Here is a 230,003-nt window from a genome sequence, read left to right on the forward strand (position 1 = left end):
GGAGCCATTGCGCGGTTCGTTTTTGCTTGTGAACACGCCGGCGGATTGTAGCTTGGCCATGAGCCCGTCCGACCAAGGTAGTTCGCGAGATGACCCACATCCAGATTCCCATGGATGCACAGTGGCCCTGAAAGTCGCCGCCCATATCGAAGCCATGTCTGCCTTCGCGCTCGCGAATTTCGGCGGCCATGACCGGCCAACCCTTGCTCAGAACGAAAGCGCCTTTCCGCCCAGCCCCAGGGCGATCGCCGCTGGCCAGGACGCGGTTGCCCGCAGCCATCTCTATCCCGATCCGGACTGGACGGCGCTGCGCGAGGCGATCGCGCAAGCCCATGGAGTCGAGCGCAATTTGATTCTGTGCGGCGCCGGTTCAATGGAGCTGATCAGTTGCACCATCGCGGCGTTCGCGGGGCCGGGCGAGGAGGTGCTGGGCACCTCCTATGCCTATAATTTTGTGGCCTCCGCGGCGGCCCGCACCGGTGCTGCCTATGTCAGGGCCGCGGAACAGGATTTCGCCGTTTCGGTCGACAGCATCCTCGCCGCCGTCACGCCGGCAACGCGGGTCGTCTTCGTCTGCAATCCCGGCAATCCGACCGGCACCCGCATCCGCAACGCCGAGCTGCTGCGCTTGCGCGCCGCGTTGCGCGGGGATGTGCTGCTCGTGATCGACCAGGCCTATGGCGAGTTCGACGACCAGGACCCACGGCCTGTCTTTGCGCTTGTCGCACGCGGCGATACCGTCGTGCTGCGCACGCTTTCCAAAGCCTATGGCCTGGCTGGCGCGCGCGTCGGCTGGGGGCTGTTTCCGCCTTCGGTCGCCGCCGAAGTGCGCAAGATGCAGAACTCCAACCAGGTCACCACCGCAAGCCTCGCAATGGCGGTCGCGGCGGTGGAGGACGAGGCCTACATGCGCGAAATTGTGGCCCGCACGGCCAGGATTCGCGACCGGTTCGCGCATGACCTGAGGGCTGCCGGATATGATGTACCGGAAAGCCGGACGAATTTCGTGCTGATCCGCTTCCCCGAGGCAGCGGCCGCGGAGGCAGCAGACCGAGCCTTGCGCGGCGCCGATATCATTGTGCGCGGCCTGGGCGGTTACGGCCTCACGGACTGCTTGCGCGCGACGGTCGGCCCGCAAGAGACAATGGATCAGGCACTGCGCATACTGATCGAGATGCGCGGCGGATAGTTTTGGCGATCGCATTCGAGGGAGCGTTGAGAGATGCCATACCTGCCCGTCCGTGACTTCATCGGCTATGGCGACAAGCCACCTTCGGCCGCGTGGCCCGGTGGCGCCAAACTGGCGCTCAACATCGTCGTCAACTACGAGGAAGGCGCCGAGTACAGCATCGGCGAAGGCGACGGCGTCTCGGAGGCTATCCTGTCGGACCTTGCCGTGTCGCCAGCGGTGCCGGGCCTGCGCAACCGCAATATGGAATCGCTCTACGAATACGGCTCACGCGTCGGCGTCTGGCGGCTGTTGTCACTGTTCCAGGACAAGGAGATCATTCCGACCTTCTACGTCGTGGGACGTGCGCTGGAGCTCAATCCGGCCGCCGGCAAGGCGATCGCGGCGCTTGGCAGCGATATCGTCTGCCATGGCTGGCGCTGGATCGACTACGCACCGCTAAGCGAGGACGAGGAACGCCAGCACATCGCGATGACCTTTGACACAGTCCAGCGGCTGACCGGCATTCGCCCGCTCGGCTGGTACACGGGCCGGCCCAGCCTCAACACACGGCGACTGGTGGCGGAGCACGGCGGCTTCCTGTTCGATTGCGACGACTACAATGACGACCTGCCCTACTTCGTCGAGGTCGGCCCCAAGCGGCATCTGGTCGTGCCGCACAGCTTCGACAACAATGACAGCCGGTTCTCGCGCGGCTCCGGCCTGGAAACCGGCAGCCAGTTCTTCGAATATGTCAGCGATGGGGTGGACTGGCTGCTGGCCGAAGGCGAGAAGACGCCACGCATGATGACGGTGCCGCTGCACTGCCGGCTGGCGGCCAGGCCAGGCCGCATGGTCGGGCTGGCCCGCTTCCTCGACAAGATCAAGGCCAATCCAGACATCTGGATCTGCCGCCGCTCCGACCTTGCCCAACATTGGCTGGACCGGTTCGGCGGCTGAGGCGTCATCCGGCGGCAGTTCACCGTTTCACGGAAACGGCGAACCGCTCTAACTCTTTGTTTTGACGCAATTCCCAAGGGAAAGCGCTGTGCGCTTTCCCGGGGAAAACCGTTTCGCACTTTTCCTGGAATTGCTCTGGCCGCCGGCGAAACACCCCTACTTGTTCGGCACCTCGTAGACCTTGCCGTGCCAGGGCGCTGCGTCGATCTGGTCGAGCGCCATCACGTAGAGCACCTTCTCGTCCGGCCCGAAGGCGAAGTTCGGCATGGATGGCGACGGCACCGAAAGCATGCGCAGCAGCTTGGCATCCTTGTCGACGACGATGATCTTGCCGGGCGCATCGAGCGAGCGCGGGCTCTGGCCGATATACATCTCCCCGGCCTTGTCCATCTTGATGCCGTCAGGCCAGATATGCGGCTGGTTCGGGAACAGATCGTCGAGGCGCAGGAAGACGCGGCGGTTGCTCAGGCTGTGGTCGGGCTGGACGTCGAACTCGATGATCCTGTTGTCCTCGGTCTCGACCAGATAGAGGATCTTGCCGTCGTTCGACATGACCAAGCCGTTGGCATTGTGCAGGTCACCGGCAACCTTCTTCACGCTGCCATCCTTGCCGATGTAGTAGGCCGAGGCGTCGATCAGCGGACCGCCCTTGCCGGAACCGGTGAAATAGGTGCCGCCATCCTTGTCGGGTGCGAAGTCGTTCGGGCCGCTGAATGGCTTGCCATCCGTGTCCTTGTCATAGGCCGGCAGCGTCTTGCCGTCGGCCGAGATGCGGCCGATCGTGTTGTTGTCGTAGCAAGTGACGAGGAACTCGCTGGCCGTGGTCGGCAGCACGGCCGACGGGCCGCAGCCGTCCATCTTCCAGAAGATCTCGTTCTTCTTGCCGTCCCATACGGTCACCGTGCCGCGGCCGTATTCGACGTAGAAGAGCTTGTCCTGGTACCAGATCGGACCTTCGGCGAACCACGCGTCGTCATTGATGACCTTGACGTCTCCCGCATGCGCGGAGGATGTGAGGACCAGGGCAAACATGGTGCCCAGCAGATGCCTTTTGATCATGCGATTCCCCTTTTTTCAGGCCGTTGAACTCTTCCCTGCGTCAGGTTCGCTGGCGTTAGCCGCCAGCGTCGATGGTTCTGTCGGTTGGCTCGCCGACCGCCAGACGGTCCACACCTACGCCCGCAGCCGCTTGCCTTCGGGGTCGAAGGGTGGCTGCTTCAGCAGCACCGCGTCGTGCGGCCTCCCGAGTATCGCGACCGTGACGGCATCGCCTGCCTTGGCCGAGCCGGCCTTGACATAGCCAAGTGCCAGCGACTGCTCGACGAAATAGCCGTAGGCGCCCGAGGACACCTGGCCGATCGGCGTGCCGTCCGGCAGGAAGATAGGCTCGCCGCCGGTCGCGTCGGCATCCCCGGCGTCGATCGACAGCATGATCAGCTCGTCGCGCGCCGGCCTGTCGGCGACGGCGGCGTAGGCGTCGCGGTTGAGAAATTCGCCCTTGTCCATTTTGACAAGCCGATCGAACTTGACCTCCTGCGGCCAGTATTCGGGAGAATATTCCCGGCTCCAGCTGCCATATCCCTTTTCAACCCGCAGCGACATCAGCGCGCGCGAGCCAACCGGCCCGGCACCGACTTCGCTGCCGGCCTCGAGCAGGGCGCTGTAGAGCTCGACCTGGTTGGCGGCCGCGCAATAGAGTTCCCAGCCCAGGTCACCGGTGAACGAGACACGCAACGCCACCACGTCGACACCGGCCACCGTGATCTGGCGCGAGCGCATGAACGGAAACGCCTCCGTCGACAGATCGGCATTGGTCAGGCGCTGCAGCAATTCGCGCGATTTCGGGCCGGCGACGTTGAAGCCGGCCAGTTCCTCGGTGCGCGAACGAAACGTGGTGCCTTCAGGCAAAGGGACGGCCTTGAAGAACCTTTGGTGGAAGCGCTCGGCCATGCCGGAACCGAAAACCATGAACTCGTCGTCGGCCAATTTTGTCACGGTGAAGTCGCCAGCGATCCCGCCGCGCTTGCCGATCAGCGGCGTGAGACAGGAGCGCCCGATCTCCGTCGGCATGCGGTTGGCGAACAGCGCGTTGAGCCAGGCTTCCGCGCCGGGTCCCCCGACCTCGTATTTGGCAAAATTCGAAACGTCGATGATGCCCGCATGCTCGCGCAGCATGCGCGCTTCACGTCCAACCGGACCCCACCAGTTCTGGCGCTTGAAGCCGATCGTCTCCTCGCGCGGCTCGCCCTCGGCGGCGAACCAGAGCGGATGCTCCCAGCCGAAATTGAGGCCGAAGACGGCGCCCATCTGCTTTTGCATGTCATAGGCGGGCCGGGTGCGGACCGGCCGTCCGGCGGCACGCTCCTCGTTGGGGAAATGGATCTTGAAACGGTGGCTGTACTGATCCTGCACGCGGGCCTTGGTGAAAGCCTTGCCGGCCCAGTGCCCGAACCGCGCCATGTCCCAGGCGAACATGTCGAGCGAAGGCTCGCCCTCGATCATCCACTCGGCCGCCAGCTTGCCCATGCCGCCCGACTGCGAGAACCCCGGAATGATGCCGTTGCAGCAGAAATAGTTGCTGAGTTCGGGCACCGGCCCGAACAGCACGGCGCTATCGGGCGACCAGATCATCGGCCCGTTGATCACCTTCTTGACCCCCGCGGTGCCGACTGCCGGAACGCGCGCGATCGCGCGCAGCATATTCTCCTCGATGCGGTCGAGATCGTCGGGAAACAGCTCGTGGCCGAAGTCCAGCGGCGTTCCATCCTCGGCCCAGAACTTCATCTTGCGCTCGTAGGCGCCGATGAGCAGGCCAAGCCCTTCCTGACGCAGATAATATTCGCCGTCGCGATCGGCGACCGAGGGCAGCCGGCGGCCCATGGCAGCGATTTCCGCAATGGTCTCGGTGACGAAATACTGATGCTCGGTGGGGATCAGCGGCAGTTGAAGCCCGGCCATCGCGGCAACCTCGCGACCCCAGAGGCCGGCGGCGTTGATCACCCATTGGGTGTGGATGTCGCCCTTTGGCGTGCGCACGATCCAGCTGCCATCCGGCTGCGCTTCGGTGGCGGTGACCGGGGTGAAGCGATGGATCTCGGCGCCGCGCTGCCGGGCACCGGCGGCATAGGCGGCGGTGACGCCGGACGGGTCGACGTTACCGCCCTCCGGCTCGTACATGATGCAGCGTATGCCGTCGAAATCTACCAGCGGGTGCAGCCGTTCCGCCTCGTCGCGCGCGACCTCGTAGAAGTTCATCTTGTAGCGCCGCGCCTTGGCCTCCTGCAGCCTCAGCTGATGCTCGCGCGCTTCGGTCTGGGCGAGGTAGAGCGAGCCCGGCTGGAAGATGCCGCAGCCCTGCCCGGTCTCGATCTCCAGTTCCTTGTAGAGCGACATGGTGTAGTGCTGCAGACGGCTGATGTTGGTGGAATCGTGCAGGCCGTGGATGTTGGCCGCCGCATGCCAGGTAGAGCCGGACGTCAGCTCGTTGCGCTCCAAAAGAACCACGTCGGACCAGCCGAATTTGGCGAGGTGATAAAGGATCGAGCAACCGATCAGGCCGCCGCCGATGACAACGGCTTGTGCATGAGTACGCATATCGAGATTTCTTCCCTTGGTTCGGCGACTTTTGTTTTTTGCGCTTTCGAAGAGCGCCTTTGAGTTTTGTTCGGCTGGCTGGTCAATCGCAGTCGCCTGGCGAAGCCAGGGGCACAAGATGCGCCCCTGGAGTATTGCAATGGATTTACCCGTTCTATGCCTTGTCGAGCCAGACCTTCTCCAGTTGCAGCTCGAATGTCTGGTGCATCTTGAGGTTCTTCACATAGGCGGCGTGGTGGCGGTAAAGCGAACGCCAGAACGACTGAACCAGCACGCCCGAATCCTGCAGCGTCCACTCGACATCCTTCATCAGCTCCTTGCGCTTGGCAGGGTCGGCGACCGCAAGCGCGGCATTGAGCTTCTTGTCGAAATCCGGGTTGGCGTAGCCTGATTCATTCCAGGCTTCACCGCTGCGGTAGGCGAGCGCCAGCACCTGGACTCCGAGCGGTCGCATACCCCATTCGGTGGTCGACCATGGATACTTCGTCCAGTCGTTCCAGAATGAAGTTCCGGGAATGATCGTGCGCTTCACCTTGAAGCCGGCCTCGCGCATCTGCGCGGCTACGACATCGGCCGGGTCCTTGACGTAGTCGGAATCGTAGGAAATGAGCTCGAACTCATGATCCATCTGGCCGGCCTCGGTCATCAACGCCTTGGCCTTCGCCAGGTCGCGCGGCACTTTCGGCAGCTCGTAATATTCCGGATGGATCGGGCAGACATGATGGTTTTCCGCGACCTGTCCGAGGCCGCTGTAGCCGAGCTTCAGCACCGTCTCGTTGTCGACCGCGAGCTGGATGGCGTTGCGCACCCTTTTGTCGTCATATGGTTTGTTGGTCACATTGGTGCGCAGCACGATCGTTCCCGCGGTGACGACGGATTCCTTGACCAGGCCCATGCCGTCATAGAGGTCCACGGTGCCGCCGACCGTCTGATAGTTGCAGTCGATCTCGCCGGCCTCGAAGGCGCTGGCGATGGCCGGGCTCGAAGCGTCCGACCCGTAGTCGGTCCAGTCGACGCCGTCGAGATAGGGCTCGCCGCCGAACCAGGTGAAGTCCTTGCGGCGCCTCACCGAAGCGGACTCGCCGACCTTGTATGAAATGAGCTCGTATGGGCCGGTGCCGGGCGTCTTGGTCATATCGGCACCGTCCTTGTCGAAGTTGCGGTGGACGATGATGGCGGGATAGTCCGCGAAGCCCGGAATGATGGTGACGTCGGACTGGCCGCATTTCAGCTTCACCGTATGGTCGTCGACCTTGGTGATGGCGCCTGCGATGGCCTTCTTGGTGGCGGGATCGATCAGCGTGGCCATGCGGCCGGCCATCGAGTTGCCCTCTGCCGCCTTGTCGCACCAGCGCTCGATGTTGAAGACGATGTCGTCGGCGTTGAGCTCGTCGCCGTTCGACCACTTCACGCCCTTGCGCACATGCAGGGTGTATTCGGTGGCATCGTCGCTGACTTCCCAGCTCTCGATCAGATGGCCCTCGAAAGTGAAGTCGGTGGTGTAGCGGATCATGTAGTCGTTGCACTGGCGCAGCACGTTGGCCATTTCCGACCAGTCCCACATGCGTGGGTCCTTCATATCCTTGATGATCATCTGCATCTTCAGGATGCCGCCCTTCTTGCCCGGCTCCTGGGCAGCGGCCTGGGCCGGCGAGAGGCCGATCATTGAATAGGCGAACGCCGTGGAGGCGCCCATCGCGCTCGCCATGGCAAGGAACTCGCGGCGATCCATGCCGCCGTTCCTGACTTCGTCTGCAAAGCTTTCGATGGCTGCCGGGACGCGGTCACCGTTGCTCTTGAAAATCGTCATTGTGATTCTCCGGTTTGGGCTTTCCGCCCGTTACATTCCCCTTGCATGGGGGATGTTAGAGGCGATGCAAAAATCCCGGAAGGGCTTGAGCCCGAGCAAACCGCCAAAAACCGGCTTATATGACCTAAAAAAACAATGCCATTGGCGTGTCAAATTTTTGAGTTTGCCGGCTGTGGAACCCGCGCTAGGCGCCATCCTCCTGCGCCCGCAGAAGAATCCATTCCCGCACCGTGCGCGCGATGGTTCCCTTCGAAAGCTGGTTCTCGGTGAGGTAGTAGTTCCACGGGCTCGCCGGCCGGACGGGGAACGGTTCGACGAGCAGTCCCCGCCGGAGATAGGCGTGGGCAAGCGAGCGCTGGGTCGCGACGAGCCCTGCCCCCATGGCGGCCAGTTCGAGCGCGATGTTGGAAGCGTTGGTCGTCAGGCCCTTGTCGTAATCTTCCATGTCGACGCCCAGCGCCGACGTGACGACCTGCCAGTATTCCTGGCGGCCATGCACGAAGATCCAATCGACCTTGAGTATATCCCGAGGCAGCTTCAGGGCATCCTCGCCATCCAGCAACGCCGGAGCGCACAGCAGAACCAGCTCGTCGTTCCACAGCGGGATGCCGGCGGGCGGACGGTCGTCGAAACGCCGTGTGGAAATGGTGATATCGGCGATCTGCTCGCTGAGGTCCTCCCAGATCGTGCCGTGAAGCACGATCTCGATTTCGGGATGCTTCTTGCGGAAGGCGGCCATGCAGCCGGCCAGCCAGTTCTCCGCCAGGCTCATCGGGCAGGAGACGACCACCGTGCGGTTGCGCGACGAGGTCACGATCGCCTCCGTGGCCTGGTCGATCTGATCGAGCGCCTGACGCAACGTCGGCAGGAACGCCTCGCCCATTTCGGTGAGCTTGAGACTGCGCGGATAGCGGATGAACAATTGCCGCCCAATATAATGTTCGAGCGCACGGACATGCGTGCTGACGGCCGCCTGCGTGTATCCGAGCTCCTTGGCGGCCATGGTGAAGCTGAGATGCCGGGCCGAACTCTCAAAGGACCGGATATAGTTCAAGGGGGGCGGCGGCTTCATCGCTAACTCCTGCAACACGCATGCGCTAGCTATCCCACAGACGCGCCGCCATTCAATCGTGCCTGATGGCAAGACGTGAATATTTTTGGTCAAAGCCGCCAAACTAATTGCGTGAAAGCACGATGGACCCAAATTAATGATGTCGTGACGCAGAGGGGAGTAATGCAAGTGGCTGTGCCGTCGCATCGGCGTGAAGGGCCTGACGCGAGTACCAGCGTTGCCATTCGCCTGGCCGATTTCGTTTTGCGGCGGCCGGCGGCCGTATTCCCGGTACCTGTCCTGGAGCAGGCGCGCTATCTCCTGCTCGACACGCTCGGAATTGCCATTGCGGCCGGTCCGATGGAAGCCGGGCGGATCGCCCGCGACACCGCCGCCCTTCTCTACGGCTCGGCAGATCCGCTGTATTCGGCGCGCATGCTTTTCGACGGTCGCCGCGCCAGCATCGCCGGAGCCGCCTGTGCGGCCGCGACGCAGATCGACAATCTCGACGGCCACGACGGATACAGCCCGACCAAGGGCCATATCGGCGTTGCCGTCGTGCCCGCCCCGGCAGCGCTTGCCGAGGTGTTCCCCGACCTCAGCGGACCGGAGGCGCTGGCATCCCTCGTCGTCGGCTACGAAGTGGCCGGCCGGGCCGGCATCGCGCTGCATGCGACGGTGTCGGACTACCACACGTCGGGGGCCTGGAACGCGCTGGGCGTGGCGGCAGTGGCGGCAAGGCTGCGCCGGCTCAGCGACGGGCAGTTCCGAGAGGCGCTTGGCATTGCCGAATATCACGGCCCGCGCAGCCAGATGATGCGCGAGATCGCCACGCCGACGATGCTGCATGACGGCTCGGGGATCGGTGCGTTGATCGGCCTGTCCGCCGCCGTTCTGGCCGAGCGCGGCTTTACCGGCGCGCCGGCGATCACGGTCGAGGCACCCGACGTCGCGCCGCATTGGCAGGATCTCGGCGCCTTCTGGCAGGTGCTGCACCAGTATGTGAAGCCCTACCCGATCTGCCGCTGGGCGCATGCAGCCATTGACGCGACGCGCGGGCTCTGCATGGCACATCATCTGGCGCCGTCCGACATCCGCCACGTCGAGGTCAACAGTTTCCACTACGCCGCAACGCTGTTCGGCGGCATGCCGGACACGACCTCGAAGGCGCAGTACAGCTTGCGCTTCGCCGTCGCGACCTTCATCGTCCATGGCCACATCGGACTGGAACATATCTCCGGCAGCGGGCTCGAGGATGCCGCCGTCGCGGACATGCTGGGCCGTATCACCGTCTCGGAATCGGAGCGCCACAGCGCTCGCTTTCCGGCAGGCCGCTGGGCCGACGTGACGATCACGACCAGCGATGGGCGGATGCTTGCTTCCGGCGACGTCCACGCGCGCGGCGGACCGGAGGCGCCGCTGACACACGCTGAAATCGAGGCCAAGTACATGGAGTTCGCGGCGCCGGTGCTGGGACAAGGCCGCGCCAGCGCGATCCGCAACGCGGTCCTGTCGCTCACCGACCCGGACAGCCGCTTCTGTGATCTTTCGGTGTTGCTCTACGATCCTCCAGTGATCAGTACGATGCTCCAGCGGCCAGCGTGGTAGGCTAGATGCCGCTCAGGCTTCTGAAATACGGTCTCAGCAGGGACTATCCGGTCAGCGGCGACATTCCCGCAACGCCGGACCTCAAGCCATCCTACGATGTCGTCATTGTCGGGGGCGGCGGCCACGGATTGTCGTGCGCGCATCACTTGTCGAAATACCACGGCATCAGCAGCGTCGCGGTGATCGAGAAGGGCTACCTCGCCGGCGGCAACACGGCGCGCAACACGACCACGATCCGCTCGAACTACATCACACCGGAGGGCATCGCCTTCTACAAGGAAGCCGTCGAGCTGTTCGAGGGCCTGTCGCAGGAACTCGACTTCAACGTCATGTTCTCGCAGCGCGGTCAGCTGACCCTTGCGCATACGGAAGCGACGCTTCGCAGCTTCCATGCGCGCGCCGAGATGGGCAAGCACCTGGGCACGCGGACCGAAGTGGTCGACCAGAAGGCGGTCGAGGAACTCGTGCCGTCCCTCAACATGGACTATGGCGGTGCGCTCGAGATCCTTGGCGGGCTCTGGCATGCCGACGGCGGCACCGCGCGGCACGATGCGGTTGCCTGGGGCTACGCTGCGCAGGCGTCGCGGCGCGGCGTCGAGATCCACCAGCGGACCGAAGTGGAAGGCTTCGAGCTCGTCGGCGACCGGGTCCAGGCCGTCAAGACCAACCGCGGCCGCATCGCCTGCGGACAGGTGCTGATCGCGACCGGCGGGATGAACTACGACGTGGCGCTGATGGCCGGCGTCGAGCTTCCCATCCGCTGCTATCCGCTGCAGGCCATGGTGACGCAGCCGTTGAAACCCTGGCTGCACACGCTGGTCTCCTCCGTCTCGCTGCACACCTATCTGGTGCAGTCCTCGCGCGGCGAGGTCGTCATCGGCGGCGGCTCCGATCCCTACCAGCTCTATTCCACCCGTTCGACGCTCGACATGAAAGAGCACCTCGCCGAAGGCGCCGTGCACCTTTTCCCGTTCCTGCAAGGCGTGCGGCTGCTCAGGCAATGGGCAGGGATCACCGACATGACGCCGGACTACAGCCCTATCATGGGTGCCAGCCCACTCGAAAACCTATGGCTCGATTGCGGCTGGGGCACATGGGGCTTCAAGGCAACGCCGGTCGCCGGCAAGCGGATGGCGGAGACCATCGCCAAGGGTCGCGTGCCCGACATCCTGAAGCCGTTCGCGCTGGAGCGTTTCGAGACCTTCCGGCTGCTCAACGAAATGGGCGCTACGGCGGCCAGTCACTGACCATGAAACGCCACCGACCATGAAGATCCTGACCTGCCCGATGAACGGCCCGCGCAACATAGACGAGTTCCAATCCTTCGGACCCGTCCGCGCGGAGCCGGACCCGGATCGGACCGCCGACGCGGACTGGTCGCGACACCTGTTCCGCGCCGAGAACCGCAGGGGTATCGTGGTCGAGTGGTGGCGGCACGTGCCAAGCAACTATTTCTTCCTGGCCGAGCGCGACCTCGTCACCAACGAGATCATCCGCACCTTCGACGCTTCCGAACGTCGGGCTCAACCATGAACCGGCTAGCTGAGCCCTGGGGAAGCCGGATCGACCGAAGCCGTCCCATCAGCTTCACTTTCGAGGGCAAGAATTTTGAAGGCTATGCCGGCGACAGCATCGCCAGCGCGCTCGCTGCCTCCGGACAATGGGTGCTGTCGCGTTCCTTCAAGTATCATCGGCCGCGCGGCATCCTCTCAATGACCGGCGCGGACGCCAATACGCTGGTGCAACTGCCGTTCGAGCCGAACGTCGCCGCCGACCGCACGCCGATCAGCGCGGGGTTGCGGGTCAGCGCCCAGAACGTCAACGGTTCGCTCGAACGCGACCGCGATGCGATCATCGACAGGCTCGGGCGCTTTCTGCCGGTCGGTTTCTACTACCGCACCTTCATGGGACCACGCCGCGACAGCTGGCTGAAATTCTGGGAGCCAATGATCCGCCGCAAGGCCGGGCTGGGCGTGGTCGACACCACGGCCCCGTACCGGCATTTCGACAAGACGCACCTGCATTGCGACATCCTCGTGGTCGGTGCCGGTCCGGCCGGGCTGAGCGCCGCGATCACTGCCGCCAAAGGTGGCGCTGATGTGGTGCTCTGCGACGAGAGCCCGGAGATCGGCGGATCGCTGACCTATGGCCGGCATGATCCGGCCATGCTTGCGGACCTGTCCTCGAGGCTTCGGGCGCTGCCAAACCTGCGCCCGCTGACCGGGACGGTCTGCAACGGCTGGTACGAAGACAATTGGCTGCCCTTGATCCAGGGCGACCGTCTCTTTCGCACACGGGCGCGCGCGGTAATCCTGGCCACAGGCTCCATCGAGCAGCCCGCCATCTTCCGCAACAACGACCTGCCGGGGATCATGCTGGGCGGTGCCGCGCAGCGGCTGATCCGCCATTACGGCGTGCGCCCCGGACAAAAGGCAGTGGTGCTGGCAACAAGCGACGAAGGCTATTGCGTGGCGCTCGATCTGGTCGAGGCCGGTGTGTCGGTCATGCTGGTCGCCGATCCGAGATCCGGCGGCGAGGCCGGCGCCTTCGAAGCCGAGTTGCACGGCAAGGGCGTGGCCATCCAGAAGGCCGCGACGATCGAAGCCGCCGAGGGGACGGCGGGAAATCGCCACCTTGCCCGCGTTCGTGTCGGCGGGCGCTGGATCGAGTGCGATCTGCTCGCCGTCTCGGCCGGCCAAGTGCCGGCATGGCAGTTGCCTTGCCGGGCTGGAGCGAAGGTCGGCTATGACGCCGCTACCGGATCGATGACGCTCACTCTCCCGAAAGCGCCGGTCCACTTCGCCGGTTCCGTTGCCGGAGACAACGATCTGCGGGGCGCGATCGCCGGCGGTCGCCGCGTGGCGGCCGCCGCGCTTTCGCGGCTCTGCAAGACGGTCGTAGAGGACAGAACCCTCACCAGGCCGACGGCCACCAGCCCGGCCCATGTGCAGCCGATCGTCGCCAATCCAAAGGGGCGCGATTTCGTCGATTTCGACGAGGACCTGCAGGTCAAGGATCTGCAGAACGCGGTCAAGGAGGGTTATCGCGAGATCGAGCTCGTCAAGCGCTTCACCACCGTCGGCATGGGTCCGAGCCAGGGCCGCCATTCGGCCCTGGCGACGGCAAGGATCGTCGCCGAGGCGACCAACCGGACGGTTGGCGAGGTCGGCGTAACCACCGCGCGGCCACCGGTCGGGCCGGAGACGCTGGGTGTGCTTGCCGGCCATCAGGAGCCGCTTGAGCGACGCACGGCGCTGCATGCAAGGCACCTCGCGCTCAACGCCGTGATGAAGCCGGTCGGCGCCTGGAGGCGGCCGTATTTCTATGGCGATGCCAGTGAGGCGGAAAACGCGATCCGCGACGAGATCATGGCGGTGCGCGAAGGCGTCGGGCTGCTCGACGTGTCGACGCTCGGCAAGCTGGAGCTACGCGGGCCGGATGCCGGCGCGTTCCTCGATCGCCTCTACACCATGGCGCATGCCAACCAGCCGGTCGGGCGCGTCCGCTATTGCCTGATGCTCAACGAGATGGGCTCGGTGGTCGATGACGGCGTCGCCTACCGCATGGCGGAAGACCGGTTCTATGTGACCGCCACCACCGGTGCGGTCGCGCGCGTCTATGCCGACATGCTGTTCTGGAACGCGCAATGGCGCTTGCGGGTCGATGTCCTCAATCTCACCGGCGCGTTCTCCGGCTTGAATGTCACCGGGCCCAAGGCCAGGTCCGTGCTTCAGGCGCTGGAAAGCGACATCGATTTCGGCCGTGAGGCCTTCCCCTATCTCAGCGGCCGCGAAGGCGTTGTCGACGGCGTGCCGGTGCGGGTGATGCGGATTGGCTTCACCGGCGAGCTGAGCTACGAACTGCACTGTCCGTCGAGCCTCGCGCCCGCCCTGTGGGACGCGGTGATCGCCGCCGGCAAGCCGCGTGGGCTCAAGCCCTATGGCCTGGAGGCATCGCGCATCCTTCGCCTGGAGAAAGGCCACATCCTGATCAGCCAGGACACCGATGCGATCACCACGCCGGACGAACTGGGTTTCGGCTGGGCGGTCTCGAAGAAGAAGCCGTTCTTCGTCGGCAAACGGTCGATCGAAATGCGCGCAAGGCTGGGCCAGTCGCGCAAGCTCGCCGGCCTGCGATTTCCTGCCGATGCCAAGAACGTACCCGGTGAAAGCTGCCTGGTGCTGCGCGGCACTGCTCCCGTCGGACAGATCACCTCGGTCGGCTTCTCGCCGACGCTCGGCTGCGCCATCGCGCTCGCCTACGTCCATGTCGACGACTCCACGGAAGGCAGCCGGGTGACAGTGAAGTGCCGGAATGGCCAGCTGGTCGAAGTACCAGTGGTCGCTCATGCCTTCTTCGATCCCGCGAATGCACGGCAGGAGATGTAAATGGCAGCATCCCCTGTGTTTCCGTTCATGCCGGGTGGCGCCGCGGACGGCATGACGCTGCCTTCCGGCGCGCTGATGCTGACCGATCTCACGGGCAGCCTTCGCTTCGGCCTCAAAGGCGGTGGCAGCGCCGGCTGGCTCGCGTCGCGAGGCGTGCCCTTGCCTGCCGTCAATCGCATCGGCAGCTGGCGCGGCACACGCGTGCTGCGCCTCGGCAACGAAGATATCCTGTTGCTGGCAGAAGGGGCCGATAGCGCGCTCGCCGAGCTTGCAAACACTTGGCATGGCGCAACCGCGCCAAAGGGCTATTCATCGTGGCGCGAGGAGGGCTGGGCGTGGATGCGCCTCTCGGGTCCGCAGGCGCCGCGAGCGATGGAGCGGCTATGCGCGCTTGATCTCAGAACCGATAAATTCAGCGCCGAGGACATTGCGCAGACGCGCGTTGGCCATATCGAGGCCGTTATGGTCCGCTCGCAGGCGGGTTTCGATGTACTGTTCGACGTCACCGCGTCGGCATACTTCGCCAGGACGGTAGCAGCGGTGGCCAGGCACTGCACGGATTTGCTGATCGATACGGAAGGACACACATGACCCGCCCGCAAGGAACCATCGCACCGATCCTGACGCCGTTCGAAGACGACGGCCGCATCGCACACGACCTCTGGGTATCCCACGCCAAATGGGTGCTGGACCAGGGAGCGCATTTCCTGTCGCCGTTCGGCACCACGGGCGAGGCGCTGTCAGTCTCGCTGCGCGAGCGCATGCAGGCGCTGGAGTGGCTGGTCGAGGCCGGCATTTCGCCCAGCCGGCTGATGCCCGGAACCGGCGTCACCGCGCTGCCCGAAACCGTCGAGCTGTCGACCCATGCGGTCGGGCTCGGCTGCGCCGGAGTGATGGTGCTGCCGTCGTTCTTCTACACCGCTGTCGGCGACAACGGCCAGGCCCGCTACTACGGCGAACTGATCGAGCGGGTGGCGAACCCGGCAATGAAGATGATCCTCTATCACATCCCGCAAAATTCCGGCGTGCCGGTGAGCCCGGCCTTGACCGCCCGACTGAACGAGGCGTTTCCCGACACCGTAGTGGCTTACAAGGACAGCGCCGGCGACTGGAACAACACGGCGGCAGTGATCGCCGCAGCGCCCAAGGTCGCGGTCTTCCCGAGCTCGGAAGCGCAGCTGACCAAGGGGCTTGCCAGCGGCGCGGCGGGCTGCATCTCGACGACCGTCAACCTCAATGCCGCGGCCATCCGGGCCCTCTACGATCGTACGATGGCCGGAGAGGACGTTGCCGAGGCGGATGCGGCGATCAAGGCGTTCCGCAAGATCATCCAGGATGCCGGTCTCATCCCGGCGATGAAGGCCGTGCTGGCGGTGCGTTCCGGCGACAAGCGTTGGCTGAACCTGCGAGCGCCGCATGAGAATGCAACGCTCGAAAGCGGCGAGAAGCTGCTCGCCGCGCTCGGTCCTTCGGCCGACCACATTGGCCGGAGCTGAGCGCGGCATCATGTCGGCTGATCCATCCGTCATCCTGCACACCGACCGGCCGGCCGCGGCGCTGGCCGTGCTCAAGGAGACCCATCCGGATCTGATCGTCCATGGCTGCGACAGCTATGCAGCCCTGCCCGAGCTGATCGGGCGCGTGGCGGCGGAAGTGGTTTACTCCGTCCGCTTCGACGGCACGCCGCGATATCCGCGCCAGGCACTTGTCGAAAGCCCGACCGTGAAATGGGTCTCTGTCGGCGGCTCAGGCACGGATCATCTCGGGCGTTGGGACCCGGAGCGGCTCACGGTGACGAATGCGGCAGGCGTTGCCGCCGGCATGCTGGCGGAATACGTGCTCGGCGCCATGCTGTCCTTCTCGCTCGACCTGCGCGGTTTCGAACGCCGCCAGCAGGCACGCCTCTGGGGCGGCGGCCGCGTCGAGCCGATCGAAGGCAAGACGGTTCTGATCATTGGCCTTGGCAAGACGGGGACAGCCGTCGCCAGCCGCGCACAGGCGATGGGCATGCGCACGCTCGGTATCCGCGCGCGGCCGAAACCCATGCCTTGCCTCGACGAGGTGCATGGGCCGGATGCTCTGCTGCCCTTGCTTGGGCGCGCCGATTTCATCGTCTGCTGCGTCCCGCTGCTGCCCAGCACGCGCGGTCTGCTCGGCACGGCCGCCTTCGCCGCGATGAAGCGTTCCGCCGTGCTCATCGACATCTCGCGCGGCGGCGTCGTCGACGAGGCGGCGCTGCTCGCGGCCCTTGACGGCAAGCAGATCAAGGGCGCGGCGCTGGATGTCTTTGCGACCGAGCCGCTGCCGGCGGACCATCGTCTATGGGCCTACGACAACGTCGCCATCACGCCGCATTGCGCGGCGGTCTACGACGGCTGGGACATCAAGTCGGTGCGCATGTTCGCCGACAATCTGAAGCGTTACCGCAGCGGCGCGCCGCTTGAGAATGTCGTCAGTCCGGAACGCGGTTACTGAAGCCGAGAGGAAAGCAATCTCATGACACAGGACAGGCGCGGCGGTGGCCGCAGGGCGAAGGTCGGACGCGGCGGCGGCGGCATCGCGCAACTGCCCTGGCAGCACGTGGAGAACCCCTATCCGCCCATGCAGCTCCTCGACGAGGAGCGGATGGAGCGGCTGCACGACACGTCGATGCGCATCCTGTCGGAACTCGGCATCCGCGTCATGAGCGAGCGGGTGATGGACCTGTTTGCGGCTGCGGGCGCCATTGTGGACCGCGAGAGCAAGACCATCCGGATCGACGAAAGCCTGGTGACCGAGGCGCTGCGGAAGGTTCCATCTTCCTTCACACTGACCAGCCGCAATCCCGACAAGCAGGTGCATCTTGGCGGCAACTCGCTGGTCTTCGGGCTGGTCGCCGGCCCGCCCAATGTCCATGACCGCATCAATGGCCGCCGCCAGGGCAACCTTGCCGACTACCAGAACTTCATCCGGCTGGCGCACCACTTCAACGCCATCCACATCATCGGCAACCAGGTGGTGGCGCCGATGGAGCTGCCGGCCAATTCGCGCCATCTCGACACTTACTACGCCAACCTGACGCTCAGCGATCTCAGCTTCCATTGCACGGCAATCGGCCGCGCCAGAGCGATGGACGGCATCAACATGATGGCGATCGCGCGCGGCATCAGCGTCGAGGAAATGCGCGCCTCGCCTGGCGTGACGACCATCATATCCATCAACTCGCCGCGGCTGTTCGACGACGCCATGGCAGAAGGCCTGATCGCGATGGCCGAGCACGGCCAGCCGGTGACGGTTACCCCTTTCACGCTGATGGGTGCGATGACGCCGGTCACGCTGGCGGCGGCACTTTGCCAGCAGAATGCCGAAGCGCTGTTCGGCGTGGTGCTGACGCAACTCGTCAACCCCGGCACGCCGGTGATGTACGGCGCCTTCACCTCCAACGTCGACATGAAATCGGGCGCGCCGGCCTTCGGCACGCCGGAGAACGCCAAGGCCAACATTATCGCCGGGCAATTGGCGCGGCGCTATCATCTGCCCTACCGCACTTCCAACGCCAATGCGTCGAACGTGGTCGACCTGCAGGCCGCCTACGAAACAGAGATGGCGACCTGGGGGGCGGTGCTCGGCGGCGCCAATCTGATCTACCATGCGGCGGGCTGGCTGGAGGGCGGCCTGACCGCTTCCTATGAGAAGCTCGTCCTCGATGTCGAGATCCTGCAAAACATGATGGAGTTCCTGCGGCCGCTGCCGTTCCAGGAGGACGATCTCGGTTTCGAGGCGATCAAGTCGGTGCCGGCCGGCGGCCATTTCTTCGGCGCCGAGCACACGATGTCGCGCTACACCACCGCTTTCTACCAGCCGATGCTGTCCAACTGGCAGAACCATGGTGCCCGGCAGGAAGCGGGCGGCAAGGATGCGCTCGAACGTGCCACCGAGCTTTGGCGGCAGGCGCTGCATGACTACGAGGAGCCGGTCATGGACGCCTCGGTCCGCGAGGAGCTCGACGCCTATGTCGCCCGCCGCCGCGAGGAGATCGCCGCCAATCCGGAAGGCTGACGGCCCGGACTTGCCGCAAAGAGGTTTGACTAATGCACTACGACCTCGTCATCCGCCATGCGACGTTGATTTCAGGCGACGGTTCGGCGCGTTTCGAGGCTGATCTTGCGGTTGCCGGCGACAGGATCGCCGCCATCGGCGGGCTGGATGATGTGTGCGGCGCGCAAGAAATCGACGCCTCGGGCAAGATCGTGGCGCCGGGCTTTATCGACGTGCACACGCACGACGACGGCGCGCTCCCGGCACCGCGCGGCATGGACCCGAAGATCAGTCAGGGCGTGACCACGGTGATCGCCGGCAATTGCGGCGTCAGCCTCGCCCCCTTGCTGCTCGACAGGACGCCACCGCCGCCCTTCACGCTAGTCGGCGGCCAGGAGAATTTCCGCTTCGACCGCTTTGCCGACTATGTCGCCGAACTCAGGCAGCGTGGCATCGCCACCAACGCGGCGCCGCTCGTCGGCCACACCACCTTGCGCCAGCGCGTCATGCCGGTCACCGACCGCCCTGCCAATGATGCGGAGACGGTCCTGATGCAGGAAGCGGTGGCGCAGGCGATGGCCGAAGGCGCGTTCGGGCTCAGCACCGGCCTCGACTATCCGCCGGCGGTCAACTCATCGACCGAGGAGGTCAAGGCGCTCGCGGCAACGGCGGCACATCTTGGCGGGCCTTATGTCACCCATACGCGCAACTATTTCGAGACGATGGACGAGGCGATCGAGGAGGCCATTGACATTGCCGACCATGCCGGCGGCAAGCTGGTCATCTCGCACCACCAATGCACGGGCCGCGCGAACTTCGGCAAGAGCCGGCCCTCGCTGCAGCGTATCGACCGCGCACGCGAGACGATGGACATCGGCATGGACGTCTATCCCTATGCCGCGAGTTCGACCGTGCTGCGGCTGGAGCGCTGCGATACGGGCTTGAAGATCCTCATCACCTGGTCCGACCCGCATCCGGAAATGGCAAGGCGGGAGCTGAGCGATATCGCGCGCGAGTGGAATTGCAGCGAGCGCGAGGCAGGCCAGCGATTGCTGCCGGCGGGTGCCGTCTATTTCCAGCTCGACGAGACGGATGTGCGGAACATCATCGCACATCCGCGCACCATGATCGGCTCCGATGGCCTGCCGCATGACATTCATCCACACCCGCGCCTGTGGGGCACTTTTCCGCGCGTGCTGGGCCACTATGCCCGCGACGTCGGGCTGTTCAGCCTGGAAGAGGCCGTGCATCGCATGACAGGCCTGCCGGCGCGGGAGTTCGGCATCGACCAGCGCGGCGTATTGGCCGAAGGCAATTTCGCCGATCTCGTCATCTTCGATCCCGCGACGATCATCGACACCGCTACCTTCGCGGAGCCGCGTCAGCCCGCCGCCGGTATCGAGCATGTTTTCGTCAACGGCATATCCGTCTGGCGCGATGGCAGGGCGACCGGCGCACTGCCGGGCACGGTTCTCAAGCCGTCCGCGTCACCCAAAATCATCAAGGGCGCGTGCAGCTGCGGTGGTGATCACAGCGCTTCGTAGAGCCGGTCGACGGTTTCCAGCGTGTAGGTGAACTCCACCGGCCTTGTGCAGCGCCAGCCGTCGAAGGGCTGTCCGGCCAGCGCCTTCAGCGCTTCGGGCACGCGCAGGATGCCGCCGCCGTAGAGGCGGTTCGCCATGTCGAGCATGCCTGTGCGGTGCATCGCCTCGGTCATGCTGCCGCAGGCATCCTTGACCAGCCAGACCCAGAACCCCTGATAGACCGCGTCGAAAACGCTCTCGGTGACGCAGCTGTCGGTGAGCACGCCGGTGACCATCAGGTTTTCGACCTTCAGTGAGGCAAGACGTTGCGCAAGATCGGTCCTGCGGAAGACGCTTGGCCAGTGCTTGTGGATGACGATATCGCCAGCCAGCGGCGCGACCTCGGCGCAGATATCGGCGCCGGTGCTGCCCGCCACGGCCGAGCGGAATTCCTCGGTCAGGATCTCCTCCTGCCTTGCATAGCCCTTGCGTTCCTCAGGCTTGACCCAGGCCTGGGCGTGGATAACGGGCATGCCTGCCGCGCGTGCCGCGGCAATCAAGCGAGCGGCGTTGGCGAGCACCGCGTCATAGCCGACAACCGGCCAGGCAGCGCCGGGGCGGTATTCGTTCTGCAGATCGATGGCGAGCAGAGCCGATTTGGCTGGGTTCATGGATGTCCCCGGTCGAAGTCTGTGACGAAACGGAAAAGCAAACGGATCGCCTGGTCGAGATCGGCGATGTCCATGCTTTCGTGCGGATTGTGGCTGCCGTTCTCATTGCGCACGAAGAGCATGGCGCTCGGGATATTCGCTGCAGCGAAGGTGGCTGCGTCGTGCCCGGCCCCGCTCGGCACATGGAGCACGCGCATCTGCATGTCCTGGGCGGCGCGGTCGAGCCCGGCGATCAGTGCCAGCGACATGGTTGCCGGTTCCCAGGTGAAGCGTGGCCCGGCAGCGAAAGTGACGCCACGCCTGGCGCCGACTTCGGCGAAGAGCGCGTGAAGCCGCGTTTCGATCCGGTCCAGCACGGCGGCATCGGCGCTGCGTACATCGAGCGTGAAGCGAAGTTCGCCGAGCACGCGGCTGCCGCCATGCTGGCTCGGATCGGATTCCACCCGCCCAAAGGTGATGGTGGCCTCGTGGCCCTCGCCCTCGATCGCGTCCCACTCCGCTTCGAGGCCGGCGACCAGATCGGCGAAGCCCAGCACGCTGTCGTGCACGGCAAAGCGCGGCTCGGCGCCGGAATGGCCGTAGGCGCCGAGGCACCTCGCATCGACATAGCGAAAGCCGCCGGCGATCCCGGTGACGATGCCGACCGGCACACCGGCCGCTACCAGGCGCGGGCCCTGCTCGATATGGACTTCGACGAAGGCCGCGATGCGGCTGGCTTCGATGCCGGCAACGCCGCGCCCGACCGCGTCGGGATCGAACCCCTCCTCGCGCATATGCTCGGCCAGGGTCCGGCCGCTGTCGGATCGCCTGGCTTCGAGCGCCTGCGGTTCGAGCAGGCCGAGAGCGGCCTGGCTGCCGGGATAGGACAGCGGAAACCACACCGCCTCCTCGGCGCGCGTCGCCAGCAAGATGAGATCGCGTGACGGGCGCGCCCCCTGACCGACAAACTCGGCGATCACCGCAAGCCCAGCCACGACACCGGCGGCGCCGTCGAAATTGCCGCCATGCGGTACGCTGTCGAGATGCGAGCCGATGATGATTGCTGGCAGATCGGGGTTGTGGCCGGCGAGCGTCAGATAGAGATTGCCGGCGACATCGACACGCGCTGTGGCGCCGAGCTTTTCCGCTTCCCTGCGGACGAGATTGTGGGCGAAACGCTCGCCGGGACCGTAGGCCACCCGGGTTATGCCCGGTGCGTCGGTGGTGGCTTTCGCTAGTCTTTCCAGCACGCTACCGGCAAGCCTGCCGCCTACCGTCAGGCTGGCGGTCGTCATGATGCGGAAGCCTTCTGGAAGCCATCATCCCGCAGCCGTTGCGGGGTGAGATCCGACAGCTCAACGCCTTGCCTGGCGACATCGTCGGGAAGACCGCCGCCGGCGATCAGGCTGGCGCAGACGCGCGACAGCGCTGACGAAGTCTTGATGCCGTAGCCGCCCTGCCCGACCAGCCAGACGAAATCCGGAACCGCGTCATCGGGCCCGACGACCGGCGATCCGTCGGCGACGAAGGTCCTGAGGCCCGCCCATGAACGTGACACACGCTGCACCTCGATCGTCGTCGCCTTTTCGAGACACTCGGCGCCGATGGCGACATCCATATCCTCGGCATAGGCATCCATCGGCGCCGACGGCGTCGCATCCGCCGGCGAGACGAACAATTGGCCCGCATCCGGCTTGAAATAGAATTCGGCACCGACATCGTTGACCAGCGGCCAGTCGCTGATGTCGACCCCAGCGGGCGCTGGGATGTTGAAGGCGGTGCGGCGCTTGGGCTGCAGGCCGATCGGGCGCACGCCGGCCATTATAGCGATCTCATCGCCCCAGGCGCCGGCGGCATTGACGAGCGTGGTTGCAAGGAACGTTCCCGCCTGCGTCTCGACACGCCATTGGCCGGCTTGCCGGCCGATACCCTTGACGCCGGCATTGGTGAGGATGCGGGCGCCGCGCGTACGGGCACCGCGCAGATAGCCCTGGTGCAGCCCGTTCACGTCGATATCCATCGAATGCGGTTCGATGTATGCGCCGGCGAGATAGTCAGCGCGCAACACCGGCACGCGGGCGATCGCCTCGGCGGGCGTCATGGCGACGATCGAGGGAACCAAGGCCCGGGCAGCCTCCAGATCCTGTGCCAAGAGCTCGAGCTGATCGGCGCGCGCCACCGTGATCATGCCGCGCTTGCTGAGCAGCGGGTAGTCCGAGAAGCCGGTGGGCGGTTCCATCATGAACGCCCGGCTTGCCAGCACGATCCGGCGGATGACGCCGTTGCCGTAATTTTCGGTGAAACTCGCCGCCGAGCGACCGGTGGTGTGGTAGCCGCAATGGCTTTCGCGCTCGAGCAGGACCACCTTGGCCGAACGGGAGATCTCAAAGGCGGCGCCGGCGCCGGCAATGCCGCCGCCAATGATGATTACGTCGGTTTCCTCGGCGGCAATCATAAAAACTTATCCTTCAACATGGCTGCACCGGCTTCGCTACGCGGCACCGGACGCGGTTCCCCCAGGCGTCCGCGTCGGGCGCGGTCGCGAGCGCCGCGACCCTCGGCGAGATTATCGGCCAGCGAATTCTGCAGCGCACAGTCCTCCAAGGCCAGATCGATCACCGCCGGGACCGGTTTGCCGGCCATCTCGATGCCCTTCAGCCGCGCCCACACGGCACGGCGCTTGCGCACCTGATGCGACTGCAGTTCGCCGAGCTCGGCAAAGCTGGTCTCGCGCTTGGTCGCCAGTGCGCCGGCGGCAACGGCGGCATCGAACAGATCCAGCCCACGCCTTGTGCGCACGATGATGCCGTTGAGCGCTTCGTCGTCGATCGCCGGCCCGCCATTCAGCCAGGCATCCGAGGCGACGATGTCGGCCACCTGGCCGATCGCGTCGGGGCAGATCTTGCAGCGCGGCTGGATCATCCACTTGTCCTCGTCTTCCCACAGCTGCCGGTAGGTGAGTTCGAAGGCGCGGCCGTCGCTGGTCTCGATCCGGTTGAGCCCAGGATTGCCGTGGCCACGATAGCGGAACAGTGAAAGCTCTTCCTCATCGATGCCGAAGCGCTGCAGCACCTGCTGCGATTTCGACAGGTCCGAGGCGCCGCCGCAGACGAAGGCCAAGGCATAGCGCATCAAATCATCGACACGGGCATCAAGCCGCGCCAGGTTGCGCATGGCGGTGATGTCACAGGGCTTGGCGATCAGCGCAAAGGGCTCGCCGCGGTCGAGGATCTCGCCGAAATCCGCCAGCGGCGCCACCGGGCCATAGCGCGACCCGGCACCTTCGAGGACCGAAGCCGCGTCGAAGCTCAGGCGCTGCTGGCTGCGCATCGGCGCCGATCGCGATGCGGCGACGTGCAAGAGAACTTGACGCGACCGGAGCTCAGCAGGAACTGGCCAAGCGCCGTCAGCACGCCACCGCTCGACGCCTGAAACCGCACCGTGGGGTCCACCGCATGGCCGAGGACCAGCCGTTCGGCGGGTCCCCAGATGGTGTCCTGCACAGCCGCTTTGCCTGTCTGCGCCTGATCCGGACCGGCGATCCGCGTTCCCGGGCAGACGGCATTGATGCGCGTCAGGGTCGGCCGGTCGAGTGCCTGCCGGGCAAGCGGGCGCAGGCGACCTTCAGGTGTCATGACCATCTCGACCGCGCCGGGCCCGGCAAGCGACGGGCACAGCCCACAGCCGATGCACAGGCCGTTCTCGACGATCTCGCCCAGCGACAAAGGAGTGGCCGGATGCACCGTCATGCCTTGCATTCGACTGGCTGGGTCGCCGCCCATGTGAACCTCGACATCAGACCTGCTCGGCGATCAGGCGATACTGGTCCGGGCGACGATAGAGGCCGAAGTCGAAGTTCACCTTCCGGCAAGTCGCGATCAAGTCCAGATCGGCGCGATGGACGATGACCTCGTCACCGAGCGAAAGCGCCTGCGCGGCGATCTCGCCGGTCGGTGCGATGATGCAGGAGCCACCGATCAGCGCCTGGCCGTCCTCGAACCCAGCCTTGGCGGCGGCCGCCACCCACAGCGTGTTCTGATAGGCGCCGGCCTGCATCGGCAGATGGTTGTGGAACATGCGCAGATGCGCCAGCGCCGGCGCCTCGTCGAGCAGCAGCGGCGTGTTGTAGCCGATGAGCACGACTTCGGCCCCATTCAGGCACAGCATCCGGTAGGTTTCCGGCCAGCGGCGGTCGTTGCAGATCGCCATGCCGACGCGTACGCCGCGATAATCGAAGACCGGAAAGCCGAGATTGCCCGGCTCGAAATAGCGCCGCTCCAGATGCGTGGTCGTGCCCTCTTCCGGTTCGCTCGACCCCGGCACATGCATCTTGCGGTAGCGGCCGATGAAATCGCCATCCGGGCCGACGAGGTCCATGGTGTTGAAGCGGTATGTGCGGCCCTCTTCGCGCACGAGTTCGCAATAGCCGAGCGCGAAGCCGATCTTCAGGCGGGCGGCGGCGTCGTAGAGCCGCTGCGTTTCCGGCCCCGGCATGGCGCGTTCGAAGAAGGCCTCGATCTCGGCGGTATCATCAATGCGCCAGCGCGGGAAAAAAGTGGTCAGCGCCATCTCGGGGAACACCGCAACCTCAGCCCCGGCGGCAGCCGCCTTCTCCAGCAGATGGACAAGACGTCCGACCGTCTCGGCGCGCGAGGCGCTACGCTGGATAGGCCCGGTCTGGCAGACCGCGATGGTCAGGCATCTAGCCATGGAGTCGTCTCCTCGACAGGTTTTCCCGATCGGGCCGGATCGGCGGCGGTGCGTGGCAGGAACTGTCCGAAACCCGGCTGCACCCGCAGCACGCCGTCGGCAATCACCGGCACGCCGCGCACCAGGACGGTGGCCGGCTTGCCGGTCACGCTCCGGCCCTCATAGGGCGTGAAGTCGACACGCGAATGCAGGGCGGCATGGCCGAGCGTCCAACGTGCCGTGGGATCCCACAGCGCCAGGTCGGCGTCGAGGCCAACGGCGATCCTGCCCTTGGCGTGCGCGAGCCCATAGACCGATGCGGCATTGCGCGAGGTGAGATCGAGATAGCGGCCAAGCGTCAGCCGGCCGGTCAGCAGCCCCTCCGAGAACAGCAGCGGCAGCCGCGTTTCGATGCCGGGGATGCCGCTCAGCGTGGTGTTGAAGCCGGGCGTTTCCGCCTTGCCGATCTTGTCGGCGAAAAAATAGGGGGAGTGATCGGAGGACCAAAGATCGATGCCGCCATCGATCAGCGCCTGCCACAGATGCTCTCGGCTGCGCGGTGAACGAGGCGGCGGTGAAAACACGAAACGCGCGGCGTCCACAGCCGGGCGGTCGAGATCGGCCGCACCGAGAAACAGATATTGCGGACAGGTCTCGGCGACCACATCGACGCCACGGGGGCGTGCCCGTGCGATCTCCTCGGCCGATTGCCGAGGAGGAGACATGGACGATGGTCATGCGCGCGCCGGTCATTTCCGCGAAGGCCAGAGCGCGATGCGTCGCCTCGCGCTCCATCGTCTCGCTGTGGGCGACGACATGGTAGCGGATGTCGGTGCGGCCCAGATCGATCAGGCGCTGGCGCGTACGGCGGATGGCGGCGTCGTTCTCGGCATGAACCATGACGATCCAGCCAAGGCCGCGCGCTGCGTCCAGTATGTCGAAGAAGAGATCGTCGTCGACCGCGAAACCCTGATAGGTCATGAACAGCTTGACCGAGGCGATGCCGCGCGTTGCCAGCGAGGAAAGCTGCGCCTTGACGTCGGCGCCCGTGCCCATGGTCACCACGGCGTGCAGTCCATAGTCGATCACCGCGCGGCCCGCGGCCCGATCGAGCGCACGATCCACCGCACCGACGGTCGACATATCGGGGCCGGGCATGCCGAACGGAACGATGCAGGTCGTGCCACCGAACGCGGCCGATATGGTGCCGGACTCGAAATCGTCGGCATTGCCCGCGCCACCCCAGACCGGCTGGTCAAGATGGCAATGGGCGTCGATACCGCCGGGCATGACCCAACGGCCGCCTGCGTCGAGCAGCGTCGTGCCCGTCAGCCCGCTGCCGATGGCTGCGATACGGCCGTCATCGATGCCGATGTCGCATTCGGCCCAGCCGTCGTCGAGGGCAACGCGTCCGCCTCTGATCACCAGCTCATGCATTGGTTTTGCCGCCCCCTTCGCGGATCGGGCTCCTAGCCAACAGCCGCCGTCACCATGATCTCGACGCGATACTGGTCGCCGGCAAGGCGCGCCTCCACGGTCGCGCGAACGGGCATCGCGCTCCTGTCGATCCACGCGTCCCACGCCGTGTTCATCATGTCGAAATCGGCGATGTCGCGCAGCCAGATCTGGGCGCTCAAAAGCTTGGTCTTGTCACTGCCGGCCTTGGCCAGACAGGCATCGATCTTGGCGAGGATTTGCTTCGTTTGCGCCGTGGTGTCGCCGGAAAGATCGTCGGCGGTCAGACCGGCCAGGTAGACGGTGCCGTTGTAGCGCAGCACGCGGCAGAAGCGCTGGCCGTTCTCGAGGCGTTCGATCGTCATGCAGGTTCTCCCAATGGCGGAATTCGGTTTCGGCAGTTTGGCCATGGTATGGAGCAGACAAAACGACTGTAAAGCCCGACAGACGGCGAGGCGCTGCTTTCCGCAATCTGGATGGCCAAAAAAATTGACGCCATAGCCGTGTCAATCTTCGTTTGTGACACGCCTGGCTCGGTGTAGCTTCGGTCGCGGAGAGCAGCAGCCGCTGATCAACGGCACTGCCAAGGGGAGCCGTCGCAATGCATGAAAGTCCTGCGTCGGTCATCGGCCCCGCTTCCGATTCCCGATGCGTCTTGTAGCCGGCTGACGGCGGCATCATGGGGCCGATCGCTCAATATCTGAGGGGCTTCTGGCGGAACGCGGAACGCTCGCGCGCCTTGCTGCCGATCATGGCCAGCATCTGTCTCGCCTGCATCGGCAGCGCCATGCTCACCACCGCCGTGTCGTTCTACCTTGGAAAACCCGGTATAGCCCCGGACGTGGTCCAGATCGTGCTGACAGCCTATCCAGTCGGCTTCCTGATCGGGTGCCTGATGACGCGTCCGCTGGTCGCCCGCTACGGCCATGAGCGAACGTTCGTCGTGATCCTGGCAACCGCGCTGTTGGCGGCCGCGGGCTTCGTCTTCACCGACTTCGTGCCGAGCTGGTTCTGCTTCCGGCTGCTCGGCGGCATGTCGATGGCCTCGATGTTCGTCGTCTGCGAAAGCTGGATCAATCTCTATGCCGAACAGCACAATCGCGGCGCGATGTTCTCGATCTACATGCTGACGACGGCGATAGCGGTGCTGCTCGGACAGATCCTGGTCGCGCTGGTGGGTCCGAAGTCGTCGCATCTGTTTTCCGTCGCCGCGGTCATGGTGCTGCTGGCGTTCGTCCCCAAAGTCGCCGGACTGCGCTGGCCCGCGCTGCCTTCGGTGCCGGCCGATCCGACGCCGGCGACCGGAACAAAGGCCGCGCGGCTGGGGCCGCTGGCACTTTTCAAGCTGGCGCCAGTGACGGTCGTCGCCATCTTCCAGGCCGGCATCACCAACATGAACATCTTCGTGCTGACGCCGATCTACGGGACGCAGATCGGCTTGTCGGCATCGACCACGGTCTGGCTGGTCACCACAATAAGCATCGCCGGCATGCTGGCGCAGACGCCGGTCGGCTGGCTGTCGGACCGGTTTGACCGACGCGTGATGCTCTTGGTGCAAGGGCTCGTGGCGGTGGCGGCCTGCGCCTCGATCGCCTGGGTCGGCACTCTTTCCGTGCCGCTGCTGTTTGTCTTGTTCTTCCTCTATGGCGCGACCGCGCTGACGATCTATCCGGTGGCGATGGCATTCGCCGCCTCGCAACTGCCGGTCCGGCACATGGTCGCCGCCTCCGGCACACTTCTCCTGCTCTATTCGATCGGCAATGTGGCGACGCCGGGCGTCGCTGCCGGGCTGATGGCGCATCTCGGGCCGCCGGCCATGTTCCTTTTGCTCGGCGGAGGGGCGGTGCTGGTTACGCTCGCGGCCTGCTACAATCTTGTGCGCCGGCCGGCCTCAGCACCGATCGCGCAAACTGTCGAGGAACAGGTTTGATGACGGACAACCCAGCGACGAACCGCCTGAAAGGCCGCGTCATCTTGATCGCGGGCGCCGCAAGCGGAATTGGCGCGGCCATTGCCCGGCGCTGCGTCGCCGAGGGCGCCAGGATCGTCTGCGCCGACTACGATTCCGGGGCGGCGCAGACACTTACCGACGAACTCGGCAGCTCGGCAATCGCTTGCCAATGCGACGTGACCGACGCCGGCTCCGCCAGGAGCGCGGTCGACATCGCCGAAAAAAACTTCGGCCGGCTGGATGGGCTGGTGCACAGCGCTGCCGCACCGTCGACGAGCGCCACAGTCGTCAATCTCGACGAAAGCGCCTGGCGGCATGAGATTGATGTCAGCCTGACCGGCGCGTTCCTGATGAGCAAGTTCGCCGTGCCATTGATCGCGGCAGGCGGCGGCGGTTCGGTGGTGTTCATCGGCTCACAATTTGGACGCGTCGCAACCACCAGGGCCGTCGCCTATTGCGCCGCCAAGGCAGGGCTCATCCACCTCGCCAAGGCGATGGCCGTCGACCACGCGCCCGACAAAATCCGTGTCAACAGCCTGTCGCCGGGCGCGGTGGCGACCACGCGCCTGCTGCGCAGATTTCCAGACTTCGAGGCGGCCAATGCCGGCCTCGGACCGACGCATCTGCTTGGCCGGATCGCCGAGCCCGACGAGATCGCGGCGGCGGCGGCGTTCCTGCTGTCGTCGGACGCATCCTTCGTCACCGGCTCGGACATGCTCGTGGACGGCGGCTATGCGACACGCTGATACAACTCACTCGTTTTCACAGGAGTTCACATGACGCTGCTCGTCACCGGTGGCACCGGCTTTGTCATGAGCGTGGTCGCGCGCGAATGGCTGGACCGCGACCCGCAAGCCCACGCTGTCATCCTGGATCGCTCGGAGCTAGATGCGATCGCGGAAAAATTCTTCGCCCCGGTGCGCGACCGCCTCACCGTGCTGACAGCGGACATATTGGAGACCTCCGCCTGGGCGGCAGCGCTCGATGCGCACGACATCACCGCCATCGTGCATGGCGCGACCGTCACCCCGAATTCGCGCCCGAGCGACCCGCAAATGCAGCCGGAAGCCCACAATCCGGCCGATATCGTCGACGTCAATCTGATGGGCACGGTGCGCATGCTGGAATGGGCGCGCGGCCGACCTGACATCAAACGCTTCGTCTATGTCAGCTCCGGTTCGGTCTATCGCCACAACGGGCCGGACTGGAACGGCGAGCCGCTGCCCGAGGACGGCTATGTGGCGCCGCTGACGCTTTACGGCATCTCGAAATTCGCGGCCGAAATGGTCACCAACCGCTACGCGGATCTGTTCGGCCTTTCCGCCATCTCGGTGCGGCTGTCGTCGGTCTACGGCCCGATGGACCGCGTCACCGGCAGCCGCAACGTCCGCCATCTGCCCAACCGCGTCGCGCATATGGCGCTGGCCGGCGAGACGATCCGGCCAAACAGCCTCGAACCCCTCGGCGACTATGTGCTGTCGAGCGATGTCGCCAAGGCGATCATGGCACTACTCGACGCGAAACGCCTGCGCTACCGCCACTACAACATCGGCAGCGGCGGCACGCAGATGGTCGGCGACTTCATCGGCTGGGCCACCGAGCGCGTTCCCAGCCTGAAGGCCGAGGTCGTCCCTACCGAGACGGCGAACATCGTCATGAACGCGGCGCTGAAGACCGGCATGTGGGGCGAATACGACCTTGCCCGCATCGAGCGGGACACGGACTGGCGGCCGAGGCCAGCCGGGCAGGCCTTCCACGACTACATGGACTGGATCGCCGCCAACGAGTGAGGAGAAGGCCGATGCCGACCGATCTGCCGCCAGCACCGCAGCCGCGCGATTTCGTCGGCTACGGCCCGCGCCCGCCCTTCGTCACCTGGCCGGGCGGCGCCAAGCTCGCCATCAACCTGGTGCTGAACTACGAGGAGGGATCGGAATATTCTTGGGCCGAGGACGGCCGCAACGACAATTGGGGCGAATACAATCTCGCCAGCAGCCCGCCGGTGCGCGACCTCGGCACCGAGACCCATTTCGAATATGGCAGCCGCGCCGGTGTGTGGCGCCTGGCGCGCCTATTCGACCGATACAGTATTCCAGTCACCATCTCCGCCTGCGCCGTGGCGCTTGAACGCAATCCGGCGGTCGTCGAATGGATGAACGCGCGCGGGCATGACCTGCTCGGCCACGGGCTGCGCTGGGTCGACTACACGACGATGGAGCGGAGCGAGGAAGAGCGCCAGCTGCACGAAGCAGTCGCCCTTTACCAGAGGCTCACGGGCAGGCGCCCCGCCGGCTGGAACTGCCGCTCGTTTCCGAGCGTGAACACGCGCGACCTGCTGGTGCGGGAGGGTGGCTTTCTCTACCACTCCGATCCCTGCAACGACGACCTGCCCTATTTCATCGATCATCAGGGCACCGAAATTCTCGTCGTGCCCTATTCCAAGACCCTCAACGACAGCCGTTATCTGGTGGCGCCGGGCTATAGCAATCCGCGCGACTTCGCGGAGGATTGCCGTTCGGCGATCGACTACATGCTCGACGAGGCGGACGAGACCGGCGGGCGCATGCTGACGATCGGCATCCATGCGCGCTGGATGGGCCAGCCCAACCGGGCGTCCGGGCTGCGCGAAGTGATCGAGCACGTGAAGAAGAACCCGGCAGCCGCCTTCATGCGGCGCGAAGACATCGCCCGCTTCTGGCTTGAGAACCGTGCCAGTTTCGAGCGGCGCGGCTGACCAGAGCAACGGGAATGGCGGCATGTTCGAAACGCTGATCCGGGGAGCCACCATCGTCAACGCCGAAGGGCTTGAGCGGCTCGACGTCGGCATTATCGGCGGCCGGATCGCAGCGCTCGTCGCACCCGGAGAAACGGCTGAAGCTGGGACCGTCGTCGATGCCAGGAGCTGTTTCCTGCTGCCCGGCCTGGTCGATGCGCATGCGCATCTGCGCGAGCCTGGACTGACTCACAAGGAAGATTTCTCCTCCGGCACGCATGCAGCCGCCCTTGGCGGCGTGACGATGGTACTCGACATGCCCACCGACGAGCCTTGGACGGCCACGGCCGAACAGCTTGCCGACAAGATGGCAATGGCCGAGGGCCGCATCCATGTCGATGTCGGCTTCCAGGCCGTGGTCAGCCGCGACCTGTCGCTCACCCCTCGCCTGCTCGAGTTGGCGCCGGTGTCGTTCGAGCTGTTCACCGCCGATGTACCGGAAGCCTTCCTGTTTTCGACTTTCGATGAAATTGCCCGGGCCCTGCGGAATTTCGACCGGGCCGATACGCTGATCGGCATTTCTCCGGGCGATCAATCGATCCTGACCGGCAGCACGGAGCGCAACAAGGCCGGGACCATCTCAGCGTTTCTCGACAGCCGCCCGCCTTTGGCAGAAGCCGGCGGCATCGCGCGCGCCGTGCTGGCCGCCGCCGCGACGGGAGCCCGCATCCATGTCCGGCAGATCAATTCGGAACTCGGCACAGAGGTCTGGAGCAGGCTGCGCGACATGGCGGATGCCAGCGTCGAGACCACCCCGCAGAATCTGTTCTTCAGCGCTGACGACTATGAGAGGCAAGGCGCCCTGCTGAAGGGGTCGCCACCCTTGCGATCGCGGCGGGATGTCGACGCCTTGCGCGCGGCGCTCGGCGCTGGACTGATCGACATCGTCACCACCGATCATGCGCCGCACGCGCCAGCCGAAAAGGCAGCATCCTACCCGGCCTTCGCCGACATTCCGGGCGGCATGCCGGGGCTGCAGACGCTGCTTCAGGCGATGCTGAAACTGGTCGACGAGGGTCTGATCACGCTGCCCGACCTGGTGCGCCTGTGCGCCCGCAATCCGGCGGAGCGCTTCGGCCTTGGCCGCCGCAAGGGACGGATCGACGCCGGGTATGACGCCGATATGCTGATCGTCAATCCCAGGCAATCCAGCACCGTCACCAATGCCGACCAGGTGTCGCGTGCGGCTTACACCCCGTTCAACGGCTGGACCATCAAGGCACGGCTGACGAATGTCTTCCTGCGCGGGAAAGAGATTGTGCGCGAACAGGTGTTGATCGATCCGGCGCAGGGCAAGCCTGTTCGTCGAGAAAGCTGAAGGACCATATGCCACTGCTCACCGACAAGGTCGCGATCGTCACCGGCGCAAGCTCCGGCATCGGCCGCGCCATCGCGCTGAAGCTCGCGGCGGAAGGCGCCAGCGTCGTCATCGCCGATACGGTCGAACCGCCAATTGAGGGGGCGAGAGCACCGCCAATTTGATCGAGCAGGCCGGCGGAACGGCCATCCACGTTGAGACCGACATTGCGCAGTGGAATGCGGTCGATGCGCTGGTCGCGGCGACCGTGGCGCGCTTCGGGCGGCTCGATGTGATGGTCAACAACGCGGCGATCTACACCAGCACCAACCTGCTCGAAACCTCGCCGGAGCAATGGAACCGCGTCATCGGCGTCAACCTGACCGGCTTCTTCCATTGCTGCAAACGGGCGGTGATGCAGATGCGGGCCCAAGCGCCGGTCAACGATGTGCGCGGCCGCATCATCAACATTTCCTCGCAGCACGGCATGGTCGCTTGCCTTGGCGATTTTCCCTATTCGGTGAGCAAGGGCGGCATCGTGCAGATGACGCGGCAGATCGCCGTTGACCACGCCGACGACCTCATCGTGTGCAACGCCATCGCGCCCGGCAAGATCATCACCGGCAAGCCGGGCGTGGCCAACGATCCCGACGCGCTCGACTATTCACGCCGGCGCACGCCGTGGCCACGGCTTGGTTCCCCGAGCGACGTCGCGGGCGCTGCCCTGTTCCTCGCCAGCGACATGGCAAGCTATGTCACCGGCATCAACCTGATGGTGGATGGCGGGTGGATGGCAGGCTGATGGTGCAGGAATGAGGGTTTAGCCTCCCTGTCTCTTCACAACCCCTCCGGCAGCCAATGGTCGCGTGGGGTCGCCCTGACGAAGAAGCTAAGGAATTGCTCGCACGTCAATGGCGACATCAACCACGGTTCCCGGCTTCTAAACGTACGAGATCACGTTGCTTTGATCCGGCGCCAGCCGCGTTCGGTTCGCTGTCAAGCGTCGAGGCCGCACGCCACAGGAAGGCAATGATTCAGATCAAAGCCAGGCGGGCCCCGGTTGTAATATGCAGCCACCATGTCTGAGGTTCATCAAGGTCGTCGCCGGTTCCTGGCCGCGCTTACCGTCGGAGGAGGGCTTGCCGCGATTGGCGGCGGATCCGCGCTTGTCATGAACGCCCGGGGTCTTTCCAGTTATGAAGGCGCTATCAACGCCACGTGGCGCCATAGCGACAGCACCGATCTGCCACTGCCATCGGCCCAACGAGAACTTGTCCGTTACGCCACCCTGGCGGCAAACAGCCACAACACCCAGCCCTGGCAATTCCAGCTCTCGTACCACTCCGTCCTTGTGCTGCCCGATCCCGGGCGTCGCTTGCCCGCCGTCGATCCCGATGACCATCACGTGTTCGCCAGCCTCGGCTGCGCCGTCGAGAATATGGTTCAAGCGGCTCGCGCGTTCGGACTTCGGGCGGTTCCGAGCTACGACCCCGATGCGGGCGGAATACGGGTCGACCTGGAGGCCGCGCCGCCCGAACGGACGGACCTGTTCGACGCCATCCCGCATCGTCAATCGACGCGCGCTCTCTATGATGGGCGGTCTGTCCCGCCCGAGCATCTGCGGCTTCTGGAAGCTGCCGGGAACGGCGACGGCGTGCGGATGCTGCTTTTCACCGAGCGGCAGCAACGTGAAGATATCCTCTCCTATCTCGTCGCAGGCAACAGTGCGCAGTTGGACGATGTCGCGTTCGTAAAGGAATTGGAATCGTGGATTCGATTCAGCTATGGCGAAGCCCTTTCGGCGCGAGACGGCTTGTTTTCGAAATCCTCCGGCAGTCCAGTGCTGCCAGGTTGGATCGGCCGCTTGATATTCAGCCAAGTGTTCACCAAGGGCGCCGAAAACAGGAAATACGAGAACCAGCTCAGGAGTTCGGCCGGCGTTGCCGTGTTCGTCTCCGACAAGAATGAGCCGGCCTCTTGGGCCGAAGCCGGCCGTTGCTGCCAGCGCTTCGCTCTCCAGGCGACGGCTCTCCAACTCCGGCATGCTTTCATCAATCAACCTGTCGAGGTTCCCGCCGTGCGAGGCCAATTCGCAACCTATCTGGGCATCGGTGGCCGTCGACCGGATCTCGTGATGAGGTTCGGCTATGGTCCCGAGTTGCCCAGATCGCTTCGCCGCCCGGTTGAGCACGTCATTCTTCCGACGTAGGTTCGGCATGCGCTTCACGAGCTGTCCGGCATCGCGTGAAGAAAAGCAGCGCGTGACGCCAGGGTCCTTTCATGGCTGAGCGGGTGATTGCGATGGGATCAGGTGAATGAAAGACCCTTACGAGACGCTCGGCGTAACCCGCACCTCCACCGACAAGGAGATCAAGGAGGCGTTCAAGAAACTGGCGCGCAAGTTCCACCCCGACCTGCATCCGGACGACAAGGCGGCGGAAGGGAAGTTCAAGGACATTTCCGCAGCCAACGATCTGCTCAAGGACAAGGAGAAGCGGCGCCGCTTCGACGCGGGAGAGATAGATGCCGCCGGAGCGGAACGGCCACCGGAGCGGTTCTATCGCGACTTCGCCGACGGCGGTGTCAACGCCTCGCACGCAACCAACGAAGGATTCGCCAGCAACGAGGATCTGGAAGAATTCCTCAGGCGGGCGTTTGCGGGCGGCGGTCCGCGGGGGCACGAGACTTTTCAGGTGCGCGGCCAGGACGTGAGCTATGTGCTGCCGGTGGAATTCATGGATGCGGTCAATGGCGCCCAGCGCACGATCACGCTGCCTGAAGGCAAGACGCTACAGGTGACGATCCCCGAAGGAGCCGAGGACCGGCAAATGCTGCGACTGAAGGGCCAGGGCATGGCCGGATTCGGCGGCGGAATGGCGGGAGACGCTTACGTTGAACTGCATGTCGAGCCGCATCCGTTCTTCCATCGCAAGGACGACAACATTCACGTCGAGGTTCCCGTTACCCTGAAGGAGGCGATGCTGGGCGCACGCATCGAGGTTCCAACCATAAGCGGTCCCGTTACGATGACCATCCCGAAGGGGTCGAACACGGGCCAGACGCTGCGACTGCGCGACAAGGGCGTTCGGAACCGCAAGACCGGACAACGCGGACACCAGCTGATCACCCTGAAGGCTGTTCTGCCCTCGGCCGAAGAGCACGAACTGGTCGCGTTCCTCGAAAACTGGCAGCCGAAACATCCTGTTCACCCCCGCAAGGAGATGCTGCCATGATGCGCATCGATGACCTTGTCGAGCGCATAACCGCGCTCCAGCGAAGCGATCTCGAGGCCTGGATCCGGGACGAACTTGTCGTACCGCGGCAGGACGACGGGACCATGGTCTTCAACGACATGGAATTCGCACGCGTCCGTCTGATCTGCACGCTTCGCTATGAATTGGAGATCGACGCCGACACGCTGCCGGTCATCTTGTCACTGATCGATCAGCTCCACGAAACGCGGCAGCGCCTGCGAGCGCTGAGCGCGGCCGTGATGACGCAGGACAAGTCCGTTCAGGCCGCAATCATCGCTGCGATGGAGCGGGATAGCGGCAGCCCTGCGCCCGGCAGCGAGGAGACATGATCGTGCAAACAGTTCCCAGCTTATCGGAAGCGAGCCGGGCCATATCGACCCGGCTCAACCGAAACTGCTTTTGCATCACTCTCGACCGGGCAGCACTTTACGCCGCGCTTGATCGGGAGGTCGGCGAGCCCGGCTTCTGCGAAGCGTTCATGAAGTCGCGGCCAAATCTGTTCTCGAATGTTCCGGTCTTCCTCGCCGCGTCCGTCCTTGGGGAGATGGGCGGAATCGTTGACTTCATCGAGTGCGCGACGAAATTGCCAGCCTACCGCGATGCCGTTCTCTCGTGGGCCCCTGCAATCGCGCAGCGGGATTTTGGTCCGGCCGGCGCGCTGATGGGCTACGACTTCCATCTCGACGATGATGGTCCCAAGCTCATCGAAGTGAACACCAACGCCGGTGGTGCTTTCCTCAATGCGTTCCTAGCGAAGGCCCAGAAAGCCTGCTGCGCCGAAGTCGAACAGGGGCTGATCAGCGCCAAGGAGGACAAATTCGAGACCGGGGTCGTCGCGATGTTCAGGAATGAATGGCGACGCCAGTTCGACACTGAATCGCCGCGGCGGATCGCAATCATCGATGACCGGCCCGAGGAACAGTATCTCTATCCTGAATTCGTGCTGGCCAAGCAGTTGCTGGTGAAACACGGTATCGATGCCGTGATCGGAGATGCGAGCGAACTGCAATATCGCGATGGCAGGCTCCGGTTCGGAGGACAGGAAATTGACCTCGTATACAATCGCCTGGTCGACTTCGCGCTCGATCTCCCAGAGCATGCAGCGCTCAAAGAGGCCTACCAAGACGGCGCGGTGGTGGTCACGCCCAATCCGCGCAATCATGCGCTTTTCGCGAGCAAACGCAACTTGACGCTGTTGTCCGACCCGGAGGTTCTCGAAACTTTTGGTCTATCTCCAGAGATGCGTTTGCGGCTCGCCGGCGGCGTTCCGCGGACGACGCTGGTCACACCCGAAAATGCTGACGCACTTTGGCAATCCCGCAAGGATCTATTTTTCAAGCCACTTTCCGGCCACGGCGGCAAGGCGGTCTATCGCGGCGACAAGGTCACAAGAGGGGTATGGGCAGAAATCGCCCGGGGCGGCTATGTGGCCCAGGCCTTTGCCGCGCCTGGTCAGCGCATGATCGAGATCGATGGTTCACTTGCGCCGCGCAAAATGGACGTGCGGCTCTACGTTTATGATGGCCGGCTGCTGCTCGCGGCTGCGCGCCTCTACCAAGGCCAGACCACTAACTTCAGGACACCAGGCGGCGGCTTTGCTCCCGTGCTGGTAATCTAAACACCAGTATCTCCTGCGGCGAGTATGCCGTGCGCTGCGTCGCTGCCAACGCGTCCCTACCCATCAAAAAACGGGCGCTCCTAGCTGGTAAGGCTCTCCAGAGAGCCGAACGAAGCATGAACATCATGCGACGCGCATGATAGCAAAAATCAGAAACGTCCAGAAACAATTCTTAACAAAAATTAGCTTCGGCGCTCGCCCGTCGAAGTTTATAGGTATGACCATCTCCTCTCTATACAGAGATATCATCGCTATTGTGATCTCTGTATAGGCGTAAATGACGTCCATTTTACAGGTGTATACCAAAGTGGAAAAATTTATATATATAGATTCAAATCGAAAACAAAAAGAATCTTTATATATTGTATTACCTTTGAAACAAAAGAAATTCTCAAAAAGCAGGCTTGGCATAAAGCGGCGCATTCCTGGCAAATATGAGGAAAAGGTAGCCCTTGAGACAACCTTATTTGCCAAATTTCACAGGTTTGCCAAGTTTTTCAAACTCTGGTGATTTATCATTTTGACGAAACATCTATTTGTTTTCGGCCCAAGGCGGATGCTGCGATTTCGAAAGTCAGGTGAATGGTTAGTAAGCTTCAGTCCGCGGCGGTTTTTCTAACATGCATTTTCACGCCGGCACTTGGACGGGCCGAGACTGTCTTCGACGCAATGTCGAAGGCGTATGCGCTGAATTCCACGTTGAATTCATCCCGCGCCGGTGTGCGGATCACCGATGAAAATGTTGCGATAGCGAAATCCGGCTTGAGGCCGACAGTCAATGGCTCCGCCAGCGTTGGATATCTTTCCCAATCCAAGACGAAGCTTTCAACAGGGGGATTTATTTCCCCGGGCAGTCGCTTGTCGACAGGTTCCTTCGGGATAACCTTGGATCAGACTCTGTTCGACGGATTCCAGACGCCTAACAACGTACACGTCGCCGAGGCGAAGGTGAAAGCCTCAAATGAAGATCTGCGCAGCGCTGAACAGGACACCCTGTATGCAGCCGTAAGTGCTTACACCGATGTATTTGCAAATCGCCAGATTGTCGCCTTGCGAAGAAAGAACTTAGCCTTTCTGAACGAACAACTACGCGCGGCCGAGGATCGATTTCGAGTTGGAGATGGCGCGCGCACCGATGTCGCCCAGGCGCAGGCCAGCCAAGCCGAGGCACTATCCCAATTGGCCAGCGCCGAGGCGTCGGTCTTGTCCAGTGAGGCAACGTATCGCCAGATTGTAGGTGAAGCGCCGGGGAAGCTGCAGCCAACCAGGCCGGTTGCCAAATTGCTGCCTTCAACGCTCAAGGCCGCATTCGCGATCGCGCAGACCGATCACCCAGCCATTCTCGGTCCAGAGCATCTCGTCGATGCAGCAGAATTCTCGGTGAAGTCTTCCGAGGGGGCTCTTCTTCCGAGGGCCTCGGCTGAAGCCAGCGTCACCCGTCTCTATCAGAACTACTCGCCTGAGATTTCGTACTCTCCCAACGGCTACTACAACTCAGCGGAGATCGGCGCGACCTTGAACGTTCCTATATATCAAGGCGGCAAAGCCTCGGCCGAGATTAGGCAGGCCAAGGCGTCGCTGGCGAAAGCGCGGATAGAAGTTGATGTCAATCGGGATCAGGTTCGCAGCGCATTGGCGTCACAGTGGAGCCAATATCAGGCTGCAGGGGTGGCGGTTCAGGCAAATCGACAAGCCATCTCTGCGGCACAGCTGGCTTTGCAGGGCGTTATCGAAGAACGCAACGTCGGCCAGCGCTCCACGCTCGATGTTCTCAATGCGCAGGCGTCATTGATTACGACACAGATAAATCGTGTATCGAGCGAGCGCGACGAGGTTCTCGCAAGCTATGCAATCCTGTCCGCCATCGGCCATCTTTCCGCTTCCCGCCTTGGCCTGCGGGTCGCGGAGTACAAGCCCGACGCGCATTATCGCGCGGTCAGGGACATGTGGTCCGGGCTTCGGCCGCCTGATGACAAATAGAGCCGGAACCTGGGCCAGGCCCCACGAGACAGGGCGCCGAACTCAGCACGCCCCGAGACCAATTGTGAAATCGCGATCAGCGCAGCGAGGCGCCGGTGGTCCTTCACGAAACGACGTGACCGGCAGCGAGCTTCAGCAATGAAATACGGCTCAACGGCCGCGTCCCTGGCCCCGCATGGCCGCCGCGGCTATAACATAGATTGACAATGTATGTTTTAACTGAAATGCTGGCTCCATTCCACGCTAGGACATAGCGGGCAACGCAAACCCATCGATCGTCATCGCGGGAATTGCAGTGCCTGCGCATTTCCGACTCGATGGTCTAGGCGATGCTTCGTAGCTGCCGCTCGACCGGCAGAGCGCCGCATGTGCGAGCAAAGATACCCAATGCCGCCTCGGCCTTGTGAACCAGGAGCGCATATGAGCGGAACCCGCCGCAGCAAGAGCACCATCGTCCTGGACGGCGTCCCGTTGCCGGATGTGCTTGACGAGACCATGATCCATGGTGTGGTTCACGGCTTCTATGATGAAATTCGCCGCGATGAGCTTCTCGGCCCCCTCTTCCACCAGAAGATACAGCCCGACGAGTGGCCGGGTCATCTGGCAAAGATGTGTGACTTCTGGTCCGCGACGCTCCTGCGAACGACCCGCTATAAAGGGCGGCCCCTGCCGCCACATCTGGCGATAACCGGCCTTGGCGAGGTGCATTTCCGGCGTTGGTTGAAATTGTTTCGCGCCACGGTGCGCCGCATCTGCCCGCCCGAGGTGGCGGCGCTTTTCATGGATCGCGCGTTGCGCATCGCTCACAGCTTTCGTCTTGCGGTCGCCTTCAACCGTGGCGAGACCACGATTGGCATCGAGCCGATTGCCGAGAAAGACCTGTGAGGCCGAATCGGTTTGCAAGAAGGTCCCATAGCAGCACGCCGATCCAAGAAAGGAACCGCTCGTGAGGCTGACCAACTTCTCGGACTATGCTTTGAGGATGCTGATGTACGCGGCCTCCGCCGGTGATCGCCTGATCACGATCGAGGAGACTGCGCGCACCTTCGGGGTGTCGAAAACACACCTCAACAAGGTCGCCAACACCCTGACGCGTAGCGGCTACCTGAAAGCAGTCCGGGGCCGTTCCGGCGGCCTTGCTCTGGGGCTCCGGCCCGAGATGATCCGGATCGGCGATGTCATACGGCTGACCGAGCCGGATTTCGCGGTTGTGGAGTGCTTTGCCACCGGAAACCAATGCGTTCTCACCCACTCCTGCAAGCTTTCGAGCATGTTTGGCGAAGCGATGGCCTCCTTCCAGAGCATCCTTGACCGTTACACGCTGGCCGACGTCACACTCATGCCTCAGGATTTCCTCGGCAGGCTGCCGCCGCCCCAACCTTCCGGCCTGGCGCGAAGCGGCGCGTAAGATCTCCTTACAAAATGTCGCGCAGCGAAAAATCAAGCGCGGCATCACGTCCGCGATTTGGACGGAGCAGATAGCCATCACAATCACCTGCGCACACGCGGCCCTTCTTGTCGCTGGCTGCAGATTTTTCTCGCACGGAGACGAACCATGGTTGAAGCAAAGAAGAGCGACAAGCCGATAGCAAGGCAGTTTGAGTCTGGTATCGACCCGGACAATAGCCTGTTGCCGATGCTGATCGGCGGCCTTGTCCTGATCATCATCGGCGCGATCATCGTCATGATGTTCGTCTAGGCTGAGGGAAACGGTCCCTAGTCCGAAACCGCATGTTACGCGACCCCGGACGCCAATGGTTCGTCGGCTAGCCGACGACGAAATAGTCGTCGGGGCTTGCGCTGAAGGTAGGATGTGCGGCTAGTATGCCCGGTCAGATCATTGGATTTCGAAAGGCCAAGCCATGGCGCCGAGCGAAACGACAGCCCTCGAGCCCAGCGAGCAGACTGTTCTCTCTGTTCGAAATCTGACCGTCTGTCTGCCAAGGAACATGGAGCGTGAGAACGCGGTCGAAAACATATCCTTCTACATGAGGAAGGGCGAGATGCTGTGCATCGTCGGCGAGTCCGGCTCCGGCAAGTCGGTCACCGCGAATGCCATCATGGGCCTGCTGCCGTCTTCGGTGCGGATTGCGCAGGGAAGCATACAGTTCAAGGGCCACGATCTCGCCAGCGCCGGGGAAGACGTGATGCGGAGCCTGCGTGGCCGTTCGGTCTCCATCATCTTCCAGGATCCGCTTTCGGCGCTCAATCCGTTGATGACTGTCGGCCAGCAGGTGGCGGAGGTCATGGAAGCGCACCGGTCCGGCACTTCGGCGACCCGCGCCAAGGCGGTTGTCGATCTGCTCGGCGAAGTCGGCCTGCCGGAGCCGGAGGTTCTGCGCCACCAGTATCCGTTCCAGCTCTCTGGCGGGCAACGCCAGCGCGTCATGATAGCCATGGCGCTCGCACTCGAGCCCGATCTTTTGATTGCCGACGAGCCGACGACAGCTCTCGACGTCACCACCCAGGCGCAGATCCTTGCCCTGATCCGGCGGCTGCAACGCGAAAAGAACATGAGCGTCATGTTCATCACGCACGATTTTGGCGTTGTCGCGGAAATCGCCGATCGCGTCATCGTCATGGAGAAAGGCGCGATGGTCGAACAAGGCGCCGTCGCCGATGTGCTGAACAATCCAAGCCACCCCTACACCAGGCGGCTGATCGCCGCCGTCCCGCATATGATCGAGAGCGAAACGAAGGCGCGTGAGGATACTCCGATCGTGCTGGAAGTGCAGAAACTCGACAAGACATATCGGTCGGGCATCGGCTTCTTCTCGCGGTCCCGCATCGTGCATGCCGTCAAACAGGTCAGCTTCGAGGTTCGCCAGGGCAGAACACTCGGCATCGTCGGCGAGTCCGGCTCGGGGAAATCGTCGCTGGGCCGCGTCCTGCTGAAACTCCTGGACAGCGACGGAGGCAGCATCCTGTTCGACGGCAAGGATATCGCCGCGCTTTCTGACTCCGAGTTCCGGCCGATGCGGCCGCACATCCAGATGATCTTCCAGGATCCGTTCGCTTCCCTCAATCCGCGCCAGACGATCGCCAAGATCCTCACCGTCGGCCCGATGACGCATGGCCTGTCCGCCCAGGAAGCGCGCGCGAAGGCGCTGCAATTGCTGCGTCTGGTCGGCCTCGACGAGGGTGCCTATGACCGCTTTCCGCACGAATTCTCTGGCGGCCAGCGTCAGCGGATCGGCATTGCACGGGCTCTGATGATGGATCCCAAGGTCTTGGTCGCCGACGAAGCGGTCTCAGCCCTCGATGTCTCCATCCAGGCGCAGATCCTCGATCTGCTGGCCAGCATCCAGAAGGAAATGAAGATCGCCATGATCTTCATAACGCACGACCTGAGGGTAGCAAGCCGCATCTGCGACGAGATCCTGGTGATGAACCGCGGCGAAGTCGTGGAGTGCGGCCCACCTTCGCAGATATTCCGGTCGCCACATCACCCCTATACGAGGCAACTGATCTCCGCCATTCCCGGCAAGGAATGGGTGCCGGCCGCTTGAGCCGCCGGCGACGCTGAAGATCCCTTCCCTGGACGATGAATGATCGTGCCCAAAGGCGCGGCCGCACGCCTGTTCCTTGATCAGGTCGCTGATGCGCGTCGCGCCGGGCTTGCCGCCGAGCAGAATAGTTGCGTTTGTCCACTAAAAGTAGTTGCATTTATCCACTACCCGCTCAATCATGTCCTGGAAAGACCCTCGACAACCCCGAATGGGGCTGCGGCGATCTCGATGAAGGCTGTCCACGACAGCCTCTGGAGAGTGTTCGATGCCGGTGAAGAAAAAAGGTCCACCTTATCCCGTCGAGACAGTCGGGCTGGATGTTCTTGAAGACACGTTGAGCTTCTACATCCGCAGCATCAACATAGCGCTTTCGCGCGATCTCGATGACCGCCTGGAAGGTCTCGACGTTGCCCGGGGGACGGGCAAGATCACCACCCTGCTCCTTGTCGACAGCCATCCAGGAATACGGCCCTCGGTCATCGCGCAGCTCATCATGCGCGATCGCTCCGCCATGGGCAGGCTGGTCGACCAGATGATCGATCACGAACTGATCACGCGTCAGGCCGCGCCGGACGACGGACGCGCACAGGAACTCCACATCACCCCGAAGGGCGCAGACCTCGCCCGCAAGGTGCGCAAGATCGCCACCAAGCAATCCAGTGATTTCTTCGCTGATGTGCCCGAGAAAGACCAGAAGCGTCTGCTGGACATATTGCGGCGCGTCTACCGCCGCACCGCGGGACTCGACCAATGACGAAACCCACAGGACGCCCAGCCGGCCGGCGTGTGGCACTCGTGTCCGGTGCCAGCCGCGGCATCGGTGCGGCTTGCGCCCGGCACCTGTTCGAAACGGGCTGGACATTGTCGCTGGGCATGCGCGAGCCGGTGCGGCCCGACTGGGCCGATAACGAGCGCGTCCGCGTGTTTGCCTACGATGCCACGGAGGCCGGCAGCGAACAGACGTGGGTCGACGGCACCATCGAGGCCTTCAAGCGTATCGACGCGGTTATCGCCTGCGCCGGCATCATGATTCCAAAGTCGGTCATCGACATCGACGACACTGATCTCGATCGCATGTTCGAGATCAACGTCAAGGCTCCGCGCCGCCTGGTCCGTGCGTCGTGGGCATCGCTTGCGGCCAGCCGCGCCGGACGGGTGATCATTCTCGCCTCGCTGTCGGGCAAGCGGGTCAAGTCCGTGGCAGCAGGTTCCTACTCGATCTCCAAGTTTGCCGCCGTCGCGCTCTCCCACGGCATCCGGCAGGCGGGGTGGAACCTCGGAATTCGGGCCACGGCAGTCTGTCCCGGTTTCGTCGCCACCGACATGGCTCGCGGCATCACCGATCGCGCCGATGCGCTGATGACCGATCCGGACGACCTCGCACGCATCATCGGCTTGCTTCTCGATCTGCCCGACCATGCGAGCGTCGCGGAATTTTCCATCAATTGCCAGCTTGAGGAGTCGTACTGAGCATGCCCGGACCGTTCGTCGTCCCCGTCCATGGAGATATCGAGCTGCCAAAGGAGGTGGACTGCGTCGTCATCGGTGGCGGCATCATCGGCACCTCGACGGCATTGGAACTGGCCGAGAGAGGCTTGCGGGTCGCCCTGTGCGAAAAGGGCGGGATCGGACAGGAACAGTCCAGCCGCAACTGGGGCTGGGTTCGCATTTCCCGGCGGGATCCACGCGAGGTCCCGCTGATGGCGGAAGCCTTGCGGATATGGGCGAGGCTCTCCGAACGGACGGGACGAGACACCGGCTATGCCCGGGCCGGAATCGTGTTCACCTGCGCGGACGACAAGGAATACGAACAGCACGAGCGCTGGGGACGACACCTCGAAGGCTATCAGCTCGAGTCGCGAATGATCAGCCCGGGCGAATTGCGTGACCTCCTCCCCGGCGCCAATCTCGATGTCAAAGGAGCGCTCTACACGCCCGCCGACGGTCGCGCCGAGCCGCAGAAGGCGGCGCCCGCGATTGCCGAAGCCGCACGCGACCGCGGCGCCGCCATACTCACGGAATGTGCCGTGCGCGGCGTGGAGACGACCAACGGCGCCGTCTCGGGCGTGGTGACCGAACGTGGCTTCATTGCCTGCAAGGCAGTCGTCCTTGCCGGAGGGGCCTGGTCGAACCTGTTTTGCGGAACGCTTGGCCTCGACCTGCCGCAGTTGAAGGTCATGAACACGGTTCTTCGCACGACCCCTGTCGAGAACGGGCCGGACCAAGCCGTGTGGGCAAACAACTTCGCCATCCGCAAGCGCCAGGACGGTGGCTACACCGTTGCCTCCAGCATGAGCAATCTCGTCGACATCGTACCCAACTCCTTTCGCTATGCGCGCGATTTTCTTCCGGCCTGGAAGACAGAGTGGCGATCGCTTCAATTCCGCCTGGGGGGTCGTTTTCTTGACGAGGCAAAGATGCCGACCCGCTGGGCGATGGATGAGGCGAGCCCCTTCGAATACTGCCGCGTGCTCGATCCCAAGCCTTCCAAGAAAGGCTCGGAACGCGTCCTTGCAAATGCCCGCAAGGCATTTCCGGTTCTGGAAAAGGCACAGGTGGCGCAGCGCTGGGCCGGCTACATCGATGTCACGCCCGACGCCGTTCCCGTCATTTCCGCCGTCGACGGCGTGCCCGGCTTTCATGTGGCAACGGGTTTCTCCGGCCATGGTTTCGGCATCGGCCCCGCGGCCGGCAGGCTGATGGCGGATATCGTCACCGGACGATCGCCGATCGTCGATCCCATGGATTTTCGATGGTCGCGGTTTTCGGACGGATCGAAGATCGCGCCGATCACTGGATTATAAGCGCTCCGACAAGAGAGCGTAACGCAGCGAAAGTGGAACACTATCAAGAGGAGCCTCAAATGTCAGACAAGAGCAGCAGCACTATCTTTCGACCGACGCGTCGTCAGGCGCTCGGAATGGCAATCGCCGGTGCCGCCGGCCTCACCATGTCCAACCTGGCGGGAGCAGGCAGGGCCCTTGCGGCAACCCCGCCGAGCGAACCCAAGGGACAGGTGATCGTTGGCTTTTCCCAGGAACCCACCGTCTTCAACCCGCATCTGCCCCACATCGAGGTCGACGAAGGCATTCATTTCAGCGTCTTCGATCCTCTGTTTGGTGTCGATCCCAAGGGCAATTTCTTCCCCGCGCTGGCCAAGGAGGTGCCGACCGTCGAAAATGGCGGCATCTCGGCCGACGGGCTCGAGTGGCACGTCAAACTGCGCGACGACGTGAAGTGGCACGACGGTCAGCCGTTCACCGCCGAGGACGTCAAGTTCACGCTCGAACTGCTGGTCGACCCGAAGTTTCGCAGCTGGCGACGCGCCGGCCACGAACTTGTCCAAGACCTGACTGTCGTCTCGCCAACCGAGATCAAATGGAAGATGAAGGAGCCTTACGCGCCCTACCCGTCGATCCTGGCCGCGACCTTCATCGTTCCCAAGCATGTGCTCGGCGCCGCCGAGGACAAGAACACCGCGCCGTTCAACAACGCCCCGATCGGGACCGGCCCGTTCAAATGGGTGGAACGCATGGCCGGCGATCATATCGAACTGGCCGCCAATACCGACTACTTCGGCGATGGTCCCTATCTGAAGAGCCTGATCTACAAGTACATTCCGGATCTGACCGTTCTCTACACCCAGTTCAAGACCGGTGATATCGACGTCATCGGACTGCAGTGGATCACGGCCGACCACTATGAGGAAGCCAAGGCATTGAGCGGAACGTCGGTCGCCGTCATCCCCGCCGCCACGGTCGAATCGCTCAGCTTCAACATGGAGCGCCCCCAGTTCAAGGAACTCGCCGTCCGCCAGGCGCTTTACCATGCGCTCGACAAGAAGACGATCATCGACGCCCTCTACTATGGGCTGCCGGCCCCGACCGAAACCTACATGCCGCAGCAGTCCTTCTACTACAATCCGGATTTGCCGAAGCAGGAATACGACCAGGACAAGGCAAAGAAACTGCTGGACGACGCCGGCTGGGTCCCTGGAGCGGACGGCATCCGCGTCAAGGACGGTGTCCGCCTCTCCTTCAAGAACTCGACCACGGCGGGCAATCACATCCGCGAACAGGCGCAGCAGTTCATCCAGCAATCGTATCGCGACATCGGCGTCGAGGTGGTGATCTCCAACCTGCCGCCGGCCGTGATGTGGGGCGACTACTGGATGAAGTCGGAATTCGATTCCGTCGTCGTCGGCATCAACTTCCTGACGGGCTCCGATCCCGACACTTCGGACTACCTCAGCTCGAAGTCGATTCCCGCCAAGGGTGGCGCCGGCCAGAACACCTGGCAGTATGCCAGCCCGGAGGTGGACAAGCTGCTTGAGGCCGGCGGTGTCGAATTCGTGCCGGAGAAACGCAAGCAGGCCTACCTGAAAATCCAGGAGACCGTCCGCAACGACCTGCCGTTCCTGCCGATGTTCCAATACGCGACGGTCCGCGGACACAAGTCCGATGTCGAAGGCGTCGAGCCTAACATCAATGTGCGCATCGACTCCTGGGACGTGGCCGCCTGGTACTGGGCATAGCCGCGCAAACGAGGCCGGGCCGGCAATGACCGGCTCGGCCCGCATGGCCGACAAGGCGCCTCTGGCGCGACTGTATCCGACGGACACCCAAAACGGAGACAACCGGCATGCTTCGCTATCTGCTGGGACGCTTCTGGCAAAGTCTCGTCCTGCTCCTGCTGGTTTCGGTGATCGGCTTTGCCGTCCTGAACCTGGCACCGGGCGGACCGCTCTCGCAGTTCAGCTTGACGCCGGGGATGACGCAGGCCGATCTCGACCGCATCGCCTCGCAAATGGGGCTTGATCGACCTCTTCCCGTCCAGTACCTCGACTGGCTGGCACATCTGCTTCGCGGCGACTGGGGGCGTTCCTACCGGGATGGCAGGCCTGTGCTCGACATCATCTGGGAGCACCTTGTCGCGACCTTGCTGCTGATGGGTGTATCGACCGCGATCGCCATCCTCGTCGGCACCTGGATCGGTGTCCTAGGCGCGCTCAGGCGATACTCGATCTTCGACTACGCGGCGACGGTCGGCGCGATGATAGCGCTGTCGATCCCAACCTTCTGGTTCGGGTTGATCGCGATCTACATCTTCTCGCTGCGGCTCAGATGGCTGCCGGCCGGCAACATGTACACCATCGGCAATGGCTCGTTCGGCGACTACGCGATCCATCTCATCATGCCGAGCATCGTTCTTGCGCTGGTCAATGTCGCCGTGTGGAGCCGCTACATGCGCACCGCGACGCTCGACGTCATCAGTCAGGATTTCGTGCGAACGGCCCGGGCCAAGGGGCTGAGTTCCCGACGCGTGTTGATCCGCCACATCCTCGGAAACGCCCTGCTGCCGATGATCACCCTGCTGGGGCTGCAACTGCCGACAATACTGGGTGGCGCGCTGGTGACGGAAACGGTCTTTACCTGGCCCGGCATGGGACGGCTGTTCCTCGATAGTCTCGGCTACAGCGACTACCCCGTCGTGATGGGTCTGCTGATGATGTCAGCGGTCCTCGTCCTGGCCGGCAATCTGGCCGCCGACCTCACCGTCGCATTCGTCGATCCGCGCATTCGATTGAGCTGAGGAACGAAGCGATGACCCAGTCGGATTTCCTTGTCCCCACCCACGCCAGGCAACGCTGGTGGCATAGCCGCGCCGTACGCCGATTTGCCCGTCATCGACTGGCGATGTTCGGCCTGGTGATGATCATCGTGCTGGTGCTGGCCTGCGTCTTCGGACCCTTGCTGCTGCCGTTTGACGATCTCTACATCGACCTGCGTGGCCGATTCTCGCCACCGTTCACGGGCTATCATTTCTTCGGCACCGATCCGCTTGGCCGCGACATCGCGGCGCGCCTCTTCATGGCCGGCCGCATTTCGCTCCTGGTCGGCTTCGCCGCAATGGTTATCAGCACGGTCTTCGGCACCGTGCTGGGGATCGCCGCCGGCTTCTTCGGCGGCCGCATCGGCACGGTGCTGATGCGTTTCGTTGACGCGACGCTGTCCTTCCCCAACATCTTCCTGCTGCTGGCGATGGCGGCGTTCATCAAACCCAGCCCGATCATGATCACGCTGATCATCGCGGCAACGAGCTGGATGGAAATCGCGCGCATCGTCGAGGCGGAAGTGCGTTCGCTGCGCGAACGCGACTTCATCGTCGCCGCCCGCATGCTCGGGCTCAGCAACAGCCACATCATGTTTCGCGAGCTGTTGCCCAATGCGATCGGCCCGATCATCGTCGCGGCCACGCTTACCGTTGCCCGCGCCATCCTTCTGGAAGCCTATGTCAGCTTCCTCGGCTACGGCATCCAGCCTCCGCTGCCGAGCTGGGGCAACATGCTGAACGGCGCCCAGCAATATCTCGACAGCGCGCCGTGGCTGGCAATCGTTCCTGGTGCCGCCATCACGCTGGCGGTCACCAGTTTCAACTTTATCGGCGATGGGTTGCGCGACGCGCTCGACGCACGAAGCGACATGCTGTGAGGCCGCCCGGAATGGCAAGGTTTTCACCGTTTGAAGTCTCGCTCTGGTATGCGACCGCGCCGCCGCCGCCAGAGAGCAGCCCGCTGCAAGGACGCAGGCGGGCGGACGTCTGCATCGTCGGCGGCGGCTACACCGGGTTGACCACCGCGCTCGATCTCGCCCGTGACGGCATAGATGTGGTTCTGCTCGAAGCCCAGGAGATCGGCTTCGGCGGGTCGGGCCGTAATGCAGGCCACTGCACGCCAACCTTCACCCACTATAGCCTGCCCGAACTGCGTGCCATGCTGGGCGAACCGTGGGCCGAAAGGCTGATCGCCCGGCAGACAGGGGCAAACAGACAAGTCGCGGGGATGATAGAGCGCTACGGCATCGATTGCGAATGGCAACAGAACGGTTACGTCATGGGCGCGCTGACGCCAGGCGCGGTCGCCAAGCTGGAGGCAAAGGCGCAGCAGTACAATGCGGTCGGCGCCAAGACGCGGGTGCTCGACAAACAGGCGACCGAGGAAATGACCGGCAGCCCGCGATACCATGGCGGCTGGTTTCATTCCGAGGCCGGTCACCTCAATCCACTGGGATACGCAAGAGGTCTGGCCCGCGCCGTGATGCAGGAAGGTGGCACAGTCCACACGGGGTCTCCGGTCCGCGACGTCGTGCGGCAGGATGGTGCCTGGGCAGTGCATGCCGGCGAAGGAACCGTTGTCGCCGACAAGGTCATCTTTGCGACCGGCGCCTACACCGTCGACGGATGGCCCGGCCTCGACCAGACCTACAAGATCCAGAGGGTGTTCGTAGCCGCCACCCAACCGCTCACCGCCAGCGAGCGCCAAACCATCCTGCCGCGCAATACGACGATGCATGACGGCCGCGGCGACATCTTCGTCTACAAGTACAATGCAGAGGGACGCATCGTCGCCTCGATGTTCCCGATGGGCCGCCGCGGAAGGGACATGGGCTTCACACACCGCCTCATGTCCGATCGCCTGCGCTGGCTCCATCCGCAGCTCGGCAGCGACTTGAAATGGGAGTATTTCTGGTTCGGCGAGTTGGACATGCAGAAGCGTACCATCCCGCGATTCTATCAACTCGCGCCGGGCGTCGTCGCGCTGACAGGGTTATCCGGTCGCGGCGTGCCGACCGGAAGCATGCTCGGCGGCATACTCGGCGAATGGGCGAAGGGGGTCCCGGAAAAAGACCTATCGCTGAAGCTCGAACCACTTCGGCGGGCGCCCTTCTTCATGTCGTTCGCCCCAGCCGCAATGTTGCGATACTATCGCGTCTCGGACTGGCTGCGGGCAAAGACGAGCGGGTCTCAACTCCCACCGCACGCCTAAGCCAAGAACGAATGGCTCGGGCTGAGTACCGCAGTGGTTGAAGGGCGTGCCACGCTTGGCGAACCTGTCGCGGGGCCACTGCGGGTACGGCATTCGCATCTTTGGTCTAGGAGTCCGCTACTCAGCAGGCCACAATGCAACCAGCTAGAGCAATTCCAGGAAAAGTATAAAACGGTTTTCCCGGGAAAAGCGCACAGCGCTTTCCCTTGGGAGTTTGCGTCAAAACAAAGAGTTAGACTAGAGTTAGATGCTTCTTTGATCATTGCTTGATGAACGCACCCGCGTAGGTTTGGCCAGCAAGTGTAACGGGTCCGGCCAGGGTTCCGTCGGGCAGCATCACAAGACTGACGTCCGCGCCGTTCGGGGGGCCCCAAGAATCAATATCTTCCGAGCGTTTGCTATCGCCTGCAGGCCTCCCTGCTCCCACTCGATTGTTTTAATGGCGTATAGCTCGTTGAAATTGTTGCCAAATAATTTCTTTGAGCTACGAAAAGTCCGAAGCCAGGATCGCCAAAAAATTACGCTTTTGATTTTAAAGAGAAAATCGCCGCGAAAAATATCCTGAGGTTTCGCCAACCATCAGGGTCAATCGGACGAAGCTGCAACCTACGACGTCTCGCGGTGCGCATGTGCCGCCTCGAAAAGTACATCCAGGGGTCAATATTGGACGCCGATAACCGAGGTGCGCAACCCCTCGCAGCCTCGACGGATCGGATCAGCTCACCGACCTTGGGGGGCAATATTGTGATCCGGAAAATTCACAGGTAAAGAGTATCGTCGACTTTGAAGCCATCGGTAGGGATAATCAAAACTTCGCCCCGTGCCATTCGGTATCGAGCTGTCACGCCTTACTAGGGATCCCCACATGGACAAAGCGACGACCATCATTGGAATAGACTGCAGCCCACGCGCGTCCAGTAACTCAGCGCGGATGCTCGGTGAGGTTTTTCGCTCGCTCGAGAGAGATCGGCGGGTGAAGGTCGTGGAACAGGTGCGTCTGGCCGATGAGCGTATCGACTGTCTCGGGTGCGAGCAGTGTTATCAAACGTTCGGATACCACGGCGACGGGATCGATCGTGTTCTGTCACTCATGAAAGAGTCGGACGTGATTCTGATGGCTACTCCCACCTGCTTCGGAATGCCGCCGGCCCTGGGCGTCGTCTTGCTCGACAGATCGGATCCCCTGTGGCGCGACGGACAACAGCTCAAAGGAAAACTCGGAGCGGTAATCGTCAACGGCGCCACCGATCCCGCGGACGATCCGAGTGTGCGCCTATGCGCGGACAACATGATCAAGTTTTTCGAACAGCACGAGATGCCCTCCGTCCAGCCGGTCCATCTGGGGGGAACGCTCGCGTATCCCGAGCAACGGTTTCCGGACCCGCTCCCCGCCGGGACGATGGGCGTTCTCGAGCAATTGGCTGACGAGATCCGGCAGTGGGTCGGAAGCAGGTGATACCGGCACATCTCTTGCTTCCTCGCGTGGTGAGAGACGAGGGGCCTAAACATGGCCAATCTTCCCACCCGACTTTCGGAACACCTGAGTCTCGGCCGGTTACCGCTTTGCGTCCTGAAATCGGGCCGTCGAAGGGCTTTATCTCCCGAGTCGTTTCGTCACCTGTCTCCGACCCCGAACAGCTCTTCCTTTCGGCAGACCTCACCGGGAGGATGTTCTAAGAACCTTGATCTTTGCCCTCCCAACCAGCCCGCGCACCCCGGATTCGCGTTGCTGCCTAGAGTTGGGACTCGATCGGAAGGTGACGGACCAGGGCCGCCAGGATGCGGCGAAAAATCCCTGCTTCTGGTTCGTGCGTATAGTTTTGCAGCCTGCCTTCATCGCACCCATGCCAGTGCAGGACGTTGTTCTTCAGTTCGAGCCGATAGCTCGCTTCAGGCGATATCTCCAATTTGAATTGCTGGCGGAGTTCAGCGACCAGGGTCTCATCCTCAAAAAGCACGCCCATTTCCGCGTTCAACGACACGGACCGCGGATCAAAATTGAAGGAGCCGACGAAACCCGTCCTGCCGTCGACACTGAAGGCTTTGGTGTGCAGGCTGGCGCCCTTGGACCCAAACACCGAGATTGCCGGCTGCCGGCTGAAGGGCTGGAGCTCGAAGAGCTTGACGCCCTTTCTGAGCAACCGCTTGCGATAATTCGCATAGGCGCCATGGACCGCGGCAACATCTGTAGCCGCCAACGAGTTGGTCAAAACCGCGACTTCTACCCCATCGGCAACGAGGTCGGACAAGATCCTGGAGCCCCTCTTGCCAGGGATGAAGTAGGGGGACACGATTTCCACACAATTACGCGCCGACTGAATGATGGGAAGCAACTGCTTCATCAGCCAACTGCGACGTCTCCAACCGCGCACCTTCTCTGGAGGGTCGGAAATCACCCGAACGCGTTCCATCCAGTGCACGTCGTTGCTCGCCGCGATAAACTCGGCGATGGACCCTCGATCACCGATCACGTTCAGAAGCTTTGACTCGGTTTCCGCATCGTTTCCTTCGAAGGAATGGACATGCGTGGTTTCCGCCATCGCACCGAGCTCATCAATTGGCTTGGATTCCTGGCACGCCCAAAAAGTCTCGAAAATTTTGGCGGTTTGCTGCACGGCGGGACCGAGAAGAAGCAAGTCGAGGTCGCGGAAATTGGTTTCCGCGGCATCAAAATAGGCATCGCCAACGTTACGCCCGCCAACGATGGCGATGTTGTCGTCGGCAATCCACGCCTTGTTGTGCATCCTTCGTGTCAATGCAAAAAGGCGCAAGAGAACTTCCACGCCGCGCATGATGCCGCGTGCCCTGATGCCGCTCGGGTTGAACAGCTTGAGCTCAATGTTTGGATGATTGCTCAAAGCCAAATACGCGGAATCGCTTTTGCGCGGATTGACGTCATCGAGGAGCATCCGTACGTGCACGCCACGCTGGGCGGCCCGGAAAACTTCCTGAAGGAGCAAGCGCCCGGTATGGTCGTCGTGCCAAAGATAGTACATGAGGTCGAGAGAGCGGATTGCGCTTCTTGCCGCCAAAACACGCGCCGCGAAGGCATCATAATTGTCCGAGATCAGCAGCAGGCCACTCTTGCCCGTTTTGATTTTCTCGGCCGTCGTTTGCGCGATGGATATATCCATGAAGTGGCCACTTTCGGAAGGCGATCGAGGCGCCGCTTGCTTAAAATCATATCAAGAACCAACCAGCGCTAATCTGGTTGCATCGGGAGCTGTTCGGCTCTTGTCCGCGATCACGTCATGGGCGTCAGCGGGCCGCTGTCAGGTTGCGGTCGCAGTGCTTCCGCGCGGACTGGCGCCAACCTTCCTCGGCGCCGGGGCGCGTCAAGCGAACAGAAAACCCTCCCTGGAACCTCCATCGCCGGACGACGTTTCGCCTTGTGTGAAACCAAGGAGGCGATACGCCATGGACTGGAACCGCGTCGAAGGAAACTGGAAGCAGGTCAAGGGCAAGGTCAAGGAACAGTGGGGCAAACTCACTGACGACGACCTTGATCGCATCGCCGGCAAACGCGAACAGCTCGAAGGCAAGATCCAGGAACGCTACGGCATCGAAAAGGATCGAGTGCGTCGGGATATCGATGACTGGTATGGCCGGCAAGGTTGGTAAGGCCCACCCGGAACTCGGCAATGTGACTGCGCCATTCTGAGCCAAACGTCAGACGAAACTCGTGGCAGATCGCGTTTTGTCTGACGTCCTTCCGGCCAAGACCGCAGCAACCGTCCAAGTGAGAAATTCGAAATGGCGCTGGTTGTCGGGCTCGTATTTGCATTGGTCATTTTGGTTTTGGTGCTTCTCCTCATTCGGGGGGCGCGCGACCTCCAAAGCTCGCCTTTGTTTCATCGATTCTGTCGCCGGCTAAGTGGAGACTATTGACGGAATTTCGGCGTAGTGGACGACGGTACGCAGCGTGGGAAGAGACCACAGTTCCAACAATGGCACCATTGGCGGGTGGGGCTGGCTTAACCAGCTATGCCGGCACGCTGCAATCCGCGCGGTGCCGACCTTCTGAACCCTTGCTAGACGCAACGCCCTTCGCAAGCCTCATGGCTTGCTTTTCGACTCACCAGCAGCCGCAACCATGGCAGTAACCCGCTGGGCATGCTCCGTTGCGATCTTCAGCAGAGTTGCAGCAGTTTCCTGGGGCTTCCACCCCTGGGCTTCTGAAGCGGTCACCAATTCCGCGAACGCGGTTTCCAGGGCGACTTCACAGTTGACCTCTCGATCGGGGCTGCCCTCTGGCAATATCGGTGGTTCAACGGTTTGAGACATGCACACAAAGACGCTCATGGATCAAAGGTTCCAGGCCGGTGTTAATATGAGCCTTGCTTGACATCTCAAGGGAAACCTCCGCCTCTGGCGGAAGCGGCCGATCTGGTCTTGCGGCCCGATCCGAGCTGGCTCGTGCCTTTCCCGTAGCCCGTGGGGAGAGCGTTCCACGGCCCCATGATGACAAATCTTGCGGGGTACCGCTCCGGCCAGGTCAGGCGACCCGCAGCGTTCCCTTGCCGCCACGTTTGAGGGCCAAATGTTGAGGCCTCGATGGCAGGCATTGCCTTGCCGAAATGGTAGCCTTGCCCGATCTCGCAGCCGGCCTCGTTCAACTCGAATGGTTACGCAAATATCGCGCGCAAGGTATAAACTATGCGGAAGCAGAGATTGTACGGTCCAGGAAGCGATCGATGACGCATCGTCAAAAACACCCGCCGCCCCATTCACGGCAGCGGCGGGTCGACCTAGGTTTTTGGACCCGATCTTCGGCAGGCGAAACGAGGGAGAATCGCCTGTCGCAAGGACCAACCCTTTCGTCTCACTAATGTTCCGAGAGATGGTGGATTGAGCGGCGAGCCATGCCGTCTTGCCTACAGGATTACGGCCGCGCCGCGTAGGCTGGCGGGAAACCCATGTCTGCAATAGTAGCGGCTGCAGCGGTGCTGCATTTGCCTTCGCCGGGCCAAGCCCTGCCGCCGCATTGTCTGTGCCTTGCGCACTGCGGCGATGGCGACGGCATGGAATGATCATGCATCAAACAGACCGGTGGGCACGCGGCCTATTGTCGGGTTTATCAGTACGCGGGTTGCCGGCGGATGCTTCCGCCGAAAGCCGCTGCTCCCGCAGCCGCGCCGTTTTGGCGTTGCGAATCTCACGCTCTGCCTCGATCGCCAGTTTTGACTCGCGATCGGCTCGTTCCAACCGTTCTCTATCGACACGTCGTTGGGTCATGAAAACTCCATCGGCCAGAAGACCTCATGAATTCCGAACGGGCAAAAATGTTCCATACATCCATGCGTAGACGACGCGCTCCTAGTGATTTTTCGCCCCAGCCATTGTCGGTACCGTGGAGTTGCAGGCTTAAGCCGCCCGTTCTTTCCTCAACGCACCACGGCACGATACCTGGCGTCGTCCGCAGGCACCTGACGGACGAAGCGATCGGGAATTATGACGCTGGGGTCGGAGGGGCGCCAAGTCGCGCGTCCGGCATCAAGGCGCTTGCCTCCGCCGCCTCTTTTTCTAGCCTGTCCAACTTTGCCCGGATCTCCTTCGGATCGGCGTGCTCCAGACCGACCACGTCGTTTCTGGCTTCGTTGAGAGCGACTATGAGCTCATCAAGCTTCGCATGGATGGCCGCGGTGTCTCGGTACCCCTGGATAAGGACCACGCCTGTAATCACGATGGCCGCTACCGACAGCGCATAGGTGATTACATTCGTTAACCCGAACGGCACCAGAGCGGTACACGCCGCCATCGCGACAATCATGACGTAGAAGCCTGGCGGACGAGACAGAAAATCGGCTGTCACGAAAAGAAACCGGTTCATTGTGGCCGGCCTCCTTCCCGATGTTGCCGAACCTCGCAATCGCGACGACGACCAATTGCAGACATCCGTCTATGCCCCCAGCGTGAAGAGGGCGAGCAAGGCGGTGATAGCGACACAGACAGGCACTGCCAGCAGCAAGCCTGCTTCTAGAAATCGGGTCTCTTTGTCCGTTAACATCAGAGATAACCTCATGCATTTCGATGACAGGAAATCTCTCAGCGCCGAATGAGTTCCATTGCCAGTCCTGCCATCCGGACAGCCCACGAATGGCATGCTGGCACAAAGGCTCATCCCGGCTCGTGACGGCGCACGGTCGTCCATTCGTGCCGGATCAGCCCGCAAAGCGCCAACGAGCCAAAGGGGGGAAACATTTCGGACGCACATTTATTCGAGAGGGTTCGATGCACATGGCCAAGACATCGCCACTCGCCGGCACTTTCGGTTACCGTGTCGAATCCCTGGTCAAACCAAACGCGGCCGATCCTGGAGAACATTTCGGGCCGACTGGCTGCCGCCGTTACCGCCGACCGTCAGACAGTCGCGGCAACGGAACGCCGGAACATGATCGTCACCTTCGTGCCTTCGCCTGCGCTTGAACTGACATCGAATTCGGCCTTGGCGTTCTCCGTCAGCGAATGCGCGATGAGCGCGCCCAGCTTCCCGCGCTTGGGCCATGTCTCGCCTTCCGGCAGGCCGATGCCGTCGTCGGCTACGATGATGCGGCAGCCGTCGCCAGCAACAGTGCTGTGCAGGGTGATGGTGCCGCCCTCGCGCCCGCGAAAGGCGTGCTTTAGCGCGTTGGTCAGCAATTCATTCACCACCAGCCCTGTCGGCATCGCGACATTGATCGAGACCGGATAGGTATCGACTTTCATGTCAAGGCGAATGCCTTCGACCGCATGCGAGTTCATCACGGCGGACGCGATCTGGCTGAGATACACGCCGAGATCGACCTCGTCCTTGTGATCGTCACCTGACAGTGTCTGGTAGAGGATCGCCAGGGCGTCCACGCGGCCCGCCAGCCGCTCGAAACGCTTTTGATCCGGCTCGGTCGCGTTGCGCGTTTCGAGGCGGATCAGGGCAGTGATCATTTGTAGATTGTTCTTCACCCGATGCTGCAACTCGCGCAGCAGCGTGTCCTTTTCTCGGACGCGCTCTTCCACGGACTGCGCATCCTCGGTCTCGCCATGCTGTGAGACATCGACCATCGCTACCAGCCGGAAGCAGACCTCGCCGTTGTCGTTCTCGATGACATTCGAATAGACGTCGACGATCGCAGGTTTCCCCTCGGCCCGGTCTAGCCGGAACGTGCCGACGAAATCTGTTTCTTGGACCACTGCGTCGAACAGTGGACGATCTTGCTGCCGATGCAGGCCGGTTCCTGAAAGGGCCCCCCAATGTTCGCGAGCAAGCTTTGCCGCCTTCAAACCCGACAGTTTCTCGAATTCCGGATTGGCATAGACAACGCGCTCCTTGGCGCCCAGGTCCGAGACGGCAATGGCAATCGGCACCTGGTCGAGGAACTTCTTGAATTGTTCGCTTTCCAGCGCGCTGGCAAGGTCGGGGGTATCGAGCAATTGCTCGACCGCATCGGCCTTCTCGGAATCGGATGTCATCGGCGGAGGCCTGCGTTCTATTCGGTAGCTACCAGTATCAGCGATACCAGCAACCCGCCATGCCAAAGCTGGAAGCGGACATCGCAATATGCCGCGATCACCTTGTCGATGCGTGGTCCCGTGACCGCGCCAGGCAGGCTCGATTTTGCGACCGTCCGTTGCGGAAATGGCTTTGTCTCAGGCACCGCCCTGGATCGCGACCCGGTCCCTGCCCTTGAGCTTGAGAAGGTCCCTGGCTTCGCCCGGCGTCGCGACCGGCAAACCAAGGTTTTCGATGATCGTCCGGATCTTGGTCACCTGCTGTGCGTTGGAGAGGGCGAGTTGACCTCGCTCGATGTAGAGGCTGTCCTCGAGGCCGACACGGACATGGCCGCCCCGCATCGCCGCTTCGGTCGCGAAAGGAATCTGGCTTCGGCCCGCCGCCAGGACCGACCATTGGCAGGCTTCGCCGAAGAGGCGGTCTGCCGTCGCCTTCATGAACGCGAGATTCTCCCATTCCGCGCCGATTCCGCCCAGCACGCCAAAAATGGTCTGTAGCAGAAAAGGCGGCTCCACCAGCTTGCGATCGACGAAGTGGGCGAGGTTATAAAGGTGTCCCACGTCATAGCATTCGTGTTCGAAACGCGTGCCATGCTCCTTGCCGAGGAGTTCTATGATGCGTTCTATATCCCTGAACGTGTTGCGAAAGATAAAGTCCTGCGTACCGCGCAGGTAGGGCTGCTCCCAATCATGCAGCCAGGGGTGCCGGCGTTCGGCGAGCGGGAAAATTCCGAAATTCATCGAACCCATGTTCAAGGAACACATTTCCGGCCTGAAACGCAGCGGGGCCTCGAGCCGTTGGTCGACGGTCATGGTCAGTCCGCCACCGGTGGTAAGGTTGATGACCGCGTCCGTCGTTTCGTGGATCCGGGGCAGGAACTTCGCGTAGACGTCCGGGTCCGGGGTGGGTCGACCCGTTTCAGGGTCGCGCGCATGAAGATGAAGGATAGCCGCCCCGGCCTCCGCCGCTTCGATGGCCGATGCGGCGATCTGGTCCGGCGTGATCGGCAGGTATGGCGACATGCTCGGTGTGTGGATGGCTCCGGTGATCGCGCAACTGATGATAACCTTCGGCGACGTCATGACCCGATTCCCTCCGCTTGTGGGGTCGACCGCGCGATCAGGAGCGCTTGCAATCGTCGATCGCGGTCCGCGGCAATTTCCGCGACGTTTCGTCCCGCCACCGCTTTGTCCACCGCTTCCACAACGAGGGCCTGCAGGGCGAGGTCGAGGATCGGCTCGCCAAGTTCCGCCCACAGGCGCTGCTGAAGGGGAGCGAACTGCTGCATGAAGCCGCGAATGCCGTTTCGCCCGCCGGCAAGGTGGTAGGTGAGGAACGGACCCATCAGCGCCCACCGCAAACCTGGCCCTTCCGTGACCGCCCTGTCGATGTCTTCGGCCGACGCCACGCCACTCTCAAGCAGATGGATCGCCTCGCGAAAAATCGCCGCCTGAAGCCGGTTGGCGACGTGACCGTAGATCTCCCTGTTGAGCCGTATCGTTGCCTTGCCCAGCCGGCTGTACAAACGCTCGGCAAGGTCGATGGCCCACTCCTCGGTCTGCTCGCCGCCGGCAAGTTCCACCAGGGGGATGAGGTGGGGTGGATTGAAGGGATGGCCTAGAACGACGCGCTGCGGCCGCGTGCAGGCGTTTTGTATGGCCGTGATGGATATCGCCGAGGTGCTGGATGCGATCACGACGTCAGGTCTGACGACCGCGTCGATCTGCGAGAGCAGAACGACCTTCTCAGGTTCGCGCTCGATGGCGTTTTCCTGCACGAAATCCGCATCACGACAACAGTCTTCCAAGCTTGCGGAAAAGCGGAGCACGCCCTTGCGAGACGCCTTGCCGCCACGATCGAGCGACGGCAGGGTCTGGTTTACTCCGGAGCGCAACGCGGCCTCCGCTTCCGGACGCACATCCGTTGCCGTCACGTCGAAACCGTTGGCCAGAAACAGGGCCGCCCAGCTGATGCCGATGGTCCCCGTACCAACAACGGCGATATGGCGGATCTCGTCAGCATTCACGGCTGCGTCCCCTTCTCAGCGTTCGTATTGGGCGTCGACGAGCACGGCCAGAAGAAGCGCGTCCTCGGTGCCGCGATTGACCCAGGCATGGTTGGTGCCGCGCTGGACGACCACGTCGAATGGCTTGAGGTCGCGCTCTTCCTTGTCCAGCACGAGCGTGATCTGGCCGGACAGCAGCACGATGTAGTCGGTGGTTGGTGAGCGATGCATGGTTTCATGCCGCGAGGTGTCCGGCTGGAGGTGAGCCGAGCCCATCGCCGCGAACCAGTCCCGAGCCGCCTTTTCTCGTTCGGCCGGTGACAAATGGGCGGATTCGGATTCTGGCGCGATCTGGAAGTATCGGAAGACGGTACCGCCCGGCGGCGGCTCGATACCGCGCGATCGTCTTGCAAGATCCTCGGGGGTCTTGTGATCGTGCCGTCCGGGCTCGGTCCGCCAAAGTTCAGTGAGCACCGTGATCGTATGATCGGCGATCCCGTCGAAAAGAACCTCCGATTTGCCGCTCGCGTCGTCCGCCGTGACGATCCGCCTGACCTGCTTGAGCATACTGTCCTCCTCCTGTTGGATGGTTCACGCCTGGTTTTCGCGCAGGCCGATGACCGCACCCAGGATCACCAGCCCGAAGATCACATTCCGAATGGCGACTGGCAGGAGCATGCCCTGCAGGACGATCGTCAGGGCGGTCAGCAGCAACGCTCCGCCAAAAATGCCAAGGTAAGTCCCCCGCCCGCCGCTCATCGCGACACCGCCGATCACGATCACGGCGATCGAGGGCAGGAGATATGGCGTGCCCATGTCGATGAAGGCCTGTCCGCTGAAGCCGGCGAGCATGACGCCGACGACAGCCGAGCATAGGCCGCTCAAGCTATAGGCCGCAATCTGGACCCTGCCAACGCTCACCCCTGAAAACCTGGCGACAAGCGGGCTGCTGCCGACCAGATAGAGGCGCCTGGCATAGACGGTGCGCCCGAGCAGAAACGTGGCGCAAATGACAAACAGCATCAGTCCGTACACCACGGGCGTAAGCCCAAGGATCTTGCCGGTCATGAACCAGCTTACGACACCCGGCGGTACACCGCGCGGCGTGCCGTCGGTCATCACAAGCGTGGCGCCATCGATGATGCCGTTCATGGCAAGCGTCATGATGAGGGGATGAATCCCAAGGATTCCGACGCCGATGCCGCTGACGGACCCGATGAGGGCGCCGAGAAGCGCAACCCCGACCAATAGTGTGATCGAACTCGAGCCGGGCGCGTTCCACTCGCAAAGCAGCACCCCGCAGAAAGTGATCATGGCCGGGACCGAGAGATCGAGCCCGCCACTGATGACAACGGTGCCTTGGCCCAATCCAAGAACGGCCAGGAAAGAGCCCAACACGAGAAGCGTGTTCACATAGATTTCCACGCTCAGCCGACCGTGAAACATGGCCGCGGTAACCAGAAGCAGGACGGCCAGGCCAAGATAGGTGGCACCGTGAATCGCAACGCCGAACGGTTCCATCGCAACCACCGCGCCACCGGGTTGGCGGGCAGTGTTTCATCGTTTCGCATTTGCGTGGAAGAAGCTACGACGGGACGATCGAAGCGTGGCAGGCCGGCGCGTCGTTTCTGAACAACAATCCAGGCTGTCGCGATGACCTCCCGGATCCGTGGCACCGAATTGGCGAGCACGGCCACGATAAGCAATCCTCCTTCCACGATCGTCGCGTAGAAGGTGGGTACGTTGAACACCAGCAGCAGATTGACGATCAGCATGACAGTGAAGGCGCCGAGGACCGTTCCGACGCAGCCGCCTCGCCCGCCGGCGAACGAGGTCCCGCCCAGCACGACGGCCACAAAGACCGGAAGCAGCATCGGAGGCCCGACAGTCGGATCCCCCGACCCTGTCTGGGCGGTGAGGAAAACGCCCGCCGCCCCATAAAACGTGCCCGCGATGACATAGACCAGCATCCGGGTCAGCGAAACCGGCACGCCCTTCGATCGTGCCGCGTCCGGATCGCTGCCAACCGCATAGATGTAGGTGCCCAGACGCGTGTTGCGAAGCAGCGCCCAGACGGCCAGCGCGAGCAGGATGACAACCGCCGGTGCCTGGACAAACCCCGGAATGGCGTCACCGATGAAGAAATTCGAGAAGGCTGTCGGAACGGCACCGCCAGGCTGCTCGAGGACAAGCAGCGTCAGCCCTTCGACGATGAACATCGTGGCAAGCGTCACGATTATCGAAGGCAGCCGGAACAGGACGATGAAGACCGCATTGAACAGGCCAGTGGCTGTGCCGGCCAGAACCCCGGCCAGGCTCCAGCCGATCATCGACAGGGAGCTGTCGCCCATATTGGCGGCGGCAAGGCAGTTCGACAGGGAGATAACCGCGCCGACCGACAGGTCAAGGCCACGAATGAGGACGACGATTGTCGCTCCCATAGCCGCCAGCGCCAAGGTGGCGGTGCTCGAGAAGGTGTTGCTCACGTCGTAGTAGCTGAACGTCTGCTGCAGGTTCAGATTGAGGACGCCGAAGACGCATGCCAGCGTCGCCAGGGCTATCAGCATCCCATCGTTGCGACGCACGAACCGCAGCAAATCGTTGGAGCCGCGCAAAGTCATGCGACTGCCCGCGCGTGTTCACCGGAGCCCAGCATCCAGGCGCCAACGGTCTCTTCGGTTGCCTCGCCATGTGCAAGATCGGCGGCAATCCGGCCGCGATACAGAACGGCTACGTGGTCGCACAGGCCGACTAGTTCCGGCACCTCCGTGGAGTGAAGCAGGACGCCGCCGCCGCCCTCCGCAAAGTGCCGCAGGATGCCGTAGATCTCATGCTTGGTGCCGACGTCGACGCCGCGCGTGGGATCGAATGCCAGCAGTATGCGGCAATTTGTGAGCAGCCATTTGGCCAGCACCATCTTCTGCTGGTTGCCGCCGCTGAATTCCGCGGCGGTCTGGTGGAGCGCCCGAGGATGCAGGTTGACGGCGCAAAACGCGTCATCGACGCGAGCTCTTTCGGTGGCTGTATCGACGACGCCCAGTCGCGAAAATTCGGAGACGATCGGGATCGATGCGTTTTCGGTGCCGCTCCGATGGAGGGCGAGTCCCTGGATTTTCCGGTCTTCCGGGACGTAGCCGATGCCGACGTCGATTGCATCGGACGGACTGGCGAAATGCGCCTGTTGCCCGTTGATCAATATGGTTCCGCTCAGCACCCGCTCAGCGCCAAAAAGAGCGTTGAACAGTTCCAGCTGCCCCATCCCCTGTAGCGCCGCCACGCCTACGATTTCACCTGGCCGGACGTGAAGCGTGACGGACTCCAGCTGACGTCCCGCCCTGAGGTCTCTCGCGGAAAGCAGCGGTTGCGCGGGGGAGGGCGACGCATTTCGGGCTGGGAAGGTTACCTGAACGGACCGGCCCATAATGTGCTTGAACACCGCTTCGTCGCTGATCTCGCCGACCGCGAAGCCTCCCACATGGCGCCCATTGCGCAAAATGGCCATGCGGCTGCAGAACTCATGAACTTCCGGCATGCGATGCGTGACGAGAATGACCGTCGTGCCGGCCGTCTTGAGGGCCTGGATTCGGCGCCCAAGCCATTCCACATCGGCCTTCGAAAGCGCCGCCGTAGGCTCGTCGAGGATCAGCAGGCGGGGCTTGCGGGCAATCGCCCGCGTGATTTCGACCTTCTGGCGCAGGGAAAGGTCCAGTTCCCGCACCGGTGTGCGCGGATCGATATCTTCGATCTCGAACTCTCTTCCGATGGCGGCGACCTGGTCGCGAGCGGCCTTTCGGTCGAGCAGAAACCCGAAGTGCCGCGGCTGGTTGGGCAGCAGAAGATTGTCGGCAACACTCAGGTCGGGAACCAGCGGAATCTCCTGGAATGCCGTTTCGATGCCGAGAGCGCTGGAACTGGACCGATCGGCGAATACGACCTGCTGGTCGAACAGGGTTACTGTCCCGCGATCCGGGCGAGCAAGGCCGCTGAGAATCTTGACAAGCGTCGACTTGCCGGCGCCGTTTTCGCCCAGCAGCGCATGAACGGCTCCGGCTTCGAACGCGAGGCTGACGTCGGCCAGGGCCGTCGTCGATCCATAGGTTTTCGTAACCCCGTCGAGACGGACAGCGTCGGACATCGCAGCGGCACCCGGAATTGAGACTGAGCGGGAGCGGGTGGCGCCGTGAGGCGCCACCCGTGTCGGCCTGTCAGTTGGTTTCGGGCTGTCCCACCAATGCCGCTTGGAACCCGACTTCGGGTGTGGCCGGGTTCAGGATGTTCGCGAACCATCCCGAAGGAACCAGGCCGGGATCGAAGACATTGCAGCCTTTCGACAGTTCGTCGAAACTGCCTGTCTGACAGAGCTTCGCATTGTCCGCGGTGATGGCCTCCAGGGGCATCATCGTGAGTTTGTCGACTTTCTTGCCCTCGAGAACGTCCATCGCGAGCTTCAGGGCCATGGCGCCGGCGCCTGGGTGGCTCTCGAGCGAAATGCCCGGCGCTCCCTGAGGCGAATAGGCTCCTGTCGCGTCCGCGATGCTGCCCTTGGGAAGCATCATGACACGCATGCCGTTGCTGCCTTCGGTGCCGCACGGGATGAGCGCCTTGCTGTTGGCCTCCATCTGCAGGGTCCAGATCTGGATGCAGGCCGCCGCCCCCCACGCTCCCTGGATATCGTCCCAGCTCATGGTCGCCATGGCCTCGCTGACGGCCTTGCGCGCGACCGCCTGGGACCACATGCCGTTCGGCTCGGCGACGATCTTGATATCCGGATATTTCGCGAACACCGCGCGGGCGGCCTTGTTGCGGTCGGTATCCACCGACGTACCGGGCACGCCGGTCACGAAGATCAGATTGCCCTTGTGATCCATCTTGTCGGCGACCCACTGCGCGCTCTTGTTGGCGAGCTCGGTCTGGTCGGTGACGACATTGTATGCGCATGGCTCAGTGACGGAGCTGTCGTAGGCGAACACCACGACGCCCTTGTCGCATGCGTTCTTGATCGCCGGATTTAGCGCGGTCGGCGAGATCGGATACACGATGATGGCGTTGGCGCCCGCCTGCACCATCGCGTTGATCTGCTGGATCTGCTTCTGGGCCACCGGCCCGGCGACCTGGATCCGCAGATCGACCTTGTCGGCGTGGGCCTTGGCCATGGCGGTGACCATGTTCTGAGCTTCGGCCTGCCAGTCGTTGCCGACATAACTCATGCTCAGAAACACCTTGTATTGTTTCGAATCCTGAGCTGTTGCCTGTGTCGCGATGAATCCCATCGCAATAGAAGCGACGCCGCACAACGCGACGCGCCATGCGTTAAGCAAACTGCGCATTTGGGTTCTCCTCCCCTGTTTTAGCGCTCCTAGTCTGCGTCGGAGTTGATCCAGCAGGGAGGCGCCGAGAGGACACGGACAGGGTGTTTAGGGGACAAATAGCTGTTAAAAGACTCGTCTGTTGGCTATCGTCGCCGAGGGAGGACTCCAGTGGCCAATCCGGTCTTTGCGCCTTACAAGCTGTTTGCCCTCGTCCAGGGAGCGAAGGAGTTTGGGCTGACCGCAACGGAAGTCCTGAAGGGGACTGACTTGCGGGAGGACATGCTCGACGACGGCAAGGTCCATAGCTCCGTTCGGCAGTATCTCATCGCCTGCGAGAACGTCATCCGGCGCTGCGACGACCTGCTTCTGCCGCTGCGCGTCGGCAAATCCATCCACCTGTCCGCCTATGGCCTTTACGGATTTGCATTGCTTTCGAGCGCAACGGTTCGCGCGGGCTTCGATTTTGCTGTCCGTTACCATTTGCTTGCGACGCCAATGTTCTCGATCGCCTGGCACATCGACGCAGGGCATTTCGTCTGGACCTTTCCCGACGAAGGACGGCTGGGTTACTCACTGCCAGTGCGCCGTTTCCTGCTGGCTCAGCAGCTGGGCCAGCACGTGACCCATGTCCACGACATCGCGCATGTCGAGCGCGAGCCCATCTGGATCGACGTGGCGTTCGAAAAACCGGTCAGGCCCGAAATCTTCGAGCAGGAACTGGGCTGCGAGGTTCGCTTCGGCAAATCCTCGACCGCTATCGTTTACGACATGTCGATCCTGGACGACCGGCCGCCGATGACCAATCCTGTCACGCACGCCATGCTGCGGGAAACCTGCGAGGGTCTGATCGGCGCTGTCGAATATGGCGGCGGACTCGCCGGACAGGTTGCTCGGCTGATCATGGAAAGCCCCGCTCCCGTCACCACTATGGAGTGGGTCGCCGACCGGCTGGCGATAACGTCCCGAACCCTGCGGCGGCGCCTGGCCGAGCAGGGTACGACGTTCTCCGCCATCTCCGACCAGGTCCGCAGCGAACTCGCCAAGAAGTACCTCGAGGCCGGCGGCTTTTCGGTTGCAGACATCGGCGATCTGCTCGGATTTTCCGATACCAAGAATTTTCGGATGTTCTTCCGGCGCTGGAACAACATTTCACCCAAGGGCTATCGTGAACGCATAAGCATGCATAAGAACTCCGCCAGGGAAAACCCTACAATTCCCGCAAATCACTTGTGACATCCTGAAGTTCACTCTTTCGCACCATCGTGAACAGTATGAGACGAAGGTCCAGGCGAATGGTAGGCAAAGTAGCGACCTTCTCCCTGATCATCACGCGGATTTCAGATGGAGAGAGCGAACGATCTCGCGGAACGAAGCTGTCGATCGATGCCGGGCCGACATCATCGGCCGGATTGAATCATTCCCACTCGATGGTGCCGGGCGGCTTCGAGGTGACGTCGTAGACGACGCGGTTGATGCCGCGCACTTCGTTGATGATGCGGGTGGCAGCCGCGCCCAAGAAGGCCATGTCATAGTGGTAGAAATCCGCCGTCATGCCGTCGACCGAGGTGACGGCGCGTAGCGCGCAAACGAATTCGTAGGTGCGGCCGTCGCCCATGACGCCGACGGTCTGCACCGGCAGCAGCACGGCGAAGGCCTGCCAGATGGCGTCGTAGAGACCGGCCTTGCGGATTTCGTCGAGGTAGATGGCGTCGGCCTCGCGCAGGATTTCCAGCTTTTCGCGGGTGATGCCGCCCGGGCAGCGGATGGCGAGACCAGGACCGGGGAACGGATGGCGGCCGATGAAGCTCTCGGGCAGGCCAAGCTCCTTGCCGAGCGCCCTCACCTCGTCCTTGAACAGTTCGCGCAGTGGCTCGACAAGCTGCATGTTCATGCGCGCGGGCAGCCCCCCGACATTATGGTGCGACTTGATCGTGACCGACGGACCGCCGGTGAAGGAGACGCTTTCGATGACGTCGGGATAGAGCGTCCCTTGTGCCGGGAAGTCCGCGCCGCCAAGTTTCTTCGCCTCTTCCTCGAACACCTCGATGAACAGCCGGCCGATGGTCTTGCGCTTCTTCTCCGGGTCGGCCTCGCCTTCCAGCGCCGAGATGAATTTGTCGGCGGCATCGACCAGGATCAGCGGCAGATTGTAGTGCTGGCGGAACATCGCCACCACACCCGCGGCCTCATCCTTGCGCATCAGCCCGTGGTCGACGAGGATGCAGGTGAGCTGGTCGCCCACCGCTTCATGGATCAGAAGCGCGGCGACCGACGAGTCCACCCCACCCGACAGCGCGCAGATGACCTTGCCCTTGCCGACCTGCTTGCGGATCGCCTCGACCGCGTGCTCGCGGTAGGCGCGCATCGTCCAGTCGCCCTCGATGCCAGCGATGTTGTGGACGAAGTTGCGCAGCAGCCGGGCACCATCGGGCGTATGCACCACCTCGGGGTGGAACATGATGCCGTACATCTTGCGATCGATATTGCCGAAGATGGCGAAGGGCGAGCCTTCCGACTTGCCGAACACTTCGAATCCCTTGGGCAGGGAGATGACGCGATCGCCGTGGCTCATCCACACCTGGTGGCGCTGGCCGGTCGCCCACAGGCCCTCGAACAGCGGACTGTCCTTCTCGATCTCGACGAAGGCGCGGCCGAACTCGCGATGGTCCGAGCTTTCGGCGACACCACCCATCTGCACGCACATGGCCATCTGGCCATAGCAGATGCCGAGCACTGGCACGCCGGCGTCGAAGACGATCTGCGGCGCGCGCGGGCTGCCTATATCCGACGTAGAGGCGGGACCGCCGGACAGGATGACGGCCTTGGGATTGATGCGTTTGAACGCCGCTTCGGCCGACTGGAACGGCACGATCTCGGAAAACACACCCGCCTCGCGGATGCGGCGGGCGATGAGCTGGGTAAACTGGCTGCCGAAATCGACAATCAGGACGGTGTCGGGATGATTGGCTGTTTTCATGGCGAGCGTTTAGAGAAAGAAATGAGTCGGCGCAATGGGTTGCGAGGCCTTGCTGTCACTTCGATTCCACGACTTCACCTGCAACGCCAGCGTCTTCATCCATTGCCGCAACCTTTCCGGCCGCGAGCGCCCGCAAAGCGCCCATCAGCGCCGTGAACCGCTCCTCGCCAATGCGATCAACATAGCGCCGTTCAATCTCCATCTTGACCCGATCGCCATCGCGCAGGGCGGCCAGCCCCTTGCGCGTATAGCGCACCAGCTTGCCGCGGCCATCTTGCGGATCGGGCAGGCGCTCGACGATGCCTTCCGCCTCGAGGCCATCGAGCAGTTGCTGGATCGCCTGCTTGGATATTGCCGAACGTTCGATCAAAGCCGACTGGCGCATGCCGCTCCTTTCGATATGCCCGATCAGTCCGGCGCGCGCTTCGGTGAACCAGCCATGACCGGCGGCCCGCATCGCGGCGACGAATTCGGCCTGCCAGGCACGGCTTGCCTGCCATAGCCGCCAGCCGACGTGATCCGGCAGTGCTTCGGTTTTTTCGTCAAGCTTCTTGACCATTTTATCCAGACTCCATATAGTCAAGATACTTGACGATATTCGACCCGTCGAGGCCTTTCCAACTCAAGCACGCGGACAGAGACCATGACAATTCTCGACAAGAATACGCTCGCCATTATCATGATCGGCACCACGCATGTCATCGACATGGGCGGCAAGGATGCGTTCATCCACTACGAAAACGAGAACCGGGCGCATATGCTGCTGCCGGACGGTACCCTTTTCCATGGACTTTGGACGCTGCTCGACGACGGCTACAAGGTCGAGTGGAAGGACGGCCCCACCGGCTCGTGGAAACTCGATCATTCGCCGGGAGCAATCGACTATGTCGATGCGAACGGCGCCGTGCGCGGGCGCATTTCGCGCATCGATTTCGGCGATCCCGCGCGCTTGGCCGCTTGATCCGATTTTCGGTCAGGCGTCCAGCAGGCCATCGCCGATCGCCTGTTCCAGCAGCCCGACCGCTCCGGCCAGTTTCTCGTCGATGACGTGCAGATATTCTGTCCAGTCATTGACATGCCGCAGGTCGGCGGCGCCATCGGAAATGCCGCGCAGCCCGATCAGCGGGATGTCGAACCGCTGGCAGGCGCGCAAGCAGGCGAAGGTCTCCATGTCGACCATGTCAGCCGCGATTGCGTCATAGGCGGCGCCGGTGATGATCGCGCCTCCGGTCGACAGCGTAGCCTCCCTTATGCCTGGAATGCGTAACGGCAGCGGCACCGTCACCGGCAGGTCGAGGAAGGGCGTCGCGCCCTTCTCGAAACCGAGCGGCGAGGCGTCGATGTCGCGATAGCCGACCGAGATGGCCTGATAGATTTCCGTCTGCTCCAGCGTCCGGCTGCCGGCCGAGCCGAGCGATACGACGAGGTCCGGCAGAGTCTCCCGCGATTTCAGCCAGGAGAGCTCGGCACCGAGCCTGACGCCGGCCTCGACCGGCCCGACGCCCGTCATCAGTGGCATGAACAGCCGCCTGAGGTGCGGTCCGTATTCCGCCTGCGCGGCCATGACGAAGAGGACATCCTTGCCCGATAGTCTAGTCAGCTTGCCGGTCACGGTGATCTGCTCCTGCTGGCGCCAAACCCTGCGCCGGAAGGTAAGAAAGGGGATGTGCCCTCACCGGCCTCCGGCCCTCCGCTATAGCTCCGGGCGTTCGTCGCTCGAAAAGCCCATTCAGGGGTTTTTCGTCCGCCACGCGGACCGCTCCTCACCCTTCGATGCCATCACGCCCGACCACGGTCATCATCGTGCCGGTCATGGTGGCGATCAGCTTCGCCTCGCCATCGGTGGCGAAGGCATAGGCCTGGCCATCGGCGACGATGATGGTACGACCGGGCTTGGTCACCGAGCCGCGAAACAGAAAGCGCTCGCCCCTGCCCGGCGCCAGGAGATTGACCTTGAACTCGATGGTCAGCACGCTGGAGCTTTCCGGCATCAGCGAGAACGCGGCATAGCCGCAGGCAGAGTCCAGCGCCGTCGAGATGACGCCGGCGTGAAGGAAGCCGTGCTGCTGTGTCAGTGCCGCCGAATAGGGCATCTCGATCTCGATGATGCCGGGCGTCACCAGGGTCAGCTCGGCGCCGATTGTCGCCATTGCCTTCTGGCGCGCGAAGGATGTCCTGACGCGGTCTTCATAGTCCGGGGCGGGTACGATCTTTGCTGCCATGGCCGTTGCCTTCCTTTATGCGGATAAGCTTATTGCAGAGGCACGGGCGGCAGGCAAATGCTTTTGCTGCACTGCAACAAAACGATCGCGGAGATATGCTAGTTCAACCAGAGAAGCGATGCGTTGAGCAAAGTGGCGAATGCCACCCATGCCGCATATGGCGCGAAAAGCCAGCCGGAAAGCCGGTCGCGGTTCCAGACCCTGGCAATGAACAGTACAATGCTGCCGAGAAGAAGCACAATGACGACCAGGGCAGGACCAATCATCCTGGCGCCGAAGAAGGTCGGCGACCATAGAAAATTCAGCGCCAGCTGGACGCGCCAGATCTTCATCGCGGTTCCTGCCGGCTCCCGCAGCCATGTCCGCCAGCCGGCCACGGCGATCAGTGCATAGAGCAGCGTCCAGGCAGGCCCGAAGATCCAGTTGGGCGGATTGAAGGGCGGCTTGGCCAGCGATGCATACCAGGCGCCCGGCAGCGTTGCGTAGCCGATCAGCAGGCCTCCACCCAGCACCAGGATGAGGAAGAGCAGAAGCGTCAGGTATCTTTGCAAGGATTTCCCCCGATGGCGGCATGAGGCGCGCATCTGCAAACTGGGGCGTTGTCGCCACCCGTCAACGGCAGCGTCAGTTCGCCCGGCGCATGGCGCAGAAGTAAAACCCGTCCGTGCCGCTCAGCGCCGGCGACAGCGAGATATCGCCGGCGGCGCCAATGCGCGCTGCCGCCTCATGGCCTGGAAAACGGCTGTCCCAGAGCTTGCGGTGATCGACCGGCACGAAGCCGCTGTTGCGATCCCGGAACGCCGCGATCTGGCCGCCATTCTCCTCGTCGAACACCGAGCAGGTGATGTAGACCAGCCGGCCGCCGGGTTTGACATAGGCTTTGGCCGCGTCAAGGATCGCCGACTGCTCGCCCTTGCGGGCGTCGAGCTGCCTTTGCGTCAGCCGCCATTTGGCGTCGGGACGGCGCCGCCGGTGCCACTGCCGGTGCAAGGCGCGTCGACGAGAACGATGTCCATGTGGTTGGAGAGCGGCGCGAGCTCCGAAGGCTTGGTGACCACCTGCACATTGCGGTTTTCCGAACGGCGGATGCGGTCGAAGATCGGCGCCAGCCGCGCCTTTTCGGCATCGTGGGCAAAGACCTGGCCGCGATTTTCCATCGCCGCCGACAACGCCAGCGTCTTGCCGCCGGCGCCAGCGCAGAAATCGAGCACCTGCATGCCGGCTTCGGCGCCGGCAAGGGCGGCCGCCACCTGCGAGCCTTCGTCCTGGACCTCGAACCAGCCTTTCTGGAAGGCCGGCTCGGCCTGCACGTTCGGGTGCCTGCCGTCACCATCGATCGGCGGGATGCGGATGCCGTGCGGCGCGATGGCGGCAGGTTTCGCGCCGGTTCCCGACAGTTCCGCCAGCACCTTGTCGCGATTGGCCTGCAAGGTGTTGACCCTGAGGTCGAGCGGCGGGCGTGTCGCCAGCGCCGCGCCCTCGTCGACCCAGCTGGCGCCGAAGGCTTGCTCGAAAAGCGGCGCGCACCAGTCGGGAACATCCGCGCGCACCGCGTCCGGCGCATCGGCAAGCCGGCGCCCGGCGATTGCCTGAAGTTCAGCCGCGGTCAGAAGCGGCGGCGCGAACTTGTCGCCTTCAAGCGCATCGTTCAGGGACTGCGCCGTCTGGCCCCATTCGAGCAACAGCGCGCCGAAACCGATGGCGCGCGGCGTGTCCTCGCCCAGCAGCCAGCCGGCGGAACGCTTGTGGCGCAACGCGTCATAGACGATGTTGCCGATGGCCGCGCGATCACCGCCACCGGCGAAGCGATGCGACAGGCCCCAGTCCTTCAGCGCGTCCGCCACCGGCCGGTGGCGCCGGCCAATGTCTTCAAGAACTTCGATGGCCGCAGCCAGCCGTCCGCCCAGTCGCATCCGTCATTCCATCAAATCGAGCACATATCTCTCGGCCTGCTCTTAGAGCCTTTCGCGCCTGGATTGAACCCCGCTTCCGTCCCACGACGGCAATCCTGACTGAGGCCAGCGAATCGACGCGACCAGTAAATATCCGTGGCTGGTAACAGCAGATCGATCAACAGATGACAGTTCTCTAATGTTCGCAACTGGCGACTGCAAGCACGGCTTATGGCGCAACCGCTCTGCTTTCCAAGATTTTCCGTTGGGAATACTCTTGCCGGCATGATTCGCGGCGCGAAAAAGCAGGCCAGCGGATCGATACGAGGAGAGGGCAATGAAGACTTATCTGGCGGAAGTTCTAGGCACATTTCTATTGGTGTTCATCGGTACGGCGTCGGTGGTGACGGGCGGGTTCGGCGGCGCGCTGCCGCTCGGCCAGGAAGGCATCGGTCTGGCGTTCGGCATCGGCCTTATCGCGGCGGCCTATGCGATCGGACCCATCTCGGGTGCACATCTTAATCCGGCGGTGACGCTCGGTGTCTTCCTTGCCGGCCGGCTGCCGGCCAAGGACGTCATTCCCTACTGGATCGCGCAGATCATCGGCGCCATCCTCGCCTCGCTGGCATTGTGGATCATCGTCTCCGGTCAGGCCGGGGGACACACCGGCGGCTTCGGCGCCAATGGCTGGGACGAGACGAAATGGGGTGTCAGCTCGGCGTTCCTGTGGGAACTGATCGGCACCTTCACCTTCGTCACCGTGATCCTCGGCGTCACGGCCGAAAAACACTCGACGGCGTTTGCCGGACTGGTCATCGGCCTGACGCTGGCGGGAATTCACTTCGCCATGATCCCGGTGACCGGCACATCGGTCAATCCGGCACGGTCGATCGGCCCGGCACTGTTTTCCGGAGGTGCCGCGATCGGCCAGCTCTGGCTGTTCATCGTTGCCCCGTTGATCGGCGGCGCCATTGCCGGCGTCGTCGCCAAGGCACGCATCTTCGAGAAGGACTGAGTTTTGGAAGACTGACCATGGAAAGGCGCGGGCCAATCCGCGCCTTTTTCTTTGGTGGATACGAGAACTGCCGTTTGCTCACGCGAATAGAAACTGGCCGTCTGCCGCTATGGCAAGCCACGGCGCCACCTGCCTGGAGACGCTTTTGCAGAAGCGGACATCACCGGCGACAGCGTGTGAGGGTCGCAGGTGCGCCCGCAACAGCCGACCGAACTATGCGCAAGACAGGCATATCTTTCGCAGCTAATATTCCAAAGCTTCCGACCCTTGCGGCAACGGCGGCGGTATTTGGCTTATCGCCAGGGACGATGCTCGCAAGCTACTGATGTTACGGCTGTGGGCCTGAATCAGGGGGGAGAATGGCGATAAGGGTAATCGGAACGGGCTTTGGCCGAACAGGAACGGATTCGATGCGCGAGGCGCTGACGATCCTGGGTTTCGGCCCCTGTCACCACATGTTCGAAGTCATGGCCAATGAAGACCAGAAGCGGCTTTGGCGTGCGCTGGCGAAGGGCGCGGCACCAGACTGGAACCAGCTGTTTGCGGGCTACGCGTCCTGCATCGACTGGCCTTCGGCGCATTATTGGCGTGACCTGATTGAGTTCTATCCGGACGCCCGGGTTATCCTGACATACCGATCGCCGGAAAGCTGGTGGGAAAGCTTCGAGAAGACGATCCTGCAGGGCATCAGCCAGAGCACGGATCAGGAATCGCTGGGTCTTGCCTTGATCTCCAGGCAAGTCTTCGACAGCCGGCCGCACGATCGCGCCAATGCCATGGCCGTATACGAAGCCAATGTAAGGGCGGTCATCGCGACAGTGCCGCCGGGCCGGCTGCTGGTCCACAATCTGGGCGACGGGTGGGAGCCGCTGTGCCTGCATCTTGGCGTGCCCGTACCGGACCAGCCGTATCCCAATCGCAACACTACCAAGGACTTTCAGTCGACTCTTGCACAGAACTAGTCTGGCTGTCTGCAGTGGGTCAGGTCACGGCGATATCCGCGACGACGCTCAGAGCCGCTCTTGGCGCAAAGCGAACAATCCGAACAACCTATCCCTCACGCCGTCTTCTGCGTCTCCAACCCCAACTCTTCCACCATCGCATTGCGCATCAAAAACTTCTGCGGCTTGCCGGTCACCGTCATCGGCAATTCGGTGCGGAAGCGGATGTAGCGCGGGACCTTATAGTGAGCGATCTGGCCGGCGCAGAAGGCCTTGATCTCCTGCTCGGTGGCGATCTGGCCGGGCTTGAGCACGATCCAGGCGCAAAGCTCTTCGCCGTATTTGGGGTCGGGAATGCCGAACACCTGCACTTCCTTCACTTTAGGATGTCGATAGAGGAACTCCTCGACCTCGCGCGGATAGACGTTTTCGCCGCCGCGGATGACCATGTCCTTGACCCGGCCGACGATGTTGCAATAGCCCTCGGCATCGATGGTGGCGAGGTCACCGGTGTGCATCCAGCCGTCGGCGTCGATCGCCTCGCGCGTCTTGTCGTCGTCGTCCCAATAGCCCTTCATCACCGAATAGCCGCGCGTGCACAGTTCGCCCGGCGCGCCGACGTCAACGGTGGCGCCATCGGCATCGACCGCCTTGACCTCGACGTGGGGGTGGATGCGCCCGACCGTCGAGACGCGTTTTTCCAGCGGGTCGTCGACGCTGCTCTGGAACGAGACCGGGCTGGTCTCTGTCATGCCATAGGCGATGGTCACCTCATGCATGTGCATCAGCGAGATCACCTTCTTCATCACCTCGATCGGGCACGGCGAGCCGGCCATGATGCCGGTGCGCAGGCTGGAGAGATCAAAGGTCGCGAAATCCGGATGATCGAGCAGGGCGACGAACATGGTCGGCACGCCATAGAGCCCGGTGCAGTGCTCCGCGGCCACCGCGTTCAGCGTGGCGCCGGGGTCGAACCCCTCGCCCGGGAAAACCATGGTCGCGCCTTTCGACACGCAGCCCATCGTGCCCATCGACATGCCGAAGCAATGATAGAGCGGCACCGGAATGCAGAGCCGGTCGTCGACAGTGAGTCGGATCGCCGAGGTGACGAAATTGCCGTTGTTGACGATGTTGTGGTGGGTCAGCGTCGCGCCCTTGGGTGCCCCCGTCGTGCCCGACGTGAACTGGATGTTGATGGCGTCGCCGGGTTTCAGCCCCTCGGAAATGCGGTCGAGGCTGTCATGCTCGTCGCGTCCGGCCATGGCCAGCACATCGGCGAAATTGAACATGCCGGGCGAGTTGTCCTCGCCCATGCGGATGACGATCCTGAGCGCCGGCAATTTCGTTGCCTTAAGCTTGCCCGGTGTCGCCGTGGCGATCTCCGGCGCCAGCGTCTCGATCATGCCGAGATAGTCGGAGGTCTTGAATTTGGCTGCCGTGACCAGCGCCTTGCAGCCGACCTTGTTCAGCGCATATTCGAGCTCGGTCAGCCGGTAGGCAGGATTGATGTTGACCAGGATCAGGCCGATGCGGGCGGTGGCGAACTGCGTCACCAGCCATTCCCAACGGTTGGGCGACCAGATGCCGACGCGATCGCCCTTTCCGAGGCCAAGGGCCAGGAAGCCGGCTGCCAGCGCGTCCACGGTGTCCGACAGCTCGCCCCAGGTGAAGCGCTTGTCCTGGCCGACGAAAACAGCGGCATCCTGCGTGGCGTATTTGCTGGCGGTGTCGGAAAACAGCACGGGGATCGTCTTGTCGAGCAGCGGCACGGCGCGCTCGCCCGAGACATGCGCCTTGCCGTCGACGGGTGCCAAGAAGGTGCTGCCACCGCGCGCTCCGCGTCCGCGCAGGTTGGTGGCGTTCTTCAGCTCGTCGAGATTGACCGGCATGGCTTTTGTCCTCCCAAGACAGGCCGGAGTCTATCAGCCCGGCGGGGCAGTGGAAATCCGTCGATGGTCGTGGAGGCAGGAAGGCCCCCTCCGCCGCTATCCGGCTACCGCAGCCATTTTCTTGGCGATGTCGCGCAACAGAGCCTCGTCGGCCGCCGCACGCGTCTTCTTCGACGCCACCAGGCAAGCCTGCGACTTCAACACCACACCATCGCCCAACACCTTGAGATGATTGGCGCGCAAGGTCGAGCCGGTGGTGGTGATGTCGACGATGACATCGGCGAGCCCGGCTGCCGGTGCCCCTTCGGTGGCGCCGAGGCTTTCGACGATGCGATAGACCTGGATGCCGTGTTTCTGCGAGAAGAATTGCTGGGTCAGCCGCCAGTATTTCGTGGCGATGCGCAGCCGCCGGCCATGGCGCTGGCGGAAATCGGCGGCGACGTCGTCGAGATCGGCCATGGTGTCGACGTCAAGCCAGATGTCAGGCACCGCAACCACGACATCGGCGGTGCCGAAGCCGAGACGGGCGACGATTTCGGCGCGGGTCTCCCAGTCGGCGAGATTTTCACGCACCAGATCCTCGCCGGTGATGCCGAGATCGACCGCCCCCTGGCCGATCTCGCCGGCAATCTCGGAAGCCGACAGGAACGCCACCTCGATGCTTTCCGCGCCCTCGATGCGGGCGCGATACTTGCGCTCGTCGCCGGGCAGGCTGACGGCGAGGCCGGCCTTGGCCAGTACGTCCAGCGCCTGCTCCTTGAGGCGACCTTTCGACGGAATCGCCAGAGTGATCATTGCCTCGTCTCCCGCAGCGCGTCGATGCGGTCGAGCCAGACGGAAAAGCCGACACCGGGGATCGGCGTCTTCGCGCCAAGCAAGGTCAGCAACCGGTCATAGCGGCCGCCGCCGGCCAACGGCCGGTCGCCGCTTTGCGCCGCGATTTCGAAGACCAGGCCGGTGTAGTAATCGAGCGGACGGCCGAAGGCGGCATCGTAGCGGATTTTCTGCGCCGGCAGGCCATGCGCTTCTATCGCCCTGGCGCGGGCCGCGAATTTCTCCAGTGCGGGGGCCAGCGAAAGCCCGGCACCCGTGGCGAAGAAATCCAACGCCTGGGGGGCGGCGTCAAGCGGCACGTCGATCGCCAGAAAACCCTTCAGCGCCGCGAATGCGTCGTCGGACAGCCGCACGCTGCGCAGTTCGGCTTTCTCGATCAACCGCCGCGCGATGTCGGCCGGCGAGCGTCCGGCGGATGCCGACAGGCCCGCCTCTTCCATGCCGCTGGCGATGTGCGTGGAGAGACCATCCAGATCGCCGTCGAGGACAAGGGCGGCGACCGGACCGGCGAGCTGGCCGTTGCGCGGCGGATTGGCGAGATCGGCGAGCGCCGCCTCCAGCATCGGCGCCGAGCCGAAGGCGCGGGCAAGACGCATGCGCCAACCGCGCGGCAGCCCAAGGGCGGCCAGCACGGCCTCGAAAATGGTCTGGTCACCGAGCGTGATCGTCAATGCCTGGCCCGGCAGCACCAGGGCAAGCAGCGCGTGTGCGTCGGCGATGGAGCGAGCATCGGCTTCAGCGGTATCGCGGTCGCCGAGATCCTCGATGCCGGCCTGGAAAAACTCGTTGCCGCCTTCGCGGCGCTGGCGAAACACCTCGCCGAGATAGGAATAGCGGCGCGGCGTGCCGGCCTGCGAACTTATGTGGTCAAGGCAGACCGGAATGGTGAATTCGGGCCGCAGGCACAACGTCTGCCCGGTCTCGCTTTCGGTGAGGAAAATACGGCGGCGCAGATCCTCCCCGGCCATGTCGAGGAACGGGTCCGCCGGCTGCAGCACGGCGACCTCGACCGCATGCGTGTTGCGCGCAGCGAAGAGGTTGGTGATGTCGGCCGATATGGCGGGATAGCGCGAGGTCATCGATCGGACGGGCGCGAGGCACCCCCTCTGGCCTGCCGGCCACCTCCCCCGCAAGGGGGAGATCGGCAGCTTGAGGCTCAGCGCGTCTTCTTCAACGCTGGAGATTGGCGAAAGCCCACGCGACATCCAATCTCCCCCCTTGCGGGGGAGATGGCCGGCAGGCCAGAGGGGGTGTTCAAGCGCCACCTTTCGCGCGATCAGCGGCCTGCGCCGCCAGGATCTTCTTCACCTCGGCGACCAGTTCGCTTTCCGCCACCGTCACCTGCGCCGGGCGCGCGGCGCGCCATTCGGCGTTGCCGGTGATCTCGGCCGACATGCGCGCGCCTTCGATCAGGTCCTTGATCTGCAACTCGCCCTTGGCGCGCTCGTCGCCGCCCTGGATGACAGCGACGGGGCAGCCGCGCCGGTCGGCATATTTGAGCTGCGCCTTCATGCCGGCGCCGCCAAGATACATTTCGGAGCGGATGCCGGCGGCACGCAGCTCCGCCACCATCTTCTGGTAACGGCCGAGGCTGTCGGTGTCCTTGTCCATCACCAGGACGACGACCGGCGCGATCACGTCCGAGGCATCGAGCTTGCCGAGGTTCTTCAGCGCGGTCATCAGCCGGGAAACGCCAATGGAGAAGCCAGTCGCCGGGACGGGTTCGCCACGGAAGCGCGAGACGAGACCATCATAACGGCCACCGCCGCCGACCGAGCCGAAGCGGACGATCTGGCCGTCCTCATTGGGGATTTCAGCCAGCAGCTCGGCCTCGAAGACCGGGCCGGTGTAATATTCGAGGCCGCGCACGACGGAGCGGTCCATGGCAATACGGTCTTCGCCGTAGCCCGCCGCCCTGACCAGGGCTTCGATCGTCGAGAGTTCGCCAACGCCTTCCTGGAAGACCGCGTTCGCAGTGACATTGGAATCCTGGCCGGCCTGTTCATTCCTCGCCGTCGCGAGAAGAACCGCCTCGGCCTGCGTGGCATTCAGCCCGGCGCCCTTGGCGAAGTCGCCTTCGCCTTCCTTGCCGCCATCCCAGCGCCCCGGTCCCAGCAGAAGTCTCACGCCTTCCGGGCCGAGCTTGTCCAGTTTGTCGATTGCCCGCAGCACCGTCAGCCGGCGGCCGGCATTGTCGTCGCCGCCAAGGCCGATCGCTTCGAGAACGCCGTCCAGCACCTTGCGGTTGTTGACGCGGATGACGTAGTCGCCGCGCTTGATGCCGAGCGCTTCCATTACGTCGGCCATCATCATCGCCATCTCCGCATCGGCCGCCACGCCCGGCGTGCCGATCGTGTCGGCATCGAACTGCATGAACTGGCGGAAGCGGCCGGGGCCGGGCTTTTCATTGCGGAACACCCAGCCGGAGCGATAGCTGCGGTAGGGCTTGGGCAGGCGCTCATAGTTCTCGGCGACGAAGCGCGCCGTTGGCGCGGTCAGGTCATAGCGCAGCGACAGCCACTGGTCGTCATCGTCCTGGAACGAGAACACGCCTTCGTTCGGCCGGTCCTGGTCAGGCAGGAATTTGCCCAGCGCGTCGGTATATTCGATCAGCGGCTGGTCGGCCGGTTCGAAACCATAAAGCTCATAGACCGAGCGGATCGTCGCCATCATCTTCTCGACGGCGCGGATGTCCTCGGCACTGCGGTCGGCAAAACCGCGCGGCAGTCGCGCTTTCGTCTTTTCCGATTTGTCGGCCATGAGTTGGGGTCTTTTTGTTGGGTAAATGCGGACTTGTTTCGAGTGGGCGTGTCCTAACCGATGCGGCAGGGAGCGGCAAGGCCGGTGAGGCGTACCATGTCGGCCTTTGGCGACAGGATGGGCGCGAGCATCCACCTTCGCTCCGACCTTATCTGAAACAAAAACGCACCAATAATGAAACAATCCCGCCATGAGCCCGGCATTGTGCCGACACAATCGCCGCCGATAAAGCGCACCGAAGCGAAGGGGTTCGGGACATGACAACGGCTGCAAAATTTCATGCCATCGATGGCAGCGTCGGCGAACTGCCCGCACGCTTGCGCCCCGCCGACAGTCATGCGCCGAAAATGGTCAGCCAGGTCGCGGGTCCGTTCGAGATAACGGCCAACAACGGCAAGGGACCTACGATGCGCGACGCGTTGATGACCGGCCTGCTGGTGATCTATCCGGCGCTTGCCACGGTGGCGGCGATCGTCGCGGGGCTCTTCCTGGCTGGCGCCAACGGTACCTGAGCCCTACTTCGGCCGTTTGAAGGCCTTCCGTTCCTTCTCGACTTGCTTGCGGCAGGCGCAGCCCTCGAGATGATCGTTGACCAGGCCCATCGCCTGCATGAAGGCATAGACCGTGGTCGGGCCGACAAAGCTCCAGCCGCGCTTCTTCAGTTCCTTCGAAATCCGCGCCGAGACCGCCGTGGTCGGGTTGGCGCGCAGATGGGCGAGGTCGACGATCTCGGGACGTTCGTCCTTGCCGGGCTCGAACTTCCAGAACCAGGCGGCCAGCGAGCCGAATTCATCGGCCATCTCGCGGGCGCGCTTGGCGTTGTTGATGGTCGAGACGATCTTGCCGCGGTGGCGGATGATGCCGGCATTGCCGAGTAGGCGTTCGACATCCTTGTCGGTGAAAGCGGCGACCTTGTCGAACTCGAAATTGGCGAAGGCCTGGCGAAAATTCTCCCGCTTGCGCAGGATGGTCAGCCACGACAGGCCCGACTGAAAGCCTTCGAGGCAGATCTTCTCGAACAGCCGGCGGTCATCCGCCACCGGCCGGCCCCATTCATGGTCGTGGTAGTGCAGATAGTCGGGCAGGTTGCCGTGCCAGAAGCAGCGCACGACACCGTCGGGGCCGGCAAGCAGGCCGGTATTTTCTGTTTCCATGGCGACAAATCCGTTCGTTAACGCGCCTTTGCGCTGCATTTACCGCGGCTTTACCAGATTCCTGAACCCGGCGGTAACCACACCAAAAGGTTTACTGACAGTCCTGCATTTTACGCATTCCGATTCATGTTTCGGTTGCTGCTTCCACGCCAATGATCGCCGAACCGGGAGGACGTTTCCACCCGTTTGTGTTCGACGATCAAGGTGCGTTCCAGATGAAGAGAGTTCTGTTTCCCTTGTTCGGCGCCGTGGCTGTGTTTGCCACCGGCGTCACGCCCTCCGCTGCCGGCGACCGCTATGCCGACCGGCCGCCGGTGATGGTGAGCCCCGACCTTTCCGCGCCCTGGGTGCTGCAGCTTGGGCATGCCCCCGGCATCGTCCGGCAGAACCGCCAGTCCGTGCAGCAACAGCCGCGCCTGCGCTATGCGCAACCCGCGCAGCCCGATCGTGTGCAGACGGCGGCCGTGCAGGCGCCGGCCAAGCGCATGGTCATGCGCCCGCAGATCAATCCGATCTACCTGCCGCAGGAAGTCGCCTATGACGGTCCGCAGAAGCCGGGCACGATCGTCATCGATACCACGCAGAATTTCCTGTTCCTGATCGAGAAGAACGGCAAGGCACGGCGTTATGGGGTCGGCACCGGCAAACCGGGCTTTGAATGGTCGGGTACCCACAAGATCACCAACAAGCGCGTCTGGCCGGACTGGCGCCCGCCGGCGGAGATGATCAAGCGCGAGGCCGCCAAGGGCCGCTACCTGCCGACCTATCTTGCCGGCGGCATGGAGAACCCGCTCGGCGCACGCGCGCTTTATCTCGGTACCACGGAATACCGCATCCATGGCACCAACCAGCCGTGGACGATCGGGGGCGCGGTGTCGTCGGGTTGCATCCGAATGCGCAACGAGGACGTCGTCGACCTCTATGAACGGGTCAATGTCGGAACCACCGTCGAGGTGATATAGTTCCTGACGCGAATCACTTGGCCGGCAAAGCAACCAGCTTTTCCAGGCCAGTCCAGAGATAACGGGGGACGGGCCGTATGGGGATGCGGTCAGTCAGGAAGGGCAGCACGGGAAACCGCGCTGCCCTTTCCGTTTTCGAGCAAGACGCGGCCTGGCATCGGCCTAAACCTCGACCGCACGTCGCGCAACGGGCATAGCGGTTCGCTTTCGTGCTGCCCTTCACTGCATTCTTTTGCTATCTCGGCGCAAGTTCCATCGAGAGAGTTCATCCATGCCCTTGTCCGATGACAGCCGCTATCTCAGAGGCGGCCCGGTCGCCCAGCGCATCATTGCAGCCGTGCGCGAGGATGCGGCGATTGCCAAGGCCGAAGGCTTTCCGCCCAAGCTGATCTCGATCACCGTCGGCGACACCGATGCTGTGGACGTCTATGTGCGCAACCAGCGCGCCAAGGCCGAGCTCGCCGGCATCGATTTCGAGGAGCGGCGCTTTCCCGCCATCATCACGTCAGGCGAATTGGAAGCGGCGATCCACGGCCTGAATGCCGATCCGCGCGTCACCGGCATCATCATCCAGCGGCCAGTGCCGGCGCATATCCCGATCAGGACTCTGCAGGCGGCCGTGCACCCGCTCAAGGATGTCGAAGGCATGCATCCGGCTTCGATCGGCAACATCGTCTACAACCAGCTCGACCTCGCGCCATGCACGGCGGCCGCCTCGGTCGAACTGCTGAAGGAAACCGGCCTCGACCTCAAGGGGCTGGAAGTGGTCATCGTCGGCCATTCGGAAATCGTCGGCAAGCCGATCGCCTTCCTGTTGATGAGCGAAGGCGCGACAGTGACGGTCTGCCATCACATGACGCGATCGGTCGCCGCCCACGCGCGTCGCGCCGATGCGCTGTTCGTCGCGGTCGGCAGACCGCGGCTGATCAAGGCCGATATGGTGAAACCCGGTGCGGCCGTCATCGACATCGGCATCAATTCCGAGATCGGGCCTGATGGGGCGAGCCGCATCGTCGGCGACGTCGACACTGAAAGCGTGCGCGAGGTTGCCTCGTGGATCACGCCGGTACCGGGCGGTGTCGGCCCGATCACCGTCGCGATCCTGCTGCGCAACACGATGGTGGCGCTCAGCCGGCAGCGAGCCCTCTACGAGGCCACCTACGGCACAGCCGACAGGCTCGCGGCGGAGTAAGCGCCGCGACAGGCCCTACTCCGCGGCGACCAGGCTCTCGTCCACAACGCCTTCCGGCTTCGGCCCGCCATAGGCCCAGTCGAGCAGCTTTACCGTGTGCACCACCGGCATCCTGGCGGCGGAAGCGATCTGCGTGATGCAGCCGATATTGCCGGTGGCGGCGATTGCAGCGCCCGTTGCCTCGATATTTCGGACCTTGCGATCACGCAGCTTGGCTGAAATCTCGGATTGCAGGATGTTGTAAGTGCCGGCCGAACCGCAGCACAGATGGCCCTCGCGCGGCTCTCGCACGACGAAACCGGCTTTGGCCAGCAACTCCTTCGGCTGGCGAGTGATCTTCTGGCCGTGCTGCATCGAGCAGGCCGAGTGATAGGCGACCACCGTGCCCGGCTTGCGCACGGGTTCGGGCAGGTCGAGAGTTGCCAGATATTCGGTGATGTCCTTGGCCAGGGCCGAAACGCGCGCGGCCTTGTCAGCATAGGCCGGATCGAGGCGCAGCATGAAGCCATAGTCCTTGATCGTCGTGCCGCAGCCCGAGGCGGTTATGACGATGGCATCGAGCCCGCCTTGTTCGACGGCGCGCGTCCAGGCGTCGACATTTTGCCTGGCCGAAGCAAGGGCGGCCTCTTCGCGACCCATGTGGTGGACCAGCGCGCCGCAGCAGCCCTCGCCCGGCGGCACCACGACCTCGACGCCGAGCCGTGTCAGCAGCGAAATCGTCGTCTCGTTGATGGCGGGATCAAGCACCGATTGCGCACAGCCGGTGAGGATGGCGACGCGACCCTTCCTGGTCCCCTGCCCGGCATGGATACCCGGCGAGGCCATCGGCGAAGCGGCCGGGATCGATGCCGGCGCGAGCTTCAGCATTGCGCCGAGCGGCTTCAGCGCCGGGATCTTTTCGAACAGGCCAATGAACGGCTTGCCCAGCTTCGCCAGCCTGAGCGCGGCACGAAAGCGCCGGGGATAGGGCAGGACAAAGGCGAGCATGGCGCGGGTCAGGCGGTCAAGCAGCGGCCGCTCGTAGGTCTCCTGGATATGGGCGCGGGCATGGTCGACCAGATGCATGTAGTTGACGCCCGACGGGCAGGTGGTCATGCAGGCAAGGCACGACAGGCAGCGGTCGATATGGGTGACGATCTCCTTATCGGCCGGACGGCCGTTTTCCAGCATATCCTTGATCAGGTAGATGCGACCGCGCGGTGAATCGAGCTCGTTGCCGAGCGTCACATAGGTCGGGCAGGTGGCAGTGCAGAAGCCGCAGTGCACGCATTTGCGCAGGATCTTTTCCGATTCCGCGACGTGCGGATCGGCAAGCTGGGCAGGCGAAAAATTGGTCTGCACGAGAAAATTCCTTACTGTCCGAGCATGATCTTTTCCGAAAGCCGGTCCCCATTTTTCGGGATCATGCCCTAAAGTCCGAGGAACCAGCTTTCCGGGTTCTTGACCGGCTCGCCGCGCTGCAGCGCCTGAAGGCCGAGGATGCAGCGGGCGATGAACCAGACGGCGACGGCGAACATCAGAAGGAAGCCGATCACCACGAAGATCAGCACCGCCGAGATCAGCGCATAGAGCAGGCCTATCCAGAAGGTGCGGATGAGGAATGTGTAGTGGCTTTCGACGAAGCCGCCGGCCTTGCCACGGTTGACATAGGCCAGCACGATGCCGACAAGGCCGCTGATGCCGATGACGAGGCCGGCGAGATAGAGGATGTAGATGACCAGCGCATTGGTCGGCCCCGGTTCCAGCCAGCGGTCGGTCTGGCGCGGTGCGGGCTTGTCGTTCTGGCCGGAATTGATGTCGCTCATAGTGTCGCTCCCTAGGTTGCGATGCCGAGAGTAGCAGAGCCTGCGCCCGGCGCCATGCGGCCGGGGTTGAGAATGGCCTTGGGATCGAACTCGGCCTTGAGCCTGGCCGACAACGCAGCCAGTTGCGGCGCCTGCGGCTCGAACACCGGCACGGCGGCGCGATGGGCGGGTGCGGCACGCACCAGCGTCGCATGGCCGCCGCCATGTTTCCGCAACAGCCCGCGCAGCAGTGCGGCTTCCGGATCACCCTCTTCCATACGCAGCCACACCAACCCGCCTTGCCAGTCGTAGAAGGCGCTGACGGCAGCCTGCATGCGCAGGGTCAACACCATCTGGTGGCCCTGGGACGGCGTCATCGACACGCGCCAGACCGGCTTCTCGCTGCCGTCGGCGAAAGGCCTGATATCGCGCACATCGCGCCAGATCAGCCGTGAGGCTTCGCCGGAAATCTCCTGCAGTGGACCGGCATTGGCGAACAGCGTTTTCAGCGCGGCGATACGGTAGGCGACCGAGGGGCCAAAGCCTTCGACGCGCAGCAGCGTGGCCGCGTCGCTGCCGAGCGTGCCGCTGGCGACACGCGCGGCGATGCGCTCCGGCAGATGGGCGGCACTCGACACTTCCGCGCTGGAGCCGAGCGCCAGCGCCATGGCAGTGGCAGCCGCATCGTCGAGCAGGCCACGGATGGCGAGCGTGACTTCGGTCTCGGCGGCGGGCAACACCTTGAAGGTGACGTCGGTGAACACGGCCAGCGTGCCCCAGCTGTTGGCCATCAGCTTCGACATGTCATAGCCGGTGACGTTCTTGACCACGCGGCCGCCGGACTTGAAAGCCTCGCCGCGTCCGGACACCACATTGATGCCGAGGATATGGTCGCGCGCAGCACCCGCCTTCAGCCGGCGCGGGCCGGAAAGGTTCGCGGCGAGCACGCCGCCGATCGTGCCCTTCCCCGGTTCGCCGCTGAGCAATAGACCGTAGTCCATTGGCTCGAAGGCCAATTGCTGACCGTTTTCCGCCAGCAGCTTTTCGATCTCGGCCAGTGGTGTGCCGGCCTTCGCCGACAGCACCAGTTCTTCGGGTTCATAGAGTGTGACGCCGGTGAGTTTCGACAGGTCGAGCGTGTGTTCGGTCTGCAACGGCCGACCGATGCCGCGCTTGGAGCCGTGGCCCAGGATTTCCAGCGGCGATTCTTCCGCCACGGCCCATTGGACTGTGGAGAGGGTTTCGGTCGATGTGGACGGGGTGAAGGTGGTCATGGTCGGCTTGCAATCATCTTAGAACCGCATGAGCCAACGCGGCGAAGAACCAAATCTTGTCCTTGTCAGGAGGCTCGTAATTTTGAAGTTTGAGCCGACCCTCTTGCGTGATGTTCAGTAAGTTCCGGCCATGATTGAGGCCGTCGCGCTCACGTTTTAAGTGAAGATATCCTCGTCCGACGAGCCAACGCATATCCTCGGTATAAGGTGGCCAATACCGGCGACCGACCCAAAGGCCATCCTTGTAGAAATCCTCAATGGCCCAGAGCAAAGCCATGCGCCGACGCATGCCAGGTGGGGAAACAAGGGGAAATGCCGGCCGATTCCGCAGCCGCTCGATCTCTATCCGCCTTTCCGCGACCCGTTGCTTCCACGGCACAGGGCGATTTATCCACCTTGCTGGTCCCGCTAGCCGACCCATCTCAAAACCTCGGAATATCCGGGTACGCCATCTGCCCCCGGTGCACGTGCATCCGCCCGAGTTCGGCGCAGCGGCGAAGCTGCGGGAACACCTTGCCCGGGTTGAGCAGATGGTTCGGATCGAAGGCGCATTTGACACGCATCTGCTGGTCGAGGTCGATCTGGTTGAACATCTCCGGCATCAGGTCGCGCTTCTCGACGCCCACCCCGTGTTCGCCGGTGAGCACGCCGCCGACCTTGACGCAGAGGCGCAGAATATCGGCGCCGAAGCTTTCGGCCTTGTCGAGTTCGCCCGGCACATTGGCATCGTAGAGGATCAGCGGATGCAGATTGCCGTCGCCGGCGTGAAAGACATTGGCGACGCCGAGGCCATATTTCTCCGACAGTTCTCGCATGCCGGCGAGCACGCGCGGCAGCTCCTTGCGTGGGATGGTGCCGTCCATGCAGTAATAGTCGGGCGAGATGCGGCCAACCGCGGGGAAAGCCGCCTTGCGACCGGCCCAGAAACTCAGCCGCTCCTGCTCGGACTGCGAGATGCGGCAGGTGGTCGAGCCGTTGCGGATGGCGATCGCCTCGATCGCGGTGATGAGATGATCGACCTCGACGCCCGGCCCGTCGAGCTCGACGATCAGCAGCGCCTCGACATCGAGCGGATAGCCGGCATGGACGAAATCCTCGGCCGCGTGGATCGCCGGCCGGTCCATCATTTCCATGCCGCCCGGAATGATGCCGGCGCCGATGATGTCGGCGACGCACTGGCCGCCCTGCTCGCTGGTCGGAAAGCCGATCAGCAGGGCACGTGCCGTCTCCGGCTTCTTGAGGATGCGCACGGTGACCTCGGTGACGACGCCGAGCAGGCCTTCGGAACCGGTCATGACGCCGAGCAGGTCGTAGCCCTCGGCGTCGAGGTGACTGCCGCCGAGCCGCACCACCTCGCCGTTCATCAGCACCATCTCGATGCCGAGCACGTTGTTGGCGGTGAGGCCATATTTCAGGCAGTGCACGCCGCCGGAATTTTCCGCGACGTTGCCGCCGATCGAGCAGGCGATCTGGGAGGATGGATCGGGGGCGTAATAAAAGCCCTCCTGCTCGACGGCGGTGGTGATGCCGAGATTGGTTACGCCCGGCTGGGCAATGACGATGCGGTTGGGGAAATCGATCTCGAGGATACGATTGAAGCGGCTCATGACCAGCAGCACCGCGTCCTCGAGCGGCAACGCGCCACCCGACAGCGAGGTGCCGGAGCCGCGCGGCACGACACGGATGTTGCGGTCGTTGCAGTATTTCAGCACACGGGAAACCTGCGCCACCGTTTCGGGCAAGACCACGACCAGCGGCAATTGCCGGTAGGCGGTGAGCCCGTCGCTCTCGAAGGCACGCATTTGATTGGTCGCGTCGACGACGCCCTCACCCGGAACGATGATGCGCATGTCGGCGACGATCTCGTCGCGCCGGCGCATTGTGGAGTCGTCTGGTTTCGGCATGGCCAGGCCGGACATCAGCAGCCTCGTTTCGAACAACTGGTCAAAATCTTTTACCAGTGAAGCGCGTTCGTTGCAAATCCTGCTTTGGTGGAGACTCCAACGTCATGGCCGGGACAAGCTTCCGCAGCGTCAATCTGCCGCTATTCACCCTCCGCCTTGTGGGGGTGAGCCGCCGGTTCGCGCAGCGGATTCATCGTGCCGGCGGCACGATGAAAGGTCGGTGAATGCCGGGACGCTGCGTAGCAGCGGGGACCCGGCAGAGCAGATGTCATCGCCGGCCCTTCGCAGGCTCAGGGCGTTCGAAGCTCGGAAAGCCAAGCAATTGGCTTTTCGTCCGCTACGCGGACCGCTTCCCACCCCCACAGGGGGTAAAAGCGGTGGCTATTCGCCCGCCAGTTTGCCGGGCTCGGAATGCATCCGGCGTACGCGGCGCACGCCCCACCAGACCAGCAGGATGGCGATCGGCACCGAAGCGGCGGTGACGACCTCGGGCGCGAAGGCGTGCCCGAAGATCGAGGCGCCCTTGGCGACATAGCCGATGAGGCCAACCACATAATAGGAGACGGCGGCGACCGAGAGGCCTTCGACGGTTTGCTGCAGGCGCAGTTGCAGGCGCGCGCGGTTGTTCATCGAGGCGAGCAGGTCGCGGTTCTGCTTCTCGACCTCGACATCGACCCAGGTGCGCAGCAGCGTGGTGGCGCGGGTCAGCTTGCGCGACAGGTTGGCCTGCCGCTCCTCGACCGATCGGCAGGTGCGCATCGCTGGTGCTACGCGGCGCTGCAGGAACCCACCCCAGGTGTCGTAGCCGGGCACGGCTTCTTCCTCGAGCGCCTCCAGCCGCTCGCCGACGATGCCGTCATAGGCGCGGCTGGCGCCGAAACGGTAGAGGCTCGACGCCGCGTCGGCTTCCAGCTCCGCCGCAAGCTCGGTGAGATCGGCCAGCAAGGTCTGGCTGTCGCGGGTTTCGGCGACCTTCATCTCAAGCGTGGTCTGGGCCAGCCTGTCCTCGATGCGGCGGGCACGGCCGGACAAGGTCAGCGCCAGCGGCAGGCCGAGCATGGCCAGCGTGCGGTAGGTCTCGATGTCGATCAGCCGCTGCGACAGTGCCCCGGTGCGCGCCGGCGTCAGGCCGCGATCAAGCACCAGCATGCGCGTCATGCCGTCGCCATCCTGGCGAAAGTCGGTGACGATGGCGGCGTTGCCGCGCTCGACCAGCGAATAGCACAGGCTGGTCGGATCGAAGCCGGCGATCAGCCGCTCACTCGCCTGCGTCCATTTGCGGATTTCGAGCCTGATGCCCGAGATGACGGTTCCCGGCGGGGAAAACCCGTTGCCGAACGGCGAGTCCTCCTGCATCCGGCCGCTTTCGGAGAGCGGCCCTTCCCAAAGATAGGTCGAGAACTCCGTATGCCGCTCCCAGCGCAGCGAACCCTTGCCCCACTTCATGGCGTGGTGGCGGGCCTGGCGGTCGGGCGCGGCGATGCCGAGGCGTCGCGACAGTTCGGAAAGCACCGCGTGATCGACGCCGGAGCCGCCCTCGGTCATGAAGGCGAGTTGCACGAGGACGCGCGGCTTTTCGATCAGCGGATGCGGCCGGGCATGGACCTCGCCGAGCGCCCCGGGCCGTCCCTCATGCGCGGGAAAACCCATGACGCTGCCCTTGGCGCGCGGCTGGAACTCGAGATTGGACGGGTCGTCTGACACGGCTTGTCCCCCGGGTTTCTGTGAACCCTCTTGCAATCGCGTCCCTCTAGAGCCAATCACCAGATGACGCAAACAGCAAAGTTTAGCCGAAGATGATATGGCGCCGGGCGGCAAAACCAACCCGCTACGACCAATTGGATAAATAATTTGACCAGTTGACGACGCAGGCTTTATCCTGCGCGACACCGGTTCACCTTCCAGGCACCCTGTTGAGCGACATTTTTTCCAGGATCGAGCATTCGCGCACCGCCGACGAGGTGGTGCAGCAGATCGAGAGCCTCATCCTCGAAGGCGTCCTGCGCACCGGCGACCGGTTGCCGGGCGAACGCGAGCTTGCGCGCCAGTTCGACGTTTCGCGGCCAATCCTGCGCGATGCGCTAAAGGCGCTCGAAGGGCGCGGCCTTTTGACGACCAAGGCGGGCGGCGGCACGCATGTCGCCGACATCATCGGCCAGCTGTTCAGCAAACCGGTGGCGGACCTGATCTCGACGCACCGCAAGGCGGTGACCGACTATCTGGAATACCGCCGCGAGATCGAGGGCATCGCGGCCGAATACGCGGCGCGGCGCGCCACCCCGGACGATCTGGCGTTGCTCGACCGCATCATGGCGCGCATGGACGAGGCGCACCGAACCGGCGATTTCAACGACGAAGCCGAAATCGACGTCGAGTTCCATCACGCGATCTGCGAATGCGCGCACAATATCCTGCTCCTGCACACGCTGCGCTCCTGCTATCGGCTGCTGTCGGAAGGCGTGTTCCAGAACCGGCTCCTGGTGTTCACCGTGCCCGGCGCCCGCGAGGCGCTGCTTGCCCAGCACCGGGCGATCCATGCGGCGGTCAAGGCCGGCGACCCGGCTGCCGCCCGGCAAGCGGCGATGGACCACATGATCTATGTCGAGCGGTCGATGGCCGAGGCCGAGCGCAGCGGCGACTGGCAGCGTGTGTCACGGCTCAGGCTGAAGCAGCGCGTCGACGCCACCGATACCGAACCTGCACGCAAGCGCTCCTAATATCGAAACGGAAAACCCATGAGCCAAATCCTGACCATCGCCGACCTCAAGGACCTCGCGCGCCGCCGGGTGCCGAAGATGTTCTTCGACTATGCCGATTCAGGCGCGTGGACCGAGAGCACCTATCGAGCCAACGAGGAGGACTTCCAGAAGATCAAGTTCCGCCAGCGCGTCCTGGTCGACATGGACAAGCGTTCGCTGGCTTCGACGATGATCGGCGAGAAGGTTTCGATGCCGGTGGCTTTGGCGCCAACCGGCATGACCGGCATGCAGCATGCCGATGGCGAGATGCTGGCGGCGCAGGCGGCGCAGGAATTCGGCGTGCCGTTCACGCTGTCGACGATGAGCATCTGCTCGATCGAGGATGTTGCCTCCGTGACCACCAAGCCGTTCTGGTTCCAGCTCTACGTGCTGCGCGACAAGGATTTCGTGTTCAACCTGATCGACAGGGCGAAGGCGGCGAAATGCTCGGCGCTGGTGCTGACGCTCGACCTGCAGATTCTCGGCCAACGCCACAAGGACATCCGCAACGGGCTTTCGGCGCCACCCAGGCTGACATTGAAGAACATCGTTGACATGGCCATCCGCCCGCGCTGGTGCGCAGCCATGGCCGGCACGAAGCGGCGGACCTTCCGCAACATCGTCGGCCACGCCAAGGGCGTCGGCGACATGGCCTCGCTGGCATCGTGGACGTCGGAGCAGTTCGATCCGCATCTGTCGTGGAACGATGTCGCCTGGATCAAGGAGCGCTGGGGCGGCAAGCTGATCCTGAAAGGCATACTCGACAAGGAGGATGCGCTGATGGCGGTGAAGACCGGCGCCGATGCGATCATCGTTTCCAACCATGGCGGGCGCCAGCTAGACGGCGCGTCGTCGTCGATCATGGCGCTGGAAGAGATCGCCGATGCGGTCGGCGACACCATCGAAGTGCATATGGATGGCGGCATCCGCTCCGGCCAGGATGTGCTGAAGGCGCTCTGCCTTGGCGCCAAGGGCACCTATATCGGCCGGCCATTTCTTTACGGCCTGGGCGCGCTTGGCAAGGAAGGGGTTACCAAGGCGTTGGAAATCATCCGCAAGGAGATGGACATCACGCTGGCACTGTGCGGAAAACGTCTGGTCACCGACATGGGCAAGGACCAGCTCCGGCGCTAAGTCCGTGACGGCCTGACCACGGAGACAACGAGACGTTGGCAGAACCCGGCATTCATTTTCTCGACGCGCGTGGGCCGGACGGCGTGCGTCTTTATGCGATTGGCGACGTGCATGGCCGGCTCGACCTGCTGGCCGCCATGCATCAACGCATCAAGGCCGAAATCGAGCAGGATAGGCCTGCCGACTGGCGCGTCATTCATCTTGGCGACTATGTCGACCGCGGACCAGACTCGAAGGGCGTGATCGACTTCCTGGTCGAAGCGCAAGAGCGCGATCCGCGCCATTTGATGCTAGCCGGCAACCACGACATCGGTTTTCTCGATTTTCTCAAAACCCCCGAGCCGGAAGGCCTCTTCATCCGCTTTGGCGGCATCCAGACGGCGCAGTCCTATGGCGTGGCGATTGTCGAGGGCACCAGCGCGTGGTTCGGCAAGGCCGAGGCAGCCATGCGCAAGGGACATCAAGCTCTGGTCGAGGCCGTGCCGCAAAGCCATATCGACTTCCTCCGGTCGCTGCCGTTCTCAGTGACTTTCGGCGACTTCTTCTTCTGCCATGCCGGCATCCGGCCAGGCGTCCCCCTCGAGAACCAAAACCCGCAGGATCTGGTCTGGATCCGCGACGTCTTCCACAGCCATTCCGGCCTCTATCCGAAAATCGTGGTGCATGGCCACACGCCGGTACCGGAGGCCGAGGTGATGGCCAACCGCGTCAATGTCGACACGCTTGCCTGGCAGTCAGGCATGCTGAGCGCGCTCGTCGTCGACGGCGCGGACAAACGCATCCTGGAAATGGCGATAAAGGAAGCATGAGCGACCGCGTCGAGGACGCGAAGACGCTCCAGCTTTAGCGCAGTGAGGCGGTGACGCCGTAACCGTCGACGGCGTTGTGGTTGCTGGCTGCGTCGGCGGCATAGATACCCAGACCGCAAAGCACAATGGCGGACAGCATGGCAAAGGACAGAAGCGCTGCTTTCACGGAAGTCATCTCTTGTTGAGCTTTCTGCATCTGTGCACGAGGCGGTTACCAATGCGTTGAAACGGAGAATTCGCTTCAAAGTTTCGACGATTTCGCGCTTCTAGGTGTGTTCTGTATCGGCGGTGTGTCGCATGGGTCACACAAAAGGTTCATCGGGGTTGCACTGCCGATGCAGAGCGCGCGCCTTCTAGGATGGCGGGCGGACACAAGCCAAGGATGAAAAGCGTTTTCCCCAGGCGGATTCACCGCTGCGTGCCAATTATGTCACGCGGCAGGTGCAGAGGGGCGACCGCTCAGATCGTCGCCACCCAGGCGCGGGCAATGGCGAGGCCGGCTGCGTCCGCTTCAGGCCCGTTGCGGGCCATTTCGCCATCGAGCTTGCCGGCCCAGTCGGGGTAGCGCGCGGCGATGGTCGGCGCGAAGGATGAACTCCAGTCCTGCACCATCGGCCGATCGGCCTCGAAATGGAACTGGAAGCCGTAGACGGCGCAGCCGACGCGAAACGCCTGGTTCTCGGCGACATCATTGCCGGCAAGTCGCACGGCGTTCTCCGGCAGCACGAAGGTGTCGTCGTGCCACTGGAAGATCGGGAATTCCTCCGGCAGCTCAGCCAGCACCGGATCGGCCTTGGCATCCGGCGTCAGCGCCACACCGCGCCAGCCGAATTCATTGGCGCCGCCGATGCGGTTTTCGCCGCCGAAGGCGCGGGCAACGAGCTGGCTGCCGAGGCAGATGCCGAGCACGGCGCGATCCTTGTTGGCGAAATCGCGGGTCAGCTCGAGCAGCGCCGGGAAATAGGGGTATTCCTCGTCGGCCAATGCATTCTGGCCGCCGCCGAGCACCACCAAGGCATCATGTTCGGCCGCGTCATCCGGCAGGGGATCGCCTCTGTAAGGGAGGCGCAGATCAAGGTCGGCGCCGGCTTCCGCAAGAGCGGCGCCGAGCTGACCGAGGCCGGTATTGTCGTAATTCTGGACCACCAGCACCCGCATCGCAAAACCCTGCTGACATGAAAACGATGCGGCGAGCGATATCATGCCGCCAGCCTTGCAGCCAAGATGCGCATTTGGGGAGAAAGCTATGCCACTGCAGAACCGGGTCGACCCGTTCGGCGCCGTGCACGCCGTGCCCGATCGCGGCCTGTTCATGGGTAACCGCGGCATCATCCATGATCCCGATACCAAGACGCTGATGAAAAAGCGCTGGGCGCTTCACGCCTGGATCATCTGCGTTTGCCGATTCCGCGATGTGCGGCGCGAGCCGATGGGCCGCAACCGGAAGAGCAACGACCATTTGGGTGCCAAGGCTGGCTGGACGGAACTGTTCTTCCTCGACGAGGTGACGGCGCTGGCTGCCGGGCATCGCCCCTGCTTCTACTGCCGGCGCGAACGGGCCAAGGATTTTGTCCAGCGTTTCGGCGAAGCCTTCGGCATTGCCGAGCCGCGCGCGCCGCAGCTCGACAAGCGGCTGCACAAGGAGCGGCGGGCGGCGGGCGGCAGATTGCCGATGGTGGCCATCGAAGAGCTTACGGGCCTGCCGGACGGCGCGATGATCGCGGATGGCGTTGACGTTCATGCCCTGCGCGGCGGCAAGGCCCTTTGCTGGTCGTTTGCCGGATATGGTCCCCCCGCTGATCTCGGCCTGCTCCAAGGCAGGACGCTTTCGCTGCTGACGCCGGCCACGACGCTCGCCGTCCTGCGGCATGGCTTTCGGCCCGTGTGGCATCCGTCCGCCGAGGCTTGACGCCGGCAGCCCGCTCGCCCATTCCTCGGCGATGCGCGCCAATTACAAGATGCAACGCCTGTTCGTGCCCGACGATCTCGGACCAGATGTCGAGTTCGATGCCGGGCAGCAGCAAAGCCACTACCTTATGCATGTGCTGCGGCTCATCGAGGGCGCCGAAATCCTTGTGTTCAATGGTCGTGACGGCGAGTGGTCGGCGGCCATATCAGCGAAAACAAAAAGGGCGGTGCGCCTGAAGGTGCTGGCCCTGCAACGACCGCAGCCTCCGCTGCCCGATCTCATCTATTGTTTCGCGCCGCTGAAGCAGGGCCGGCTCGACTATCTCGTGCAGAAGGCGGTCGAGATGGGCGCCGGCATCCTGCAGCCGGTCGTCACCCAGCACACGCAAGTGGCGAAGCCTTCCATCGATCGCCTGCGCGCCAATGTCGTCGAAGCCGCCGAGCAATGCGGCATCCTGGCGGTTCCGGACGTGCGCGGCGCGGAAAAATTCGACCGCCTGCTGACCGGCTGGGACAGAGAGCGGCGGCTGATCTTCTGCGACGAGGACGCCGCGACCAACAATCCGCTGCCCGCCTTGCAGGCGGTGAAGGAGAAGAAGCTTGGCCTGCTGGTCGGACCCGAGGGCGGCTTCTCCGACGATGAGCGCAAAATGCTGCGCGCCCTGCCCTTCGTGACAGCCATTCCGCTCGGACCACGCATCCTGCGCGCCGATACGGCGGCTGTGGCCGCACTGGCTGTGATTCAGGCAACGATCGGAGACTGGTGAGACTTCATCTCTTGCAAGGGACAGAGCGGGCCGTGGCGTTCAATTCCTGTTGACCTGTGGCTCAGGATTTTTCGCTTGATCGTCTGCTGACATTTCGTCCATCTAGCGCCGGCGGTCGTCCGGCCGCCCTGCAGCACCGCGCCACCTTTCGGACGCGCAAGGAACGCTGTAGCACTTTGATTGGGCACATGATCCCTTCCGAAATCGAAAGCCGATTTTCGGGGTCATGTGCGGAGGGCTTGATCATGGCGCGCGACACAACCGATTTCCGGCCCATCGAAGGCATCGACGAACTCGTCGAGCACCTGGCCGAAGGCAACAAGCCGCGCGACAAGTGGCGCATCGGCACCGAGCACGAGAAATTCCCGTTCTATGTCGACGGCAACGCACCTGTGCCCTATGGCGGCGAGCGCGGCATCCGCGCCATTCTCGAGGGCATGCAGGAAAAGCTCGGCTGGGATCCCATCATCGATGACGGCCGCATCATCGGCCTGGTCGAGCCCACCGGCCAGGGTGCGATTTCGCTGGAGCCCGGCGGCCAGTTCGAATTGTCCGGCGCGCCGCTGGAGACGATCCACCAGACCTGTCGCGAGGGCAATGCCCATCTGGCGCAAGTGCGCGAGATCGCCGAACCGATGGGCATCCGCTTTCTTGGCCTTGGCGGCAGCCCGAAATGGTCGCTGGCCGAGACCCCGAAAATGCCGAAGTCGCGCTACGAGATCATGACGCGCTACATGCCCAAGGTCGGCAGCAAGGGCCTGGACATGATGTACCGCACCTGCACGATCCAGGTGAATCTCGACTTCGAGAGCGAGGCCGACATGCGGCGCAAAATGCAGGTTTCGCTGAAGCTGCAGCCGCTGTCGACGGCACTGTTCGCCAATTCGCCTTTCACCGAAAGCCACCCGAACGGATTGCAAAGCTGGCGCGGTGACATCTGGCGCGACACCGACAACCAGCGCTCGGGCCTGCTCGAGTTCTGCTTCTCGCCCGATTTCGGCTTCGCCGACTATGTCGAATGGGCGCTCGACGTGCCGATGTATTTCGTCATTCGCGACGGCCATTATCACGACATGACACACGTCACCTTCCGTCAGTTCATGGCCGGTGCCGCGCGCAACGAAGTGCCGGACGGGCTGCCGACGATGGGTGACTGGGCGAACCATCTGTCGACGCTGTTTCCGGACGTGCGGCTGAAGCGCTTCCTCGAAATGCGTGGCGCCGATGGCGGGCCGTGGCGGCGCATCTGCGCGCTGCCGGCCTTCTGGGTCGGGCTGCTCTATGACGAAGCAGCGCTCGACGCTGCCGAGGCGTTGACCTCGAGCTGGGCCTACGACGAGGTGCTGGCAATGCGCAATGCAGTGCCGGAACAGGGCATTTCCGCGCCTTTCCGCAACACCACGCTGCGCGAGATCGCGCGTGACGTGCTGGTCATCTCGCGCATGGGCCTGAAGAACCGGGGCAAGAAGAACCGCGACGGCTACGACGAAACCTCGTTCCTCAACACTTTGGACGAAGTGGTCGCGCGCGGCACCACCAGCGCCGAGGAACTGCTCTCCGCCTATCACACGCGCTGGGGCGGCTCGATCGAGCCGGTGTTCATGGAATACGCCTATTGACCCTGCGCTTTAAGGAGCGGCAAAAGTCGCTTCAATCGGGCATTGAAACGAATTAGGCTCTCCGCCGAGGATTTCCCGGAGGAGAAGCCGATGCCTACCTTGTTCGACATGTTGGCGCAGGCCCAGAACGGCAACGGCATGCAGGCGCTTGCCCAGCAATACGGGCTTTCGATGCAGCAGACGCAGGCGGCGGTTGCCGCACTGCTGCCGGCCTTCTCGCAGGGGCTGCAACGCAACACCGCGGACCCCTATGGGCTCGGCGCCTTCATGACGGCGATGGCGAGCGGCCAGCACGCCAAGTATTTCGAGGACGCGACGCGAGCCTTCTCGCCGCAAGGCGTCGACGAGGGCAACGGCATATTGGGGCATCTGTTCGGCTCGAAGGATCTGTCGCGGGCCGTGGCCAGCCAGGCGGCGCAGGCGAGCGGCGTCAGCCAGCAGATCCTGCAGCAAATGCTGCCGGCGATCGCCTCCATGGTCATGGGTGGACTGTTCAAGCAGACAACAAGCCAGATGCAGGCGGCTGGCGGTTTCGGTGGCGGCAGCAATCCGCTCGGCGAGATCATCGAACAGATGATGCGACAAGGTGGCGGCATGCAGGCCCCGGCCCCGCAGCCTCAGAATCCGATGGACAACCCGTTCGGCAAGGTTTTGCAGGATATGTTCGGTGGCGCAGCACAGCAGCCGCAAAGCCAGCCGCAGCCGGCACCCAATCCCTATGGCGACAATCCGCTCGGCAAGGTGCTGCAGGACATGTTCGGCGGCGGCGCGCCACAGCCGCAGGGCCGGGCGCAACCGCAACAGACGCAGAGCCCCTACGGCGACAACCCGCTGGGGAAGATCTTCGAGGAGATGCTGCGGCAGGGTGGTGGCGGCGGCTTCGGCATGCCCGGCGGACAGCCGGCGCCGCAGCCTCAGGCACCACAGCAGCGTCAGGCACCGCAGCCACAGACCAATCCAAGCGGCCGGCCAAGGAACCCGTTCGACGATCTGTTCGGCAAGATGTTCGAGACCGGCGCCCAGCAGCGCGACGAGTATCAGAAGAGCGTGGAGACGATCTTCGATCAGTTCAAGCGGGACATGGACCGGCGCTAGCCAGCAGGCCAACGGCCGATCTTCGGCAACGCAGACAAAGAAAAGCCCGGTCCTTGGGAGGACCGGGCAACGTGCAGGCAGGCCGGCGGGGAACCGGCAGGGAGTGGGGAGCCTGCAGAACCTTGGTCGCGCTGAACCCTGAAAGGTTCAACAGGACCGAAACTCAGCCGGTCAGGCCACCTTGCGAGCGATGTCCTCGATCGTTTCGACACGATCGCTGGCGATTTCACGCAGGATCGCCGTCGGGTCGCGGCCAAATGGCACGTCGATGGCGACGTGCAGGTCGGCGCGCGTCAGGCCGATATCGGCGAGTTCGGCATCCGACATCTCGCCGAGGCGATAGAAGGCGCGGCGGTTTTTCCAGGCGCGGTAGGCGTTGGAGACGGTGTTTGCCACGCGCGTCGCAACGGCCGGACGCGAGGTGATGCGCGAGGTCTCGGTGGCGAAATCGAACGTGGTCATTGTCGGTCTCCTTCAGACTCGAACGAACGAAACCAGGCGATCGGCGCTGACTACAGCGGCCGCTCCGGTCCCAATTCACATGCCTTCATGTGGACATCGGCAATTTGCCATCGCCCGATTGATTAATCCAACGAATGTTTCTAATCTTTAGCATCAACACTAGTGATGGATTGGACCGATGAAAGCGCCGCTCGATCTTGATCAGTTGCAGACCTTCATCTCGATTGCCGACACAGGCAGCTTTACCCGGGCGGCCGAAGAGGTACACCGGACCCAGTCGGCGGTATCCATGCAGATGCGCCGGCTGGAGGAGCGGATCGGCAAGCCGCTGTTCGAGAAAGATGGGCGCACCAACAAGCTGACCGAGGAAGGCGACAAGCTGCTCTCCTACGCGCGGCGGCTACTCTATCTCAACCGCGAAACGCTGGCGGCCTTCGACGACCAGCGGCTCGAAGGCACGATTCGCATCGGCACGCCCGACGACTATGCCGACCGTTTCCTGCCCGAGATCATGGCACGATTCACGCGCTCCAATCCGCGCGTCGAACTGACCGTCATCTGCGAACCGACGCCGGGGCTGGTCGAACATATCAAGCGCGGCAATCTCGATCTGGCGCTGGTGACGCACAACGACACGCGCGGCCAGTCGGAAGTGGTGCGGCGCGAGCCGCTGCTGTGGGTCACCTCGGCCAACCATGCGACGCACGAACAACAGACGTTGCCGATGGCCTTTGGCCGGCCGAACTGCATCTGGCGGCGCGCCGCTGTCGACGTGCTCGACAGGCAGAACCGCGACTATCGCATCCTGTTCACCAGTTTCTCGGCAACCGTCATCACCGCAGCGGTGCTTTCTGGCCTCGCGATCTCGGTGCTGCCGGAATGCGCGCTCAGGCCCGGCATGCGGGTGCTGGGTGAAGCCGACGGCTTCGGCGCCCTGCCCGATTGCCGCATCGGCATCATGCGCGGCCAGACCTCGCGGCCGGAGATCGTCGACGCACTCGCCCGCCATATTTCGGAAAGCCTGGACAACATCTCCGTGCCGCTGGGCGAAGAGGCCGGCACATTCGACTTCGCGGCACTCGCCTTCGCCAAGATGAAGCGGACCAAGCCGAACCAGATCCTGCCGGGCTGGTAGGCAGGGTCACCAGGCTATAAAAGCCTGACTTGGCACGGGCGCCTTGACGTGGAGGGCTAACCATCGCCCAATCGGGCGATGAGCGAGGCAGCATCCGAATCACGCACCAACGCCACCGAATACACGGTGAGCGAGATTTCCGGCGCGCTGAAGCGCACGGTCGAGGACGTCTTCGGCAATGTGCGGGTGCGCGGCGAAATATCCGGCTATCGCGGGCCGCATTCGTCCGGCCATGCCTATTTCGCGCTGAAGGACGACCGCGCCCGGCTCGACGCCGTGGTGTGGAAGGGCACGATGAGCCGGCTGAAATTCCGCCCCGAAGAGGGGATGGAGGTGATCGCCACCGGCAAGCTCACCACCTATCCCGGCAAATCCAACTACCAGATCGTCATCGACAATCTGGAGCCCGCCGGGGCCGGAGCGCTGATGGCGCTGCTGGAAGAGCGCAAGCGCCGGCTGCAGGCCGAGGGCCTGTTCGACACCGGTCGCAAGCGGTTGCTGCCATTCATGCCGCGCGTCATCGGCGTCGTCACCTCGCCGACGGGGTCCGTCATCCGCGACATCATCCACAGGATCAAGGACCGCTTTCCGCTGCATATCCTGGTCTGGCCGGTGCGCGTGCAGGGCGAGACGTCGGGCGCGGAAGTGGCCGCAGCCGTCACCGGCTTCAACGCGCTGGCCTGGGATGGTGCCATTCGGCGCCCGGACCTGCTGATCGTGGCGCGCGGCGGCGGCAGCCTCGAAGACCTCTGGGGCTTCAACGACGAGGCGCTCGCCCGCGCCGTCGCCGCCTCCGGCATTCCGGTGATCTCGGCCGTGGGCCATGAGACCGACTGGACGCTGATCGACCTCGTCGCCGATGTGCGAGCGCCGACACCGACGGGTGCGGCCGAAATTGCCGTGCCGGTGAAGGCCGACCTCGAAGCGACGCTTGCCAGTCTTGGCGCGCGGCTCAAGGCGGCGGTGTTGCGCAATTTCGAACGCAAGCGGCAGGCAGCCCGTGCCGCCGCCCGCGCGCTGCCCTCGCCCGATCAATTGCTGGCGCTGCCGCGCCGACGCCTCGACGAAGCGACATCTAGGCTCGGCCGGGCCCTGTCCGTCAGCGTCGACCGCAAGCGGGCACGGCTTCAAGGCCAAAGGCTGACGCCAGCCACGCTGTCGCGGCGCATCAACGAAGCCCGCACGCTGACCGGCCGCGACCTCGCCCGCGCGCAGGCGGCGTTCTTCGCCATCATACGCGAACGTCGCGCGCGATTTTCGCGCACCGCGACGCGGCTGTCGCCGGCACCGATCGCACGGCGCCAGAAACTGCAAGGGGACGCGCTGGCGGCCACGGCGCGCCGGCAGGATCGGGTGATCTCGGTGCGGTTGGAGCGCTTGCGCGGACAACTGAGCCAGGCCGATCGCCTGCTGACCACGCTGTCGCACAAGGCCGTTCTGGCGCGCGGCTTCGCCCTGGTGAAGGGCGCCGACGGCGCCGTGATCAAGCAGGCGGCCGAGGTGGCGTCGGGGATGGCGCTTTCGCTGGAGTTCGCCGACGGCACCGCGGATGCGATTGCGACCAATGGTGGGGCAAAACCGAAAGCGGTGGCCAAGCCAGCGGCCAAGGCCAAGGAGCCCGGCAATCAGGGATCGCTGTTCTGAGGCCATGACCGACAATCCGCACCATCTGGCAACACCTTCAGGCAAGCCGCGCGCACGAAGCTTCGGCATCGGCTTCGACGGGACGCCCGGGCCGTTCAATGCGATCACCGATGTGCCCGGCGTCGCGGTCGGTTATTCGACGCTTGTTTCTGGCGATGGCGCGCTCGTCGTCGGCAAGGGACCGGTACGCACCGGCGTGACCGCGATCCTGCCCAGTGCCGCGCGCCGATCTTGCCACGCCGGTCTTTGCCGGCATCTTCAGCCAGAACGGCAATGGCGAGCTGACCGGCTCGCACATCGTCGAGGAAACCGGCGCTTTCAACTTCCCGGTCACCATCACCAACACACATTCCTGCGGTGTCTCGCGCGACGGCACGCTGCACTGGATGAACCAAGTGCTGCCGGCCGCACTCGACAGCGCCTGGGGCCTGCCGGTGGCGGCGGAGACCTATGACGGCTTCCTCAACGATATCAACGGCCACCATCTGACGTTCGAACACGTTGCCCAGGCGCTTGACGATGCGGCCAGCGGCCCGATCGAGGAAGGCAGTGTCGGCGGCGGCACGGGCATGATCACCTTCGGCTTCAAGGCCGGTTCCGGCACCGCATCGCGCGTCGTCGAATGGCACGGCCGCGCCTATACGGTCGGCGCCTTCGTGCAGTCGAATTTCGGCAAGCGGCACAATTTCACGGTTCGCGGCCTGCGCGCCGGACCCGAGCTCGCCGAACCGGCGATCCGCGAAGGCACGCCGCGCGCCGAAAAGGGCTCGATCATCGCCGTCATTGCCACCGATGCGCCGTTCCTGCCGCATCAGACGAAGCGGCTGGCACGCCGCGTGCCGCTCGGCGTCGCCATGACCGGCGGCTTCGGCTATCACAGTTCCGGCGACATTTTTCTCGCCTTCTCGACCGCCAATGCGAGCGCGGCACTGGCACAGTCGGGCCGGATCGCCAGCGCTGACTTTGTCCCGGACACCGACATCGATCCGTTTTTCGATGCGGTGATCCAGAGCATTGAGGAGGCGATCCTCAACGCATTGGTCGCCAATGACGACATGACCGGGCGCGACGGTAATCTCGTCCCGGCGCTGCCGAAGACGTGGCTGAAAGAGAAGTTCGGCTGAAAGGAACAGCCGAGACAAAGACGCGGGCCGAACAGACCCGCGTTTCAAGACAGGTCGCTTTAGACTCTTTGTTTTGACGCAATTCCCAAGGGAAAGCGCTGTGCGCTTTTCCCGTGAAAAACCGTTTCACACTTTTCCTGGAATTGCTCTAAGCGGTCATTCCGCGGCTTTGCTGGACGCCTGCTGGTTTTCGTCGGCCTCGGCCGCTTCCTCGAGCCGGGAGGCTATCAGTTCCTGAATGTCGCCGACTTCCTCCTGGATGTCCTCCAGGGGGATGCCGACCTCCGCCGCCTTGGCAGCGCATTCCTTGGCCAGTGTCTCGGCCTGCTTCTCGATCCTGGCCTGGGACGGCTGGCACTGGACCTTTTCGCCGATCCATCCCCGCAAGAACTCGATCGCGTGTTCACTCATGCTGCTGTTCCCTGGCGGCAAAGCCGGTTGGTAATCATAAACGTCGGCATCCGGCAAAGGATGCATGTCCCCATTCCAGCCGAGTCGTCACCAACCGGCAAGCCGATCTCATCCAAGGTCCACAGAGCCAAAGGAAATCGAGGGTTCAAGAGCATTTTCTGATTCTGGAGGGTTGATACCGTTGGCTGGGTCACACCCAGCTTTGCGCCACTGTTTCTATTTGCTTTTTTCCGGTTTCCGAGCCGATTTCGTCACAATAGATGGCGCAATGCGTAACACATTTACAGGTGCTTCGGGGTGCTGCCCTGAGGCGCGCGGGTCGAAGCCGCCGCTATATAGTGACATCCTCATGCAATGTCGACTCTGCTCGTTATCCTGCTTCTTTCCGCCGCGTCAGAGGCTCCGCGAGGGATGCAAGGCAAGGGATCCCCCGCGGAATCGTTCAGACTTCCACAGCCACCACGGCCGCGCAGTCGCCCGCCTTTACCAGGCCGGGAAAATGCCGCGCAGCCAGCAGGCCCGACATCTTTGCCCGGATCTCCTGGGGCGCAATACCGGTACGGCCGACGGAATGGATCCGCGCCAGCACCGTATCTTGTTCGACGGGTTCGCCAAGATCGACCATAGTCTCGATCATGCCGTCATCCTCGGCGAACGAGAAACAGTCACCCGACGGCATGTCGAGCCATTGCGTCGGGCTCGTCTCGACCGCGCCGGCAACGATGCCGGCATGGCGCAGCACGTTGAGCACGCCGCGCCGCGCGATCCGCACGGTTTGCGCGCGTGAGGTGCCGCCGCCGCCCAGTTCTGTGGTGATGAACAGTTTCCCCATCTCCTCGGCGGCAGTGTCGAACATGCCGACCGCATCGATCTCCAGCATCTTCATCGACCAGGGTGCGGAAAACGCTTCGACAGCCGCGAACCCCTGTGCCTCCAGCGCCTTGTCCGGCCGGATATGGGCCGCGCAGAAGGGCACGAAGTCGAGTGTCCTGCCGCCGGAATGGAAATCGAGCGCGATGTCGGAGCGCGGCAGCAATTCGCGCTGGAAATAGTCGGCGATCTTCTCGGTCACCGTGCCGTCCGGCCGGCCGGGAAAGCTGCGGTTCATGTTGCCCTTGTCGATCGGCGAGGTGCGTGTGCCGGCGCGAAAGGCCGGATAATTCATCGCCGGCACGATGATCACCGTGCCGCCGACATGCTTCGGGTCGAGCGTGCGGGCGAGATCGTAGAGCGCCAGCGGCCCCTCATACTCGTCGCCATGGTTGCCGCCGGTCAGCAGCGCGGTTGGCCCCTTGCCGTTGCGGATGACGCAGATCGGGATCATCACCGAACCCCAGGCCGAATCGTCGCGGCTGTAAGGAAGGCGCAGGAAGCCGTGCTGGACACCGTCGCGGTCGAAATCGACGGTCGGCGCTATCGGCGACGGGCGGAGACTGGACATCGGTTTCAATCCTTCACCACCAGCTTGCGCGGCACGTTGGCGAGGCACTCTACACCGGTTTCGGTGATCAGGATCGACTCGGTGATCTCCAGTCCCATCGTCTCCAGCCACAGGCCGGTCATGAAATGGAAGGTCATGCCGGGCTTGAGCTCGGTACGATCGCCGGGGCGCAGGCTCATCGTGCGTTCGCCCCAGTCCGGCGGATAGGACAGGCCGATCGGATAGCCGGTGCGGTTGTCCTTGACGATGCCATACTTCTTCAGCACCGCGAAGAAGGCATTGGCGATGTCCTCACAGGTGTTGCCGGGTTTGGCTGCCGCCAAGCCCGCATCCATGCCTTCCAGCGTCGCCTTCTCGGCATCGAGGAACTCCTGCGTCGGCCTGCCGAGGAACACGGTGCGCGACAGCGGGCAGTGATAACGGTGATAGCAGCCGGCGATCTCGAAGAAAGTGCCCTCGCCCCGCTTCATCGGTTTGTCGTCCCATGTCAGATGCGGCGCCGAGGCGTCGGCGCCGGACGGCAGCAGCGGCACGATCGCCGGATAATCGCCGCCAATTCCGTCGACGCCGCGCGTGCCGGCGTCATAGATCTCGGCGACCAGATCGCATTTGCGCATGCCGACCTCGATCTTGTCGAAAATACGCTGGTGCATGGCTTCGACGATGCGGGCTGCGTTGCGCATATAGCCGATTTCGGTCGGGCTCTTCACCGCGCGTTGCCAGTTCACCAGAGCGGTGGCATCGACGAAGCGGGCATTGGGCAGATGCTTTTGCAGCGATGCGAAGGCGGCGGCGGAGAACCAGTAATTGTCCATCTCGACACCGATGGCGAGCTTGCCCCAGCCGCGATCGGCAAGCACGCTGGAAAGATAGTCCATCGGGTGGCGCTCGGTCGACTGTACATAGTTATCGGCGTAGCCGACGATATTGTCGTGCGCGAGATAGGCGGTGCGCTTGGCGCCGTTGGCATCCTGGCCACGGCCATACCAGACCGGCTCGCCCGATGGTGGCACGATGACCGCCTGGTGCACATAGAACGACCAGCCGTCATAGCCGGTCAGCCAGGCCATGTTGGACGGGTCGCTGACGATCAGGAGATCGACACCCTTGGCCTCCATGGCTTGCCGTGTCTTGGCGAGGCGATCCGCATATTCGCCCCGCGAGAATTTCAGGTTCGGCATCATTCTTTTGCTTCCTCGTTTGTTGGGCCTGGGGCCTTTTTCAACTTCGTTGAATCCGGCTCCAGGTAATTTTTGCTTGAGCATGATCTTCTCGGAAAACCGGTTTCCACTTTTCCGGATCATGCTCCTGCGGCCAGCATCAGCTTTCGAAAATCGTTCCGGAATTGGCCGCGCGCGCCCGGTCGCGAGCGAGCGTGGCAATCGCGGTGTCCTGCACGCCGGTGCCGGTCAGGTCGGCGATGGTGATGTCGCTGGCCGAACGCCGCCCATGTCGTTCGCCGGCGATGATCTGGCCGAGTTCGGTCACCTGTTCGTCGGCGGCCATGACGCCCGCCGCGATGGCGTGATGCAGCTCACCCAACCGCCTTGTCTGGCGGGCGCTGTCGGCGACATAGAGATCGGCCATGCGCAGGATGGCCGGTGCGATCTCGTTCTTGTGCTCGGCGTCCGAGCCCATCGCGGTGATGTGCTGCCCGGCAGAGACGAAGCCGGCCTTGATCACCGGCTCGGTCGAGGGCGTGGTGGTGACGACGATGTCGGCGCCGGCGACTGCCTCCGCCGCATCGGGTTCGGCACGCACGACGATGCCGAGCTTTTCGCGCAAGGCGCCGGCCGCGGCTTCAGCCTTGACGGCATCGCGCGCCCAGATACGCGCCTCGGCGATCGGCCGCACCAGCATGAGTGCTTCCAGCTGCAATCCGGCCTGCACGCCGGCGCCGAAGATCGTGGCGACAGCCGAATCCGGCCGCGACAGATGCTTGGCCGCGACCGCTCCAGCTGCGGCCGTGCGGACATCGGTGAGATAGCCATTGTCGAGCAGCAGCGCTTCCACCAACCCTGTCTTGGCGGACAACAGCACCATCACGCCGTTGACGCTGGGCAGGCCGAGCTTCGGATTGTCGAAGAAGCCGGGGCTGATCTTGATGGCAAAGCCGTCGATGCCGGGCACGTAGGCGGTCTTCACGTCGACCTCGCCGCGATGCTCTGGGATGTCGAGCCGCAGGATCGGCGGCATCGCCACCGTCAAGGTGGCAAGCGCACGAAAGGCGTTTTCGACGCAAGCGACGGCGTCGAGATCGAGCGTCACGATCTTGCGCAATTCGGCTTCGGTGAGGATGGTCATCCGGCTCATGCCGCGCGCTCCGAAGTTGCCAACGCCTCGCCGCAGACGATTGTCCGGTGCAGACCCATATCGATGTTGCGGCCCGAGAGCAGCACGACGACCGGCCCGTTTGCGTTGACCTTGCCGGCGAGCAGTGCGGCGATGCCGACCGCGCCGGCGCCTTCGACGATCTCGCGCTCCTGCGCATAGGCGTGGCGTATGCCGGCGGCGATTTCGTCCTCGGTGAGCAGGATGACATCATCGAGCAGGTCGCGGCACATGGCGAAGGTCAGCTGGTTGTCGAGGCCGATGCCGCCGCCGAGCGAATCCGCCAGCGTCGGCAATTCTTCCACCAATATCGGTCGGCCGGCATCGAGGCTGGCCTTCATCGCCGCGCCACGCGCCATCGAGACGCCGATGACCTTTGTCCTGGGGCTGACGCCCTTGACGGCGGCGGCAATGCCCGCGGCCAGCCCGCCGCCGGACAGCGGCACCAGGACAAGAGCGGCATCCGGGGCCTGCTCGAGCATCTCCAAGCCGAGCGTGCCTTGCCCGGCAATGATCGCCGGATGGTCGAAGGGCGGCAGCATGACCAGCCCCTCTTGCGCCACCAGCCGCTCGACTTCCTGCTGGGCATCGTCCTGGCTGTTGCCCACGATACGAATTTCGGCACCAAGGCGGCGGATTTCGTCGAGCTTGTTGCCCGGCACCAGCCGCGACATGCAGATCACCGCGCGCATGCCTCCAAGCTTCGCCGCATGCGCCAGCGCCCGACCGTGATTGCCGGTCGAGGCCGCAACCACGCCGCGCGCCTTCTGCTCCGCGTTCAGCGAAGCGACGGCATTCGAGGCGCCGCGCAATTTGAAGCTGCCGGTGATCTGGCGGTGTTCGAGCTTGAGATGGACCGGGACGCCAAGACGATCGGAAAGACTCTGGGATATCACGGTCGGCGTGCGCTCGATCTTGCCGGCAATGCGTTCACGCGCGGCGTCGATGTCGTTGGGAGTAACCTGTGCCATGATCGTCAATCGCGCGGCAGCGGCAGCGTCATCAGACGACCGAACTCGGGATGGGCTGTCTTGTCGCCGCAAAGACGCAGGCAGTTCCAGGCGGTCGCTTGATTGCTGGTGACCACCGGGCGGTCGATCGCCTGTTCCATCCCGGTGACCGCGAGCGCGGCCCGCAGCGCCGTGCAGGACACGAACAATGCGTCAGCCCGCGCGTGTGTCGCCTGACGCGCGAGATCGACAAGCGCAGACGGTGCGATGCGCGCCATCTCGCGGTCGTCCTCGAAACCGAGACAGGTGAAGCTGGCGATCTCGAACCCTTTCGCCGCGAAGTAGGCCGCCATCGGCCTGCTGGTCTCGACGGTGTAAGGCGTGAGGATGCTGATCCTGCGCACACCGAATGCATTCAGCCCACGCACGCCAGCCATTGGCGGCGTGACGACGGCCACGCCGGGCTTGGCGGCCTGGATCGCCGCCTCGATCTCGGTATCGCCGATCACCACCGAGGCCGAAGTGCAGGAATAGCAGACGGCGTCGAGCTTCTCGTCGGGCAGGATCAGCGCCGCGCCGGCCGTCAGCGCCGGCTGCATCTTGCGCAGGTTTTGTGGCGTCGTCGGATTGGCGTAGGGGATGCGCGCGACATAGACGCCGATCCGCTCGCTCGCCACCATGCGGCGAAAGTCCGGTTCGGTCGTGTGGTCGGTGGCAAGGATGATCAGGCCGACGCGCCGCTCCAGCGGACGATCATCGAGCACGGGCCGTCCCGGATGGATCTTTATCTCAGGCAAGGGTTTCACGGATTACCTCTCGATCTTGCCGTAGCGGCGTTCCAGCCAGCGCAGCAGCACGACCGAGCAAAGACTGATGGCGAGGAAGAAAGCGCCGACCAGCGTGATCGGCTCGATATAGCGGTAATAAGTATTGGCGACGCTTTTCGCCTGGTTCATTAGCTCCAGCACGGTGATCGCCGACAGCAGCGGCGTTTCCTTGAACATGGCGATGAAATAATTGGCCAGCGCCGGGATCATCGGCGGAATGGCCTGCGGAATGATGATGTGGGTCCAGGTTTGCCTGGCGTTGAGATTGCACGCCTTGGCGGCCTCCCACTGGCCACGCGGCACATTGTCGATGCCGGCGCGATAAACCTCGGCCGTGTAGGTGCCGTAGTGCAGCCCGAGACCGATGACGCCGGCGACGAGCGGCGGCAGCAGAATGCCGATGTCGGGCAGCACGTAGAAGATGAAATAGAGCTGCACCAGAAGCGGTGTGCCGCGGATGAATTCGGCCGCCCAACCGACCGTACGTGACAAGGCCTTGTTGGGCGAGCGGCGCGCCAGTGCGATGCCCAGCCCGACGATCGCCGCCAGAACCGAGCCGAGCAGCGTCGCCAGGATGGTGATCTTCACCCCCTGGATCAGGGTCGGCATGATTTCCCAAACAAAATTCCAATCCCACTCCATCAGACGCGCACCCCGTCGAGGCCGCGCGCCAAGCGGCGTTCCAGCGAGCGGACGCCCCACGAAATGAGCAGTGCGAGGATGAAATAGATGATCAGGATGGTGCTGAACGGCACCATGGTGTTGCCGGTCTGGGCGCGCACCACCTGTGCCTGGAAGGTGAGGTCGGCGAGCGAGATCAGCGAGACGACGGCGGTCGCCTTGAGCAGTTCGATGGCGTTGTTGCCGAAGGTCGGCAGCATCACCAGAAACGCCTGTGGCAGGATGACGTGGCGCATGCCTTGCCAGCGGCCGAGATTGAGCGCGATGCAAGCCTCGTGCTGTTCGCGGCCGATCGACTGCACAGCGCCGCGCACCACTTCGGCGGCATAGGCGCCGACATTGAGCCCCAGTGCCAGCACGCCGGCTTGCAACGGGGTCAGTTCGACGCCCGCCAGCGGCAACACGAAATAGGCAAAGAACAACTGCACGAAGATCGAGGTGCCGCGGAAGAACTCGATATAGGCTGTGGCCAGCGCGCGCAGCACGAAGAAACGCGACAGCCGCCCCATCCCGGCAACAAAGGCCATGATCAAGGCAAGCACCGACCCCATCAGCGTCAGCTCGATGGTGACAAGCGCTCCCTGCAATATCAGGCCGAGATAGCCGGACCACTGGGTCATGAAGTTGAGTTTTCCTTACCGATCATCATCGAACGTCGGAGCCGCCCCTCATCCGCCTGTCGGCACCTTCTCCCCGTAAAGGACGGGGAGAAGGGACAGCTCCAACGTTGGCGCCCCCTCTCCCCGTCCTTCACGGGAGAGGGTGATGGGCAGCGCCTACTTGGCCGCGCAGAGCTTGTCGCGCGTCGTCGACATCGCAGCCGCCGCCGAGAAGCCGTAGGGCTCGATGATCTTGGCGAACTCGCCGGACTTCTTCATCTTGGCCAGTTCGACATCGTAGGCGTCGCGCAACGCCTCGTCGCCCTTCTTGAAGGCGGCGCCGTCGCAATAGACCGGCGCGCCCTGCACCGGCGCGATGACTTCGAGGTTCGGATCGGCGGCCTTCTTGACCAGGTCGTTGATCGACAGGACGGGAAGCGAATAAGCGTCGATGCGGCCGTCCTGCAGCATCTTCACGCCGCTCTGCCCATCCGGCACGACGATGACACGTTCGCGCGGCACGCCGGCATTGAGCGCCAGCTTCTCCTCGGTGCCGCCGCCGGGCGCGCCAATCGTGGCAGTCGCGTCCTTGGCGACATCCTCATAGCTCTTGAAGCCTTTCGGATTGCCTTTCTTCACCAGCATCGCCTCGGCATCGCACAGCACCGGCTCGGAATAGGCGACCGCCGCGCAGCGTTCGGGCTTCATGAACAGGCCGGCGGTGACGACGTCGAAGCGCCCGGCCTTCAGGCCCGGGATCATCGCGCCATATTCGGAGATCGAGGCGACGATGTCGTTGACGCCAAGACGCTTGAAGATCTCACGCGCCACATCGGGTGCGGCACCCGAAACCTTGCCGTCGGCGGCGACCGCCGTATAGGGCGGCTCATTGGCGATGGCGACGCGGGCGAAACCTTGCGCCTTCAACTGTTCGAGCTTGCTGTCGTCGGCCGAACCCGCGCTCGAGGCGGCCAGCACCGCCGCCAGTGCAAGGCCGGCGACGCCGGCCAGAATGCCAAGTTTCTTCATTGTTCCCAACTCCTTGTTTCTTGTCTTGGTTTTGTTACGGGACGGCTTCGCCGCCCTTGAGGACGGCGTTGCCGCCTCGGGCATGGCGGTCAGACGCGATGTCCAGCCGCGATGATCTTCTTCAGGAAGCCTTGCGTGCGCTCCTGCTTGGGATGACGGAAAATCTCGTCGGGCTTGCCCTCCTCAACGATCTTTCCACGATCGAAGAACAGAACCCGGTCGGCGAAGTCGTGGGCGAAACCCATCTCGTGGGTGACCAGCAGCATTGTCATGTCGGTCTCGGCGCAGAGCCGCCACAACACGTTGAGCACCTCTTCGACCAGTTCCGGGTCGAGCGCCGACGTCACCTCGTCGAACAGCATGATCTTCGGCTGCAGGGCGAGCGCCCGAGCGATCGCCACGCGCTGCTTCTGGCCGCCGGACAGCTGCGCAGGCATCGCTTTGGCCTTGTCGGCCATGCCGACCATCTCGAGCAGTTCCATCGCCCGCTTTTCAGCGGCGGCGCGCGGCATGCCCTTGGTCAGCATCGGCGCCAGCGTGACATTGTCTATGACGCTCTTGTGTGGAAACAGGTTGAACAGCTGGAAGACCATGCCGATCTTCTGGCGCATCTTGGCCAGATGGCGCTCGTCGGCAGGCAGCAACTGGCCATTGCGCTCCATGTGATAGAGGTGCTCGCCGTCGACCTGTATGTGGCCGCCATCGATGCGCTCCAGTGTCATCAAGATGCGCAGGATCGTCGTCTTGCCCGAGCCGGACGGGCCGATCAGCGCCAGCTTCTCGCGTGGCATGACCTGCATCGACAGGCCGTCCAGCACCTTGAAGCTGCCGAAGCTCTTCGAGATGCCGTCGATCTTGATGATGGGCGCGGTTGCGGACAAATGAATTTCCCCGTGCTGGAGAAGCCTGTGCCCTTAACGATGCGGAACACGCCAAATCATGTCAATTGGGAAAATAATATCATGACAATATTTCCCATTCCGCACAATTATTCGGCAGCAGGTGCACGAGTGCGCCGAGATTCGGATCAGGCCGGGCCGAGAATGGCGGCCTCCGAGAACCGGAACGGAGCGTACTTTCGTACCGGAAGCGGAGGAGGCCGACTTTCGCAGGCCGGCATTACCCGAATAACGCGCACTCGCTAAATTGCGAGCAACAGGTGCTCCGGATCGCCAAGCAACAGCTTGGTGACAACGCCGAGGCCGGCACGCAGTTCCCCCTCCGTCGTCGAACCCAGCGAGATGCGCACCGCCGGATGCCATGGCGCGTCCGAGATGCGGAAGGAGGTGCCGGGCGCGATCGCCACGCCCCGCAGCCGTGCCTGGGCGACAAAGCTCTCCTCGGTGCGATCGGAGGGCAGTTGCAGCCAGATATGCAGCCCGTCGCGGCGGGCGCGATAGTCGACCCCGGCCAGCACCTCGGCGGCGATGTCCTGCCGCCGCCGCAGCGCCGTGCGTTGCCAGCGGACAAGTTCCATCGCGGTGCCGTCGGTCACCCATTTGGTGGCGATCTCGGCCACCAGCGGAGTCGCCATCCAGTTGGAAACCAGATGCCGGTTGGCGACGGCCGCGACATAGCGGTCGGGAGCGGCGAGATAGCCGATGCGCAGGCCGGGCACGGTGATCTTGGTGAACGAGGTAACGTAGAGCGTACGCTCCGGCGCAAAGGCCGCAACCGGCCGCGGCCGGTCCTCGACCAGGGGACCCAGCACATCGTTCTCGATGATGGCGATGTCGTGCTTGCGCGCGACGGCTGCGATCTGCTCGCGCCGCGAGGCATCCATCAGCGTCGCCGTCGGGTTGATCACCGACGGCTGCACGAACACCGCGCGGATGTCGGAAAGCCGGCAGGCCTCGTCCAGCGCCTCGGGGATCAGGCCATTGCCGTCGATTGGCAGGCCTTCGAGGTTGAAGCCGAGATAGCGCGCCAGCGGTACCAGCGTGTGATGACCGATCGCCTCGGTGGCGACGGTCGAGCCGGGCGGCGCGACGCTCATCAGCGCCACCGTCATGCCGGCGGTGGCGCCGTTGGTCAGGCTGATGTTCTGCGCGGAGATGTCGAGGCCGCACAGCTTCAGCCATTCGACCGCCACCGCGCGGTGGCGCGGAAACACCATGTTGGGCCGGAACGAGAGCGCCGAACTCGACGGCAGGTTTTCGGCCAGCCAGCCCAGCGCCTGCTTCAGCCGATCCAGATGCATCGGCTCGCAGACCGGCTTCAGGATCGAGAGATCGATAACCTCGCCCAGCCGCTCGGGCAGATAGGGTGGCTCCGGCTCGCGGCGCTGTGTCTGGACGAAGCTGCCGCGACCGATCTCGCCCGAAATCAGGCCCCGCCGGATCAGTTCCTCATAGGCGCGGCTCACCGTCTGCACCGACAGTTTCAAATCGTCGGCCAGCCGGCGATGGGTCGGCAGCCGCGCACCATTGGCAAGGCGCCCGTCATGGATGGCGCGCGCGAACTGGTCGGCCAGCGATTGATAGGCTGGCCGCCGGATGAGCGCGGGATCGGGTTGCCACAATGTCATGACTTATTAGAGATCGAAATCAGTGCAATTGACAATCGAAATAATGCGCCGTCATGGTGCGGTGGACGAAAAAGTGGACGCCGATGACATCAGCGAAACTCGACCCGATCGACCTGAAAATCCTCGAAGCCATCCAGCGTGACGGACGCATCACCAAGCTGGCGCTGGCCGAGCAGGTCGGGCTGTCGCCGACGCCTTGCTGGATGCGGCTGCGCAAGCTGGAGAAGGCCGGCATCGTCTCGGGCTATCACGCCCGGATCGCCATGCGCGTCGTGGCACCCGTTGCCACAGTGCTGATGGAGGTGACGCTGGCCAACCACCGCCAGGCCGATTTCGACCGCTTCGAGCGCGTCATCCGCGACATCCCCGAGATCGTCGCCTGCTGGTCGGTGGGCGGCGGCGTCGACTATGTGCTGAAGGTGATGGCGCGCGACATCGACGCCTATCAACGGCTAGTCGACGGCTTGCTCGAGCGCGAAATCGGCATCGACCGCTACTTCACCTACATCGTCATCAAGACGGTGAAGGACGAGACCGTTCTGCCGGTGGCCGATCTGTTGCCGGTACAGATGTAGCAACATCCGAGAGAGATCATCTGCATGGGCCACGCAATAGAGATAATCTCTCTACGCACCGGCGCTTAAACAGCCTCTTTCCTTCGCGGGACAGACCTACTCTTGCGGCATCACCCCAACCGGGAGCAGCCGATGATGTCCGCGCATTTTGCCCGTTCGCACCGCCACGAGGCGCTCGACCGCCTCGCCGACCGCCGGCTGCTGCGTGAGCTTGCCTATGTCGACGGCCACTGGACGGCGAGCGAGGCGGCCGAGAGCTTCGAGGTCACCGATCCGGCGACCGGCACCACCGTCGCCTTCGTCGCCGCGCTGGATGCGCGGCAAACGACAAAAGCGATCGACGCCGCCGCGCGGGCCTTCCCGCCGTGGCGGTCGCTGTTGCCGCAGGAGCGTTCAAGGATTCTGCGAAAATGGTTCGAGCTGATCACCGCCGCGAAGGATGATCTGGCCCTGCTGATGACGCTGGAACAGGGCAAGCCGCTGCAGGAATCGCTGGGCGAGATCGACTATGCCGCCTCCTTCGTCGAATGGTATGCGGAGGAGGCCAAGCGCCTGAACGCCGAGAGCGTCACCAGCCATCTGCCAAACGCCGAAATGATCGTGCGGCGTGAACCGCTCGGTGTCGTCGGTGTCGTCACGCCGTGGAATTTCCCGTCGGCGATGCTGACCCGCAAGGCGGCCGCAGCACTTGCCGCCGGCTGCACCATCGTCGCGCATCCGTCTTCGGAAACGCCTCTCTCGGCACTGGCGCTGGCCGAACTCGGCGAGCGCGCCGGCCTGCCGGCGGGCGTCTTCAACATCGTCACCGGCAAGGCCTCGACGATCGTCGGCCGGATGTGCGAGGACCCGCGTGTTCGCGCCATGAGCTTCACCGGCTCGACCGAGATCGGCCGGCTGATCGCCGCGCAAAGTGCCGCGACGATGAAGCGGCTGGTGATGGAGCTTGGCGGCCACGCGCCGCTGATCGTCTTTACCGATGCCGATCTGGATAAAGCGGTGAGCATCGCCATCGACGCCAAATTCGCCACGTCGGGCCAAGACTGCCTCGCCGCCAACCGCATCTATGTGCAGCGTCCGATCTATGATCGCTTCTGCGCCGCCTTCACCGCGCGCATCGAAAAATTGCGGACAGGCAACGGCCTTGCGCAGGAAATCGAGATCGGGCCGCTGATGCATGAGCGCGCCGTCCAGAAGGTCGAGGCGCAGGTCGCCGATGCGCTGACCCGCGGCGCGCGCTGTCTCACCGGCGGTGCGCGGCACCAGGCCGGGCCACTGTTCTACCAGCCGACGCTGCTGGTGGATGTCGCCGACGAAGCGCTGATCATGCGCGAGGAGACTTTTGGGCCGGTCGCGGCGGTGACGCCTTTCGACAGCGAGGATGAGGTGATCGGCCGCGCCAACGCCACCGAATATGGCCTGGTCGCCTATGTCGTGACCGAGAACGGCGCCCGCCAGCAACGCATGGGCCGCGCGCTCGACTACGGCATGGTCGCCATCAACCGCGTCAAGATCACCGGCGCGCCGATCCCGTTCGGCGGCGTCAAGCAGTCCGGCATTGGCCGCGAGGGCTCGCGCCACGGGCTCGAGGCTTTCACCGATCTCAAATATCTCTGTCTGGATGTGGCCTAGACCCCACCCGGACCTTTCAAGGAGTCAAAAAATGCTCGACCAGTCCAACGAACTCGCCGCCTGGGACCGCGACCACTTCTTCCATCCCTCGACCCATATGGGCACGCATGCGCGCGGCGAGAGCCCGACCCGCATCATGGCCGGCGGCGAAGGCGTCACCGTCTGGGACAGCAATGGCAGGAAGAGCATCGATGCCTTCGCCGGGCTGTATTGCGTCAATGTCGGCTATGGCCGCCAGAAGATTGCTGATGCGATCGCAGCCCAGGCCAAGAACCTCGCCTACTATCACGCCTATGTCGGTCACGGCACCGAGGCCTCGATCACGCTTGCCAAGATGATCATCGACCGCGCGCCGAAGGGCATGTCGAGGGTCTATTTCGGTCTCTCGGGTTCCGATGCCAACGAAACCAACATCAAGCTGATCTGGTACTACAACAATGTGCTCGGTCGGCCGGAGAAGAAGAAGATCATCTCGCGCTGGCGCGGCTATCATGGCTCCGGCGTGATGACGGGTTCGCTGACCGGGCTAGACCTGTTCCACAACGCTTTCGACCTGCCGCGCGCGCCGATCCTGCACACTGAGGCGCCTTATTATTTCCGCCGCGCCGACCGCTCGATGGGCGAGGAGCAGTTCTCGCAGCGTTGCGCCGACAAGCTCGAGGAGATGATCCTGACAGAGGGTCCGGAAACCGTCGCCGCCTTCATCGGCGAGCCGATCCTCGGCACCGGCGGCATCGTGCCGCCGCCAGCCGGCTACTGGGAGAAAATCCAGGCGGTGCTGAAGAAGTACGATGTGCTGCTGGTCGCCGACGAGGTGGTGACGGGCTTCGGCCGGCTGGGCACCATGTTCGGCTCCGACCATTACGGCATCAAGCCCGACCTGATCACCATCGCCAAGGGCCTGACCTCGGCCTATGCGCCGCTGTCGGGCGTCATTGTCGCCGACAAGATGTGGCAGGTGCTGGTCGAGGGTTCCGACAAGCTCGGTTCGCTCGGCCATGGATGGACCTATTCGGCGCATCCGATCTGCGTTGCCGCCGGCGTCGCCAATCTCGAACTGATCGACGAAATGGACCTAGTGACCAATGCCCGCGAGACCGGCGCCTATTTCCGCGCGGAGCTCGCCAAGGCCGTCGGCGGCCATAAAAACGTCGGCGACGTGCGCGGCGACGGCATGCTGGCGGCGGTCGAGTTCGTCGCCGACCGGGACGACCGGGTGTTCTTCGACGCCTCGCAGAAGATCGGTCCGCAGGTGGCGACAGCGCTTGCGGCAAGCGGCGTCATTGGCCGTGCCATGCCGCAGGGCGATATCCTCGGTTTTGCGCCGCCACTCTGCCTGACGCGTGAAGAGGCCGACATCGTGGTGGCCAAGACCGCCGACGCGGTGAAGAGCGTGTTTGCCAATCTCTGAAATCGACCTGTGAATGCCATGACCAAACCCCTCCCCGCCACCATGGCCGCCGTGCAGCTCACCGGGCACGGCGGACCAGAAAAACTCGTCTACCGCACCGATGTCAAAGTGCCAGTGCCGGCTCCCGGCGAAGCGCTGGTCAAAGTCACCGCTTGCGGCATGAACAACACCGATGTCTGGGTGCGCCAGGGCGCCTATGGCACGGAAGAGGACGCGGCAGCGGTGTCGACTGGCGGCGCCAAGGCAACACGCTGACGTTCCCGCGCATCCAGGGCACCGACACGGTCGGTACCATCGTTGCCGTCGGCACGGGCGTTTCGCCTGATCGCATCGGCGAACGGGTGATGGTCGATTTTTCCATCTACAACCGCGACGACGATTCGCTGGCCGACATCGACTATACGGGCCATGGCCGCGACGGCGGTTACGCCGAGTATCAGGCCGTGCCGGCCGAGAACGCCCATGTCGTCGACACGAACTTGAGCGACGTAGAGCTCGCCACCTTCTGCTGCGCCTACCTCACCGGCGAACAGATGCTGGAACGCGCCGGCCTGAAGGCCGGAGAGCGTGTGCTGGTCACCGGCGCCTCGGGCGGCGTCGGTTCCGGCATCGTGCAACTGGCGCGGGCGCGCGGCGCCATTCCCTATGCCGTCGTCGGCAAGGGCAAGGAACAGGCGGTGCTCGACATCGGCGCCGAGGCGGTGATCGCCCGTGGCGTCGCCGACCTGCCGCAAGCCGTGAACGAGGCGACGGGCGGCCGACCTATCGACGTCGTGGCTGACCTCGTCGGTGGCGCGATCTTCAACGACCTGCTGCGCATCCTTCGGCCCGAGGGCCGCTACACCACCGCCGGCGCGATTGCCGGTCCGGTCGTGCAGCTCGATCTGAGGACCATGTATCTGAAACAGTTGCAGCTGCATGGTTCGAGCCAGGGCACGCGGGCCGATTTTCGCCGCATCGTTGGATACATCGAGGCGAAGAAAATCCGGCCGCTGGTCGGCGGCGTCTACAAGCTCTCCGATTTCCACCACGCGCAGGCGGATTTCATCGCCAAGGATTTCGTCGGCAAGCTGGTGGTGGTGCCGGACGCCGTCTGGGAAAGCGTATCTGATTTCTGAGCCAAACGGACGTCGCGGCCAATGTGCCCTATGTGATCAGCCGCGACGCCGACTACGCCGTCCCCATCCATGGCGACGATCGCGGCATCCCCGCCGTCCTCGTCGAAATCCGGCAGGACCTTTTATCGACAAGGTCGGGCATCGAGGAGTGGGCGAGCCGCCTGGCGGCGGCACTGCCCACACAGCAAACGCAGACGGTCCCCTGAGCAATCTCAGCCTGCGCGAGGTGACGCGAACGTCGCTTCATGATGTGGTGAAGCGCTGCCGACCGATCGGCGGCGGCTTTTCCATCGCTTGACGTCCACGGCATCCTGCTTTGCGTCGCACCCACTTCGGTGGACACGGCCTCCCCCTATCTTCTCGGACGCGAAGCACCATATCCATCATATCCATATGGTACGATCCAGCCATCTTGCTGGACGTCGTCGGGGCGGGGGATGTCACATTGCCGGTGTTTTGTTTGATGAGCCTGACCGGCATGCTGCTACTTTTTTCGGGCAATGCTGGCGGTGGGCCTGCTGCTTGCCAGCGGATTCCCCCAGCGGAGCTTGCCTGATGCCGTTTGAGATCGACCAGGCGACGATCGCAGCCTATCTGGAAGTCATCACCATCAATCTCGTTCTCTCGGGCGACAATGTCGTGGTGATCGGCATGGCGGCGGCCGGCCTGGCAAGAGACCTGCGCCAGAAGGCGATCGTGGCCGGCATTGCCGCGGCGGCGGTGATCCGTATCGTCTTTGCCGTGGTGGCGGTGCAATTGCTGGAAATCCCGGGCATCATGCTTGTCGGCGGCCTGCTGCTGTTCTGGGTCTGCTGGAACATGTTCGAGGAATTGCGGTCCGCCGGCGATGCCGATGACGGAAACGGCACAAACGTCGATCCCGACACCGCCAGCCTTGTGGCAAAACGACCAGCCAAGGCACTCCGCACCGCGATCATTCAGATCATTGTCGCCGACGTTTCGATGTCGCTGGACAATGTGCTCGCCGTGGCCGGGGCGGCAAGCGACGACATGGATGCGCTGATCTTCGGTCTCATCCTGTCGGTGGTCTTGATGGCGGTCGCATCGACGCTGGTGGCGGCGCTGCTGGCCAGATACCGCTGGATCGGCTGGCTCGGCCTTGCGGTCATTGTCTATGTCGCGGGCAGCATGGTGCTGGATGGCGTCGGGCAACTGAAAGCGCTCGACTACGGAACGCTTTTTTCCAAGGCCTCATCGGCCCAGACTTATTAGACTTCCGGGGCCATCGAAGGCCCCGGATCTTCAACCGGCAGTATTGGAGCACAGCCTCGCCGTACGGGGGGCTGGGCGTGAAGTGATGCCCCCGACAGCCGCTTCGGCAACACCCGGAACCCTAGTTGCCGGAACCACTGCCGGAATCGCCGCCCTTACCGCCGGAATCGCCACCCTTGCCACCGGAATCACCACCCTTGCCACCGGAATCGCCGCCCTTGCCGCCGGAATCACCACCCTTGCCGCCGGAATCACCACCCTTGCCACCGGAATCGCCGCCCTTGCCGCCGGAATCACCGGCACTGGAATCATCTACACCGCCGGGAACGTTGCTGTCGCCGAGACGTGCAAGCGTTGCCGCGATCAGCGAGGTTGTGAGGGGTGGGCATTGCTCGATTTGGTCCGACGAAAGGATGCTCCTGCGATTGATCGCGATACAACACTGCGCATAGTTGGCGTCGGTAAGTGGTTGGCATTGGGCTGCTGTCAGCCGCGGCCGAATATTGTCCTGTGCTGCTGTGGAACTCGCCCAACTCGCGGCCAGAAGAGCAGATGAAATGAGCAAGGTCGAATGAGTCCTTCCCCCCCAAACCAGGTATCGCGACATTTCTTCCTCCAACGGAAAGCGCACATGGCCCCAAACCAGGGCGCTATCAACCAATTTCTACAATTCGGTAACATATTGTTATTTATATTGAGCCGAAAATACCTTTTTAAGGATTGATTAACCATATTCTGCGAGGCTTGTTCGTTAAGTTGACAACTAAAGGAGACGGTACGTGATGCGTTTCGCTACGCTTGTTGCCGTAGCCATGGTGGCAACTGGTTGCAGTGAAACCATGCAGACAACCAATGCGATGATGGTCACAAAGGGGTATGCATTCCCACCGCCGGCCGCTCGTGTTTTCTGCACCAGCCATCCAAGACTCTGCAGCACTGGCGGGCAGATCAAGCTGGTGACGCTGACGCCGGCACGCAAAGCCGAACTCGAAGCCGTGAACACCTCCGTCAATCGCCGGATCGAGGAGCGCAGTGACCTCGTCACGGCGGGCAGCGTCGACGATTGGCGCGTGCCGACCAAACAGGGCGACTGCGAGGATATCGCGATCCTGAAAAAGAGCGAGCTCTTGAAGCGTGGATGGCCGGCTTCCGCCTTGCTCCTGACGGTCGCGACGCTCGGCGGCGAAGGTCACACGGTGCTCACCGTGCGAACCGACAAGGGAGACTTGATTCTGGATAACCGCGGCAGCGTGATCAGGGACTGGTCACGCACTTCGTACCATTACTTTGCCCGCCAATCCCAGTCCGCCAACGGGAAGTGGGTGCGGATCAGCTCTTAACGGCTCTCGAGTTACTTGCATCCGACTTCCCTGCTCAGCGTCAGGGCAAGAGTTCCGAACTGGCGCCGACCAATTTTCGTCCAACGAGGACGGACGGCTCTATATTCTCGTGCCTCTATACCGGGCGGCTTCTACCCAGAATGCGAGAGCAATTGCTGGAGACCGTCCTTTCACTTCAAAATCCCGCCCCCGATGGCTTCCCGCCGCAATCCACACTGTCTTTGAACGTTGATAGATCGTGATGCCACGTGCACTCGCCCGAGCGCATAGCTCTGCGTCATTTCGAGACATTTCTTCCAGCCCCATTGCCCATCAAACCTGCAGAAACGATTGTGACGGGGACATTCTTCCCGCAAAAAAGACCTGGTTGCAGCGCGACCGGCCTTGGTCACGGCGGGCAGGTATTCCAGGTCCTCAGCACGGAGCAGCTTCCATCCAGAACGCCCGCGCAATTGCTGGCGACCGTCCTTTCATCTCAAATCCCGCTGGTAACCTCCTGCCGCCATCCACACAGTTTTTGAACGGTGATGGATCGTAGCGCCAATGCGCTGGCACGCTGCACGCTGGTAGTTTCGCATCAAATCGATGCACTGGTTGCTCTCGGGATTGCGGGCGCAATAGACAGACCAGAATTGCGTGCGGCCGCTTTTTGGCGGGTATCCCGGCCAGGACTCCACTTTTGGAGTAGCTGGTCCGGCATATTTGCCCATTAGGATGAATGCATCTTATTGGTAGATTTGGCGCGGGTTCAACGGAGGCAGAAATGACCAAACCTCATTTCCGGAAACTGCTCGGCGCGCTGGTCGCCACGTCTGTCCAGTTCGGCACGCTCGGTTTCGCGTTCGCCGACACCACCATCCTCAACGTGTCCTACGATCCGACACGCGAGCTCTACAAGGCCTATGACGAGGCCTTCGCCGCGCACTGGAAGGCCGAGACCGGCGAGACGGTCACCATCCAGCAATCGCATGGCGGATCGGGCGCCCAGGCCCGCGCCGTGATCGACGGCCTCGACGCCGATGTGGTGACGCTGGCGCTCGAAGGCGACATCAACGCCATCGTCGCCAAGTCGAAGAAGATCAATGCGGACTGGCGCGGCAAATTCGACAACAACTCGGCGCCCTACACCTCGACCATCATCTTCCTTGTCCGCAAGGGCAATCCCAAGGCCATCCACGACTGGAACGACCTGGTCAAGGACGGCGTCCAGGTGATCACCCCCAACCCCAAGACCTCGGGCGGCGCGCGCTGGAACTATCTTGCCGCCTGGGCCTACGCCAACGCCAATGATGGCGGCGACGAAGCCAAGACCAAGGAATTCGTCGGCAAGCTCTACGCCAATGTTCCGGTGCTCGACACCGGCGCGCGCGGCTCGACCGTAACCTTCGCGCAAAAAGGCCTCGGCGACGTGCTGATCGCCTGGGAGAACGAGGCCTATCTGGCGCTCGACGAGTTCGGCGCCGACAATTTCGACATCGTCTACCCGCCGACCTCGATCCTGGCCGAGCCGCCGGTGGCGGTGGTCGACGCCAATGTCGACGCCAAGGGCACGCGCAAGGTCGCCGAAGCCTATCTGGGCTGGCTCTATTCCAAGGAAGCGCAGACGATCATCGCCGGGAACCACTATCGTCCGTCCAAGCCAGACCTGGTGCCGGCCGAGGACCTCGCCAAGCTGCCGCCAATCAAGCTGATCACCATCGACGATCCGCTTTTCGGCGGCTGGAAGAAGGCCCAGCCTTATCATTTCGGCGACGGTGGTATATTCGACCAGATCTACAAGCCCCAGTAAGGCCTGCTGACGGGAACAGGAGAAGCTTCCAAACGAGCTTCTCCGCCCCCGATGCCCGTGCTGTCGGTTGAATCAACATAATGGTGACCCGATTGTACCGTGGTATTGGCCTCGGTCCGGGAGCGAGGCAGTGCTTGCATCTGCACAGAACCTCCGTAATTCTCGGCCTACCCGGAGGAACTGTATGGCTGGAGAACAACACCCGAACGACAAGCTTACTCGTCTTCTTGCCTCAGGCTGGTCCATCGCAGGCTATTCGACGACAATGATGGCCACCGGGACAATGACCCATTCCGTCTTGCTGCAAAAAGAACATGTCCTGATCTCCGCAACCATCGTGGCTGAGGGCGATCACGAGATTGGACGCGCATTCACGATGCTGGCGCCGGCGCCGGAGACCAAGAAGCGTCGATTTTGAAGCCGACGCGATGAGCGGTTCAATTCAGGCGGCGCGCGTGGTGGACTTTAGCCGCTCGGGCGTTCTTTCCGAAAACCGTTTCTTGGAGCTCGCCAGCGCCAGCTTGCGACTCTGGATCGTAGTCGACGACGCCGGGAAGAGGGTCCATCGACCGGGTCGGAAGGCGACGCGGCTTTTCTGCGCGGCGGGATGGTCGACGGGCAGTTCGATCTCGACCCGCTGGCGGTCGCCGCCGATTTCGAGCTCGACGCGCCCGGTGCCGGCGACGCGGCGGCTGGCGGCCACGGTGCCGACGATGCAGCCGCTGCAGCCATCCAGCAGTTCGACATCGTGCGGGCGGAAGTACAGCGTCGCCTCGCCCGGGGGCTGGTTGGGCGCGGCAAGCCCGATCGGCCGGTCGGCGATCCAGACCTCGCCATTGTCGATCTTGACGGGAAGCGAGCTCGATTCGCCGATGAAGCCGTAGACGAACGGCGAGTTCGGCGTGTCGTAGATGTCGTCGGCGGTGCCGACCTGCTCGATGCGGCCCTGGCTCATCACCACGACACGGTCGGCAAGCTCGAGCGCCTCTTCCTGGTCGTGGGTGACGAAGACGGTGGTGTGGCCGGTGGCGTCATGGATATCGCGCAGCCAGCGGCGCAGTTCCCGGCGCACCTGCGCGTCGAGCGCGCCGAACGGCTCGTCGAGCAGCAGCACCTTGGGTTCGATCGCCATGGCGCGCGCCAGCGCCACGCGCTGGCGCTGGCCGCCGGAGAGCTGCGCCGGATAGCGCTTCTCCAGCCCCGAAAGCTGCACCAGATCGAGAAGCTCGGAGGCACGGCGGCGGATCTCCTGCGCCGGCGGGCGCGACGGTCCGTGCCGGACCTTCAGGCCGAAGCCGATATTGTCGGCCACCGTCATGTGCCGGAACAGCGCATAGTGCTGGAAGACGAAGCCGACATTGCGCTCCTGGATCGACCGGTGCGAGGCGTCCTCGTCGCCGAAGAAGATCTTTCCCCGCGTCGGCCGCTCCAGCCCGGCGATCAGCCTGAGCAGCGTCGTCTTGCCGGAACCGGATGGCCCCAGCAACGCGATCAGCTCGCCCGACTTGATGTCGAGCGAGACGTCGTGGAGCGCCGGAAACCGCTCGAACTCCTTGCGCACGTTGGCAACGCGAACTTCCATCTACAGTCCCTCAGCAGGCGATGCCTGTCATTGTCCCAAAACCGCTACACACTTTTGGGCGACAGGCATCTAGTGTCCGCGCGCCGCGGCGATCTCGGCGCCGTAGCGCATCTCCAGAAGTGTTTTCAAGACCAGCGTGACGAGCGCCAGGCCGGCAAGCAAGGAAGCGACGGCAAAGGCGCCGACGGCGTTGTACTCGTTGTAGAGGATCTCGACATGCAGCGGCATGGTGTTGGTCAGGCCGCGGATGTGGCCCGACACCACCGAGACCGCGCCGAACTCGCCCATGGCGCGGGCGTTGCACAAAAGCACGCCGTAGAGCAGCCCCCATTTGACGTTGGGCAGCGTCACATACCAGAAGGCCTGCCAGCCATTGGCACCAAGCGAGAGGGCCGCCTCCTCGTCGCCACTGCCCTGTTCCTGCATCAGCGGGATCAGTTCGCGGGCGACGAAGGGGAAGGTGACGAAGATGGTGGCCAGCACGATGCCCGGCACGGCGAACAGGATGACGATGCCATGCGCCTTCAGCCAGCCGCCGAGCAGCCCCTGGGCGCCGAACAGAAGCACATAGACCAGGCCCGATATGACCGGCGAAACCGAGAAGGGCAGGTCGATCAGCGTGGTCAGGAAGGCCTTGCCCTTGAACTCGAACTTGGCGATGGCCCAGGCGGCGGAGAGGCCGAAGACGATGTTGAGCGGCACCGCGATCGCCGCCACCAGCAGCGTCAGCCGGATCGCCGAGCGGGTGTCGGGATTGCCTAGCGCCTCGGTGTAGGCGCCGATGCCCTTGGCCAGCGCCTCGTTGAAGACGACGATCAGCGGCAGCAGCAGGAAGATGCCGAGGAAGGCGAAGGCGATGGCCATCAGCACGGCCTGCGCCGGGCGGCTTTCGGTCACCGCCGCCGACTGGCTCTCATGGTGCGGTTCGTAGGATTTGATCTCGGGATCAGCCATAGCGCTTGCGGCTCCATGACTGCGCCAGATTGACGACCAGGAGCATGACGAACGACAGGGCCAGCATGAGCGCGGCGATCGCGGTCGCCGCCGGGTAATTGTATTCCTCAAGCCGGATGACGATCAGAAGCGGCGCGATCTCGGATTTGTAGGGCAGATTGCCGGCGATGAAGATGACCGAGCCGTATTCGCCGACGCCACGGGCGAAAGCCAGCGCGAAGCCGGTGACGATGGCCGGCGCCAGGCCCGGAAACAGGATGCGGGTGATGATCTGGAAGCGGCTGGCGCCAAGCGTGGCGGCGGCTTCCTCCACCTCCTTGTCGATCTCCTCCATGATCGGCTGCACGGTGCGCACGACGAAGGGCAGGCCGATGAAGACCAGCGCGATGACGATGCCGAGCGGCGTGTAGGCGACCTTGATGCCGAGCGGCATCAGCAGTTTGCCGATCCAGCCGTTGGGCGCGTAGAGCGTGGTCAGCGCGATGCCGGCCACCGCCGTCGGCAGCGCGAAGGGCAGGTCGACCATGGCATCGACGATGCGGCGGCCGGGAAAGCGGTAGCGCACCAGAACCCAGGCGACGAGCGTGCCGAAGACGACGTTGACGGCCGCCGCAACGAAGGCGGTGCCGAAGCTGATCTCCAGCGCGTTGACGGTGCGCCGGTCGGCGGCGATGGCCCAGAACTCGGTCCAGCCAAGTGCGGCCGAGCGCCAGACCAGCCCCGACAAGGGAATGAGAATGATCAGCGTCAGGTAGGCAAGCGAGAAGCCGAGCGTCAATCCGAAACCCGGAATGACACTCGGCTGTCTGAACCGCCACCCCGCAGGAGCGGGTGCTATGGTTACGAATGCTGCGGTCATCGAGTTCAGGGAAGTCCCTCTCACTCAACCAAGATTGCATCCGCTATGGCTCGAAGCGGTTTGTATGCGCAAGCTGTTTGAACGATCCCTGCCACTACGTCTATTCGCCCAGTGGCATTTCATCCTTCATCGCCATTCGGAATTCCTGAGGTCGTGCGACTACCACTTAGTGCGCGGATATTTAGGTCAGGTCGGGTAGGTCCCCTCCCCGAAATGATAAGGTCGGCCTCATTTCAATCGCTCATACTCTACCACCGGGAACAGGCGCCTGCATAAATATGAGGCACGACATCCCAAGCAACGGCTTGCCGCGTCAGCACTTACCATGCCCGACATGCGGAGTTCATCAGTAGAAGGTCGGCACGAAGGTCAACAGGCAGCTACAGCCAAAAGTGGAGCCATGCCCGACAGAATAGGTTGGTTGAGCCTCGATAGCATCTCGCACAGTACCCTTGGACGAGTTCTACGCAACGCCAAACCAACGTAATAATAAGGTGCAGGCTGGATATCGATCGGGAGAGGGAGGAAATGAAGAACATTTCAAAGGAACTGATGGAGCTAGCCGAACACATTCGCCCGGCGCGGGAAGCGTTCGCGGAAGCGGACAAAAGAAGGATCGAATCTGCCTTGGAGGCAGGGCGACTTCTTTGCCAGGCCAAGGATGACTGCCCGCACCAGCAATGGCTGGCTTTCCTGACATTGGCGGGTATCTACGAGCAACAGGCCAGAGAGCTGATGCAATTGGCCCGCGCGGGATTGACGGCACACGTCGTTTCGGAAATCGGAGGCATCGATGCGGCACTGGCCTATCTGGTGAAGGCAAGATTGCCCGAGCCAGGCGAATGCCTGACCGTGGGACGGATAGGCTGGCCTGAAAAGAACACGCCCTTCGCCATCATCAAGCCGAACGCCGTCCATCCTGGTTACTACGACGTGGCGATCGCCGACATGTGGGCCAATCCCGCAACGGTTTTCTCGTCCACGAAGCCGCTGAAGGGGGGAAGTTTGCGGCTCGCCGACGGGTCGTTCTTCGACAACCTCTGGCATATCGTCGACAGGGAATTGGATGTCCCGCATTCGCAGCGCGAATTCCAGATGATGCCGGCGGATCTGGTCTCCAGGGATGGGGCTTTCCTCTTCGCAAAACCAATCGCCGCCGCAGGTGATGGTTCGAAGACAAACCGTGCTGCCAACTACGCACTTTGATTGTCCGGCATTTCCGCCGCAATGGAGCCTCGCTCGATGGCGGGTTCCATTGCGGCCGCCGGCAATGAGGGCACAGCTGCAACCGATATAGCCAGAGCGGAGAGAGAGATGGAAAGTCGCCGTGCCAGCATCGCCGCGTTCTGCCTAGCGCTGCTGGTGATGTCGGAGCGCTCCGTTGCGCAGTCCCAGCTGAACCAGACAGAGGTCTATCAAGCCCAGGCGAAGCTATTCGAGGGTAATTTCCTGTCTCGCATTCCGGACGGCAAGATTGATCAGCGAACACTGGACGCTTTAAGGGCATGGCAAAAGCAAACGAAGCGGCCGCAGACCAGCGTTTTGACGAAGAAAGAGTTCGATCAGTTGATGCGGTTTGATCCTGGCAAACACGCCTGGGAAGCGATATCCGGATCAATAGACGGGAGCTGGACCGCAGTTTGGGGACACCGCTCCGGCGTAGAGGCAGCCCAAAAAGCCCTGGCAGGATGCCAGAAGAAATCGTCCCGGCCCAACGATTGTTCGTACGTGTCCAATTCGGTTGATCGGAGCGGCCCGGGTTGGTCAGCTGCCGTCTTTTGCGAGCAACGAGGTCTGTTTCGAAAAAAAGGGCAAATGTTCCTGCATAATGGCCTGAGCCGGAAATCGGCCGTAGATCAAGCGTTTGCTGCCGCAAGCGCAGCGAAATATCCCGCGTCTCAATGCAGCCTCGTAAAGGCGCTGGACGGAAACGGAGCCCAGTGAGCACCTTCCTTCAGCGCTTGCCGACAAGTGCTGAAGGTATCCGAGCACATATCCTTCGTTGACGTTTTGGCGGGGAGGTGTCGCGCGGGCCTAACCCCTTTGGAAGGCTATCCGCATTTAGCGCAATCAAATGGCGCCTACCGGGGTTTTCAGATCGCGGCGGTCTCGGAAGAGGTAATGCCATATCCGATTTCGCGCTCCATTTTCTTGATCGCTGCTGGCTTAATCGAAGAAGGATGTCATCATCAGAGTGAGCTCATGCGCATTGCAATCGTTGGTTCAGGTTACGTCGGTCTTGTGTCTGGGGCATGCTTGGCTGACTTTGGTCACAAAGTCGTCTGCATCGACAAGGCAGAGGCCAAAATCGTCGATCTTCAAGCTGGAAGAATGCCGATCTACGAGCCAGGTCTCGAAGACCTTGTCTCCAAGAATTCCGCGACAGGGCAGCTCGCCTTTACAAGCGCGCTCGCGCCGGCAGTCGCGGACGCGGACGTGGTGTTCATTGCCGTCGGGACGCCTTCGAGGCGAGGCGACGGTCATGCCGACCTTTCCTATATTTACGAGGCGGCGCGGGAAATCGCGGCAGCGGTTCGCGGCTTTACGGTGGTCGCGGTCAAATCCACGGTGCCAGTGGGAACCGGAGATGAAGTCGAACGGATCATTCGCGGCTGCAATCCGGCGGCGGATGTGGCCGTCGTGTCGAACCCGGAATTCCTTCGCGAAGGAGCTGCTATCGACGACTTCAAACGGCCGGACAGGATCGTTATCGGTCTGCCGTCGGACGAGCGCAGCCGCGAAGTGATGGCGGAAGTCTACCGGCCGCTCTATCTCAACCAGGCGCCGATCATGTTCACCGGACGTCGCACCTCGGAACTGATAAAGTATGCGGCCAACGCGTTCCTGGCGCTCAAGATTACATTCATCAACGAGATTGCAGATCTCTGCGAGAACGTGGGTGCGAACGTGCAGGAGGTGGCGCGGGGCATCGGGCTCGACAACCGCATTGGTCCGAAATTCCTGCATGCGGGCCCTGGTTATGGCGGGTCCTGTTTTCCGAAGGATACGCTGGCTCTCGTCAAGACGGCGCAAGACAGCGGCGCGCCGCTGCGGCTAATCGAAACGACGGTCGCCGTGAACGACCAGCGAAAACGCACCATGGCCCGCAGGATCGTGCTCGCCTGCGGCGGCAATGTTCGAGCAAAGACAGTGGCCGTACTCGGTCTCACATTCAAACCCAACACAGATGATGTCCGGGACGCGCCCTCCCTCTCGATTATCCAGGCTTTGATCGATTTCGGGGCGCATGTTCGAGTGTATGACCCCGAAGGCATGGAACAAGCACGGCTCATGCTTGGCGGGAGCGTCGAGTATGCGAAAGGAGCATATGAATGCGCCAAGGGTGCCGATGCCCTGGTGATTGTCACCGAGTGGAACCAGTTTCGGGCCCTGGATTTTGCGCGGCTGTCACGCACCATGTCGAAGCAGGTCGTGGTCGACCTTCGTAACATCTACAGGCGGGAAGATATCTGCAAGCATGGATTTGAATACGTTAACGTCGGCGAGGGAGTGGCAGGGGATAGTCCTGTGTTTGCCGCGGCCGCCGAATGAGGTATTTCGTCACCGGAACCGCAGGATTTATCGGATTCCATCTGGCGCGCCGCCTGCTGGACGAAGGTCACTCCGTGACCGGCTTCGACGGGATGACGCCATACTACGACGTTGCCTTGAAGCATTCCCGACATGCCTTGCTTCAGCGGTACGACGCCTTCCGCTTCCATATCGGGCAGTTGGAAGACATGGATGCCCTCCGGCGGGCGGCAGACTCGGCCATGCCCGATGTGATTGTCCATCTGGCCGCGCAGGCTGGCGTGCGGTACTCGATCGAAAATCCGCGAAGCTACACCGACAGCAATCTGGTCGGTTCCTTCAACGTCCTTGAACTTGCCCGTGATCTGAAGCCAAGACATCTGCTGCTTGCCTCCACCAGTTCGGTCTATGGCGCGAATGAACAAATCCCGTTCGTCGAGACTACCAAGACCGATTGGCCGCTGACGTTCTACGCGGCGACCAAGAAGGCTGTGGAGGCGATGTCCCACTCGTATTCGCATCTTTTCCAGATCCCAACGACATCCTTCCGCTTCTTCACCGTGTATGGCCCCTGGGGTCGACCCGACATGGCGCTCTTCAAATTTGTCGACGCGATCGAGAACGGCCGCCCGATAGAAGTGTACGGCGAAGGCCTGATGAAACGCGATTTCACCTATGTTGATGATCTCGTTGAAGCCATCGTCCGGCTCGTCGGATGCGCGCCGATGACAGGCCGGCCGGTGTTCAGCCCCGGTGTCGTCGACACGCTGTCGCCCGTGGCGCCGTGGCGTATTGTCAATATAGGCGGCGGCGAACCGGTCGGGCTGCTGCCTTTCATCGAGACAATCGAGAACTGCCTTGGCAAACGCGCTATCCGCAAGATGCAGCCGATGCAAGCTGGCGACATGCAGGCGACTTATGCTGACCCTCGCCTCTTGGAGGCGCTTACGGGCTATCGCCCTCGGACCAGTGTCGAGGAGGGGGTAGCTGCCTTCATACGTTGGTATCTGGAAGAATGGCCATCGCGGCCGACAATCGCCGCCTAGGACTGTCGCCCAACAGAATTACCAGGCGCTTAAGTGCGCTGCCTTGGATTCCGCGCGTCTGACCGTGGCACACGGAAAGCCAACATGGGAGCCTCTCAGGCCGACATCAGCTTGGCGTGTATCTTGGGCCTGGCGCCGCGCCAGGATGTCACCTCAATGGTTGCTCCGTCGCCGCAAAGCACGGCAAAGCCGCTGTCGGTAAGCGTTTGCACCTGGCCAGTCAGCCCTATGTAGCGCCCTCGCCCCGCAAACATGCGTGCCTTGTCGACGACGATCTTGGCCCCGGCATCAAGGGTGAAGGCGCCCGGATAGGGATCGCCAACAGCGCGGACAAAACGCAGAATATCTTCGGCCGTCTGCGTCCAGTCGATGATCCCGTCCTCCGCCGAACGCTTGGCACAGTAGCTGGCGAGGGAGACGTCCTGCGCCACGCCCACCCTATTGTCACGGGCGATCGCTGACACAACGAGAGGTGTCATCTCCAACAGGGCCTGCTTGTGCTTTTCATAGAGCGAACGCGCGGTCTCGTCCGGCGCGACGGCAAAGAGCTTCTGCAGGACAATCGGACCGCTGTCGACGCCTTCATCGAGCCGGAAGAATGTCGACCCAGTCTCCTTCTCGTTCGCGATGATCGTCCAGGGGATCACCGCCCTGCCTCGAAAGCGCGGCAACGGCGCCGGATGGAAGCCTATCGAGCCGAAGCGGGCGACAGAACGAAATTCGGCGCGGCAAATCTGCGACCAGCCGACCACCAGCGTCAAATCGGGTCGACTTTCCTGAAGCTTCGCGATTGTATCGGGCGCGTTGATGTTCTTGGTAAGGTGGACTTCTATTCCCGCTGCGCGCGCAGGACCTGCCAAATCGACGAAATCGGAGTGGCGTGCGGAAGCGTCGACCGCAAGGGTGACGAGCAGCGACGGCGGCATGCCCGCTTCGACGAGGGCGTCGAAAGCAACACGCGATCCTTCCACCGCGCCGACAAAGGCTATGCGCATGAAATCCAGACTCCAATTCATGTCCGCAAGCGACAGCGGACGCTGCCTTTTCTATTGTTCGCTTCGCTTCTACGCCCAAGTCCACCTTTAGAGGTAACCGATCCTCTGCGAGGCATCCCAATGTCCAACTCTTCCGAGAGACAAAAGCCCGGATAGTAAGAGGATCGGGGCTTTGGGATTGGAACGGTCGATGGACTATGGCGTCGGCTTGGCACTTCTGGATGGCGATGCCGTTGCGGCCGAGCGTCTGCGCATCGGCTCGCGCCGGCCGCATGTGTTGATCGTGCTGCCTGGACTGGGCGCCGGCGGCACCGAACATGTCGTCAACGTCCTCGCCAACCAGTGGGCCGCAAGGGGCTGGCTTGTGACTCTGGTTACATTCGAGCCACCCGGTCCCCCGCCTTACTATCGTTTCGATCCAGCGGTCAGGATAGAGCGGTTGGGATTGCCACAGGTGAAACGATCGAAGTTAGGGGCAATTGCCGCAAGCGCGCGTCGGGTATTTCTGCTGCGCCGAGCGCTCAAGAGGCTGGCCCCGGATGTGACCCTGAGTTTTCTCACGCGCACCAACGTGATGTCGCTGGCGGCAAGCCGGGGGCTCGGCCTAAGCGTTGTGGTTTCGGAGCGCAACAATCCTGCCCTGCAGGACGTGGGCCCGATCTGGCGCTTCCTTCGGACGAAGCTTTATCCATCGGCCTTCGGATTGGTCACCATGACCAATGGGGCGCTGAATTACTTCAGCCCTGCCATGCGCAAGCGAAGCTGGGTCATTCCCAATCCGGTCGATCTTCCCGCGGCAGGCAAACCGCGCCGGGGCGGCAACCGGCTCGTCGCCGTCGGCCGGCTGGTCCCGCAGAAAGGTTTCGACCTTCTGCTCAAGGCATTCGCCAACATCCGCCGCGATTTCCCCGAATGGAAATTGGTCATTTGGGGCGAGGGTCCTGACCGCGCCGAGCTTGAGGCCGAGCGTGATCGCCTGGGCCTGCGCGACTGCGTTGAAATGCCCGGAATAACCAGCCAGCCCGGCATCTGGGTGGAGACCGCCGATGCCTTCGTGCTTTCGTCGCGCTACGAGGGTTGGGGGATTGTGCTGCTGGAGGCCATGGCAGCCGGCCTGCCCGTCATATCCTTCGACTGTCAGTGGGGGCCTCAGGAGATGGTTGAAAATGAGAAGAACGGACTTCTCGTCGAAAGCGGAAATGTCGATGCGCTCGCGGCGGGCCTACGACGGTTGCTTGGCGACGAAAAACTGCGCCAGAGGCTGGGCGCGGCGGCGGGAGTAAGTGCTGCCAGGTTCACTCCCGAATATGTGATGCAGAACTGGGACCAAGTCATTCGCGCTGCCCTGGCGTCGCGCGGCAACAAAGAGCTCTCGCCATGCTGACCACCGGTCGCGCTTTGCGCAAGATGGAAACACGCATCAAAATGACCTGGGCTGGCTCCGGGGCAGATGCATTCCTTGTTTCCTATCCAAAATCGGGGCGAACCTGGTTCAGGCATATCCTATCGGATTATTTCAGTCGGACAGCGCATGACGGGAATGTCGATCTCTTCCGCATGTTCGAAGTTCTTCCGAACTTCGACCTTGATCCGCAGCGCGGGATTCCTGCCTTCCGCTACGCGGAACAGCGCCCTCGGGTGCCGCTCATCCTCGTTTCGCATCTTGACTACAGGCGAACGCTGTTCTTTCGCCGGCCAGTCATTTTCATGGTTCGCGATCCGCGCGACGTGGTCGTATCGGCCTATTTCCACGCCACGCGCCACAAGCATCGCTTCGAAGGCGACATGGATGCCTTCATCTATGATTACCGGCAAGGTCTGCCCGCCCTCATTGTCTATCTGAACAGCTGGGCGAAGGGCCTGACGCATCACAGGCATGCCGTGTTGAGCTATGAAGAACTGACAGACGACCCTGTCGGCACATCCTCGCGCATCCTGCGGTTTCTCGGGCATGTCCCGTCCGCGCCGGACCTCGAGGAGGCTATCGAGGCTTCCCGTTTTGAAGCGATGCGTGAACATGAGGTGGCGGGTGGCCTGCCGGCACATGTTTATGACCGGGGCGATGCGGAAAGTCGTCGCATGCGTCGCGGGAAGGTCGGTGGCTTCGCCGACTACCTCACTGACGCGCAGGCCGAGCTCATTGAGCGAACCTGCACCGAATGGTTGACCCCGGCCGCGAAGGAGTTGCTTAGCCGCGGCGGAACCCATTTCTCGCGGTACAATTGAAGGCTCGCCATCGGATTGAAACCTGGTGGGCGGTCCGTGCGCGCAACCTCGATCGTCCTGGCAATCCGGCGCGAGCGGGCAGACCCGCGGCGCGAGTGACAGAGGCGGTTGAATTCAGATGCATGACCAGGTCCGGCGGGCCGTGAATTCCTTACCGCTAATGGGCTAGGCCATCAGTCGTAGCAATGATCGGGTCGTGACTTATTGAGGTTGCAACAGAGCCGAACTTGGTTGTGGCGGGTTCTTCTTTTCCGCCGATGATGGGAGGCGTCAGCGGGGCTCTGGCGTGGACTTGGGATCTGTGTGCTCCGCAAGGACGGAGTGTGGGGTGAGTTTGACAACGATTGCGATGATCAGAGGACTGGCTCGACGTGTGACGGAGGCCCTCAAACACAGGAGCGCCGGCCGCACGCGCCTGGCCAACATCGCACATCTTTTGACGGGCAATTTTCTCGGCTCATTGCTCGGGCTCGTGGCCTTTACGCTTTCGGCGCGAGCACTTGGCGTGGCAAACTATGGCCAGCTTGCATTGATCATCGCGTTCACGCGGGTCGTTGAGCGCGTCGTCAGTTTCCAATCGTGGCAGCCAATCATCAAATATGCGGCGGGCCTCAACGCGTCCGAAGACCGCGATGGCCTGCGTATTCTCATGAAATTCGGCCTGCTTATCGACGTTGGAGCCGCCGTTTGCGCTTGGGTCATCGCCGTGGGCGTCGCCCTTCTCGTCGCACCATTTTTCGGTTGGTCCGCGGAAATCGTGCATCTTCTCGTTCTGTATTCCAGCGTCCTGCTGTTCCAGATCTCAGGCGTTCCGGTCGCGGTGCAGCGCATGGCCGGCAACTTCCGCCTCCTGGCCTATGGGCAGTTGCTCAACGCGGTTTTGCGGGTGTTGCTGTGCCTCCTCGGCGTGCTGCTCAAAGCCGATCTCGCCTATTTCGCCGCGGTTTGGGGAGGAACCCAGATACTCGGTTCGCTGACGCTGTTGACGTTGACAATGCGGGCGCTGCACCGGCAGGGCGTCCACAATATTCTGCGCGCGCCCCTGGCCGGAATCACAAGCCGCTTTCCCGGCATCTGGAATTTCGCGTGGTCTTCAAACATTTCGCTGACCTTGCGCGTAAGCGCGCAGGAACTCGATACATTGCTGGTCGGATTCCTCGCCGACCCCGCTTCAGCCGGCCTGTACCAAATCGCCAAGCGCATAGGACGCGTCGGCCAGCAAGTCGGCCCCCAGGTGCAGAATGTCCTCTATCCTGATGTAGCCCGCCTTTGGGCGAAGGGAAGCATCAAAGAATTCAAGCGGGCGATCTTTCAGGCCGAAGCCATGCTGCTCGGCTTTGGGATCCTTTGCATCCTGGTTGTCGCGGCGCTAATTCGGCCGCTGCTGATCTGGACCGCAGGGCCTGATTTTCTCGGCGCGGCCAACCTCGTCATCGTGCAGATGGTTGCGGTCGCCTTCGTGCTTTCCGGCTCTGCCGCCAGATCCGCGCTGCTGGCCATGGGCAAGCAGCGCGAGGTATTGCGAATCGTTATCCTCGCGACAGTCGCCTTCCACGTGACGGCACTCCTGCTGATCCCGCGGATCGGTGCAATGGGCGGCAACATCGCTCACATCGTCCTGGGCATACTGTGGACCACAGGTTTGGCGCTCTCATTGCAACAAGCGTTCAAGACTATTCACACCGACAGGCAAATACGGCCAGCGGACGGCCTCAATCCGGCAAGTCTTTCCTCTTCAAAGGCAATCTAGATGACTCCTGCACCTCAAGCTTTAGCCACTTTGCCCATAGCGCAGCGACGCGCTGGTCCCTTGTCGCCGTCCCTTACCCATCTGCAGCGGCTCGAGGCTGAATCGATCCATATTATTCGAGAGGTGGCGGCCGAGTTGCGCAACCCTGTGATGCTGTATTCGGTGGGCAAGGATTCCGCGGTGATGTTGCACCTCGCGATGAAGGCCTTCTACCCGTCGCAGCTGCCGTTTCCCCTGCTCCACATCGATACGACCTGGAAGTTCAAGGAGATGATCCGCTTCCGCGATGAGACCGTGGCGCGGCTTGGCTTGAATTTGCTGGTGCGTCGCAACGAAGCCGGTCTCGCCGAGGGCATCACGCCTTTTACCCACAACTCATCGGTCTACACGCAGATCATGAAGACGGAAGCGTTGAAATCGGCATTGTCCTCGTTCGGATTCGATGCCGCTTTCGGCGGGGCGCGGCGAGATGAGGAGAAGAGCCGCGCGAAAGAGCGAGTGTTTTCGCTTCGCAGCGACAGCCACGGCTGGGATCCAAAGAACCAGCGTCCGGAATTGTGGAACCTCTATAACGGCCGGCTGAAGGCTGGGGAGTCCGTTCGCGTCTTCCCCCTCTCGAACTGGACCGAAACCGATATCTGGCAATATATCATGAGGGAGCGCATCCCCCTCGTGTCGCTCTACTTTGCCGCAAAGCGCCCGGTCGTGGAGCGCGACGGACAGTGGATCATGGTGGATGACGACCGTCTGCCGCTACGCCCGGGCGAAGTGCCCGAAATGCGCTCTGTCCGCTTCCGCACCCTTGGTTGCTACCCACTCACCGCGGCCACCGAAAGCACTGCCGCGACAGTTCCCGAAGTGCTCCAGGAAATGCTTGTCGCGAGGACTTCCGAGCGATCGGGCCGCCTGATCGATCATGATGAGGCGGCGTCAATGGAAAAGAAAAAGCGTGAGGGGTACTTCTGATGCTGGGTTTTGCTCAAACCGAGGAACTCGAAGCTTCGTCGAAATCCGAGGCCGTCTCGCACTACCTTCATGCCCATGAGCGGAAGAGCCTGTTGCGGTTCCTCACCTGCGGCAGCGTGGACGACGGCAAGTCGACACTGATCGGCAGGCTGCTCTACGACACCCAGTTGCTGATGGAAGATCAACTTGCGGCACTTGCGGCTGATTCCCGCCGACACGGCACGACTGGCGACGATCTCGACTTTGCCCTTCTCGTTGACGGCCTCGCAAGTGAGCGCGAACAAGGCATTACGATCGATGTGGCCTACCGTTTCTTCGCCACCGAGCAACGCAAGTTCATCGTCGCCGACACACCCGGCCATGAGCAATATACACGCAACATGGCCACCGGCGCCTCCAACGCCGATCTTGCGATCATCCTTGTCGATGCAAGGCAGGGAATCCTCGACCAGACCCGCCGACATTCCTTCATCGTTTCCCTGCTCGGAATCCGGCACGTCGTTCTTGCGATCAACAAGATCGACCTGGTTGGCTATTCGCAGGCTGTATTCGACGAGATCGAGACGGCCTATCGAAGTTTTGCGGAGCCGCTCGGCTTCGTTTCACTGCAGGCCATCCCCCTGTCCGCCCGCTATGGAGACAATGTTCTTACCAGAAGTGCGAACCTCCCCTGGTATCAGGGCCCGACACTCATCGAGTACCTGGAGTCCATCGAGGTGGAGAGCGACCGTCGCGCCGCCCCATTCCGCATGCCGGTGCAATGGGTCAATCGTCCCAACCTCGACTTTCGCGGATTTGCCGGCACCATCGCAGCCGGGGTGGTAAGGCCGGGAGACCGCGTGGCCGTGGCGCGCTCAGGCGTGACGACCTTGGTGAAGCGTATTGTCACCCAGGATGGAGACCTGCCCGAGGCAGGCGCCGGCGAGGCGGTCACACTGACGCTCGAAGACGAGATCGACGTCTCCCGCGGCGACGTTCTGGCAGCCGCGGCCGAACGCCCGGAAGTGTCCGATCAGTTTGCGGCGCATGTGCTCTGGATGCATGACGATCCGTTGATCCCCGGCCGCCCGTATCTGATCAAGCTCGCCACCAGTGCCGTAGGTGCAAGCATCACGCATATAAAACACAGGGTGGACATCAATAATTTCGCGAAGCTCGCCACGAAAACCCTTGAAAAGAACGAAGTCGGCTTCGTCAATATAATGACCCAGGCGCCGCTTGCTTTCGATCCTTTCTCCCGAGTGCATGAAACCGGCGCGTTCATCGTCATCGACCGGATAACCAATCACACGGTCGGGGCTGGAATGATCGATTTCAGTCTGCGCAGGGCAAGCAATATCCATTGGCAGGCGCTGGACGTGGACATGAACGCGCGCGCGATCGCCAAAGGCCAAAAACCGGCGCTGCTGTGGTTCACAGGCCTCTCGGGTGCCGGGAAGTCAACGATCGCCAATCTGGTGGAGAAGCGTCTTCATGCGATCGGCAAGCACACGTATCTTCTGGATGGCGACAATGTTCGCCACGGCCTGAACAAGGACCTTGGCTTTACCGACGCTGACCGTGTCGAGAACATTCGTCGTGTGGCCGAAGCCGCCAAGCTGATGGTCGATGCCGGGTTGATAGTGCTGGCTTCGTTCATTTCACCATTCCGGGCGGAACGCCGGATGGCGCGCGACCTCTTTGCCGCCGGACAGTTTATCGAAATCTTCATCGATACGCCGCTGGAGGTGGCGGAAGGTCGTGACCCAAAGGGCCTGTATCAACGCGCCCGAAACGGGTTGATCCAGAATTTCACTGGCATTGGCAGTCCCTATGAGCGCCCCGAAGCTCCGCATATAACGATTACGCCAGATCTGAGCGCCGATGAGGCCGCTGAACTGATCGTCAGTCATCTTGACCGAGGCAGTTACCTTGGAAGCGCAACCGGGTAGCGGGCGATGAGCGATGGGCCTGGCCAGGAGCCGATACGGGTTTGCTTTCCATTTGTCGGTGACGATGTCGGGGGCAGCCACATCTCGGCACTGAAGCTTATCCAGAATCTGGACAGATCGAGGGTCGAGCCGGTCTTGGTGCTGCAGGAGCCCACCGGCCCCCTGGCGACCTTTCTGCAGCGACAAGGCCAACCTTTCACGGGGCTCCCGCTGTCGAAAACGCTGCCGGCGAAAGGAGCGACCCTAGGCGACATCGCAAACTACCTGACCACCACGCTCCCCTGCATGCGCCGCTTCATCAGGGAGCAACGGTTCGACATCGTTCATACCAACGATGGCAGAACGCATGTCAACTGGGGCATTGCCGCACGGCTGGCGGGCGCACGGCTGGTTTGGCATCATCGCGGCGATCCCGATGCGAAGGGCGCCAATGTTCTTGGGCCGCTGATCGCGGATCGTATGGTGACAGTGTCCCGATTTTCGCGGCCGAAACATCCGATCAGGTCCCTGAATGGACGATTGAGCGTCATCCACAGCCCCTTCGATCACCCATCGGCAATTCCTGACAGGGCTGCCGCCAAGGCCGCGCTCCTGGATGAGCTTGGCCTCGAGCCGGGCACACGAGTCCTGAGCTTCATCGGCGGCCTGATCGAGCGAAAGCGCCCCCTTCTCTTCATCGACATCATTGAGCGTTTCGCGCGCGAGTATCCTCAAATCCCGATTGTCGGCTGCGTGTTCGGGATTTCGCCGGCTGGCTCGCAGGATTTTGAATCCGCCGCCATGGCACGGTGCGCCGAGCGCGGGCTCGGTCGAACGGTCCGCCTCATGGGCTTTCGCAGCCCGATCGAGCCTTTCCTGGCGGCCACGGATGTTCTCGTCGTTCCCGCCGTTGGAGAGCCTTTTGGAAGGACCCTGATCGAGGCGATGTTTCTTGGTACGCCGGTGGTTGCGACCGATCATGGGGGCAATCCGGAGGCGATCGAGAATGGCCAGACAGGGTTCCTGGTCGCCCCCGAAGACACCGGGGGGTTCATGCAGCCGCTATGGCGGTTGCTCTCGGACCCGCTCCTTTGGACCAGGATCAGCCAGACAGCACGAGACCAGGCCTTCGTCTCCTACGGCACCGACCGGCATGTCGAAAGTGTCACGGAAATCTACGAAGGGGTGCTTCACTGCCCTTCGCGGCATCGGCCTGGCGCATGACGTTGCAAGTCAAGATGGGCACATAAGGGTTTGACGAATGCAGGCGCAAGACATCGACTTTCTTATCATCGGCGCGGCAAAAAGTGCCACGACGTGGCTGCAGCAATCTCTGCAGGCAGATCCGGCCGTCTGCATGCCAGATCCCGAGTTGCACTATTTCAGCCGCTTCTATGATCGAGGTGACGACTGGTACTTCAGCCAGTTTCCGGAGATTCAAGCCGGACAACTCGTAGGCGAAAAGTCGAATTCCTACCTGGATACCCCCTCGGCTCCTCAGAGGGTTCACGACCTGCTGCCGCATGTCAGGCTGATCGTACAGCTCCGCAACCCGGTCGAACGGGCCTATTCAGACTATTGCATGCTCTATCGCCGCGGCGAAGTCGGTCGTGACATAGATTCCTATCTCGATGCGGGCATGGGCTCCCTGGGCCGCTTTCTTGTCGGCGGCCTCTACTGCGCGCAGCTGCAGGCTTATCTCGATCTCTATCCAAAGGATCGGGTGCTGGTTCTCTTTTTCGAGGAGATGGTGGCAAGGCCCGTGGAGCATTTGAGCAAGGTCAGGCAGTTTCTGGGCCTCCCCGCGGCCGAAACGGCGCTGCCCGTGGCGAAAAAGGTGAAAGACCGCAGGGAACCAATGATTGGGCCGCGGCTGCGCAAGATCATGAAACCATTGAAGCCGCTGGTTCGTCCCTTCAGGGACAGTTCAGTTTTCGCGGCCGCACGGGGCGCCCTGGCCGGCCAGATTGCCTATCCGCCGTTTACCCCGAGGCTGCGATCCCGACTTGTCAATTTTTATGCGGACGATGTGGAGAAGTTGGGTGCGCTGGTGCAGCGGGACCTGTCGGGCTGGCTGGGCCAGGCTGGCGGAAGTACCTCTTTGGATTGAGCCCGCTAAAGTCTCTCTTGCGACCTGGGGTAGTTGCTTCATGCACAAAAGCAGGTGTTGCGCCGGAAGTCCGCAAGGCTTTCCATAGCAACTATAAAGTCGTTAGCCTCGGAGACAGGTGAGCTCGGGCCAGCTTGTTCTTGAATGAACAAGAGTTGGCACGTGTGGATTTGTGTCCGCGAACTCAACAGCCGTTCATCTTAACGCGCTCTCTTGACGCGCGGCGGCGAAGCTTTGTCGAGGTCCTGGTAATGAGCCAGTTAGATCAACCACTGGAAACAGTCGGTCCGCTCGGGGGGCCATCCCTTTTGATAGCCTCCGCAATCGCTCTAGGCCGTCTTGTCAGCAAACCGCGGACAATCCTTCATGTCCTTTCATATTTCCGTCGACGTCTGACCGGGCGCACCAAGGCCGTTGGCAAGAATCTTCCTCTCTACGTCATCGATCTGTCGATGGCTCTCGCGGCGCTGTCATTCGCTTCTTTCATGCGGTTGGGCCTCGATGGCGAAGTCAACAATCCTGAGAGCTTCCAGTCACTGCTCTTCGCGCTGCCTTGCTTCTTTCTCACCTGTGCCATCGTCTTTCCGGTGACTTGCCTCTACACCCGCAACTGGCGCTACGCGTCAATCGGCGACATGTTCGGCATCGTTCGCGCGGTGCTCGTTGCATCGCTGGCATTCGTGTTCGTGATGTTTGTAGCGACACGGCTCGATTCAATTCCCCGCTCGGTGATCGTGATCGAGGCACTCTTGCTGGTGCCGATGCTCATTTCGGTTCGGATCCGCTCCAAGCTCCTCGAGGTCCGCCGATTTGGTCCGGCAGCGAGTAGAGCAGGCAATGGACGCGATATGGTACCGGTGTTGCTGGTCGGCGCAAGCGATGCGGCGGACCTCTACATTCGTGCCCTGCAGCGGGACCAGGATGCTCGCCACTGGCCAGTCGGCCTGCTCGAGAGGGGCGCGACGACAGAGGGCTATTTCCTGCGGGGCGTGCCGGTTCTGGGTAGCATTGAGGACTTCGACGCCGTCGTCAGCGATCTTGAGGCTCGCGGCATCAAGCCCAGGCACGTGATCTTCACCGAAAGGATGCCTGGTCTCGTCGACCCTGCGCTCGACGCGCTGATCGACCGGGCCGAACGGCTGGGCATCGCTGTTTCTCGCCCGGCCCCTGTCCTTGAACTGCGCAATCCCAAACACGAGAGTCGCTTCGAACTGCGCCCCATCGAACTTACCGACCTGCTGGAGAGGCCGCAGGCGGTGCTTGATAAAGGCGCGCTGTCCAGAATGATCGAGAACAGCCGCGTCGTTGTCACCGGCGCCGGAGGCTCGATCGGCGGCGAGCTTACACAGCAGATCGCCGCGCTCGGTCCTGCCGAAGTGATCCTGATCGATAACAGCGAGTACAATCTCTACGCTATCGATCTGGAGCTGGCGGAGAAATTCCCGGGGGTGAGCCGGAAGCCGTATATCTGTGACGTACGCGACGCAGCTCGCCTGGGCGAGATTTTCCAACGGCATAGCATCGACCTGGTCTTCCATGCGGCGGCGCTCAAACATGTGCCGATGGTCGAGTTGAATCCCTGCGAGGGCATTCTTACCAACGTCATTGGTACGATGAACGTGGCGGAAGCGACCCGTCTCTGCGGTGCCAAGGCAATGGTCCAGATATCGACGGACAAGGTGGTGAACACGACAAACGTCATGGGCGCCACCAAGCGTTTGGCCGAACTTTATTGCCAGTCCCTGGACCTCGCTTTTGTCGCGAGCGAAACCCCGGTCCGCTTCATGACTGTTCGCTTCGGCAATGTTCTGGGTTCAAGCGGGTCGCTGATCCCGCTGTTCAAGCGCCAGCTCGCCCGCGGTGGTCCGCTGACCGTGACCGATATGGAGATGAAGCGCTTCTTCATGACGATAAGGGAGGCGGTCGAGCTGACCTTGCAGGCATCGGCCCACGGCTTGGAAAAGAAACTTGGCCAAGGCGAAATCTTCGTTCTCGACATGGGCGCGCCAATCAAGATCATCGACATGGCGCGCCGCATGATCAAGCTCGCGGGGTATCGGCCGGACGAAGACATCAAGATCGAGATTGTTGGTTGCAGGCCTGGAGAAAAGCTGTTCGAGGAGCTCTTTGACGAGAGAGAAAGACGTGTCGACGTTCCGATCTCCGGGGTCTTGGGCGCCGTGCCCAACCCGGTGCCGCTCGACACGCTTCGCAAGGCATTTTCGCAATTGCGCCGCATGGCCAGGGCTGGCGACACTGCGGGAGTGTTAGACCTTGTTGCCGAGCTGCTCCCCAGCTACCGGAGAGGGGAGGCAAAACCCGCGGCGGCCTCCTCGGCGTCCTTCGTGCCTCATGTGATACGCGGTTCGGCCAAGGCAGCCATGCCTCCTCGCGACGCTGCCGCTTGATGGCCGGCGGGAGCGCTGCCGTGCCAAGACATATCGCCTTGGTTCTGGCTGTCGCGTTGTCGTGCGGTACCGCACTCGCCGGAGAACCTCAACCGACTGCGGCCGAGGCGCGGCGCGCGATCGAGCGCGCGGGCACCTACTTCCGCGATCATCTCGGTGTAGCGGGAACCTATGTATGGAAATATTCGCTTGATGGCCTGAAAAGGGTGGGCGAAGGCGGTGCCGTGCCCGCGAGCGTTGGCTGGGTGCAGCCGCCGGGCACGCCGGCCGTCGGAGCTGCCTTCCTGCGCATTTTCGAAGTTACCGGCGACAAGCAATGGCTTCAGTCTGCCCAGGTCGTTGCAACGGCCCTGGTGAATACGCAGCTGGAGTCCGGCGGATGGTTTTACAAGATCGAGACCGACCCGCAAAAGGCGGCGACATGGTGCTACCGCGCACTGAAGGTTAGCGGGAAGTCTTGTCACGATATCAAGGACAATCCGCATCGCAACGAGACCGTACTCGACGACAACAACACACAGAGCGTGCTGAATTTTCTGATGTGGTTCGACCGGGCCAGCGGCGGTTCGGATCCGGACGTCCGTACCTGCATCGACAAGGCGCTCCGCCGGCTGATGAAAGTGCAGTACCCGAATGGGGCCTTTCCAGTCTTCTTCACAGGATCCGCGCCTGGTGCCGACGTAGAGACAGTGGCCAAGGCGAGTATTCCCGCCAGTTGGCCTCACGAATGGCAGAAGCCTGACAGTCCGCCCTACTTCATCGTCAATGACAACCTTCCTCGCGATATGGGTCGTCTCTTTCTCAACGCCTACCGCACATATCGAGATCCCGCATATCTCAAGACAGCGCAGAAGGTCGGTGATTTTCTCCTTGCCGCCCAGCTGCCTGAGCCACAACAGGGCTGGGCTCAGGGTTACGATCGCTCGATGCAGCCAGTATGGGGCCGCAAATTCGAGCCGCCTGGCGTCGTCTCGCGCGAAACCGCCGGCAATATCGATTACCTGATCGAGTTGAACGAGCAAGACAAGGATGCGCGGTTGCTTGACGCGGCAGTGTCGGCGGCCACCTGGCTGAAAGCGGCGCGCCTGCCCGATGGCAAATGGGCACGTTTCTACGAACTCAACACCAATCGGCCGCTTTACATCGATGATGGTGGCAAGGTGACCTTCGATTACAAGAACCTCTGGCAACATTACGGCATGAAAACCGGTGCCGAGATCGAGCCGGTTTTCACCCGGCTGGAGCTTGCCAAGCGTGGCTTGACAGTTCCCCATCAACAGCTGTGGATCAGCGCCGCGGATGAGTTGAGCGCTGACGAACTGAGTTCGAAGGTACGTCAACTCATCGATAGCCAGGATGCTCAGGGACGTTGGGTTGTGGGTCGGCTTATCCAGGGAGAAGACTTTGTCGACGGCGTGTTCGCCCTCGCTCGTTTTATCTCCCCGGAAGCATCACCATCGGGCCAGTAGTTTCCGCACGTCGCTCTTGCAGATCCTGATCCAGGTCTTCCGTCAGTGTCGATTGGGCCTTAAGGTTGGCAAGCCCAGTTGGCGTGGCCTCAGGCCGGTCTGCGTTGGGGCTGCAAACGAACCCGCTCGGAGCGAGCACGACGAAGGAAACGGGCGACCGATTTTGGAGCCGGGCCGTCACGCAAAATCGCAACACTGGGCGCGATCCCAAGCAGCAGGGGCACAATAAAGAAACGACCATAGAGGTGCGGCAGCGCGTTGGCCAAGGCCGCGAAGAGGAGGACCGTCGCAAGCGTGCAAATGGCGGCTATTCGTCCTTCGCGAAGCCGCGCAGCGAGCATCCCGACGACTATGCCGGCGACCAGCATGAGCAGAAAGCCGATCAACCCAGGCAGCCCCGCCTCGACCCATATCAAGAGATAGGTGTTGTGGACCGGAGCATGCAACTCGCTGACCAGTCGATACTGGTCGGCACCGATGCCAAGCAGAGAATTTTTGTCCGCTTTGCCAATGGCCTCCTGGATAAGCCGCATGCGGTCCGCAAACGTACCCGCCTCGTCAATGTCGCCATTTTGCAACGCGTTCAGCACACGGCGTTGGAAAACGGCTGGCAGGAAGTCGCGGCCCCACGTGATGACGATAAAGAACGTGGCCAACGACGATCCCGCCAGCAAGATGATACGGCGCCACGAGCCGGTCATGGCAACGAAGATGGTAAGCGCGAAGACGAGACCAATCAGGCCTGTATTGGATCCGGTCAGAACAATGCCATACGCAAAGAGCGGCACTCCTATCCAGGCCCAGCGAGGCCGCGCGCATCCCGAGGCCACCATCCACAACAACAGAGGAACCGCGAGTGCAATCAGCGTCGCACACTCGTTCTCGCGTTCGACCCAGCCGATAAAACGGCCATTGCCGCTGACGAAACTCGAGCCTTGTCCCTTGAGGACGTCGATCACCACTATTCCCTGCACGCACATCAAGGCGATCGAGCAGGTGAACGCTTTTATCAAGACAACGGTTTCGGCCCAGGGGCGCGATGCGAGCATGAAGGCCAGAAGAAAGTAGGCGTACAGATATTGCGCCGAGATGACGAAACCTCGCCCTGGATCTCCGACGACAAGGCTGCTCAGCAGCAACATGCCACACAACAGCGCGATCCCGGTGTTCCACAGAAGCGTCCCTGCAGCCAAGGGGGCAAGCGGAAAGGATTTCCCGAGCATCATCGCCAAGACAGCCGCCAGAGCGAAGGCGTCGCTGGCGGTAAAGTAGAATGTGTCGACACGCAGGATGTTGAAGGGAGCGAGGAAGACGGACGCGGCAGCCAACCAGAGCGCGATTCTCCCAGTCACCTTTGGCACAGGCGGGGCAGCCGGCCTGCGGTCGGGCTTTGCCCAGTACCCGCGAGGAGTCCCGGCGTGATTCATCCTCACTCCTGATCTACTTGAAGGCTTCTTTTCACCAGCCTCATGGACATGCAGTTCGGTGTATCTGCCAAGATGGGCCCCCGGCTAACCACGCTATCCTTTCGGATAATACCCTTGCCGCGACTAAGTCTCTTGAACGCGCTCGCGCCCGCGCATCCATGCTAAAAACCTGTCGCTTGGGTTCGGTCTCGAAACTCGGCTTTTTGGAAGACCGGTGAGACCGGCGAGGATAAATCTAAGGGGCGTGATCTGTGAGCTTGATAGACGAAAACAGCGTGTGGAACCGACTGGGACCATTCCTTCAGGATTCGCCCGAGGCATCGGAGGAACGAACATTCGGCGTTCGTGAGCTCTACAATCTTTTCCGCAGACGCCTCCCCTTGATCATTGCGCTCATCATTGCCGGCACCGCTCTTGCGCTTGTCGCCGCCCTCGAACTTCCCAAGACGTATACGGCTCGTTCCATGATCGTTGTCGAAACCGACAACCCCAATCCTCTCGATACCGCGCAGGCGCAGCCGAACCAGCAGCCCGACAAGTCGCGGATGGACACCGAGGCGGATCTGATCACCTCTCGGGTATTTGCCAGCCTGGTTGTCGACAGGCTCGACCTCATCGAGGATCCTGACTTCAACACCTATCTGCCGCCAGCCGCAGCCGGTGGGACTTCGGGCACCGGAGTGCTGTCACAAGCCGTCGGCTTGATCGCCTCGATACCGCAGAAGATGTTCGCCCTTGTCACCGGCGGCAACCCGCAGGATACGTCTCTCCCGCCCAAGGCTGTTCAGCAGGACCGGGCGATTTCGTTGTATCTGGCGAGCCTGTCGGTTGACCGTTCCGGCGAAAGCGCGGCGATGACGATCTCGTTCGTCAACGACGACGCAGCGACCGCGGCCAAGATAGCCAATGCAACGGCCAGGCTGTTCGTGGAATGGTCTCGTGACAACAAGCGGCAGGACATCAAGGACGCCGTCGGCTTTTTGAGACAGCAATCGACCGAGGTTGCGTCACGGATTGCCGCGATCGAAGGCCAGATCGCCAAATACGCGAATGAACATGGTGTCTCCAGCGATCCGCGCGATGATCTGCTGCGCGCCTCGATCCAGCAGGCCAACGAGCAGCTCAGCACCGCGAGGGGTGAGTACACGCAAGCGCAAGCGCGCCTCGCCCAGGTCAGGCTTGCGGCCAAGACCGGCGACACGGGGGCCAACGTCGATCCCCTGCTCTCGTCAGATTTTCTCACGTCGCTGCGCAACGATGAAGCGACCGCGATGAGGGACCGCGCGCAACTGGCCAGCAATTACGGTCGAAATCATCCGTTGGTCCAGGAGGCCGATGCAAAGATAGCGGCCGTCCGTGCGATGATTTCCCAAGAGATGCTGCGGACGATTGCCATCCTGGAAAATGACGTGCGTGTCGACGAGGGCCGGGTGGACCAGCTCACCAAGAGCCTGGAGGCTTCCAACGAAGAACTGCGCCAAAGGAGCCTGGCGGAAGCAAAGCTGCGTGAGCTGAACAACAACCTGACAACCGAGCAAAAGCTCTACGACCTCGTGTCCGGCAGGCTCGGCAGCCTCGATCCGTTTTCCGAAGCGGTCGCGCCTGGTGTGCGCACCGTCTCCGCGGCGGAGATCCCGACGAGTCCTTCCTTTCCAAAGCTGCGTTTGATGGTTGCGGGCGGTTTCACCGCATCGCTTGTCCTGGCCTTGATCCTTGTGCTGACCCTGGAAAGCATGGATGTGCGGGTACGGGATCCGCGACGTGTATCGAAGCTGATCCGCGCTCCCCTTCTGGCGTCAATTCCGCAGTTGCCCCGGAAGTTCCTGCAACGCGCGCTGCCGCCTCTTGAAACCTTGCTGTCGCAACCGCGGTCGGCTTTTTCCGACGCATTCCGATCGCTTTACGGTGCCTGCACCCGGATGAACGGTGGGCGAGGCAAACATATTATCCTGGTCAGCTCCGGCTTGCCGCAGGAAGGCAAGACAACGACGGCCATGGGCCTTGCCATGGCAGCTGGGATGGACGGCGCCCTGACAGCGCTGATCGATCTGGACCTGCGGACCCGCAGCCTCCACGGCGCCATGAGGCTTGGCTCCGCCAGCAAGACACTCAACGACTATCTGAACGGTGATTGCGCTCTGGCGGAAATCGTTCAGACGCTGCCTGAAATTCCGCAACTGGATGTGCTGGCGCCATCCGCCGACGATCACACCTCGCCTGAATTTCTCAACTCCAGCCAACTCGCCAAGTTGCTGGAGGCATTCCGGCTCGAGTACGACGTGGTGATCATCGATGCACCGCCCGTGCTCTTTGTCGAAGACGCAATCAGGATTGCTGCCTCGGTGGACACCATCGTGGTCGTGGCCGCATGCGACAGCACCACGCAAGAGGCTCTTTCCCAGGTTGTCGAGCGCCTGCGGTTCGCCGGCGGCCCATCGATCGGCTGGGTGTTGAATCGGGTCGACCCTTTCCAACTGGCCCGTGGTGCCTTGCGGAAAGCCTATCTGAGACGGCAGCAGATAAAGCGCTATTTCCCCGCTTGATTGTCGGTTTGACTGTCGATGGCGGCGTCGCCCGATCGCGCTCGACCGGCTATATTCCCATAGCCTCGAGCAAGGTGTGGTTCACCTTGTGAACGTCGAAGCGTTCTTCCGCGAGCTTTCTCGAATTGGCGCCCATTTTTGCGGCGAGATGCTCATCTTCAAGAAAAGCCCGCTGCGCCGAGGCGAGAGCATCCACGTCTCGTGGCTCGACCCGAAAACCGTTCTGACCGTCGATGACCGTTTCCTGACAGCCAGGCGCGTTGGTCGTGATTATTGGCCGGCCCGTCGACAAGGCTTCCAATGCGCTGCGGGGGATGCCCTCGCGGTAGTAGGAAGGCAACACAAACACCGTGGATGCGGTCAGATAGGGGCCGACATCGTGTGTTTCGCCGAGATATTCCACGGCGCCTTCCCTGGTCCACTGGTCCATTTCGGCCTTCGAGATGGAGAGAGGGCTGGGATCGAACGGCCCGAGAATCTGGAAACGGGCGGTACGGTATTTGGTCTTCAGAATCCGCGCGGCGGCGGCAAACTCGGCAATCCCTTTCTCGCGAAGCAGGCGGGCAATCAGAAGGAAGACGGGAGGTCCCGACGGTGGACGGCTGGCGGCAAACAGCGTCAGGTCCACTCCTGAACCTGGAACCATGATCACCGGCGTCGTCGCGGAGACCATCCCATGGCGTCTGATGTCGGAAGCGTCGGCATCGTTGTAAGCGAAAACAGCCTCGCAGCCGACAAGAGCCGAGCGGTAGAGACCAATGCTCAACCGGCGCAGAACAGCTGCGCGCAGTCCCGTCATGCTGCCGCTGAATATGAATCCGAACCCGGTAAAGAGTGCAAACCGCCGAGGTACTCCGGCAAGGCGGGCAGCCAGCCCACCATAGATGATCGGCTTCATCGTGTAGGCCAGGACGATGTCCGGGGCCAAGCGGCGCATCAGCCTGTAAAGCGCCTTGAGCGTTCGCAGATCGGCCAGCGGATTTGTACCTGCCCTGGCCATCGGAATTTGCCGGAAAGCCACGCCAATTTCCTGGAGCCTGGCGATCGCCTGTTCATCCGCATCCGGGGCCAGCGTGATGACCTCATGCCCTGAAGCGACCATGGCTTTCAGCAGCTCGATGCGAAAGTTGACAAGCGAACGCGTCAGGCTCGCCACCACGACGATCCGCTTGCGGCGCGTCGCATTGTCCGTGGCGGACGGCGCATGATCTCGGCCATTCATATGCACAGCAACCACCAATCGCTCCTATCGATCCGGAATATGGCGACGGCGCGCCAGGGCCGCTTCGTAGAGTTCCAGGTGCCGGCCGACATAAAGCGGAAGAGAGAAGTTCTCCATGACGCGGCGACGGGCCTGTTGACCCAAAGCGCGGCGGTCGGCCGGCTCAAGGGTGACGAGCCTGATCAATCCCGCGGCCAGTGCGTCACTATCCCCCGGCGGAACGACCACCCCACTGTCGCCGACCAGCCAGCCGGAGTCGCCGACCTCAGTAACCACCGCCGGTACGCCACTCGCCATCGCCTCGCCCACGGCAAGGGAAAAGGCCTCACCCCAAGCCGAGCAAAGCGCGTAGACATCGAAGCCCGGCATGAGGTCGGCGATGTCACCGCGGATGCCCGGCGTTGTAATGCGGTCGTCTATGCCGAGCTCGCGGGCGGCGCGCCGCACCGGGCCGTCGGCATGTCCGTCTCCGATAAACACGCCCTGAACGTCGTACCCCAGCGCCAACAGACGGCTGATGGCCCGGACCAGGCTGACCTGGTCCTTCATGGGATGAAACCGTGCCACATGTCCGATTATCAAGCGTCCGGGCGGCAAGCCGAACAGGCGGCGCAGTTTCGTGCCGGCGTCGGCCGAGGGAGAAAACTGATCACAATCAGTCCCGTTCGGAATAACCACCCTGCGGCGCGGATCAAAGCCCAGGCGCTCATGATCGTCGGCGGCGACGCGTGAGCAATATGAGATCGCGCTGGTGCGGCTCGACAGACAGGCTGAAAGCCGGATCAGCTGGCGCGTCAACGGTTTCTCGTCGGCGAGATCACGAATTGTGTGGTGGATGCTCCAGATTACCGGTGAAAAATTGAGCCCGAGCACCGAGCCGAGCATTGCCGCGACATTGCCATGATACATCCAGCCATGAAGGAGATCGGGCGCCGCCCTGCTTATCGACCGTGTCAGCCGAACGACATCGCCTGGACGCGGCCGTTCCGCCATGTCCAGCGACATGACCTTGGATTTTGTATGCTCCACCTGTGCAGCCAACGGTCCGGGAGAAAGCAGGGATAGAACCGAAGACGAGAAGCGATCTTGGTCGAGCTTGCCCAGAAAACGGGCAAGCATGATCTCGGCACCGCCGACGTTGAGACCGGTTATAGTGTGAAGAACACTCGTGTGCACGGAAGCTTCCCAGCTGTCTGCAACGCTACGCCACGAGGAAGCGTTCAATCGGCCGACAGTACCCAGCCGCACCATACGTTGGTTGCGGCTCACATCCAGTTAGCCAAATTGGGTGGGCACGAGACCGAAGGTTATCAGCGCTCCACCAAAGGTATGACTCATTGTGCTCGCGCAGGTGTCGCTAGGGTCTTTCACAGGAAATTTGTGTGGCGGGCTGCTATGGGGTTTTATTGCTATGCTGGGTGGAGCGGGCGGCCGACAGGCGCCTGGACCAGTACGTTCATCGGGAAAGTGTTGCGGCACGCACGGATTGCGGTTTTCGCGATTGCAGCGATCCTTGCTGGTTCCCAGATTGGTGCCTGGGCCGCCGCCAGCGATGACTACAAGCTTTCGGTCGGCGACGTGGTGTCGTTTGATTTCATTGACGATTCGCTTCCTGCCGAACAGCTGACCGTGGCCAGCGATGGCGCCGTCATTATTCCGCTGATCGGCAGTTTCGAGGTCGCCGGCCTGACGGTGCCGGAAGCCCTGGGGCAGATTCGCAAAAGCTTCATCGACCGTCAGTTCTTCAACGATCCCCGGATCTCCTTGGCGGTGGTCAGCTTCCGTCCGATTTTCGTGCTTGGGGATGTCAAGGCGCCGGGCTCGTTTCCCTACCAGCCAGCACTGAATGTCGAGCAGGCGGTGGCGCTTGCCGGCGGCCAATCGACAGGCGGAGCCACTGCCGAGGACCGCGTGGTTACGCGCGCCCGGCTGCGTGGAACCCTTGATGAGAGCGTGGTGCAGATCGCCAAGGAAGCGATGGCCGCGGCGCGCATCAAGGCTCAATTGGCAAACAGCGACAAGATCTCGGAACTGGATCTGCCACCCAAGATCAAAGGACTCATGAATGCCAGTCTGATCGCAACGCTGCTTCCTACGGAGCAGCGCATCCTTGAAACGGATCAACACGCGCTGAGCACACGTCGCAAGCAGCTCTCGGCGGGGATCGACGAAGTGAACGTCGCCCTCTCCAACATTCAACAGCTTTCCGATATCCAGAAGACGGTGATCGCTTCGGCACAAGCCGATCTCGATCGCATCAGGGCCCTCAACAAAAAGGGTCTCGTCACAATTACAGACCTCTCGAACGCCGAGCGCGAGGCGACCACGCAGCAGTCGCATCTGCTTGAAATCTACAATCAGGCTTCGACGGTGCGCCGAGAGTTGAGCCAGTTGCAACGTGACCTGGACGATGCCACCCAGATCTGGACGCACACGGCGCTGACGGATCTTCAAGCCCACAACTCTGAAATCGAACGCCTGATCGCGGTTCGCGAGTCTACGGAGGAGCAGATCCTGCTGTTGAGCTCCCTGGCCGCGGAGCAGACACGGACCAACAACACCATCGCGTTCACGTACCAGATCCGCCGCAAGGTAAATGGCCAGACCGTCACGAAGGTTGTGACCCTCGACGACGCGGTTGCGGCCGGAGACACGATCCTGGTGTCAATAAACCGCATGGACGGTGCCTTGGACACGGCAAACCGTGTGGACGCGACCGTGGCGGCTACCCCGTCCACCGTCCAGGTCGGACCGACGCAATGATCGGCCTGAGCAACCCGATGGCTCGTTCCGCCGACTGGGCCACGCGAGTGCCGATTGGCAGGGCGATGCCCAGCCGGATCGCTTCGGTGGTGCTTTTGGTCCTCAGCCTGCCGCTATGGATCGTGGCTGCCGCGATTGTCTGGGCGAGTCTGGGCCGTCCACTGTTTTTCCGCCAGTCTCGCAGCGGACTGGGGGCTCGCCCCTTCGTGATCTGCAAGTTTCGCACGATGAATGAGGGGCGAGATGCGGACGGCGCGCTGCTCCCCGACCACTTGCGTGAGACTCCAGCCACGCGGCTGATGCGCTCCACACGCATCGATGAGCTGCCGCAACTTCTCTCGATAGCCAAGGGCGACATGGCCTTCATAGGGCCGCGCCCGTTGCTCCCGGCCACTGTCGCCGAGTTCGGCGAGCTGGGACGTATTCGTGGCACGGTTCGTCCGGGCTTGTCCGGATGGGCACAGGTGAACGGCAACACCCGTCTCACCAACAGCGAGAAGCTGGCGCTTGACCTCTGGTATGTGCGCAACCGCAGCCTGTGGCTCGATCTGCGCATACTGGTTCTGACCGTGCAAGTCGCACTGTTGGGCGAGCGCGTCGACCGCCGCCATGTCGACCACGCTGTGAAGGCGATGCCCGCCGGGACGGTTCGGTCATGAGCCTTACCCTCGGTCGAGTTCTGGTGATCGCACCGCATCCGGACGATGAGGTCCTGGGGTGTGGCGGCACGATAGCCCGGGTGGCTGCACAAGGCGGGGAAGTCCACGTTGCCGTGGTTACGCGAGGCTGCCCACCGGCTTTCACCGAGGAGATGACGCAACGGGTTCGCTGTGAGGCGAAGGCGGCCCATGCCTGTCTGGGCGTACGCCAGACGCACTGGCTTGATCTGCCGGCAGCCCAGATCGCCGAGACGCCGCACACGACCCTCAACACGGCGCTGCAGACCTTGTTGCGGGAGGTCATGCCGGACACGCTGCTTATCCCCTTCGTCGGCGATGTGCACATGGACCACCAGCTGATCTTCCTGTCGTCACTGGTAGCGGCTCGTCCCGTGCAAGCCCAATACCCGCGGACGATCATGGCCTACGAGACCGTGTCCGAGACGAACTGGAATGCACCCTATGTGACGCCGAGTTTCGTGCCGAACGTCTTCATGGACATTGAAGCCACGCTCGCCCGCAAACTCGAAGCCGCGTCGATGTTCGCCTCGCAGATAAAGGCCTTCCCGCACGAGCGCTCGATCGAAACCTTGCGGGCGCTGGCGATTGTCAGGGGCACCGCCGTCCATTTGAGGGCGGCCGAGGCCTTCGTCCTTTTGAGAAATGTCATCTAAGTTCTAGCTGGAGTGTTCCAAGATGAAACGCTGGCCAATCTATGACGAAGAGCAGATAGCCGATGTGGTCGAGGTTCTGCGATCGGGCCGGGTGAACGCCTGGACAGGCGACCATGTCAAGACCTTCGAACGAGCCTATGCGCGCAGCCTCGGCCGACGTCATGCAGTGGCGCTGGCCAATGGCTCGCTCGCGCTGGATCTTGCCATGAAAATCCTCCACATCGGCGCCGGCGACGAGGTCATCGTGACGCCCCGCAGTTTCGTCGCCTCCGCTGCTTGCGTCATGTTTGCCGGGGCGACGCCAGTTTTCGCGGATGTCGATCCGATCTCGGGCAACCTTTCCGCTGAAACGATCGCGCCGAAGATAACGGCCCGAACGAAGGCTGTCATTGTCGTGCATATCGCCGGGTGGCCATGCGACATGGCGCCGATCATGGCACTTGCAAAGCGCAACGGCATCAAGGTCATCGAGGATTGCGCCCAGGCGCATGGAGCCGAATACAACGGACGGCCAATCGGCTCCTTCGGTGACATAGCGGCGTTTTCGTTCTGCCAGGACAAGATCATCACGACCGGCGGCGAGGGTGGACTTGTCGCAATGGACGACAGGAAATTGTGGCTCGCCGCCTGGAGCCTCAAGGACCACGGCAAGAACTACAATCTGGTCTTTGCCCCACATCGGGCGACCGGGTTTCGCTGGCTGCATGACAGCATCGGCACCAACTGGCGCATGACATCGATCCAGGCCGTGCTCGGCTTGCGGCAACTCGAACGCCTGCCCGACTGGGTTCGTCAGCGCGAGCAAAATGCCGACATCTGGCTAAGGACGCTTGCCGATCTGCCGATGCTGCGCGCGCCCCGGCTCGATCCGGCGCACCGGCATGCCTGGTATCGATGCTATTTCTATATCAAGCCGGAGATGCTCTCCTCGGGATGGTCGCGTGACGAGCTGATCGCGGCCATCAATGCGGCAGGCGTTCCATGCTTCTCGGGAAGCTGCTCCGAGATCTATCTGGAACATGCCTTCGCGGATGCCGGCGTGGCACCTCCCGAACGTCTTCCGGTTGCGCGGCAGCTCGGGGAAACAAGCATAGCCTTCCTGGTCGACCCGTCCTGGACGACCGAGGAGACGACGGCGGCGGCATCGACGACGCGATCCATCCTGGTAGGGGCCGCTCGCCAGCTCGAGGCGGCATGATGAACGAGCATGCGATCAGGAAAGACAGAGACGCTCCAGCGTCTTCCCTTGGAGAGCTGAGAATCGTGACGACTTCGGCATTGCAGAACCTTGCCCTTCCCAAGGCAGGCAATACGCTGCTCGGGTTCGAATTGCCGCTCGAGGTCCGGCTCTATCAGCAGATGATGCTCATCCGGCTCGTCGAGGAGCGCTTGCTCGATCTTTTTTCCCAGGGGCTCCTGTTCGGCACGACGCACACGTCCATTGGACAGGAAGCCAACGCGGTGGGGGTGGTGAACGCCCTCGACCGGGACCGCGACATTATTTGGAGCAACCACCGCTGCCATGGTCATTTCATTGCCTATTCGGGCGAAGTCGAAGGCCTGTTCGCGGAGATCATGGGGCGTGTAACCGGCATTTGCGGGGGACGCGGCGGCAGTCAGCATCTGTGTTTCCGCAACTTCCACTCAAATGGCATCCAGGGGGGCATAGCGCCCGTGGCGGTAGGCAGCGCGCTGGCGCGAAAGGACGAGGGCGCTGTCGCGGTGGTCTTCCTGGGCGATGGCACGATGGGTGAGGGAGCCGTGTACGAGAGCTTGAACCTCGCCGCCATTTTCGGCGCCCCCGTCCTTTTCGTGATCGAGGACAACGAAATCGCCCAAACGACGCCCAAGAATCTGACCGTCTCCGGTTCGATCGTCGCCAGGGCCGAACCGTTCGGTATCCGCACATTCGCCTATGATGGCAACGATCCGGTCGAGATATGCGAGCTTGCCCAAGAGGCGGTAAGCTATGTCCGCGCCGAATCCCGCCCCTGCTGGCTCTACTTGCGAACCGAACGGATTGGTCCCCACAGCAAGGGAGATGACACTCGGCCAGCCTTGCGCCTCGAGCAAGCTCGAGCCAGGGATCCGATCCCCCCGATGCGCCGGCGCGTCGCGAACTTCGAGGAGATCGACGCCTTTTGTCGATCTGTCGTCGACCGCGCGGTCGAATCCGCCGCCGCGGCTGCCATGGCGCGAGGCTGACCCATGCGTGTCGTCGAATCGATCAATCACGCGCTTCACGATCTCATGGAAGCAAACCTGCGCCTGGTGATCCTGGGTGAGGACATTATCGATCCCTATGGCGGCGCATTCAAAGTCACCAAGGGACTTTCCTCGGCCTATCAGGATCGGGTCTGGACCACGCCGATCAGCGAGGGTAGCATTGTCGGCATGGCGGCGGGACTGGCCCTCAAAGGCAGGCCTGCGATCGTCGAGCTGATGTTCGGAGATTTCATCGCCCTTGCCGCCGACCAGATCATCAATCACGCTGCCAAGTTCCGCTGGATGTATAACGATCAGGTTGAGGTCCCCATCATTATCCGCGCTCCCATGGGCGGACGGCGCGGCTACGGGCCGACGCACTCACAAAGTCTGGAAAAGCATTTTTGCGGCGTGCCCGGCCTTACAGTGCTTGCCACGCATGAATATGCGGACCCGGGTGCGCTGTTGCATCGGGCCTTCGCTTCCCGATCCCCTCACCTGATCATCGAAAACAAGGTCATGTATTCGAGGCCCGTGCTCGGCGCGGCCGCGCTCCCATGTCCGCCGGATGCAGATATCGTGATCCTGACATATGGGGGTTGCGTCGAGCACGCGGTTGCGGCCGCAAACAAGCTCGCTGAAGAGGAGGAAATCGCGACCGCAGTGGTGGCCGTTGAGCAGCTGTCGCCATTTCCTGTCGAGGATATCGTGAGCCAGGTTGGCAATTGCAGCCGCGTTATCGCCGTGGAGGAAGGCACTCCCGGCTGGGGCTTCGCATCCGAATGCGCCCGAGCCCTGATCGGTCGGGTCAGGCACTTCAGTGCATTGGCTGGACCGGATCACCCCATTCCCTCCAGCCGTGAATGGGAGGACGATCTGCTGCCGGGTGTGAACGCCATCCGGGCGGCCTGCGTCGATCTGTTCACGAGAGGCTAAGCGTTCATGAGTGTGCTTGTCGAAGCCCCGCGGGTTAACGCCAACGAGGACAATCTTCAGCTGATCGAAATCAGGGTCGTGCAGGGTGAGAGGGTCGAGGAAGGGGCTATTCTCTTTGTCCTCGAGACCACGAAGGCCGCGGTTGAGGTTTATGCTCCGGAGGCAGGAACCATCGGCCGGCTCGACAGCAAGGTCGGTGACTTCGTCACTGTCGGCGCGGTGCTGTGCGAAATCGTCGACGAAAATGCGAACGCCGCATCCGGAACGGCCAGCACGGCCAATGTCGGCGTCAACGAGATCGCGATAACGGCCAAGGCCCGCAAGGCCGCGGCCGAGCTTGGGATCGACCTTGCGGATGTCAGTCCCTCCAACGGCCGCATCGGCGAAGCCGAGGTGCGCGCGGCAGCCAGCCGCCGGTCCGAGGCCACGGTGGCAGGACCGGACGAGTTCCAGCCCGTCCTTCCTTCCGGGTCCACGCGGCGGGCCGTCATCATCGGTGGCGGCGGCCACGCCGCCTGCTTGATCGATGCTCTCGATGGGTCCGGATACGACATCCTCGGCTGCACTGATCAAGCTCTGCCCGTTGGGCAGCACGTCTGCGGCGGCATTTCGGTGATCGGTACGGAAGAGTGCCTGGAGCGTTTGCTCGCCGAGGGCACGCGCTACGCCTTCATCGGCATCGGGGGTGCGCAGTCAAGCGAGGTGAGGCGGACGATGTTTGAACGCGCCCTGGCCATGGGCTTCGTTCTGCCGCCTGTGATCCACCCCTCCGCGATCGTCTCCAAGGCAACCAGGATTGGACATGGCTGTCATATTCTGGCTGGCGCGAGCATCGGTCCGCGCTGTACGATCGGCAACAACGTCATCGTCAACCAGGGAAGTATCGTCTGCCACGACAGCATCGTGCAGGACAATGCGCACCTGACCCCGGGCGCCATCCTCGCCGGCGGAGTGAGCGTCGGAGCGAGGACTGTCGTGGGAATGGGCGCAACCGTGCTGCTGGGCGTCCAGATCGGCGCCGACTGCCTGATCCACAACGGCGCGCATATCAGCGCCAATGTCGGAGACAATACCATCGTTGACGCTCAGGGCCGCCGACATCTCCGCTAGAGCAATTCCAGGAAAAGTGTGAAACGGTTTTCCCGGGAAAAGCGCCTAGCGCTTTCCCTTGGGAATTGCGTCAAAACAAAGAGTTAGAGCGGTTTGCCGTTTCCGTAAAACGGTGAACTGCTCTAGTGCCTGGCGAGGCGTCAGGCGCCTCGCCGCAAAGCTCTTTCAAACAATGGCACGAGTATCCTGGAACCCGGAATGCTGAGGTGGTGGCTGTCAAAGTACAGCGGCTTCCCATCCATTATGGCAACACACCGGTCCTGCGGACAAAGTACTTGCGTCGGATATACGCGAATGAGGCCGACATGTCGGCCCAGCCTGTCCAAAATGCCAAATGCAATCTGCTGTCGCTCCCGATAGAGGCTCTCCGGTATGCTGAAGCTGGACAGCGCATGGCCCCGCAGGGCATGGCCCTGCGCCACGAGCCGGGCAGCCGTGGAGGGTACGTCATAACCCACCTCCGGGACTGGGTAGACGATGACCACCTTTTTCCCGGCTTGCAGGAGCCGACCCACGGTTCTCCTGAGCGATGTTTCGAACGCGTGACGCGCCTCGACGGAGAAGCGGTCGAATTGAATGCCGTCCCGGTCCTGCAGCTGCGGAAGATTGCCGTTTCGTTCCGCTGGTCCAAGTTCGATCGCGCGGCCCTCGAGATAGAGCGACCATCTGGCAGCGATTATGACGGTCTTCAGCTCCGGGTGGCCGAGTGCGTATCTAAGCCGCAAATCGTTTCCCCGGATGCAATTTCGGTCCGTTCCGACGCCCATGAGGGGGGGACAGCGGGGGGTCGCGCCGTAGACCGTGCTTGCGCCATGCGCGGCCAGCTCCGACATTGCCCCGAACATCGCCCCCGCATGAGAATCTCCCCACAGAAAGATCCGGGCATTCGCGGTGGCGCCTATTGTACAGGGGGAATTCGCAGCGAGCTGAAGAGACACGTTTGCGCATTCATCCGCTTCAGGATTGGCGGACAAGGCATAGCTGGACAACACATTCACATCCTTGGAGAAGCGGGTCGGCCAGCCATTGTCCAGATAGATGACTGAGCCGGTCATGGCCACGGCGACGATGGCGAAGGCGCCTCCAGCCAGGACGGGCACTGGGCGGGCTATCCGTGACGGCACCCGCAACGGGCGCTCGATGTATCGCCAGGACATGAACGCCAGCGTGAATGAGGCGGCCACCAGGGCGGCAGACTGAAGCGAACTGAGCTGATCGATTGCCAGATAACCAACCAGGACAATCAGCGGCCAATGCCAAAGATACAGGGAGTAGCTTATCAGACCCACGCCGACGAACGGCCTTGTTGAAATCAGTCGTGTGACCGAGCAATTCCCAGCACTTCCTCCGTGAATGACAAGGGCAGCGCCGATGCATGGAAGGAGTGCCGCGACGCCGGGGAATGAAGTCACATCGGAATAACGCAGCACGGCAGCAAGGATCAGCAGCAATCCGGCCCCTGTCGCCACCTCGCACTGCCAGCGCCTGGCGAGGCGCGGGAAGGTTCCAAGCGCCAGGAGGCTGCCCAACAGCAACTCCCACGCCCTGAACGGAGTGAGGTAAAAGGCGGCAGTAACGTCGTACCGCATCACCATGACAGTCGCGAGGAACGTAATTCCTGCCACGCTCGCCAGGAGGATGCGAACATTGCGAACTCCCAGCCACCAGATGGATATCAAAAACAACGGAAACAGGATGTAGAACTGCTCCTCCACCGCCAGTGACCAGGTGTGGATGAGTGGCTGGTCGTAAGTTTCCCCATCAAAATAACCGGTCTTCAGCCAAAACCCGATGTTGGACGAGAAGAGGGCCGTGGCGACGGAGTTGCGACCGAAGCGCCTGAAGTCATCCGGCAGGAAGATGAAGGCGCATGCCAATGTACAGACGGCCAGCATGGCGAACAACGCCGGAAAAATGCGGCGTATACGCCGCTCATAGAAATGCCAGACCGAGAACTCGCCTGCTCGCAAATCCCTGGCGATCAATTGGGTTATCAGGTAGCCGGAGATGACAAAGAAGATATCGACGCCAACGTATCCGCCGCTGAACACGGTGAAACCGGCGTGGAACAGCACAACCGAAACGACAGCGACGGCGCGTAAACCATCAATGTCGGCTCGGTAGGCTGGGGCCGCCAGGGCTGCATGTTGCGATGCCGACCCCGGGAGTTTCCGCGAGTCCAACACCACACCAGCGGCGAGGCTGGGCCTATGACCTTGGTAGCTTGGCATACTGGTCCTGTATAACGCGCCTACGCGCTGATGCCCGCCCGCAATAAAGGGGTAGCCCATGCCTTAAATCGGACTAGCGGGCGAAGGGCCGCTGGCCATTCCTGGCGCCTGCAGGACGCGTTCTCGACAGCATTTGACTTACCGTCCGCACGGCCGCCCGGGATCCGGGTTCGGCAAGCCGCATCCGTCTGCTTTTCAAATGATTAAAAGCTGGGCAGAGCAGCGGGTGCGCGAACCGCGTTTGCGTGGCCGACGATCCGCTGAAGGATTTTGTAACGCCCAAGCCGCGGTTGGGCACCGTCCACATCCGGCGGCGGCTGCGCATCCCATCTCGCGACAGCGCCCGACGACCGCCATCAGGCATGCCGCGCCCGCTGGACGATCTTGATGCGTGTCTCGACCGGATCTTCCGTCGACGGCTCTCGCAGCCCGCCCAGGCCTAACCATTCCGGTCAATTGTTCCTGGCTGCCCCCCACTTTTGGGCTGGGGGTATCCGCCTATTTCCCCAAGGATTGCAAGACATGGACTGCTGTAGGGTGAAACGATCTGCCAAGGTCAGGTTTGAAAGCTCAAGATGGCTGCCACCCATTCCAGCCCTGTGAGACTATCGGATACCCAGCATTTGACCGCTGAAGCGTCAGCGAAGCCATCAGTGAAGCCAATTGGCGACAATTCGTTCAATATAGCCGCGCATGGGCTGCGCGGCATCGCGTCGCTCATGGTGTTCTTCGCGCATCTCCTGGGTGGCACGGCAGAGCACGTCTACGCCTCCAACACGGCCTATGTCGACGGCATCACGCCGTTCTGGAACTTCGGCACTTTCGGCGTTTGTCTTTTCTTCGTCATCAGTGGCTTCGTTATCCTGCCCAGCGCGATGCGCTACAGTCCAACTGAGTTTGCCGCCCGACGCTTCATGCGCCTCTACCCTCTGTTTTTCGCGTTCAGCGTGCTTTTCATCCTGCTGAACGCCACAACGAACCTTTATCCCGAAACCAACAATCTCACGTCGGTTCTGGCTGGATTGACATTCCTGAATCTTTTCGCCCGCACCGAGCAGCTCACTCCGAATGCATGGAGCCTGACTTTCGAAGTCTGGTTCTACGTGTTTATGGCAGCGTTCGTGTTTGTCGCTGTTCGTCGCCCTAGCAAGCTTGGCCTGGTCGTCCTAAGCCTCCTTGCCGTGCTGTTTATCGCCAGGTATCCGATCGCCCTGTATTTTGTCGCGGGGGGCCTGATCCGCCTCGCCCACGACCGATATGAATGGGTAAGTCGGGGTCACCACCGCCTTGCCGAGAGCGCGGCCTTCGCAGCCTGCGTCTTTCTGTCGACCCGCGGTCACTACGACTATCATTTGTCCGATTTCCAGAATGCCGAGGTGCCCTTGCTGGTTGCGGCAACCGCTCTTTACTTCTGCCTCGCGGTATCGCGGAACAGCTTGACGGCGCTGTTGCTCGGCAACCGGCTCCTTCGCTACTTCGGGACGGTCAGCTACAGCCTATATCTGGTGCATCCCTACACGTATTTCTTATCCCGCGCGGCCTTCTCGCACGCTCATCTCTTCACCGCCAACGTCGCAGTCTCGATGGGCGCCTTCATTGTTGTGACAGGCGCGATCACCTGGATCCTGACGCATTTCGCGAACCGCACCCTCGAACTGTGGCCCTATGAGTTCGTCTATCATCAGAAGATCTATCGCTCGACATCGCAACCCAGTGCCGCGCGGCTGTGGCTGGCCTTGAACACCAAACGATCCGCCTGGCTGCGGGGATAAGAGCGCCGCCGCAGCACTGGTTTGAAACCAACCATGGCCGATTAATCGTCGGACCTTGCCAGCAAGTCCGTCAGGCGGGACACATCGGGCACAAGAAGCTCCTTTGCGCGGCGCAGGACTATTCCGACACTCTGCAGGTAGCTGAGTTCGCGGGCCACGGCTTCACGATGCGTGCCGATGCGATTGGCCAAATCCGTGTGTGTGGGAATGGGAGAAATGACGGCCGAACCGCCGGTTTCGATATTCTCCGCACACAAGCGCAGCAATTCGCTATGAACGCGCGATCGCACGCTGAGTGTCGAGAGTTCAACGATATGCTCGACAATCAGGTGCTGGCGCTCGACCAACATCTGGACGAGGGCCTGAAGCGCCTCGGGATCGTTCTTGATTATATCCAGGAAGGTCCGACTTCCGATGGAAGCGATCGTGCATGGTCCCGCTGCTTCAATCGAATAAGGCACCAGCGGGAGTTCGCCGCTCAGAGCTGCTCCGTTGACGAGTGATCCCTGGTGCGCCGACGGGAGCCACACGATCTTGCCTGTGCGAGTGTAAACAGGGAAGCGGAGTTCGCCATCCAGAAGAAAGAAAACCCGATCGACTTTTTCGCCGGCCGGGATCAAGACATCACCGTCATCGAGATGGAACCAATGACAGCGGCGGTTCATCTCGGCCAGCGTGGATGGACGAACGGCGTGGAAATGTTCGATACCGTTCAAATCCAGGCTTTGTAACGTGTTCCGATCAGCCGCGGGAGCGGCCTCCCTCTCAGTCCGCGGAACGGAATGTCGCTCAGGCGGCTGTTTCACCTTTCCTCGCCCTCGAAAAATGTCGATCCCCCTGCGGGCCCTCAAGAACGAGGGCCCAATAAAGCCATCCACCATGGTTGCCGCGGGTAGAAAACATCACCCTTTCATCGAGGCGGCAGCCATGCCTCAATTTCGCATGGTAACACCATCATATGGCGTCGTGTTAAGGATATAGGCTACCTCAGTACGATTTCTGGCGCGCAGCTTTTTCATCACATTGCGGATGTGCACCTTGACTGTGCTTTCACACATGTTGAGTTCGTATGCGATAACCTTGTTTGCCTTGCCTCGGCGCAACGCTTCGATCACCGACATCTGGCGTGACGTAAAGACATTGTCGCCCTGCGGCTGCTTGGCTGGCTGGCTGTCCTTGATTGCCTGGCCCGAACTGAAGAGAACACTGGGCGGTATGAAGGTCCCGCCCGCCGCGACAAGCTGGATCGCCTTTGCCGCAACCTGCAAGCTGACGCTCGTGGGGATGTAGCCGCGCGTGCCGCTTTCTACCGCTTTGACGATATCGTCAAAGTTCTCGATATCCGACAGCATCACGATTCCCAGAGACGGTCTGGTTGCCTTGAGATGAGCAATCCGCGCAAGATGATAGTCCGCGTGAGAGTTCGACCACATGACGCACAGCAAGACCGTCGAAACCCGTTCGGTCTCCTCCGGACTCGCGGCGTCGAACGCTTCGACGGTCGCATAGCGTTGGATGCGAAATGATGGCTCGATGAGTTCGAGGCTTCTGGCGAAGCAGTCGCACATCAGTGGCCGATCATCGATGATCGCAATCTCCATCCCCTCCCGTGAGGGAACAGGTCCTATATGATTTGTATTGGCAACAGCTGAATAGAGAGCCAGATCGGTATTGATCGGCTGATCGTTGTTCGACAGACTTGTCATGGCTTACCCCCAACCCGAAATTTTCACTGCGACGTAGAATTCACCCCAACGTAGAATTCGACTTCGAGAACCCACCTCCTTAATCCATTAGGAACCTACCTTCTTAAGGTATTAGTAATAACTTGTGGATTGGGAGCGCGGTGTGACAAAACGCACAGCGTGAATATAATCTCGTATTTGTGAAGCTCTGGACCGAGGTGGACAGGTGTCGAAGCGTCGAGTCGGCCCCACCGAAAGGCGTATGCATCAACAGGATGGATAGCCGGCTACGCCGGATGCAGTCTATGCCCTGTAGTGCAAACCGATATTTGACGCATTGCCACTTTCAAAGCTGCAACCTCCGCGGCCCTCTCCAAAGGCTGCAAGCAAAACTGCAAATGTACAATTGTGAAGCGAAGTGGTAACTTCGGAAATGCTCGCAGTCCGATCTCCAGACAACGGTCGCCCCAGGTCAATCGGGCGCTCCACCAACGAGGAACGGACCTTTACTCAAGCCATTGTTGGAGATTCTGGCCCAATTTAATGGCGAGTGCCACAATGGTCAGGGTGGGCATATCGTTTCCCCCGGTTGGAAAGACCGAGCTGCCGGCGATGAAAAGATTCGCGAGGCCGTGCACCTGGCATTTGCTGTCGACCACACCCGTTCGCGGATCGTTGCTCATCCTCGTTGTACCCATGTGGTGCCTGACCCAGCGGTATGAGATGTCTTCCCCCCCGGTCGGGGTTTCGTCGGTGCCGGCCTGGACGTCGCTTCTGTGGCCCAGCAGCCGCATCTCTTCCGTGATGATGGTCTGCATCCGCTCTAGTGTGCGCCGAACGAGAGGTCCCACCTTCCATTCCAGCTTCACGCGCGGAAGATTGAATTCGTCACGCTTTGTATCCAGGGTAACCCGGCTTTCCGGGTCCGGCTCTTGTTCGAGGATGGTGTCAAAGTGAAAATGCCTGGCGCGGTGCCGTGAGTGCCAAATGCGTTCGATGCCTGACGAGATTGATCCCGCGGGATGCCGAAAGATCGTGCGGCCACTCTTGATAAGGTCGCGATGCAGGCGACCCTTGCGCAGCCAGAAGGCAAGATACTGCAGGGCCTCGGAGCCATCCATATCGTTGACGCAAGGCCCCGGCTTGATCCACGTCCGGGAGCCGAGAAGTCCTTCTCTCGCGCGGATCTCCGGGCGCAGAACAAGCCCGAATGCATCGTTGATGCCGCCGCCCGCGGGCCCCGGCAAATCAGCCATGCGAGTCCCGACCGAGGGTACGTGAAGGGCGACGGTTTTGTCAGGTCGGCTGACTTGCAGACTCCCCCACCTTACTCGCGGATGCTCCATGAAATAGCGGCCAACCAGGTCATGCTGGTTGCCGATCCCATTCGGCATCTGTCGGTTGGAAACCAGGAGGAGGCGTGCGTTTTCGATCCCGCCGCAGGCCAGCACAAAGAAACGCGCCTCTATCTGGAATTGATTGTTCGGTGCGCTGGCTACCTCGATGGAGCGAACCCGTCTCCCTGAGTCGTCGGTGTCGAGCCGAAGGGCTGTGGCGTGCAGGATAACCTGCACGTTCCTTGCCGTTTGTAATCTCGTATGCAGCGTTGCCCCGAGATCCGGGACGGGGCTGAGAAAGCAGCGTTCGGAAAAAAGCGGTCCATTCGTGCGTAGCGTCGCGGAGGCCGGCTCATCAGCCAGCAGGTTCTTGATCCCCAGCAAGTCGGCGGCCGATTCGTAGTGGGGAAGTAGCGACTTGCGATCGACAGGCCACCCGCTCATCGGGATCCAATGCCGATGCTCGAAATCGACGCTATCAAGCATCTTGCACCATCCGCCCCAACCAGCCTTGCCGGTACTGCCGCCAAACTGGCGGATTCGGCAAAGGTCCAGCGCCTCATAGGGCCTGCCTACAGATTGCCCCCGCGACAGTCGTTGCCGCCGATGCTCATAGTTGAGGCCGCCGCTTTCAATGACGCAGACGCGATGCCGCGTTCCTGCGAACTGCGCGGCGAGCGCAAGACCGGCCGCGCCCGCTCCGACTATGCACAAATCCGTCTCCAGCCGGACGCCTTCCGGAAGGTCCTTGCAGTCTTCAATCATGTCGGTGCCGATCGGGAGGAAACAGCAACGGGCTTACGAGGCAGTGGGCGGCCATCTCCACGCTTCCCCCACCCCCCGATCCAGCTGTCTGCTGGCATTGCATCGGACAGCGGACGGAATTTGTAGTCCGCGCAAGACAGTTGCAATAATATGACCGAAGCTGTCATAGCCGTCGAGGCCTGAGGCGGCAGCCCATTGGGTCAGGTTGCGGAAGTCTGATTACTGGCATTCCGTTGTCCAAGCCTGATCCTCTTGGCCGCTTGCGAACGCAATTCGGTGAAATTCGGCGCGACCAATGGGTAGTCCGGCGGCAAACCCCATTTCCTGCGATAATCCGCCGGTGTCATTCCCATCGAGGCCAGATACCGCTTCAATGATTTCATCCTGCGTCCGTCCTCCAGGCTGATGATGAAATCGGGCGTCACCGACTTGCTGATCGGCACGGCGGGAACGAGTTTCGGTTTGGGCTTTTCCGCGCCTGCGGAGAGGGCCTGCAACGTGCGGCCGACATTCTGGACCAGATCCACCAGATCAGAACGGGAGGCCTGGTTCCTGCTGACAAAGGCCGAAACGATCTTGACGGTTAATTCCAAATGATCGACGGGGTCAGGGTCCATAATCCGCTCTCGACTGACGATGGTTGTCGTCCGTGACAAATGCGGAGCAGGCTTTGGATCACTCGTCTGCCGAATTATCCAACATCAAATCGGGAGCATATGCTCCTGATCCCCCCGCGTTTGGAGCCTGCAATGGCATCCCTGGGTGCCACTTATGTCAATTGCCCTTGGTGGTATTGAATCCACCCAAAAGTGGTAACCGATCGTGCCGGTCAAGGTACACCGTCCACTGGTGGCCAAGCACGTCGTGCTGCGCTTGCTCGGCGTTTTCTTGGAAATTGCTGACCAAAACGCGCCTTATACGTGAAAAATCATCAGATATTCCATATATATTTGGCCTTTTGAAGGGGGCGAAGTTGCTACCTCCGCCGACTGCTACACAATTACCAGAAACATATGATAAATCATGTCTTTTAATTACTTAAGCAAATCGGCAAGATGGCAGAAATAACCTTGTATCATACTGTCATTAAATGTGTCCAATTCGATCGAGGTTTTGAATAACCTTCCCGGGAGAATCCTATTAGTAATTATGTGGGGGGCTCGGATATCAGGAGATGATATGACCACTAAAATTACATCTACGGCGAAGTTGCTGGTGGGGGCATTCTTTGCTCTGGGAACGGTCGGGATTTCTCATGCCGGCGCCGTTGGCGAGTCCAGTGTCAAAGTCAGTTCGTCCGGTGAGACCGGCGGCAAGGCTGGCGGCGCTGGCGAGACTGGCGGCAAGGCCGGAGGCGCCGGCGAGACCGGTGGCAAGGCTGGAGGCGCCGGCGAGACTGGCGGCAAGGCCGGAGGCACTGGCGAGACCAGCGGCAAGGCCGGCGAGACCGGCGGCGGCGGCGCCACCCTTAGCACGGCCGCTACGTTAAGCGAGACCGGCGGCACTGGTGAGACCGGCGGCACCGGCGAGACCGGTGGCAAGACCGGAGGCGCCGGCGAAACCGGCGGCAAGGCTGGCGGCGCTGGCGAGACCGGCGGCAAGGCTGGCGGCGCTGGCGAGACCGGAGGCAAGGCTGGCGGCGCTGGCGAGACCGGAGGCAAGGCTGGAGGCGCCGGCGAGACCGGTGGCAAGACCGGAGGCGGCGGTGAAACCGGCGGCAAGACCGGAGGCGCTGGCTAGACCGACAAAATCTGAAGCTTATCGGATGCCGGCGCGCGGATGCTCGCGTGCCGGCATCTGTTTGTCGAACTCGACAGCCAGGCTGCTTCGAAATCACCGGAATAAATGGGTTCGCGAGCGGTGCCGGGCTCGTCACTGGGCAGGCCCAAGGCAAGCCGCTTTTGAATTTTGATCTCGCGCAGGGGACAACCGTCCCTGCATTGTTCGCGCCGTTCCGAACTACCTGCCCGAGCCGGTGTAACGCGCTGCTTCCTTCCACAAAGCCAGTGCAATTGTTGGCGACCGGCCTTTCACCTCGATATCTCGACCTCGATGGCGTCCGGCCGCGATCCACACGGTCTTTGAACGCTGATAGACGGTAACGCCAAGAGCGTTAGCCAGCGTCCGCCATTCTTCGTAATCTCGAGGCATTCATTCGGGCTCCGTGGCATGGCGTCGTCAATTCGATCGGACATCTGGTCCGAGCCGCACCTACCCCCCTCAGGCTGCCCATACCCATCGGCCCATCATCGTTCGGCCTCCCTCGGGCGAGGCCATCAACTGGAGCCGTTGTCTTCGGCCCCAGCCACGACAGCTATTGCGGCAACAGCCAGCGACAACCCCCCGCTGCGAAAACACCGCGCAAGGTGAATATGGAACCGCGCAGTTGAGATTGCTCACATCGTATTGTCACAACGATCACGGGGCCGTGGCCTTGACCCAAATCAAGATGAATCGGACACCGCCCGCCGGAATTCCCCCCTTGGCCAGCGCCACCCGCTGAAAGGAAGGATATCCCTCGCCCTACCCGAAAGTTTAGCGAGAACGCCCACAGGCCTATCTGGAGTCACGTCGCCTAATCGCGGTACCGTTCACGTCATGATCTGCGCGCAGCAGGCACCCACCCCCGCTTGATGCGCAACGCTTGATCGCCCGCCGCACCAGACCATGCGGCGGGTCTCTTTTGCGAGATAGCACCGATGCGCGAGCCGCCAAGGACATCGACACAGACGTGGTTACCTTGCTGTATGACCGTGTGTAGGTAAGATCCTGGCATGCGAGCATTGTCGCGAAGGACGTTTGCGCAGGGAACCCTTCTCAGCCTGTTACACGGGTTGGGCGTTTGCGGGCCAGCTGGCGCGCACGATCAACCAGCCGGCGCGCACGATCAACCAGGCAATGGCGTGACACTGGTGGCCAGAGGCAGACCGGCCTTCACACTTGTCACATCGGACAAGCCGAATGATTCCGTACGGTATGCCGCCGTGGAACTCGGCTGGCATATTCAGAAAGCGACCGGCTTCCAACCTGCCATAGTGACCGAGAGCAAGGTAAGTTCGGCCAGCCTGGACAAAGCCCACATCTTTCTGGGCGATACCCATTTTGCCCGAAAGGCCGGAATCAATTTCGACGCTCTGGGGCCGGAATCATGCGCTATTCGGACCATCGGCCGCCACCTGTGTATCGCAGGGCACGACACAACCGGCAGCCCTCTCGATGAAAACACGTCCGCGGGAACACTTTTCGGCGCATACGAGCTTCTCGATCGGTACTTCGCGGTTCGGTGGCTGTGGCCAGGCGAGCTGGGAACGTTTGTTCCAAGAGCAGAGTCCGTGGTCATCCCTGCTCAAGATTGCGTCGTAACGCCTCGGTTCGTGCAGCGTCACGTGCGCTCAGCCGCGGGCTTGAGGGCTAAAGATCATCCCGAAATGGGCTTCACCGCCGCCGCGGCTGAAGAATACATGAGCGCACAGGCTGCATTTCTGCGCCGCAACCGCATGGGCCGCCGAATCCCGGCCAACTACGGACATGCCTTCGTCGACTGGTGGCAACAGTATGGCGGAGAGCATCCCGAATGGTTTCAGCTGGTCAACGGAAAAAGGGGGCCTTCGAGGCCGGGTGGGCGCTTCTCGATGTGCATTTCCAATCCGGGTTTGCGCGAAGAGATTGTCACACAATGGCGCCAGCATGGAAGCGCGCCCCAGGAGCACCCTCCACTTTTCGTGAACGCGGTTGAGAATGACATCCCTGGCCAATGCGAATGCGACGTGTGCAAGGCGTTGGATGGTCCTGAGCCGTCGAACTATCGAAAGTTCATCCCGTCGAAATCGAAGATCGCTGGCAAGCCTTTCGTGTCCGACCGGTACGCGCGTTCATGGCAAGCGATCCAGCAGATCGCCGCAAAATACAATTCGAACGCGGTCGTCGTGGGCTACGCCTATATGAACTACTTCGCCGCGCCGACCTCGGGCGTAAAGCTGGGCTCGAATGTCATAATCGGATTCTGCCCGTCATCCTGGTTTTATCCAAGAAGTAATGAAGAGCAAGGCTGGATCAAGGACCAGTGGCAAGGATGGGCGGAGACGGATGCGAACCTTCTTATGAGGACGAATTACTTTCTCGATGGCTATTGCATGCCACATATTTTTACAGACCAGTTCTCTGACGAGTTTCAAAAAGCATCCAGCAAAGGGATGATCGGAACTGATTTTGATTCCCTGACAGGTCATTGGGCCACACAAGGCCCAAATATCTATCTGTTGATGCGCCTGCAGATCCATCCAGATGTACCCGCCAGCTCGATCCTGTCAGAATATTATTCGGCCTTCGGACCCGCGGCGGATGACGTAAAGAAATATTTCGATTTCTGGGAGGCGTATACGTCGAACGGGCGCACACGGCTGCATGACACGTTCGAGGCCCTTGGGGCCTCCCGTTGGCGAAGCTGGGCGAAAGCGGCGCATGTGATCTATCCAGAGGAGAGTTTCGCGCCGGCCGAAGCCCTGCTCGACAGTGCGGCCTCTTCTGCGAAGGGGGACCAGGAAGCCTCCATGCGGGTGAACTTCCTTCAATTGGGACTGCAGCACGCGAAGCTGTGCTCGCAAGCTGCCAGCAAACTTACGCTCGGCGGTCCGGAATCCAGCTACGAGCGGGGCAGGCCGGAACTGCAAGCGCTGCTGGAATTTCGACGCGCGCACGAGCGTATGTGGATATCCAATTTGAATCACTGTGCGTGGGTCGAGAGCAGTAGCTGGACCCTTCCAGGCGCCGCGATTCAATTGCAGGATCCCGATCCGGAGTGATCTTCGTCAGTGAATTGGAGCGGCATCGCACCGCGAAGGTGCCAGCCGGGAGGGCGCCAGCCTCGGACCCTGCGCGGCGGGACTCTCGCACGCCGTGAAAACACCCCCGCCAGCATTCACGCCAGCAGGGGTGCGCTTCTTGTCTTGGCAGAAACTACAAGGGCTATCAGCCGCCCTTGCCGCCCTTGCCGCCACCTTCTCCGGCGCCGCCGGCTTTGCCGCCGGACTCACCGGCTCCGCCGGCCTTGCCACCGGTTTCGCCAGCACCACCGGCCTTGCCACCGGTTTCGCCGGCGCCACCCGACTTGCCAGCCTCGACCGACTTAACCTTGACCGACGACTCAGCAAAGCTGGCCGTAGAGAAGGAAGCGACAGACGCGGCGAGAGAAATTGCGGTAAGAATGCGAATGATCACGATAGGCCTCCATATCTGGGCGACAATTTGCCCTGAGGAGCTTGTGGTGTATTTTTTGGGGGAGATCGAGTCTTGTTCGACGCCGAGGTTATCAGACCGTTTTATAATTGATGAAACAAATTTTATATGAAAATTTATTTACTTCCTCTTCGAAATACGAATATTAGCTGTATCTGAGATAACGTCCCAAAATTTGCCAATCAATGTGGTCGGCGGCAACAGTCGTCTGCATCGACCGCGATGGCCAGAGGTCTAGCGCCCACCACCACAAAGTAGAAACTGACCTATCTATTATGAATAACCGAGACTTCGGCCAGCAGGGCAGCCTGACTGTTCGTCACATTCTTGCTCCTCGGCTGACAACGCCTGGAGTTCACCTGCAACGATTTGTTAACTATCTGACGAGGTGTTGGTCCTTGCGTAGCCACGCAGCGCTCTAGCGGGCAATGTGAAGTTCTTCATAGCCGGGAGAAGCCGCGCGCTACATCCTTGAAGGACTTTGGGTGGGGCAGAAAAATGATGGCAGCCAAGAAAGACCAAGAGCGCATCGCCTGCGCGTCGGCGGCGTGTGGTTTTTACCAAACTGTGAAGCGGCATTGCCAATTCGAGAGGCACCGAGCTGGGCCGGTGCTATAATGTATCGAAAGGGCGAAGAACTGTGTGACTGGGCGAGTGCCCAGGGCATCACGATCTATCAGCGTTCAAAGACGGTGTGGATTGCGGCAGGAAGCTATCGGGGCCGCGATTTCGAAGTGAAGGGACGTTCCCCCGCCATCGCGCTTGCATTGTGGATGGAAGCCGCCCGATACGTTGGTCCACGGCTTTAAGGCTTTTAAGGCAGGGGAATCCACGGAGAGCAACCCTCGAATTCCGAAAACCTGCCACCTGGGCGGAATTGAGCCCGCCACGGTCCGGCGTGCCGGGGTAACGTGCCCGAGCTTCTTGCTTTCTCGCAGATAAATGTCGGTCTGTTCGCGGATGGCGTCCGAAGAAGGCGAAGCGCCGCTGGCGGCCAGCGCGGCACTTATGGACAGTTGCCTGAAACCGCGCTGGCCTTCGGCGGGATTGGGGCCCCGCCGCCCTCTAAAATTAGCCGATTCTAAATAAACGGGAAAATAGTGCGATCGCGGAAGGACCGCGCCAACCGCACGCCGCGCCATTGTCGGTGGGCGGCTAGCGTCAGTGGGGTCGAGAATGCGCTATCCCTGATATGCGAACGGCAAGCGCATCCAATCCGTTGTCATAGATGCGCGTCAGCACGCTTTCCGCGGCGTTTGCCCGCTGGGATGTGCAACCAAGCAGGTCACGCCCTCCCAAGCTTGCCGGAGCATCGGTAATGCGGTCCCAAACCGCCCAGGGATCGTGTCCCAGGGAGTGGTGTAGCTGACGGCTTGGTCGCCGCGCTCTCCGGCATGGGGCCGGGCTGATCAGCGTGCCACGGCTGGCAGGCTGATGAGAGGATCATCGCTCATTTGGCTGATGGTTTCCAGCGTCATGTATCTCGCCCGCTGCACGGCCCATTCGTCGTTCTGTTCGAGTAGGATCGCGCCAACCAGGCGGACGATGGCGTCATCATTTGGGAAGATGCCGACGACCTCGGTGCGCCGCTTGATCTCGCCGTTGAGGCGCTCGATCGGGTTGGTCGAGTGCAGCTTGGCGCGGTGCTCCTTGGGGAAAGTCATGTAGGCAAGCACGTCGGGCTCGGCGTCGTCCATGATTGTCGCCAGCTTCGGCACCTTCGGCCGGATCTGGTCGGCGACGGCGCGCCATTGCGTGCTTGCGGCCTCGGGCGTTTCCTGGGCAAAGGCGGTGGCGATGAAAGCGGAGACGACGCGGCGCCCGCTCTTGCCGGCATGGGCCAGCACGTTCCTCATGAAGTGGACGCGGCATCTCTGCCATGTCGCGCACAGCACCTTGGTGACGGCCGCCTTGATGCCTTCATGGGCATCGGAGACGACGAGCTTGACGCCGCGCAGGCCGCGGCGGGTCAGCTTGCGCAAAAACTCCGTCCAGATCGGCTCGGCCTCAGAGGTGCCGACCTCCATGCCCAGCACCTCGCGCCGGCCGTCCGCGTTGACGCCGACAGCGATGATGACGGCGACCGAGACGATGCGGCCGCCGCGGCGCACCTTCAGGTAGGTGGCGTCGATCCACAGATATGGCCAGTCGCCCTCGATGGGTCTTTCGAGGAACGCTTTGACCTTGCCGTCGATCTCTTCACACAGCCGGCTGACCTGGCTTTTAGAGATGCCGCTCATACCCATGGCCTTGACCAGGTCGTCGACCGAGCGGGTCGAGATACCTTGCACATAAGCTTCCTGGATGACGGCGGTCAGCGCCTTCTCGGCCATGCGGCGCGGTTCGAGGAAACCGGGGAAGTAGGAGCCCTTCCTGAGCTTGGGGATGCGCAGTTCGACGGTGCCGGCGCGCGTCTCCCAGTCGCGCTCACGATAGCCGTTGCGCTGGGCCGTGCGCAACGGGTTCTTCTCGCCATAGGCGGCGCCGGTGGCGGCTCCCACCTCCAGCTCCATCAGCCGCTCGGCGGCAAAGCCGATCATCTCGCGCAAGAGATCGGAATCCGGAGTCTTCTCCACGAGCGCGCGCAGGTTCATCATGTCGTCGGTCATCGATGGTTCCTTCGAATCAGGTTGGTGTCAGCAACCCGACCTTACCGGCGAACTGTCGATGACCACCGCAAAGCCGCTCGCTCGCTACGGCGCTGTTGAGGGCGCGCTCGCGAGCGGCTTCGCTACCGCCGAGATACACCACCTGTGGGGACGCGACCCGCCCAGGTTCCGCCGGTCTCCAAGTGACAATAAAATCTGTGTTGGTGATTTTCCATGATGGGAAACGTTCAACGCCCGCATTGGGTCCCATGCAGATGGCGACGTGGTTAACCTCGCAACGACGTTTCGACAGGAAGTAGCCCAAAGTGGGTCTGCGCCGGCGGGATGAAGCGTTGCGCCTCCTTGTTGTCTTCCGTCCTGTCGGGCGGCGCCATCTGCAAAGAGTTCGAAAGGTCGGACCTGCGAAGCGCCGCCTCAAAGACACATTTGCTTTGATCGGTCGCGCCGTTGCCCTACAGTTGTCCATGTCACAACAACACCGGGAAGCCGCATGCCAACCGCCAGCGCGAACGACAGAAATGATCTGCCGCGCCCGGCGCGGATCGATCCGCGCCAGTTCGATCTCCTTTTCGCTGGTTGCAAACTCGAACGCTACGCCGCCGGCCAGCACTTGTTCGTCCAAGAAGATGCCGCCGACCGCATCTACGGTGTGATGAAGGGCACGGTGGAAATCTCGCTTTATTCGCCTGGCGGCCAAAAGCTGGTGGCCAATATCGAGCTGTCGCGCAGCCTGGTCGGAGAGATCGGGGCACTTGACGGACGCCCACGCACGGCTACCGCGATCTGTCTTACCGCATGCGAGCTGGTTTCGCTCAGTCGAACACAACTGTTTGATCGAATTGAGAAAAACCCATCCCTGGCGCGCGCCATGATCGAACTTTTGTGCGCGCGACTGCGCTGGGTGAGCGGCGAACTCGGGGATCAAGCCTTCTTCGGCATCGAAGCAAGGCTGGCAAAACGACTGGTCTTTCTGGGCGGCATCCTGGCCGACGGCGCAGGCTGGATACCGATCTCGCAGTCGGAACTGGGTGAGTTCCTTGGCGCCACGCGCGAGTCGGTCAACAAGACGCTCAACGACTGGCGCAACCGGCAGATCATCGCCATCAAGCGCGGAGGCTTGCGCATAGCCGACGCCGGCGCGCTTCGCCATATCGCCGAGTCGCAGGACGACGACTGACAGCGGAGGCGCCGGGGCGAATCAGAGTCGCGAAATCAGAAAGCGCAGTGCTGACCGGCTCGGCATGAAGAAATATCCGCCTCCCCGGGTGGTAACGAATTGCGGGATGCCCTTCAGCACCGTGACCTTTTCCCAGGATGGTATGGTGAACCTGCCGGCGCTGTCGCGCGAACCGATCGTCGGGTCCTTTTCGGCAACAAGCCCCTGGAATGAGGTCGACGACACCCAGGTTTGCTGGATGAATTCATACTGCCGCTCGATATCGGCGTTGAGGCACATGAAGAGCAGCCCTTTTTCGACCTTGCCGCCCTTCTTGTCTTGCTTCTGGTAGCTGCGACCCACCCGGATGATCCGGTGGCGCTTGCCGATCCTGATCTGCGTCTCGCGGTCCTCGCCGAGCGAATCGCGGGGATTCGACCGCCGGACATGGGAGCCAAGCGGGCAACGATGCCCCTGGGGATCCTCGACGCCAAAAGCAAAATCATTGTCGGCACTGCGACCCGGGCGGCCGTCGGGATTGCGCACCAGCGAGGTGCCGTCGGGCCAGCGGCCGAGCATCTTGGCGGCGATCCAGCGCGGGGTAATCGCCGGGTTGTCGGTTTCGCTGGCCGCCTGCATGGCCGCCGCCTTGCAATAGTCGTTGAAGGTGTCGACGTGTTGCTCGAACTGGCGCACGACAAGGAAGGTGCCGTTGCGGCCAAAATCGCGCGGCGGCGGCGGCAGACCTGGTATCTGCCGGTTGCGGCGCACTGGTGACAGGATGCCGGTGCGGTCGAGCGATGCGTCGACGGAGGGCGACGCTGGATAGAAACCATGCTCGTCGCGATAACCGAACAGAAACTCGCCGGGCGCGACAAGATGCATGGGTGGCGCACCGATGTTGGCGCGGGCGGTTCCCTTGACGATCGGCTGCGAGACGCCGTCGACGAAGCCAAAATGCTCGACCGCGCGCTTGCCGTCGCGGTTTACCGCCAGCGGCAGTTCCGAGACGAGGTTCATGCCAGCGGCCGTCATCTTTCTCTTCGCGGTACCGATCTCGGTCTTCAGCTTCTCCGGACTTTCGGCGTAGCAAACCACCACCACATCAACTGGTTTCTGCGGCGAACCCCATTGCCACTTTTGGGGCACGCTTTCGCCGAGATCGTCCAGAATGCGGCTGCGTTCGGGATTGCCCATGCCATGGCGAAAGGCGACGGGGAATGTGTCAAGCGGGTTGTCGTCGACACCGCCCTCCAATCCGAGACGGCGAAGGCCATCGGGACCGAACGCAACGGTCATCGCCCGCGCCGGCGGCACGCCGTCCCCGAAGCTGGTCTGCTCGACGATAAATTCCAGCCAGGCCTTGCGTCTGGCCCTGGAAAGGCTTTCCGGCACGGCGATCGCCAGCATATGGGCATGGGCCAGCGATCCGAACGGTCCGAAGAACAAGGACTGGATCTCGCCGGTTTCCAATTGCTCGACGGGCAACGGCGCGGGTGCCGCGGGGCCGAAGGCATCCGCCTTCCTGGCCTGCGGGCGCGGCAAGGATCCGAACAGGCTCAGCCAGTCGCGCGCCTCATTGCCCGTTGCGGAGGCGATCCCGCGCCTGATCCTGGAATTGGCGCGGATGCGCGTGGTGTTGAGACCAGGATAGGCCGAATACCAGAACAGGGTCGGTATCTGCTGCCGGCGCGCCCAGCGCTTGAAACGGTCGCCGTCGCGTGCGCCGTCGAGGAAGAGCCAGCGCGTGCGCGGATAGCCCTCGGTGTTGCTCCATACGCCGGTCAGGCCGGCAGCGGCCTTGGCGATGAAATCCTCGAGATAGCTTTCCCAGCTGCCACCATAATTGGAGAAGAACATCAGCCTGTTGGTGCCGGGCAACAGCACCCAGCGGGCGAAGTGGATGGTGTTGATGGTGGCAAGGAACCCCGGCTTGAACACCTTCTGCGCCGAGATCGAGATCAGGTAGAACGACAGCCTGAGCGCCAGCCTCCGCAACGTTCCAACCTTCATCGTCGAGATCGCCGTCAGATGGTTCTGGGCTTGCCCAGGCTGGTCCTCGTGGACCAGGATCTTGTCGAGGGCGCCGAGGTCGACGGGTGTGCTGTGCGGGCGATCAATGTCTTCCACGCGCCGCAAGGCGAGAAAGCACAGACCGAGGATCAGCGCTGCCACCGCCAGAATTCCAAGCACGCTCAGCAGAAGCGCCGTGCCCGCTATGACAATGGTGCCAAAGGTGACGCCGGCCGGATTGCCGAACACCAGCACATAGGTCATCCGCCAGCAGGCGAGCACCAGCACGGCGACCGTGGCCAGCACGGCCGGCGCCAGCAGCGTCGTCGTTATGGCTTGCCACCATTTTCCGGGTGGCCGTTCGAGCAGGCTTTCGGCCGGCTCGAATGCCCAGTCGAACTTTCCCAGGGACCGGACGTGCCGGCGGGCTTCGTCAAGCACGGCGGCCGCCCCGCCATTGCTGGCGCGCGGCTGCTCGACCACGGGCCGAACCGCATCGGCAAGCTCTGCTTCTGCCAGGATGCGCTGCACCGAATGGCCCGGTGTGCCGGAAAAGACCAGTCCGGCGTTGCTGCCGAAAGACGGTGATATCTCGAGACTGTGCTTGCGCAGGAAATTGTCCAGCGCATCGCCGTCACGCAGGTCGCACACGTCCTTGAAGATCGGCTGCAGCCTATTTCCGATGGCATGCGCAGTGGCGCTGATGACGTCCTCGGTGCTGCCGTCGCCAGAGATTTCGAGAACCAGCGCTCCTTCCTCACCGCCGGAGGCGTCGTTGACCTCACCAGTGGCAACAACAGCCAGGCTGGCAAAATGAATGGTGCCGGCGGTATCGAGCGCGGCGCGAACCTCGTCGCTGGCCGGATTGCCGAGCGCGGCGACCCTGTCGCGGATGGCGTCCAGCGACGCGGCCCGGGTGATCGGGCAAACCACCGTCACCATCGAATGGCTGACCGTGCTGCAAAGGGCGGGCCGATCGAAATCGACCTTGAGGCTGTCCGGGTAAGCGCCGACCTGCGTCATCCTCCCGGCTTTGCCGGGCGCGCGGCGGACATTGTGCTTCTGGAACAGGGCGCGAAGACTTTCGCCAATCTGGATCCTGGCGATTTCAGCGCCGATGCACTGGTGAATACCGTAGCCGAAGACCAGGTAGTCGCGATGCGGGCGCGACGTGTCGAAGCGGTTGGGACTTTGCACCGCCTCAGGATCGAACATCGCCGACAGCGTTGACGGCATGACCACGGTTCCGGCCTTCACCAAGCGCTCGCGGCGCGTGCCCTGGCGATGGTTGCGTCGCGCGCGGTGTAGCGCCAGGGACCGACCCAGATCGGCTTGAAGCGCATGGCTTCCAAAATCGCCTTGTCCAGCCTGCCTGTGTCGTTGTTGGCCAGGGCCGCATCGACAGCTTGCCGTGCATCGGACCGGGACAGGATCACGTCGAGGCAGTTGCTGCCGGCGAGCACATTGGTTGGAACAAAGCCGGTGATCATGCCAAGCATGATCGAATGGATGTCGGGCAGCGACAGGCGATCCTGGTCCAGCAGGCGGACCAGCCTTGCCAGCGGCTGCTCATCCTTGGCCCCCCTCTCCCGGATCGCCTCGATGGAGCGGTCGATGACCTTGATCAGGCGGTCGCCAGCCACCACCGCCAGCTGGCGCGTGGCGGGGCTCGCCGTCGGATCCGAAAAAAACAGCGCGCTCAATGCTATGGCCCAATCGGCAAACTCGGATTCGTCGTCGATCTCAAGACCGAAATAATCGCGGCAGATGCGCACCGGAACGATTTTCATCAGGTCCGCGATCGCGTCGAAGCCGGGGCTGGCGCGCGTCATGATTTCTTGTGAATGCCGCGCGGCGATCGGTCTGACCAGGGCCTCGATTTCAGCCGGTGGGAAAGCGCTCAGCACCGACGATTTCATGCGCCGGTAGTCGGCGCCGTCTTGCATGCCGAGAATGAAGTTCGATCCGCGCGCCAGCTCGGTCATCTCCGGCCCGTAAGGCGTCTCGAATTCATCGCCGCGCTCCAATATGTCGCGAACGTCGGCATTCCTGGTCACGAGCAGGAAATTGCCTATGGCGAGATTGGGCCAGAACCGGCGCAGCAGCGCCAGCGCCCAGCGCGGATCATTGAAGAGAAAACCAGCGATGCGCGACGCAACGCCCTTGGAGCGGAGACGTCCCAAGTCTAATGGCGGCATTTCAGACAGCGGACGCTGGCTTTTCTCTGCCGCGCGGATGGCGTCGAAATACTTTATCCTGATCATGCGCGTTCAGGCCCCCCGGCTGTCCACGTCATTGCGATGCCGGCTACCCATGGCCTAGGTTTGCAGCCGTCCCGCGTATGTGAATATTTTCACAGTTATCGGTCTTCGGCCACCTCGATTACGCATCGCTCGCGACGCATTATTTGGCCAGTTCGAAATTGGCCAGGAGAAATTCGTTGGCCGCCTTATCCGCGAACGGTATCCAGCGCACCCTTTGCTCCGAAAAATCCGGATGTCTCGTCGTGAATATGGCCAGCTCCCGCTTGGCCTCTTCCATGCGCCCGCTTCTCGCCAAGGCGCCGATCTTCAGGAACCGGGCATAGAAATAGCCGGGCGACAGATCAAGCGATCGGTTGGCGGTGGAGATCGCGGATGGCCAATCCTCGACGAAGCTATAAGCCGCGGCCAATTCCCCCAGATTGTGGAACCGGTAGAGGTCGAAGGGGCTCAGCCGCTCCGTGTCGATAAAGAACGGTATGGCGCCGGCGGCATCGCCGAGCAGCAGCCGCGCACTCCCCATCGCCGAGCGCGCAAAGGCGAAGCTCGGATTGATATGGAGCGCTTCCTCAAGATGATCGACCGCCGATCCGGGCTGTCCCCTCATGATGTCGGTGACGCCGAGATGAGCGTGCGGGCGGGCATCCAGGCTGTCCATCAGCAAAGCCTTGCGCGCATATTGCTGGACCTTGTCCAGATCGTCGCTGTCGCCGAACCGCAGCCAGGCCCGCCAGAAATACCACCACGCCAGTTCATTCAGCACCGCGCTCGAATTCGGATCTTCCCGGTAGGCCTTTTCGAAGAACTCCAGCGCGATTTCGGTGTCGCCGCGCGTTCGCCGGTTCATATGCCAGCGTCCGCGCCGCACCAATTGCCATGTTTCCAGACTTTCCCACGGCACCTGGAAGGTCCGCGCCTGTTCGGCACGGTCGACCTCCTTGTCGAGGATCGAGACGATCTCCGCGCCGATCTGGTCGCGCAGACTGAAGATGTCGACCAGGTTGCGATCGAAGCGCTGCGACCACACCAATCGCCCGTTTGAGACGTCGGCAAGCGAGGTGCTCAGACGGATCTGCCCGCCATTGCGCATCAGCGTGCCGCTGACGATGTAGCGTGCACCGAGGGCGTTGCCGATTACCCGCGTTCCCAAAGTGTCATCGCGAAACTGGAAGCTGGAGCTCTTGGCGATCACCGAGAGCCATTTGCTGTTGGAAAGGCCGTAGATGATGTCTTCGGCTATGCCGTCGGCCATATAACCGACGTCGCGCTCGCCTCCATCGCCCTGGAACGGCAGCACGGCGATCGCGGGCGGACCCTTGGACGACAGCTTCTGCTGACCATTGACGGTCGGCACGGCCGCGACCAACGGCGCGGGTGACAACCCATTGCCAATGCGCCCCGCGATCAAAACGCGCACCGGCAGCGCGATGTTCTTGAGCATGAATTCGCCAAGATCGGTGAATTCGGACGCGGTCTGGTCCTTCACGTGGTGCCAGGTTGTTTCCGAGACGGCGAGACCACCGTGCGGCGCGAATTCCTGGATCCTGGCGGCGATGTTGACGTCGTCACCGTAGAGCCGGCCGTCCCGAACGATGACGTCACCGGTGTTGATGCCGACGCGGAAGGGCATGCGCATGGCTTCGGCGACCGATGAATTGAGCGCGACAATGCGGTCCTGAAAATCGAACGCCGCGCGCAGCGCCTCGATTGGACTGCCGAATTCGGCCATGATGCTGTCGCCGGCATCACCGAAGGTGCGGCCGCCAAAAGTGCTGCAGCTGTCGGCGATGATGTCGCGCCGTTCCTCAAATGCGGCGACAGCCGATTCATCGTCAAGACCCATCAGCCGCGAGAAACCGACGGCATCGATAGAAATGATTGTCGCCAGCTGACGGGTGTAATTCCGTTCAGCCATGTTCGTGCCCCCGGTCCCTTCTGGTTCTGCCCCAGCCCAGGTAACTACCTGCTCCTGAACATTTCGCCGCTTTGCTGGGAGAAGACCCTCGGCAGGTGCGACGCGATGCCGACCTGTCGTGTCGGGAACTCTAACAGGGTCTCGGCAAAAGCTCTACCACGATCAGCGGCAGATAGCAGGCCGCGGCATCGGCGACGCTTGGCTGCCGGTTGTCGATGATGGAGCATTGTTGCTGCCCCGAAAATCCACGCCTCTCTAGCAAGCGAGGCGGCAGAAAGCCTGACCGTCAGGCTATGCGGAAGTGCCCCGTCTAGGCTCCTTCTGTCGCCAACACGAAATCGTGCTCAACGTCCCAGAAAGGATTGGCGAATTCGAGGCTCTTGGCGCGTGCCGGATCGTCGATGCGCTTGAACCGCGCCAGCAGACTCTCCTTCACGCCGAACACCGCGTCCGAATTGATATAGGGGTCGTCGGGGTCGAAGATGTGGGTGGTCAGTGTCTCGAAGCCGTCGGCCTTGAGGATGTAGTGCAGATGCGCGGGGCGAAAGGGATGACGGCCGAGCGCGTGGAGCAGCTTGCCCACCGTGCCGTCGTCGGGGATCGGGTAGAATTTCGGCTTCACCGCTCGGAACCAATAGCGGCCATCGGCGCCGGTGCGGAAGACACCGCGCAAATTGAAGTCGGGCTGGATGCCCTTCTGCTGCACGTCGTAGAAACCTTCGTCGTTGGCCTGCCAGACATCGAGCACGGCGTTGGCGATTGGCTTGCTTTCGGTATCAAGGATGCGGCCATGGATGAACATATCCTCGCCCTTGTGGTCGAGGCAGATGTTGGCGCCCATCGGCAGTTCCGGCGCGTCGGCGAGATGGAAGGGCCCGAGCACCGTCGATTCCGAAGCCCCCGACGGCTTGCGGTTGTTGGTGGCGTCGACCAGCATCGACACGCCGAGAACGTCGGAGAGCAGGATGAACTCCTGCCGCCAGTCGGTGCACAGCTGCCCGGTCCTGGTCAGAAACTGGATGGCGGCGAACCACTCATCCTGCGTCGGCTCGATCTCCTTGACCGCCTCGTGCAGTTTCCGCGTGATGACCTCCATCACCGTCTTCAGCCGCTCGCTCTTCGCATTCTTGTTGCGGCCGGTGACGACCTCGACCGAATTCTCTTCGGTGAAGAAGCCTTTCTCGTGCGCTTCCATATCGGTCCTCACCTGTCCAGAATTGCCGTCAGAGCCCGGCGCAAGTCGGCTGCCGGGTCGCTGCTGATCGCGTCCCTGCGCCAGCCGACATGCTGGTCCGGGCGCACCAGAAGAATGCCGCTGTCGCGCACTTCGCGGGCACGCGCCCAGTCGCCGGAAAAGTCCTGCCAGGGCTGGCGCGGACCTATGAGATGGCCAGTGATGTCGATGCCCAGCTCCTTGCCGACCGTCCTGGCGGCGTCGAGCCAGCCCTGGCCGCCAATGCCGGTCAAAACGGTGAACTTGCCGTGGCCGGTCAGGTCCAGGGTGGAAGTCTTGTCGCCCTTGTCGGAGTGAACCCAGACATGCGGCAGCCGGGCGCCTGGCCAGGACGTCGGCTGGTAGTGCAGTTCGGCATCCTTCTCGAAGGCCGGCTCCTTCTGGCCGTCGGTGACGATGGCGTTCGACTTGTAGCGCTGGTTCATCTCGACGCCATGCGCGTCGAATTCATAGACCTTGAAGGCGATGGTCTCGCGGATCCTGGCGCGCTGCGCTTCGGCTGCCGTCGTGTCGTCGCAGCGCGCATCCATGTTCGACTGCATCTTAACCGGGTCGATGGAATCGAGCAGGCCGAGCGCCTTGAAGATCGGGCCGAACTCCTCGATCGACTTGTTGGCGCGAGTGACGATCTGTTTGGCGACCGGCGCGCGCTCCTGCGAATAGCTGTCGAGCAGTCTTTCGCCGGCCTTGCCCTTGAGGACATAGGCGAGCTTCCAGGCGAGGTTGAAGCCGTCCTGGATCGAGGTGTTGGAGCCGAGCCCGTTCGACGGCGGGTGGCGATGGATGGCATCGCCCATACAAAAGACCCGACCCTTGGAGGTCTGCGTGGCATACATGTTGTTCACGGTCCAGGTCGACACCGACTGGATCTCGATCTCGAGTTCCGGATCGCCGACCAGGTCGCGCGCCACCTTCCTTGCGAAGGCGTCGTCGACCTTGGGCGCCGGCTGATTGATGTCGTACCCCCAGACGATGAGCCACTCGTTCCACGGCCGGATCATGCGCACCAGGCCCATGCCGATGCCGCCGACATCGGCGCCCGGCTGCACCACCCAGTAGAGCACCGAGGGGCGGTGGGCGACGTATTTCGACAGGTCCGCCTCGAACAGGATGTTCATCGAGCCGCCGACGCCCATCTTGCCTTCGAAGGGCAGGCCGGCATGTTCGGCGACCAGCGAATTGCCGCCATCGGCGCCAACCAGGTATCTTGAGCGGATGGTGATGTCCTTGCCAGTCAAGCGGTCGCGGCAGGTTGTGGTGACGCCGTCGGCGTCCTGGACGTGGGAAAGGTACTCCATCGACATGCGCGACTGCGTGCCGCGCGAACAGGCGGTCTTGAACAGCAGCGGCTCCATGAAGGTCTGCGGCAGGTCGTTCATGTGCGAGGGCGAGGACAAGAGATGCTCGGCGCGGCTGAGCGGGTGCTTGCCCCAGCTGCGCATGCGGCCGATCTCCTCGCCGGCGAGCGAGGTGCAGAACACGTTCTCGCCCATCAGATCCTGCTCGGTGGCGTGCATGTAGGCCTCGGCCTCGACCTCCCTGCCGAGATCGCGCAGCACCTCCATGGTGCGCTGGTTGGTGATGTGCGCGCGCGGCGTCGCGGCCAGCCAGCGATAGCGGTTGATGACCATGTTCTCGACCCCATAGGTCGAAAGCAGCGCTGCCGTCGCCGAGCCCGCAGGCCCGGTGCCGATGGTCAGCACGTCGGTAGAAATGTCAGCCATGCGGCCCTCCCTTTTTGGCTATTGGTACAGGTCCGCCGGTCAACCGGCGGCGAACCGGAAAAAGCTGGATGCCGGTGCGCTCGGCAAACAGGCCCCACAGGCCGCGCGGCGCAAACAGCATGATGACGATGCCGATCAACCCGAGGATCAGAAGATACCAGGAGCCGTAATCGGCCAGCAGGTTCTGCAGGATGTAGAAGACGATGACGCCGACGACCGGCCCTTCGATGGTGCCGATGCCGCCAATGACGACGATGAAGATGACATAGGCAGTCCAGTCGATGACGGAGAAGGCGGCGTCTGGCGAGATGCGGGCTTTCTGGACATAGATCAGCGCACCGCAGAGCCCGGTGCCGAAGGCCGCGGCCAGATAGACCAGTGTCTTCATGCGGCGCGCGTCGACGCCGACCGAGCGTGCTGCTTCCTGGTTGTCGCGCACGGCGGCCAGCCCCAGTCCCTGCTTGGAGCGCAGCAGGCGATAGACGAGGCCGATGGTGGCGATGGCAAGCAGCAGCGCCAGCCAGTAGGTCAGGATGTCGCCGGCACCCGAGGATTTGACGCCGAACAGCTCGCCGATGAGCTTCAGCGCCGGCATATCGCGGGTCGCCTCGCGCGGCAGCGACGTGCCGGTGCCACCGCCCAGCATCTTCCATTGCGCCAGCGTCAGGCGAACCACTTCGGCGATGACCCAGCTGCCGATGGCGAAATAGGCGCCCTGCAGGCGAAACAGGAAGAAGGCAGTCGGGATCGCGAGCAGGACACTAGCGATCCCGGCCAGCAGGATCGCGGCCAGCGGGTCCATGCCGCCGAGAACGACGAGGGCGAACATGGCGTAGGCGCCGAAGCCGACAAAGGCCTGCTGGCCGACCGAGACCAGCCCGGCATAGCCGGCCAGCAGGTTCCAGTTCTGCGCCAGCACCAGCATGGTGAGGATGAAGAACAGATCCTGCAACACGCTGCGCGAGAGGAGCAGCGGTGCGGCAAAGGCGAGCAGGATGATGAGTGCGGCGACGATGGCGAAAGCACTCGATGCTTTCGTCCGCGTTTCAACCTTCCAGCGTGTGAGTGTGAGGTCGGTCATGGCGCTCAATCCAGCGCCCGCGGAAACAGGCCGCGCGGCTTCGCCAGTAGCACGAGCAGAAACGCCAGATGCCCGGCGAGAATCTGCCATTCCGGGTTGATCGCGGCGCCAAAAGTCTGCGCGACGCCGATGACGATGCCACCGAACAGCGTTCCCCAGAGCGAGCCTAGGCCTCCGATGATGACCGCTTCAAAGGCATAGATCAGCCGCGCCGGTCCGATGGTCGGATCGAAATTGGCGCGCGTGCCGAGATAGAGTGCTGCAATCGTCACCACCACCATGGCGATGCCGGTGGCGGTGGCGAAGATTCGTTTCGGCTGGATGCCCATCAGCCCGGCGGTGACCGGATCGTCAGAGGTGGCGCGAAAGGCGCGGCCGATCGATGTGCGGTAGAAGAGCTGGTTGAGGCCGACGATCATGGCGATGGCCGAGGCCAGAGTCAGCAGCGGCATGACGCCGACATTGATCGGGCCAAGCGCCACGGATACGGATTCCAGGCCGCCAACCGAGATACGGCGGCTGTCGGCGGAAAAGCCTTGGAGCAGGCCGTTCTGGATGACGATCGATAGGCCGAAGGTAACAAGCAGCGGCGGCAGGATGTCGGTGCCGAGCGTGCGGTTGAGCAGGAAGAACTGCAATGCCCAACCGATGGCGAACATCAGCGGCATCGCCAACAGGGCCGCAAGGAACGGATTGAGGCCGAGGGCCGAGACCAGCATCAGAATCAGGAAGGCAGCGAGCACGATGAGATCGCCATGCGCCAGATTGACCAGCCGCATGATGCCGAAGACGAGGCTGAGACCCGCCGCGAAGAGGGCATAGAGACCGCCGAGCAGAATGCCCTGGATGATGGTGTCGAGCCAGGCCATGTCAGGCCACCCCGAAATAAGCGGCGTGGATTCTTTCACGCGTCAGCGCAGCCGGCGCACCGGAAAGCGTGATGCGACCTTCCATCATGCAGTAGACGCGGTCCGAAACTTTCAGCGCCTGGCCGATGTCCTGCTCGACCACGACGATCGAAGCGCCCGCGTCGCGGATGCGTGGAAAGGCGGCGTAGATATCCCTGATGACGAGCGGCGCCAGGCCAAGACTGATCTCGTCGCACAACAGCACGCGCGGGTTGGACATCAGCGCGCGGCCGATCGCAACCATCTGCTGCTGGCCGCCGGACAGCGCCGTGCCCGGATTGGCGCGTCTCTCCCTGAGGATCGGGAACAGCTCGTAGACCGTTTCGAGGCTCCAATGCCCGGCAACGGCGCGGCCATAGCGGCCAATGAGAAGGTTCTCTTCGACGCTCAACGAAGGAAACAGCTTTCGCCCCTCCGGCACCATGGCGATGCCGCGCGCGACGATGTCGGGGGCGGGCATCGCGCCGATTTCCTCGCCGTCGAAGAGCACGGCTTTCGGCTGGTTGGTGAGAATGCCCGCAATCGAGCGCATCAGCGTCGTCTTGCCAGCACCGTTGGCGCCGATGACGGCGATGGTCTCGCCCGGGTCGAGCGCGATGTCGACGCCGAACAGTGCCCGGAAGTCGCCATAGTGGGCAGTCAGCCCCTTTGTCTCGAGCAAGGCCATCAGACTTCGATCCCGAGATAGATTTCGCGGACCTCGCGCGACGCCATGACGGCATCGGGTGTGCCCATGCCGATGATCTTGCCGAAATTGAGCACCAGCAGCCGCTCGACGACCGAGTTCAGCGCATGCAGCACATGCTCGATCCAGATGATCGACATGCCGGCCCTGTGGATGGTGCGAATGGTGTCGACCAGCATGCCGCATTCGTCTTCGGTCAGGCCGCCGGCGATCTCATCCAGCAACAGTAGCCGGGGCTCGGTCGCCAGTGCGCGGGCAAGCTCCAGCCGCTTGCGCTGCAGCAGGCTCAGGCCGCCGGCCGGGTGGTTGGCGCGGCCGATCAGCCCGGTCTCGACCAGGATCTCGGCGCAGCGGTCGCCAACCTCGGCTTCGGTCTTTTTCGCCCCGAAGGCGCCGGCGACCAGCAGGTTTTCGAACACGGTCAGCTTCTCGAATGGCTGCGGAATCTGGAAGGAGCGGCCGACGCCGGCAAGGCAGCGTTGCATCGGCGGCAGTTTTGTCACGTCGCGGCCATCGAAGAGGATGGTGCCGGCGTCTGCGGCGATGTTGCCGGTGATCAGGTTGAACAGCGTCGATTTGCCGGCGCCGTTCGGACCGATGATGCCTAGTGCCTCGCCTTGCCGCAGCTCGAACGAAACCGCATCGGCGACCGTCAGGGCACCGAAGCGTTTCGAGACGTTGGAGAGCGCGAGGATGGGCATGGCTAGAAAGCCCGCACTTCCTTCTCCCCGTTCACGGGGAGAAGGTGGCCCGAAGGGCCGGATGAGGGGCAGCGCGGACTTCTGCTGGGCTGGCTCCGCCCCTCATCTGCCTGCCGGCATCTTCTCCCCGTGAACGGGGAGAAGGACGCTGTTTCTGCCACCGCGCTCATCCGATGGCTTCCATCTTGCCGCCTGTCGGGATGTTCGGCGCGGTCTTGTTGTCGGTGATGACGAGATCGTAGCCGCCGCTGTCCTTCAGCCGCCATTGGCCGCCGACCAGCGGCGTCTTGGCAATGTTCTTGGCGGCAAAGGGCGGAAGCTTGGCACCGTCCCAGGCGATCGGCCCGACCAACGTGTCGAGCTTGGTCGCGGCGATCGCCGCCGCTACCTTGTCGCCATCGCCGGCCTCGCCCGCCCGCTTCATGACATCGGCGGCGATCTCGAACAGGGCATGGACAAAGCCGATCGGCTGCGTCCACTGGCGGCCGGTGACTTTGGTGAACCCCGCGGCCACCTGCGCCGAGCTTTCGCCGGTCAGCGACGACTTGAACGGATGGTTCGGCGTCCACCAGACTTCCGACGACAGATTGTGGCCGGATTTGCCGAGCGCCTCGACCGATTGCGGGAACAACAGCGCCTTGCCCATCGACGCCACCTTGGGGGTGAAGCCCTGTTGCTTGGCCTGGTTCCAGAAGGTGGTGAAGTCAGGCGGGATCATCACGCCGGTGATGATTTCGCACGATGCGCCCTTGAAGGCGCTGATCTGCGCCGAAAAATCATCGGTCAGGTTCTGGTAGCGGCCGGTGTCGGTCAACCCGTACCCGCCCTTGGCCAGCACCGGCGGGAAGCCGACCGTGCCGTCGCCCCAGGCGTTGCCGTCGCCGTCATTGGGAAAGAGACCGCCGACCTTCTTGTTGGTCTCGACCTGCGCCCACATGTTGGTGAAGACGGCAATGACGTCCTCCAGCCCCCAGAAGAAATGATACGCGTAGTTGAACGGCTTCCACGAGGCTGGGTCGCCGGGATTGCCTTGCTGGCCGATGAACCAGGGCTGCCATGGAGCCACGGTCGACAGGCACGGCACTTCTTCGGCTTCGCAGGTGGTGGCGACCGGGTTGGTCGTCTCAGGCGTCGAGGCGACAAGCATCAGATTGACCTTGTCGTTGACGATGAGCTCCTTGGCGACTTCCGCCGCGCGGTTGGGATTCGACTGGCTGTCCTTGACCACGACCTCGTAGTTGAGGCCAGCCGCCTTGGTGGCCGCCAGGAAGCCGTCGATGATGAATTTGTCGGCCTCGGCGAAGGCCGCCAGCGGGCCGGACTGGGGGCTGACATAGCCGAGCTTGATCGGCGCACTCTGCGCGATCGCCGGCATCGCTAAACCGGATGTGCCGGCAAGCATGCCGGTCGCGGCGGTATTCCTGATGAATTCGCGTCTGGTGATCATTGCTGTTCCTCCCTTTGTTGCCTTCAGCCTTGTTCGTCTTCAGTCTTGCGGGCGTCTTCCCTCCCACGCGTCCTGCAACAGGGCGCGGATTGCGGCGCGGTCGAAGGGCCGCGGATTCCAGTATGGATTCATGGTGGCAATCTCGGCGGCGCGATCGAGGTCGGCCTGCTTGAAGCCGAGCTCCTGCAATGTGAGTGGCGCCCCGACGGACTTGGCGAAATCGTACAGACCGCTACCGGCGCTGTTACCAAGAATGTCGGCGACCGGCTCGAGCAATTCGGGTACGGCGACGGCGTTGAAGCCGATCGTGTGCGGCAGCATGACCGCATGGGTCTCGGCATGCGGCATGTCGAACGAACCGCCGAGCGTGTGGCAGATCTTGTGGTGCAGCGCCATCCCTACCGTGCCGAGCACGGTGCCGCACAGCCAGGCGCCGTAGAGCGCGTCACCCCGTGCGGCGAGGTTCCTCGGCTCCTTCACCAGCACCGGAAGTGCCGCCTTCAGAGCGCGCAGCCCTTCCGTAGCCATCAGCGTCGAAACCGGGTTGCGGTCCTGCGCGTAGAGCGCCTCGGCGGCATGCGCCATGGCGTTGAGGCCGGAGGTGACGCTCATCGCCACCGGCAGGCCAACGGTCAGTTCCGGATCGTAGATCACCACTTCCGGCAAGATTTTTGCATCACGCACGGTGGTCTTCACGCCATTCTCGGTCTGGCCGAGGATCGGCGTCACCTCCGAGCCGGCATAGGTGGTCGGAATGACGATCTGCGGCAGGTCGGTGCGATACGCGATCGCCTTGCCGAGGCCCGTAGTCGAGCCGCCACCGAGTGCGACGACGCAGTCGACATCATGCACCTTGGCCAATGCGGCCTCGGTCACCTCGACCGGCGTATGCATCGCCGCACCCGAGAAGACCCCTGCCGCCAGGGGTCCAAGCCGCTTCGCCAGCGCCTCGCCATCGGCCGCTTGGTGCGGCGTCGACAGTACCAGCGCACGCTTGCAGCCGAGTTTCTCGACCCATGTGCCGACCTCGGATGACGCGCCGTTGCCAAAGACGATATGCGCCGGGCTGCCGGAGTAGGTGAATTGCCTCGTCATGCCGCCCAGTTCCCCTTGCGTGCCATCGCCATGATGAAACTGAAGTCGAGCGACCAGCCGTCGCCGACGCGTTTGAAGTCGCCGACCAGTTCCGGTTTGACACCAAACAGCGCGTCTTCGCCGAGACGTGGGTCGCCACGCTCGAACACTTGCGTGGTCAGCGTCTCGAAATTGTCGGCGCGGATGAGAAAATGCAGGTGGGCCGGACGGCTGAGCGGATAATTCAGCCGGCCAAGCATCTGCCCGACCGGGCCGTCATCCGGCACGCCGTAGCCGACCGGCTTGACCGTGCGGTAGTGGAAACGGCCGTCTCTGTCGGTGATGAAGACGCCGCGCAGGTTGAATTCCGGCTGCAGGTCGGGCTGCTGGTTTTCGTAAAATCCTTGCGCATTGGCTTGCCAGGTTTCGACCGTCGCGCCTGGTATCGGCATGCCATCCAGATCGATGACCCGCCCCGAGACGGTGAGCGGCGCGCCGACACCATCGAGCGAAATGTTGGCGCCGAGCGGCAGCCTTGGCGCATCGGCGCGATAGAACGGACCGCGCCCGGTGTTGGGCGTGGCGCCGTTCGGGCGGCGGGAATTGATGTCCTCAACCAGCGCGGTGACGCCGAGCAGATCCGACAGCAGCACCCATTCCTGCCTCTTGTCGTCGCTGGCGTGGCCGATTTCAGTGAGGAAGGCTATTGCCTGGCGCCAGTCCGAAGCCGTGGGGCGGGTCTCTTTGACGATCTGATGGAGATGGTCGACGACGGTTGCCAGGAAGCGCGGCAATGGCCCGGCTTTGGCCTTTGACAGGCGCTGGGCGACCAGCTCGGCGGAGTTGGCCTCGTTGAACGACGGTATGCCGGCCTGTGACATGTTCCTCCCCGGTTTCATCTCACGGAGGAAGAATAACGCAGGCCGGACACAAAAATGATGATTTCTGCCTGATTTTATATACCATATCGTTATGAAGCTCGACGAAAGGCATTTGATCCAGCTGGCGGCCGTGGTGCAGGCCGGCGGCGTCACCGAGGGGGCGGCCCTTGTCGGCCTGTCGCAGCCGGCGGTGTCGCGCACGCTGTCGATGCTGGAGAAGCGACTGGGCGAGCCGCTGTTCCTGAAGGGGCGCCGGCCGCTGCAGCCGACCCCGCTCGGCCGGGCGCTCGCCGGTCATGGCCAAGTGATGCTGGCGGCATCGCGCAAAGCCTCCGACATCGTCGCCAATTTCAGCCAGGGCCGTTCCGGCGTCGTGCGGGTCGGTGGCACGCCATTCTTCATGGACGCGCTGATCTCCGGCATGATCGCCGACTTCCAGAACGCCTATCCGGATGTGCGCGTCAACCAGAGCTACGGCTATCTCTCGGATTTGCGCGCCGCGATCAACGCCGACCGCATCGATCTTGCCGTGTGTCCGATCGACATCCTGGAAGAAGGGTCGGGCATGGAATTCCGCGAGATCCTGCCCGGCCGCAATGTCGTTGCCTGCCGCGCAACGCATCCGCTGCTGCTGCGGCGCAAGCTGAAGACCGGCGACCTGCTCGACTATCCCTGGATCGCGCCGCCGCCCGGCAGCCCGCTGCTGGAGGATCTGCGCAGCCTGCTGCTGTCACTTGGCGCCACCGAGATAAAGATCCGCTATTCCGGCGGATCGCTGACCAGCGCCATCAACTATATGAAGGAAACCGACGCGCTGACCGTGCTGCCACATAGCGTCGTCTTCGCCTTTCGCAAGGAGAAGTCGATTACCGCGCTTCCGGTGGCCATTCCGCATCCTGAGCGGGCGCTCGGTCTGCTCAGGCTTGCCGATACGCCGCGTGCGCCGGCCGTAGATGCTTTCGCCCGGCACATCCGCCGGAGCTTCGATGATCTCAAGCACCTCATCAAGCGCCATGAGCAGGCGGTTGTCTGGGGCGCTTAGAGTCCCAGAAATTTTCCCGGCGCATTGCGCTTGCCGACCGATGCTACAGCTCATTCCAACCCAGACGCATATGCGCGGTGATCGATCCACCCGGCTCGAGTGTGGCCATGCCACCGGTGTGATGGGCGTCCACCGTGTGCGAAACAGGTTCGAAACAGAAGAAATCGGCATCTCGCGCTGGCGAATAGAGAACGAAGACGTTCAGCGTCGACAATGTATCGACCGTGACCGTGATGGCGTCATCCGGCTGGGTGATCGAGGCACGGCCATCCCAGCCTTCGAAGGCGTTGTTGACCCAGGTGTCGGGAAGGAGCGCAGCTTGCGAAAAATCCCAGTCCGGGCGCGAGGTGAGCGATACCACCGCCGTCGGCAGGTGGCGCTCGTCCTCCAGCCAGACACTTCTGGCCGACGCTTGAAGCAAGGTGCGCGGGCTGCGTGGAAACCACGGATGGAAGCCGAGCCCGTAGGGCAGGCGGATAGTGGCCCGGTTCTCGACGGTCAGCACCGCGGCCAGCGCGCCATCCTCCAGCGCGTAGCGGACGCTTGCATGGTAGCGGTAGGGCCCGATTGCCCCGTCTTCCAAAACCAGCTCCATTTCAGTGCCGCTTCGCCGTGTCAGCCGCCACGGTCTTTGAAAACCGTCGCCATGGAGCGGGTACGGCTCGCCTTCGACATTGGGCTCGATAGCATGGTAGCGCCCTTCGAACTCGAAGCCCCCACCGGAAATACGGTTGGACCACGGAATCAGCAGTTGAGACCCGAACTTCAGCAGGCCCGTCGATGGCTTGATGAGCGGCGTGGGCGCCCGGCCGGGTCGTAGTGCATCGTAGCCCAGGATGGCGGCGCCCTCGCGAGGGCTCACCACCAGGCTTGCACGCCCGTCGGCAAGTTCGACCGCATCATTGTTTGTCATCGACGGAACGCCACGGCTACCAGCCACCATCGACGCTGATGTTGAGAATCTCGATACTGCCTTCGTCGCGTCGGCGCGATTTGCCATGACCATCGGACACTTGCAGGCAAACCCGCACGAGGGCGGATTGTTCGCGGTGCGGACAGGCGTTCGAGGCACGCCGACCAACCGGTTTGGATGAGATGTCCGTGGATCGACGCGCCATCAGTGGACCTTTCCAATTGCGGCCCTGGCAGGGAGCGATTTTGCGAGATCGTGAGGCCATGGTGTTCCTCGATTGCAATCAAGCAGGGTGCTGCAATTGACTGAGCCCACCATCGACTACGAGACAGGCCGCGTTCATGAACGGGCTCTCGTCGGAAATCATGAATACCGCGGCCAGGGCGATCTCGCGCGTCGAGGCGATGCGGCCGCCGGGATGCAGCGCCATCGTCTTGGCGCGCGCCTCGGCCGGATCGGCAAAGGTGTTCCAATAGTCGATGACCTTCTGCGTCTCGACATAGCCGGGCGCCAGCGCATTCACACGAACGCCCTGCCCCACATATTCGAGCGCCAGCGATTTGGTCAGGCCGAGCAGCGCGTGCTTGGCGACGGGATAAGGGAATGTGTGCGGAATGATGGTGAAGCTGTGCGTCGAGGCGACGTTGAGGATGGCGCCGCCGCCGCTTGCGATCATGCCCGGCAACACCGCCTTGCTGCAGTTCCAGGCACCCTTGACGTTGACGTCGAAATTACGGTTCCACTCCTCCTCGCTGGTGTCGAGTGGCGTCGAGAACACATTCACCCCGGCGTTGTTGATCAGCGCGTTGATCGGGCCGATCTCGGCGGCTGCCTGACCAACTGCAGCGGCAATCGCGGCACCGTCGCTGATGTCGGCCGCAACATGCCCGACATGGCCTTGCGGCGCGGAAAGGCCGGCGACGGTCTTGTCCAGCAACGCGCCGTCCTGGTCGACCAGGAACAGCTTTGCACCCTCGGCAAGGCAGGCCTCGGCGATGGCCAGCCCGATGCCTTGTGCCGCACCCGTCAGGAAGATGCGTTTGCCGGACAGGCGCTCAGTCATGGTTCTCACTCCAGTCGAAGACGGGTCATTCGCATCTTGCGCCGTGCGCCGTTTATAGCGCGGCTGCAGGCCGACATGCCCTGCCCTTGCTCAACGCCGCCCCAGCGCCGATGAGCGCAGATTGTCGAGCAGCACGGCGAGCAGCAGGATCACGCCACGCACGATGTACTGGTAGAAGGCCGGGATGTTGAGCAGGTTCATGGCGTTTTCGGCAATGCCCATGATCAGCACGCCGACGATGACGCCCGACATCATGGCGCGGCCACCGGCGAGCGAGACGCCGCCGAGCACGCAGGCCGAGATGACGGAGAGCTCGAGCCCGACCGCCGCGTTTGGCTGGCCCGAAGTGATGCGCGATGCGAGCAGGATGCCGGCGATGCCGCAGACGACGCCCTGCAGCGTGAATATCCAGATGCGTGTCCTGTCGACGTTGACGCCGGCCAGCCGCGAGGCCTCCGGATTGCCGCCGATGGCAAGTGTGTTCTTGCCGAAGACTGTGCGGTTCAAGACGAAGCCGAATATGCCGAACAAAATGGCCAGCACCCAGATCGGCGTCGGGATGCCGAGCAATTTCGACAACGCCAGCTGATAGAAATCCGGGCTGTTGATGCCGACTGCGCGGCCGTCCGACGCGATCAGCGCCAGGCCGCGCACGATCTGCATGGTGGCTAACGTCGTGATCAGCGCGTTAATGCGGAATTTGGCGATGACGACGCCATTGATAAAGCCGACGAACGCGCCGCAAGCGATTGCCGCCAGAAGCCCGAGCAGGATCGAGCCGGTCGCGTTCGACGCCATCACCGCGACCATGCCGGCAAAGGCGACGATCGAGCCGACCGAGAGGTCGAAGTCGCGCGCGGCAAGGCAGAACATCATGGTGCAGGCGACGATGCCGACGGTGACCACCGACTGCAAAAGGCCAAGCATGTTGCGGTCGGTGAGGAAGTTCGGCACCAGAGCCGACACCAGCGCGAAGGCGACGACGAAGATGACGACGAGCCCCTGTTCGCCGAGCAGGATTTTCTTCAACTGGTCGGTCATGGCAGAAGTCCTCAGGACGCGATCGCGTCGGGGGTTTTCGTGTCGGGAAGAGCGGCGGCCAGGATCGCCTTTTCGGCGAACTGGTCACGGGCGAGTTCGGCGCTGATGCGCCCGCCGCACATCACCAGGATACGGTCGCAGATGCCCATCACCTCAGGCAGTTCGGAGGAGACGACGACGATTGCCATGCCGTCCTCGGCAAGCTGGTAGAGCAGTTCGTAGATTTCCGCCTTGGCGCCGACATCGATGCCGCGCGTCGGCTCGTCGACGATGAGAACCCGCACGCCCTGTTCCGACAGCCAGCGGCCAAGAATGACTTTCTGCTGGTTGCCGCCGGAGAGGTTTATGATGTCCTGCTTGCGTGAGGGGGTGCGCACCTTGAGCTTGTTGATGAAGGTTTCGGCGGTCGCGATCTCGCTGGCGCGATTCAGCACGCCGAAGCGCGTGTGATGGCGCCGCGACGAGATGTTGATGTTCTCCTCGATCGAACGGCCCTGGATGATGCCGTCATGCTTGCGGTCTTCCGAGCACAGCACGATGCCGGCCCGGATCGCGTCATGCGGATTGGTGGCATGAACGACCTTGCCGTCGACGATAATGGTGCCGCCCGAGCGCGGGTCGGCGCCAAAGACCAGCCGCATCAGTTCCGACCGCCCGGCGCCGATCAGGCCGAAGAAGCCGACGATCTCACCGGCCTTCGCCTCGAAGCTTGCCGGCGCCCTCAGCTTTGCCCCAGAGACAGTGTCGACTTTCAGGCGAACCTCTCCGGCCCGACGCGGACGAAAACCCCAGATGTCGGAGATTTCGCGGCCGACCATCTCGGCGACGACCTGATCGCGGGTGACACCTTGCAGCGAAGCGTGGTGCGCCGCGAGCTTGCCGTCTCGCAGCACGGTCAGGCTGTCGCAGAGCCGGAACACCTCGTCGAGCCGATGCGAGACATAGATGATGACCTTGCCTTCGCCGCGCAGGCGGTCGATCAGGGCAAACAGGATTTCGCTTTCGCGCGACGACAGCGACGAGGTCGGCTCGTCCAGTGCGATGACACGGGCGTCGAGCATGATCGCCTTGGCGATCTCGACCATCTGTCGTTCGCCGATGGACAGCGTCTTGACCTTGCGCCGCATGTCGATGTCGATGCCGGCCGACTTCAGCTTGGCGCCGACGTCGTCCAGCATCCGGCGGCCGGCGATGATGCCGGCGCTGGCGGGAAAACGGCCGAGGCTGAGGTTTTCGGCAACGGTGAGTTCGGGAACGAGCTGCAGTTCCTGGTGGATGACGATGACGCCACTGTCGAAAGCATCCCGGGTCGAGGCATAGGCCTGGACCTTGCCATCGATGCGGATCTCGCCCTCTTCGGCATGCTGGTCGCCGGAGAGAATCTTGATCAGGGTGGATTTGCCCGCGCCGTTCTCGCCCATCAGGCCATGCACCGCGCCCTTGTCGACGCCGAACGAGACGTCCGACAACGCCTTGACGCCCGGATAGGTCTTGGTGATGTGGGAGAATTCGAGAAAGGACACCGCGCCGATCCTTCTTGTGCCATGGCAAACAGGCGGCGGGATGAGCCGCCGCCTGTTTGTACAGGGAGGATTATTCGATGCCGAGGCCCTGCCGGACCTTTTGATAGTCGTCGCGCTTGGCCAGCGCGCCGGAGGTCAGGATCAGCTTCTCCGGTTCCTTGTTGTTGGCAACCCAGTCGTACATGTTGAGCGCCGTCTCATAGCCGTGGCGCTTCGGCGAGATGATCACCGTGCCAACAAAGCCGGTGGCGGTCGGCTTCTTGAACTCGTTGATTGCCGAATCCGCGCCGCCAATGCCAACGCCGATCATGCCGTCGGCCGGAATGCCGACGCTTTCGGACGCGCGCACAGCACCCAGCACCGCTTCGTCGTTAAGGCCGAAGGAAACCCATTTCTTGATGTCGGCATGGGCGTTGAGCACGACCGTCGCGGCGTTGAGCGCGGCTTCCGTGTCGGTCTTGGCCTGCGGGGCGTCGAAGATGTTCTCGTCCTTGAAGCCATTCGCCTTCAGTACCGAGATGGCGCCTTCGACACGGTCGACGGCTGTCGGCAGCTGGTCGTAGGAGACGCGGATGGCACCGACCTCGTCGGCCTTCCAGCCGCGCGCCTTCATTTCGTCGACGATCGCCTGGCCGACGGCCTCGCCGATCTTGGTTGCCGAGATGCCCATATGCGGCACCTCTTCCAGGGCCTTGCCGTCGGCACCGACCAGGCGGTCGTCGACGGTCATCAGCTTGAGATTGTTGGCGGCGGCCTTGGCGACGATGCCGGGGCCAAGCTTCACGTCCGGGGTGCAGACGATGAAGCCCTGGGCGCCCCGGGCGCCGAGATTGTCGATCGCCGACATCAGCTTCTCACCATCCTCGGCACCGATCTTGACGAGGGTAAAGCCCTTTTCCTTGGCGGCCTGGTCGGCGAACTTCCATTCGTCCTGGAACCACGGCTCCTCGGGCTGTTTGACGATGAAACCGATCTTGGTGTCCTGAGCATAGGCAGAAGCGATCGTCGTGACGGACAGCACGGCAAGCGCGCCCGCGACGAGCGCGGTTTTTAAAAGTCGCATGATTACCTCCCAGCGATAGACCGGGCGCTCAGCCCGGGTGCCGGAGTGTTTATTCGCTTTTATCATACTCGTCAATTGATCTGGTATGATAATTAATGTACATGCTCCGACCAACGATCGCTGGCGCAATTGATCCGCATCCGTTAAGGCCGGACAGATTGTGCGAAACCAGCGGATTCGCCGCCTTTGGAGGAGGGCCGAGGTGACCGATATCGTGAAGAAGGCACAGGGCGAAGCGGTCATCCGTCGCCCGCGCGTCATGCCCGATGTGACCAAGGCGATTGCTTCGGACATCTTTTCCGGACGCTACCCGGCCGGATCCTCCTTGCCGACCGAAAACGAACTTGGCGTCGAGTATGGCGTCAGCCGCACCGTCATCCGCGAAGCCCTGAAGGTGCTGGCCGCCAAGGGACTGATACTGTCACGGCCCCGTGTCGGCACCGTCGTCTGCAATGAGGACGACTGGAACATCATCGATCCCAGGTGCTGGCCGGCACGCGCCGCATGCGCTGGACGACAAGCTCTTCGACGCCATCCTCGAAACGCGCCGCGCCATCGAGCCGCTGGTCGCCGAGCTTGCCGCCACGCGCGCAACACTGCAGGAGATCGCCGATCTCGAAGCGGCCTGGCGAGGCATGGCAGGCGCCGGTGAGGATCTCGCGATGTTCTCGCGCTCCGACATCGCCTTCCACCAGATCGTCTATGCCGCGAGCCATAACCCGATCTTTCGCCAGATCGGAAATTTGATCGACGCTGGCCTTAAATTCTCGCTGGAAGCGACGGCGACCATTTCGCTCGAGCGGCGCATGGAAGCGGTGGCGGCGCATCGCGAAGTGGTGGAGGCGCTGCGCATGCGCGATGCCCAAGCGGCGCGCGGCGCGGCCAATCGAATTCTCGACCTCGCGGCGCGCGACCTCGTCAGCGCAAAAAAACTCAAGAACAACTGAGACAGACAGACCGCATGAAAATCATCTCGCTCACCACCTATATCGTGCCGCCGCGCTGGCTGTTCCTGAAGATCGAGACCGATGCCGGCGTCACCGGCTGGGGCGAGCCGGTTGTCGAAGGCAGGGCGCTGACCGTCGAGGCGGCGGTCAAGGAGCTTGGCGATTATTTGATCGGCAAGGACCCTCGCCTGATCGAGGACCACTGGACGGTGATGCATCGCGGCGGCTTTTACCGAGGCGGGCCGATCCTGATGAGCGCCATCGCGGGCATCGACCAGGCACTGTGGGACATCAAGGGCAAGGCACTCGGCGTGCCAGTGCATGAGCTGCTCGGCGGCAAGCTGCGCGACTCTATCAAGGTTTATTCCTGGATCGGCGGCGACCGGCCGGCGGAGGTCGTCGCTGGTGCGAAGGAAATGGTGGCACGGGGCTTCCTGGCGCTCAAGATGAACGGCACCGAGGAACTGCAGATCGTCGACAGCCATGACAAGATCGACGCGGCGGTCGAGAGAGTCGCCATGGTGCGCGAGGCGGTCGGCCCCGGCATTGGCATCGCCGTCGACTTCCACGGCCGGGTGCACCGGCCGATGGCGCGTATCCTGGTCAAGGAACTGGAGCCCTATCGGCTGATGTTCATCGAGGAGCCGGTGCTCAGCGAAAACCGCGAAGCCTTGAAGGAGATCGCGGCCCTTGGTTCGACGCCGATTGCGCTCGGCGAACGCCTTTACAGCCGCTGGGACTTCAAGTCGGTGTTCGAGGAAGGCGTCGTCGACATCATCCAGCCCGACCTGTCGCATGCCGGCGGCATCACCGAGTGCCGCAAGATCGCGGCGATGGCGGAAGCCTATGACGTGGCCGTGGCGCCGCACTGCCCGCTCGGGCCCATCGCGCTTGCCGCATGCCTGCAGCTCGACGCGGTCAGTTATAACTGCTTCATCCAGGAGCAGAGCCTCGGCATCCACTACAACGGCGCCAATGACCTGCTCGACTATGCCGCCAACAAGGATGTCTTCCGCTACGAGGATGGCTATGTCGCCATTCCTGATGGCCCGGGCCTGGGTGTCGAGATCGACGAGGACTATGTCAAGGAGCGCGCCAAGGAAGGACACCGCTGGCGTAACCCGATCTGGCGCCACAAGGACGGCTCCTTCGCCGAGTGGTGATCCCATACTGGAGCCGGCTCCGAGTCGAATTGCATCCCATAGGCTTCGAATTCGGCTTTTCGAGTCGGCCGTCAGTCTTCGCACCAGCTAGGTCAGTCGTGCCCGCGTCGTGCGCGGCGTGGCCAGGAGCAGGCTCGTTTCGCTGCCCGTTATGCCGGCTATGAGCCGGATGCGCCGTAGCACGGCATCGAAATCCGTCAGTGAGGCGGTCCCGAGTTCGACCACAAGGTCCCAGCGGCCATTGGTGGTATGGATGGTGGAGACTTCGGGGAAGCCACCCAATGCCCGAACCACGCGGTCGGCGGCATGTCCCTCTATCTCGATCAGCATGATCCCGCGGATGCGCTGATCGACGGCGTCGGCGCGCAGCACCACCGTGTAGCCGATGATCTCGCCAGATCGTTCCAGCCGCTCCATACGCGCCCTGACCGTGGCGCGCGAGACCCCGAGATCGACCGCGAGGTCCGACACGCTGCGACGCGCATCATGCCGCAGCAAGGTCACGAGCCGTTCGTCCAGCGCATCCATAGAGTCTTACCAATCTGATCAGTTTCAGTACCAATATGATAAAGCAGGCTTTTCGAATTGCCAATTGTGCCTGTTCATATCGCCGGCTCGCCATGGTTCCCTCGCGGCCAATCGAACTTGAGCCGCGGAAAAAACAATGCGTTGCAGGATCGTCGGGGCGCCCGTGCAGGACGGCGCTGGCAGAATGGGATGCGAGATGGGGCCGAGTGCGCTCAGGACCGCCGGACTTGCCGAGGTGCTGTCCGGCCTCGGCCACTCTGTCGAGGATATGGGCGCCGTCCAGGCAATTCCGGTGCGGCGCGTTGTGCATGGCAACTTGGCGCTGAAGGCCCTGCCCGAGGTATCGGCCTGGACCTCCGCCATTGCCGAGGCCGCCTATGCGGCCAGCAAGGACGGCATGCCGATCTTTCTCGGCGGCGATCATTCCATCTCGGCCGGGACCTTGTCGGGTCTCGCCCGCCGCGCCACAGAGGCCGGGCGCGCGCTGTTCGTGTTGTGGCTCGACGCGCATCCGGACTTCCACACGCTCGACACCACCGCCAGCGGCAATCTGCACGGTGTCCCGCTCGCTTATGCCAGCGGTCAGCCGGGTTTCAGTGGCTATTTCCCGGATCTGCCGGCAGCGGTCGACCCCAAGCGTATCTGCGCCATGGGCCTGCGCAGCGTCGACCCGGCCGAGCGCAGCGCGCTCAACCAGGCGGGGGTCACCGTGCACGACATGCGCGCCATCGACGAGCATGGCATCGCGCCGCTGCTGCGCGCCTTCCTGGCGCGGGTATCCGCCGAAGACGGGCTGCTGCATGTCAGTCTCGACGTCGACTTCCTCGACCCGTCGATCGCGCCCGCGGTCGGCACCACGGTTCCCGGCGGCGCGACGTTCCGTGAGGCGCATCTGGTGATGGAGATGCTGTCCGACAGCGGCCTCGTCTCCAGCCTGGACCTGGTCGAGTTGAACCCCTTTCTGGACGAGCGTGGCCGGACCGCGACACTGATGGTCGACCTGACGGCGAGCCTGATGGGCCGCCGCATCATGGACCGTCCGACCCGCAGCCATTCCGGGAGCTTTTGATCATGACCACAGCCAAGCTGAACATCGTCCCCTTCGTCAGCGTCGACCGCATGATGAAGCTGGTGATTGCCATCGGCATCGAGCGCTTCCTGACCGAGCTCGCCGGCTACATCGAAGAAGACTTCCGTCGCTGGGAGCTTTTCGACAAGACGCCACGCATCGCCTCGCACAGCCATGACGGCGTCATCGAGTTGATGCCGACAAGCGATGGGCGCCTCTATGGCTTCAAATATGTCAACGGCCATCCGAAGAACATGCGCCAGGGTTTGCAGACGGTCACTGCCTTCGGCGTGCTCGCCGATGTTGGCAGCGGCTACCCGATGCTGCTCACCGAAATGACCATATTGACCGCGCTGCGCACCGCCGCCACATCCGCTGTCGCCGCCAAGTATCTGGCGCCGAGCGGCGCACGCACCATGGCCATCATCGGCAACGGCGCCCAATCGGAATTCCAGGCGATCGCCTTTAAGGCGCTGACCGGCATCGACCGGCTGAGGCTCTACGACATCGACCGGTCAGCCTCGCTGAAATGCGCGAGGAACCTCGCTGGCATGGGCTTCGACATCACCATCTGCGGGACCGGGCAGGAAGCGGTTGAAGGTGCGGGACTCATCACGACCGTTACCGCCGACAAGCAGTGCGCCACCATCCTCACCGACAACATGGTCGGCTCCGGCGTCCACATCAACGCCGTCGGCGGCGATTGCCCGGGCAAGACCGAACTGCACAAGGACATCCTGCTGCGCTCCGACATTTTCGTCGAGTTCCCGCCACAGACCCGCATCGAGGGCGAGATCCAGCAGCTGGATCCCAACCATCCGGTGACCGAACTCTGGGAAGTGATTGCCGCCAAAGCCCAAGGACGCCGGGACGCCAAGCAGATCACGCTGTTCGATTCGGTCGGCTTCGCGATCGAGGACTTTTCGGCACTGCGGTATGTTCGTGACCAGTTGCAAGCAACAGGCCTTTATGAGGAACTCGATCTGCTCGCCGATCCCGACGAGCCTCGAGACCTGTTCGGCATGCTGCTGAGGGCCGCCATGCAGCCTGCCGCATGAAGATCCGACGGGATGTCCCCCCTCAGGGATATACATCGTTGGAGATGGGGCCTTCGTAGACATAGCACGACACGAGGCGCAAACAGCGACCCTTCGTCCGCTTGGCGACCCCTAGGCCAGCCCGAACCGCTCCACGGCGCGCATGATGCCACGCAGTTCGGCGAGGCCTTTCAGCCGGCCAATCAGCGAGTAGCCGGGATTGATCCTGGTCTTGCCGATATCGTCGGCGAGCAGATGGCCATGGTCTGGTCGCATCGGAATGCGCCAGTCGGCACGGCCTTCGCCGCGACGGCGCGCCTCTTCCCGCATCAAGGCGAGAATGACATGCGCCATGTCGGTGCCACCCTCGAGATGCTCGGCTTCATGGAACGAGCCGTCATCCTCGATGGTGATGTTGCGCAGGTGCACGAAATGGATGCGGTCGGCGAATTCCTTGACCATGCCGACAATGTCGTTGTCGGCGCGCGTGCCGTAGGAGCCGGTGCAGAACGTCAGGCCATTGGCCGGGCTGTCGACGGCATTGAGGATGAACCGCGCGTCGTCGGCGGTCGAGACGATCCGCGGCAAGCCATAGAGCGAGAATGGCGGGTCGTCGGGATGGATGCACATGCGCACCCCCTCCTGCTCGGCCAACGGTATGATCTCGCGCAAGAACCAGGCAAGGTTGTCACGCAATTCCTTCGGCCCGATGGAATCGTATTCGGCCAGGGCCTCGCGAAAACTGTCGCGGTTGTAGCTGCGCTCGGTCGCTGGCAGGCCGGCGATGAGGTTGCGCTCGATCCTGCCGATGTCTTCGTCGCTCAGTTCCCTCAGTCGCGATTCCGCCGCGGCGATGCGGGCGGCGGTGTAGCCGGCCTCGGCATTCCTGCGCTTCAGCACAAACAGGTCGTAGGCAGCGAAGTCGATCGCATCGAAACGCAGAGCATAGCCCGTCGTCGGAAGCCGATAGGCCAGATCCGTGCGGGTCCAGTCGACCACGGGCATGAAATTGTAGCAGATCGTCGCGATGCCGGCCTTGGCAAGCGCGCGGATCGTTTCCTTGTACCAGCCGACATAGCGAAGCCTTTCCGCCGAGCCGATCTTGATCGAGTTATGGACGGGAATGCTCTCGACGACCGACCAGGTCAGCCCTGCCGCCTCGATGATCCGCTTGCGCTCCAGGATGCTCTCGAGCGGCCAGGCGCGCCCGTCATAGATATCGTGCAAGGCCGAGACCACGCCTGTCGCACCTGCCTGCCTGACATGATCGAGCGTCACCGGATCGTCCGGTCCATACCAGCGCCAGCACTGTTCCATTGCGACTTTCCTTCTGCGAGAGGTCGGCAATCTATTGTTGGACCACAATGGGAGTCAAACTAAAATTCGACCACCAGCCCTTGAGGTTTTGCCCGTCCTGATCACAAATCTTAAGAGTGAGAGCCAAAATCGATTGTTTTCCCCGAAGTCTGCGATATGCTGGTCCAACAATTAGAGGAAGCCGTGACGTTGAAAGCCTCCCAAGCCGTGCGCGAGAATGCCGCCGCGCGGCGCATCAGCGGCAGGTCCGCGGTCGACACCACGGCCGGGCGGATTCTTGATCTCATCCGCGTGCGGCAGCTGAATGTCGGCGACGTGCTGCCGACCGAGCGTGAGCTTGGCGAGCTCACCGGCGCCAGCCGCAATACGGTGCGCGAGGCGTTGCGTACCATCCGCACCTACGGGCTTATCGAGCCAAAGCCCCGCGTCGGCGCCGTCCTGGCCAACGGGCAGAGCATCGCCATCCAGAATTTTTTCGCCGCGCACATGGATATTTCGCGCTCCTCCTTCGCCGACATACAGGGCTACAGGCGCATCATCGAAGTCGGCATCGGCGACCATATCATCCTGCATGCCTCGAACGAACAGATCGAGGCACTCGACGAAATCAACGCCCGGATCATTGCGAGCCGCTCGGTCGAAGAGTCCGCCGAGAACGATTTCAATTTCCACATGGCGCTGATCGGTCTGGCGGACAATCGCATGCTGACGGACATGTATTCCTTCCTTGCCCCCGTGATCCTGCGGATCATGACCATCGGCAAGGAAATGCGCCCGGTGCTGGCCGATACAAGGGCTGCACATGGCGAGATCATTGCGGCGCTGCGCGCGCGTGACAGGCTGGCTTACGCCTACCTGATGAGCCGCCATCTCGATTTCGCCTTGCGTTTCCTGCCGGAAGAGCCGGCTTCCGATCGTGAATGAAGGAGTTCCCACAATGCCCACAATGAAGGAGTTCGACGGCAAGGTGGCATTGGTGACGGGGACGACCGGGATCGGACTCGCAACCGCCAGACGCCTTGCGGCGGGGGGTGCCGCGATCATCGCCTGCGGCATCGACCGCGCGGCAAACGCGGCGATGAAAGCAGAACTGGAAGGCTCCGGAGCCGGGGCGCTGGTCATAGGCGCCGACGTCTCCGTGCCCGATCAGGTTCGCGACGCGCTGGCGGCCGGCGTCGAACGGTTCGGCGGCCTCGACATCATCGTCAATTCGGCGGCGGTCCATCCCTATGGAACGGCGACCAGCACCGATTTCGAGACCTGGAACAAGGCGATGTCGGTCAATGTCGGTTCGATCTACCTGACCGCTCATTTCGGCATCCCGGAAATGACCCGCCGAGGCGGTGGCGCCATCGTCAACGTGGCCTCGGTGCAGGGCTTCGCCTGCCAGCAGAACGTCGCCGCCTATGCCACGACCAAGGGCGCCATCCACACGCTGACGCGCGCTCTGGCCCTCGACCACGCGCGCTCCGGCATCCGCGTCAATTCCGTCAGCCCGGGCTCGATCCGCACCCCGATTCTGGAGATGGCCGCGCGCGGTGACAATGGTAGCGATGCCGATGTCGAGGCCGCCTACAAGCGCTTCGGCGAAGCGCATCCGATCGGGCGCATCGGCGAGCCGGAAGAAGTGGCGGAACTCATCGCATTCCTGTGTTCGGCGAAAGCCGGGTTCTGCACCGGCGCGGACTACAAGATCGATGGCGGCCTGACCGCCGGCATTGGCGTGAAGTAAAACCATGAAGATCGCTCTTGGCCTTTACCGGGAGTCCCTGACCCCAGACAATTTCCGCTTCACCCGGCAGGCTGGCGCCACCCACATCGTTGCCCACCTCACCAACTATTTTCGCGGCCGCGACCCTTCTCTTTCCGCCGGCGGCGAGAGGGAGGGCTGGGGCGACTGCTCCACCGATGAGCTCTGGACCTATGAGGCTTTCGCCAGACAAGGAAGGCGTCATTGTCATTCCGCGACATGCGGAGGAAGAGGTGGTTCGGCTGGCCCTCGAAAAAGTGCGCGGTGAACGGCTGGTCGCCAAGGCGATCCGGGAGGGCATGAGCGCGGTCGAAGCGTACAGGACCTTCGGCGTCATGAGATAAGTCGAGCAGGAAACCAGGTTCTTCAAGGCATAAGGCTGAAGGGCTCGCGAGCTTATTGGCCGCGAGCGCGAGGGCATGCATCGACTGTCACTCTGCAGACCGGGGTCAGCGGGATCATATCGCGGTCACAGACACGCAACGATCCTCACCTCAAGCCGGCCAATTCAGTACATGATCCTTTGCCTCAGCCATGCAAAAAATCCATTCCCTCGAACTGTTGCGCGGACTCGGGCGGCGGCCCAACGCGCTTTCATGGTAGCACCGGCATGGCAATCGCAGACGATCTCGTGCAGTTGCCAGTCGCTCAGTTCGAAGAAACGCTTGGCTTCACCATACGTGTCATCTTTCAGGCCCGAAGCGCGTAGCACCGGGTCTTCGAAGGCAACAGCGATTGGTGATCCTTCCCCACGCACCCCGGCACGTTCCTCCAGGGGCAAATATTCGGTACCTGCAAACGCTGCAAGGCATCGCTCGGGATGTTGCTCGAGAAGTTCAGCCCAGCGCTCGATACGCTGGTTCCGTGTCATTGCCGAATATGCAGCCGAAGATTCAATCTTGGCGACCGCATGCAGTTGATCGAGTGTCTGATGTTTCATGGTCGGCTCCTGTCAAGAGGGAGAAGCACCCACGCCTTCAAGGAAATTATCGCGCGGTGAGGCTTCGACAAGAGCAGGCGCGCATAGCCCACGGCCTGACAAAAGTTCTTCTCGAAATCAGCCTGCCTGCCGGCCAGCGCACCAAGTCCGAAATCGGCCTTGCTGTCACCTACAGGTGTTGATGCCGAGCAGCTGCAGGCCGCGATTTAGGCAGCGGAAGTGATGCGGCATCTCCATTTGCGGGCAAAGGGGGGCAAGTCTCCCCGTTCATGGAAACAGGAGCAAGGAACATGGCGACGAGCGTCGTAGCGGCGATGTCGTGCCGGGCGCCCGTGTAGGCGCGACGTGCGCTGCACAAATTATGATTTCAGTTGTTCGGCTTAGGCTGGACCTAACCAGACCGGCGCCGAAACGCGTCCGCACCGTCGGCAGGCACCATGGCTCACCCACAGACATTGGCGCGAGAATTGCCCAGCCGAGGCACTCCGCCGTAATCGACGTGCCCGCCGTTGTCCCACCCTCTCAGGGACCAGTTGGATTTTTGGGCTGAACACGATCGTATTGGACAACGACGATCCTTTCCCAGAAAGTTTCGCCGTGGGGGCATCCGGGCCTGACCTTCGGGACTCGCTGCTCGTTTCGCCGCAAAGAGCTTGCAATCGACAAGGAAAAACAATGCGTACGAAAACCGCTATTCGTGTCGTCGGCTGCCATGCCGAAGGTGAGGTGGGCGACGTCATCGTGGGCGGCGTGCTGCCGCCGGCGGGCCGCACGATGATGGACAAGATGATCACGATGGAACGTGATCACGACCATATAAGGCGGATGCTGATCTGCGAGCCGCGCGGCAGCGTTGCGCGCCACGTCAATCTGCTCGTTCCCTCGACGCGCGAGGATTGCGTCGCGGGCGCCATCATCATGGAGCCGACCGAATATCCTCCGATGTCCGGTTCCAACACGATCTGTGTTGCCACCGTGCTGCTCGAGACCGGCATGGTGCCGATGCAGGAGCCCGAGACACGTTTCAAGCTCGACATGCCGGGTGGCGTCATCGAGGTGCGCGCCGAATGCCGCGACGGCAGATGCCTGTCGATCACCTTCCGCAACGCGCCCGCCTTTGTAGATCGCCTGGACGCCAACATCGAGGTCGAAGGACTCGGCACGCTCACGGTCGATATCGCCTATGGCGGCATGTTCTATGCGATCGTCGATGCCGGGGCGCTCGGCTTCTCGGTCGCCCCCGACGAGGCTCGCGAACTGGCGGTGGCCGGCGAGAAGGTCCGCCGGGCCGCGCGCGAACAGCTCGATGTCGTCCATCCCGAATTCGACCACGTGCGCGGCGTGTCGATCGTGCAGTTCGCCATGCCGTTCCAGGGCCCGGGCAATGTCACCCGCAACACCTGCATCGTCTCGCCGGGCCGCTCGGACCGCAGCCCTACCGGGACCGGCACATCGGCCCGCATGGCCGTGCTGCAAGCCCGCGGCTTGATGGGGGCGGGCGACGTACTGATCCATGAATCGATCATCGGCTCCCGCTTCACCGGCAGGATTGTGGAGCTGACGGAGATCGGCGACCGCAAGGCGATCGTTCCGGAGATCACCGGCCGGGCCTGGATCACGGGCGAGCACAGCTACTATCTCGATCCGACGGACCCGTACCCTCAGGGCTATGTGCTGTCCGATACCTGGGGCACCTCCACCTCGGTGAAGCAGTAGGTGCACCGAGGGCAGGGCTGTGCGACGATGGCAAAGGGTAAGGTGTTGTGGATTAACGGCGGACAACGATCGATTGCATCGGCGAACTGATGCAGCCGATCGCCGCGGATGCGATCACTCGTTCCATATGCGCTTGCGGGCACGGTGACATCGTCAGATGCTGTCGCCCCAATAAGCACAGAGGCAGGCGATGATGAAATCAGCCAATGAGGTTCCGGAGATCGACCGATTGAAAATCGGCTTTGTTCTCGCCCGTTCCTTCACCCTTTCCGCATTCGCCCTGTTCGTCGACACGCTCAGATTGGCGAGCGACGAGACCGACAAATCCGGCAGGGTTTTCGCTGATTGGCAGCTTCTGGCGAGCACCCGGAACCTGATCACCTCCAGTTGCGGAGTCCAGGTCGCGCCGACATCGGATTTCGTGGATCCAGGCGAGTTCAACTACATCGTGGTCGTGGGTGGGCTGCTGAACAGCGAATTCCCGGTCGACAGCGACACCGTCAGCTACCTCAAGCGAGCCGCCGCCGCGAAGGTCCCCTTGATTGGGGGTACGGGAACGTTCATCCTCGCCGAGGCCGGCCTGATGAAGCACCATCAGACTTGCGTCAGCTGGCTCCACTTTCAGGCTTTCCGCGAGCGCTTTCCGGATCACGCGGTCAGGGCGGACCGCCTGTTCAATCTTGACCGCACCAGGGGATCATGTGCCGGCGGCAGCAGCGCGGCGGACATGGCGGCGTCGATCGTCAGGCGCCATATCAGCAGGGAGGCCGAGACAAACGCACTCGAAGTGCTGCAGATCGAGAAGGCGCGCTCGGCGTCGGACATCCAGCCGCGCAGGCCGCTTTCCATCGATAGCCGCGATCCCAGGCTCAAGGCGGCGCTCATCATCATGGAGAACCACATTGAGAATACAATCTCCATTCCCAAGCTGGCGGCGTTGGTTGGAATATCCCGAAGGCAACTCGAGCGCCTCTTCATGGAGAAAACAAACAGTTCTCCGGCACTTGTCTACACAAGGGTGCGTCTGGAGCGGGCGAAGCACCTGCTGATGCAGACCCGGGCTCCGATGATCGAGATCGCCATTGAGGTCGGGTTTGAAAACGCCTCGCATTTTTCGAGGCTCTTCCGCCAGACTTATGGTCAGCCGCCCAGCAAGTTCAGATCGGCGGTTTCGAACTGACTTGCCTACATTTTCCAGAATCAGATGCTTCTTTGATCATTGCCTGATGAACGCGCCCGCGTAGGTCTGGCCTGCAAGTGTATAGGTTCCGGCAAGGGTTCCGTCGGGCAGCATCTTAAAGCTGACGTCCGCGCCATTGGGGAGGCGCCCAAGCTTCAACGTAGTCCCCACAATAGTTCCAGCACCAGCGGCCTCTCCGGGATTGTTGTCGCCCACGGTTCCCCACGCATAGGTGACAGTCACCTTTCCGTTCGATGAAACAGATTGAACAGCCAGCTTACCTTCATATGTGCCCTCCAATCGTCCGGCCCATATGCCCGAAAAAGCAGCGTACTTTGTTGGAACGCTCTTCGCAGGTGGAGTGATTGTCACGGATTGATCCAGGATTGCCGAGCCGGGAGAAACAGCGGCGGGATCCAAGGCAGGCTGGGGAGGAGTGGCAACAGGATTCGACGCAGGTTCGAGAGCGGGTTGCGGCGCTTCAGGAGCCGATTGGCACGCGGCGAGCGCGAGCACCGCGAGGCCAAGCATCGTGTTCCGCATCAAATTCTCCACTTTCGTTCCTCCAAGGCAGGAACGGACAATTGAGGTCCCGACGTCCGCCCCAGCCTCAAACCCGCATACCTCCGCTGCAGAGCACTTTGCATTAGGCTCATCAACAGCCTATCTCCAATCATGGACCTATCCGAAAGCCCACCGACCGGCAGAAAGTTCCATTCCCACCCAAGGCCAGATGTCGGAGGCGCGGAAGGGAACTGGTGGGCTTGGTAAATAGCCGCACGTCGACCGTCTTCCACGGCCTGGCGCTAGGTGTTCGGTCTCGCCATGTGATGGATTGGGTTTAGCCTGAACCTTTGCGGCTGCTCAATCCAGATTTTGCAGATGTCCTCCGTTAGGGGGTGTGGCCATCCCCGACAATCTTGCTGCCTATAGGAGCCTTGCCGCCGAGAAGATCATACGAGCCAAAGGCGCATGGCTGCTCTTCCCGCCGTCTTACAGCCCAGATCTCAAGCTGATCGAAATGGCAGTCGCCAAGCAACACCAGATCGCGCAGCACCGTGCTCAGGTCGCCGCCGGAGTTGATCAGGCTCGCGACATCCCGCGAGGACAGGATTTGCGACTGATGATTCACGGTCAGATCTGTTCCTGCTGGCACATCGATGGCTGAGACAAGCAATTCAGAGCCTTGCGAAGCTACACGTCTTCCGACAGCTAGACACCCAGATTTTCCTCCGAAGCGGAGGAAGACGCACGACCAGACGCTTCCTAGCCTGATGCCCGAAAGGGCCGTTGGAGCGAATGGAAATCAGGAAGATCTGCACTTCCTTGAGGAGATTCTAATCGAAGGCGGAAAGGCGGCGGGCAAGCCGGTCACCACCATCGTCGTGTAGAACTTCAGATGATTGAGAATGACAGATCTCTGCTGACGATCGCCCAGCCGCTCGTTTTTTGTTCTCCTCGGAGCTTCTTTTGAGTCCGATGCCACAACCATGGCCTAGTGAAAATAAATCCCGCCGCAGACATTCAACGCCTGCCCGGTGACGAAGGCCGACTGGTCGGAGGCGAAGAAACACACTGGCCCGACAATGTCCTCGGGATAGCCAAGACGCTTCAGCGCCGCGACTTCTTCCCAGTGCCGGATGGCCTCGTCGCTGCCGAGATTGTTCTTGCCCATTTCGGTCAGGATGATGCCCGGGCAGATGGCATTGACGGTAACGCCGTCCATGCCGACTTCCTGCGCCAGCACGCGGGTCAGCGTGATGACGGTCGCCTTGGTCGCGGCATAGTGGCCCTGCGTCGGCACGCCCTGGCGTCCGGCGATCGAGGCGATGTTGACGACGCGGCCGGATTTACGCTCCCGCATATGCGGCAGCACCGCCTGGCACATCAAGAGCACGCCCTTGGCGTTGACGTCGAAATGGGCATCCCAGGACGCTTCATCGAGATCCTGGAGCAGGCTGGGCTTGAGGATGCCGGCATTGTTGACCAGCACGTCGATACGGCCGGCATCCTTCAGCAGCGCCGCGGCGGTAGCGTCCACCTCCCTCTTGCTGCTGACGTCCATCGTGTAGACATAGGCCTTGCGGCCGATGGCTTCGATCTCGGCGCGCGTCACGTCGAGCTCCTTGGCCTGCCCCGGCAGATCGGTCACCGCGACATCGTAGCCGAACCTGGCCAGGCCGACGGCGATGGAACGACCGATGCCGCGGCTGGCGCCCGTGACCAGTGCAACCGTGCCGACTTTGGAATTGTTCATAAGATGTCCTTTCAAATGCTGCTCAAGCCGCTGCGTAGGAACGCTTGGGCGTCTTGACCGGAAGTGAATTCATGGCCGCAAGCGTGTCGTCGAAGGAGACCAGCTTGCCATCCGAGCCGAGGCCCATCGCCACCTTGGCCGCGACCGCCGACGCAAAGCGCGCCGACTGATGGAGATCCCAGCCCTTGACGATGCCGACGATGATGCCGGCGGTGAAACTGTCGCCACAGCCGGTGGTGTCGACGACCGCAATGTCGAAGGCCGGCAAATGGAACGGCTTGCCATGCTCAGGCGCGACATAGACGCCTTCGCCGCCAAGCGTGAGCAGGCAGTTCTTGACGCCCTTCGACATGAAGTAGGCGGCGACCCTGGCGGGATCCTGCTCGTGCGCCATCTCGCTGGCCTCGTCGATGCTCGGCACGAAATAGTCGATGTAAGGCAGGCAGGGCTCGACGAAGGCAATGGTTTCCGGCGTGGCCTGGATGAGATCGAAAGTGGTGGTGCGGCCGAGCTCCTTGGCGCGCTTCAGCAGCCGCACCGTCGGCTCGCCGTCGAAGCTCTTGAGCAGGCCGGTGCCGCCGACATGGACAACAGTCGCGTCGAGCGCGGCGTCGAGATCCTCGTCGGCGACGCGGAACACCGTCGCGGTGCCGGGAACATGCAACGCCGGCCGCTCGCCATTGGGGCGAACCGGCAAAATGGTCGAAGAGGTCTGGACGCTGCCGTCGCGGCGGACCAAGTCGCAGTCGAGGCCGTATTTCTTGAGCTTGGCGACGAACCAGTCTCCCATATCGTCGGTGCCAAGCGTGGTCACGGCCTGTGTCTTCAGGCCAAGGATGGCGCAGTCCATTCCGGTCGCGCCGGCGGTACCGGCAACGGTCATGCGGATTTCCTCGATGTAGTCGGCCCTGCCGCCTTCGGGAATGCGCGAGACCGGACGGCCGAGAATGTCGAGCACGTAGAAGCCGACCGAACTGACATCAAACCTGGGCATGGAACAATTCCTTTGACGAAGCGGCAGTGAGATTAGTGACGGGCACGGCGCAGGCCGAAGCTGACGGCAAGGACCAGGAAGACGAGCACGCCGATGCCGACCTGCTGCCAATAGAAATTCCAGCCGATGAGCAGCAGCCCGTTCTTGACCACCGCCAGCAGCAGCACGCCGAGCAATGTGCCGATCACCGTCGGCCGGCGCTCCGTGCTGAGCGTGGTGCCGATGAAGGTGGCGCCGATGGCGTCGAGCAGGAAGGCGTTGCCCGACAGCGGCACATAGGATTTGACCGTCGCCGAGAGCAGGATGCCGGTGATGCCGCAGAGCAGCGCGCAGCCGATATAGACCAGCGACTGCTGGCGGGGCACCCGCAGGCCCGAATACCAGGCGACGCCCGGCTGCGCGCCCATGGCCTGCACAGCGCGGCCGAAGACCGAGCGATGCAGCAGCAGGTAGACGACGACGATGCAGGCGATCAGCACCAGCACCGGCGTCGGCACGCCGAGCAGCGTGGTCCTGGCGATGGCGTTGAACTGGTCGCCGGCATAGCCCGTGATGAGATAGATCGGCTGGCCGCCGCTGGTCGCCAGCTGCTGCGTACTCTGGCCGATGAACAGCACGCCGAGCGTCGCCGAGGAACGGGCTGATCTTCAGCCGGGTGATCAGGATGGCGTTGAGCACGCCGACGACGACCGCCGCCAGCAGCCCGACCGTGACGCCGAAGACGCCGCCATAGCCGGCGGCGAGCAGCATGACGAACACCATCGAGGCCATGTCGACCGAGACGCCGACCGACAGGTCGATGCCGCCCGACGAGATGACGATGGTGAGCCCGAGCGCGACGATGGCCAGCATCACCACATTGTTGACCAGCACGTTGTAGAGGTTGGCGCCGGTCAGGAAGGTCGGGCTGGCGATGGCGAAGAACAGGCAGATGGCGAGGAAGGTGATGACCACGCTGTAGCTGGCGAGGAAGCCGCCGATCTTCTGCGCGCCGGTTGCCTGGATGTTGGGAGCGATGCTCATCGGGATGCCTCCGGTCCGCGGGCAAAGGATGTGACGGCGACGACCAGCAGGATCAACGCGCCCTGCACGCCGTTGACCCAGTAGCTGGAGACGTTGAGCAGTTGGAAGCCGTTGGCGAGGAAGCCGATGAACAACACGCTGAGCAGCGTGCCGCCGATCGTCGGCACCAGTCGCCGCGAGAAGACGGTGCCGAGAAGGGCAGCGGCCAGCACCGACAGCAGCATTTCGCCGGAGCCCGGCGTGCTGGCGCTCAGCCGCGAGACGGCCAGCACGCTGGCGATGGCGGCGCAAAAGCCTGAGAACATGTAGGTGAAGGCGACATAGAGCGGCACGCTGATGCCGGCGGCGCGCGCCGCTTCCGGATGGCCGCCGACGGCATACAGCCTGAGCCCGAAACCCGTCTTGTGGATGAAGACCAGCATGATGGCGGAGAACAGGATCAGGCACCAGGCGAGCGCCGAGATGCCGAGTAAGCTGCCCGACACCAGGAAGGCCAGCAGCGGCGAAGCGGCGCCCACCACCGTGTTCTGCGTCAGCGTCAGTTCGGCGCCGGCGGCGATGTTCATCACCGCCAGCGATGCCAGCAGCGGCAGGATGCCGAGACCGACGACTGCGATGGCGTTCAGCGCCCCGACCGCGATGCCGACGACGATGGCGGCCAGGATCGCCACCACGTCGGGATAGCCCGCCTGCAGGGCTGTCGCGAACACCGCCGCGCACAGGCCCATATTGGCGGCGATCGACAGGTCGATGCCGCCCTCGGTGACATTGGAACCGCCACCGATGATGACCACCGCCATGCCGAAGGCGAGCACGCCGAGGATCGCTGATTGCTCGACGACGTTGATCAGGTTGAAGGAGGACAGGAAGCCCGGCGCGAACAGCGTGAAATAGGCCAAGATCGCGGCGAAGGTGGCGATGGCGCCAAGCCGCACCGCGACGGCGCCGATGCGCTTGCCGGTGTTTTGCATCCGCGGCTTTTCGCTCCGCACGACGTCAGGGGACGCGCCGGTGGCTTTCACCACAGGTTTCATCGTGGTCGCGGTCATCAGGAGGCCTCCGCTTTCACAGTGCGTGCGCCCGACGAGGCGGCAAGCAGCCGGTCGCCGTCGAGGTCGTCGCCGGAAAATTCGCCTGACAGCCGCCCGCGATAGACGACCAGCACGCGGTCGCAGACACCGACCAGTTCAAGCAGGTCGGACGACAGGAGAAGGATGGCGGCGCCCTCGCCGGCCAGCCGGTTCAGCAGATTGTAGATCTCGACCTTGGCGCCGACATCGACAGCGACGGTCGGCTCATCAAGGATGTAGACGCGCGACTGGCAACTCAGCCATTTGGCGATCGCCACTTTCTGCTGGTTGCCGCCGGAGAGCTGGCGCACCAGCGTATCGCGGCCGGGGGTCTTGATCGACAGTTCGCGGATCAGCCCGTCGATCGCCTTGTTCTCCAGCCCACGCTTGACGAAGCCGCTGCCGCTGTAGCGGCCGAGGCTGGCAAGGCTGATGTTCTCGCGCACCGACAGGTCGATGGCGACACCATGGGCGCGGCGGTCCTCCGGCAGCATGGCGATGCCGCCCTGGACGGCATGCACCGGCGACGACAGCGAGAGTGTCTTGCCCTCGACCTTGATCACGCCACGCTCGGCGCGATCCAGCCCGAACAGACACTGCACGACCTCCTTGGCGCCCGAGCCGAGCAGACCGGTCAGGCCGACGATCTCGCCGCGACGCACCGAGAACGAGATGTCCTCGAAACTGCCGGCCATGCCGAGATGCGAGACTTCGAGCATCGGCGCGCCGATGGCGACCGAGCGCTTGGGAAACATCTCGCCGACATCGCGCGCGATCATCATCGCAATGATCTCGTCGATCGGGGTCCGCGCCGGATCGACGGTGCCGACATCGGTGCCGTTGCGCATCACCGTGACGCGGTCGCAGAGCTGCTCGATCTCCTGCATGTAGTGGGAGATGAAGATGACGGCGATGCCGTCGTCGCGCAGCCGGCGCAGCACGGCAAACAGGCTGTCCACCTCGCGTTTGACCAGTGCCGCGGTCGGCTCGTCGAGCACCAGCACGGAGGCCTTCTGCGCCAGCGCGCGGGTGATCTGGACGATCTTCTGCTGCGCCGTCGTCAGGTCCTGGATCAGGACGCCCGCCGGGAGTTCGAGGTCGAAATAGCGCTTGAGCAGTTCGGCGGCGCGCGGGTTCATCGAACGGCGGCTGACGAACGGGCCGAAACCGAGCTCATGACGCAGGAACACCGCTTCGCCAACCGTCGCGGTCGGCACCAGCAGGCGGTCCTGGTGGATGAAGTGAACGCCGAGCCGCTCGACCGAAAAAGGCGTGATATTGCCGACGGTCTCGCCATTGATGGCGATGGTGCCGCTGTCGGGCTTGAGGATTCCGGCCAGCACCTTGATGATCGTCGACTTGCCGGCGCCGTTCTGGCCGACGAGGCCATGGATGGTGCCACGCGCCACCTGAAGGTCTGCGTCGTGAAGCGCCTGGACAGGACCGAAGCGTTTGGAGATGCCGGTCATCGAGATGGCGATTTCAGTTGCTGCGGGTTGCACGGTCATGCCCTGCTCCTTGCGCGGAGGAATTGAGGACCGCGCCGTCGAAACGGCGCGGCCGGAACCAGTCAATGCTTACCGACTGGAGGGGAGCCTTGGGAGGCCTTATTTCACGCCGGCCTTTTCGGCCGCCTCGAGGAACGGCTTGCCGGTGACGGCGGCGTTCTCCTTGTTGATCAGCACGGCGGGCACGAAGGTGAACGGCGCCACCTTCTGGCCGGCCAGGAATTTGGCGACGTTCTGCACCGATGTCTTGCCGATCTCATAGGGCTGCTGGGCGGCGACGGCGGCTGCCGGCGACTTCTCGTCCATCACCATCTTGATGACTTCCGGGCTACCGTCGATGCCGTAGGTCTTCAGCTCCGGCCGGCCGGCGGCTTCGGCCGCTTGGGTGGCGCCGATCTGCGGCACGTCCCAGCAGGCCCAGACCGCATTCAGCGAGCCCTTCTCCGGCGACTTGGTCAGCATGTCTGTGACGTTGGAATAGGCCGCCTGGACGGTGTTGGGAATGACATCGCGCAGTTCCGGCTCGATGATCTTGACGTCCGGGAACGACGTCAGCACATATTTCATCTGGTCGTAGCGGATCTTGCACACGGGCACGCTGTAGAAGCCGTTGAAGACCAGTACATTGCCCTTGCCGCCCATGTCGGCGATCATCTGCAGCGCGATCTCGGCGCCGATGTTGTAGTTGTTCGAGGTCGTGTTGTTGATGGCGTAAGGCGTCGCCGTGTCGACGGTGAACAGCGGAATGTTGGCTTCGCGGATCTTGGCCAGCCACGGGTTCAGCACTTCGAGGTTGCCGAGCTGCTCGATGATGGCGTCGGGCTTCTGCGCGATCAGCGTCTGCAACTGGGCGATCTGCTGCTGGTCCTTGCGGCCGGCATCGAGCGCGATCACCTCACCGCCGAGGCGCTTGACCTCGTCCTGGATGCCGCGGAACGCCATCAGGTCCCAATAGTGATCGGTGCCGATCGCCGAGACGCCGATGGTCTTGCCCTTCAGGGAAAGCTCTTCCGCCTGCGCACCAGAGGCGGCAACAAGGCCGCTGGTGATGGCAAGCGCGAGAGCAACCGCCTTTACAATGCTCTTTCCGGAAATGTTTGACATCGAATTCCTCCCTAGCCAAAGAAACTCCAGAGCCGTCTCTGAAGCGTTGCACCGGACGCATCGCCCGGAATTGGTAACCGCCTCCTCAGGCGGCATCGGCGGCATCGCGGTGGCCATAGCTGGCCATCCTGCCGATGACATTCCCGATCTCTTCATCCGAAAGCAGTGGCGGCTCGCCGATCTGCAGGCAGCCATGATATTGCCGTGCCAGCGTTTCGACCTCGACCGCCAGCCACATGGCGTTGTCGAGCGAGGTGCCGACGGCGATCATGCCGTGATGTTCCAGGAGGCACGCCTTGCGGCCCTCAAGTGCCTTGACCGCATTGACCGACAGCTCGGCCGTGCCGAAGGTTGCGTAAGGGGCGCAGCGTATATCGCTGCCGCCGGCGACGGCGATCATGTAGTGGATCGCCGGGATCTTCCTGCCCATGATGGCGATCGTCGTGCAGTAGGTGGGGTGCGCGTGGACGATCGCATTGACCTCCGGCCGCGCCTTGAGGATGTCGAGGTGAAAGCGCCATTCGCTCGAGGCGTCAAGCCTGCCTTCGGCGTCGCCGGCCCAGTTCATGAACACGATGTCCTGCGGCTTCAGCGTCGCATAGGGCGTGCTCGTCGGCGTGATCAGCATGCCCTCGCCGTGGCGCACGCTGATGTTGCCTGACGTACCCTGGTTGATGCCGACCCTGTTCATCTCGATGCAGGCATCGATGATCGACTGGCGTATTTGCGTGTCTGAGGCGGACATGTCTTTTCCCATTGCTTGTCGACCCGTCACCAGGCCGTATAACCGCCGTCAATCGACAGGATCGCGCCGGTGACGTAACTCGATGCGGGCGACGCGAGGAACAGGATCGCCGAGGCGATCTCTTGCGGCTCGCCGCAGCGCGCCATCGGCGTCATGTCCATCCACACGTTGAACAGTTCGGGGCGGTCGCGCATTTTCAGCGTCATGTCGGTCGCCACATAGCCGGGGGCGAGCGCGTTGACGCGCACGCCCATCGGCGCCCATTCGACGGCGAGCGCCTTGGTCAGCATGTGGACCGCGCCCTTGCTGACCATGTAGGACGCCGCTGTTTGCGGACGATTTACGATCAGGCCCGACATCGAGCCGAGATTGACGATGCTGCCCTTGCCTTTCGCCACCATGTGCCGGCCGAAGGCGCGCGATGCCCAGTAGACGCCGTTGACATTGACGTCCATGACCAGCCGCCATTCCTCGTCGGGCGTGTCGAGCGCCGAGTTGAGGCGGGCAATGCCGGCGCTGTTGACGAGGATGTCGAGCCTGCCGAATTCGGCCGCCAGATCGGCGGCGGCTGCCTCCAGCGCGCTCGGGTCGGTCACATCGAGTTGCCGGATGGAGACGCTGGTGACGCCGGCATCGGCGAGGGCCAAGACAGCGGCGTCGAGCGGGCTCCGGTCGAGGTCGATCAGCACGACATGCGCGCCGCAACTGCCGAGGGCCTTCGCGGCCTCGAAGCCGATGCCGCGAGCGCCGCCGGTGACAATGGCAATCTCGCCATCGAGATCGAGCTGACGCCTGTAGTCCATTGCAATTCCTCCACCGCGGACACGGCTTCGCCGAGCGCAGAGCAACAGCTTTGCGCCTGCCGCCAATCGCGCTGGCGGCTTTTGACAGGACCCGTGTCCGGAATACTCCTCCCGCCACCCCGTAGGACGGCGGCATGAGCAGACCCTAAAGTCCTCGATCGCCCATGTCAATCTGGTTATTACCAGAAATAATATTTCCGCTTTTTGGCCTGGCCGGCAATGCCTTGCCTTGGCAAACCCTAGGCGTTCGTGGCGCTGCTCTGCTCGATCGACATGTGGATGCGTGCCACAGAGGAATTGTAGAGCGCCTGGTAGTATTCGAGCGCCGCACCATCGGCATCGTAGGCGATCGATTCGATCGAGATCAGCGGCGTCGCCGGCGACACGCCCATGCGCTCTGCCTCTTCCTTGGTCGGCAGCGCCGCGGTGAACCAGCGCTCGGCGCGTAGCACGGTCAGGCCGTAGCGTTCGCGGATCGTCTGGAAGACAGACTGGTTCTCGATGTCCACGGTCTCCAGCCCCGGCACCTTGTGGCCGGGCAGGCTGATATGGGTGAGCGTGATCGGCGAGCCATCGGTCATGTAGACGCGTCCGATGCGCACGACGCTGCCGGTTTCCGGGATGCCGAAGACGCTGCTTTCCTTTTCGTTGGGCGGGCAACGGTAGAATTCGAAAGTGCGGGTCGAGACGACGTGGCCCTTCGCGGTCAAGTCGCCGAACACGCTGAGGTTCGAGGTCATGAAGTCGACATGCTCGCGAGGTGCCGCGACGAACATGCCCTTGCGGGGCATCTTGATGACCCTTCCGCCATTGGACAGCGAGCCGATGGCAGCGCGCACCACGGGCCGCGAGACGCCGAAGAAGTCACACAGCGCCTGTTCGGACGGAATGCGCGAATTGGCGGCCAGCACGCCGGTGTTGATCGCCTCCTCGATCTGGTTGCGCAATTGCACCCACAGAGGCGCGGCATCGTCGCGGTTGAGTTGGATCTTCTCGCCGATGGCGCGAAAGGTTTCCGCGGCCTCCGCGTCTTCCTGGTCGTAGCGCGGTCTTCCCCGGGTCTTCAGCATTCCCCACCTTGAATTCTCGGCCTCGGTCGGCGAACCCGGCACCGGCATCATCGCCGTGCCTGATACACTCAATCTTTGCGCGAGAAATCAAGCCCGGTCGTGCAAGCCGGCAAGGCCGATGAAATCACCGCCTGCCGCCAGCCATCTTCGCGGCGACAGGCAACCCACGCAGGACGAGCATCGCGGCGGCACCGACGAGCGGCCCGGGCACCAGCATCAGGAACGCCCAGCGCCAGCCGCCAAGCAGGGTCGCGACATGCGGCAGCAGCCAGATCGCAAGCACGGTCAGGGCAAAGCCGAGGCCAAGCTGGACCGACAGTGCCGTGCCGACAAAACGCCGGTCGCCAAGCTCGGTCACCGCTGCCGAGAACTGCGCGGAATCACCGATGACCGAAATGCCCCAGATGAGCGCGATCAGTGCGAACAGCCAGAGCGGTCCATCGAAAACGAAGCCGATCGTCAGCGCGCAGGAGCCGGAGACGATCATCATTGCGGCCGTGGTCAAGCTGCGGCCGAAGCGGTCGGACAGCACGCCGCCGAGCAGGCAACCGCCGACGCCGGCGGCAATCGCGCAGAACGTCAGCAGCGACGCCAGGAAAGGAGAGGCCTGTTGCTGTGTCTCGAGGGCCGCGCGGGTATAGGCCAGCAGCCAGGCCCACATGGCATAGAGTTCCCACATGTGGCCGAGATAGCCGATGTTGACCAGCACCAGCGGCCTGTCGCGGAAGATCGCGCCGATCTGGCGCGGATCGAACACCGCCTTGCCGAACGGATACGGGCCTTCGCTGGCAAAGGACCAGAAGAGCGCGGATCCAATGAGGGTCGCGATGCTTGCGGCCAGCACGACCGACTGCCAGTCGAGCGTACCGGCGAGTGCCCGGAACAGATGCGGCAGCGAAGAGCCCAGCGTCAGCGCCCCTATAACGGCGCCGAGCGCCACTCCCCTGCCCCTTGTGAACCAGGTCGAGACCAGCTTCAGCGCCGGCGGGTAAACGCCGGCCAGCGCCACGCCGGTGAGGATGCGGGCGGCGACGAGGCCGACCGGCCCGGGCTGCAACAGCAGGCACGCGTTGGCGGCGGCGGCAAGCAGGGCCGAGACCGCCATCAGCCGGTTCAGCCTGACCACGTCAGGCAGGTTGACGAGGCTTGAGACAAGCGCGCCGACAACGAAGCCGATCTGCACGCCATTGGTCAGCCAGGCCTCGATCGTGCCCGACAGATGCCATGCCGCCTTCAGCTCGGGCGTGATCGCGGTTGCCGAGAACCAGGTGGTCAGCGACAGGACGACGGCAAGACAGAGCAGGCCAAGGACGCTCCAGCGATGCACGTCCTCGGCAAGCACTGCCGGCGAAGCCGCATTGGAATCCCGCCAGAGCGTCATCGCCAGAACTCAGGCCTTGGCCAGCGGCACGGTGAACACCGTCGCGGTGCCGGTCAGGCAGACATCGCCGGCTTCGTTGCGCACGGAGGTCTCGATCTTGCAGATCGGCTTGTCGGGCCGCACCTCCTTGATCTCGACGCGGCCCGTGATCATCTCGCCGACGCCGACCGCCTTGACGAATTTCCAGGCCACTTCGAGAAACACGGTTCCGGGGCCGGGAAGATCCTCGGCCACCAGCGCATTGAGGATGCCGGAGGTGACGCCGCCCTGGACGATCAGCTTGCCGAACACGGACGCCTCGGCCAGCGCCTTGTCATAGTGCAGCGGATTGCGGTCGCCGGTCATCTCGGTGAAGGCCTCGATGTCCTCGAGGCGCGTGCGCCGCGAACGCTCGGCGAAAGCGCCGACTTGCGGCCGTCCCTTGACGACGCCGATCCAGCCGTCCTTCGTCTCTGTGCTCATGAGCGTATGTCCTGTCCTGTTGTGGTGTCTGGGGTTGTGTCCTTGGCCGACGGCCTGAACGCCGGCAGCGTGCGGCCGCCGATGCGCGTCGGCGCGAGCACAAGCGGTTGGCCAACCGCGCATGCGGCCTCTTCGGCGACGATGAAACTCAACATGGTCGGCCCTTCCTCGAGCTCGACCAAGCCGACGACATAGGGCGCGGCGGGCAGCCAGCCGGGATGGCCGGGCTTGTGCACGACCGAGAAGGATTTGAGCCGGCCACAGCCCGACGCCTCGCGCCAGACCAGGCGGTTGCTCCAGCAATGCGGGCAGATCGGCCGGGGATAGAACACCGCCTTGCAGCAGGCTTCGCAGGACTGGATGACCAGCCGGCCCTCGGATGCAGCCTGCCAGAATGGCGCGGTCAGCGTGGTAATGGTCGGCCCCGGCGTCTTCAGGAGATCGAGATCGACGCTCATTGATCGGCTCCCAGGACAAGCGCTGTCGCCTCGCTCATCGTCGCGCCATTGCCGGTGACCAGCGCCAGTTTTGCGTTGGCGATCTGCCGTCCGGTTGCCTGCCCGCGCAATTGCCGCACCGCTTCGACGACATGGGTCATGCCGCCGGCGAGATCAGGTTGGCCAAAGCCGAGCTGGCCGCCATGCGTATTCAGCGGCGCATCGCCGGACGGTCCGAGGGCATTATCAGCGACCCAGCGGCCGAACTGTCCCGGCGCGCAGAGGCCGGCATCCTCGATCGTCGCCGCCACCATGATCGTGTAGCAATCGTAGAGCGACAAAAGGCTCATCTCGGCGACACTTGTGCCGGACTGCGCGAAGGCGCGCGCCATGGCCGGCTTGAGCGGGCCGGAGGTGAGGCTCGGCGCCTGCGACACGGCGCGGTGCGTCACCTTCTCGCCCGCGCCGAGCAGGTGCACTGCGGGCTTTGCCAGCCGGCGCGCGCGCTCGGCCGAGACGACGACGACCGCCTCGCCGCCGGCGACCGGCATCACGATCTCGAGCAGGTGCAAAGGCGAGGCGACGATGGGAGACGCCAGCACGTCGCCGACATCGGCCGGCTTGCCATAAAAGATCGCGTCGGGATTGAGCTGCGCGTTGGCGCGCGCCCAAGCGGCGATCGCGGCGAAATCGTGTGGCGTCGAGCCGTGTTCGGCCATATGCGCCTGCATCAGCAGCGCATAGGACATGTTGGCGCCCGACGCACCGAACGGCACGTCGAATTCGCGGATCGGATTGCGGTTGGGGGAGCGCGCCGGCTCCGCCTCGCGGGTGTTGGCCAGAACGCAGAGCACCGCCTCGCACATGCCGGCCTCGATCGCCGCCGCCGCCCGCCAGACCATGCCGGCACCGGAGGCGCCACCGAGATCGACGACATTGGCCATGTCGGGTTTGAGGCCGAGATATTCGGCGACCGTCGCGGGTACGTGCTGCGGTGTTTCGCCGACCTGCGGACCGACCAGCAGTCCGTCGATATGGCCGGGCTCCAGCCCGGCATCGAGAACGGCGAGCCGCGAGACCTCGGCGATCATTTCCAGCGTCGTGCGCCCCTCGGTGCGGCGCGTCGGCTTGAGCTCGCCAATGCCGGCAATGGCGCCGCGTGACCGTGCCGCGCTCATGCCGCATGGCTCCGGTCGAGATGGCGGTATTCGTCGAGCACTTCGGGGTTGGCCAGTGACCCCAGGTTCTTCACCGCCTTGCCCTCGATCACCGTGCGGGCAGCGCCCTCCACCCGCTTGCCGTTCAGGGTGTAGGGAATGGCGGAGACGGCGTGGATGCGGTGCGGCACATGACGCGGCGACGCCTGTTCGCGAATGTGTTTGCGGATGCGCAGGGCAAGCTCCGCCGTCAGCGCGCGGCCCTCCCTAAGCTTCAGGCAGAGCAGGATTTCCTCGTCGCCGGTGACCGGCGCACCGAACACCAGACAGTCCTCGATCTCCGGGAATTTTTCGCAGGCCGCGTAGATTTCGGCGGTGCCGATCCTGACGCCGCCGGGCTTCAGAGTGGTGTCGGAACGGCCATGCACGATGGCCGAACCATGCACCGTCATTTCGGCGATATCGCCATGGGTCCAGATCTCGCGCCGCGCGGCGAAATAGGTCGCGTGATAGCGCTCGGTGCCGCCCTCGCCCCAGAAGGTCAGCGGCATCGACGGGAACGGCTCGGTGCAGACCAGATCGCCTTGCACGGCAATGACAGGCGCATTGCGTTCGTCCATCACCGCCACCGCCAGTCCGAGGCCCTTGACGGTCAGATGGCCGCGGCGCACCGGGTGCAGCGGCGACCCCAGCAGGAAGCAGCCGATGATCTCGGTGCCGCCCGAGATCGAAGCGAAGATCATGTCCGGCTTGACGTTCTGGTAGACCCAGTCGAACTGGCCGGGCGAGACCGGCGCACCGGCCGAGAGAAGTGAGCGTAGTGCCGGCAGATCGTGCCTTTTGCCCGGCGCATAATTTTCGTCGGCGAGTGTCGCCAGATATTTCGGACTGGTGCCGAAATGCGTGACGCCGGCCCTTTCGGCGACACGCCACAGCGGGCTCGGGTCGAGCCCCTCTGAAGTCTTCAGGATCGGCGCGCCGTCATAGAGAACGACGGCTGCGTTGCAGGCGAGGCCGGAGATCAGCCAGTGATACATCATCCAGGCGGTGTTGGTGTACCAGCTCATGATGTCGCCCGGCCGCACATCGCCATGCAGCAGATGCTCCTTGACGTGCTGCATGAGCACCCCTCCGGCCGAATGCACGATGGCTTTCGGCGCGCCTGTCGTGCCTGAGGTATAGAGGACATAGGCGGGATGGGCGAAAGGCACCCGCTCGAAGGCGAGCGGCCCTTCCCTGCCGAACGCGTCGAATCCGATGGACGTGATACCGGCACGAACCGATATCGCGGCGTGGTCGCCACAAGTCACAAGCGTCGTCAACTCCGGCATGCCTGCAACGATCTCGGCGAGCCTGCCAGCGATGTCGTGGTCCCTGCCGCCATAACGGTAGCGCGGTGTGGCGAAAAGCACTTTCGGACCGATCTGGCCAAGTCGATCGAGAATGGCCGCGACGCCGAAATCCGGCGAACAGGACGACCACACCGCGCCGATCGACAAGGTTGCGAGCAGCGCGGCAAGCGCCTCGATACGGTTTGGCAGGATGCCGCCGACCCTGTCGCCGCGCACCACACCGGCCGCTCTCAGCCCACGGGCCGTGCGGGCGACCATGACGCGCAGCTCGGCGCGGCTGAAATGTCGGAAATGGCCGGTCTCGTCGGCCTCGACGACGGCGAGCGCCGCGCCATCGCCGCGCAACAGATTCTCGGCAAGGTTGAGACTGGCTTGCGGAAAGAAGGCACTCCCGGTCATCGGCGCCGACGGATCGGCCTGGAACGCCTCCTCGCCTGGCTCGCCGATGATGCCGGCAAAATTCCAGACTGCGCGCCAGAAGGCGCCCTTTTCACCGATCGACCAGCGATGCAGCGTCTCGTAGTCATGCGGATCGAAGCCGTTTGCCGCGGCAAAACGCGCAAGGCCGGAGGTTTTGAACGCGGCCGCCGCCGGCGTCCAAAGCACGCTGGATGTCATCAAGTCCTCCCGGAAATTCGCTTGGCGTTTCGCTCTTGGCGATACGTCCGACAGCAGCTAGAATATTGGTTATAACCAGAATGTCAAGAACGCCGAGACGGCCATTTGTCCGCCTGCCGAGGGGTGAAGAAACGTATGCAGAATGTGTTCATCGCCGCCGCCAGGCGGACGCCGATCGGCAAGCTAAACGGAGCGTTTGCCGGCGTCCCTGCCGCCGAACTCGGCGCGAGCGTCATTCGCGCACTTCTCGAGGAAGCACAGGTGGAAGGCGACGTGGTCTCCGAAATCATCATGGGCCAGGTCCTGACCGGTGGTGCCGGACAGAACCCCGCAAGACAAGCTGCGCTGAACGCCGGCGTTCCCGTCAGCGTGCCCGCAATGACTGTCAACAAGGTCTGCGGCGCCGGCCAGAAATCGATCCATCTCGCCGCCCAGGCGATCCGCTGCGGCGACGCCGACATCGTCATTGCCGGTGGCCAGGATTCGATGACCGAGGCGCCGCACCTGCTCTACGGCGCACGGCGCGGCATCAGGATGGGCGACCACGAGATCAAGGATTCGATGATCGTCGACGGCCTTTGGGACGCACCCAACCAGGTGCATATGGGCGTGACCGCCGAGGGTCTTGCACGGCGCTACCAGATTACCCGCGACGAGCAGGACCGCTTCGCTGTGGCTTCGCAGGAAAAGGCCGGCAGCGCCATCGCGACCGGCCGCTTCGCCGGCGAGATCGTGCCTGTAGCAATCATGGGCAAGCGCGAGGAGCGCGTCATCGCCAGCGACGAGCATCCCAACTCCGCGTCGACGCTGGCAAGCCTGTCGCGTCTGCGGCCGGTCTTCGATCGGGACGGCACCATCACGGCGGGCAATTCGTCCGGACTGAACGACGGTGCCGCGGCGGTGATGGTCATATCGGAAAAGCGCATGAATGAACTCGGCCTGACGCCACTGGCGCGCATCGCCGCTTATGCCTCGGCCGGGGTCGAGCCGATGCAGATGGGGCTGGGGCCGGTGGCGGCCTCGCGCAAGGCGCTTGCCAAGGCAGGCTGGGCGGCATCCGACCTCGACCTGATGGAAATCAACGAGGCCTTCGCCGCGCAAGCCATCGCCGTCAACCGCGAGATGGGCTGGGACGCTGGGCTGATCAACGTCAATGGCGGCGCCATCGCGCTGGGCCACCCGCTGGCCGGATCCGGCTGCCGCATCGTCGTCACGTTGCTGCACGAGATGCACAAGCGCGGTGCCAGGCGTGGCCTCGCCTCGCTCTGCATCGGCGGCGGGCTTGGCGTCGCGATCTGCCTGGAGCACCCATAGTAGGAATGTTTGCGGAGAAGGGGATTCCGGTCGTCACGCTCGCCACGGACCTGCCGGGGTCGCGCCGGCAGGCGTATGTCGTTTCCTCGGCGGCCACGATCGATCCGCTTAACAAGCTATTGTTTTTGTTGAATTTCTTCTGCTTTCAAGCTCGATGTGTATCACAATAGGTAGCACATTCATGGCGACCAGCCAGGTGAGCCGCGAGGCAGCTGCCCTCAAGCAACGTCCTCACGCAACGTCGACTGGCCTTGATGTTCAGGATCGTTACCTCGGGCGCGGGTCCAAACCTCAAATTGACAACGGGCGGAATAAGGACTAAACGTCATCCTAATCGTTTAGGTGGAGCCTTCCGGCTGACCTCGACGAGGGAGGATTGACCCTTGGCAAGATCAACGATGCGCGACATCAGTCGCGCCACAGGCCTGTCTGTGTTCACCGTGTCCCGGGCTCTTAGCGGAGCCGACGGGGTCTCCGAGGCAAGCCGGCAGCAGGTGCTGAAGGCGGCGAGCGATCTCGGATACGTGCTCAACCGCGCGGCCCAGGAATTGCGGCGGGCCAGCCGAGACTCGGTTGCCGTCATTACCGCAAGCACCTCGAACTCCTACTATCTCGACCTGATGGCAGGCATACAGCAAGCTCTGGAACCTTCCGAGTGGACGGTGGTTGTCGGCGACGTCGCGGTCAACGGCGTGTATGACGCCCGCCTTGAGGATCGGATGATCCGCCGCCTCATCGAGTCACGGACCGCCGGCGTGATTTCGACGCTGACCCTGAAGTCAGAGAACACGCGCCTGCTCGAGCGCTGGGATATCCCGCTGGTCTTCGTGGACTCCTCGCCGCCTGCCGAGGCCGCGCACACACCAAGCGTGACCACCGACAACTACAATGCCAGCCTGATGGTGGGTAAGCATCTTGCCGATCATGGGTACAAGGACTGGCTGTTTCTGGTCTATCCGTCGAAATGGTCGACGCGGTTCGACCGTGAGCGCGGCATCAAGGAGGCCGCGCGGATCCACGGGGCCGACCTGCTGGTGCTGGAGTCGGAGAATGACGCTCAGTCCGGCTACAGCACGCTGGCGCGCCATCTCGATTCCACCGGCAAGGTTCCGCGCGCGCTGATCGCAGGCAACAACCCACTGCTGCTCGGCTCCATGAAACTTGCCGCTGAAAGGCGCGTCGCAATACCGCAGGAAATGGCGGTGGTGGCCTATGACGAATTCGCCTGGTCAGAGCTTACCGATCCGCCGATGACGGTGCTGAACGAGCACAGCGAGCAGATCGGCCGCCTTGCTGCGATGACCCTGCGCAGGATCATCGACAAGCAGGTCGAAGCCGAGAAAAGGGGCCAGGCGCCCACCCCGGTCTATCTTCCGGAGGATCAGCAGCGCGTGCCCGCCCGCCTGATAATCCGCTGCTCCTGCGGCTGTTCGAAAGACAGCGCGCATGCGCAAGGCCCAATGACCTCGCAGGCAGCTTAGCGACAACTGGAATGGAAGGACGATGACCGGACTACTTCGCGCTTGAACCTAAACGATTAGGCAAGTCGAAACCCGGAATCTGCCGCGGTGATAGTCGCGGCTTGGAAGTCGAGGAAACCGAATCTGCCGTCACTTCACGGCGGCAGACAACAAGGAGGAAAAAACATGAAAGCAAAGACCAGTATCCGGCTTATGACTGCTGCGTCCCTTGTGGCGCTCGGCTTGTCCTTCGGGGCAGTCTCAGCCTCGGCGGAAGGCAAGCTTCCCAGCAAGATCGAGAAGATCGGCCTGATGGTGCAGGACATGTCCAATCCGTTCTTCTCCGCCATGACCAAAGGCGCGGAAGATGCGGCCAAGCAGATCGGCGCCACCGTCAACGTGCAGGACGCGCAACTCGACCTGGCCAACCAAAACACCCAGATCGACGCCTTCATGCAGCAGGGCGTCAATCTGATCGTCATTTCTGCGGTAGACGAAACCGGCATCGAGCCGGCTATCCAGCGGGCCAAGGATGCCGGCATCATCGTTATCGCGGTCGATACTCCGGCTCACGGCGCCGACGCGGTGATCATGACCAATGCGGTACAGGCGGGCGAGAAATCGTGCGAGTACCTGTTCCAGCAAATGGGCGGAAAAGGTCAGGTGCTCCTGGTGGACGGCACACCGATCCAGACGATCATCGACCGCATCAATGGCTGCAAGACGGTCGCCGCGAAGTTTCCCGACATCAAGATCGTTGGCCAGCAAGCCTCGAAGAATGACCGGGCCTCAGGCCTCGCCGTGACGACCGACATGCTGACGGCCAACCCGGATGTCACCGGTATCTTCGGCATGAACGACCCCTCGGCGCTCGGCGCGGTGCTTGCTGTCGAACAGGCCGGCAAGACCAGCCAGATCAAGGTCACCGGCGTGGACGGCAGCCCCGAAGCGGTCGCCGAACTGAAGCGGGAAGGGTCGCCGTTCATCGGCTCCGCCACGCAGAACCCGGCGGAGATGGTGCGCCAGGCGGTGAAGGTCGCGCAGGACATGATTGCCGGCAAGGCGCCGAAGGACAAAACAATCCTCATTGAGAGCGTTCTCGTCACTCGCGACAACGTCACCCAGTATCCCGGCTGGTAACCATCTCCCAGACCAGCCCGGCGGGGAGCGGCCTTGCGCCGCTCCCCGCCTCAAGACCCGTGAGGCTGCCATGAGCACCCAACTTCCGCTTCTTGTCATCGAAGGCGTCTCCAAGCGCTTCGGGGCAACGCTGGCCTTGAACAAGGTCCATTTCGACCTGAGAGCGGGCGAGGTGCATGCGCTGATGGGCGAGAATGGCGCGGGCAAGTCGACCCTCATGAAGATCCTCGCCGGCAACATCCAACGCGACGCGGGGCGTATCCTTATCGATGGCCATGAAGTCGAGATCCGCTCCCCGATCGATGCCTCCGCCAACGGCATCGCCATCATCCACCAGGAACTTAACACCGTTCGCGACATGACGGTCGCGGAAAACCTTGCGCTCGGACGTGAACCGCGCACGCGCTTCGGCATGCTCGACCGTCGCCGCATGGAGCAACAGGCGCGTGAGAAGCTGGCACGCATCCACTCGACGATCGATCCGCGGCGGCCGCTCGGCTCGTTGAGCCTGGGCATGCAGCAGTTGGTCGAGATCGCGCGCGCCGTTGGCGAAAACGCCCGCGTGCTCGTGCTCGATGAACCGACCGCGGCGCTGTCGCGCGCCGAGGCAGAGGAACTCTATCGGATCATAGGCCAGATGCGCTCGGCGGGCGTGGGGCTGATCTACATTTCGCACCGCATGGAGGAAGTTTGGCAGTTGGCGGACCGGGT

The 230,003-nt window shown here is 62.7% G+C and carries 203 protein-coding genes and 9 pseudogenes (1 of these 212 cut by a window edge); 103 read left to right on the forward strand and 109 right to left on the reverse strand.

All coding sequences use genetic code 11. The features are described 5' to 3' along the window. The first annotated feature begins 121 nt into the window (after positions 1-121). Complete coding sequence (locus AC56QQ_RS26475) at positions 122-1,189, forward strand: pyridoxal phosphate-dependent aminotransferase (RefSeq protein ID WP_497123962.1); 1,068 nt, start codon at positions 122-124, stop codon at positions 1,187-1,189. Positions 1,190-1,222: 33 nt separating this feature from the next. Continuing rightward, positions 1,223-2,128: an allantoinase PuuE gene (locus AC56QQ_RS26480; RefSeq protein WP_497123963.1), complete on the forward strand. Its 906-nt coding sequence runs from the start codon at positions 1,223-1,225 to the stop codon at positions 2,126-2,128. A 156-nt stretch (positions 2,129-2,284) separates the two neighbouring features. On the opposite strand, the gene AC56QQ_RS26485 is transcribed toward AC56QQ_RS26480, so the two are convergent. The 4 genes from AC56QQ_RS26485 to AC56QQ_RS26500 all read right to left on the reverse strand — a co-directional run bounded on the left by AC56QQ_RS26485 (position 2,285) and on the right by AC56QQ_RS26500 (position 8,604). Beyond that, positions 2,285-3,187 carry an SMP-30/gluconolactonase/LRE family protein gene (locus AC56QQ_RS26485; RefSeq protein WP_497123964.1) on the reverse strand — a complete coding sequence of 301 codons (903 nt, stop codon included), beginning with the start codon at positions 3,185-3,187 and terminating at the stop codon, positions 2,285-2,287. A 114-nt stretch (positions 3,188-3,301) separates the two neighbouring features. Then, complete coding sequence (locus tag AC56QQ_RS26490) at positions 3,302-5,722, reverse strand: GcvT family protein (RefSeq protein WP_497123965.1); 2,421 nt, start codon at positions 5,720-5,722, stop codon at positions 3,302-3,304. A gap of 154 nt (positions 5,723-5,876) precedes the next feature. Continuing rightward, entirely contained in the window at positions 5,877-7,532 is a 1,656-nt protein-coding gene (locus AC56QQ_RS26495) for an ABC transporter substrate-binding protein (RefSeq protein ID WP_497123966.1), read from the reverse strand. Between the two features lie 184 nt (positions 7,533-7,716). Then, entirely contained in the window at positions 7,717-8,604 is an 888-nt protein-coding gene (locus AC56QQ_RS26500; protein ID WP_497123967.1) for a LysR substrate-binding domain-containing protein, read from the reverse strand. Positions 8,605-8,772: 168 nt separating this feature from the next. Here AC56QQ_RS26500 and AC56QQ_RS26505 point away from each other — a divergent pair, with 168 nt between their 5' ends. From AC56QQ_RS26505 to AC56QQ_RS26545, 9 genes are read left to right on the forward strand one after another with little or no spacing between them, the layout of a single operon-like run. Next, positions 8,773-10,191, forward strand: coding sequence for an MmgE/PrpD family protein (locus AC56QQ_RS26505; RefSeq protein ID WP_497123968.1), 1,419 nt, complete (start codon positions 8,773-8,775; stop codon positions 10,189-10,191). Between the two features lie 5 nt (positions 10,192-10,196). Then, entirely contained in the window at positions 10,197-11,438 is a 1,242-nt protein-coding gene (locus AC56QQ_RS26510) for an FAD-dependent oxidoreductase (protein WP_497123969.1), read from the forward strand. 19 nt (positions 11,439-11,457) lie between these two features. Next, entirely contained in the window at positions 11,458-11,724 is a 267-nt protein-coding gene (locus AC56QQ_RS26515; RefSeq protein ID WP_489860067.1) for a sarcosine oxidase subunit delta, read from the forward strand. Next, positions 11,721-14,579, forward strand: coding sequence for a 2Fe-2S iron-sulfur cluster-binding protein (locus AC56QQ_RS26520; RefSeq protein ID WP_497123970.1), 2,859 nt, complete (start codon positions 11,721-11,723; stop codon positions 14,577-14,579). Before AC56QQ_RS26515 ends, AC56QQ_RS26520 begins: the two co-directional genes overlap by 4 nt. 51 nt (positions 14,580-14,630) lie before the next feature. Beyond that, a complete protein-coding gene (locus tag AC56QQ_RS26525; protein ID WP_497123971.1) occupies positions 14,631-15,170 on the forward strand; it encodes a hypothetical protein in 540 nt (179 codons plus the stop codon). Next, positions 15,167-16,075 carry a dihydrodipicolinate synthase family protein gene (locus AC56QQ_RS26530; protein ID WP_497123972.1) on the forward strand — a complete coding sequence of 303 codons (909 nt, stop codon included), beginning with the start codon at positions 15,167-15,169 and terminating at the stop codon, positions 16,073-16,075. Before AC56QQ_RS26525 ends, AC56QQ_RS26530 begins: the two co-directional genes overlap by 4 nt. Positions 16,076-16,085: 10 nt before the next feature. After that, a complete protein-coding gene (locus AC56QQ_RS26535; protein WP_497123973.1) occupies positions 16,086-17,054 on the forward strand; it encodes a D-2-hydroxyacid dehydrogenase in 969 nt (322 codons plus the stop codon). A 21-nt stretch (positions 17,055-17,075) separates the two neighbouring features. Then, on the forward strand, positions 17,076-18,617 hold the full coding sequence (locus AC56QQ_RS26540) for a trimethylamine methyltransferase family protein (RefSeq protein WP_497123974.1): 1,542 nt from the start codon (positions 17,076-17,078) through the stop codon (positions 18,615-18,617). A 32-nt stretch (positions 18,618-18,649) separates the two neighbouring features. Then, positions 18,650-20,140 carry an N-acyl-D-amino-acid deacylase family protein gene (locus AC56QQ_RS26545; protein WP_497123975.1) on the forward strand — a complete coding sequence of 497 codons (1,491 nt, stop codon included), beginning with the start codon at positions 18,650-18,652 and terminating at the stop codon, positions 20,138-20,140. Here AC56QQ_RS26545 and AC56QQ_RS26550 read toward each other — a convergent pair. The 9 genes and pseudogenes from AC56QQ_RS26550 to AC56QQ_RS26590 all read right to left on the reverse strand — a co-directional run bounded on the left by AC56QQ_RS26550 (position 20,125) and on the right by AC56QQ_RS26590 (position 27,278). Then, on the reverse strand, positions 20,125-20,790 hold the full coding sequence (locus AC56QQ_RS26550; RefSeq protein ID WP_497123976.1) for a cysteine hydrolase family protein: 666 nt from the start codon (positions 20,788-20,790) through the stop codon (positions 20,125-20,127). The two genes, AC56QQ_RS26545 and AC56QQ_RS26550, sit on opposite strands and share 16 nt — an antisense overlap. Continuing rightward, positions 20,787-22,064, reverse strand: a complete 1,278-nt coding sequence (locus AC56QQ_RS26555) for a hydantoinase/carbamoylase family amidase (RefSeq protein WP_497123977.1) — start codon at positions 22,062-22,064, stop codon at positions 20,787-20,789. Before AC56QQ_RS26555 ends, AC56QQ_RS26550 begins: the two co-directional genes overlap by 4 nt. After that, on the reverse strand, positions 22,061-23,224 hold the full coding sequence (locus AC56QQ_RS26560) for an NAD(P)/FAD-dependent oxidoreductase (RefSeq protein WP_497123978.1): 1,164 nt from the start codon (positions 23,222-23,224) through the stop codon (positions 22,061-22,063). Before AC56QQ_RS26560 ends, AC56QQ_RS26555 begins: the two co-directional genes overlap by 4 nt. Then, positions 23,221-24,099, reverse strand: a complete 879-nt coding sequence (locus tag AC56QQ_RS26565; RefSeq protein ID WP_497123979.1) for a Coenzyme F420 hydrogenase/dehydrogenase, beta subunit C-terminal domain — start codon at positions 24,097-24,099, stop codon at positions 23,221-23,223. Before AC56QQ_RS26565 ends, AC56QQ_RS26560 begins: the two co-directional genes overlap by 4 nt. Beyond that, the gene (locus tag AC56QQ_RS26570) at positions 24,078-24,518 is read right to left on the reverse strand and encodes a coenzyme F420 hydrogenase/dehydrogenase beta subunit N-terminal domain-containing protein (protein WP_497123980.1); all 441 of its coding nucleotides are present in this window, start codon (positions 24,516-24,518) and stop codon (positions 24,078-24,080) included. The genes AC56QQ_RS26565 and AC56QQ_RS26570 overlap by 22 nt, the downstream gene beginning before the upstream one ends. A 46-nt stretch (positions 24,519-24,564) precedes the next feature. Then, positions 24,565-25,479 (reverse strand): nitrilase-related carbon-nitrogen hydrolase, encoded by a 915-nt coding sequence (locus AC56QQ_RS26575; RefSeq protein WP_497123981.1) that lies wholly within the window; start codon positions 25,477-25,479, stop codon positions 24,565-24,567. Next, positions 25,464-26,183, reverse strand: a complete 720-nt coding sequence (locus AC56QQ_RS26580; RefSeq protein WP_497123982.1) for an amidohydrolase family protein — start codon at positions 26,181-26,183, stop codon at positions 25,464-25,466. The genes AC56QQ_RS26575 and AC56QQ_RS26580 overlap by 16 nt, the downstream gene beginning before the upstream one ends. 178 nt (positions 26,184-26,361) lie before the next feature. Continuing rightward, positions 26,362-26,895, reverse strand: a pseudogene (locus AC56QQ_RS26585) (dihydropyrimidinase); the annotation flags it as partial. Positions 26,896-26,927: 32 nt separating this feature from the next. Then, positions 26,928-27,278: a RidA family protein gene (locus AC56QQ_RS26590; RefSeq protein ID WP_489860055.1), complete on the reverse strand. Its 351-nt coding sequence runs from the start codon at positions 27,276-27,278 to the stop codon at positions 26,928-26,930. Between the two features lie 314 nt (positions 27,279-27,592). Here AC56QQ_RS26590 and AC56QQ_RS26595 point away from each other — a divergent pair, with 314 nt between their 5' ends. From AC56QQ_RS26595 to AC56QQ_RS26710, 24 genes are all read left to right on the forward strand, one after another. Further along, complete coding sequence (locus tag AC56QQ_RS26595; protein ID WP_497123983.1) at positions 27,593-28,843, forward strand: MFS transporter; 1,251 nt, start codon at positions 27,593-27,595, stop codon at positions 28,841-28,843. Continuing rightward, positions 28,843-29,610 carry an SDR family NAD(P)-dependent oxidoreductase gene (locus tag AC56QQ_RS26600; RefSeq protein WP_497123984.1) on the forward strand — a complete coding sequence of 256 codons (768 nt, stop codon included), beginning with the start codon at positions 28,843-28,845 and terminating at the stop codon, positions 29,608-29,610. The genes AC56QQ_RS26595 and AC56QQ_RS26600 overlap by 1 nt, the downstream gene beginning before the upstream one ends. A 30-nt stretch (positions 29,611-29,640) precedes the next feature. Further along, positions 29,641-30,654, forward strand: coding sequence for an NAD-dependent epimerase/dehydratase family protein (locus AC56QQ_RS26605; RefSeq protein ID WP_497123985.1), 1,014 nt, complete (start codon positions 29,641-29,643; stop codon positions 30,652-30,654). Positions 30,655-30,665: 11 nt separating this feature from the next. After that, entirely contained in the window at positions 30,666-31,598 is a 933-nt protein-coding gene (locus AC56QQ_RS26610) for an allantoinase PuuE (protein ID WP_497123986.1), read from the forward strand. A 22-nt stretch (positions 31,599-31,620) separates the two neighbouring features. Next, positions 31,621-32,955, forward strand: coding sequence for a dihydroorotase (locus tag AC56QQ_RS26615; RefSeq protein ID WP_497123987.1), 1,335 nt, complete (start codon positions 31,621-31,623; stop codon positions 32,953-32,955). Positions 32,956-32,963: 8 nt separating this feature from the next. Then, positions 32,964-33,119: an SDR family NAD(P)-dependent oxidoreductase gene (locus AC56QQ_RS26620; protein WP_497123988.1), complete on the forward strand. Its 156-nt coding sequence runs from the start codon at positions 32,964-32,966 to the stop codon at positions 33,117-33,119. Next, positions 33,116-33,736, forward strand: a complete 621-nt coding sequence (locus tag AC56QQ_RS26625; protein ID WP_497123989.1) for an SDR family NAD(P)-dependent oxidoreductase — start codon at positions 33,116-33,118, stop codon at positions 33,734-33,736. The genes AC56QQ_RS26620 and AC56QQ_RS26625 overlap by 4 nt, the downstream gene beginning before the upstream one ends. Positions 33,737-34,012: 276 nt before the next feature. Next, positions 34,013-35,143, forward strand: coding sequence for an Acg family FMN-binding oxidoreductase (locus tag AC56QQ_RS26630; RefSeq protein ID WP_497123990.1), 1,131 nt, complete (start codon positions 34,013-34,015; stop codon positions 35,141-35,143). Between the two features lie 106 nt (positions 35,144-35,249). Then, positions 35,250-36,167, forward strand: coding sequence for a DnaJ C-terminal domain-containing protein (locus AC56QQ_RS26635; RefSeq protein WP_497123991.1), 918 nt, complete (start codon positions 35,250-35,252; stop codon positions 36,165-36,167). Next, positions 36,164-36,517: a chaperone modulator CbpM gene (locus AC56QQ_RS26640; protein WP_497123992.1), complete on the forward strand. Its 354-nt coding sequence runs from the start codon at positions 36,164-36,166 to the stop codon at positions 36,515-36,517. Before AC56QQ_RS26635 ends, AC56QQ_RS26640 begins: the two co-directional genes overlap by 4 nt. Further along, a complete protein-coding gene (locus AC56QQ_RS26645; RefSeq protein WP_497123993.1) occupies positions 36,514-37,806 on the forward strand; it encodes an ATP-grasp domain-containing protein in 1,293 nt (430 codons plus the stop codon). Before AC56QQ_RS26640 ends, AC56QQ_RS26645 begins: the two co-directional genes overlap by 4 nt. Before the next feature lie 582 nt (positions 37,807-38,388). Further along, positions 38,389-39,786 carry a TolC family outer membrane protein gene (locus tag AC56QQ_RS26650; protein ID WP_497123994.1) on the forward strand — a complete coding sequence of 466 codons (1,398 nt, stop codon included), beginning with the start codon at positions 38,389-38,391 and terminating at the stop codon, positions 39,784-39,786. A 420-nt stretch (positions 39,787-40,206) separates the two neighbouring features. After that, on the forward strand, positions 40,207-40,671 hold the full coding sequence (locus AC56QQ_RS26655; RefSeq protein WP_497123995.1) for a group III truncated hemoglobin: 465 nt from the start codon (positions 40,207-40,209) through the stop codon (positions 40,669-40,671). 61 nt (positions 40,672-40,732) lie between these two features. Next, positions 40,733-41,194, forward strand: coding sequence for an RrF2 family transcriptional regulator (locus tag AC56QQ_RS26660; protein WP_497123996.1), 462 nt, complete (start codon positions 40,733-40,735; stop codon positions 41,192-41,194). 147 nt (positions 41,195-41,341) lie between these two features. Then, positions 41,342-41,485 carry a hypothetical protein gene (locus tag AC56QQ_RS26665; RefSeq protein ID WP_489860041.1) on the forward strand — a complete coding sequence of 48 codons (144 nt, stop codon included), beginning with the start codon at positions 41,342-41,344 and terminating at the stop codon, positions 41,483-41,485. 163 nt (positions 41,486-41,648) lie between these two features. Continuing rightward, complete coding sequence (locus AC56QQ_RS26670; RefSeq protein ID WP_497123997.1) at positions 41,649-43,295, forward strand: ABC transporter ATP-binding protein; 1,647 nt, start codon at positions 41,649-41,651, stop codon at positions 43,293-43,295. 265 nt (positions 43,296-43,560) lie between these two features. Then, positions 43,561-44,049 (forward strand): MarR family winged helix-turn-helix transcriptional regulator, encoded by a 489-nt coding sequence (locus tag AC56QQ_RS26675; RefSeq protein ID WP_091581864.1) that lies wholly within the window; start codon positions 43,561-43,563, stop codon positions 44,047-44,049. Next, positions 44,046-44,765, forward strand: coding sequence for an SDR family NAD(P)-dependent oxidoreductase (locus AC56QQ_RS26680; protein ID WP_497123998.1), 720 nt, complete (start codon positions 44,046-44,048; stop codon positions 44,763-44,765). Before AC56QQ_RS26675 ends, AC56QQ_RS26680 begins: the two co-directional genes overlap by 4 nt. A 2-nt stretch (positions 44,766-44,767) precedes the next feature. Then, the gene (locus AC56QQ_RS26685; protein ID WP_497100605.1) at positions 44,768-46,099 is read left to right on the forward strand and encodes an NAD(P)/FAD-dependent oxidoreductase; all 1,332 of its coding nucleotides are present in this window, start codon (positions 44,768-44,770) and stop codon (positions 46,097-46,099) included. Between the two features lie 59 nt (positions 46,100-46,158). Next, complete coding sequence (locus tag AC56QQ_RS26690; RefSeq protein ID WP_497123999.1) at positions 46,159-47,829, forward strand: peptide ABC transporter substrate-binding protein; 1,671 nt, start codon at positions 46,159-46,161, stop codon at positions 47,827-47,829. 107 nt (positions 47,830-47,936) lie between these two features. Next, complete coding sequence (locus tag AC56QQ_RS26695; RefSeq protein WP_091581854.1) at positions 47,937-48,887, forward strand: ABC transporter permease; 951 nt, start codon at positions 47,937-47,939, stop codon at positions 48,885-48,887. Positions 48,888-48,898: 11 nt separating this feature from the next. Beyond that, a complete protein-coding gene (locus tag AC56QQ_RS26700; protein ID WP_489860036.1) occupies positions 48,899-49,786 on the forward strand; it encodes an ABC transporter permease in 888 nt (295 codons plus the stop codon). Positions 49,787-49,797: 11 nt separating this feature from the next. Then, positions 49,798-51,120 (forward strand): NAD(P)/FAD-dependent oxidoreductase, encoded by a 1,323-nt coding sequence (locus AC56QQ_RS26705; RefSeq protein ID WP_497124000.1) that lies wholly within the window; start codon positions 49,798-49,800, stop codon positions 51,118-51,120. 865 nt (positions 51,121-51,985) lie between these two features. Next, on the forward strand, positions 51,986-52,576 hold the full coding sequence (locus AC56QQ_RS26710) for a flavodoxin family protein (RefSeq protein ID WP_489860034.1): 591 nt from the start codon (positions 51,986-51,988) through the stop codon (positions 52,574-52,576). A 277-nt stretch (positions 52,577-52,853) separates the two neighbouring features. Here AC56QQ_RS26710 and AC56QQ_RS26715 read toward each other — a convergent pair whose 3' ends face one another. Beyond that, positions 52,854-54,254 (reverse strand): phospholipase D family protein, encoded by a 1,401-nt coding sequence (locus AC56QQ_RS26715; RefSeq protein ID WP_497124001.1) that lies wholly within the window; start codon positions 54,252-54,254, stop codon positions 52,854-52,856. Between the two features lie 283 nt (positions 54,255-54,537). Between AC56QQ_RS26715 and AC56QQ_RS26720 the strand changes: the two genes are divergently transcribed. Then, positions 54,538-54,741, forward strand: coding sequence for a CsbD family protein (locus tag AC56QQ_RS26720; protein WP_489860032.1), 204 nt, complete (start codon positions 54,538-54,540; stop codon positions 54,739-54,741). 435 nt (positions 54,742-55,176) lie between these two features. On the opposite strand, the gene AC56QQ_RS26725 is transcribed toward AC56QQ_RS26720, so the two are convergent. The 12 genes and pseudogenes from AC56QQ_RS26725 to AC56QQ_RS26780 form a co-directional block, all read right to left on the reverse strand. Further along, positions 55,177-55,422: a hypothetical protein gene (locus tag AC56QQ_RS26725; protein ID WP_497124002.1), complete on the reverse strand. Its 246-nt coding sequence runs from the start codon at positions 55,420-55,422 to the stop codon at positions 55,177-55,179. A gap of 735 nt (positions 55,423-56,157) precedes the next feature. Continuing rightward, on the reverse strand, positions 56,158-56,355 hold the full coding sequence (locus AC56QQ_RS26730; RefSeq protein WP_497124003.1) for a hypothetical protein: 198 nt from the start codon (positions 56,353-56,355) through the stop codon (positions 56,158-56,160). A 214-nt stretch (positions 56,356-56,569) separates the two neighbouring features. Beyond that, the gene (locus AC56QQ_RS26735; protein ID WP_489860029.1) at positions 56,570-56,950 is read right to left on the reverse strand and encodes a low affinity iron permease family protein; all 381 of its coding nucleotides are present in this window, start codon (positions 56,948-56,950) and stop codon (positions 56,570-56,572) included. Between the two features lie 530 nt (positions 56,951-57,480). Then, positions 57,481-58,566, reverse strand: coding sequence for a sensor histidine kinase (locus tag AC56QQ_RS26740; RefSeq protein ID WP_497124004.1), 1,086 nt, complete (start codon positions 58,564-58,566; stop codon positions 57,481-57,483). A 177-nt stretch (positions 58,567-58,743) separates the two neighbouring features. Beyond that, positions 58,744-59,688 carry a 3,5-dioxohexanoate:acetyl-CoA acetone transferase gene (gene kce, locus AC56QQ_RS26745; protein WP_497124005.1) on the reverse strand — a complete coding sequence of 315 codons (945 nt, stop codon included), beginning with the start codon at positions 59,686-59,688 and terminating at the stop codon, positions 58,744-58,746. Then, on the reverse strand, positions 59,685-60,632 hold the full coding sequence (locus tag AC56QQ_RS26750) for a 3-hydroxyacyl-CoA dehydrogenase NAD-binding domain-containing protein (protein WP_489860027.1): 948 nt from the start codon (positions 60,630-60,632) through the stop codon (positions 59,685-59,687). Before AC56QQ_RS26750 ends, kce begins: the two co-directional genes overlap by 4 nt. 15 nt (positions 60,633-60,647) lie before the next feature. After that, entirely contained in the window at positions 60,648-61,178 is a 531-nt protein-coding gene (locus AC56QQ_RS26755) for a cupin domain-containing protein (RefSeq protein ID WP_497124006.1), read from the reverse strand. 24 nt (positions 61,179-61,202) lie between these two features. Then, positions 61,203-62,024, reverse strand: a complete 822-nt coding sequence (locus tag AC56QQ_RS26760; protein ID WP_497124007.1) for an ABC transporter permease — start codon at positions 62,022-62,024, stop codon at positions 61,203-61,205. A 14-nt stretch (positions 62,025-62,038) separates the two neighbouring features. Further along, the gene (locus tag AC56QQ_RS26765) at positions 62,039-63,232 is read right to left on the reverse strand and encodes an ABC transporter permease (RefSeq protein ID WP_497124008.1); all 1,194 of its coding nucleotides are present in this window, start codon (positions 63,230-63,232) and stop codon (positions 62,039-62,041) included. Then, positions 63,229-64,113, reverse strand: coding sequence for an ATP-binding cassette domain-containing protein (locus AC56QQ_RS26770; protein ID WP_497129136.1), 885 nt, complete (start codon positions 64,111-64,113; stop codon positions 63,229-63,231). Before AC56QQ_RS26770 ends, AC56QQ_RS26765 begins: the two co-directional genes overlap by 4 nt. A 180-nt stretch (positions 64,114-64,293) precedes the next feature. Then, positions 64,294-64,746 (reverse strand): annotated as a pseudogene (locus tag AC56QQ_RS26775) (ATP-binding cassette domain-containing protein); the annotation flags it as partial. A 70-nt stretch (positions 64,747-64,816) separates the two neighbouring features. Next, positions 64,817-65,938 (reverse strand): sugar ABC transporter substrate-binding protein, encoded by a 1,122-nt coding sequence (locus AC56QQ_RS26780; protein ID WP_497124009.1) that lies wholly within the window; start codon positions 65,936-65,938, stop codon positions 64,817-64,819. 261 nt (positions 65,939-66,199) lie between these two features. Here AC56QQ_RS26780 and AC56QQ_RS26785 point away from each other — a divergent pair, with 261 nt between their 5' ends. Next, positions 66,200-67,153, forward strand: a complete 954-nt coding sequence (locus AC56QQ_RS26785; protein WP_489863648.1) for an AraC family transcriptional regulator — start codon at positions 66,200-66,202, stop codon at positions 67,151-67,153. Here the strand turns inward: AC56QQ_RS26785 and AC56QQ_RS26790 are convergent. The 3 genes and pseudogenes from AC56QQ_RS26790 to AC56QQ_RS26800 form a co-directional block, all read right to left on the reverse strand. Beyond that, positions 67,143-67,331: pseudogene (locus AC56QQ_RS26790) on the reverse strand (tyrosine-type recombinase/integrase); the annotation flags it as partial. The gene AC56QQ_RS26785 and the pseudogene AC56QQ_RS26790 sit on opposite strands and share 11 nt — an antisense overlap. A 3-nt stretch (positions 67,332-67,334) precedes the next feature. Continuing rightward, positions 67,335-68,897, reverse strand: a complete 1,563-nt coding sequence (gene guaA, locus AC56QQ_RS26795) for a glutamine-hydrolyzing GMP synthase (protein WP_497124010.1) — start codon at positions 68,895-68,897, stop codon at positions 67,335-67,337. 55 nt (positions 68,898-68,952) lie between these two features. Next, positions 68,953-69,456: a MarR family winged helix-turn-helix transcriptional regulator gene (locus tag AC56QQ_RS26800; RefSeq protein WP_497124011.1), complete on the reverse strand. Its 504-nt coding sequence runs from the start codon at positions 69,454-69,456 to the stop codon at positions 68,953-68,955. A gap of 84 nt (positions 69,457-69,540) precedes the next feature. Between AC56QQ_RS26800 and AC56QQ_RS26805 the strand changes: the two genes are divergently transcribed. Continuing rightward, the gene (locus tag AC56QQ_RS26805; protein WP_489860020.1) at positions 69,541-69,858 is read left to right on the forward strand and encodes a hypothetical protein; all 318 of its coding nucleotides are present in this window, start codon (positions 69,541-69,543) and stop codon (positions 69,856-69,858) included. A 12-nt stretch (positions 69,859-69,870) separates the two neighbouring features. Here the strand turns inward: AC56QQ_RS26805 and AC56QQ_RS26810 are convergent, their stop codons facing one another. The 4 genes and pseudogenes from AC56QQ_RS26810 to AC56QQ_RS26825 all read right to left on the reverse strand — a co-directional run bounded on the left by AC56QQ_RS26810 (position 69,871) and on the right by AC56QQ_RS26825 (position 73,032). Beyond that, entirely contained in the window at positions 69,871-70,461 is a 591-nt protein-coding gene (locus AC56QQ_RS26810) for a 5'-methylthioadenosine/S-adenosylhomocysteine nucleosidase (protein WP_489863647.1), read from the reverse strand. 199 nt (positions 70,462-70,660) lie between these two features. Then, the gene (locus AC56QQ_RS26815) at positions 70,661-71,119 is read right to left on the reverse strand and encodes a PaaI family thioesterase (protein WP_091583902.1); all 459 of its coding nucleotides are present in this window, start codon (positions 71,117-71,119) and stop codon (positions 70,661-70,663) included. Positions 71,120-71,217: 98 nt separating this feature from the next. After that, entirely contained in the window at positions 71,218-71,670 is a 453-nt protein-coding gene (locus AC56QQ_RS26820; RefSeq protein ID WP_497124012.1) for a TspO/MBR family protein, read from the reverse strand. A 73-nt stretch (positions 71,671-71,743) separates the two neighbouring features. Continuing rightward, positions 71,744-73,032, reverse strand: a pseudogene (locus tag AC56QQ_RS26825) (RsmB/NOP family class I SAM-dependent RNA methyltransferase). A 316-nt stretch (positions 73,033-73,348) separates the two neighbouring features. On the opposite strand from AC56QQ_RS26825, the gene AC56QQ_RS26830 reads away from it, so the two are divergent. Beyond that, a complete protein-coding gene (locus AC56QQ_RS26830) occupies positions 73,349-74,026 on the forward strand; it encodes an MIP family channel protein (protein WP_489860017.1) in 678 nt (225 codons plus the stop codon). Between the two features lie 410 nt (positions 74,027-74,436). Next, a complete protein-coding gene (locus AC56QQ_RS26835; protein ID WP_497124013.1) occupies positions 74,437-74,988 on the forward strand; it encodes a sulfotransferase family protein in 552 nt (183 codons plus the stop codon). Positions 74,989-75,083: 95 nt separating this feature from the next. On the opposite strand, the gene AC56QQ_RS26840 is transcribed toward AC56QQ_RS26835, so the two are convergent. The 4 genes from AC56QQ_RS26840 to hisS all read right to left on the reverse strand — a co-directional run bounded on the left by AC56QQ_RS26840 (position 75,084) and on the right by hisS (position 80,450). After that, positions 75,084-76,856: an AMP-binding protein gene (locus AC56QQ_RS26840; RefSeq protein WP_497124014.1), complete on the reverse strand. Its 1,773-nt coding sequence runs from the start codon at positions 76,854-76,856 to the stop codon at positions 75,084-75,086. Between the two features lie 96 nt (positions 76,857-76,952). After that, the gene (hisG, locus tag AC56QQ_RS26845) at positions 76,953-77,651 is read right to left on the reverse strand and encodes an ATP phosphoribosyltransferase (RefSeq protein WP_489860014.1); all 699 of its coding nucleotides are present in this window, start codon (positions 77,649-77,651) and stop codon (positions 76,953-76,955) included. Continuing rightward, positions 77,648-78,769 carry an ATP phosphoribosyltransferase regulatory subunit gene (locus AC56QQ_RS26850; RefSeq protein ID WP_497124015.1) on the reverse strand — a complete coding sequence of 374 codons (1,122 nt, stop codon included), beginning with the start codon at positions 78,767-78,769 and terminating at the stop codon, positions 77,648-77,650. The genes hisG and AC56QQ_RS26850 overlap by 4 nt, the downstream gene beginning before the upstream one ends. A gap of 175 nt (positions 78,770-78,944) precedes the next feature. Further along, on the reverse strand, positions 78,945-80,450 hold the full coding sequence (gene hisS / locus AC56QQ_RS26855; RefSeq protein ID WP_497124016.1) for a histidine--tRNA ligase: 1,506 nt from the start codon (positions 80,448-80,450) through the stop codon (positions 78,945-78,947). Positions 80,451-80,707: 257 nt separating this feature from the next. On the opposite strand from hisS, the gene AC56QQ_RS26860 reads away from it, so the two are divergent. After that, positions 80,708-80,962, forward strand: coding sequence for a hypothetical protein (locus AC56QQ_RS26860; RefSeq protein WP_497124017.1), 255 nt, complete (start codon positions 80,708-80,710; stop codon positions 80,960-80,962). A 3-nt stretch (positions 80,963-80,965) separates the two neighbouring features. Here the strand turns inward: AC56QQ_RS26860 and AC56QQ_RS26865 are convergent, their stop codons facing one another. Further along, positions 80,966-81,604, reverse strand: coding sequence for a DNA-3-methyladenine glycosylase I (locus tag AC56QQ_RS26865; RefSeq protein WP_497124018.1), 639 nt, complete (start codon positions 81,602-81,604; stop codon positions 80,966-80,968). Between the two features lie 215 nt (positions 81,605-81,819). Between AC56QQ_RS26865 and AC56QQ_RS26870 the strand changes: the two genes are divergently transcribed. Together AC56QQ_RS26870 and AC56QQ_RS26875 are read left to right on the forward strand one after the other, a co-directional pair. Continuing rightward, positions 81,820-82,566, forward strand: a complete 747-nt coding sequence (locus AC56QQ_RS26870) for a L,D-transpeptidase (RefSeq protein ID WP_497124019.1) — start codon at positions 81,820-81,822, stop codon at positions 82,564-82,566. A 271-nt stretch (positions 82,567-82,837) separates the two neighbouring features. After that, positions 82,838-83,758, forward strand: a complete 921-nt coding sequence (locus AC56QQ_RS26875) for a bifunctional 5,10-methylenetetrahydrofolate dehydrogenase/5,10-methenyltetrahydrofolate cyclohydrolase (RefSeq protein ID WP_489860008.1) — start codon at positions 82,838-82,840, stop codon at positions 83,756-83,758. Positions 83,759-83,773: 15 nt separating this feature from the next. On the opposite strand, the gene glcF is transcribed toward AC56QQ_RS26875, so the two are convergent. From glcF to AC56QQ_RS26905, 6 genes are all read right to left on the reverse strand, one after another. Next, positions 83,774-85,099: a glycolate oxidase subunit GlcF gene (gene glcF / locus AC56QQ_RS26880; RefSeq protein WP_497124020.1), complete on the reverse strand. Its 1,326-nt coding sequence runs from the start codon at positions 85,097-85,099 to the stop codon at positions 83,774-83,776. A 68-nt stretch (positions 85,100-85,167) separates the two neighbouring features. Continuing rightward, on the reverse strand, positions 85,168-85,563 hold the full coding sequence (locus tag AC56QQ_RS26885; RefSeq protein ID WP_091585976.1) for a DUF4870 family protein: 396 nt from the start codon (positions 85,561-85,563) through the stop codon (positions 85,168-85,170). Positions 85,564-85,574: 11 nt separating this feature from the next. Further along, positions 85,575-86,816 carry an FAD-binding protein gene (locus AC56QQ_RS26890; RefSeq protein WP_497124021.1) on the reverse strand — a complete coding sequence of 414 codons (1,242 nt, stop codon included), beginning with the start codon at positions 86,814-86,816 and terminating at the stop codon, positions 85,575-85,577. Between the two features lie 13 nt (positions 86,817-86,829). After that, positions 86,830-87,093: a hypothetical protein gene (locus tag AC56QQ_RS26895; protein WP_497124022.1), complete on the reverse strand. Its 264-nt coding sequence runs from the start codon at positions 87,091-87,093 to the stop codon at positions 86,830-86,832. Positions 87,094-87,238: 145 nt separating this feature from the next. Beyond that, entirely contained in the window at positions 87,239-88,735 is a 1,497-nt protein-coding gene (locus tag AC56QQ_RS26900) for an FAD-linked oxidase C-terminal domain-containing protein (RefSeq protein WP_497124023.1), read from the reverse strand. Positions 88,736-89,101: 366 nt separating this feature from the next. Continuing rightward, on the reverse strand, positions 89,102-90,424 hold the full coding sequence (locus AC56QQ_RS26905) for a DUF3422 family protein (protein ID WP_497124024.1): 1,323 nt from the start codon (positions 90,422-90,424) through the stop codon (positions 89,102-89,104). 209 nt (positions 90,425-90,633) lie between these two features. Here AC56QQ_RS26905 and AC56QQ_RS26910 point away from each other — a divergent pair, with 209 nt between their 5' ends. Genes AC56QQ_RS26910 through AC56QQ_RS26920 form a run of 3 tightly spaced genes read left to right on the forward strand, consistent with a single transcriptional unit; the run spans position 90,634 to position 93,401 of the window. Next, positions 90,634-91,437, forward strand: coding sequence for an FCD domain-containing protein (locus tag AC56QQ_RS26910; protein ID WP_497124025.1), 804 nt, complete (start codon positions 90,634-90,636; stop codon positions 91,435-91,437). An 18-nt stretch (positions 91,438-91,455) separates the two neighbouring features. After that, entirely contained in the window at positions 91,456-92,592 is a 1,137-nt protein-coding gene (locus AC56QQ_RS26915) for an alpha-hydroxy acid oxidase (RefSeq protein ID WP_497124026.1), read from the forward strand. A 35-nt stretch (positions 92,593-92,627) separates the two neighbouring features. Continuing rightward, a complete protein-coding gene (locus AC56QQ_RS26920; protein ID WP_497124027.1) occupies positions 92,628-93,401 on the forward strand; it encodes a metallophosphoesterase in 774 nt (257 codons plus the stop codon). Between the two features lie 34 nt (positions 93,402-93,435). Here AC56QQ_RS26920 and AC56QQ_RS26925 read toward each other — a convergent pair whose 3' ends face one another. Together AC56QQ_RS26925 and AC56QQ_RS26930 are read right to left on the reverse strand one after the other, a co-directional pair. Next, the gene (locus tag AC56QQ_RS26925; protein WP_256750304.1) at positions 93,436-93,567 is read right to left on the reverse strand and encodes a hypothetical protein; all 132 of its coding nucleotides are present in this window, start codon (positions 93,565-93,567) and stop codon (positions 93,436-93,438) included. 293 nt (positions 93,568-93,860) lie between these two features. Then, positions 93,861-94,559 (reverse strand): type 1 glutamine amidotransferase, encoded by a 699-nt coding sequence (locus AC56QQ_RS26930; RefSeq protein WP_497129138.1) that lies wholly within the window; start codon positions 94,557-94,559, stop codon positions 93,861-93,863. 88 nt (positions 94,560-94,647) lie between these two features. On the opposite strand from AC56QQ_RS26930, the gene AC56QQ_RS26935 reads away from it, so the two are divergent. From AC56QQ_RS26935 to AC56QQ_RS26950, 4 genes are all read left to right on the forward strand, one after another. Next, positions 94,648-95,310, forward strand: coding sequence for a hypothetical protein (locus AC56QQ_RS26935; protein ID WP_497124028.1), 663 nt, complete (start codon positions 94,648-94,650; stop codon positions 95,308-95,310). Between the two features lie 31 nt (positions 95,311-95,341). Then, the gene (locus AC56QQ_RS26940; RefSeq protein ID WP_497129140.1) at positions 95,342-96,076 is read left to right on the forward strand and encodes a 16S rRNA (uracil(1498)-N(3))-methyltransferase; all 735 of its coding nucleotides are present in this window, start codon (positions 95,342-95,344) and stop codon (positions 96,074-96,076) included. A gap of 245 nt (positions 96,077-96,321) precedes the next feature. Further along, positions 96,322-97,695, forward strand: coding sequence for a glutamate--cysteine ligase (locus AC56QQ_RS26945; protein WP_256750255.1), 1,374 nt, complete (start codon positions 96,322-96,324; stop codon positions 97,693-97,695). Positions 97,696-97,785: 90 nt separating this feature from the next. Beyond that, entirely contained in the window at positions 97,786-98,790 is a 1,005-nt protein-coding gene (locus tag AC56QQ_RS26950; RefSeq protein WP_489859999.1) for a DUF937 domain-containing protein, read from the forward strand. 171 nt (positions 98,791-98,961) lie between these two features. Here the strand turns inward: AC56QQ_RS26950 and AC56QQ_RS26955 are convergent, their stop codons facing one another. Beyond that, positions 98,962-99,252, reverse strand: coding sequence for a DUF1127 domain-containing protein (locus AC56QQ_RS26955; protein WP_091585998.1), 291 nt, complete (start codon positions 99,250-99,252; stop codon positions 98,962-98,964). A gap of 178 nt (positions 99,253-99,430) precedes the next feature. Between AC56QQ_RS26955 and AC56QQ_RS26960 the strand changes: the two genes are divergently transcribed. From AC56QQ_RS26960 to AC56QQ_RS26970, 3 genes and pseudogenes are all read left to right on the forward strand, one after another. Next, on the forward strand, positions 99,431-100,387 hold the full coding sequence (locus AC56QQ_RS26960) for a LysR substrate-binding domain-containing protein (RefSeq protein WP_497124029.1): 957 nt from the start codon (positions 99,431-99,433) through the stop codon (positions 100,385-100,387). 78 nt (positions 100,388-100,465) lie between these two features. Continuing rightward, positions 100,466-102,031: an exodeoxyribonuclease VII large subunit gene (gene xseA, locus AC56QQ_RS26965; RefSeq protein ID WP_497124030.1), complete on the forward strand. Its 1,566-nt coding sequence runs from the start codon at positions 100,466-100,468 to the stop codon at positions 102,029-102,031. A 4-nt stretch (positions 102,032-102,035) separates the two neighbouring features. Beyond that, positions 102,036-103,155, forward strand: a pseudogene (locus AC56QQ_RS26970) (DmpA family aminopeptidase). A gap of 156 nt (positions 103,156-103,311) precedes the next feature. Here AC56QQ_RS26970 and AC56QQ_RS26975 read toward each other — a convergent pair. The 11 genes from AC56QQ_RS26975 to ehuR form a co-directional block, all read right to left on the reverse strand. After that, positions 103,312-103,566 (reverse strand): DUF768 domain-containing protein, encoded by a 255-nt coding sequence (locus AC56QQ_RS26975; RefSeq protein WP_091586006.1) that lies wholly within the window; start codon positions 103,564-103,566, stop codon positions 103,312-103,314. Positions 103,567-104,008: 442 nt separating this feature from the next. Further along, positions 104,009-105,007: a N(2)-acetyl-L-2,4-diaminobutanoate deacetylase DoeB gene (doeB, locus tag AC56QQ_RS26980; protein WP_497124031.1), complete on the reverse strand. Its 999-nt coding sequence runs from the start codon at positions 105,005-105,007 to the stop codon at positions 104,009-104,011. 5 nt (positions 105,008-105,012) lie between these two features. Then, on the reverse strand, positions 105,013-106,191 hold the full coding sequence (gene doeA, locus AC56QQ_RS26985; protein ID WP_497124032.1) for an ectoine hydrolase DoeA: 1,179 nt from the start codon (positions 106,189-106,191) through the stop codon (positions 105,013-105,015). Between the two features lie 136 nt (positions 106,192-106,327). Then, on the reverse strand, positions 106,328-107,320 hold the full coding sequence (eutC, locus tag AC56QQ_RS26990; RefSeq protein WP_497124033.1) for an ectoine utilization protein EutC: 993 nt from the start codon (positions 107,318-107,320) through the stop codon (positions 106,328-106,330). Next, positions 107,317-108,309 carry a hydroxyectoine utilization dehydratase EutB gene (gene eutB, locus AC56QQ_RS26995; RefSeq protein ID WP_497124034.1) on the reverse strand — a complete coding sequence of 331 codons (993 nt, stop codon included), beginning with the start codon at positions 108,307-108,309 and terminating at the stop codon, positions 107,317-107,319. The genes eutC and eutB overlap by 4 nt, the downstream gene beginning before the upstream one ends. 5 nt (positions 108,310-108,314) lie before the next feature. After that, positions 108,315-109,094, reverse strand: a complete 780-nt coding sequence (gene eutA, locus AC56QQ_RS27000) for an ectoine utilization protein EutA (protein ID WP_497124035.1) — start codon at positions 109,092-109,094, stop codon at positions 108,315-108,317. Positions 109,095-109,097: 3 nt separating this feature from the next. After that, positions 109,098-109,757, reverse strand: a complete 660-nt coding sequence (gene ehuD, locus AC56QQ_RS27005) for an ectoine/hydroxyectoine ABC transporter permease subunit EhuD (RefSeq protein ID WP_497124036.1) — start codon at positions 109,755-109,757, stop codon at positions 109,098-109,100. Beyond that, entirely contained in the window at positions 109,757-110,416 is a 660-nt protein-coding gene (gene ehuC, locus AC56QQ_RS27010) for an ectoine/hydroxyectoine ABC transporter permease subunit EhuC (protein WP_497124037.1), read from the reverse strand. The genes ehuD and ehuC overlap by 1 nt, the downstream gene beginning before the upstream one ends. A gap of 156 nt (positions 110,417-110,572) precedes the next feature. Continuing rightward, entirely contained in the window at positions 110,573-111,424 is an 852-nt protein-coding gene (gene ehuB, locus AC56QQ_RS27015) for an ectoine/hydroxyectoine ABC transporter substrate-binding protein EhuB (RefSeq protein ID WP_497124038.1), read from the reverse strand. An 89-nt stretch (positions 111,425-111,513) separates the two neighbouring features. Beyond that, positions 111,514-112,305, reverse strand: a complete 792-nt coding sequence (gene ehuA / locus AC56QQ_RS27020; protein WP_497124039.1) for an ectoine/hydroxyectoine ABC transporter ATP-binding protein EhuA — start codon at positions 112,303-112,305, stop codon at positions 111,514-111,516. A gap of 260 nt (positions 112,306-112,565) precedes the next feature. Beyond that, the gene (gene ehuR, locus AC56QQ_RS27025; RefSeq protein ID WP_497124040.1) at positions 112,566-113,951 is read right to left on the reverse strand and encodes a MocR-like ectoine utilization transcription factor EhuR; all 1,386 of its coding nucleotides are present in this window, start codon (positions 113,949-113,951) and stop codon (positions 112,566-112,568) included. 83 nt (positions 113,952-114,034) lie between these two features. Between ehuR and AC56QQ_RS27030 the strand changes: the two genes are divergently transcribed. The 11 genes and pseudogenes from AC56QQ_RS27030 to AC56QQ_RS27080 all read left to right on the forward strand — a co-directional run bounded on the left by AC56QQ_RS27030 (position 114,035) and on the right by AC56QQ_RS27080 (position 123,464). Next, complete coding sequence (locus AC56QQ_RS27030) at positions 114,035-114,526, forward strand: Lrp/AsnC family transcriptional regulator (RefSeq protein WP_091586046.1); 492 nt, start codon at positions 114,035-114,037, stop codon at positions 114,524-114,526. A 135-nt stretch (positions 114,527-114,661) separates the two neighbouring features. Beyond that, positions 114,662-116,155: an NAD-dependent succinate-semialdehyde dehydrogenase gene (locus AC56QQ_RS27035; RefSeq protein ID WP_497124041.1), complete on the forward strand. Its 1,494-nt coding sequence runs from the start codon at positions 114,662-114,664 to the stop codon at positions 116,153-116,155. 31 nt (positions 116,156-116,186) lie between these two features. Beyond that, a complete protein-coding gene (locus AC56QQ_RS27040; protein WP_497124042.1) occupies positions 116,187-117,566 on the forward strand; it encodes an aspartate aminotransferase family protein in 1,380 nt (459 codons plus the stop codon). A gap of 42 nt (positions 117,567-117,608) precedes the next feature. Further along, positions 117,609-118,684 (forward strand): annotated as a pseudogene (locus AC56QQ_RS27045) (alcohol dehydrogenase family protein). 23 nt (positions 118,685-118,707) lie between these two features. Next, positions 118,708-118,890, forward strand: coding sequence for a hypothetical protein (locus AC56QQ_RS27050; RefSeq protein ID WP_489859985.1), 183 nt, complete (start codon positions 118,708-118,710; stop codon positions 118,888-118,890). A 58-nt stretch (positions 118,891-118,948) separates the two neighbouring features. Continuing rightward, a pseudogene (tcuB, locus tag AC56QQ_RS27055) lies at positions 118,949-119,067 on the forward strand (tricarballylate utilization protein TcuB); the annotation flags it as partial. 172 nt (positions 119,068-119,239) lie between these two features. Continuing rightward, complete coding sequence (locus AC56QQ_RS27060; protein WP_497124043.1) at positions 119,240-119,917, forward strand: YjbE family putative metal transport protein; 678 nt, start codon at positions 119,240-119,242, stop codon at positions 119,915-119,917. Between the two features lie 85 nt (positions 119,918-120,002). Beyond that, positions 120,003-120,473 carry a hypothetical protein gene (locus tag AC56QQ_RS27065; RefSeq protein ID WP_497124044.1) on the forward strand — a complete coding sequence of 157 codons (471 nt, stop codon included), beginning with the start codon at positions 120,003-120,005 and terminating at the stop codon, positions 120,471-120,473. A gap of 226 nt (positions 120,474-120,699) precedes the next feature. Further along, positions 120,700-121,257: a transglutaminase-like cysteine peptidase gene (locus tag AC56QQ_RS27070; protein ID WP_497124045.1), complete on the forward strand. Its 558-nt coding sequence runs from the start codon at positions 120,700-120,702 to the stop codon at positions 121,255-121,257. Positions 121,258-122,020: 763 nt separating this feature from the next. Then, on the forward strand, positions 122,021-123,046 hold the full coding sequence (locus AC56QQ_RS27075) for a sulfate ABC transporter substrate-binding protein (RefSeq protein WP_497124046.1): 1,026 nt from the start codon (positions 122,021-122,023) through the stop codon (positions 123,044-123,046). Between the two features lie 184 nt (positions 123,047-123,230). Continuing rightward, on the forward strand, positions 123,231-123,464 hold the full coding sequence (locus tag AC56QQ_RS27080; protein WP_489859979.1) for a hypothetical protein: 234 nt from the start codon (positions 123,231-123,233) through the stop codon (positions 123,462-123,464). Between the two features lie 24 nt (positions 123,465-123,488). On the opposite strand, the gene AC56QQ_RS27085 is transcribed toward AC56QQ_RS27080, so the two are convergent. The 3 genes from AC56QQ_RS27085 to cysT all read right to left on the reverse strand — a co-directional run bounded on the left by AC56QQ_RS27085 (position 123,489) and on the right by cysT (position 126,441). Continuing rightward, a complete protein-coding gene (locus AC56QQ_RS27085) occupies positions 123,489-124,628 on the reverse strand; it encodes a sulfate/molybdate ABC transporter ATP-binding protein (protein WP_497124047.1) in 1,140 nt (379 codons plus the stop codon). 69 nt (positions 124,629-124,697) lie between these two features. Further along, positions 124,698-125,582: a sulfate ABC transporter permease subunit CysW gene (cysW, locus tag AC56QQ_RS27090; protein ID WP_489862171.1), complete on the reverse strand. Its 885-nt coding sequence runs from the start codon at positions 125,580-125,582 to the stop codon at positions 124,698-124,700. Next, complete coding sequence (gene cysT / locus AC56QQ_RS27095) at positions 125,575-126,441, reverse strand: sulfate ABC transporter permease subunit CysT (RefSeq protein ID WP_497124048.1); 867 nt, start codon at positions 126,439-126,441, stop codon at positions 125,575-125,577. The genes cysW and cysT overlap by 8 nt, the downstream gene beginning before the upstream one ends. Positions 126,442-126,969: 528 nt before the next feature. Between cysT and AC56QQ_RS27100 the strand changes: the two genes are divergently transcribed. The 4 genes from AC56QQ_RS27100 to AC56QQ_RS27115 all read left to right on the forward strand — a co-directional run bounded on the left by AC56QQ_RS27100 (position 126,970) and on the right by AC56QQ_RS27115 (position 131,018). Beyond that, complete coding sequence (locus AC56QQ_RS27100; RefSeq protein ID WP_489859975.1) at positions 126,970-127,647, forward strand: hypothetical protein; 678 nt, start codon at positions 126,970-126,972, stop codon at positions 127,645-127,647. Positions 127,648-127,683: 36 nt separating this feature from the next. After that, entirely contained in the window at positions 127,684-128,385 is a 702-nt protein-coding gene (locus tag AC56QQ_RS27105; protein WP_497124049.1) for a hypothetical protein, read from the forward strand. A gap of 258 nt (positions 128,386-128,643) precedes the next feature. Continuing rightward, a complete protein-coding gene (locus AC56QQ_RS27110; RefSeq protein ID WP_489863644.1) occupies positions 128,644-129,993 on the forward strand; it encodes a UDP-glucose dehydrogenase family protein in 1,350 nt (449 codons plus the stop codon). Then, positions 129,990-131,018, forward strand: coding sequence for an NAD-dependent epimerase/dehydratase family protein (locus AC56QQ_RS27115; RefSeq protein ID WP_497124050.1), 1,029 nt, complete (start codon positions 129,990-129,992; stop codon positions 131,016-131,018). The genes AC56QQ_RS27110 and AC56QQ_RS27115 overlap by 4 nt, the downstream gene beginning before the upstream one ends. 95 nt (positions 131,019-131,113) lie before the next feature. Here the strand turns inward: AC56QQ_RS27115 and AC56QQ_RS27120 are convergent, their stop codons facing one another. Continuing rightward, positions 131,114-132,013 (reverse strand): formyltransferase family protein, encoded by a 900-nt coding sequence (locus AC56QQ_RS27120; RefSeq protein ID WP_497124051.1) that lies wholly within the window; start codon positions 132,011-132,013, stop codon positions 131,114-131,116. Between the two features lie 190 nt (positions 132,014-132,203). Between AC56QQ_RS27120 and AC56QQ_RS27125 the strand changes: the two genes are divergently transcribed. The 9 genes from AC56QQ_RS27125 (at position 132,204) to AC56QQ_RS27165 (ending at position 144,852) form a co-directional block, all read left to right on the forward strand. Next, entirely contained in the window at positions 132,204-133,397 is a 1,194-nt protein-coding gene (locus AC56QQ_RS27125) for a glycosyltransferase family 4 protein (protein ID WP_497124052.1), read from the forward strand. Continuing rightward, a complete protein-coding gene (locus AC56QQ_RS27130; RefSeq protein WP_497124053.1) occupies positions 133,391-134,239 on the forward strand; it encodes a sulfotransferase domain-containing protein in 849 nt (282 codons plus the stop codon). The genes AC56QQ_RS27125 and AC56QQ_RS27130 overlap by 7 nt, the downstream gene beginning before the upstream one ends. Before the next feature lie 328 nt (positions 134,240-134,567). Then, positions 134,568-135,989 carry a lipopolysaccharide biosynthesis protein gene (locus AC56QQ_RS27135; RefSeq protein WP_489859970.1) on the forward strand — a complete coding sequence of 474 codons (1,422 nt, stop codon included), beginning with the start codon at positions 134,568-134,570 and terminating at the stop codon, positions 135,987-135,989. Then, on the forward strand, positions 135,990-136,955 hold the full coding sequence (gene cysD, locus AC56QQ_RS27140) for a sulfate adenylyltransferase subunit CysD (protein ID WP_489859969.1): 966 nt from the start codon (positions 135,990-135,992) through the stop codon (positions 136,953-136,955). Further along, on the forward strand, positions 136,955-138,886 hold the full coding sequence (gene cysN / locus AC56QQ_RS27145; protein ID WP_497124054.1) for a sulfate adenylyltransferase subunit CysN: 1,932 nt from the start codon (positions 136,955-136,957) through the stop codon (positions 138,884-138,886). Before cysD ends, cysN begins: the two co-directional genes overlap by 1 nt. A 6-nt stretch (positions 138,887-138,892) precedes the next feature. Beyond that, complete coding sequence (locus tag AC56QQ_RS27150; protein ID WP_497124056.1) at positions 138,893-140,089, forward strand: glycosyltransferase family 4 protein; 1,197 nt, start codon at positions 138,893-138,895, stop codon at positions 140,087-140,089. Positions 140,090-140,126: 37 nt separating this feature from the next. Continuing rightward, positions 140,127-140,975 carry a sulfotransferase family protein gene (locus tag AC56QQ_RS27155; RefSeq protein ID WP_489859966.1) on the forward strand — a complete coding sequence of 283 codons (849 nt, stop codon included), beginning with the start codon at positions 140,127-140,129 and terminating at the stop codon, positions 140,973-140,975. Positions 140,976-141,226: 251 nt separating this feature from the next. Next, positions 141,227-143,383, forward strand: coding sequence for a polysaccharide biosynthesis protein (locus tag AC56QQ_RS27160; RefSeq protein ID WP_497124057.1), 2,157 nt, complete (start codon positions 141,227-141,229; stop codon positions 143,381-143,383). 20 nt (positions 143,384-143,403) lie between these two features. Beyond that, positions 143,404-144,852, forward strand: coding sequence for a pectate lyase (locus AC56QQ_RS27165; RefSeq protein ID WP_497124058.1), 1,449 nt, complete (start codon positions 143,404-143,406; stop codon positions 144,850-144,852). 89 nt (positions 144,853-144,941) lie between these two features. On the opposite strand, the gene AC56QQ_RS27170 is transcribed toward AC56QQ_RS27165, so the two are convergent. Continuing rightward, complete coding sequence (locus AC56QQ_RS27170; protein WP_497124059.1) at positions 144,942-146,180, reverse strand: O-antigen ligase family protein; 1,239 nt, start codon at positions 146,178-146,180, stop codon at positions 144,942-144,944. Between the two features lie 350 nt (positions 146,181-146,530). Here AC56QQ_RS27170 and AC56QQ_RS27175 point away from each other — a divergent pair, with 350 nt between their 5' ends. Then, positions 146,531-148,822 carry a GumC family protein gene (locus AC56QQ_RS27175; protein WP_497124060.1) on the forward strand — a complete coding sequence of 764 codons (2,292 nt, stop codon included), beginning with the start codon at positions 146,531-146,533 and terminating at the stop codon, positions 148,820-148,822. Between the two features lie 49 nt (positions 148,823-148,871). Here AC56QQ_RS27175 and AC56QQ_RS27180 read toward each other — a convergent pair whose 3' ends face one another. Together AC56QQ_RS27180 and AC56QQ_RS27185 are read right to left on the reverse strand one after the other, a co-directional pair. Next, on the reverse strand, positions 148,872-150,044 hold the full coding sequence (locus tag AC56QQ_RS27180; protein ID WP_497129142.1) for a glycosyltransferase family 4 protein: 1,173 nt from the start codon (positions 150,042-150,044) through the stop codon (positions 148,872-148,874). Positions 150,045-150,068: 24 nt separating this feature from the next. Continuing rightward, positions 150,069-151,220, reverse strand: coding sequence for a glycosyltransferase (locus AC56QQ_RS27185; RefSeq protein ID WP_497124061.1), 1,152 nt, complete (start codon positions 151,218-151,220; stop codon positions 150,069-150,071). A gap of 219 nt (positions 151,221-151,439) precedes the next feature. Here AC56QQ_RS27185 and AC56QQ_RS27190 point away from each other — a divergent pair, with 219 nt between their 5' ends. From AC56QQ_RS27190 to AC56QQ_RS27220, 7 genes are read left to right on the forward strand one after another with little or no spacing between them, the layout of a single operon-like run. After that, positions 151,440-152,807 carry a polysaccharide biosynthesis/export family protein gene (locus AC56QQ_RS27190; protein WP_497124062.1) on the forward strand — a complete coding sequence of 456 codons (1,368 nt, stop codon included), beginning with the start codon at positions 151,440-151,442 and terminating at the stop codon, positions 152,805-152,807. Then, entirely contained in the window at positions 152,804-153,466 is a 663-nt protein-coding gene (locus tag AC56QQ_RS27195) for a sugar transferase (protein ID WP_497124063.1), read from the forward strand. Before AC56QQ_RS27190 ends, AC56QQ_RS27195 begins: the two co-directional genes overlap by 4 nt. Then, positions 153,463-154,140: a PIG-L deacetylase family protein gene (locus AC56QQ_RS27200; protein WP_497124064.1), complete on the forward strand. Its 678-nt coding sequence runs from the start codon at positions 153,463-153,465 to the stop codon at positions 154,138-154,140. The genes AC56QQ_RS27195 and AC56QQ_RS27200 overlap by 4 nt, the downstream gene beginning before the upstream one ends. Before the next feature lie 22 nt (positions 154,141-154,162). Next, on the forward strand, positions 154,163-155,338 hold the full coding sequence (locus AC56QQ_RS27205; RefSeq protein ID WP_497124065.1) for a DegT/DnrJ/EryC1/StrS family aminotransferase: 1,176 nt from the start codon (positions 154,163-154,165) through the stop codon (positions 155,336-155,338). After that, on the forward strand, positions 155,338-156,345 hold the full coding sequence (locus AC56QQ_RS27210) for a thiamine pyrophosphate-dependent dehydrogenase E1 component subunit alpha (RefSeq protein WP_497124066.1): 1,008 nt from the start codon (positions 155,338-155,340) through the stop codon (positions 156,343-156,345). Before AC56QQ_RS27205 ends, AC56QQ_RS27210 begins: the two co-directional genes overlap by 1 nt. A 3-nt stretch (positions 156,346-156,348) precedes the next feature. Further along, a complete protein-coding gene (locus tag AC56QQ_RS27215; RefSeq protein WP_497124067.1) occupies positions 156,349-157,281 on the forward strand; it encodes an alpha-ketoacid dehydrogenase subunit beta in 933 nt (310 codons plus the stop codon). A gap of 6 nt (positions 157,282-157,287) precedes the next feature. Then, positions 157,288-158,391, forward strand: coding sequence for a NeuD/PglB/VioB family sugar acetyltransferase (locus AC56QQ_RS27220; protein WP_497124068.1), 1,104 nt, complete (start codon positions 157,288-157,290; stop codon positions 158,389-158,391). 140 nt (positions 158,392-158,531) lie between these two features. Here AC56QQ_RS27220 and AC56QQ_RS27225 read toward each other — a convergent pair whose 3' ends face one another. Next, positions 158,532-160,574 carry an acyltransferase family protein gene (locus AC56QQ_RS27225; RefSeq protein WP_497124069.1) on the reverse strand — a complete coding sequence of 681 codons (2,043 nt, stop codon included), beginning with the start codon at positions 160,572-160,574 and terminating at the stop codon, positions 158,532-158,534. 671 nt (positions 160,575-161,245) lie between these two features. Between AC56QQ_RS27225 and AC56QQ_RS27230 the strand changes: the two genes are divergently transcribed. Further along, complete coding sequence (locus tag AC56QQ_RS27230; protein ID WP_497124070.1) at positions 161,246-162,394, forward strand: acyltransferase family protein; 1,149 nt, start codon at positions 161,246-161,248, stop codon at positions 162,392-162,394. A gap of 41 nt (positions 162,395-162,435) precedes the next feature. Here the strand turns inward: AC56QQ_RS27230 and AC56QQ_RS27235 are convergent, their stop codons facing one another. From AC56QQ_RS27235 to AC56QQ_RS27250, 4 genes are all read right to left on the reverse strand, one after another. Continuing rightward, on the reverse strand, positions 162,436-163,110 hold the full coding sequence (locus tag AC56QQ_RS27235) for a Crp/Fnr family transcriptional regulator (protein WP_497124071.1): 675 nt from the start codon (positions 163,108-163,110) through the stop codon (positions 162,436-162,438). 216 nt (positions 163,111-163,326) lie between these two features. Then, positions 163,327-164,100, reverse strand: a complete 774-nt coding sequence (locus AC56QQ_RS27240) for a LuxR C-terminal-related transcriptional regulator (protein ID WP_497124072.1) — start codon at positions 164,098-164,100, stop codon at positions 163,327-163,329. Positions 164,101-164,585: 485 nt separating this feature from the next. Beyond that, positions 164,586-166,181 (reverse strand): FAD-dependent oxidoreductase, encoded by a 1,596-nt coding sequence (locus AC56QQ_RS27245; RefSeq protein WP_497124073.1) that lies wholly within the window; start codon positions 166,179-166,181, stop codon positions 164,586-164,588. 200 nt (positions 166,182-166,381) lie between these two features. Next, complete coding sequence (locus AC56QQ_RS27250) at positions 166,382-166,798, reverse strand: Ros/MucR family transcriptional regulator (protein ID WP_489859946.1); 417 nt, start codon at positions 166,796-166,798, stop codon at positions 166,382-166,384. A gap of 562 nt (positions 166,799-167,360) precedes the next feature. Here AC56QQ_RS27250 and AC56QQ_RS27255 point away from each other — a divergent pair. Then, positions 167,361-167,921, forward strand: a complete 561-nt coding sequence (locus AC56QQ_RS27255) for a hypothetical protein (protein WP_497124074.1) — start codon at positions 167,361-167,363, stop codon at positions 167,919-167,921. Positions 167,922-169,084: 1,163 nt separating this feature from the next. Beyond that, the gene (locus AC56QQ_RS27260; RefSeq protein WP_497124075.1) at positions 169,085-170,983 is read left to right on the forward strand and encodes a DUF4838 domain-containing protein; all 1,899 of its coding nucleotides are present in this window, start codon (positions 169,085-169,087) and stop codon (positions 170,981-170,983) included. Positions 170,984-171,149: 166 nt separating this feature from the next. Here AC56QQ_RS27260 and AC56QQ_RS27265 read toward each other — a convergent pair whose 3' ends face one another. Continuing rightward, entirely contained in the window at positions 171,150-171,398 is a 249-nt protein-coding gene (locus AC56QQ_RS27265) for a hypothetical protein (RefSeq protein WP_489859943.1), read from the reverse strand. Between the two features lie 1,427 nt (positions 171,399-172,825). After that, complete coding sequence (locus AC56QQ_RS27270) at positions 172,826-174,025, reverse strand: IS256 family transposase (protein WP_489864002.1); 1,200 nt, start codon at positions 174,023-174,025, stop codon at positions 172,826-172,828. A gap of 490 nt (positions 174,026-174,515) precedes the next feature. On the opposite strand from AC56QQ_RS27270, the gene AC56QQ_RS27275 reads away from it, so the two are divergent. Continuing rightward, complete coding sequence (locus AC56QQ_RS27275) at positions 174,516-175,202, forward strand: Crp/Fnr family transcriptional regulator (protein WP_489859942.1); 687 nt, start codon at positions 174,516-174,518, stop codon at positions 175,200-175,202. 21 nt (positions 175,203-175,223) lie between these two features. On the opposite strand, the gene AC56QQ_RS27280 is transcribed toward AC56QQ_RS27275, so the two are convergent. The 12 genes from AC56QQ_RS27280 to AC56QQ_RS27335 all read right to left on the reverse strand — a co-directional run bounded on the left by AC56QQ_RS27280 (position 175,224) and on the right by AC56QQ_RS27335 (position 191,105). Next, entirely contained in the window at positions 175,224-178,451 is a 3,228-nt protein-coding gene (locus AC56QQ_RS27280) for a Dyp-type peroxidase (protein ID WP_497124076.1), read from the reverse strand. Beyond that, on the reverse strand, positions 178,448-179,458 hold the full coding sequence (locus AC56QQ_RS27285; RefSeq protein ID WP_497124077.1) for a cytochrome P450 family protein: 1,011 nt from the start codon (positions 179,456-179,458) through the stop codon (positions 178,448-178,450). Before AC56QQ_RS27285 ends, AC56QQ_RS27280 begins: the two co-directional genes overlap by 4 nt. Before the next feature lie 139 nt (positions 179,459-179,597). After that, complete coding sequence (locus AC56QQ_RS27290; protein ID WP_497124078.1) at positions 179,598-181,370, reverse strand: adenylate/guanylate cyclase domain-containing protein; 1,773 nt, start codon at positions 181,368-181,370, stop codon at positions 179,598-179,600. A 310-nt stretch (positions 181,371-181,680) separates the two neighbouring features. After that, entirely contained in the window at positions 181,681-182,565 is an 885-nt protein-coding gene (locus AC56QQ_RS27295) for an intradiol ring-cleavage dioxygenase (RefSeq protein ID WP_489859939.1), read from the reverse strand. 8 nt (positions 182,566-182,573) lie between these two features. After that, positions 182,574-184,328 (reverse strand): FAD-dependent oxidoreductase, encoded by a 1,755-nt coding sequence (locus AC56QQ_RS27300; protein WP_497124079.1) that lies wholly within the window; start codon positions 184,326-184,328, stop codon positions 182,574-182,576. Further along, positions 184,321-185,409, reverse strand: coding sequence for a branched-chain amino acid ABC transporter permease (locus AC56QQ_RS27305; RefSeq protein WP_489859937.1), 1,089 nt, complete (start codon positions 185,407-185,409; stop codon positions 184,321-184,323). Before AC56QQ_RS27305 ends, AC56QQ_RS27300 begins: the two co-directional genes overlap by 8 nt. 5 nt (positions 185,410-185,414) lie before the next feature. Further along, entirely contained in the window at positions 185,415-186,278 is an 864-nt protein-coding gene (locus AC56QQ_RS27310) for a branched-chain amino acid ABC transporter permease (RefSeq protein ID WP_497124080.1), read from the reverse strand. 1 nt (position 186,279) lies between these two features. Beyond that, on the reverse strand, positions 186,280-186,984 hold the full coding sequence (locus AC56QQ_RS27315; protein ID WP_497124081.1) for an ABC transporter ATP-binding protein: 705 nt from the start codon (positions 186,982-186,984) through the stop codon (positions 186,280-186,282). Continuing rightward, positions 186,984-187,703: an ABC transporter ATP-binding protein gene (locus AC56QQ_RS27320; protein WP_497124082.1), complete on the reverse strand. Its 720-nt coding sequence runs from the start codon at positions 187,701-187,703 to the stop codon at positions 186,984-186,986. The genes AC56QQ_RS27315 and AC56QQ_RS27320 overlap by 1 nt, the downstream gene beginning before the upstream one ends. 166 nt (positions 187,704-187,869) lie before the next feature. Then, positions 187,870-189,150: an ABC transporter substrate-binding protein gene (locus AC56QQ_RS27325; protein ID WP_497124083.1), complete on the reverse strand. Its 1,281-nt coding sequence runs from the start codon at positions 189,148-189,150 to the stop codon at positions 187,870-187,872. A 39-nt stretch (positions 189,151-189,189) separates the two neighbouring features. Continuing rightward, entirely contained in the window at positions 189,190-190,245 is a 1,056-nt protein-coding gene (locus tag AC56QQ_RS27330) for a maleylacetate reductase (protein WP_497124084.1), read from the reverse strand. Continuing rightward, positions 190,242-191,105, reverse strand: a complete 864-nt coding sequence (locus AC56QQ_RS27335) for a dioxygenase family protein (protein ID WP_497124085.1) — start codon at positions 191,103-191,105, stop codon at positions 190,242-190,244. Before AC56QQ_RS27335 ends, AC56QQ_RS27330 begins: the two co-directional genes overlap by 4 nt. Before the next feature lie 91 nt (positions 191,106-191,196). On the opposite strand from AC56QQ_RS27335, the gene AC56QQ_RS27340 reads away from it, so the two are divergent. Continuing rightward, complete coding sequence (locus AC56QQ_RS27340) at positions 191,197-192,147, forward strand: LysR family transcriptional regulator (RefSeq protein WP_497124086.1); 951 nt, start codon at positions 191,197-191,199, stop codon at positions 192,145-192,147. Between the two features lie 43 nt (positions 192,148-192,190). Here the strand turns inward: AC56QQ_RS27340 and AC56QQ_RS27345 are convergent, their stop codons facing one another. The 5 genes from AC56QQ_RS27345 to AC56QQ_RS27365 all read right to left on the reverse strand — a co-directional run bounded on the left by AC56QQ_RS27345 (position 192,191) and on the right by AC56QQ_RS27365 (position 197,750). Then, positions 192,191-193,060 carry an aldose 1-epimerase gene (locus AC56QQ_RS27345; protein ID WP_497124087.1) on the reverse strand — a complete coding sequence of 290 codons (870 nt, stop codon included), beginning with the start codon at positions 193,058-193,060 and terminating at the stop codon, positions 192,191-192,193. A gap of 283 nt (positions 193,061-193,343) precedes the next feature. Then, complete coding sequence (locus tag AC56QQ_RS27350; RefSeq protein WP_497124088.1) at positions 193,344-194,123, reverse strand: SDR family oxidoreductase; 780 nt, start codon at positions 194,121-194,123, stop codon at positions 193,344-193,346. Between the two features lie 90 nt (positions 194,124-194,213). Then, complete coding sequence (gene araH / locus AC56QQ_RS27355) at positions 194,214-195,164, reverse strand: L-arabinose ABC transporter permease AraH (protein ID WP_489859927.1); 951 nt, start codon at positions 195,162-195,164, stop codon at positions 194,214-194,216. Positions 195,165-195,175: 11 nt separating this feature from the next. Further along, complete coding sequence (gene araG / locus AC56QQ_RS27360; RefSeq protein WP_497124089.1) at positions 195,176-196,687, reverse strand: L-arabinose ABC transporter ATP-binding protein AraG; 1,512 nt, start codon at positions 196,685-196,687, stop codon at positions 195,176-195,178. Positions 196,688-196,757: 70 nt separating this feature from the next. Then, entirely contained in the window at positions 196,758-197,750 is a 993-nt protein-coding gene (locus AC56QQ_RS27365; RefSeq protein ID WP_497124091.1) for an arabinose ABC transporter substrate-binding protein, read from the reverse strand. A gap of 259 nt (positions 197,751-198,009) precedes the next feature. Between AC56QQ_RS27365 and AC56QQ_RS27370 the strand changes: the two are divergent. Both AC56QQ_RS27370 and dgoD read left to right on the forward strand, forming a co-directional pair. Continuing rightward, positions 198,010-198,697 (forward strand): annotated as a pseudogene (locus AC56QQ_RS27370) (FadR/GntR family transcriptional regulator). Positions 198,698-198,711: 14 nt separating this feature from the next. Beyond that, positions 198,712-199,860, forward strand: coding sequence for a galactonate dehydratase (gene dgoD, locus AC56QQ_RS27375; RefSeq protein ID WP_497124092.1), 1,149 nt, complete (start codon positions 198,712-198,714; stop codon positions 199,858-199,860). Between the two features lie 87 nt (positions 199,861-199,947). On the opposite strand, the gene AC56QQ_RS27380 is transcribed toward dgoD, so the two are convergent. Further along, entirely contained in the window at positions 199,948-200,388 is a 441-nt protein-coding gene (locus AC56QQ_RS27380; protein ID WP_091582685.1) for an Lrp/AsnC family transcriptional regulator, read from the reverse strand. A 136-nt stretch (positions 200,389-200,524) separates the two neighbouring features. On the opposite strand from AC56QQ_RS27380, the gene rocF reads away from it, so the two are divergent. Both rocF and ocd read left to right on the forward strand, forming a co-directional pair. Beyond that, positions 200,525-201,457 (forward strand): arginase, encoded by a 933-nt coding sequence (rocF, locus tag AC56QQ_RS27385; protein WP_497124093.1) that lies wholly within the window; start codon positions 200,525-200,527, stop codon positions 201,455-201,457. A gap of 2 nt (positions 201,458-201,459) precedes the next feature. Continuing rightward, a complete protein-coding gene (gene ocd / locus AC56QQ_RS27390; protein WP_497124094.1) occupies positions 201,460-202,515 on the forward strand; it encodes an ornithine cyclodeaminase in 1,056 nt (351 codons plus the stop codon). A 111-nt stretch (positions 202,516-202,626) separates the two neighbouring features. Here the strand turns inward: ocd and uxuA are convergent, their stop codons facing one another. Further along, a complete protein-coding gene (gene uxuA, locus AC56QQ_RS27395; protein ID WP_497124095.1) occupies positions 202,627-203,811 on the reverse strand; it encodes a mannonate dehydratase in 1,185 nt (394 codons plus the stop codon). Positions 203,812-204,000: 189 nt separating this feature from the next. Between uxuA and AC56QQ_RS27400 the strand changes: the two genes are divergently transcribed. From AC56QQ_RS27400 to AC56QQ_RS27410, 3 genes are all read left to right on the forward strand, one after another. After that, the gene (locus AC56QQ_RS27400) at positions 204,001-204,735 is read left to right on the forward strand and encodes a FadR/GntR family transcriptional regulator (protein WP_497124096.1); all 735 of its coding nucleotides are present in this window, start codon (positions 204,001-204,003) and stop codon (positions 204,733-204,735) included. Between the two features lie 22 nt (positions 204,736-204,757). Continuing rightward, positions 204,758-205,543: an SDR family NAD(P)-dependent oxidoreductase gene (locus tag AC56QQ_RS27405; protein ID WP_497129144.1), complete on the forward strand. Its 786-nt coding sequence runs from the start codon at positions 204,758-204,760 to the stop codon at positions 205,541-205,543. Between the two features lie 191 nt (positions 205,544-205,734). After that, positions 205,735-205,905, forward strand: a complete 171-nt coding sequence (locus tag AC56QQ_RS27410; protein WP_497124097.1) for a hypothetical protein — start codon at positions 205,735-205,737, stop codon at positions 205,903-205,905. Positions 205,906-206,069: 164 nt separating this feature from the next. Here the strand turns inward: AC56QQ_RS27410 and AC56QQ_RS27415 are convergent, their stop codons facing one another. Beyond that, on the reverse strand, positions 206,070-206,501 hold the full coding sequence (locus AC56QQ_RS27415) for a hypothetical protein (protein ID WP_497124098.1): 432 nt from the start codon (positions 206,499-206,501) through the stop codon (positions 206,070-206,072). 675 nt (positions 206,502-207,176) lie between these two features. Between AC56QQ_RS27415 and AC56QQ_RS27420 the strand changes: the two genes are divergently transcribed. Both AC56QQ_RS27420 and AC56QQ_RS27425 read left to right on the forward strand, forming a co-directional pair. Beyond that, on the forward strand, positions 207,177-208,217 hold the full coding sequence (locus tag AC56QQ_RS27420) for a proline racemase family protein (protein WP_497124099.1): 1,041 nt from the start codon (positions 207,177-207,179) through the stop codon (positions 208,215-208,217). Positions 208,218-208,410: 193 nt separating this feature from the next. Further along, the gene (locus tag AC56QQ_RS27425; RefSeq protein ID WP_497124100.1) at positions 208,411-209,397 is read left to right on the forward strand and encodes a GlxA family transcriptional regulator; all 987 of its coding nucleotides are present in this window, start codon (positions 208,411-208,413) and stop codon (positions 209,395-209,397) included. A 36-nt stretch (positions 209,398-209,433) separates the two neighbouring features. Here AC56QQ_RS27425 and AC56QQ_RS27430 read toward each other — a convergent pair whose 3' ends face one another. The 17 genes and pseudogenes from AC56QQ_RS27430 to AC56QQ_RS27510 form a co-directional block, all read right to left on the reverse strand. Further along, complete coding sequence (locus tag AC56QQ_RS27430) at positions 209,434-209,940, reverse strand: hypothetical protein (protein ID WP_489859916.1); 507 nt, start codon at positions 209,938-209,940, stop codon at positions 209,434-209,436. 349 nt (positions 209,941-210,289) lie between these two features. Continuing rightward, positions 210,290-210,574, reverse strand: coding sequence for a hypothetical protein (locus AC56QQ_RS27435; RefSeq protein WP_497124101.1), 285 nt, complete (start codon positions 210,572-210,574; stop codon positions 210,290-210,292). Between the two features lie 318 nt (positions 210,575-210,892). Further along, a complete protein-coding gene (locus AC56QQ_RS27440; RefSeq protein WP_497124102.1) occupies positions 210,893-211,654 on the reverse strand; it encodes an SDR family NAD(P)-dependent oxidoreductase in 762 nt (253 codons plus the stop codon). 22 nt (positions 211,655-211,676) lie between these two features. Next, the gene (locus tag AC56QQ_RS27445) at positions 211,677-212,648 is read right to left on the reverse strand and encodes a carbohydrate kinase family protein (RefSeq protein ID WP_497129147.1); all 972 of its coding nucleotides are present in this window, start codon (positions 212,646-212,648) and stop codon (positions 211,677-211,679) included. A 32-nt stretch (positions 212,649-212,680) separates the two neighbouring features. Next, complete coding sequence (locus tag AC56QQ_RS27450; RefSeq protein WP_497129149.1) at positions 212,681-213,265, reverse strand: ABC transporter permease; 585 nt, start codon at positions 213,263-213,265, stop codon at positions 212,681-212,683. A 76-nt stretch (positions 213,266-213,341) separates the two neighbouring features. Beyond that, positions 213,342-213,671, reverse strand: a pseudogene (locus AC56QQ_RS27455) (ABC transporter permease); the annotation flags it as partial. Continuing rightward, a complete protein-coding gene (locus tag AC56QQ_RS27460) occupies positions 213,668-214,720 on the reverse strand; it encodes an ABC transporter permease (protein WP_497124103.1) in 1,053 nt (350 codons plus the stop codon). The pseudogene AC56QQ_RS27455 and the gene AC56QQ_RS27460, both read right to left, overlap by 4 nt. Then, positions 214,720-216,249, reverse strand: coding sequence for a sugar ABC transporter ATP-binding protein (locus AC56QQ_RS27465; protein ID WP_497124104.1), 1,530 nt, complete (start codon positions 216,247-216,249; stop codon positions 214,720-214,722). Before AC56QQ_RS27465 ends, AC56QQ_RS27460 begins: the two co-directional genes overlap by 1 nt. A gap of 99 nt (positions 216,250-216,348) precedes the next feature. Beyond that, on the reverse strand, positions 216,349-217,353 hold the full coding sequence (locus tag AC56QQ_RS27470) for a sugar ABC transporter substrate-binding protein (protein ID WP_497124105.1): 1,005 nt from the start codon (positions 217,351-217,353) through the stop codon (positions 216,349-216,351). A gap of 85 nt (positions 217,354-217,438) precedes the next feature. Continuing rightward, on the reverse strand, positions 217,439-218,098 hold the full coding sequence (locus AC56QQ_RS27475; protein ID WP_497100589.1) for an L-fuculose-phosphate aldolase: 660 nt from the start codon (positions 218,096-218,098) through the stop codon (positions 217,439-217,441). Between the two features lie 26 nt (positions 218,099-218,124). Further along, complete coding sequence (locus AC56QQ_RS27480) at positions 218,125-218,901, reverse strand: SDR family NAD(P)-dependent oxidoreductase (protein WP_497124106.1); 777 nt, start codon at positions 218,899-218,901, stop codon at positions 218,125-218,127. A 239-nt stretch (positions 218,902-219,140) separates the two neighbouring features. After that, the gene (locus AC56QQ_RS27485; protein ID WP_497124107.1) at positions 219,141-220,043 is read right to left on the reverse strand and encodes a GntR family transcriptional regulator; all 903 of its coding nucleotides are present in this window, start codon (positions 220,041-220,043) and stop codon (positions 219,141-219,143) included. Positions 220,044-220,095: 52 nt separating this feature from the next. Continuing rightward, positions 220,096-221,352: an MFS transporter gene (locus AC56QQ_RS27490; RefSeq protein WP_497124108.1), complete on the reverse strand. Its 1,257-nt coding sequence runs from the start codon at positions 221,350-221,352 to the stop codon at positions 220,096-220,098. Positions 221,353-221,361: 9 nt separating this feature from the next. Then, complete coding sequence (locus AC56QQ_RS27495) at positions 221,362-221,814, reverse strand: MaoC family dehydratase (protein WP_489858172.1); 453 nt, start codon at positions 221,812-221,814, stop codon at positions 221,362-221,364. After that, positions 221,811-222,272, reverse strand: coding sequence for a Zn-ribbon domain-containing OB-fold protein (locus tag AC56QQ_RS27500; RefSeq protein ID WP_489859905.1), 462 nt, complete (start codon positions 222,270-222,272; stop codon positions 221,811-221,813). Before AC56QQ_RS27500 ends, AC56QQ_RS27495 begins: the two co-directional genes overlap by 4 nt. Then, on the reverse strand, positions 222,269-223,429 hold the full coding sequence (locus AC56QQ_RS27505) for a thiolase family protein (protein ID WP_497124109.1): 1,161 nt from the start codon (positions 223,427-223,429) through the stop codon (positions 222,269-222,271). The genes AC56QQ_RS27500 and AC56QQ_RS27505 overlap by 4 nt, the downstream gene beginning before the upstream one ends. Further along, positions 223,426-225,378, reverse strand: coding sequence for an acetoacetate--CoA ligase (locus AC56QQ_RS27510; protein ID WP_497124110.1), 1,953 nt, complete (start codon positions 225,376-225,378; stop codon positions 223,426-223,428). The genes AC56QQ_RS27505 and AC56QQ_RS27510 overlap by 4 nt, the downstream gene beginning before the upstream one ends. A gap of 135 nt (positions 225,379-225,513) precedes the next feature. Here AC56QQ_RS27510 and AC56QQ_RS27515 point away from each other — a divergent pair, with 135 nt between their 5' ends. The 4 genes from AC56QQ_RS27515 to AC56QQ_RS27530 all read left to right on the forward strand — a co-directional run. Next, positions 225,514-226,692: an acetyl-CoA C-acetyltransferase gene (locus AC56QQ_RS27515; protein WP_497124111.1), complete on the forward strand. Its 1,179-nt coding sequence runs from the start codon at positions 225,514-225,516 to the stop codon at positions 226,690-226,692. A gap of 398 nt (positions 226,693-227,090) precedes the next feature. Beyond that, positions 227,091-228,173, forward strand: coding sequence for a LacI family DNA-binding transcriptional regulator (locus tag AC56QQ_RS27520; RefSeq protein ID WP_497124112.1), 1,083 nt, complete (start codon positions 227,091-227,093; stop codon positions 228,171-228,173). 165 nt (positions 228,174-228,338) lie between these two features. Next, entirely contained in the window at positions 228,339-229,292 is a 954-nt protein-coding gene (locus AC56QQ_RS27525; RefSeq protein ID WP_497124113.1) for an ABC transporter substrate-binding protein, read from the forward strand. Positions 229,293-229,362: 70 nt separating this feature from the next. After that, on the forward strand, positions 229,363-230,003 hold the start of the coding sequence (locus AC56QQ_RS27530; RefSeq protein ID WP_497124114.1) for a sugar ABC transporter ATP-binding protein. It continues 883 nt past the right edge of the window; only the first 641 of its 1,524 coding nucleotides appear in the window; the start codon lies at positions 229,363-229,365; the stop codon falls past the right edge of the window.

This window comes from Mesorhizobium sp. RCAM 05099, assembly GCF_059683685.1.

Excerpts from the sequence above, each read along its gene's own strand:
- AC56QQ_RS26530 (WP_497123972.1), top strand. The coding sequence starts at position 15,167 with ATGACCCGCCCGCAAGGAACCATCGCACCGATCCTGACGCCGTTCGAA.
- AC56QQ_RS26545 (WP_497123975.1), top strand. The coding sequence starts at position 18,650 with ATGCACTACGACCTCGTCATCCGCCATGCGACGTTGATTTCAGGCGAC.
- araH (WP_489859927.1), bottom strand. The coding sequence starts at position 195,164 with ATGACCGACCAGTTGAAGAAAATCCTGCTCGGCGAACAGGGGCTCGTC.
- AC56QQ_RS27340 (WP_497124086.1), top strand. The coding sequence starts at position 191,197 with ATGAAGCTCGACGAAAGGCATTTGATCCAGCTGGCGGCCGTGGTGCAG.
- AC56QQ_RS26560 (WP_497123978.1), bottom strand. The coding sequence starts at position 23,224 with ATGATTGCCGCCGAGGAAACCGACGTAATCATCATTGGCGGCGGCATT.
- AC56QQ_RS27345 (WP_497124087.1), bottom strand. The coding sequence starts at position 193,060 with ATGACAAACAATGATGCGGTCGAACTTGCCGACGGGCGTGCAAGCCTG.
- kce (WP_497124005.1), bottom strand. The coding sequence starts at position 59,688 with ATGACGTCGCCGAAGGTTATCATCAGTTGCGCGATCACCGGAGCCATC.
- AC56QQ_RS26870 (WP_497124019.1), top strand. The coding sequence starts at position 81,820 with ATGAAGAGAGTTCTGTTTCCCTTGTTCGGCGCCGTGGCTGTGTTTGCC.
- AC56QQ_RS26520 (WP_497123970.1), top strand. The coding sequence starts at position 11,721 with ATGAACCGGCTAGCTGAGCCCTGGGGAAGCCGGATCGACCGAAGCCGT.
- AC56QQ_RS26615 (WP_497123987.1), top strand. The coding sequence starts at position 31,621 with ATGTTCGAAACGCTGATCCGGGGAGCCACCATCGTCAACGCCGAAGGG.
- AC56QQ_RS26830 (WP_489860017.1), top strand. The coding sequence starts at position 73,349 with ATGAAGACTTATCTGGCGGAAGTTCTAGGCACATTTCTATTGGTGTTC.
- AC56QQ_RS27200 (WP_497124064.1), top strand. The coding sequence starts at position 153,463 with ATGAGCCTTACCCTCGGTCGAGTTCTGGTGATCGCACCGCATCCGGAC.
- AC56QQ_RS27405 (WP_497129144.1), top strand. The coding sequence starts at position 204,758 with ATGAAGGAGTTCGACGGCAAGGTGGCATTGGTGACGGGGACGACCGGG.
- AC56QQ_RS26565 (WP_497123979.1), bottom strand. The coding sequence starts at position 24,099 with ATGCGCAGCCAGCAGCGCCTGAGCTTCGACGCGGCTTCGGTCCTCGAA.
- AC56QQ_RS26865 (WP_497124018.1), bottom strand. The coding sequence starts at position 81,604 with ATGGAAACAGAAAATACCGGCCTGCTTGCCGGCCCCGACGGTGTCGTG.
- rocF (WP_497124093.1), top strand. The coding sequence starts at position 200,525 with ATGCGTTGCAGGATCGTCGGGGCGCCCGTGCAGGACGGCGCTGGCAGA.
- AC56QQ_RS26535 (WP_497123973.1), top strand. The coding sequence starts at position 16,086 with ATGTCGGCTGATCCATCCGTCATCCTGCACACCGACCGGCCGGCCGCG.
- AC56QQ_RS26810 (WP_489863647.1), bottom strand. The coding sequence starts at position 70,461 with ATGGCCGCGCAGGCGGAATACGGACCGCACCTCAGGCGGCTGTTCATG.
- AC56QQ_RS27275 (WP_489859942.1), top strand. The coding sequence starts at position 174,516 with ATGCCAACCGCCAGCGCGAACGACAGAAATGATCTGCCGCGCCCGGCG.
- AC56QQ_RS26600 (WP_497123984.1), top strand. The coding sequence starts at position 28,843 with ATGACGGACAACCCAGCGACGAACCGCCTGAAAGGCCGCGTCATCTTG.
- AC56QQ_RS26730 (WP_497124003.1), bottom strand. The coding sequence starts at position 56,355 with ATGACCCAACGACGTGTCGATAGAGAACGGTTGGAACGAGCCGATCGC.
- AC56QQ_RS27310 (WP_497124080.1), bottom strand. The coding sequence starts at position 186,278 with ATGGCCTGGCTCGACACCATCATCCAGGGCATTCTGCTCGGCGGTCTC.
- AC56QQ_RS26510 (WP_497123969.1), top strand. The coding sequence starts at position 10,197 with ATGCCGCTCAGGCTTCTGAAATACGGTCTCAGCAGGGACTATCCGGTC.
- AC56QQ_RS27270 (WP_489864002.1), bottom strand. The coding sequence starts at position 174,025 with ATGACCGACGACATGATGAACCTGCGCGCGCTCGTGGAGAAGACTCCG.
- AC56QQ_RS27220 (WP_497124068.1), top strand. The coding sequence starts at position 157,288 with ATGAGTGTGCTTGTCGAAGCCCCGCGGGTTAACGCCAACGAGGACAAT.
- ehuD (WP_497124036.1), bottom strand. The coding sequence starts at position 109,757 with ATGGAGTGGGATTGGAATTTTGTTTGGGAAATCATGCCGACCCTGATC.
- doeA (WP_497124032.1), bottom strand. The coding sequence starts at position 106,191 with ATGATGCCGAACCTGAAATTCTCGCGGGGCGAATATGCGGATCGCCTC.
- AC56QQ_RS27430 (WP_489859916.1), bottom strand. The coding sequence starts at position 209,940 with ATGCGGAACACGATGCTTGGCCTCGCGGTGCTCGCGCTCGCCGCGTGC.
- AC56QQ_RS27295 (WP_489859939.1), bottom strand. The coding sequence starts at position 182,565 with ATGGAAGCGCACGAGAAAGGCTTCTTCACCGAAGAGAATTCGGTCGAG.
- AC56QQ_RS27415 (WP_497124098.1), bottom strand. The coding sequence starts at position 206,501 with ATGAAACATCAGACACTCGATCAACTGCATGCGGTCGCCAAGATTGAA.
- AC56QQ_RS27105 (WP_497124049.1), top strand. The coding sequence starts at position 127,684 with ATGGCGGGTTCCATTGCGGCCGCCGGCAATGAGGGCACAGCTGCAACC.
- dgoD (WP_497124092.1), top strand. The coding sequence starts at position 198,712 with ATGAAAATCATCTCGCTCACCACCTATATCGTGCCGCCGCGCTGGCTG.
- AC56QQ_RS27465 (WP_497124104.1), bottom strand. The coding sequence starts at position 216,249 with ATGACCGTGCAACCCGCAGCAACTGAAATCGCCATCTCGATGACCGGC.
- AC56QQ_RS27245 (WP_497124073.1), bottom strand. The coding sequence starts at position 166,181 with ATGATTGAAGACTGCAAGGACCTTCCGGAAGGCGTCCGGCTGGAGACG.
- AC56QQ_RS27525 (WP_497124113.1), top strand. The coding sequence starts at position 228,339 with ATGAAAGCAAAGACCAGTATCCGGCTTATGACTGCTGCGTCCCTTGTG.
- AC56QQ_RS26690 (WP_497123999.1), top strand. The coding sequence starts at position 46,159 with ATGTCAGACAAGAGCAGCAGCACTATCTTTCGACCGACGCGTCGTCAG.
- ehuR (WP_497124040.1), bottom strand. The coding sequence starts at position 113,951 with ATGACATTGTGGCAACCCGATCCCGCGCTCATCCGGCGGCCAGCCTAT.
- AC56QQ_RS27520 (WP_497124112.1), top strand. The coding sequence starts at position 227,091 with ATGCGCGACATCAGTCGCGCCACAGGCCTGTCTGTGTTCACCGTGTCC.
- AC56QQ_RS26885 (WP_091585976.1), bottom strand. The coding sequence starts at position 85,563 with ATGAGCGACATCAATTCCGGCCAGAACGACAAGCCCGCACCGCGCCAG.
- hisS (WP_497124016.1), bottom strand. The coding sequence starts at position 80,450 with ATGGCCGACAAATCGGAAAAGACGAAAGCGCGACTGCCGCGCGGTTTT.
- AC56QQ_RS26685 (WP_497100605.1), top strand. The coding sequence starts at position 44,768 with ATGCCCGGACCGTTCGTCGTCCCCGTCCATGGAGATATCGAGCTGCCA.
- AC56QQ_RS27380 (WP_091582685.1), bottom strand. The coding sequence starts at position 200,388 with ATGGATGCGCTGGACGAACGGCTCGTGACCTTGCTGCGGCATGATGCG.
- AC56QQ_RS26860 (WP_497124017.1), top strand. The coding sequence starts at position 80,708 with ATGACAACGGCTGCAAAATTTCATGCCATCGATGGCAGCGTCGGCGAA.
- AC56QQ_RS26495 (WP_497123966.1), bottom strand. The coding sequence starts at position 7,532 with ATGACGATTTTCAAGAGCAACGGTGACCGCGTCCCGGCAGCCATCGAA.
- AC56QQ_RS27350 (WP_497124088.1), bottom strand. The coding sequence starts at position 194,123 with ATGACTGAGCGCCTGTCCGGCAAACGCATCTTCCTGACGGGTGCGGCA.
- AC56QQ_RS26575 (WP_497123981.1), bottom strand. The coding sequence starts at position 25,479 with ATGGCTAGATGCCTGACCATCGCGGTCTGCCAGACCGGGCCTATCCAG.
- AC56QQ_RS26580 (WP_497123982.1), bottom strand. The coding sequence starts at position 26,183 with ATGTCTCCTCCTCGGCAATCGGCCGAGGAGATCGCACGGGCACGCCCC.
- cysT (WP_497124048.1), bottom strand. The coding sequence starts at position 126,441 with ATGACCGCAGCATTCGTAACCATAGCACCCGCTCCTGCGGGGTGGCGG.
- AC56QQ_RS27060 (WP_497124043.1), top strand. The coding sequence starts at position 119,240 with ATGCCGTTTGAGATCGACCAGGCGACGATCGCAGCCTATCTGGAAGTC.
- AC56QQ_RS26485 (WP_497123964.1), bottom strand. The coding sequence starts at position 3,187 with ATGATCAAAAGGCATCTGCTGGGCACCATGTTTGCCCTGGTCCTCACA.
- AC56QQ_RS27240 (WP_497124072.1), bottom strand. The coding sequence starts at position 164,100 with ATGACAAGTCTGTCGAACAACGATCAGCCGATCAATACCGATCTGGCT.
- AC56QQ_RS27425 (WP_497124100.1), top strand. The coding sequence starts at position 208,411 with ATGAAATCAGCCAATGAGGTTCCGGAGATCGACCGATTGAAAATCGGC.
- AC56QQ_RS27305 (WP_489859937.1), bottom strand. The coding sequence starts at position 185,409 with ATGACCGACCTCACACTCACACGCTGGAAGGTTGAAACGCGGACGAAA.
- AC56QQ_RS26735 (WP_489860029.1), bottom strand. The coding sequence starts at position 56,950 with ATGAACCGGTTTCTTTTCGTGACAGCCGATTTTCTGTCTCGTCCGCCA.
- AC56QQ_RS27495 (WP_489858172.1), bottom strand. The coding sequence starts at position 221,814 with ATGAGCACAGAGACGAAGGACGGCTGGATCGGCGTCGTCAAGGGACGG.
- AC56QQ_RS27205 (WP_497124065.1), top strand. The coding sequence starts at position 154,163 with ATGAAACGCTGGCCAATCTATGACGAAGAGCAGATAGCCGATGTGGTC.
- AC56QQ_RS27130 (WP_497124053.1), top strand. The coding sequence starts at position 133,391 with ATGCTGACCACCGGTCGCGCTTTGCGCAAGATGGAAACACGCATCAAA.
- AC56QQ_RS27480 (WP_497124106.1), bottom strand. The coding sequence starts at position 218,901 with ATGGACTACAGGCGTCAGCTCGATCTCGATGGCGAGATTGCCATTGTC.
- AC56QQ_RS27285 (WP_497124077.1), bottom strand. The coding sequence starts at position 179,458 with ATGATCAGGATAAAGTATTTCGACGCCATCCGCGCGGCAGAGAAAAGC.
- AC56QQ_RS27505 (WP_497124109.1), bottom strand. The coding sequence starts at position 223,429 with ATGAGCGCGGCACGGTCACGCGGCGCCATTGCCGGCATTGGCGAGCTC.
- AC56QQ_RS27215 (WP_497124067.1), top strand. The coding sequence starts at position 156,349 with ATGCGTGTCGTCGAATCGATCAATCACGCGCTTCACGATCTCATGGAA.
- AC56QQ_RS26555 (WP_497123977.1), bottom strand. The coding sequence starts at position 22,064 with ATGACGACCGCCAGCCTGACGGTAGGCGGCAGGCTTGCCGGTAGCGTG.
- AC56QQ_RS26955 (WP_091585998.1), bottom strand. The coding sequence starts at position 99,252 with ATGACCACGTTCGATTTCGCCACCGAGACCTCGCGCATCACCTCGCGT.
- AC56QQ_RS26755 (WP_497124006.1), bottom strand. The coding sequence starts at position 61,178 with ATGCTCAAGCAGGTCAGGCGGATCGTCACGGCGGACGACGCGAGCGGC.
- ehuB (WP_497124038.1), bottom strand. The coding sequence starts at position 111,424 with ATGAAGAAACTTGGCATTCTGGCCGGCGTCGCCGGCCTTGCACTGGCG.
- AC56QQ_RS27315 (WP_497124081.1), bottom strand. The coding sequence starts at position 186,984 with ATGGCCTTGCTCGAGACAAAGGGGCTGACTGCCCACTATGGCGACTTC.
- AC56QQ_RS27255 (WP_497124074.1), top strand. The coding sequence starts at position 167,361 with ATGACCACTAAAATTACATCTACGGCGAAGTTGCTGGTGGGGGCATTC.
- AC56QQ_RS26650 (WP_497123994.1), top strand. The coding sequence starts at position 38,389 with ATGGTTAGTAAGCTTCAGTCCGCGGCGGTTTTTCTAACATGCATTTTC.
- AC56QQ_RS26620 (WP_497123988.1), top strand. The coding sequence starts at position 32,964 with ATGCCACTGCTCACCGACAAGGTCGCGATCGTCACCGGCGCAAGCTCC.
- AC56QQ_RS27190 (WP_497124062.1), top strand. The coding sequence starts at position 151,440 with ATGGGGTTTTATTGCTATGCTGGGTGGAGCGGGCGGCCGACAGGCGCC.
- AC56QQ_RS27040 (WP_497124042.1), top strand. The coding sequence starts at position 116,187 with ATGCTCGACCAGTCCAACGAACTCGCCGCCTGGGACCGCGACCACTTC.
- AC56QQ_RS26640 (WP_497123992.1), top strand. The coding sequence starts at position 36,164 with ATGATGCGCATCGATGACCTTGTCGAGCGCATAACCGCGCTCCAGCGA.
- AC56QQ_RS26940 (WP_497129140.1), top strand. The coding sequence starts at position 95,342 with ATGCGCGCCAATTACAAGATGCAACGCCTGTTCGTGCCCGACGATCTC.
- AC56QQ_RS26950 (WP_489859999.1), top strand. The coding sequence starts at position 97,786 with ATGCCTACCTTGTTCGACATGTTGGCGCAGGCCCAGAACGGCAACGGC.
- AC56QQ_RS27110 (WP_489863644.1), top strand. The coding sequence starts at position 128,644 with ATGCGCATTGCAATCGTTGGTTCAGGTTACGTCGGTCTTGTGTCTGGG.
- AC56QQ_RS27035 (WP_497124041.1), top strand. The coding sequence starts at position 114,662 with ATGTCCGCGCATTTTGCCCGTTCGCACCGCCACGAGGCGCTCGACCGC.
- AC56QQ_RS26895 (WP_497124022.1), bottom strand. The coding sequence starts at position 87,093 with ATGGCTTTGCTCTGGGCCATTGAGGATTTCTACAAGGATGGCCTTTGG.
- AC56QQ_RS26635 (WP_497123991.1), top strand. The coding sequence starts at position 35,250 with ATGAAAGACCCTTACGAGACGCTCGGCGTAACCCGCACCTCCACCGAC.
- AC56QQ_RS27500 (WP_489859905.1), bottom strand. The coding sequence starts at position 222,272 with ATGAGCGTCGATCTCGATCTCCTGAAGACGCCGGGGCCGACCATTACC.
- AC56QQ_RS26780 (WP_497124009.1), bottom strand. The coding sequence starts at position 65,938 with ATGCGCAGTTTGCTTAACGCATGGCGCGTCGCGTTGTGCGGCGTCGCT.
- AC56QQ_RS27160 (WP_497124057.1), top strand. The coding sequence starts at position 141,227 with ATGAGCCAGTTAGATCAACCACTGGAAACAGTCGGTCCGCTCGGGGGG.
- AC56QQ_RS27440 (WP_497124102.1), bottom strand. The coding sequence starts at position 211,654 with ATGAACAATTCCAAAGTCGGCACGGTTGCACTGGTCACGGGCGCCAGC.
- AC56QQ_RS27115 (WP_497124050.1), top strand. The coding sequence starts at position 129,990 with ATGAGGTATTTCGTCACCGGAACCGCAGGATTTATCGGATTCCATCTG.
- AC56QQ_RS26770 (WP_497129136.1), bottom strand. The coding sequence starts at position 64,113 with ATGGCCATTTTGCGCAATGGGCGCCATGTGGGAGGCTTCGCGGTCGGC.
- AC56QQ_RS27085 (WP_497124047.1), bottom strand. The coding sequence starts at position 124,628 with ATGGAAGTTCGCGTTGCCAACGTGCGCAAGGAGTTCGAGCGGTTTCCG.
- AC56QQ_RS27490 (WP_497124108.1), bottom strand. The coding sequence starts at position 221,352 with ATGACGCTCTGGCGGGATTCCAATGCGGCTTCGCCGGCAGTGCTTGCC.
- AC56QQ_RS27470 (WP_497124105.1), bottom strand. The coding sequence starts at position 217,353 with ATGTCAAACATTTCCGGAAAGAGCATTGTAAAGGCGGTTGCTCTCGCG.
- AC56QQ_RS27250 (WP_489859946.1), bottom strand. The coding sequence starts at position 166,798 with ATGGACCCTGACCCCGTCGATCATTTGGAATTAACCGTCAAGATCGTT.
- AC56QQ_RS27300 (WP_497124079.1), bottom strand. The coding sequence starts at position 184,328 with ATGGCTGACATTTCTACCGACGTGCTGACCATCGGCACCGGGCCTGCG.
- cysD (WP_489859969.1), top strand. The coding sequence starts at position 135,990 with ATGACTCCTGCACCTCAAGCTTTAGCCACTTTGCCCATAGCGCAGCGA.
- AC56QQ_RS27100 (WP_489859975.1), top strand. The coding sequence starts at position 126,970 with ATGAAGAACATTTCAAAGGAACTGATGGAGCTAGCCGAACACATTCGC.
- AC56QQ_RS27420 (WP_497124099.1), top strand. The coding sequence starts at position 207,177 with ATGCGTACGAAAACCGCTATTCGTGTCGTCGGCTGCCATGCCGAAGGT.
- AC56QQ_RS27320 (WP_497124082.1), bottom strand. The coding sequence starts at position 187,703 with ATGCCCATCCTCGCGCTCTCCAACGTCTCGAAACGCTTCGGTGCCCTG.
- doeB (WP_497124031.1), bottom strand. The coding sequence starts at position 105,007 with ATGTCCAGTCTCCGCCCGTCGCCGATAGCGCCGACCGTCGATTTCGAC.
- eutB (WP_497124034.1), bottom strand. The coding sequence starts at position 108,309 with ATGGCACAGGTTACTCCCAACGACATCGACGCCGCGCGTGAACGCATT.
- AC56QQ_RS27290 (WP_497124078.1), bottom strand. The coding sequence starts at position 181,370 with ATGGCTGAACGGAATTACACCCGTCAGCTGGCGACAATCATTTCTATC.
- AC56QQ_RS26890 (WP_497124021.1), bottom strand. The coding sequence starts at position 86,816 with ATGACCACCTTCACCCCGTCCACATCGACCGAAACCCTCTCCACAGTC.
- AC56QQ_RS26725 (WP_497124002.1), bottom strand. The coding sequence starts at position 55,422 with ATGAGCGTCTTTGTGTGCATGTCTCAAACCGTTGAACCACCGATATTG.
- ehuC (WP_497124037.1), bottom strand. The coding sequence starts at position 110,416 with ATGACCCAGTGGTCCGGCTATCTCGGCCTGATATTGCAGGGAGCGCTT.
- AC56QQ_RS27065 (WP_497124044.1), top strand. The coding sequence starts at position 120,003 with ATGCCCCCGACAGCCGCTTCGGCAACACCCGGAACCCTAGTTGCCGGA.
- AC56QQ_RS26645 (WP_497123993.1), top strand. The coding sequence starts at position 36,514 with ATGATCGTGCAAACAGTTCCCAGCTTATCGGAAGCGAGCCGGGCCATA.
- AC56QQ_RS26935 (WP_497124028.1), top strand. The coding sequence starts at position 94,648 with ATGCCACTGCAGAACCGGGTCGACCCGTTCGGCGCCGTGCACGCCGTG.
- AC56QQ_RS27180 (WP_497129142.1), bottom strand. The coding sequence starts at position 150,044 with ATGAATGGCCGAGATCATGCGCCGTCCGCCACGGACAATGCGACGCGC.
- AC56QQ_RS26670 (WP_497123997.1), top strand. The coding sequence starts at position 41,649 with ATGGCGCCGAGCGAAACGACAGCCCTCGAGCCCAGCGAGCAGACTGTT.
- AC56QQ_RS26570 (WP_497123980.1), bottom strand. The coding sequence starts at position 24,518 with ATGACGGTGCATCCGGCCACTCCTTTGTCGCTGGGCGAGATCGTCGAG.
- AC56QQ_RS26695 (WP_091581854.1), top strand. The coding sequence starts at position 47,937 with ATGCTTCGCTATCTGCTGGGACGCTTCTGGCAAAGTCTCGTCCTGCTC.
- AC56QQ_RS27365 (WP_497124091.1), bottom strand. The coding sequence starts at position 197,750 with ATGCGACTTTTAAAAACCGCGCTCGTCGCGGGCGCGCTTGCCGTGCTG.
- AC56QQ_RS26835 (WP_497124013.1), top strand. The coding sequence starts at position 74,437 with ATGCGCGAGGCGCTGACGATCCTGGGTTTCGGCCCCTGTCACCACATG.
- AC56QQ_RS26815 (WP_091583902.1), bottom strand. The coding sequence starts at position 71,119 with ATGGCAGCAAAGATCGTACCCGCCCCGGACTATGAAGACCGCGTCAGG.
- eutC (WP_497124033.1), bottom strand. The coding sequence starts at position 107,320 with ATGAGCCGGATGACCATCCTCACCGAAGCCGAATTGCGCAAGATCGTG.
- AC56QQ_RS26930 (WP_497129138.1), bottom strand. The coding sequence starts at position 94,559 with ATGCGGGTGCTGGTGGTCCAGAATTACGACAATACCGGCCTCGGTCAG.
- AC56QQ_RS26805 (WP_489860020.1), top strand. The coding sequence starts at position 69,541 with ATGACAATTCTCGACAAGAATACGCTCGCCATTATCATGATCGGCACC.
- AC56QQ_RS27195 (WP_497124063.1), top strand. The coding sequence starts at position 152,804 with ATGATCGGCCTGAGCAACCCGATGGCTCGTTCCGCCGACTGGGCCACG.
- AC56QQ_RS26680 (WP_497123998.1), top strand. The coding sequence starts at position 44,046 with ATGACGAAACCCACAGGACGCCCAGCCGGCCGGCGTGTGGCACTCGTG.
- AC56QQ_RS26590 (WP_489860055.1), bottom strand. The coding sequence starts at position 27,278 with ATGACGATCGAACGCCTCGAGAACGGCCAGCGCTTCTGCCGCGTGCTG.
- AC56QQ_RS26900 (WP_497124023.1), bottom strand. The coding sequence starts at position 88,735 with ATGTCCGGCCTGGCCATGCCGAAACCAGACGACTCCACAATGCGCCGG.
- hisG (WP_489860014.1), bottom strand. The coding sequence starts at position 77,651 with ATGATCACTCTGGCGATTCCGTCGAAAGGTCGCCTCAAGGAGCAGGCG.
- AC56QQ_RS26705 (WP_497124000.1), top strand. The coding sequence starts at position 49,798 with ATGGCAAGGTTTTCACCGTTTGAAGTCTCGCTCTGGTATGCGACCGCG.
- AC56QQ_RS26720 (WP_489860032.1), top strand. The coding sequence starts at position 54,538 with ATGGACTGGAACCGCGTCGAAGGAAACTGGAAGCAGGTCAAGGGCAAG.
- cysW (WP_489862171.1), bottom strand. The coding sequence starts at position 125,582 with ATGGCTGATCCCGAGATCAAATCCTACGAACCGCACCATGAGAGCCAG.
- cysN (WP_497124054.1), top strand. The coding sequence starts at position 136,955 with ATGCTGGGTTTTGCTCAAACCGAGGAACTCGAAGCTTCGTCGAAATCC.
- AC56QQ_RS26595 (WP_497123983.1), top strand. The coding sequence starts at position 27,593 with ATGGGGCCGATCGCTCAATATCTGAGGGGCTTCTGGCGGAACGCGGAA.
- AC56QQ_RS27080 (WP_489859979.1), top strand. The coding sequence starts at position 123,231 with ATGGCTGGAGAACAACACCCGAACGACAAGCTTACTCGTCTTCTTGCC.
- AC56QQ_RS26945 (WP_256750255.1), top strand. The coding sequence starts at position 96,322 with ATGGCGCGCGACACAACCGATTTCCGGCCCATCGAAGGCATCGACGAA.
- AC56QQ_RS27210 (WP_497124066.1), top strand. The coding sequence starts at position 155,338 with ATGAACGAGCATGCGATCAGGAAAGACAGAGACGCTCCAGCGTCTTCC.
- AC56QQ_RS26915 (WP_497124026.1), top strand. The coding sequence starts at position 91,456 with ATGAGCCAAATCCTGACCATCGCCGACCTCAAGGACCTCGCGCGCCGC.
- AC56QQ_RS26630 (WP_497123990.1), top strand. The coding sequence starts at position 34,013 with ATGTCTGAGGTTCATCAAGGTCGTCGCCGGTTCCTGGCCGCGCTTACC.
- AC56QQ_RS27120 (WP_497124051.1), bottom strand. The coding sequence starts at position 132,013 with ATGCGCATAGCCTTTGTCGGCGCGGTGGAAGGATCGCGTGTTGCTTTC.
- AC56QQ_RS26765 (WP_497124008.1), bottom strand. The coding sequence starts at position 63,232 with ATGACTTTGCGCGGCTCCAACGATTTGCTGCGGTTCGTGCGTCGCAAC.
- AC56QQ_RS27325 (WP_497124083.1), bottom strand. The coding sequence starts at position 189,150 with ATGATCACCAGACGCGAATTCATCAGGAATACCGCCGCGACCGGCATG.
- AC56QQ_RS26975 (WP_091586006.1), bottom strand. The coding sequence starts at position 103,566 with ATGAGTGAACACGCGATCGAGTTCTTGCGGGGATGGATCGGCGAAAAG.
- AC56QQ_RS26550 (WP_497123976.1), bottom strand. The coding sequence starts at position 20,790 with ATGAACCCAGCCAAATCGGCTCTGCTCGCCATCGATCTGCAGAACGAA.
- AC56QQ_RS26740 (WP_497124004.1), bottom strand. The coding sequence starts at position 58,566 with ATGACATCCGATTCCGAGAAGGCCGATGCGGTCGAGCAATTGCTCGAT.
- ocd (WP_497124094.1), top strand. The coding sequence starts at position 201,460 with ATGACCACAGCCAAGCTGAACATCGTCCCCTTCGTCAGCGTCGACCGC.
- AC56QQ_RS27410 (WP_497124097.1), top strand. The coding sequence starts at position 205,735 with ATGAGGCTTTCGCCAGACAAGGAAGGCGTCATTGTCATTCCGCGACAT.
- AC56QQ_RS27330 (WP_497124084.1), bottom strand. The coding sequence starts at position 190,245 with ATGACGAGGCAATTCACCTACTCCGGCAGCCCGGCGCATATCGTCTTT.
- AC56QQ_RS26700 (WP_489860036.1), top strand. The coding sequence starts at position 48,899 with ATGACCCAGTCGGATTTCCTTGTCCCCACCCACGCCAGGCAACGCTGG.
- xseA (WP_497124030.1), top strand. The coding sequence starts at position 100,466 with ATGAGCGAGGCAGCATCCGAATCACGCACCAACGCCACCGAATACACG.
- AC56QQ_RS27155 (WP_489859966.1), top strand. The coding sequence starts at position 140,127 with ATGCAGGCGCAAGACATCGACTTTCTTATCATCGGCGCGGCAAAAAGT.
- AC56QQ_RS27460 (WP_497124103.1), bottom strand. The coding sequence starts at position 214,720 with ATGACCGCGACCACGATGAAACCTGTGGTGAAAGCCACCGGCGCGTCC.
- AC56QQ_RS27075 (WP_497124046.1), top strand. The coding sequence starts at position 122,021 with ATGACCAAACCTCATTTCCGGAAACTGCTCGGCGCGCTGGTCGCCACG.
- AC56QQ_RS27150 (WP_497124056.1), top strand. The coding sequence starts at position 138,893 with ATGAGCGATGGGCCTGGCCAGGAGCCGATACGGGTTTGCTTTCCATTT.
- AC56QQ_RS27510 (WP_497124110.1), bottom strand. The coding sequence starts at position 225,378 with ATGACATCCAGCGTGCTTTGGACGCCGGCGGCGGCCGCGTTCAAAACC.
- AC56QQ_RS27030 (WP_091586046.1), top strand. The coding sequence starts at position 114,035 with ATGACATCAGCGAAACTCGACCCGATCGACCTGAAAATCCTCGAAGCC.
- AC56QQ_RS26665 (WP_489860041.1), top strand. The coding sequence starts at position 41,342 with ATGGTTGAAGCAAAGAAGAGCGACAAGCCGATAGCAAGGCAGTTTGAG.
- AC56QQ_RS27125 (WP_497124052.1), top strand. The coding sequence starts at position 132,204 with ATGGACTATGGCGTCGGCTTGGCACTTCTGGATGGCGATGCCGTTGCG.
- uxuA (WP_497124095.1), bottom strand. The coding sequence starts at position 203,811 with ATGGAACAGTGCTGGCGCTGGTATGGACCGGACGATCCGGTGACGCTC.
- AC56QQ_RS26480 (WP_497123963.1), top strand. The coding sequence starts at position 1,223 with ATGCCATACCTGCCCGTCCGTGACTTCATCGGCTATGGCGACAAGCCA.
- AC56QQ_RS27070 (WP_497124045.1), top strand. The coding sequence starts at position 120,700 with ATGCGTTTCGCTACGCTTGTTGCCGTAGCCATGGTGGCAACTGGTTGC.
- AC56QQ_RS26500 (WP_497123967.1), bottom strand. The coding sequence starts at position 8,604 with ATGAAGCCGCCGCCCCCCTTGAACTATATCCGGTCCTTTGAGAGTTCG.
- AC56QQ_RS26525 (WP_497123971.1), top strand. The coding sequence starts at position 14,631 with ATGACGCTGCCTTCCGGCGCGCTGATGCTGACCGATCTCACGGGCAGC.
- AC56QQ_RS27515 (WP_497124111.1), top strand. The coding sequence starts at position 225,514 with ATGCAGAATGTGTTCATCGCCGCCGCCAGGCGGACGCCGATCGGCAAG.
- AC56QQ_RS26875 (WP_489860008.1), top strand. The coding sequence starts at position 82,838 with ATGCCCTTGTCCGATGACAGCCGCTATCTCAGAGGCGGCCCGGTCGCC.
- AC56QQ_RS26610 (WP_497123986.1), top strand. The coding sequence starts at position 30,666 with ATGCCGACCGATCTGCCGCCAGCACCGCAGCCGCGCGATTTCGTCGGC.
- AC56QQ_RS26715 (WP_497124001.1), bottom strand. The coding sequence starts at position 54,254 with ATGGATATATCCATCGCGCAAACGACGGCCGAGAAAATCAAAACGGGC.
- AC56QQ_RS26710 (WP_489860034.1), top strand. The coding sequence starts at position 51,986 with ATGGACAAAGCGACGACCATCATTGGAATAGACTGCAGCCCACGCGCG.
- AC56QQ_RS26800 (WP_497124011.1), bottom strand. The coding sequence starts at position 69,456 with ATGGTCAAGAAGCTTGACGAAAAAACCGAAGCACTGCCGGATCACGTC.
- AC56QQ_RS26675 (WP_091581864.1), top strand. The coding sequence starts at position 43,561 with ATGCCGGTGAAGAAAAAAGGTCCACCTTATCCCGTCGAGACAGTCGGG.
- AC56QQ_RS27445 (WP_497129147.1), bottom strand. The coding sequence starts at position 212,648 with ATGCCCAGGTTTGATGTCAGTTCGGTCGGCTTCTACGTGCTCGACATT.
- AC56QQ_RS26850 (WP_497124015.1), bottom strand. The coding sequence starts at position 78,769 with ATGACCTCGCGCTATCCCGCCATATCGGCCGACATCACCAACCTCTTC.
- AC56QQ_RS26960 (WP_497124029.1), top strand. The coding sequence starts at position 99,431 with ATGAAAGCGCCGCTCGATCTTGATCAGTTGCAGACCTTCATCTCGATT.
- guaA (WP_497124010.1), bottom strand. The coding sequence starts at position 68,897 with ATGAAAACAGCCAATCATCCCGACACCGTCCTGATTGTCGATTTCGGC.
- AC56QQ_RS26655 (WP_497123995.1), top strand. The coding sequence starts at position 40,207 with ATGAGCGGAACCCGCCGCAGCAAGAGCACCATCGTCCTGGACGGCGTC.
- AC56QQ_RS26605 (WP_497123985.1), top strand. The coding sequence starts at position 29,641 with ATGACGCTGCTCGTCACCGGTGGCACCGGCTTTGTCATGAGCGTGGTC.
- AC56QQ_RS27335 (WP_497124085.1), bottom strand. The coding sequence starts at position 191,105 with ATGTCACAGGCCGGCATACCGTCGTTCAACGAGGCCAACTCCGCCGAG.
- AC56QQ_RS26540 (WP_497123974.1), top strand. The coding sequence starts at position 17,076 with ATGACACAGGACAGGCGCGGCGGTGGCCGCAGGGCGAAGGTCGGACGC.
- AC56QQ_RS26785 (WP_489863648.1), top strand. The coding sequence starts at position 66,200 with ATGCTCGACGACGGCAAGGTCCATAGCTCCGTTCGGCAGTATCTCATC.
- AC56QQ_RS26515 (WP_489860067.1), top strand. The coding sequence starts at position 11,458 with ATGAAGATCCTGACCTGCCCGATGAACGGCCCGCGCAACATAGACGAG.
- AC56QQ_RS26840 (WP_497124014.1), bottom strand. The coding sequence starts at position 76,856 with ATGCCGGTCAATCTCGACGAGCTGAAGAACGCCACCAACCTGCGCGGA.
- AC56QQ_RS27475 (WP_497100589.1), bottom strand. The coding sequence starts at position 218,098 with ATGTCCGCCTCAGACACGCAAATACGCCAGTCGATCATCGATGCCTGC.
- AC56QQ_RS26490 (WP_497123965.1), bottom strand. The coding sequence starts at position 5,722 with ATGCGTACTCATGCACAAGCCGTTGTCATCGGCGGCGGCCTGATCGGT.